This is a genomic window from Shewanella japonica, from assembly GCF_002075795.1.
GTDB lineage: Bacteria > Pseudomonadota > Gammaproteobacteria > Enterobacterales > Shewanellaceae > Shewanella > Shewanella japonica.
On sequence record NZ_CP020472.1, the window covers coordinates 3043916 to 3274601 of the forward strand.

Below are 230686 nucleotides of genomic sequence, written 5' to 3' on the forward strand. Positions count from 1 at the left end.
GTTAAATTTAGCGCTGTTTAATACAGCAAACTGTATAAACGACGACGATACTGATTGGCTATGGTGTTTCCTTGCCCTAAGGCAGTCAATATTTCCATGAACACCTGTTTGACTTTCCCGTCAGCCGCAGATAAATCTTTTTGTAAAATCGCAAAAAGGTTTTCTAATGCCTCTTCACCTCGGTTAGCTTGACTTAAGGCCTTGGCTAAATTGATTGAAATTTCAACATTATCTGGCTCAGCTTCTAACGCTTGTTGTAACTGACGAATTTCAGGTGTATCGGCTGCATCTTCAGCTAAAGCCAGTTTTGCTTTGAGGTTTTGATAATAGCTGTCTTGATCGGCAAGCCCAATAGTGTCTAATAAGGTTTTTGCATCACCAAGAATACCTAACTGCAAGTAGGCATCGACCATAAGTAATGCAACTTCAGCTTGGTTACCTGAATCAACATAAGCACTTTTTAGTAAGCTTAATGCCTCTTCTAATTGCTCTTTTGTCACCGTATCGCCAGCTAAAATAACTTTAGCCGCATTCACATCTTGTACCCATAATTCTGGTAAATGCTTATTGAGCATGTCCAAAACTTGCGCTTGTGATTGAACCCCGGCAAAACCATCGATAGGTTTACCTTGGCTTAATACCAAATGGGTGGGTAAGCTTTGAATTTGAAAATAGTTAGCAATCTCTAATTCGGCTTCACAGTTAACTTTAGCAAGAATGAATCGCCCAGCTTGCTCGTTAGCAATCAGCTCCATCACTTGAAGCATTTGCACGCTTTCAGGCTGCTGTTGAGCCCAAAAAGACATAACAACAAAGTTATCCATTGAGGCATCAACAACTTGTTGTATGTTCTCTTTGGTTAAATTAATAATATGTTCCATCGTGGATCCTTGTTAGCAGTGCTATTTATTCAGTATCACACTGGCTAAAAATAAACGCTAATAAAAAGCGGACACTCGGTCCGCTTGTTTATTATGACGACGCTTACTTCAAGCTTGCGACTAGCATTTCATTGGTTAACTTAATGAATGCAGAAGGATCCGCTAAGCTGCCTTTTTCAGAAAGCTGTGCTTGTTGAAGTAATAAGTCAGCCCAGTTAGCAAATAACTGTTCATCCTGTTCATTGTTCAAACGCTCAACTAATGGGTGATGCGGGTTGATTTCAAAGGTCGGTTTCGTTTCAGGCACTGGTTGACCCGCTGATTGCATAAGCTTGATCATTTGTGATGACATTTCACCTTCACCGGCCACAACACATGCAGGCGTGTCAGTTAAGCGCGAAGTCACTTTAACGTCTGCAACTTTTGCACCTAATGCCGCTTTCATACGTTCAACTAATGCTTGTGCTTCACCAGCAAGCTTTTCTTGAGCTTCTTTTTCATCAGCATCTTCAAGCTCACCTAACTCTAGATCACCACGTGTTACCGAATGCAATTTCTTGCCTTTGAATTCAGTTAAGTGGTTAATTAACCACTCATCAATACGCTCTGACATCAATAACACTTCGATGTCTTTCTTACGTAATAATTCAAGATGTGGGCTGTTTGCTGCCGCTTCATGGCTGTCAGCAACAATGTAGTAAATCTTGTCTTGGCCTTCTTTCATACGGCCGATGTAATCATCTAATGACACGTCAGTTGCTGCGGCATTTGTGTGTGTAGAAGCAAAACGTAACAAGCCAGAAATACGCTCACGGTTAGCGAAATCTTCAGCAGGACCTTCTTTTAATACTTGACCAAATTCAGCCCAAAATGCTTGGTATTTCTCAGCATCATTTTTAGCCATTTTTTCAAGCATGCCTAACACACGCTTAGTCACACCGCTACGTAAAGCTTTAGTGATGCTGTTGTCTTGTAAAATTTCACGAGATACGTTTAAAGGTAAATCATTAGAGTCAATTAAGCCTTTTACAAAGCGAAGGTAAGTCGGCATAAACTGCTCAGCGTCATCCATAATGAATACACGTTGAACAAACAGTTTTAAGCCGTTTTTAGCATCACGGTTAAACATATCCCATGGTGCTTTACTTGGGATATACAATAAGCTGGTGTACTCTTGTTTACCTTCAACACGATTGTGAGACCAAGTTGCAGCATCCCCGTAATCGTGAGAAATATGCTTGTAGAACTCTTGATACTCTTCATCAGAAATATCAGATTTGCTACGAGTCCAAAGCGCAGTGGCTTTGTTCATCGGTTTCCACTGACCTTCAGTAGCTGGAATCGCCTCGCCGCCTTCTTCTGTCGCTTCAACAGCAGGTGTACCTTCTTCGTACATTTCTACAGGTACGGAGATATGATCAGAGTATTTGGTGATAATTGAGCGTAAACGTGTGTCATCAGCAAACTCTTTTTCTTCTTCACGTAAATGCAGTGTAATTTCAGTACCACGGCTGTTTTTAGTAATGGTATCAACAGTAAAGTCACCTTCACCCTGTGACTCCCACACCACACCTTGGTTAACATCCGCACCTGCAGCGCGAGTACGTACAGTCACTTTATCCGCAACGATAAACGCCGAGTAGAAGCCCACACCGAACTGACCAATAAGTTGCGAATCTTTTGACTCTTCGCCAGATAAGTTTTTGAAGAAATCAGCAGTACCTGATTTAGCAATTGTCCCTAAATGTTCAATTACACCATCACGAGTCATACCGATACCGTTATCTTCAATCGTAACGGTGCCTTTTTCTTTATCGGTGCTGATGCGAACACGAAGTTCAGTGTCATCTTCAAATAATGTGTTATCAGTCAGTGCAAGGTAACGTAACTTGTCTGCAGCATCAGCGGCATTTGAGACTAATTCACGTAAGAAAATTTCTTTATTTGAGTATAAAGAATGGATCATCAGATGAAGAAGTTGTTTTACTTCGGTTTGAAAGCCATGTGTTTCTTGTTGAGACATGAAAATTTCCCTTGGTTTAACGTTAATACAGCAGTTGTACTGAAATCTAATATTTGACGTTTCAATGCAACTAAAATTCTTTGTTACCTAGGAAATGGGGCGTGAAAATCAGTTTTCAAGGGAATTTTTTTCTGATGCCTAAAAAAAACGCAAAAAGGGCTAAATTAGCCCTTTTATTATTAACTCGTGTTCGTTTTACAGAGGGATGCGCCCATTAAACGATAACGCTAAAGTCGTGCTATCGACATACTCAAGCTCGCCACCTACTGGCACACCATGAGCAATACGGCTGATAACCACATTATGACGACGTGCGATATCCGCGATAAAGTGCGCTGTTGCATCACCTTCTACTGTAGGGTTTGTTGCCAAGATTAACTCTGTGACATCTTCTGAAGATAAATGCTGTTCAAGTAACTCAAGACCTAGTTCATCAGGGCCCACGCCATCAAGTGGTGACAAATGGCCTAATAACACAAAGTATCGCCCCATAAAATGGCCACCAGCTTCGATAGCAAGTACATCTGCAGGCGTTTCTACCACACATATAACGCCAGCGTTTCCTCGTTTAGGGCTACTGCAAATTGGGCATAATTCTTGTTCAGTAAACGTACGGCACGCTTGGCAATGCCCTACTTCACTCATAGAGCGCTCAAGAGCGTTTGCCAGTTTTTGCCCCGCTTTACGATTACGTTCCAATAACTGAAATGCCATACGCTGAGCAGACTTAGGCCCTACACCGGGTAAGCAACGTAATGATTCAATTAATTCATCAACTAGCGGACTAAATTTCATAACCTAATACTGGCCTTAACAGTGCTGTTGCACTTCATAAAAATGAGATTAGCTGACTCAACAATTTATCAGCTAAATGAATGGGTGATTATTATCGTAAGCGATAAAGATTGCAAAGAGTATCTGAGCCCAAAGCGCGGTTGGGCTTTAAAGCATTGTGAGTCGCTAATACTGAACCAATTATCCTCAACAGATAACCTCAAGCGGCCAGTGGTATAATTTACTACTTTCAAGAAGTTTTAGTCGCTAGCAACAACTCATCATCCTAATAAAACCTACAAACAGCTAGTCTGTTGGTAGGGTATCGTTTGCCGAACGATAGCGAAACACCTCTTCAAGAGGTAAATTAAACACCTCAGCAATCTTGAACGCGACTTCTAATGTCGGCGAATACTTATTTGACTCAATCGCCATTACCGTTTGTCTAGTTACACCGATGAGCTCAGCCAGTTGCTTTTGGGTCATTTCATCATGTAAAAATCGTAATGTACGAATAGAGTTACTGATCCCCATACCATCTTGATCCACTTTACCCATAAATATCTCCTGTGCGGCCTTTATACAATTGCACACCATAATGGGCTAATTCGGCAGTTAAAAATGCCACTAACAAAATGTGTAATGGTAAATGAGGAATCGGCTCAAACAAAATTATTTCAGCTTGTTTTTCTATTCCATATTGAACCATGGCTAAAATAACGCCGGTTTGTAAAATTATCGCCGAGTATTTGTAACCCACTAGGTTTATCTGTTTTTCTCGCACATCCATGGGTTGGTTTAATTCATCATCACTCACAAATGCTAATACAATATAACTCAGTACCATCAACACAACTGAGTAAATAATGATTTCGAGCAATACACCAGATAGCCACACTGTCGAGGCTAATTCTTCAGCACTGGCATAGTACATCCGGCTTAAGTAAATATAAAAAATATAGCCCGTTACAAGTAAATCAACCGATAAAGTCACTTCCCTAAAGCTGGTTTCTTGCAACCATTGATATAAATTCTGTTTGTTGACCATGTTAACCTCACCTCACTCCATGTAAAAGATATTTAACTCGCAGTTAATTTATGCTTACTTACCATCCATGTCAAATATTTTTAACCTCAAGTTAGCTTTTTAGTACTTTAGTATGTGTATCAACCCACTTGGTCAAGCTTATGCCTCTTATCAAAACCAGTTCTTCACATCACAGCTCGTCAATTATCATTTTAGACAACATCACCTAGAGGGACGAGCTCAAAATATAAAATACACTTACAAAACAGAACCTTAAAAAAAGATGCAAAGTGTAGCAAAAGAGTTAGCGTAATAAATTTAAAGCTGTTGTGACGAGTCAATAAAAGGATTATTTGGGGATTAACGAGAGAAGTAACGGTAGGATTAATCGCAAGGACTTCTATTTAAACAAGGCTTACCAATTCACGTTAAGCTGATGAACGGCTTTATCTGAATAGGCTATCACATCAGCATAACCAGAATTTTGTGAAACATATAAACGAGTAACATGATATTGATATGCTGAACCCCGTTGGGTTTGCGCTAATTTAATGGCCTTTTTAGCTGACTCACCATTGACCATTTCACTAGCTCCTAAAAAAGTAACAAGCAGACCGATAACACCTAGTAAATAAGCTGATTTGGGTTGAGTTGTTTTATAGTTGGCCTTGACCAAAAGTTGCAAAGACTCCTGAGAAGATAGCTGACAGTATATCCAAATAAAAACTGCAACAAGCAAAGCAGCAACACATATTGGTCCAATCACTGTCAGTGGGCTGAATTTCATTAACGCTATAAGTAAAGCAGGCGGAGTCGTAAATAAAGTGTCAAACGATATTCCAACAATCAGTACTGAGATAAAAATACTCAACCAACGTAGTGTTTGAACCGTTTTAAGGCTACCTCGAAGTAGCAATACTCCTGAAATAACCCCAAAAATGGTAAAGCTTGAGGCATAATTAGTTTGATTGATAATGCAAAAAATCATTACCGCAATATCAATCAAACCCAGTAAGAGTAATAACGCTGCAGCCTTTTTAAAAGGATGAATATTTTCTTCCATGAACAAACTCTTATACTATTTATTGGTTAAGCGTTTTATTTAATCAATTAACATGAGGTAAATTGACCCAATAAACACGACATTAAAACTCTAGATCTACACACTATAACCAAGCTATTAAGCAGTTACTAATATTAATACTTTCAATTACTAACAATTAATCGTCGTTAGTGATATTGAGCGAACTTCAGTATGAGTCCAAACCAAGTTAGAATCGATAACCCACATCAAGCATCCATTGGCCAGATTTAAAGCCGCTCGTTTCTTCTGAATAGCCAATGCTAGTCATAAAATGTTGACCAAACTCCCCTTTTACGCCGGCTGAAGCAACAAAACTATTATCGGTCTCGTTATTGCCTGCAGTTGATAATTTATCCCAAGACCAACCCGCTGTGACATAAGGTTTTAACACAACTGAGTTTGTTACATGATAAGGGATACCATAACCGATACTCGCCTGATATCGATCTAAATCTACTGTCGTTGTATTAAGCGCCCCATCTTTAGGATCAACGCTAGAATAATCATCTTTTGAGGTTGAACTTATCCTAAAATCAGTGAATAAATTGTCTTTTAATGACGGAACCAATACTCCTTGTGAGTACACTGAGTAACCGTCTAAAGTCTCACCATGGACAGAGTCAGTCGAATAACCTGCACCAACGGTTATACCTGAAAAGAAATCCCCTAGGGTTCCTGCTTGGCTTAAACCTGAAACTAACGCAAGTGTTAAAGCTAATAAAGTTAATTTTTTCATCATTATCTCCCCAAAAATGTGTCTAGGTTCAGTATTGAATATACCGAGCAAAAAAAAGAGGTAGAGGTTAATTTTAGCTTTTCACCTTTTAAGGTCTGGACTACTATGAATCTAATAAGTCATAGATAGAAAGATGAATAATTCGATGGATAATTCTGCCACGACAATACAGTTACAACGACTCAATCAATTAGAGACTCGGTTTGGGCGAAATGTAAATAATGTAGATAAGTTTGAACTTGCAGAAGCGTTAATATGCTCAACTCGAAATGTAACAAACATAATGAAAAGCTTGTCTGCATTAGGATGGATAACTTGGAACCCTGGACGAGGTAGGGGTAATAAATCAAGCTTTTCGATTGTGCACTCTTTTGAAGAGTTACTCATCGCACGGTTAAAAAACATGTGCCAACACGGCAGTTTAAATCAAGCTTTTCAATACGCTGAAACGTTTCACTACCAGCATACTTTCAAACAACATCTTTCCCAGTGGCTTAAAACAAACCCAGAAGAGATTGAACGTTCAGATGAACTTATCTCACTGGTTAATTACTCCTTACCAGCATGCCACCCAATTAAAATGACTGATTTGAATGCTGGTCTTTATGTCAACGCGCTATTTGATACTTTAATCAACTATCACCCTGAAACAGCATCTTTTACCCCTAGTTTAGCTCACCAGTTTACTAAAACAGCTAAGGGTTATGCCTTTAGAGTCAGACCCGATGTATATTTTCATAATGGTGTATTGCTCACTCCTGAATATATCAAAAGTCATTTATTAACACTTAAAAGACATGCCCCTTTGCACGCTTATTTATTCGAAAGTATCAAAAACATTCAGGTGAATAAAAGATGGGTAGAAGTTGAATTGTTATTCGATGACCCGTTATTTCTTCATGGATTATCTGATATCCACAGCGCAGTCTTTTTAGAAGATGACAAGCATCCTGACTTTCCTATTGGTACTGGTAGTTATTGCTGGGAATCCAGAAATGATGAGCATTGGTCGCTTAGTAAAAATGAACATTATTTTGGTGTAAATGGCATTCTTAAGCGTGCTGACTTTTGGACAAATAAAGATATCAGCACACATAATATGAGCCATGTTATAGAGCAAGAAAGTACACTGCAAACAATACCTCAATCACCCTTGTTTACTCATTCAAAACTAGCAGGTTGCTATGCATTGTGCTTGAGCCATCGACTGCCCCTCAACACGAGAAAGGCATTAATCCCATTGGTGTTACAACAGGCTAACTCTATTCACCCTGAACTGCCGTTATGCCAAACGCTTTTCGGTAATATTGCTATTAATGTCAAAAACAATCATGACAACGAAAACAACCAAGTCCATGCAGCAAAAAGAAATACCCCCTCAAATTCAGAAACTGAAATCATTACAGGAACAATTGCTTTTTGGGACTCAAATTCAGAAGTATCAACTTTTATTCAAGAATCTTTAAAGAGCTTAGGGTTAACACTGTATTTGGTGTCAGATAAAAGCAAAGCTGACATGTGGATCTCAGAATATTTATTTGGCAAAAATACCTTACTTGATCATTATTACTGGTTATTAGTAAGTGATACTGCACAGCATTTATTGCCATCATTACAACGTAAACAATGGCTAGAATGGGCAAAATCGACAAATGATCTAAATGATTATTTATCTGATATAGAAGAGGAATGTAAAACAAATCACTACATTACGCCATTATGGGGAAAATCAATCACATTTAAAACGCATAAATCTCTACGGGGAGAAAAGACTGATTCATTAGGTTTAATGACACTGGCAAATTTATGGTTTGATAAACGTAAACAATAAAATTATGTATCCCTTCACTCTTAATTAATGATAGTAGATTCATGACATTGGAAAAAGATGTAAAAGCTAACAACAACAGCCTTTGAACAGCGCAATACATTAGCCCAGAGCGGTGATTTATTACTTAATGTCAATAATGAGAAAACCAAATTAATTGTTGGACTTGACTAACTGACTAAATCATTACACAGGACATTCAGCTTGTTTCATCTTATAGTCGATAAAGTCCTTATAAGACTTAAAACCGCCCAAGTTTAGCTTTGCATCTGGGTAATTACTTCTAAAAAGTGTATTCATCTCTAAACTCTTAATATACATCTCACAACTTTTTGGCACATTTTTATCGATAATGTAAGTAAACCCCATATGCAAATAAGTGTTTGTTAAATTATCAAACTCTTGTTTTTCTTCGTATATAGCTCGAGACTTATCCAAATACGTGATGGAAGCATTGAACCTATCTTTAAACAATATTGCACCATTATTAAATCCAGTAGTCTCATAATGCTCAGTATATCGCTCTACCGCATACGACCTGAGAAAAATAGCATAAGCGATGTATGCTTCTGCTAGTCCTGAATCGTTTCCTTCTTCTTGATAAATCTCAATAGCCTCTAATATGAGCTTTTGAGCGGGCAATGGTCTTTGTTTAGTGTCAAAAAGCCAATAAGCATCAGTTACTTTTTGCTCTGGATCATTTGTGTGTGGAACTAATGCAGCGGCACAGCCTGCCAGTGAAATGATAGTAAGAAAGACGATAACATTGCGCAATTTTGAATTCCTTGAAAATATCACTCCTCATTAAGAGGAAAAAGTGGTTGATAAAAAGTGAGGTTCGAGCTTAAGCCCTCTTTTATATCAGTTTATGACTGACTTTTTATAAATTCTGAGTATCAGACCTCAACAAAGAAAACACTTTAAGATCATGATAAGCACCTTTCCAAAAACCATGCTGCCTCAGTATGCCATCACATTTAAAACCGAGCTTTTCAAGTAGCACTTCTGATGCTCTATTGCCAATCATCACATAAGCCTCAATTTTATTAACGTGTTTAGGGCATTTTTCTGAAAACGTAAATTCGATGACCTTCCTTACTGATTCAGTAGCATATCCTTTGCCCCAAGAGTTTCTTTTGAACTCGTAACCGATAACAGCAACATGATTACTTTCCTCGAAACGATTAATGCCGCAACCACCAATAAACTTAAATGTTTCTTTATCCCTAATTGCCCACCTAACGGATTTACCTTCTATAAATCCTGCTAAATCTGCATTAATTAAGTTAATAGCTTCTTTCTCGGTAGCAAAAGACAGATCATAGAATTCAGTAACCTCAGGGTCAGAAAACAATTCTAGTATCGACTTGGAGTCATCAATTGATTGCTGATTAAGTACCAATCTATCTGTCTCAATTATTGGAAATATACTCATAGTCCCCTGAAGATTTTACGCCCACATTAAGTAGGCTAAAAGTGCTTGCTATATACATTTAACCCTGACTAGATTGCTTTAAATTATTAAATAAAACAAGACTTAAACCATTTATGAAATATTGATTGTATAAGATTGAATACCTATATTATTAGCTGATGCTGTAAAACTACTAAAAATAACAACACATTTTTTATGTAATTAAATGCGCTGGTTTATCCCAATTAATCACTTAACATGACTTTGGTTAAGCTGATCTATAAACCTAAACAGACCAATTACCCACAAAAAAGCCCAAGTCAATGACTCAGGCTTTCATTTAAACTTAACTAGACTAAAACAGTCTTAGAATGGCATTTTCATTCCTGGCGGTAATTGCATACCACCGGTAACTTCTGCCATTTTAGCTTTTTGGTTTTCTTCGATGCGACGTGCTGCGTCGTTGAATGCTGCAGCAATAAGATCTTCCAACATTTCTTTATCGTCTTCCATTAAGCTTGGGTCAATGTCAACTTTACGAATGTTGTGTGAACCCGTCATGGTGACTTTTACTAAACCTGCACCCGCTTCACCCGTCATTTCGGTTTGTGCGATTTCTTCCTGCATTTTAGCCATTTTGTCTTGCATCATTTGGGCTTGTTTCATTAAGTTGCCCATACCGCCTTTTCCAAACATAGTCTTTTCTCTTAATTAGGTTATTAGCAAGCCGCCAAAGTGGGGCTAATCTTACTGTAAAAAAATAAATTGGCAATAAAACTGCGTTTATTGCAATCAAACTTTTGAAGTTAACAACGCTTTAGTTGATTTATTGTGCAACTAAAGCAGGAATTTGTTGCCCTATTGCTTGTAACTTCTCCGCTGGATACACCAAGGTATCTGGATTTAGCTGTGCAGCTAATCGACTAAACATCCATTGTACGTTGTCATCATTAATTAAAGCGTAATTTGCATTCGCTAATAATTCACGATGAAATCTTTTTCTTAACTCAAGTGGGGTTTCATGCGCTTTATCTACACCAACGGTAATCTCAACCGTGGTCGGCACGCCCATGTGTTCTGTTAATGCAACTTGCAGTTGCTCAATGGCGATGTCCGCTGCTAGATGCTTTTGATCTGGCTTTAACAGTAATGGAATCGGATTACTCAAGCTTTGACAAACTGAGTTAACAGCGAGCTGCCTTACCCTACCACCAATACTGAGTGATGCCATGACTTTATACCAGTGTAAATCAAGTTCATCACCCGATATTTCATGTTCGCCATTGACCGCAAGCGCAGTGGGTTTAGGTATCGATGTCACCAGCTGATTGGTATCGACTTGAGCCACGGCCTCGACAACGCCTAGATTTGGGCTTGAATCATGGCTTTGCAGCTCACCATTGCTAGCTTGCAAATCAGTAACCTGTGCATCAGCAACCACATTTTGTGTATCTTTTATTGCTTGTGCATTGGCCATTGGCGGTTCAATTGCATCTTGTGGTTTATTCCAAGGTGCTTGCTCTTCAATCTGCGCGCCTTTATCTGTAACGTTCGCACTATCAATAACGTCAGTGCTTGCTGAGCTCATACTGTCATTATGATGAGACGCTTGATTGAGTGATTGCTGTTCCGTCTGGCTATTATGTGTTTGCTCTGTATCTTGAGTAGCACGTTGTCCTTCTGCGGCATGATTACTGCGTGGTGCGGGTACCTTAATACTAGGACTCGCTGCCGCCTGTTGCTTTTTTGCTTGCTCTCCTTGACTTGTGAGTGAGTTTAACTCTGCTTTCAAGGAATCATTAGTTGCTAAAACAGCATCCAGTAGCGCATCTAAATCATCGCTGCTTTCAGTACTTTCTGTTGCTTTAGCGGCCTCAACTTGTGAATCATTTGTCGATGCAGCGACAGGCTGATCAGGATGATACGACGCCATATCACCTAGCCCATAGTCAGCATTATTATCGTCACTGTCAGCCTGTGAAAATTGCTCATAAGCATCCATTGGCATCCCATCATCAGATGAATAGGTTGCTTGGGGCTCAGCACTCACTTCTGGCTTATCTGCAGGGACATTTTTCTCTAAAGCTAAAGAGCCTGACTTTGATTGAGGTGGCGTTTGTATGTTTTCGCCCGAATCAATATCAAGCGCCTGCGTCGCCGCTTGTTTATACTCACTCGCTTGCGGTGCATTAGCCGATGACGCTTGCGCTTTCGTTGGTGTGCTTTGCGATAATGATTCAGCTTGTTGACCAAAACCTAAACTGTCCGCTTGGCTTAATAGCAATGCTTGTTCGGCAGCTATCGCTTCATCTGATTGACCTTGATTCGACTCAGTAGACTCAGGCTGAGTAACTGGTTGTAAGTTAGTATCTGTAACCTTGCTGTTAGCTGACTCATTGAGCGTATTACCGGTATTTACGAGTGTATCAACCACTGGCGTAACAGGTTTTACAACATCATGCTTTTGCGCTTCAGCAGCGGTGTTCTGCGCTGAGGGTTCAGGTAATGTAATCTTTGCTGCTTCATCAGTATGCCAACGTTTTACAGGCTTTTCCGGTACAAAGGCTATCGCTCTTAATAGCGCCATTTCAAGCCCTGACTTAGGGTCTGGAGCAAACGATAACTCTTTGCGCCCAGCGAGTAACAGCTGATAATACAACTGCACCTGCTCTGGCGAGAGTTGTTGAGCAAAAGCGAGAATTTGTTCACTATAAAGTGATTGCTGCGCAGCTGCAGGGGCGAATTGGCTTAACGTAATTTGATGGAGTAATTCAAGTAAGCTTCTTAGCACTTCATCAGCGTCAGCTCCAAAGCTGAGCACTTGACTGGTTGTCATCATTAAATGCCCGACGTCGGCATCGCAAAGCGCCTTGAGTAAAGCAAGCACTTGTTGAGTATCAATACTGCCTAACATCGACTGTACTTGCTGATGCATGACTTGGCCGCTACCAAATGCAATGGCTTGGTCGGTTAAGCTAAGTGCATCACGCATACTACCATTAGCCGCTTTAGCCAATAAAGTCAGCGCTTGAGGCTCATACTCAAGCTGCTCTTGAGTTAAAATGAAATCCAGTTGTTGACTGATTTCATCTTGCGACAAGCTTTTTAAATTAAACTGTAAACACCGAGATAAAACGGTGACTGGTAGCTTTTGAGGATCCGTTGTAGCTAATAAGAATTTGACGTGCTCAGGGGGCTCTTCCAAGGTTTTAAGCAAAGCATTAAAACTGCTTCGCGACAACATATGCACTTCATCAATCAAGTAAACTTTGAAACGCCCACGAGATGGTTTGTATTGAACGTTATCCAGTAACTCACGAGTGTCATCGACCTTAGTTCGTGATGCCGCATCGACTTCAATTAAGTCTACAAATCGACCTTGAGCGATTTCAACACAGCTCGAACACACTCCACAAGGTGCTGAGGTCACCCCTTGCTCACAGTTAAGCCCTTTAGCAAATAGTCGAGCTAAACTGGTTTTACCGACACCACGGGTGCCTGTAAATAAATATGCGTGATGTAAGCGCTGCTGAGTTAATGCATTTGTTAGAGCTAATAAGACATGTGACTGCCCTACCATCTCTTCAAATTTTGCAGGCCGCCATTTACGGGCTAACACCTGATAAGACATGGAATTCCCCAAGCTTTAATAAAACGGGTTGAGTAAGCTTCATTTTACCCAAAAATAAATTTAACAATAACATGCAAGTCAATGCTGCGCTATTGATACACAATTTAGCGAGCGGGTTTGCCCAAGAATTACACTAACCATTTCGCTGTATTGACGTTAATCCTGATTTCAGACATAAAAAAGCAGCGCTTGATAACGAATATGCAAGCACTGCCTTGATATAATGACGAGGTCATTGGGTAAATCGATTACTCACCTTCAAACTCACAAAGGGTCAAAATTTCGATACCCAATGCTTCAATGCGTTTTTCGCCACCGATATCAGGCAACGAAATAACAAATGCAGCATGCTCGACTTCACCACCGAGTTCACGAATTAGCTTAACAGTGGCTTCAATTGTGCCACCAGTAGCAAGTAAGTCGTCAACCACAAGCACTTTATCACCAGGCTGAATGGCATCAACATGAATTTCTAAGGTATCTTTTCCGTATTCAAGGTCGTAAGTTTGCGCAATTGTTTTGCGTGGTAGTTTTCCAGGTTTACGAACCGGAACAAAACCAACGCCGAGTTCTAAAGCCAGCGGCGCTCCAAACAAAAAACCACGAGCCTCTGTACCTACAACTTTAGTAAAGCCAAGTGACTTGTAATGCTCAACAAACATCGCAATCGTGGCTTGGTAGGCTTCAGCATTTTCTAATAAGCTGGTGACATCACGGAACATAATGCCCGGAATGGGATAGTCAGGAATGGCTTTAATGCTGTCTTTGATTAACGCTAAACTTGCTGAATTCATAGTCATAATAGATTGTCTATTTAAAAAGGAATGGATTAATAGCCAGTTATTGGTATTTGATTACACTTAAAATGCAAAAATAGTATCTGACATATCACTCGATTGGAGGTGATAGTAAGCATGTTTCAATACAGTTGCAACTCGAGAGCAAAATTCCGGCAACTTTTAATCTAACTCTGGGATCTGCCACAAAAAAAGTAACAGTATACATAACATACAAACTAACATGATTTGCACCCAAAGCAGTGGCACGATGGCGATACTGACCACGAAACTTAGCGTCGTCATAATCATGGCTTTTCGCTTCAAGCGTTTGTTAATTGATCGCTTATTTTGCCAGTCATTGAGCCCTTGAGAAAACCAAGGATGTGTCATCAGCCAATTGTGTAACCTGTCACTTGAGCGAGCAAAGCAATAAGCTGCAAGCAAGATAAATGGTACAGTCGGTAGTAAAGGAACCACAATACCAATCGTTCCCAGCGTGACGCTGGTTAACCCAGTAATTAAAAACAAGCCACGTTTTAGGGGCATAATTCTCCAAACTCAATCAAAAAAACCATTCAATAGAATGGTTTTTAGTTTACCGATGCTATAAAAATACATCGATATCATAACTGAGATCAGCAGTTAAATTAAGCCTGCAAGTCTCAACGCAGAAATAGAAGCTGGTAATGTTGGTAAAAGTAAAACAAGGATAAAACCAATAAAATACAAAATGTTAAATGGGTCTTTAAACGGCTGACTCATGTTATTTGATTCCTAAGAGTTAAGTTGACCACCTACCGGCAGCGTGAAGTAGATCACAAAATCCGCGCCATTGTAAGTAAAAAGGCCTACAATAAAAACCCTAAAAATTTTAAGCCATTTATTATCCTGTTTATCCTCTACTCTCTCGACAAATAATCTGTTTTTCAGCCAACTGTTGTAACATCTGTAAGCAGCCGCTGGCTAAAGTTTCTGAAGTCATTTGCGGGTAGGATTGTTTAAGCCATTCTATTATATCTGAAAAATAACATTGCTCGGCTTGATTAATGTATGCGAGCACTTGCGCTGTTAATGGGTTTAACTGTAAAAAGTTTACCTCATCAGCTTGATCTCGGTATATACAAAAACTATGTGGTAGCTCACTCGGCTCTGTTGGCTGATAGTCAAGACTGATGTGCTGCACATCGTATTGATATTGTGCAATGGTCGCTGTGTCTGACAGAGTGAGCGGCAGCTCGGTAATCATATCTCTAGCGATAGTCACTTGCTTGTCGTTATCAAAGACAGCCGAAATATAAAGCTCTAACCACTCATAATGGGCCAACTCCACCATAAACGGCGGATCGTAATCTTTTGCTTGATAATCCGTTTGTAAAAAAGCGATAAATTCTTGTGAAATTTCAACAAACAAAGGTGTCTTACAGTCAAAACTAACAAAAAACTCTTGGATTAATTTAAGCCAAGCATCATCAGTGTATAACGATTTAAGAACAGGAAAAGCACTCGATACGAACCCATTAATGTTATTAAAAAACAATTCCCGATAAACCGTCATCCGTTCAAGGCTTATTCCTTCAGGCAAGGGTTTACTGGGGTCGCGAATGTAATCCATAAACTCATATTGAGTATCAATAAAGCTCATTAGGCACTCCTTGACTTAGCCTGTAATAATGCCTGTTGTTGGTATTGATGAATCTGATTAATTTCAATCAATAACTCTGGCGTTTCAGGAATATTAAAATCTCGCTCTAACAAGGTAGGAAACACGCCATGCTGCTGATAGCTTTGCTGTAATAATTTCCACACAGGGTCTATAACATCTGCACCATGAGTGTCGACCATCAGGTCTGATGATTCTTCGTAATGCCCTGCTATGTGCATATATTCAATACGTTCAGTTGGCATAGAAGCTAAAAACTCAGCCGCATCATATTGATGGTTAATTGAATTAACGTAAATATTATTTACATCAAGCAGTAATTTACAATCAGCTTCAGCTAATACCGCATTCACAAAGGTTTGTTCATTCATCTGCGCACCAGGCGCTGCATAAAAAGACACATTTTCAAGAATAAATGGGCGCTCGAGAATGTCTTCAACTTGTTTTATACGTTTAGCGACGTAAGTGACTGCTTCATCAGTAAACGGAATTGGCATCAAGTCATACATGTGACCCGTACCGGAACAGTAGCTTAAATGTTCAGAATAAATAGAGATCTGATGTAAATCGAGAAACGCTTTTATTTGTTTAACAAATTCAGTATCAAGCTCTTCAGGGCTGCCAATTGACAAGGACAAACCATGGCAAAAGAAATCATGCTGCTCAGTGAGTTGCCTAAACTGTTTGCCAAACTTTCCTCCCAGAGTCATCCAGTTTTCTGGCGCCACTTCAAAGAAGTTAATCTCATCTGGCACTTGCTGACAAAACTCATCAAGCATCTCTCGGCGTAAACCCAGTCCAACTTTTGCTTGCTCTGCCATTACAACACTCCGTCTGTTACTTTTTATCAATTAAAAAGGCCTGTATAACAGGCCTTATCATGACGTACTTTACATTCAGATTAAACATTCAATGGGGTAAAAAAATGTTATGGATGTAAAGTTTATATGCTAGTAAATGAATTACTTAGCACCACCACATTTGCCTTCACCGCATTTGCCTTCTTTGGCTTTTTTGTCGCCGCCGCATTTACCTTCGCCACACTTGCCTTCTTTGGCTTTCATGTCGCCGCCGCATTTACCTTCGCCACACTTGCCTTCTTTGGCTTTCATGTCGCCGCCGCATTTACCTTCGCCACACTTGCCTTCTTTGGCTTTCATATCGCCGCCGCATTTACCTTCGCCACACTTGCCTTCTTTGGCTTTCATGTCGCCGCCGCATTTACCTTCGCCACACTTACCTTCTTTGGCTTTTTCTTCGCCACCATCAAGTTGGTAGCCGGCATTCATTTGTTCGAAGCCAAATGGATTAGCTTCGACTTGAGTAGAAACACCTGCTGTTAATACCACTGCACCTAACGCCATTGCTACTGTAGTTTGCTTTACTGAGTTCATAATAATCTTCCTTATATTCAAACTTTATAATGGTGACCAACAACTAACAGTGCTGGCTTACAATTTAATAGACCTAATCACGTTTACTTTTATTTCACATAATTTGATCTAAATCATAATTATTTTCAAAATTTCTTGCTAGAGAATAATTTATAGTTGTAAGCATAGTGTAAAAATAGGATTTATCTAGCTGATATTTATCATTAAAATTAAGTAATCATGTACCCAGCTACTTTTTGATGATTTATAAATGAATTTGTATAACAAATCAAAGTCGCTAGAATAGCGCTCCTTTTACTGATTACAGGTTGAACCGTGCGCGTAGTATTAGCCCCTATGGAAGGTGTCATTGATGACTTGATGCGAGAAATATTGTCTGAAATTAATCCATATGACTTGGTGGTGACTGAGTTCGTTAGGGTTGTCAGCCAATTACTTCCAGAAAAAGTCTATTACAAATTATGTCCTGAACTGCGCAATGGCGGCTTAACCGCCTCTGGTACGCCGGTACGTATTCAACTGTTAGGCCAACACCCAAGCGTCATGGCTGAAAATGCACACAGAGCAGTTGAACTTGGCTCACAAGGTGTGGATGCTAATTTCGGTTGTCCTGCAAAAATGGTTAATCGAAGTAAAGGCGGCGCAGTATTATTGCAATACCCTGATACCATCCACGATATTGTTAAAGCCATGCGTGACGCTGTACCGAATGAGCAACCTGTTACAGCTAAAATCCGTTTAGGTTTTGAAGACAAGTCACTCTTTATGGAAAATGCGTTAGCTGTTTACGAAGCTGGTGCCAGTGAAATTGCAATTCATGCCAGAAGTAAAGTTGATGGCTATAAGCCACCAGCTTATTGGGAGTACATTACTGAAGTGCGTAAACGATTACCTATTCCAGTAATTGCCAATGGTGAAATTTGGAGTCGTGAAGATGCAATAAGATGTATGGATGTCACTGGCTGTGACAACATCATGCTAGGGCGCGGAGCAATGTCATTACCAAACTTGGCTGCAGCAATTAAAGGCGAGCAAGCACCTTATACTTGGGCTCAAACGTTAAGTTTGTTGCTACGTTACACCCAAAAACAATTAATTGGTAAGAAGTCAGACTATTACCCTGCAAGAGTTAAGCAGTGGTTTACCTACCTTAATAAACAATACCCAGAAGCAGATGCGTTATTTAGAGAACTACGTGTATTAAAAACCACAGATGAAATTGTCGCCATACTAGAAAAAACCTACGAACAACAAAATCGTTAATTTCATAAAAAAGCTTCATTAGTACGTATTAATATTAACGAAACTTAATATTTGTTTGCTTAAATGAAGCTTTGAATTGATCTCCATCATAACAATACTAGCCGATGACGTTAGACTAAATACCCAGATAAGCGATTAAGTAATTAGGTCATTTTGTGAGTATTCAAGAAATACAGCAATCATTAATGCAAAGAGAAGCGCAGCTTAAATATGAGTTAGTGCATCAATTAAATCAAAAAGGTCATGTGCAAAGTGCCTCACAAAGCCACTTTAATATGAGCTTAACCGAGCTTATTGAATTAATGAGTCAGCAGAATTTAACTGACACTCCGCTATTTGGTCAATTAACACGCCTAGATGCCGCATTATGCCAATTAGAGTTAGGTTTGTATGGCTTATGTTCAGATTGCGAATCCGATATTGAACCTGAGCGACTAGCAGCAGACCCCACCGAGCAGCGATGTGCTTGCTGTGCAGAAAAACACCGTAATGAACATCGACAAGAGTTGCGACTAAGCCATTAAAATATAAAGTGCCACTTAAATATGGAGAGTCACTTAAATATCGAGAGTCACTCGCGTATACAGTGATTCATAAAGTCACCTTCCCCATCATCTTAATACTGCTCGATTTTAATCGTATCGCTTTTGAGATATAAAAAAACCTCCGACTAGCGGAGGTTTTTTTTAGCGTAAATTCACTTTAGAATTTTTGATTAATACGTAGGTAGTAAGTACGACCTAGAACATCATACAAGTCAGTATTGACATCGCGGTAACCTGAGAAGTCGTACCAAGTTGGTGCTTCTTCATCAAATACGTTGTTAATACCTACTGTAATCGTACCGTTCCAATCATGGGTGTAACCGAACTGGATATTATGCTTAAAGTAATCCGGTGTATCTGTAATATAATCATAGCCTAGATCACGCCAGTATTGACCAGATTGGCTACCAATATACACAGTAGTCCACGCTGCATTAAAGTCATTGTAGTACCATGCAGCAGCTAAATTACCACGCCATTGTGGATAATCTTGAATACCTGCGTAATCGATTGCAATTGACTCTGAATCAGCTTGTTCTTCAAATTCTAATACGTGTGTCATATCAACTTTGAAGTTAAAGTCACCGAAACCGGTTTCTAAATTATATGAGGTAGCAAAATCTAAACCGCTGGTCACAACCGATGACATATTAATGTAACCACTTTCTATGTATTCGATTTTACCGTCTGCCCCACGAGTCACAAAGTCTGAGCTACCATTAAGCTTTTCATCACGAATAACATCTGTAGCACTTACTGCTTCAATCTTATTATCGTAAGTAATGTCGTAGTAAGAAAGCTCAACGCTCCAAGCATCAGTTACATTCCAAACAGCACCTAAAGTAAGAGAGTTACCTTCTTCAGCTTCTAAGTCAAGGTTACCACCAAACCATGTTTTATGCTGATTACCCGTTGCACAATAGTTTTCATCAGAGCCGTTGTTAGCTTCACACCATACTGAGTCATAAGCAGTTTCAAAACTTAGAGATTGAGATGAGAACATTTCGCCCATATTAGGAGCACGGAATGAATCACCATAACTTGCACGGACTAATAAGCTATCCACAGGACGCCAGCTAACACCAATTTTAGGTACGACGGCATCAAAAGTAGATGAATTAGTCACAACACCCGTAGCACCCGTTAGCGAGCCTTCTTGCTCATAACGTTCATAACGTACCGCTAACGATACATCAACGTTGGCAGGTAAGCCCATTTGGATCTCAGTGTATGCAGCTGTACGATCACGCTCTGCATCGACATCATCACCACCCGAACCACCAGAAATGATACCCGCAGCAGACTCAGGATCTGATGTTTGCTTGAAGTTGATCATTTCGTACTCTGCACCCACTAACATAGCCAGTGTAAAGTTGTCGCTATCAATAAACGTTGTAGAAGCAAGGCCATCAATTTGAGTGCTATCAAACTTACCTTGGTAAACACCAGTATGATTTGCTGCACTATAAAGAGCAGTCATGGTTTGATCCCATTCATCATAGCTCATGCCACTGGTGTTAAAGATATCGTAGTTACCAGTGTCAATTTCACTTTGAATAATGTCATCATTAATCAAATTGTAGTTAAATGAATTAGTTGTAGAACCTGAGTATTGGGCATTAATCTCCCAATCGATACCATTACCAATGTCAGCAAAACCAACAAAGCCACCTAACATGTCGTAGTTATTTGTTTCAGTTAACGTATCACGCTCACCTATTTGAACTGAACGCATGTAAAGCGTCATGTCTTCACCCGTTGGGTTATAGACATTGTCCGCAGACATGACTGGGTAATTGGTAGAAACTGGTGTTCCGGCATAACGAGTGTTGGTTTCACTTAATGATGCAGAACCACGACCACGAAATTGAATATCATCGGTAATATCATAACTAAAGTTGGTCATAAACGAGTTACGCGTCATGTCACCAAATAACTTTGTTACTTCGCCATAACTGTAATAACAGCGACCGTTGTTATTACCATCAGTACCATTTACGACATTTTCGGTGTCATCACACATTTCTGAGTTTGAATAGAACTCATAAATGTCTTCACCATCCTCATCGACTCTACCAGTATTGTAATAGCCGTTTGGAACTGAACTGAATGAGCTATAATCACCATAAGAATCATCATCCATGTTCCAGATATCGCGATCCATCACAGCTTTAGTATCGTAATACTCATAGGTAAAAGTGATATTACCTTTATCCGTATTGTAACCAGTTGCAATTGAGAATCGAGTTGCATCCCCACCTTCAACATCTGGCATTTCCATGCTGTAATCTAATTGAACACCTTCAAACTCTTTTTTCGTAATGATGTTAATTACACCAGCAACCGCATCCGAGCCGTAAACAGCTGACGCACCATCACGTAAAATCTCGATACGTTCTACAATAGCGATTGGAATTTGTGATGTATCAGCAGTAGAACCAGAACTAGAACTCGTTCCAGGCATACGACGACCATCTAATAATACCAAGGTAGCTTGTGAGCCAAGGCCACGCATGTTAATTGAGCTAGTTGCACTTGCACCAGAGCCATAACCAGACGTACCACGCCATGAACCAAATGCGTTGATAGATGAGTTGTTAAGTACATCAGCAACTGTTTTTTCACCAGTCAGTGCAATATCAGCAGCACTTAAGACTGTTACAGGTGAAGATGTTTCCATATCCACTTGCTTAATACGTGAACCTGTCACTTCTATTCTTTCTACTTTTTCAGCTTCTTCAGCAAAAGCGATACCTGAAAAAGCCAACGATGCTGCTGTTGCAGCTAGAATACTGCGACGAATCGCCTTAGCTGTTAGCGTTAATGAACTCATGTAAATCTCCCTGAACGTTAAATCTCATAACGTATTGACTTTTTATTGTTTTATTTAGTTATAGCGAAGTTAAGACCTCACACTGATACTGTTAAAACAACCCAAAAGCTTCAACAAGAGACACAGCCATTTAACGAGCAGGATACAAATTAATACACATTAGCAAATAGTATCAAAAGGTAACTATCACAAAACTATATATTACAACCACTTATGTTAAAACAACCGTTTTACAGCCAAACAGCCCAAAAGCGTTACAACTAGTAACCATTGAAAATGTAAGGTTACTTTTCGTTAACGCTCAATAACATGGTAAATTTTGTGCACTTTTTAACAGCGAAACAAAAAAAAATCTCGACCAATTGGCCGAGATTTTTAACATTTAACCTTAACTTACAAGGTAAATTTTGTGATTTAGAACTTCACGCTAGCACGAACGAAGAAGTAACGACCTAATACATCATAAGTGTACGGATCGGTATTTGAATCGTTGTTACCAGAGTAGTATGGAGGCTGCTCATCTAATACGTTATTCACACCACCTGACAATCTAACAGTTTCGTTAATATCGTAAGATGCAGAAATGTCGTGATAAACGATTGAGTCAACTGAAGGCGCGTAACAGTCACTTGGATCATCTTTACAAGCGAATGAATCCATTCCGTCGATGTAACGAGCTTCATAAGTAGCAGACCAGTCATCACCAGCAGCAGTTAAGTTAAAGTTAGTCTTTAACTCTGCGTATGCACCTACACCACCTGTGATGTAACCTTTATAGTCAATTACATTTCCATCTTGGTCATACTCTTCATAAGTATCTAAGATAGAAGTATCAAGACCTGCTTTCCAATCTAAACCTAAGCCTTCAAATGTGTAAGCTAAGTTAATATCGAAACCAGATGTATTTGTTTCACCGATATTTTGTAAACCATTATCAAAACTAATACGACCAGTGTTGTCAATTTCAATGCTTGAAGACTGACATAATGCAGTACCTTCATTGATCTTGTTACCGTTTGCATCTAAACACTGATTAGCAATGTAGTTCGAATCTACTGAAGTAATAGTATTTGTAATACCGATATCGTAGTAATCAACAGTTAAAGATAACCCTTCAACGAAGCTTGGAGAGTAAACCAAACCAATCGTCGTGATATCAGCTTCTTCTGGTGTTAGATCTGGATTACCACCAACAGTTACTTCAGCTTGAGTTTGATCTGTTGCAGGGTGAACAATTTGGTCGAATGATGGAGACTTACCACCAAATAACTCAGATACTGTAGGTGCACGGAATGCAGTTGATTGACCACCACGGATCATCAAGTCATCGAATACACGCCAAGTTAAGCCCAATTTCCAAGTCGTATCATCACCAAATGTGCTGTAATCGAAGTAACGAATAGCTGCACTTAAGTCAACTTGCTCAAGTAAAGGAACATCACTGATAAGTGGAATAGCAAGCTCTACGTATGCTTCATTTACATCAAATGAACCAGAAGTTGCTTCTACACGTGGGTCATTTGCAAGACCTTGAGCAGTTAATGAATCAGGAGTGAAATAAGCAGACTCTTTACGGAATTCATAACCAGCAGCAAAGCCCATAGTACCAGCAGGAAGATCTACAATGTCACCAGCAAGAGAAAGTGCTGCGATATCTAACTCACTACCACCAGCGTTCACTTCTGTGTATACGAATGGAGCAATACTGTCACCCACCCAAGAAGATTGTAAGAAAGGATCAAATTCTTGAGCTTGAACAGCATCATTAATTGAACCAATGTTATGTAAGTTAGCTAAAGTATCAACTGAGTCGTTCTTACCTTTGTTGTAAGATGCATCCCAAGTCCAACCATTGTCGAACTCACCTTCTAGTCCAACAACTAAACGAATAGTATCAACAACTTGAGAGAAGTCACGAGAACCAGACTCAACCATACGACGACCATAATCAACAAGCTCGCCATCTTCTACCCATGGAAGCAGTTCATCTGTCATCCAACCACCAGCAGAAATTGGTTGGTATTCCCAAGATTCACTGTTCCAAATTGGTTGAGGTGCCATCTGTTGATCTGACCAACGCTTAGAGTACATAGCTTCAGAGAAGAACATAACGTTATCAGAAAGCTCGTAAGTACCAGCCATGCTTAAGTTTAAACGCTCCATTGGCGTAGATAAGAAACTAGAAGCTGAGTAGTTATAACGATCTGCATCAGTGAACTCATGATATTCACCACCACGACCACTTAAATCTGCGCCATTAGCACCCCAAATATGACCACCTTCAGAGTATGAACTACCTGCACAATATAGGCCGTCAGCACCTTCAGCGATAGGACAATCAGAGAAATCACGGTCTGCTTGGCTTGCATCGCCACGCTTAGTGTACTGAGCGTTAATAACAACATTACCTTTATCGAATGTGTTACCCATAGTGAAATCAAGGCTAGTTTCATCTGCATCGCCCTCACCAGAAATACCTGTTTGTACGTTTAGCTCTAAACCATCAAAGTCACGTTTTAAGATAACGTTTACAACACCAGCAATAGCATCTGTACCATATACAGCAGATGCGCCGTCTTTAAGTACTTCAACACGTTGGATCATTGAAACTGGAATGGTGTTTAAATCAACTGAAGATGCTGCACCAGTACCAGATGCAATCATACGACGACCGTTAACTAAAACAAGAGTACGGTTTGAACCAAGACCACGTAGGTTTACACGAGCGTTACCACCTGAACCATTGTTTACAGCAGCGTTAGTCATCGCGCCGCCAGATGCGGTCATTTTTTGTAAAACGTCATCAATAGATGTAGCGCCAGATGCGATAATAGATGAAGCATCAATAACACTTACTGGGCTAGCAGTTTCCATATCGGTACGTTTAATACGTGAACCGGTTACTGCAATTCTTTCTACTTTTTCTGCTTGTGCTTCTTCAGCCATTACACTAGCTGAAAAAACAGAACCTGTTGCTACAGTCGTTGCTGCAATTGTCAATAAGCCACGGCGAATAGCCTTAGCTGTTAAAGATACTGAACTCATTATAATACTCCCTTCGCTATGTCATATATAAAGTCATAACGTTATATTTTTTATTTTTTAGGTTAAACATTTAATTAACCGAGAGCATTATTGTTAAATAAAATCACATTAGTCAACATCTATTACAAATTAATAACGTTTGAAATTAGAATGGTTACACTAAAAACTTAACACCTGTTAAAAATATGTTAAATCATTATTTATCATATACTTAGATAAAATTACGCACCACATGTAACACCAGCATGATATATTTGTTAAACAAAGGTAACACCAAACATTAATTGTGAGCATTATTTGATCGAAAAGGTTAAATCTAATTTAAAATATAGAAAATAAATAAACATTAATGAGATAAGATTTAACAAATAATTAACTTAAGTAACAAATTAAATTTTGAAAATATTTATTTATTCGAACACAATTTGACGAGTAAATTATAAAAATGTGCATTTTTAGGCATATTAAAAGCAAAGAATATGAAAAATCAGTGTGTGTTTGATAAACAGCCAAAGAATAGCTGCATATAAAGTGAATTAAACAAGAATAACTATGCAAAAAGTAACAAGGTTGTGATGAAAGAGAAATTAAAGCAGCCAGATAAGATAATGCAGCAATGGGATTGCTTACTTCCTCTTAAACTGACATTGGATACTATTTGATTTAAGTAAAATAAGTCTTCGTCAACATTGCACAACAAAAAAGGAGCCATAAGGCTCCTTTTAGCGTCATTCAATTAAGAATTAACGAGTGCGTGCACATAACTCTTCAGCACTGAAGAAGTAAGCAACTTCACGCTCAGCAGATGCTACAGAATCAGAACCGTGAGCAGCGTTCTCATCGATGCTTTCAGCGAAATCAGCACGGATAGTTCCTTCAGCAGCTTCAGCTGGGTTAGTAGCACCTAAAATTTCACGGTGAGCTAGAACAGCATTTTCGCCTTCAAGCGTTTGAACCATGATTGGGCCAGAAGTCATAAATGCAACTAAAGCACCAAAGAAAGGACGTTCGCTGTGCTCAGCGTAGAAGCCTTCAGCTTGCTCTTTGCTTAAGTGAACCATTTTAGCAGCAATGATTTTCAGGCCAGCAGTTTCAAAACGGTTGTAGATAGCGCCAATGTGGTTTTTTGCAACAGCATCAGGCTTAATGATAGAAAAAGTACGTTCGATAGCCATGAAAAGCTTCCTTCTTAAATATACGGGTTTTAAATTCGCGCGGATTATACGAAATTTACGCCAACATGCATAGGGTTAATAGCGTCACATAATCAAAATGTAACCTTGTGACCTAGGTAATACAGAAATTGTGATAAGCCTCAAGCCAATTTAGCCATAAACAAAGCTAATTAAAGCCACGACTATAACTCAAAGGTTGCAGTGAGTAGCTAGGCTAACAGCTTTGTTTAACCAACTTTGCTCAACCAAAGTGTAATTGAGACTGTAAATAGCTCCCCAGCATGACCCCAAGAGCTTTAACAAATTCATCTTTGGGCATTGAACAAGCAATCGCAGGAGTAAGAGAAGGATATAATATTTTATCAAGCAGACTGTTTATCAGCATAAAAATGACCATATCAGCGGCTTTTTGTTGCACTTTGGTCGCCTTGCCATCCGACGCCATAAAATTAAGTAGCAATTGTGATAGGCGCTGGTAAGCCTCATTTCTATCTAATGAAGGATTAGTGAAAATGGTATCAGGGTGAAGCCTAGCGTTAAGGTGTATCGTTCTAAAAACGCTTTTTCTTTCATCTAAAAAGTGGAATGTTGCCTGACAAAGATGTGTTACTTGTTGTTCTAACCCATCACAGTCGTGGCATTCGAGCTCTGTGATAAAGTTGCCCAGCTCCTGGCCAAAATCATCATATAACAATGGCAATAGCGCCTCTTTATTTTCAAAGCGACGATAAAACGTTCCAACCGAAACCCCTGCCCCTTCAGCCAGTTCCTTTATGCTGATGTGTTCAAAGTACTTGACCTTCAATGCCCGTTGCAAAGACTGTAAAAACTTGTCATGCGTGACTTGGCTACGTTTTTGTTTAGGGCGTAAATCTGGTACTGACATTCATATTTCCATTGAAAAAAACAGAGGTTGATAGACTATTTTGCATCATACAATTTATGATGCAAAAACTCTAACATATAAGATTTAGCACCAACGATAATCTTGATGCCCTGATCGCCAAGCGAATCTCAAAAAGCAACGCATAAGCATTAGTCACAAAAAAAAAGCAACGACACATGTCATTGCTTTATGGTTTTAACAGGAAGCATTATGACTTCCTTGGTTGATTCATTATTAACTATAATGAATCACTGTAGCCGACTGAGGATTACCCTTCACTTACCATATTAATGGTGTACTTAGGGATATCAATCACCATATCACAGTCAACAACTTTAGCCTGGCAAGATAAACGGCTTTCTGGCTCTAACCCCCATGCTTTATCAAGCATATCGTCTTCTAGCTCATCACTTTCTTCAAGCTCATCAAAGCCTTCACGAACAATACAGTGACATGTAGTACATGCACATGACTTTTCGCAAGCATGTTCAATATGGATACCGTTTTTAAGTGCAACATCTAAAATAGTTTCACCTACTTCAGCTTCTAACACAGCACCGTCTGGGCACAGCTCTTCATGGGGTAAAAAAACTAACTGCGGCATTTTATCACCTATATATTATCGACAGACTGACCTTTCAGTGCTGCTCGAATAGAATTATCCATACGACGTGAAGCAAACTCTTGGGTTTGTTCATCTAGTGCTTCAATCGCTTTTTCAATAGCATCGGTATCATCACCTTGAGCGGTTATTTGTAACTGTTCAATGGCAGCATGAATTTGTGCTTGTTCTTCGGTATTAAGTAAATCTGCGTCTTTTGCTAATGCAGCTGATAAAGTTTCAACCACTCTTGAAGCTTCAACTTGTTGTTCTGCCAGCATTCTGCGCGTGATGTCATCTTTAGCATGCTTCATTGAATCTTTCAGCATAGTCGCGATTTCAGTATCAGATAAACCAAATGAAGGTTTTACTTGAATCGTTGACTTAACTTCCGTCGACTTTTCCATCGCTGTGACACTCAGTAAACCATCAGCATCTACTTGGAATGTGACACGAATGTGCGCAGCACCTGCCGCTAGTGCAGGAATACCATTTAAAGTGAAACGTGCTAATGAACGACAGTCATCCACTAACTCACGTTCACCTTGGACCACATGGAAAGCCATGGCAGTTTGGCCATCTTTAAATGTGGTAAACTCTTGAGCTCGTGCAACAGGGATAGTGGTATTACGGGTCACGACTTTCTCAATCAGTCCCCCCATAGTCTCAATGCCTAACGACAGTGGAATAACATCAAGCAATAATAAATCTGATTCAGGTTTATTGCCCACTAAAATGTCAGCTTGAATCGCTGCACCAATAGCCACAACACGATCGGGATCAATTGATGTTAATGGCGTTTTACCAAAGAAACGTTCAACTTGCTCACGTACTAAAGGTACACGAGTAGAACCACCAACCATAACCGTTTCAATGATCTCATCAGTGGTGACTTCAGCGTCACGTAATGTTCTACGGCAACTGGCAATCGTTTTCTTAACAAGTGAACCGATAAGCCCTTCAAATTCAGCTTTAGAAACATCAGCAGTTAATACGTCACCGTTTTCTAACGTAATACTCGCCGTGCTGGTTTCATCATTAGTTAGCTGCTCTTTGACTCGTCTAGATTCAATCAATAACTGTCTATTTAATGAAGCAGTTAATTCAATCAACCCCATTGCGCTTTGCAAGTGATTACGCAACAGATGATCAAAGTCATCACCGCCAAGCGCTGAGTCGCCGCCAGTAGCTAATACTTCAAACACACCTCTATTCAAACGAAGAATAGAAATATCGAAGGTTCCCCCACCTAAATCATAGATGGCAATAACGCCTTCTTGTTTAGTGTCTAAACCGTAAGCAATAGCAGCAGCCGTGGGTTCATTTAATAAACGTAAAACTTTAACCCCCAGAAGCTCTGCTGCATCTTTAGTGCCTTGACGCTGCGCGTCATCGAAATAAGCAGGTACTGTAATGGCAACACCTTCTAAGTCACCGCCAAGGGTTTTTTCGGCTCTTGAGATTAACGGCTTTAAAATTTCAGCTGAAACTTGGACTGGATTCACTGCGCCTTGCGCCGTGTTAAATACAGGTAGCCCGTTTTCACTTGCGGTAAAATCATATGGCAAGTTTTGCTCTGCAGACTGAATGTCTTTTAAGCTGCGCCCCATAAAACGTTTGACTGAGACAATGGTATTTTTAGGATCTTGTGCAGACTTAACTTGTGCCGCGTAACCCGTTTCGACACTATCAGAGCCGTAATGAACCACAGAAGGAAGTGAGTGTTGATTGTCATTATCTGGCAAGGTTGACGCTTCACCACTTCTAACAGCTGCAACCAAAGAGTTAGTTGTACCTAAATCGATGCCAACTGCAAGTCTGTGCTGGTGAGGTGCGGCGCTTTGGCCGGGCTCTGCAATTTGAAAAAGGGCCATATTAATCCAGTTATTTTGAGGGAAAAAGAACCATTAATTGTAGATAGCAAAAAGCTCTGTAATTGACAGAGCTCAGCGTTAATCTAGCAATGAATCTTCAACTCTTGCTAATTCATCCTGCAATTTTGCCATAAATTTCAGCTTTCTGATCTGATCAGCTGCAGATAAATCATCATTTTCTGCATTAGTGGCTAATAATTGGGCAAGGGATTGCGATAGGGTTTTCTCGTAGTCAGCAAATGATTGATATAAATCTTCGATTAAGTCATCAGCTTGCTGGCTATCTTTAATATCTTCTAACGCTTCACGCCATTCCATTTGCTGCATTAAGAAAGCAGTATCTTTCACTGTTGTAGTTTCATGGCTAATATCAACACCACGAAGACTTAACATATGTTCAGCGCGCTTTAATGGGTTTTTAAGCGTTTGGTATCCGTCGTTAACTTGCGCAGTGCGTTGCACTGATAACAGTTTTTGTTGTTCAGACTCGCTGGCAAATTTATCAGGATGAACCGCCCTTTGCAGCTCGCGATAGCGCTCTGCAAGGTTGGCGGTGTCGATATCAAAGGAAGGTGTTATTTGAAATAATTCAAAGTAATTCATTGGCAGATATCATGCTCTTTTTGGGTAAATGACAGTAAAGCTTTATGTGTATTAGATTACACAGTAAAGCTTTCACCACAACCACATTCACCTTTGGCATTAGGGTTGTTAAATTGGAAACCTTCGTTCAGGCCTTCTTTAACAAAGTCTAATTCAATGCCTTGTAAATAAATAAAACTCTTGGCATCGATGATGATATTAACGCCTTCTATTTCGTAAATCTCATCATCGTCGTTTGCTTCATCAACAAACTCAAGCACATAAGCCATACCAGAACAGCCAGATGTTCTTAACCCTAGGCGTAAACCCAAGCCTTTTCCTCGATTAACTAGGAAAGATTTCACTCGTTCAGCCGCAGCTGGGGTCATTGTAATTGCCATCTTAACTCCGGTATTACTTGTCTTGCTTTGATTTGTACTCATCTAATGCTGCTTTAATAGCGTCTTCCGCTAAAATAGAGCAATGGATTTTAACAGGAGGTAAAGCAAGCTCTTCTGCGATATCAGCATTCTTAATTGTTGCTGCTTCATCAACACTTTTGCCTTTAACCCACTCAGTTACGAGCGAACTTGACGCGATTGCACTACCACAACCATAAGTTTTGAATTTAGCGTCTTCAATGATGCCGTTTTCGCCAATTTTAAGTTGAAGCTTCATCACGTCACCACATGCTGGTGCACCAACCATACCTGTTACCACTGAAGGGTCATTTTTATCAAATGAACCAACGTTACGTGGATTTTCATAATGTTCGATTACTTTTTCGCTGTAAGCCATAACAATTCTGCTCCGTTTATCGCTATCGATAATAATGTATTAGTGATGTGCCCACTGAACTTGGTCCAGATCGATACCATCTTTAAACATCTCCCAAAGTGGAGACATTTCACGTAACTTACCGATAGAATCATCAATTACTTTAATTGCATGCTCGATTTCTTCATCAGTCGTAAAGCGACCAATTGAGAAACGAATTGAGCTGTGCGCCATTTCATCATTTAAGCCTAATGCACGTAGTACATAGCTAGGCTCCAAACTTGCAGAAGTACAAGCTGAACCAGACGATACGGCTAAATCTTTAAGGGCCATCATTAATGATTCACCTTCAACAAAGTTGAAGCTCACATTAAAGATGCCGCTGTAGCGCTGTTCCATATCGCCATTAATATAAGTTTCTTCGATATGTTTAATGCCATTCCATAACTTGTCACGTAGACGCAGAATGCGCGCATTATCTTCAATCATATCTTGCTTAGCGATAGCAGCGGCTTCACCTAAACCAACAATTTGGTGAGTTGCTAATGTACCACTTCGCATACCACGTTCATGACCACCGCCATGCATTTGAGACTCTAAACGAATACGTGGTTTACGGCGTACGTAAAGTGCACCGATACCTTTAGGTCCATACATTTTATGGCCAGAAATAGAAATCAGATCAACTTTAACTGTTTTAACATCAATCGGTAATTTACCTGCACTTTGCGCAGCATCCATATGGAAGAAAATACCTTTAGAGCGACATAGTTCACCAATCGCATTGATGTCTTGAATGACACCAATTTCGTTGTTCACGTGCATGATGCTCACTAAAATAGTGTCGTCACGCATTGCACCTTCAAGCACAGACATTGGGATAATTCCATTGTCACTTGGCTCTAAATACGTAACTTCAAAACCTTCACGCTCAAGTTGACGACAAGCATCAAGTGTTGCTTTATGCTCTGTCTTACTGGTGATGATGTGCTTGCCTTTCTTATTATAGAAATGTGCAATACCTTTGATTGCTAGGTTGCTTGATTCAGTCGCACCAGAAGTGAAAACGATTTCACGGTGATCAGCATTGATTAAATCAGCTACTTGGTTACGAGCAATATCAACTGCTTCTTCGGCTTGCCAACCATAACGGTGAGAACGAGATGCTGGGTTACCAAACACACCGTCCATTGTCATAAATTGAACCATTTTGTCGGCAACACGTTTGTCGACAGGGGTTGTTGCGGCATAATCTAAATAGATAGGAAGCTTCATCATACACTCCGTACTGAGCAGTCATCTGTGCGACCACTTACAACGTACATATAATTGTTATCGATACATCAACACAAAATTACAAAGTAACTCTATGCTCATTCTGCATTTCGTCTTGCTTTAGTGAGATAAATTGCACATCGCGTTTATCCATTAATCCAGCAAGGGTAATGCCATCTAAAAATTCTGAAATCTGTTTACTTAAATCTCCCCACAAAGAGTGAGTGAGACAGCGGGAGCCACTTTGGCAATTCCCTTTTCCCTGACAACGAGTTGCATCAACTGACTCGTCTACAGCATGCACGACCATGCCAACAGAGATATCATTCGCTTCTTGCCCTAGGCGATAACCGCCACCTGGACCACGAACACTAGATACGAGACCATGTTTACGAAGTTTAGCGAAGAGTTGCTCAAGGTAGGAAAGCGATATTCCCTGCCTTTCAGAAATATCCGCTAAGGGAACTGGCCCGGTGGCTGAGTGAATAGCAACGTCCAGCATAGCTGTCACTGCGTAGCGACCTTTTGATGTCAGTTTCATAACGTATTTTGCTCCCATAAACTATAGGGCAATTTCATCATACCTGAGTATTTTAGTCAAGTATTTAACCCACTAAATTACTCAAGTATTTCCTCTCGTTCGCGTCTAACAATTTTAGGTCTAAAAATTTGCACGGCTATTTAACCTTTTTATAGTGCAAGATTCAATGCCAGTTACTCATTTATTAGGCGATAATGTGATAAAACGGCGCTGTGTCATAAAAATTTACATTGATCTTATTTATCTGCTCAAATAATAAAGCCGATACCCAAAATATGGGGATCGGCTTTATCGTTTTCAAGCTTCAAAAAGAATAAACAAACAAAAATAAATTGCCAGATAATTCAAAAAATGACCTAGATAATTGGGTCAAATTTGTCTATCTCTTGTTTACGTTTTTCAGCCGCTTCTTGCTCTGCTTCTGTAAAGTCATCAACATTCAACTCCGGCAATTTTTCAGTGCAAACTTCACCGCCCATTGTTTGCACCGCTTGACAGATTTCTTGCACTTTTGAGTCCATCAAATGCATATGATCAAGCATTTGGCCAATTGCACTCGCAACAGGATCTGGGTTATCTGGTGATACCGCATAGGCATCAAACCCATACTTCTTCGCCATCGCACTGCGACGCTCTGTTTGCTCTTTTGACTGTGCCGAAGGCGACGCAACAACCCGACCAGGGATCCCGACCACGGTGGTATCTTTGGCCACGTCTTTAACAACAACTGAGTTTGAACCAACCCTTGCGCCGTCGTGCATAGTAATTGGACCCAGTATTTGTGCCCCTGCACCAATAACCACATTGTTCTCTAATGTTGGGTGACGTTTACCCGCTTGCCAAGTTGTCCCACCTAAGGTGACACCATGGTATAAAGTGCAATCATCGCCAATTTCTGCCGTTTCTCCAATCACAACACCCATGCCATGATCGATAAAAAAGCGTCTTCCTATGGTTGCACCAGGATGTATTTCAACGCCAGTTAACCAACGCGAAAAGGTCGATAAACATCGTGCCAATAAATGCCACTTTGCATTCCATAGCTTATTACTAATGCGATGGATCCATATCGCATGCATGCCAGGATAGTTTACTAAAATTTCAAAACTACTGTTCGCCGCAGGATCGCGGTGATAAATAGATTCGATATCTTCCTTTAATCGCGCTATCACGCCCATGTTACAGTCCTTCTTTTACCACTCAGTTGTACGTCAAATTTAAGTTAACAATGGCTTATGAAGCTTTATCGTCTTTGCTGTTTTCTTGTGGCATTTTTTTATCGATAGAAGTCAAAATGCCACGTAAAATATTCATCTCAGCGGTTTCAATTCGAGCACGACTGAATAAACGCTTTAATTTAGTCATGATTTGGCCTGGATGATTTTTGATAATAAAATTTGTTTTCGTCAGGGTAGACTCTAAATGAACATAAAAGCGCTGTAGATCCTCAGAAAGTGGATATTCTTCTTCAATCGCCTCTTGCTCATCTAATGCTAAATGCGCCATACGGGTTTCGTAACAAATAATTTGTACGGCTTGAGCCAAGTTTAATGAACTGTACTCAGGATTAGCAGGAATAGACACATGATAAGTACACTCTTGCAGTTCTTCATTGCTCAGACCATGGTTCTCACGACCAAATACTATGGCTACCGGCCCTTTAGCGCTTTCCAATGCTAATTTTTCACCAGCTTCTTTTGGAACAAGCATTGGCCAGTCAAGGGTGCGACTACGTGCACTGGTCGCAATAACCAAGCTACAGTCTTTAATCGCCTCAGTTAACGAGTCAACAATGGTGATATCTTTTATCAAGTCAGCTGCACCTGCAGCAAGTGCAATTGACTGACCATCAGGTTGAACTCTTGGCCCGGCTAAATATAAGTTAGATAAGCCCATGGTTTTCATAGCTCTTGCGGTAGAGCCGATATTTCCGGGATGAGAGGTCCCAACTAAAACAACGCGAATATTACTTAACATCAAACTACTTTTTCATTCAAAAAAACACTTTGCGGATAGTAACACAAGCTGCAAATAATTCCTTATATGAAAATCTGCATTTGATAAACCTGTTAAAATGCGTATAATTGCGCGGCTGATTTATTCGTTCTTTAACATCCAGGGGATTGCTATGCATCCGATGCTGACTATTGCCACGCGCGCTGCACGCGCTGCGGGCCAAACTATTATGCGCGCCTATACTGAACTCGACAAAGTTGAAGTTGATTCAAAAGGTCTAAATGACTTTGTAACAAGTGTAGACAAGGAAGCAGAAGCTACCATTACATACCAGATTCGTAAATCTTACCCAGATCATACGATTGTTGGTGAAGAGGCCGGTGAAAATCGCGGCACTAATAAAGATTATGTATGGATAGTCGATCCTTTGGATGGTACCAACAACTTCGTTCGTGGTATCCCACATTTCGCAGTATCTATCGCAGTTCAATATAAAGGCAAAATTGAAGTTGCCGTTATTTATGATCCTGTTCGCGAAGAATTATTCTCTGCAGTTCGTGGCCAAGGTGCTAAATTAAACGAATTCCGTTTACGCGTAACTGGTGTTAATGAGCTAACTAATACCGTTATTGGTACAGGTTTCCCGTTCAAGTCTCGTCAACACACCGAAACTTACATGAACATCCTAGGTGAAGTATTCCCTGTATGTGCTGATATCCGCCGTGCGGGTTCTGCAGCACTAGACCTTGCGTATGTTGCTGCTGGTCGTTTAGATGGCTTCTTTGAAATTGGTCTAAAGCCATGGGACATCGCAGCTGGCGACTTAATTTGTCGTGAGTCAGGCGGTACTGTTACTGACTTTACCGGTAACCATAATTACTTAGCTTCAGGCAACGTTGTTGCAGGTTCACCAAAAGTGACTTCTGAACTGGTTAAAATTATGCGTCCTTTATTAAATGAAGGTCTAAAACGCTAGTCGTTACCCCTTTTTTAAAAACCGCCTAACATCCGTTATTGGCGGTTTTTTTATGCCTGTAATTTGCCTCAATTGTATCGACAACTTCAGATAAATTTACCTTTTATGATCTGGATCACTGAGCAAAGTCTCGCCTAGCAGAATATACTGAATTATCAATTAGATTCTAATAAGAGATATCCATTATTATGCCGCTCCCTATCCTTCGCCAAATCGGCATCAAAAGTTTGAAAAGTGTCGAACATGTCGTTTTGTTCATTATTTCTGTCGCTACGGTATTTGCTATCGGCGAAGAAATCATGCACATGTTCGAGATAAGAACTGTAGAACTAGCTGACTTACTGCTGTTATTTATCTATCTTGAAGTATTAGCCATGGTCGTTAACTACCTTGAGTCAGGTAAGTTACCTATTCGAATGCCTATTTATATTGCGATTGTTGCTCTAGCTCGTTACTTGATTCTTGATATGAAAGGCATGGATGACTGGCGAATATTGGCAATCTCAGTATCAACCATTGTTCTTGCTTGTACCGTTATTGTCATACGTTGGGGACAGTTGAAGTTACCTTACCCCAAAAATAAAGATTTAGATCATTAGAATGACACCAGATAAAGCGTAACCTTAAAAGCGATAAGTGACTAACTTATCGCTTTTTTTGTCGATGTTGATTAGTATGAATTAGCTACAAACTGAATAACACAGAGCAAACATAAAACGGAGTTGCAATCTCATGTCTAACGAACACACTGGATTTGAAGAAAAACGTCAATCTTTACGCGTCGACATGGAAGCAGAGCGTATTTTACTGCATTGGATTGATGCAAATGGTCAGTCACATGAAGACTTTGGTGTATGTATCGATTTAGCCCGAAAAGGCATTCTCATCGACTATAAAACTGCATTCTCATTAGGCGATTTAATCGCAATTACCTTCAATCATCAAACTGACAAGCAAAACACCATTAAGGGGCAAGTTTGTCGATGCACTCAAGCGTCTGAACATAGTTATCATATTGCGATGCAATTGCTTTAAATTGGTGTTGATTAAAATTGCGCAATAAATATAAAACTGATGATTTAAAAAGTAATTATTGAACTATCCTTAGATAAAGAAGACGTTAACCATCATCTTAATAAAGGCAAGGTTATGATAATACTCGTTGGTGGAGAAAAAGGCGGTAGTGGAAAAAGTTGTTTAGCACAAAACCTAGCCGTCTATGTAACAGAGACATTTAACGCTAACGTGTTAATGGTGGATTGTGACCCTCAACGCACCACATCAGATTGGATACAAGCCCGTAATACCAAAGCCGAACTGAAACCCATTAATTGCATTCAGCTTTACGGTAAAATCCGCAATGATTTACTTAGTCTCGGCGAGCGCTTTGATTATGTCATTGTCGATTGTGGCGGCCAAGATAACCTAGCGATGCGAGCAGCAATGTCTGTTGCAACCTACGTTGTCATCCCATTAAGACCTAAGCGCCGCGATTTAAAAACCTTACCGCATATGGAAGATATGCTAAGCACCTGTAAAATGGTCAACCCGAAAATGGTCGCCACTATTGTTATCAGTCAATGCCCTTCTCTACCCTCACAATTTAAGCGTATTTTAGAAGCTAAAGACGTGGTTAAATCATTTGGCTTAACAGCCCTTGATGCCATTACCTTTAACCGTAATATCTATGATGACAGCGAAGAAAGCGGTGCCTCAGTGCTTGAAGTTGACCCTGAAGGAAAAGCGGCTCAAGAAATCCGTGCAATCGCGAAAGAGTTATTTGCTATTCCACCTGATAATAATTTTGAGTTTTAAGCGTTTAATCTCATTGTTTTATGCATTTAATATTATTTATTTTATGCCTTAACTATAAGTGCAACAAAAGACAACCTAAATGAAATCAATGAAAACCTCCCTTTCGACTCTCATATACCTCACTTGTGCCTAAGTAAAGTTATCGAGTTAATGGTATCATTAGGCTAATTTTAAGATTTTAATCTGAGTGAACTCTGAGTCATGACACAAGCTAACAATCCACTTCATGGTATGAAACTTGAAACTATCGTCACTGAGCTTGTCGATAAGTATGGGTGGGAAGAACTAGGCAGCCGTATCAATATCCGCTGCTTTAACGATAACCCGAGTATCAAGTCTAGCCTAAAGTTTTTACGTAAAACACAATGGGCTCGCGATAAAGTTGAATACCTGTGGCTTAAAACGAATAAGTTGCCTTTACCCGCACCTAAACCTTATGTCGAAAAAAGTGACAATAAACCCGCAACAAGCACGACACACACTAATAAGAGCACTGCTGGCGTGAATGCAGACATCTGGGGCAAGTAACAGCGAGCCTAACACGTACCGCACTGTTTTCAATATTTGGCGCTAAATTTACTTGGAGCGGCTATAAAGTACAAAGTGATTATAAGGTACGAAGTGATGTTCGTTGAAAGTGATTAATACTATCGCGTTCAGATAAGCCCGGTACGGTTCACGATGACTCATTTGCATTACATTCACAGCGGATACGCTGTGAATATCGCCACCAATAAAAACGTAACCCAGAAAGCACCACAGCACTCACCATTACATCGGAAATTCGAATATTAAACGCCAGACTTGTAGCTCACCATCCGTTTGGTAACTTACCCCAAATCTATCTGTACTAAACCAGCCCCAACCTAGCGGCTTAGACAGAGCCAATGTCGCACCGATTTCGTAAGTACTTGATGTTTGTAAATCATCATCTAATGGCGTTATAAATTTTAGCTTATTGAAGTACCAGCGGCCCGCAACAAATAACCGTGGTTCAACGGTATACTCGCCCCAATCCCAATGTTGCCCTACACCAAAATCTAGACCAGTTTGAAGCACTGAATAACTTTCTGAGCTATCGTTGATACTGCTTTTATAGCCGGCGTAGTAAACACGATTTACCCAAATAGGCGTGTACTTGGGGTCGGCGACTTCATATAAAGCCGATATACCTGTTGAGAATATGCCAACATTACTGGAATTAGAAAAATTGTGGCCATAGCCTAAATCAAGGTATGACTCTAAGGTTAGTTGCTCATCATAAAACCATTTATACTCAATACCTGGCGTAATGGTCATGGTACCAACATTGTCAGGTAATTCACCTTCAGGAAGATCGCTGAAAGAATAATCAAAAAAGCCTAACGAAATAGGTAACCTTAACGTTAAAACATGGTCTTCTGATTCTTCAATATCAAATGCAAAGGGAATATTGACTACTGCAGCATTTTGCCCAGAGGCTCGGTATATACCGCTACCTATGTAGTTAGCAAACGCATAATGGTTCACATCTGGGTTATTCGAGTCAGCGGCATAACACGTTACACAAACCGACAAACCAATAAAAAGCGCTGCAAATGCTTTTGCAACGCTTCTTGATGTGTCTGAACAGGTAGATTTCAATTTTGTAAAAACCATGGGTTAACGATGATGTCCAGAATGATTATCTACTCTCATTTCTCATCATCGATAAAATGGTGCTCAGTCATCATATGACCCAGCTCAGTAGATTTTGTTTTCAAGTAATCCTCATTGTAGCGGTTTTTACCCACTTGCAAAGGCACTCTTTCAACAACTTCGATGCCAACGGCTTGCATCGCTTTCACTTTGCGAGGGTTGTTAGTCATCAACTTAACCTTACTGACCCCAATTTGTTTCAGCATTGGCTCGATCATGTCGTATTTACGCATATCAGCTTCAAAACCTAAACGTTCATTAGCTTCGACGGTATTCGCGCCTTGATCTTGTAATTCATAGGCGCGAATTTTATTCAGCAAGCCTATACCACGCCCTTCTTGACGCAAATATAAAATAAAGCCTTGGCCTTTTTCAGCAATATTTTGCATTGCTGTTTGTAACTGGAACCCGCAATCACAACGTAAACTAAATAGCGCATCACCCGTCAGGCATTCAGAGTGAATGCGGCCTAACATGGCTTCAGTTGAGGTAAGTTCGCCATAAGTTAACGCCACATGTTCTTTACCAGTTTCTGTATCTTCAAAACCATGCATAGCAAATACGCCCCAAGGCGTAGGTAACTTAGAAGTGGCGATATATTTAATCGACATGGATAAACCTTTAAGACAACGCTCAATCCTTGAGACTGATCATCCTTGAACTGACGTTATGTCATGAAAACTTCGAATACTGGATTAGAATTTTGCAGGAGCAAAACCAGTAACAACTTTGATATTCATTTCACGGCCTACAGCCGTCATAGGATGAACAACCACTAGACCTTTTACCGATTTTTTTAATTTACCCATGTCAGCTTGTTCAGCTTTGGTGAGCTCACGGCTAAATTTTAAACCTTTGATATCTTGGCCTTGCTTGTTCAATAAACGAGACTGCTGATTTTTCAAACTGGCAATACGTTTAGTCACTGTCGCAATTTCTTTCTTAAACTGCATGATAACGGCTTTGTCTTCACGAGCTTCAGCGGCAGCAAGCTTACGACGAAACTTCTCTGCTTTATCATTTAATGTTTGCAGTTCTTGTTTTAAATTCATTTCTTTACCTTAAATTCTTTCATGCTATCGATAGCAAAAAGTTGTTTTGTTATCGAACAACACTTTTTCGAACGCAAATTATATACCTAAAGCGGCTGAATAAGCTAACTTCAAAACTTGTTACAGTGCATAATTTTGTGCATTACTGCAGCTAAATTGACCTTTAAGTTCAATAAGGTGTTAAATGCACTATCATTAATTGAGCCTGATGGATCTGTGGCCAAGTGATTAACGGACTCAATTTTCCTTTTGGGATATTCTTTAATATGCATAACAATAATAATTTACATCAAAATCTATCTAATCAAACCCAGCATCATGCAGGTTTTACTTTAATAGAGTTAGTTGTGGTCATCATTATATTGGGGATCATTGCTGTTATTGCTGCACCGAGGTTTTTATCCGTTGCTGATGAAGCTCACGCATCAGGAATACAAGGTGTATCTGGCGCTTTTGAAGGCTTTGATGAATTAGTATTTGCCAAGTCTGCCATATTAGGGATCGAGAAAAATGATCGAAATAGTAGTTCAAGCTCTACTGACAGCCAAGGTGGATTTTATTTAGAAACAGGTGAATTTGTCCAAACCATATTTGGCCATCCTTGGTTATATAATCAAGATGCATTGACGTATTTACTTGATGCGAGCTTACAAGATGAAGGCCAGAATCAACCTGATAAAGAATGTGTTACCAATAGTGATTTTTGCTTCATGCTATTTGAAGGCTCCAGTGGCCCCACCAGCATTGGAGTTGCCTATATCCCAGGTAACTCTGTCGCAGTTTATTACCCTTCTTACAGCGTAAGTGACCAATGCTTTGCTTATTATGTATTTGACAGAACAGACAATAATGTCATTATCGGTGAAACGATTACCGGTTGTTAAATATGCCGACTAACTTAGCACAATCAACTGACTCAAATCGTGAACCACTTGATTAGCGCTACCTTTCCATTTAAGGCTTGGGTCGGCAAGATCTTGCTCAAATTTGCCATCAATTAACACATCTACGTAAGCTAGTACTTGTTGCTGCTTTAAAGACATTTCCGCTAATTGGTAGCCACTCCACAACCAGATATCTTTATCTGGGCACTCACGCTTCACTCTTTTTACTAGCGCTAACATGGCAGGCAAATTATCCGCAAATAAAGGATCACCACCAGATAAAGACAAACCACGACGTTTAATCCGTGTATCTTGTAAATCTGCAATCACTTGATCTTCCATTGCTTGAGTAAATTCATTACCTGAGCGTGGATCCCAAGTTGATTGGTTATAACAGCCACGACATTGGTGCTCACATCCAGCTACGAATAAGGTACAACGCGTACCAGGTCCATTTACCACATCGACTGGGTAATACTGATGAAAATTCATAACTTTATACCTTTAAAAAGCTAATGCACTGGAGTCAACTGTCTTAAAATATGCTGTTTAATACCATATCTAGCACTTAGTGACTTATTCCTAGCAGTCCTATTTCAACTCGCCTTATTTGATCTCGCCCTTTTAAGACTTTAGCCACTCAAAAGATAAGGCGCTATTCAGCGCCTTATTGTTTTTGATATGACATAGAACGAGTACTAGATATGTTTAACGCGGCGTTTTACTTCTTCTTGCTTACCATGGTTAAAAGGTCTGGCATCTGGGCTACCTAAGTAACCACATACTCGACGAGTTACTGACACTCTACTTGGCTCATGGTTGCCACATTTAGGACAGACAAAGCCTTTACTTGTACAGTTAAACTCACCAACAAAGCCGCAATCATAACATTCATCAATAGGTGTATTGGTACCGTAGTATGGCACTCGGCTATAGCTGTAATCCCAAACGCTTTCTAATGCTTCAACGTTATGTTGCATATTAGGGAACTCGCCATAACAAATAAATCCACCGTTTGTTAGCTCAGGATATGGCAATTCAAAGTCAATTTTATCGTATGGGTTTACTTTCTTTTCCACATCTAAATGGAAACTATTGGTGTAGTAGCCTTTATCTGTCACACCTTCAACCACACCAAACTGTTTAGCATCCAACTGGCAAAAACGGCTGCATAGGTTTTCGCTTGGCGTGCTGTATAAACTAAAGCCATAACCTGTTTCAGCCTTCCACGACTCCGTGGCACGCTTCATGACATTAATAATTTCAACGGCTTTAGTACGCAGTAGCTCACTATCAAATACATGCTCTTCTGTGCCGTAAAGAGCATTAATTGTCTCATGAAGTCCGATATAACCTAATGAAATAGACGCACGACCATTTTTGAAGATTTCAGAAATATCATCATCAGCTTTTAAACGAACACCACATGCGCCTTCCATATATAAGATTGGCGCTACGCGGGCTTTAACACCGACAAGACGAGCAATACGAGTATCTAACGCTTTACGTGCTAAAGTCATTCTCTCATCAAGTAATGCAAAGAAGGCTTTTTCATCGCCTTTAGCTTCGATTGCGATTCTAGGTAAGTTAAGGCTAACCACACCTAAATTATTACGGCCTTCATGAATTAACTCGCCATTCTCTTCATATGTACCTAAGAAAGAGCGACAGCCCATTGGCGTTTTAAACGAACCAGCAACACGTTCAACTTGCTCGTAATTTAAAATATCAGGGTACATGCGCATCGTGGCACATTCTAAAGCCAACTTTTTAATATCGTAATTACTGTCAGCCGCTTTATGGTTAACGCCATCACGAATAGCAAATACAAGTTTTGGGAACACCGCGGTTTTACGGTTTTTACCAAGGCCTGCCATACGTACTGTTAGTATCGACTTTTGAATTAAGCGTGACTCCCAGCTGGTACCTAGACCAAAACCAAACGTCACAAACGGAGTCTGTCCATTAGCAGTGTGCAGAGTGTTCACTTCATATTCTAATGACTGGAATGCGTCATGACATTCTTTTTCAGTTTGCGCCATAGCAAATGCTTCCACATCGCTCACGCCCCACTCTTTACCAATCACCAGTTGTTTCTGGTAACTCTTTTGCACAAATTCCGCTAACACTTCATCGATACGGTTAATCGTTGTGCCGCCATAAATATGGCTAGCAACTTGGGCAATAATCTGTGCAGTGACCGCTGTGGCAGTTGAAATTGATTTTGGTGTATCAATTTCGGCATTACCCATTTTAAAGCCATGGGTCATCATGCCTGCTAAATCAATTAACATGCAGTTAAACATCGGGAAGAAAGGCGCATAATCTAAATCATGATAATGCAGTTGACCCGATTCATGAGCAGCTACAATGTCTTTTGGTAACAAGTGTGATTTAGCATAATGCTTGGCTACAATACCCGCGAGTAAGTCGCGTTGTGTAGGAATAACTTTAGCGTCTTTATTGGCATTTTCGTTCAAAATTGAGCTATCACTTTGCTCAACTAACCCACGAATTTCACAGTTAAGTTTACTTTTTGCTTCACGGCAAATATCACGATCGTGACGGTATTCAATATAATGACGTGCAACCTCTTTATGAGGCCCTTCCATTAATAGATTTTCCACTAAATCTTGTAAATGGTGAATTTGTACTTCTTCTTCGTTCGCGACTTGATTTCGGATTACACCCGCAATGGTAGCGGCGTAATCAACATCAGCATGACCTGTAGCCGTCGCCATAGCAGCAACGATGGCATCCCTAATTCTAGACTCATCAAATACAGTCCGACAACCGTCCCTTTTAATTACTACAGGCATTACTTTTACTCCATTTATGCACAGGATATAAACACTATATATCCACAACAAGAAACCAATAAACACTAGATATGGTGTATTAAGCTATAACGAAGACTAGAAATCTATGATCTGGATCATAGTTTGATGAGGGGAAGTGAAATGAAAAATATTACTGCCAAGCTCTGCACTATTTGGCAAAACAGAGCTTGACCGAGTAATTGAAAAACGTTATCGCCCTAAAGCAGAGTTGATTAAATGAGCAGTTTGACGCACAGACTGCCTGCCAGCTTCAATGGCTTCTGCCGCACGATGAAACTCCATGGTGCCAATATCAGCAAGCTGTGGAACTAAGCAAACATCAGGTGGATCGCCCATCAGTCTTGCACGTTTATGGCGCTGCTCCAGAATATCCATTGACTGAGACATCACTGCAATCATGCCTGGATGGGATTTAGTCGACATCGAAAACTTCTCTGAAAAGCTAGCAATGTACTCTTTACCTTTACCCAGAATATCCATAAAAGCAGAGTCTGGCTCTTTGGCTTCTTGTTGTTGTTTTTCTAACGCTGTAGGAGCACGGCTTTTCATCTGTTGTGGCAACATATGCATACTGTTACGGCGATGGCCGTTTAAATCAACAGCAATGACCACATCAACTCCCATCGCGCGGCACATTGATACTGGAACAGGATTCACCACAGCGCCGTCGACTAGCCATCTGTCTTCTAGTTGAACAGGTGGTAAAAACCCTGGCATTGAACATGATGCTCTAACAGCGTGTCGTAAATCCCCTTCTTTAAACCAAATTTCTTGTCCGGAGTATAAATCTGTTGCCACCGCTGAGAATGGTTTTTTCAGTTGTTCAATTTTTAGCTCACCAATTCGGCCAGCCAGCACATCAAAAACTTTTTCACCGCTTATCAGCCCGCCTTTACGCCAGCTTAAATCCATCAGACCTAAAACATCCCAACTGGAAAAACCACGCACCCACGCTTCTAGCTCATCAAGATGATCATTGGCATACGCTGCACCTACCAATGCACCAACTGAACATCCTGCAATTTTATCTGGATGTATTCCCATTTCAGCCAGTTCTTTCAATACACCGATATGGGCCCAACCTTTAGCTGCGCCACTACCCAGTGCCACACCGACTCTTAATGGTTTATTCACCGTAGGCTCATTTTCATGCTCCGACATCTTTTACATCCCTTGTAGCTTAATTTGACTCAATTAATCTTATAAACTCAGCATAACTGAGCCTTTAGCTGTTGGCTATCGCCTAGCATACACGTTATAATATCTGGCTATCATTTTTTAGGGGATTTACCTTTGTTATTTACCGATTTTTCTTTAGACAAACGCTTACTTGAAAGTCTAAAGCATATGGGCATTTCTGAGCCAACCGAAATTCAGCAGCAAGCCCTGCCAATTGCCTTAGCAGGTAAAGATTTAATGGCATCTTCAAAAACCGGTTCAGGTAAAACCTTGGCGTTTTTGTTACCCGCACTTCAGCGTGTTATTTCAACAAAAGCGCTTTCTAAAAAAGACCCTCGTGTGTTGATATTACTACCGACAAGGGAATTGGCTCAGCAAGTATACGGTCAATTACGTTTATTAGTGGCAAATACCCAATATAAAGCGGTCAGTATTTTAGGAGGGGAAAACTTTAATGATCAAGCTAAATCGTTATCTCGTGACCCTCACTTTATTGTGGCTACACCCGGGCGTATCGCTGATCACTTAGAGCAACGTCATCTTTACTTAAATGGCTTAGAGCTCCTTATTCTTGATGAAGCCGACCGAATGCTTGATTTAGGTTTTGCGCCGCAATTAAAAGCCATTAACGAAGCTGCAGATCACAAACGTCGACAAACATTAATGTTTTCAGCCACGTTAGATCATGACCATATTAATGATATTGCTGCCACATTACTAAAAACGCCAAGCCATGTAGCCATTGGGGCATCTCATAACGAGCATAAAGACATTCAGCAACGTGTGTATTTAGTTGACCACTTAGATCACAAGCAAGCCCTATTGCAGCACATTCTCAAAACCGAGCAGCATAAACAGGTCATCATATTTACAGCGACGCGTGCTGATACCGACCGATTAGCTAAATTACTTGCTGAGCAAGGATTGGAAACTGCCGCATTAAGTGGTGACTTAAACCAATCAGCTCGTAATCAGATCATGGACAAATTTAGCCGTGGTCAGCAGAAAATATTAGTTACAACGGATGTCGCCTCTCGTGGCCTAGATTTATTAAACGTGTCATTAGTGATTAACTTTGACATGCCTAAATTTGCCGAAGAATACGTCCATCGCATTGGCCGTACAGGTCGAGCAGGTGCTAAAGGTGATGCGATTTCTTTAGTCGGTCCTAAAGACTGGGACAGCTTTAAGAAAATCCAAGTATTTTTACGCAAGAATTTCGACTTTTCGACCATAGAGGGTCTTGAAGGAAAATTTAAAGGGTTAAAAGATAAGCCAAAAACGGGTAACAAAAATACCAAGGCCAATGACCCTAAAGCTGCCAATAAAAAGCGTAACATGGCTAAAAAGCCTAAAATTGCACCTAAACGGGATAAACGCTTTATTACTGGCGTCGATATTGGTGATGCGCCAATGCGTCGTAAAGCTAAGCCAGCCAAAATTGTTGAAAACGACAACAGCATTGTTGAAGACAATGAACACGAGCTTGGCGAAGAGTAAACCTCATTAAAACATCATGCTGTTTTAACAGCAAATCGGCATGATAAAGATTTAAACCAGATTAACAGTAAGGTGAAACATGAAAATTTGTGGTGTGGAATTAAAAGGTGGCGAAGCCATCATTAGCTTATTAACTTACGAAGTGGAAACATTCAACGTACCTGAGTGTCGTCAAATTTCTTTCAGCATTTCAAAATCAGCTGAAACAGAATCAATCCGTGAGTTTCACTTTGCTTTCCACAAATTAATGGAAGATTACAAAGTAGATGAAATTGTCATCATTGAACGTGAGCAAAAAGGTAAGTTCGCCGGCTCTGCGACCAGTTTTAAACTCGAAACCGCTATTCAAATCACTGACTTGCCTGTTGGCATAATTAGCCCTGTTATTATCAAAGAAGAGCTTAAGCGTAATCCACCTCAAGCAGATTTAGATACTTTAGGTCTAAAGCGTGTTCAGCTGCCAGCATTTGAAGCCGCTTACGCACAGCAAAATCGTCGTATGTACGGTAAAGTCTAAGCTCTAGACAAATTTGCGAGCCTACCTGTTAACTTAACAAACACGTTAATTATCAATGGGTAGGCTTCATAATTAGAACACCCTATTCACCCCTATCAAGCGAGCTAACTCAATGAGCTCAAACAAACCTGCTAAATCGCCTCGAAAAGCACCTCCCCAAATGCCCATTAAGGTAAGTTCTGCAAAAGTGGCAGCCGCAAGAGATACCCTGGCAAGCTTAGTTACCAGTAAAGATGTAAAAGCCAAACAGCAACAAGAGGGGCAGCTTAAATACATCAAAGGCTACTCAGCCAACACGATTGAACAAGTTAAACATCATATTGCCAACGATACCCTCGGCAGGCTTTTACTAAATCGCTACCCAAGGATCCATGATATTCGCACTGATAAAGCGTTATATGACTATGCGATGGGATATAAACAGGCTTATCTAAAACAATCAGATCCTTTGTCAAAGGTCATTTTTGATGAAAAAATCAGTTTAAGCCATCAAGCGTTAGGCCTTCATACCTATGCTAACCGTGTACAGGGCAGTAAAGTTAAAGCTAAAAATGAAATTCGGATTTCATCAAAACTTAAGTTTATCCCTGAGCCATTATTGAGAATGGTGGTCGTGCATGAACTTGCACACCTAAGAGAAAAAGAGCACAACAAAGCCTTTTACCAACTCTGTGAATATATGACAGCGGATTATCATCAACTTGAGTTAGATTTACGATTATTATTGACATGTATTGAGTTAGGCAAGTCACCGTATTAATCTGATTAAATAATAAAGTATTGGAGCGTTATCATGTATGTAGCAACCTATAGAGGTGAAGGGCGCAGAACCAAGCATTATAAATCAGAAAAGGCTGCACTAAAGTCTATCCGTTCCTGGTTAAAAATACATAGTCAACAGGGGTATTCTGTCGGGTTAATGGGGCCTGACATTTCCCCAACTGAATACCATGAGTGGGAACTGATACCATATGATGAACCCAAAATACTTTCGTTTTATAACAGCAAAAAATGGAATGACTTAAAAGCTGAGGCTTTTGAGCGATACGGAAATAAATGTGCCTGTTGCGGCCGCTCTCCTGAACATAATGTCATTATGCATGTAGACCATATTAAACCTCGATCAAAGCATCCAGAACTCGAATTAGACATAAACAACCTACAAATTCTTTGCGAGCACTGTAATACAGGTAAATCCGACAAGTTTGAAACAGACTGGAGAACATAAAAAACCACTTTTAATATCGAATTAAAAGTGGTTTATATTGGATTAATACAAAGGTCTTAACCCTGTAAAGATTAACCTAGATCCATCATCATTTTTTTACTGCTGACCAATTGTTTAAATTGGTCCATTTGATTTTTAGGCAGTACCGAAGCTTCAACAATACTCACTCGCATTGGATCTGCTGGTCGACCGTTCACGTGAAACTCGTAATGTAAATGTGGTCCTGTCACTCGCCCTGTATTACCTGTTAAACCAATAACTTGACCGCGTTTAACCCGCTGACCTTTGCGCACAAGAAACTTAGATAAATGTAAGTAGCGGGTTCTCACATTGTTATCATGCTCGATAACGATATATTTTCCAGCAAATCTATGATTGGTGACCATAGACACAACACCATCACCTGGAGCGACGACTCGAGTTCCAATTGGGGTGGCAAAGTCTGTACCGTTATGAGGCGAAACACGCCCAGTCACTGGGTGTTTACGCGTCGGATTGAAGCGGGAAGATAAACGGTATTGACGCTCTAATGGAATACGTTGGAAAGCACTCGCTAACCCTTGTCCACGTTCATCATAATAATTTCCATCCACGTTCTGAAACGCATTCACATTATTACGACGAGTGTTAATTCTTACAGCTTGTAACTGTGTCGCACCTGTTGACTCACCTTCGATGTATTGATCATTCATTAGTACATTAAAGATGTCTCCTGCACGCAGATCACGAGAGAAGTCTAATTTGCTCGACAATAGGTTTTCAATGGTTTGAATTTCACGAGCATTTAACCCCGCACGTTGAGCGGAGAGGTAAAATGAGCCATTGATTTCACCACTAATAATCCTATTTTGCCAAATACCTTCGATATTGATTTCTTCAACACCAAAACTACCATCGTCAAAACGAGTAAAAACAACCTGATAAGCAGGATTAAAATACAGTTCTAACTTAGTCAGTTGTTGCTGTTCATCTTGAAAAAATTGTATCCGATTACCTACTGCCAAGGTATCTAACGCAAGTACATTCAAATCAGCTTCAAGCACTTTATACATGGTTTGCTGACCAATGCCCGCAAGCTCGAATAAATGACCTAATGTGTCGCCATTTTCAATAATACGTTCGAAACTCGGTTTTTCGGGCTCAATAACATCTATTGGTGCAGAATCAGATAAATTCGGTATCAATGATTCGATGTCTAAAGCCACAGGAATGCGTTGAGAAGAGAACTCTTGCGGTGTTGGCCACAACAAAGCTGCTGCCACTACGAATACGCTGGCAAGTAATAATTTTCTGTGTATTGCAGGTAAGGCTTGCACCTTATTAAATCGAGCTTGGCCCCTGCTTTTATTTGCTGAAAGCAATCTTGCATCCGCCTTAATACTGAATAAAAAATAATACCTTTTAGCTAAACCGATAGAATATTAAAAATGGGTACTTAAGCACTAGAAGATATATTAGCGAACTGTTATATCAAAAATAGTTACGAATAAAAATATAAACTATCGTTTGAACTGCATAAATTTGAACTCTGCACAGTTCAAATGAACACTTCTAAAGCGAAAGTAAATGGCATGGGAAGGGACTGTTACTAGAAGTTTGCAACCATATCAAGACTGCATAAGTCGTGCATATTTAATGACGATTAATGAAATCTAGGTAGAACTATTTCCCTCAACTTACTGAAATCAGCACGAATATTTCAGTAAGTGAGAGATTTGCTTTCGCCGTAATGGCTAATCAATTGTAATAATAAATCGGGCTTGAGCTACAAATTATGTCTCAGCTGAATCGAATTTATAGTCAGCCTGTAATCGACTCACCCCAAGGCCATTCATCTTATTTACTTTAATTTGCACACTTATCCGCTCTTTCATCGCCTCAATATGACTGATAACCCCAATCATTTTGCCAGAAGCATTCAGGTTATCGAGCGCATCTAGGGCAGTATCTAGTGTTTGACTATCAAGCGTACCAAAACCTTCATCTAAAAATAACGAGTCAATGCTGGTTTTATGGCTGACTAAATCCGATAATGCCAACGCAAGTGCAAGACTTACAAGAAAGCTTTCACCGCCAGATAAAGTACGCGTATCACGCACAGCATCACCCTGCCAAGTATCCAGTACCTGTAACTCGAGTGCTTCTGATTGTTTTCTTTCTAATAAATAACGACCTTGTAGCCTATCTAATTGTCGATTCGCCAACACCACAAGGTGATCAAGAGTGAGTCCCTGAGCAAACTTACGGAATTTGTCACCCTTTTGCGATCCAATCAATGAGTGTAAATAAGCTATATCATCAAAGTCCTGTTTAGCTTGAGTAAGCTCAGCCACCAAGGTTTGTTGAGTGGTGCGCTTTTTCTCATCTTCACTTAATAAGTGTTTTAACTGCCAAACCTGCTCTTTCATGGCTGAAAGACGGGCTTCTGTTTGCTCATGCATGATGGCAACATCAGCAATATCTGCCTGATGATATTCAGATTCATCACCCAACTTAACTAACTCAGCCTGTTGAGCCCTTGTTTGCTCAACAACCGTACTAGCTTTCAAAATACGAGTATCTAGCCCTTGCTTAAGTTGCTGTAGTGCTTGTCTTTGCGCTACAGGCATCAACGCTTGTTCAAATTCAGTTTGATCAGCAAATGGACTGGTTGATAAAGCCAAGGTAAAAGTGTTTCTAGCTTCGGATACTTCATTGACTGTGCGTTCTAGCTGCTGTGTGACGGCCTGCTCTTGTGCAGCGAGTTTATCGAACTCTTGCTGTAGTTTGCTTTGCACTTGAGCCTGCTGAGTGAATTGCAACTCTGATTGCTGCAACGCTTGCTGACTAAGCTGCTTTTCTTGACTGATTTGTTTATCGCCAAAAACAGCGAATCGTTGCTGCTTTACACTCGTTAACTCAAGATCCGTTTTCTGCAATAACTCATCGAGTTGTGATATTTGCTGAATTAACTCATCCTGCTGCTGAGTGAGTGTTTGAGCTTGCTGCATTAATAACTGTTGCTGCTGAGTTAATTTTCCTTGCTGCTCAACTGCCACAGCCCATTGACCGACATCGGTTTGTAAATCTGCTAACCAGGTTTCCAGTTGTGAAAAGTCATTTAAAGCTAATCCAGCTTGAGAAAATTGTTGCTGACAGCTAGATTCGAGCTCAGTAATGTTTTGCTGTATTTGGCTAAGCTGCTGCTTTGACTCAGTTAATTGCTGTTGCTGATTTTGCTGCTGCTGAGTAAAAAGTTGTAATTGATGTTGCTGCTGCTCTAGTAAAGTCAGTGTTTGCTGGTATTGCTCAGCACAGGATTGTTTAACCTGAGTAAGTTCTCGAATATCAGTTAATTGCTGATGCAAATACTGTTGGCGACTAGCCGATTGTTCAACAAAATGAGTCAATAGTGCGCCATCAATTTCAGCTTTTGTGGCGATCAGTTCTGGCTTAGATAATTGCTCAGCTAATTGCTGGTACTCAATCAAACAATCTTGAATCTGCTGATGCAACATCGATTGTTTATCTGCGCACAGTTCAAGTTGATGCTGTAACTTACTTTGCTTCAGCTTTAATTGCTCACCTTGACGCTTAATTAATTCAAGTTCTGCGGACTTGGCTTCAAAGCGTACCTCGGTATCAGAAACATCAAGCGCTTGGTAATGCTCAACTAAAGGGTGCTCTTTGGAACCACACAGGGCACAAGGCTCACCTTGAATGAGTTTAGCTCGCTCTTGGGTTAAATTAACGATTTGCTGCTCTTGTTTAAGCAGCATTTGTAAATCTTTAACTTGCTGATTTTTTTCACTCCAAGCACTACGTACTTGCTGTAATTCTTGAGCAATCGCAGAGATCTGCGCAGCAAAATGCTGATTTTCATTAGTCGCGTTATGACTTTGCGTCACTAAGTCAGTATGTGCAACTTGTAACTGCTGTAATCTAGTACGGGAGACTTGCTGTTCAATCAAATTTTGGTACTGAGCTTGTAAATCCGCTTCTGAGCTTGTACCTAAACACTGAGTTAATTGCTGCTCACTATGTGTTAATGCTAACTGCTTTGTCTGTAATTCAGCGATAAGTGACGCTAAAGCCTCATTTTGCTGCACCAACTGCTGTTGGTTAAGCATGTCTTGCTGAGATAGCGTTGAAATTAACTGCGATAATTCATTTTTTTTCAGCTGTAATCCTGACAAATTAATTGCTTGCTGCTGCCAAGCTGCAATATTGCTTTGAATTAATTGTCCTTGAGGATACAGGGCAATCACTTTGTCATTATCTGAAAGTGACTGGTTTAACTGATTTAAGTTTTGAGTTAGCTCAAGCTGAGACTCTGTGATTTTTTGTTGTTGAATTGTTTGTTGATGCTTATTTTTCGACTGTTGATCACATTGAAAATTCAGTTGCTCAATTTTATTATCAAGCGGTTGAACTTGCTCCTCAATCAAGGTGAGCAACTCAGTGTGTTGCAGCTTTACTGAATCAAACTGCTCTTGTCGTTTTAGATGTTCTGTCTTAGCGGCTTCAAGGGATAATTGCGACTGTTGCTGCGCTTGGGATAGTGTCAGTTGCTCTGTTTGCAGTTGATTTTGCTGCTGTTCGAATTTGGTTAAGCTTTCAAATAATGGAGCAAGCATCTGAGCCGGCTCACTTGCTTCTAGTTTAGCGAGTGACTCTGCTTGGGCGGTCAATTCGCTTTGTGCAACGTCCAGTTCACGTTCACTTTCTGTCAGTTTTGCGGTGTTTTGTTCAAGCTGTTTTGCCCAATTAAGTTGCTGCTGTTGCTGATTTAACAGGCTTTGTAACTTAGCAGATTGCAGCTCACCTTCGCTTAGCTGTTCGTTTTTTTCAGCAATATCCACATCAGATAACAGTTCTACATTATCAGTTTTGGCTTCAAGTAAGGTTAAGGCTTGTTTCGCTTGTGTAAAATTAACATGCACTTGCTCTGAAATCTGACCATAAATTTCAGTTCCCGTTAACTCTTCGAGTAACTCAGCCCTATCATTAGCATCCGCATTTAAAAATGCGGCAAACTGACCTTGCGATAACATCATCGACTTGGTAAAGCGAGCAAAATCTAATCCGGTTATAGCTTCAGTTAGCTCGGTCTTTTGCTTTACCTGGCTAGCGATAATTTTACCAGAATCAAGTTCAGCTAATTCCACCTGTGCATCTTGTAAATTGCCATCAATTTGACCACGTGAGCGGCGTTGACTCCAAAAGGCGCGATAACCTTTCCCTTTCACTTCAAACTCAACCTCCGCTAAACACTCACTGGTACCTCGGGTCATCAATTCATTCGTGGATTTTGAAATCACTTTTAATCTGGGGGTGCGATGATATAACGCTAAGCAAATGGCATCTAAAATCGTGGTTTTACCCGAACCTGTCGGCCCTGTAATCGCAAACAGTCCATTTTCTTTAAATGGCGATTGAGTAAAATCTATTTTCCATTCATTTTTTAATGAGTTTATATTTTTAAATCTCAGGCTGAGGATTTTCATTATTTATCCTCCAGCGTTGATTGCTCGGCAACTTGAGATACCACTAGGGCAAACTGTGACTTCACTCTTTCAAGCCGCAGTTGTTGCTCAGCCTCAGTAAAGTCCTCTTGTGCTAAACGTCGCTCAAATACATCATTCACGGACAACTCTGATAACGTTTCATTTTCAAGTTGCTCAATTTGTTGATGACGTTGCTGCCTTGCACGCTTTAATTGCAGGACTTCAACCGCTAAAGGCTCGGTAATATCCGCAATACGTGTTTGTAAATCACTCAAGAAGTCTTGTTGCGCCACCTCAATGCTAAGCCAAGTTAACTCAATATCCTGATGACAACCATCTGTTGGTGTTAGCGAAAACTCAGACAATTGCTGCTCAATTTCAGTCAAGCTACCTTTAATATTTGCCATAGGTTGAAAGCGAGGCACTTCAAGTGGTGTAACCTGAGCTAATTTATCCTTGTCAAAATCCACTAAAAAAACACTCTTTTGACCTGCAAGTTCATCAAAACTTAATGGGATCGGAGAACCGCTATAACGAATATGCTCCGTTTTGGCAATTTTTTGAGGTCGATGAATGTGCCCAAGCGCAATATAATCGGCTGCAGGGAATAACGATGCATTAAACGCATCTAAACTGCCGATATAGATATCTCGTACTGATTCACTCGTACTTGCCCCAACTGTGGTGAGGTGGCCGGTCGCAATGATAGGTAAAGCTTGTGATTGTTCACTATTCAATGTTTGTGCGTATTCAAAGCAGGATTGATAAAGCGCAGCAATTTCGTTACCTAGTTTGCGCTGTTTATCTGAGCTAGATTCACCTGATTGACTTAATACCATATCTCTAGGGCGCAAATAAGGTAAAGCGCAAACAATGGCACAAGGTTGCTGGCTTTTATCCTTCACTAACAATACATGTTCGCGAACATCATCTAACGCGCCGGGGATAACACTTGCATTGAGACAAGCCAATAATTGTTTTGATTCACCAAGTGTTGCCACTGAGTCGTGATTACCGCCTAATACAATAAGCTGGCAGCCAGTTTTTTGTATATCGACAATAAACTGATTATATAAACTGCGGGCATAACTTGGTGGTGTGCCAGTATCAAAAATATCACCCGCTACAATTAGCGCATCGACATCATGTTCACCAATCTGCTCAAGCAGCCACTGCATAAATAATTGATGTTCATGTGCACGACTTTTACCATAAAAATTTTGCCCAAGGTGCCAATCTGAAGTGTGAATAATGCGCATGAAAACCTATTTCAATAACTGTTGAATGTGTAGTAACAGGATATACCTGAAAGCGAATACCTTAGTGTTAGGATACGCCTAACCGTATTGAGACCACAGTAACTTAAAGCTCATCAAAAATGACATAGTAACCACTAAAGGTTTAATAATTTTTACCCCTTTCGTCATCACAAGTCGTGAGCCTAACGTTGCCCCAATGGCTTGGCCTACCAACATAATCAAACCAAGTACAATCGCAACTTGACCACCAATCAAGAAGAAAATCAATGATGAAATGTTGGTAGCAAAGTTTAGGATTTTGGCGTGAGCAGTTGCTTTAGCAAGGCCATAGCCCGCTAACGAAACAAATGCCAATGCAAAAAAACTGCCCGTTCCAGGCCCAAAGAAACCATCATAAAACCCTACCCCTAACGCTGCTGTAAAGGCGAATACAGTCGGTGTTAATACTTGCTGCTTATCGTTTTCGGATATTTTTTTAGAAAATAGAAAATAACAACCGATAGCCAGAATCAAAAATGGCAAGACTAACTCAAGCACGGACACATCAATCATTTGAACTATGATAGTTCCCACTGCTGCGCCAGCAAAAGCACAGACGATAGACAACTTAGCTTGCTTTAAATCAACCATGCCTTTGCGTATAAAATACAAACTGGCAAAAAAACTACCACCACAGGCTTGTAGTTTATTGGTACCAAGCGCCGCTGCAGGAGGTAACCCTGCCCACATTAATGCAGGAATAGTCAGTAAACCACCGCCACCAGCAATGGCATCAATAAAGCCTGCTAAAATGGCAACAAAGAATAAAATGACTGCGATCTGTAGGGTGAGTTCGAACATGAAATTGATCTTAAATTATTATTAATAGGCCATTAGACCTGCTTTAAATACAAAATTCAAAAGCTATCTGTTACAAACGTAAAATTGGTAAATTTACAAAACTAATTGCAAGAATTCATTAACATTTTTGGCGGTTAATTAAACTGCAAATAGCAAAAAAGCAGCCTAAGCTGCTTTTTGGTTAACGCTATTTTTGTCTATGGCTTAAAAACCCCAAAAGAAGTTAGTGATCATAAAGAGCACAAACATACTGATAAAGTTAATAATGACACCTGCTCTCATCATTTCTGATTGTTTAATATAGCCCGAACCAAACACAATCGCGTTAGGCGGAGTTGCTACAGGCAACATAAACGCACAAGAAGCCGCTATACCAATCACCACCGAAATCATTACAGGTGACAAGCCTAATGGTTCTGCAATTGCGGCAAAAACAGGAACTAATAACGCAGCACTTGCGGTATTACTGGCGAACTCTGTCAGCATGACCACAAAGGCAATCACTGCAATAATAAACAATGCCATGTGCGCGTTACCGAAAATATCAGTCACAAAATGTGCTAAGAATACACTGGTGCCTGTTGCTTTAAGCACCGCACTCAAGGTTAACCCACCTCCGAATAAAATCAGTACGCCCCAATCTGTCGTTGATTCAATTTTCTTCCAATCAACCAGTTTTAAGCTCGCAAGCACCACGACAGCACCTAAAGCGACAATCGTGTCGAATTTGCTAATTCCACCTAAGGCCTGAGAAATCGGCTTACTGAATATCCAACAACAAACCGTCGCAAGAAATATCACTAAGGTCAGCTTGCCACTTAATGAAAGTGACGTATCTTCAGCTTTCAGTTCACACCTTGCTGATAAATCAGGTTTCAGAAAGATATATAACGCCACCAGCATCGCAGGTAGCATTAGCGCGACTGTCGGTAACCCAAACGCTAACCAGTCACTAAACGTTAAACCAACTTGCGCTGCAGCAATAGCATTTGGCGGGCTGCCGACTAATGTACCAATACCGCCAATGTTTGCTGAATAAGCAATGCCAAGTAAAACAAACAAATAAGTGGTTTTATGCTCTTTAAAATCTAATTGATGCAATATACCAAGCGCTAGAGGTAGCATCATAGCTGCGGTGGCAGTGTTACTGATCCACATCGACAATACTGCAGTAACCACAAACAACAATAGACACGCGATACCTAACTTACCTTTAGAGAACAACAACACTTTTTGGGCAATTAAACGATCAATACCCTGATGATTTAATGCTGCAGCTAATACAAAGCCACCAAAGAACAAATAAATAATAGGGTTAGCAAAATTGCTCATTGCTGTTTGGGTATCAAATACGCCCAAGAACACGGCCAAAATAGGTATTAATATTGCCGTAATACTGATATGAATCGCTTCAGTCAGCCACAAAATCGCAGCAAAAATAAGCAGTGATAGCCCTGTATTAATGCCTTGTTCAAATGGCAGAAAGTTATACAACAACGCAAATAGTGCGATGTTGCTAAACAAAATAATAAAATGTCGTTTATTAGTCACTTCTGTAGGTGACTTATTGGGTATGTTTTCCATTGAAGCGCCCTCCCTTATTTTTTAATGTGGACAATGTAGATCACACTCATAAAGAAGATAAAGCTTTGTTTTATGGTTAATTAATTACACCCTAACAAGTTAACAATGTGACAAACAACTCACCAAATACCTTTTTTGTGATTACAACGAACAATAACCATGAGCGATGTGTGGTAATAAAGTTTCATTTATCGCATTTTATGTTCTAGACCGCTTAAAAAAGAATGTTTATGAGCAACCAAAAGTGTGATCAGTGTCTAACAAAAAAAATCACAGTCTGCTTAGTGCATGCTTATGGCGGATTCCGTGATCAAGATCGCCACAGCATCACCGGAAAACACCATAAAAAAACCTACCAATAGGTAGGTTTTATCTTTAAAAACGAAAAGCTGGTGATATCAACTGGCTAGCTAGCCAATAAACAAGCAACTTATGTTGCTAACGCTTTGCCAGCAAATAATCTAAACCACTGCAAATCGCCGCCACTTGAGCCAAAATACAATTTTCGTCATCTGATAGCGGACTGTCCGGATAAACTTCGGTCGTGGTTTTGTATTGAGCTTGGGTTAACCCTGCACATAAGCCAAGTTCACTACACGGATAGTTAATCACTCCAAACTGTGACAATTCAACACCAATCAATTTGCCATCATCATCTGCAGGCGCGATGTGCGTCACTGCAGCAACGCCTTTTATAATCGCTGTTTGAAATTCATCCTGTGGGTTTTCAGAATCACCAACTAAATAAAAACCATCTGGAATATTCCAGTTATGATTAACTGTGCCTTCTCTAGCGGCAAGCGCAGGTCTAAATTCTGAATTATCAGTATCTGTGGTTTCATGCAGATCAATATGAGCAAGAAAATCGACACCTAAATCTGACACAGCGTTAAGCAATGAAGCAGACTCTTCAGCTGGGCTATTAGGGTAAAATGAGCGATTAGGATCGACTGCGTTAGGGTTCCAACGGTTGATCGTCTCATAACCCCATGGGCTAACACATGGTGCTATGACTAAATTGAAATGTTCTGCGTAGGCTTTGGCTTTAGTTTCGACAAAACGAATCGCCCCTTGAACACCACTGGTTTCATAGCCATGAACGCCACCAGTCACAAGCACAACAGGCTTTTTGGCATCCCACTCACCTTTGATAAGAAATAAAGGGTATTTAGCTTCATCGTACGATAGCGCACCATATTGAGTAACAGTAAAAGACCTTGCTAATGCTTCTATTTTACTCACAACCTCTTGCTGATAACTGCGTTTAATTTGTTGCAGCGAAAACCATTGCTGCTTATCTTCATCAGTCCACTTCTGACCCTTACGGCCAATGTGATACATTTCGCTTTGTTGCATATAGGACCTACTTTTATATTTATTATTTTTTGCTCAGTAAAGCGTAAACCTGCTAATTGAGATAATCCGTTAATGCCAACAGGTTTATTACCGAATGCAGCTTAACAAACAGCTTGATGGTCGTTAATAGATAAACTGTAAGAGAAAAATCGCGTGTCTTTAACAAAGCCTATTTTTTCATAAACCGATTGGGCAGGAAAGTTAACCTTTGCAGTCCCTAAATCCACTCTTACTGCATTCAGGCCTCTTGCTAACTCAATAGAGCACTGAATTAATCGATTGGCAACGCCTTGATTTCGAGCGTCAGGATCAACGAACAAATCGTTAAGCACCAAAATCTTACCTAGCTCAACTGTTGAAAAGCTTTGATAATTTAATACGAAACCAACGGGATTACTTGCTTCGTCGTACGCTGCAAAAATGAAAGCTTCTTGTTCACGCAAACGCGCGGTTAAATACTCGATATATTGATTTTTTGGTAACTCAACACCATAAAAAAACATATATTGCGAAAAGAGCGGCAAGATATCGTCAATGTCTGACATTGTGACACGGTTTATTATCATTATTTCCCTCATTTATTATTGCTGGTAAAGCAAGTATTGGGTGCAAACATCCTTAATTGCACCCTTGTAAAATACTGTTTATAAGCCTGAATTTTCAAGCTCTTGTTCATCAAGACCTAATTGCTTAGCGTAACTCACATTAGGCACTATGCGCATTTCAAATTTTAAAATTTTATAGCAAGCATCGTAAAATGCTTCACCAAGCCATTGCTTATCATGTTGCTCTAGTGCTCGCAGCATCGCATCTGCAGAAGAGCCCTGTTTAATCGACTCAGGTGCCATCGCATCAATAAAACTTGCTACTAAACCGTACAAGTCTTTTTCTGCATCACCTTCGACCGACCAAAGTGTCGGATCGGCATATTGCGCGGCATAATGAGTTGCCGCAATATCAGAACCAATACCAAAGTTCACTAATGTGGCTTTTTCATCACGACAAATGATGTTTTTAGGGCAAATGGCTCCATGGTGTATATCTAGACTATGTAAATATTGCAGCGCAGTTAACAGTTGCACAAACCATAATCTAGGTTGGCCTACCTCGATAGTTTGCACTTCATCAAGTCCAACACCCTGAACCCAATCACGTGCGATAAACAAGTCATCAGATTGAGGTAACTGTCCAAACGCTAATACTCGTTCTACATGAGGATGATAAATCTTCGCTAAACTACGATACATATTACTTAACGTGTGCCATTGATTGTCAACATCTTGATAGACACTGACACAGCAAGGGTAGTTACCTTGGATATGCAATGCTCGCCACAACTGACTACGTGAAGTGGCCGAGATAAAATGATCTAACCGATAGTGATGGTCAATAACAGCACCTTTTTCAATTTCGACCTTCTGCGGCAGGGTATCACATACACCCAAGTCAATTAACGCCGATAAATCACAGCGAATGACATCTAAATCTATCGTGCTGCCATTGGCTGCAGCGCGGTACCATTGGTAAATTCGAGGCTGCAGTGTTTTTTCAGCTAAAGATAAAAACGCTTGCGCATAGGCTTTAATATCTTCGCTGGTGTTAAGTGAATCTTTAATATCAATAAATTCAACATCAGCATCTTCTGAGATAAAGATACAATTGTCGGCCCAGCCACCGATGGTATAACCTCGACGATGGATCTGTTGAAGCCCTGTCACGCTGCGTCTTAGAATTTCAAGTAGTTGATAGGTGGTTTGTTTATCTACTTCAAAAATATTAAGCGGCACACCACGTGGCATTCTTATCGGTAGCACAACTTGCTCACCATCTTGAATTAACGGCGCGCAAAAAGGAACACAACTGCAGCCTGATAATGACTGAATACGCTTAAATTCATCTCTAAGTTTTTGCTCATGGTTAGTTGCATCAATACTGTGCTCAAACTGGCTTGTCACGAGAATTTTTAACAGCCAAGGGGCTGTCCAACCACCTGGATTGTACTCAGATTGCCAAACCTCTAAACCTTGTTGTAAAAAGAGACATTTAAGCTTAATAAAATCTTGGATCTTATTATTACGCTGCTCAACTAACGCCACTTGGCCAATCGTATCCAACACCATTTCTTTTTGCGTTTCAGTTACAGGGTGGATATGAGGCGCCGTCAAGCCCCACTCTTTTGTCAATGCTTCAATGATTTTCGCTGGGGTATAAATACTTAGTTTTCCGGTGTCTTTCTCGACCAGAATTTCTTCCCCTTTTCGGCCAGTAACAAACACCATGCCTTGACACCAAGGAGCGTAAACCCCCACTGGAATTTTATTTTTAAGCTTACCCGCAAGGACTCGAGCAACATAGTTAGCTTTAGACAAGCTATTATCAACATGGCGTCCATCGAGTGACCAAGCATGGAGACCTGCATTCAATCGACCGATGTAGCCTTTTACATCGACAACATAAACGCCAAATTCACCCACAACTAAGGCATCAACTTCCATGGCTTGGCCGGTATGAGTTGGAATTTCAACGTTTGTGAGAAGTAAATAATCTTCAGGAAGTTCGTCTGATAATAAAGAGAATGCCCAACGTTCGGCGTCGTTAACTGGGGTACCAAAGCTAATATGTCTTGCCATTGAGAATGCGACTCCACTAATAATTATTATTTCTGCATGTGGCTACATCCTATAATAGAAAGGCACAAAAAAACCACCTTAAAGGTGGTTTTTGTTTTCATAATTTTAACAGCCATTACATCATATTATTCTTGCTTACTGCTCACTGAGATAAGACATAGTTCATCTAGGTTTAGCAAGCCATAATTAGCAATGAATGCGAGCTCATCGAGCTAACAGCGTTAACGTGATGTCTGACTAGTGAGAATGCGAGCAGTTATCATCACACTCATGGTCATCGTCAGCAAATTCGTCATCACCCTCTTGGTGTTGCATCACGCCCCAACCATCTGTCATGCCATCAAACTCTTGAGCAAAATCATTTAGCTCAATTTCTTTTGCGACTAAAGTTTCATATGCTGGAACCATATTCAGACAAACAATCAGCTCCCACTTTTCAATCTCTTCACTAAAGTTAAGCTCAAGCTCACCTTTTAGATCCGTTTGCGCTAACGCTTCAAGCGCTGATTCAGCATCACGTTGATCATCAAAAATCAAAAAGAAATCAACATCTAGTGCAACGCTTAAATCAATACCTGATTCGGCCATCGCCGCAAGCATTTTACCATTATCATCATCTGGGAATTGCATGATTGTATCCTTATACGCTGGCAACGATTTTAATACGTTCACCATTAAACTCGATTACGTCTCCAACCACACACTTCTTGCGTTTGCGGGTATCAACGTCGTTGTTTACTTTTACAAGACCCTCAGAGATAACGTGCTTAGCTGCGCCGCCACCATCTACTAAACCTTGTACTTTTAATACTTTATATAACTCTACAAACTCATCGCCACTCAATAGTGGAAACTCTGCAACGTCGCTGCTCATTCAATATTGGCCTTTAATCATAAATATACTGCGTATTATACCTGTTCAGGGATTAATACCAATCTTAAAACGCATTGAATCATGCAAGCTTACTGCGTTGCTTGTCATCATTAAAGCCTTAGCATGCATCTAGCATCAACATCGGGTCGCTATGAATGTAGTTGAATGCTAGTTGCTGGCAAATTAAATCACCAACAATCACTTTGCTGGGTTGTTTATCGTCATTAAAGCTTGGCTCGGCTAATCCCAAATGCTTAGCTGCATACCGATAAAATTCGCTGCGAGTCGGATGCTTAGGCGCGGCAAGGTTATAGGTCTCATTTACAGCTTGGTGAGCGCTTGTTGCCTTCACAATTGACGTCACCGCTTGAATACAATCATCAAGGTGAACTAGGTTTACCGCAACATTACCCCCTGCAATATTCTCTCTACCAGCAAAGAACTTACCAGGATGCCTTTTGGGGCCAATTAAACCAGAGAAACGAAGAATACAGCTGTTGTTCATAGCAGCAAATTGCGATTCAGCCTTAAGTAATATGGCACTTTTATCATCATAAACCTGTGCATCATTTTCTGTCATATCTTTATCAATGGCAGGATAAACCCCAGTGGTACTAATAAAGATTACACGCTGGTACTGACGCTCACCAATCAATGAAATTAATCGCTGAACATGGGGCAGGTACTGACTTTCTCCACGTCTGAGTCCAGGCGGAATATTCACGATTAACATGTCTGCATCGAAAAGCCCCGCATACGTCATTGCCTTTGACTCGAGTTCATTATCATTGATGGTACTTAAATCGAGTTCAAAAGGATTAATTTTATGCGATAACAGCGACGCACATCCTTCAGCCGTCCGCTTTGTTCCTGAAACATTAAAGCCTTGCTCGACAAGTAGTTTTGCCAGAGGTAATCCGAACCAGCCGCAACCAACAATCGCAATATCGTTCATACTTTCACTTCCGTATTCAATGATTCTTAGGTGGGAGATTAACTTATAGAATGAGCGAGTATAAAGCGTGTTTAGTAATATTGAACAGGGCTTTCAACAATTTATGCAATGTTAAAACAATCCTATTAGGGCTTACTCAGTTTCGGTTTTGGCGATGAGTTACCTGTTGAGTGATAAGAATACTGCTGTTACTGAATAAACTTGTGACTTGTTTAATCTTCAATATGGCTTACATAAAAACAAACAGGACTTTTAGCTTGAAGCGTATCGATGACTTTTTCAGGTAATGTATCTATCTTAACAGTTTCAACGATGCTCACACCTTCATCTGTTAAACAGCGGATGGCAGATTGGCCTCCTCGTTCATTACAGCTATAAACTTGGGGTAATTTTGATTGGCGAGATGTCATGATAACTTTTGCAAAATGGCCATCAGATAACTTTACAACAGAGCCTGGTGGATAAATGCCCAACACTTTGACCAATATTTCAATGTATTCCTTTGCATGCTTACCGACTCGGGTTTTGAACAAGGTTCCTAATGCCACTTGAGGCGAACCCGTTTTCAGTAATAACCCTGCATAATCATTAGCTAGCGCAACAATTTGAGTTAATGCTGGAATTTTTTTCCCAGACAATTTATCAGGGTAACCGCTGCCATCAATGAATTCGTGATGATGCAATACAATATTCAGCATAGGCGCAGGAAATAACCCACTGCGATTGAGCATCTCATAACCCAAATTAGGGTGCGTTTTTTGGTAATTTATTTCTACAGAAGTTAGATCCGTGCGCTTACGTCGAATTGCATCAGGGATTTTTAATTTGCCTATATCATGAAACACACAACCCAATGCAATATCTCTAAGCTCAGTAGGTGTTAGCCCAAGACTTTTTGCCATCATCATAGACAATACAGCAACAGATACGCTGTGCTGGGTCATACTAGGCTCTTTATCCACACTGGTTACAAGCACAAACTCAGGATGCTGAGTTTCAGTAAGATGCGTCATTAACTGTTCAACCACAGACGCAGATTCACGATAAGACACTTCGGCGTCACTGACGACTTTACTGAAAGCGGGTCTCAAATCGCTGGCGGCTTTATTAAAGCGCTGTTGGCTTGAACGTATTGATTTTCTGATGGCGCCCTGAATATCAAACTCAACGACAGGCTCGATAGCCTCAACCACTTCTTCAGGCTCATCATCAGCTAATAAATGCATCCCGCTAATAACGGTAACGTAACTAATATCCAAACTGTTAATTAATTCGATTTCAGCTTGCGAGGTAACAGGGACTTTGTTGCGAAAAAATGGATTGTTAAACCACGACAAAGGCAGCTTTACCGTTAGCCCGACAACAATTTGCGACAAGGGAATATTGATAGGTTCCGTTTTTGACACTATTAGCTACCTTTGCAATCCATACAGTTCATATTAATGCGAAATTCAATAATCGTTAATTCACATTATGATAAATGTAACGTATTGCATCAAATATACTATAAATAACGTCAAAAATATTGCAGCTTATCTAACAAGTTGATAAAACCGCTAGTTTTTTTCGTGAGTTTGCTCAATTGCGGACGGATTTTTCGGTCGATTATATTGTTTTGCTTGATGCGCATCGAGCGTCTTTTCAATCAATTCGGTATTACTGTCTTTTTGATGATGTTGCTCAGCATTAAGATAGTCAGTTTCATTTTGCCAATCTTTAAAATAGTAATGTAACCGTTTTGATTTTAATAAATAAATTGCAGACCAGAAAATAAATAACGCATCAAGCGCAAAGCTCACACGAAACAAAAAGTCATCATGAACAAGTCGCTGATTCAATATGATGGCATCGACAATCAATAATAACCAAATTCCATATTTAATCTTATTAAAAAAAGGTCTTGCGAGCTGAGGCGCCCGTTTTCTTTCCGCTATAATCAGCCCGTAAATGATAACAGCGCCGACGCCAGCCATTAATGCCATTAGGAAGTCAGATTTCTCGGGATAAAATAATCGTACTAAGCCAGCACGATCATTAAACTGAGTGAGTGATGCGATAAAAACACACCAACCACGAGCCAGAAAGACCAGTATTAGATATAAAAAAATGGGGGGTTTTATGTGCCCTTTTTCATCGAGCCAAGTGATATTACTGAAATTCACAACTTACCTATCAACATGCTTATAGTTGAACCTATATCAACTTGGTTAACCTGCTTTACTGTTTAAACCGACAACATCAGTGTAAAGCAGTGCTTGTTAAAGAGATAAGGGTTAAATCTCATAAAACAAGCACCCAAGTGATACATTCTTATCTGCAAACTGATTTGTGTGTATGTGTTATGCCTTTAATAAAGCTAATAGCTCGTCTTCATTAATCACTTTAACGCCTAAATCCTGCGCTTTAGCCAGTTTAGAACCAGCGGCCTCACCTGCCACTAAGCAGTCAGTATTTTTTGATACACTACCCGCAACTTTCGCTCCCAAGGCTTGTAATTGAGCTTTAGCATCATTTCGATTTAGCTGAGTTAAGGTGCCTGTTAACACCCACGTTTGGCCTTTAAGACTTAATTCAGCCTCATCAACAGCTTCAATCGCAGGCCAATTCACACCTGCTTCAATTAACTTATCAATGACTTCAAGGTTATGAGGTTGAGCAAAAAAGTGCGCAATATGCTTTGCCACAATTGTCCCGACATCATCCACTTCAATTAAGGCATCAATATCTGCCGCTTTAATTGCATCCAGCGTTTTATAGTGACTTGCTAAGTTAGCGGCTGTTGCCTCGCCCACTTCACGGATCCCCAAAGCATAGATGAAACGCGCTAACGTCGTGGTCTTCGCATCATCTATCGCAGCAATTAACTTTGTCGCTGACTTCATTGCCATACGTTCAAGCATGGTCACCATTGATGCAGTTAAGGTAAACAGTTCAGCAGGGCTTTGTACAAGTTCCTTGTCAATCAGCTGCTCAACGACTTTATCGCCCATACCATCAATATTTAACGCTTTTCGTGAAGCAAAATGCTTAATCGCTTCTTTACGTTGAGCCTCACAAAACAAACCACCGCTGCATCGAGCAACCGCTTCGCCCTCAAGACGTTCCACTAAACTTTGACATACGGGACACTCTGACGGGAAAGTAATCTCAGTCGCATTATCAGGGCGTTTTTCTGGCACAATGGCCACGATTTGCGGAATCACATCACCCGCGCGGCGAATAATTACGGTATCACCAACTTTGACGCCTAAACGCGCGATTTCATCGGCATTGTGTAACGTGGCATTTGATACAGTAACGCCGCCCACGAAGACAGGTTTTAAACGTGCAACTGGCGTTACCGCGCCTGTACGACCGACTTGAAAATCCACATCTTCTAGTAAGGTCATTTCTTCTTGAGCTGGAAACTTATACGCGATAGCCCAGCGCGGCGCACGCGCAACAAAACCAAGCACTTGCTGTTTGGCAATATCGTTAACTTTTATGACGACGCCATCAATTTCGTAAGATAACTCACTTCTGCGAGCCATAATATCGGCATAATAAGCGAACACTTCTGGTAAAGACTCGCAGACTTTCACTTCTTGGCTTAACGGTAGCCCCCATTCTTTAAGCTGGTTTAGTTGCCCAAAATGGGTATCAGCTAGAGGAGTCACTTCACCTTCGACTACCCCTAATGCATAGGCATAGAAGCCTAGTGCACGTGTTGCAGTAATTTTACTATCTAGCTGTCTTAAACTACCTGCGGCCGCATTACGTGGATTAACAAAGACCTTTTCGCCTTTACTCAATTGACGTTCATTTAACGCATCAAAAGCCGCTTTTGGCATGATGACTTCACCACGTACCTCTAATAGCTCTGGAAAGTGTTCTCCACGTAATTTGAGTGGCACTGACTTAATAGTTTTAACATTATCGGTAATGTCTTCGCCTACCGCTCCGTCACCACGTGTTGCCGCCCGTTCTAATATACCGTTACGGTATAAAATACTGACAGCTAGACCATCTAATTTAGGCTCACAACAATAATGAACCGTATCAACTTTATCGCTAATACGTTTATTAAATGCCTCAAAATCAGCTTGTTCAAAAGCATTATCAAGGCTCAACATCGGCTTTAAATGGGTAATTTGATCAAATTTGGCCAGAGGAGCGCCGCCTACACGTTGTGTCGGAGAGTCCGCACTCATTAGTTCAGGGTTAGCTGTTTCAAGTGCGATTAAACGTTGCATTAAACGGTCATACTCAGCATCTGGAATACTAGGAGCATCGTCAACGTAATAACGAATATTATGGCTATGCAGTTCACTGCTAATTTGCTGAATTTCTGTTTTAATGTCTTGCATAAAAATTACTCATCTAAAGACAAATAAGGCCGCAAGTGCGGCCTCATTCTATTATCATTTAATATTAAATTGTCGCCGCTTACGCTACAACTCTGATACGGCCTAAATACTCTTGTTTGGTGCTATCCGTCCAAGGTTGACGTTGGCCATCTAAGACTTCTGCACCTAAATCATCAGCCAACTGCTGAGCAGAATTAAGCATGATTGAGAAGTTCATTAATGGATCGCCGTGACAAGGCAGAGTCATAAACAACACCACACCTTGGGTGACAAATTGCTCCATGTTATCTGGGTCAAATACGCCCGGTTTAAGCATGTTTGCCATCGAGAATAGTACTTTGCCGTTGCCAGCATTATCTAAGTGACGGTGGAAAATATCCATGTCGCCAAATTTGAAGTTTAATGACAGCAAGCTTGGTAATAGCTCAGCACCATGCATTTGCTCACCTTCACGAGCAACCACATGAAGCACTAATACATCTTGAGGCTCACCTAACGGCTCTTCTGGTTCTGCTGTGTCTATCACAGCATCTTGCGAAGTCGTCTCTTGCAATGTCGGTTTAACTGTCTCATTTACTGCCGCTTGAGCGACACTCGCGTCTTGCTTACTCTCTGCAGGCTCAACGTCAGCGGTCGTCATGGTTTCAACTTGGTTCGATTGTGGTTGAGAATAAGAGTCTTCTGCAAACAACGCTTGCTGAGTTGGCACATGCTCTTCAACTGCTGGTTGAATTTCTGCAATAGTTTCTTGAACTGGCTCACTTACTTTCAGTACAGGTTCTTTACGCTCAGGATGATAACTTGGCGCTTGAGTATTAACCGCAGATTGATTTTGTAAACCAATGCCTTTTTTAGATCCCACTTCATTGATTTCAACATCATTATTGTCGGGTTGATGGCCTGAAGGTGTAGGGATTGGGCTTGGTTCTACTTTAGCGCCTTCACTTGTATCACTGTCCACTTTAACTCGACGAACTTCGCCAATACCGTCAGCATCAAACCCTTGAGAATCTCGCTGCTGAGCTTGGTCTTTATAAAAACCCGTCATTGGGTTGTCTTTTAGGCTTTTTGGTTGTTGTTTACGAATAGACCAAAAACCATGAACCAGTACTGCAATTATCGCTATTGCACCCAGTACAAACAAAACCAGTTGAAAATCTTCCATTGGTAACCCTGTAATCCTGTTTAATCCGCGTCGGCTAGTGCCACCGCTTCATCGATATCTACTGCGACTATACGTGAAACTCCCGGTTCATGCATAGTGACACCTATTAATTGATCAGCCATTTCCATGGTTATTTTATTATGACTGATATAAACAAACTGCACACTCTGTGACATCTCTTTGAGTAAACGACAAAATCGCTCAACATTGGCGTCATCAAGTGGTGCATCGACTTCATCGAGCATACAAAATGGTGCAGGATTAAGTCTAAATATGGCAAATACTAATGATAAAGCGGTTAACGCTTTTTCTCCACCACTAAGAAGGTGAATCGTACTATTCTTCTTACCTGGAGGTTGCGCCATAATGGTCACTCCAGTTTCAAGTAAGTCGTCGTCGGTCAATGCTAAATATGCTTTACCACCACCAAAAACTTTAGGAAACAACCTCGATAAGTCCGCATTTACCGCATCAAATGTCACTTTAAAACGACTACGTGTTTCTTTATCAATTTTTCTTATTGCTTCTTCAAGACTGGCTAAGCCTTTGTTTAAATCATTATCTTGATTATCTAAGTAAGCTTTTCGCTCGCTTTGCTGCTCAAACTCTTCAATAGCGGCTAAGTTAATTGCCCCTAAGTGACTTATTCGCGCCCTGACTTTATCTAAACTCTTTTGCCAAGCGCCAACTTTAGCCCCTTCAGGTATCTCTTTGAGTACCGCCTGAATAGTAATTTGTTGCTCTTCGAGTAATTGGTATTGACCGTTAGCTTGACCTTTTAAACCTTCACGCCGTAACTTTAACCCGCTGAGCGATTGAGTCAAGTTTTGAAGTGCACCAAGCTGTTGTTTTTGAATCAATACCGCACTATCGACACGTGTTTGCAACTCAGCTTGTTGCGTCCTGTTGGAATTTAACAATTGTTGCTTTGTTTGTTGGCTATCTAATTGCTGCGATAGTTGATTTTGTAACTGGGCTAACTGCTGATCGCCCAAGGTTTCATTTGTTTGTTTTTGCAGCAATCGCAACTGTTCCGTTTTTTCAGCAAGTCCTTGGCAAACTTGCTGTTGCTTGCTTAATTGCGCAGAAGTCACCGCTGATTGAGTTTGTAACGCCTGTGACTTTTGTTGTAACTGATTAACTTCACGTTCCTGCTGGCTACGTTTCGATTTGCATTCACGCAATTGATGATTCGCTGTCTGCCAGTCTTGATTTGCTTGTTGCTGATGCGTCAACTGCTGTTGGTGCTGACCGGTTAACTGTTCAACTTCACTGGATAGCTGTGCGACAGTTAACTGCCCTTGCTCTATTTGTTGCTGACAATTGACGACTTGCTGATCTAAATTGCTTTTGCGTCGCTGTGTTTCTTTTTGCTGTTTTTGTAAGCTGAGACTCTGTGCCTCAAATTTACTGCAATTAAGCTGCAACTGATGGCACTTAGCTTGAGACGCTGCCATTTGTCCGTGAACATCCGCCACTTGCTGAGTAAGCTCGCTCACTGCAATTTGTTCAGCGAGCAGCGTTTGCTGCAGTTCAGTTATTTCTGCGTCGAGTTGCACAGCTTCATTTTTAAGTGCAAGCTCAGATTGCTGACCTTCTGATTTACTAATCACAAAACCTTGACCGACGAGATAGCCATCTTTGGTAGCAATAATGGTGTTACGAGACATTCTATTCTCACGAGATACAGAATTGCCACGAGATAAAGAGTTGTCACCAAACTCAGTATTAGCATTTGGGTGTTCGAGTATTAACTTTGCCTCGGTAATGGAATCAACCCAAACCACCTGTTCAAGCCAAGGTGCAAGATTCACCGGCGCTTGAATTTGCGCCTGACTCCAACCTTCATCGCAGCTGACAAACCCTCGTTCATCCCAATTATCAAGCGTGTTGACTTCTATCTGTAAAATGCCCTGCAAAAGCAAGTCTACGGCTTGCTCCCAACCTGGACTGACATTAATCACCTGCCATAAGGCTTGTTGATGCTCAGGCTGATTGTTACTCAACCATTGGTCAATCAACTCATGGCGAGCAGTCAGCGAGGTTAAATGTTGCTTATTTTGCTGATACTGTTCAGATACTTGCTGCAGTGATTGTTGCTTATCTTCTAGCTGTTCAGTTAACTGATGTTTGATGTCATCTTCTAGTGCTAACTCTTGGGTTAGTGATGTAATCTGTTCATCTAACGCCGCTAGCTCTGCATGATTATTTTCATCAGTGTTGTGTTGTTGCTCAGCTTTTAACGTAATTAGCTGTTGCTGCAACACAGATAAACTTTGCTGCTGATGCTGCAATTTGTTTTGAGTTAACGCCGCTTCCATTTTGGCATTCGACACCGTATCAGACAGAATACTCAGGTGCTGTTGCAGCCCTGCAGCTTTTTCATCCACTTCTTGTAGTTGTTCATCAATGATAGCTAATTCTTCATTTGCATTACTAAGCTGTGGCGTTAAAGACTCAATTTCTGACGTCAGTTGCTGTTCTTGTACTGATAATGTTTGCAACTCATTGCTGGCTTCTTGATGTTGTTTCGTCACATCAGCTAATTGCTGTTCAAGCTGGGAGTCTTGTTGCTGTTGATGCTTCAATTGCTGCTCAAGCTTGGCAATTTCTGTCCCCGCTTGATAATACTGCTCAACGAGCTTTTGTTCACTATCTGATAAGTCAGTGAGTTGGGCCTTTAGCTGAGTTAGCGTAAGTTCGGTGGTTTCACCTTGGGCTTTTTCTGCCGCAATAGATAACTCAAGCTGATTAATTTCAGTCGCAATATTATCACTTTGGCTTTGCAGTTCTTGATATCGCATCACCAGCAATTGAGCATGAAAGTCACGCTCCTGCTGCTTAAGTTCACGATATTGCTTGGCCGCTTGAGCCTGTTGGTCAAGTTTTTCTAACTGAGTGCCAAGCTCTAACCGAATATCGCTCAGCCGTTCAAGATTTTCACGGGTATGGCGGATCCGATTTTCAGTTTCACGGCGACGCTCTTTGTAACGAGATATTCCCGCCGCTTCTTCAATAAATACTCTAAGCTCTTGGGGTTTTGATTCAATAAGCCGTGAAATGGTGCCTTGTTCAATAATGGCGTAACTGCGGGGACCAAGACCTGTACCCATAAATAAGTCAGTAATATCTTTACGGCGACACTTTTGACCATTAAGGAAATAATTAGAGTCGCCATCACGGCTCACCTGACGTTTAACAGTGATCTCTTGATAACTGGCATATTGACCAGCAAGTCGGCCATCTATATTTTCAAAACTCAGCTCAATACTGGCCACTGATACAGGTTTACGGGCGCTTGAACCGTTAAATATAACGTCCATCATCGAGTCGCCACGTAAATGCTTGGCGCTACTTTCACCCAGCACCCAACGTACAGCATCAATCACATTAGATTTACCACAGCCGTTTGGACCAATAATGGCAGTCAATGGTTGATTAAAAGGAATTTTGGTTGCGTCAACGAACGACTTAAAGCCAGCAAGTTTTATTTGTTTTAATCGCATGTTGCTTAAGTCGTCGTTCCGTTAGGATAAGTAAGTGATATAAAAGTATGAATCAGATATACAGCTAACTTTACCAATCGCGCTGCATTTTGTAACGATTTTTATGACTTAAACACACTTTAAGGCTTGTTTTCCGAGCAATGCGTCACCACAATCAGTAATAAGTAGTTTTTTCAAGGATGTAATGAATGGCAATCAAACCCGTTAAAAGTGGTGTAAATTATTTTATTGATGGCTTTAAGCTGATAAAACAGCCAGGGCTACGTACTTTTGTGTTTATTCCCTTAATGGTCAACTTAGTCTTATTTTCAACAGCAATTTATTTTGCTGTCGGCAAACTAGATGAACTATTTGGTTGGATGAACAGCCAAATACCTGAATACCTGACTTGGCTTAACTTTTTCTTGTGGCCGCTCGCAATCGTTAGCTTATTAGTGGTGATGTCATTTGTATTTAGCTCTGTGATGAACTGGATTGCAGCCCCTTTCAATGGACTGCTTGCCGAAAAAGTTGAAATGCATCTAACGGGTAAACCACTCAATTCTGGGACCACAGTTGATCTTATAAAAGACTTACCGCGGATCCTAGGACGAGAGTGGATTAAGCTTAAATACTATCTACCAAGAGCATTACTTTTTTTAGTGCTATTTATTGTACCTGTTGTTGGTCAAACTGCAGCGCCTATCCTTTGGTTCTTGTTTAGTGCTTGGATGATGGCGGTTCAATATTGTGATTTTCCTTTTGATAATCACAAAGTCCCTTTTAATGATATGAAATTTGCTTTAGCTCAAACTAAAGGCACCAGCTACAGTTTTGGCGCAGCGGTGACTTTATTTTCAATGATACCTATCGTTAACTTTATCGTGATGCCTGTGGCAATTTGTGGTGCAACAGCCATGTGGGTCGATAAATACCGTGAAGCGTATAAACATCCAGAAATCGCTCCCGAATAACCTATTCGCCCCCTATCCTAATAAAAATGCCCAAGCTTGCTTAGGGCATTTTTAATTACAGGACTAATATATACAGGTCTAAAGTCTAAGCTTGATTAATCCCCCCCCTTAATCAAACGAATCTGTACGAAACAAACAACGCTAAAACTTGCCTAATCTAGCAACGCGACAAGGACCACACCCAAGTAAAACAACCTGGTTACAATTTGAAACCATTTAAACACAAATAATTAACGATCTTATCGATGGATTTTGCGACAATTGCTCAAACTCATCATAATTCTTACGTATATTGTGAATAAAACTGTTTATTTTCATACTCTTTTATCAGGCTTCTTTGCCACATCCCTCAGTTTAAGTGCCCCAGTAAATGCTGGCGATCCTCAGCAATTCAATGTCACGATTCCGACATTAACTCAACACGCTGAGATAGATGGTGAATTCAATGAGCCACAGTGGCAACAAGCCGCCAATATTCAACTTAAATACGAAACCTCTCCGGGTGAGAACATTGCCGCATTAGTAACAACAGATGCCAAAATATTCGCAACTGAAACCAGCCTATTTGTTGCCTTTACAGCCCATGACAATAACCCTTCCCAAATTCGCGCTAATTTGCGTGATCGTGATAATTCGTGGGGTGATGATCAAGTCGGCATTAAGTTAGATACATTTAATAATGCCCGTCTGGCTTATCAATTTTTCGTCAACCCTTATGGCGTTCAAAATGACTCTATTGAAAATGAGCTCACTGGCCAAGAAAGCGATGCATGGGATGGGATTTGGTATAGCGCGGGTAAATTAACCGAGCAAGGCTACCAAGTAGAAATCGAACTGCCTCTAAGATTATTTAACTTTGATGATAAGAAAGACATTCAAACTTGGGGGATAGAACTAGTCAGATTTTACCCTCGCAATGAAACTCACCGTTTATCAACCAACAAAATTGATAGAAACGTATCATGTCAACTATGTCAATTAGGCACTGCAACAGGATTAGCTGGCGCGCAGCAAGGCCAAGATATTCAAATTACCCCATCTATTGTTGCAGCGAGAAATAGCCAACGAGAATTGAATCCAAATCAGCCATGGCAAGATGAAGATGATATTGAGGTTGGATTAGATTTACGTTGGGGTATTACCCCGACAACCTTGCTTAATGCCACAATTAATCCTGATTTTTCTCAAGTCGAGGCAGATTCAGGTCAACTCGATGTGAATAATAATTTCGCATTGTTTTACCCTGAAAAACGGGCATTTTTTTTAGATAACAAAGACTATTTCGATACTCAATTAAGCCTATTACACACTCGAAATATTAGTTCGCCAGATTATGGACTTAAATTAACGAGTAAAACTGACGACCATACCATTGCTGTATTAGCGGCAAACGATGAACAAACCCAGTTTCTAGTACCAGGAAACTTAAGCTCAGACGTCGCCACCATAGATGAAGAAAGCTATAACCTTGCAGCACGATATCGCTTTGATCCAAGCAGTGAGCTTTCTTTTGGTGGCTTGGTTACCGCAAAACAATCAGATAACTACCATAACTATGTCGCCAGTGTTGACACCAAATGGCAACCGACAAAACAAGATACATTTACTGCACAATATGTCTTTTCTGATACCGAATATCCTGAAGATTTCTTTCAGCAGTTTTGTAACGGCGATGACTGCTCAACTCCCCCACAAGGCTGTGAAATCGGCAATTGTGATTATAACGAACGAGTACTGCGAACCAAAAAGCAAGGTAACTTTTCTGACAGCATGTATCGCATCAGTTATGACCATGAACGCCGAAATTGGCGTGCATTTTCACGTTATGAGTCCACTGGCGAAGATTTTCGAGCAGACTTAGGTTTTATTGAACGCATTGACGCCAGTAAGTTTGTTGCAGGTGGCAATTACTATTGGTACCCAACGGACAACTTCTTTAGCAAGATCCAGTTTGGTGGTGATTGGGATATTACTCATAATCAAAATAATGAAAAAATTGAACAAGAAGCCGAACTATCAGTGAGCTTTGAAGGTGGCTGGCAAAGTTATATTGCTACAGGTATTGTCCACAAAGATCGTGTTGGTCGTCGTCTTGATAGTTCTTCACTTGCTATTGATGGCAATACAAGCATGTATACCATCGACCTAATGTGGTTTTACACTAACTTTGTGCCATTCGACTCGTTAAAAATCGAGTTCGATAGCAACTATGGTGACGATATTGATTACGCCAATGATCGCCCTGCGACAGTGACGATGTTTAACCCTGCGTTTGAATGGAAAATTACCGATTCAATTATTTTAGATATAGACCATAAATACCAAGCGCTTGATGTGGATGAAGGTCGATTATTTACCGCTAATCTAACTGATTTACGCTTAAATTGGCAAATAACCTTAAACAGTTTCTTACGTTTATCGAGTGTTTATACTGATATTGAGCGCGACCCAGACTTATATCAATATCAATCACCCAATGAACAATATCAAAATTTAGGCAACGAGATTTTATACGGCTATAAACTCAATCCTCAGTCGGTATTCTATTTAGGCTACTCTGATGGATTAATTTCTACCGATGACATTGACTCATTAACTCAAAAAGATAAAACCTACTTTATGAAAGTCAGTTACGCTTGGTTGCTCTAGTCAAACCTTAGGTTAATGAATCAAAAAGGACTGCCGAAGCAGTCCTTTTTTATAACCATATAAACAATAAAGCGAGCTTATAACACCACTTTATTTCGTCCAGCTTCTTTTGCTTCATACAAACACAAATCAGCACGATGTAATAAAGTATCTAAGTTAGTATCGGTCGACTCCGCTTTAGCAATACCGCAACTAAAGCTAATCGTTAGCTCACCCGCATCTGTGATAAAAGGCTGAGAATTAACTTGCTGTCTAAACTTATCCATCACTGTGAATGCACGGTCACCATCAAGTCCTTTAAAAGCCACGACAAACTCTTCACCGCCAAACCTTGCAACAGTAAAGTGTTGTCCGAAAGCATTTTTAAGTCGTTTAGCAAACTCAAACAACACTTGATCGCCCACATCATGTCCGTGAGTGTCATTAACCTTTTTAAAAAAGTCGATATCAATTAAACCCAATGCAAATTGACCAGCATCAGAGACATCTTTTTCATGTTGGGTAAAAAAGTAACGTCGAGTATAAGCTTTAGTTAAATAATCTCGGTTAGCTTGTTCCCATAAACTGCGGATCATGTCTAATGAGTCAAGGGTATTTAACACACGGCAATGAAACTCTTCGTGGACAAACGGCTTTTGCAAAAAGTCATTAGCGCCATTCTTGATGAAACGTGCAGACAGACTTTCATCCGTATCATTTGAAAGACCAATAATGGCTAAATCTTCACGGCTAAACTTTTCGCGTACTTTTAGAATTAACTCGAAGCCATCAACATTAGGCATGTTGTAATCAGTGATCAGCAATTGAATATCAGGAGTTTCATTTAATACCGTTATTGCCTCTGCGCCGTCACAGGCTTCTAGCACAGTAAAAAGTTGCTGCTCAAGTAAAACCTTAACGAACTTACGACTCACTACTGAGTCGTCTGCCACCAACACTTTGACATGTTGATTTTGATCCAACCTCGCCACAAGCTTAACCACGTACTCATAACTGAATCGATTTTCTTTTAACACGTAGTCAGCAATACCCAATTTAAGCAATTTTTTACGCTGACGAGCATCAAGGTTTGAAGATAAAACAATACAAGGAGTTTGGTAAGACATCAGCACCAGCTGGGCAATTTCGCCATCTGGTGCATCTGGTAGGTTCAATTCGGCAACCACAACAAAATAGGAATGTTGTTCTGGTAAGGCATTCGCTGATGAAACATCTGCCGCAATATCAACTTCACAATGCAGCTCTTGCATTAACAAATGCCGAAGTACTTTAGATACAGCTTCGTTATCTTCAACAATCAATATACGCAATTAATTCACCTATTTATTATTAGGTCTTTTCTAAAATGATGCTCCCAATAGAATAGCCAGCACCAAATGAACAAAGCAGCCCTAAATCACCAGTCGTAAAATCTTGATTATATTTATGAAATGCAATAATCGACCCGGCTGAAGCAGTATTAGCATATTCATCCAACACCACTGGGGCTTTCAATTTTGTAACATTATCACCGAGAAGTTTACGAACTACAAACATATTCATATTAATATTTGCTTGGTGGAGCCATAACCTCTTAAATTCATTGGCTTGGATCTGCTCTTCTGCCAGCTGTTTATCTAAATGTTGGTAGATCATTGGCAATAATTCTTTGAATACTTTTCGACCTTGCTGATGGAATAATTTATCAGGTTTTTCAGCATTGTTCGGATCGCAGCGGTTAATATGGCCAAAATTACTGCGGATATTATTAGAAAAGTCGGTAAAACATTGGCTAGAAAGTACATTAAATGCATGTTCAGATTGAGCAAGCGATGCACGCTCAACCACAACAGCTGTTGCCACGTCGCCAAAAATGAAGTGGCTGTCTCTATCTCGATAATTCACTTGCGGTGAGCAAATCTCAGGATTAATGACTAATACTCTTGATGCAGTACCTGATTGGACTGCATTTACAGCATTAACAATCGCAAAGGTCGCTGATGAACACGCCACCAGCATGTCATAGGCAAAACCTTTAGTGCCCATTGCTTGTTGAATTTCAATCGCAATAGCAGGATAAGAACGTTGCGTGTAAGCACATGCTACAATCACCGGGTCAATATCTTCTGCATTAAGCTGAGCTTGCTCTAATGCTTGTTGAGCGGCTTTAATGCCAATTTCAGCCTGCATTGAAAGCGCATCTGATGGTTTATCGGCAATTAATGGCATCATCACTTTAGGATCTAAAATCCCATCTTTGACCATCACATACCGGCTTTTAATCCCTGATGCTTTTTCAATAAACTCAGCTGAAGAATGCGATAAAGCGGCAAGCCCACCAGATTCAATTTCGGTACTGTGCTGCGCATTAAATTCGTCTACATAGGTATTAAAACTTAACACTAACTCTTCGTTACTTACGCTAAATGGCGGTGTGTAAAGGCCGCTACCTGAAATAACCACTTTGTTCATATTAGATCTGCCGTATCAATTTGGTGAAAACAACAATTCATCTCGGTGTTGAACCTTGAGCTGAAGCTTACCTGCTGAACAAGTAATGACTTTATTCATAACACCCAATAAGAAAGGATAAATTGCGCTTTTGTAATATCAGTCTATTACTATCTTTAGTAATCACTAAGCACAAAATGCTGATTTAGCGATGGTCAGACCATCGAGCTCATTGAAGCGTGCTTAACTAAGACATTGTTATATAAGCAGATGCTTTATTATTATAATTGAGTTAACTTTAATAACTAAAAGGAATAACGAATAACAAAGTATCACTGTTAAAGCCTCTTAAACCGATTATCATTAGACAATGCCAACATAGGAGCAAACCATGAGCAACATTTACGAAGACAATTCATATACGCTAGGTAATACCCCACTAGTGCGCCTTAATCGAGTAAGCAATGGTAAAGTGTTAGCCAAAGTTGAAGCACGTAATCCAAGTTTCAGTGTTAAGTGCCGTATTGGTGCGAACATGATTTGGGATGCTGAGAAAAAAGGCACCCTAACAAAAGAAGTAGAATTAGTAGAGCCAACTTCTGGTAACACAGGTATTGCACTTGCATATGTTGCAGCTGCTCGTGGTTACAAACTTACCCTTACTATGCCAAACACAATGAGTCTTGAGCGTCGTAAGTTGCTTAAAGCACTTGGTGCTAACCTTGTGTTAACTGAAGGCGCTAAAGGTATGAAAGGTGCGATTGATAAAGCCGAAGAAATTCGTCAATCAGATCCTGCTAAGTACTTAATTCTTGGTCAATTCAGTAACCCAGCTAACCCTGAGATCCACGAGAAAACAACGGGTCCAGAGATCTGGAACGATACTGACGGTGACGTTGCAGCATTTGTAGCAGGTGTTGGTACTGGTGGTACTATTACAGGTGTAAGTCGTTACCTTAAAGCACAGAACAAAGATATTGTTTCTGTTGCAGTAGAGCCTGTTGACTCTCCTGTTATTGCACAAGCAAAAGCAGGCCAACCACTTCAACCTGGACCACATAAAATCCAAGGTATTGGCGCAGGTTTTATCCCTGGTAACCTAGATTTAGAGATGGTTGATTTAGTAGAAGCCGTCAGCAACGAAGATGCTATTGCTATGGCTCGTCGCCTAATGGAAGAAGAAGGTATCTTAGTGGGTATTTCTTCAGGTGCTGCAGTTGTAGCTGCAAACCGCATTGCTGAAAAGCCAGAATTTGCAGGTAAGAACATTGTTGTAATCCTACCATCAGCTGCAGAACGTTACCTGTCATCTGCACTATTTGCAGGCGCATTTGGTGACAGCGAAAACGTACAATAATAAACAATCAAAGATTGTTTTAATAAAAGCCCAGCAATTGCTGGGCTTTTTAATATCTATAACATTTCACAATCATCACTTAACCTGTTTCAAAAACGACGAACGCTGTTCATTACAATAATTTGTCCGTCGCATTCTTAGTACACCGACATTAAAGAACACTTCTGATTGTCGCTATCAACTCCTATACTAAACATTGATAACCAAGATTGATTCGCTGTCGTATCGATATTTTTTATAACTGTAGAGCTAGATCAAAATTTGCTTTTGTTGTGTCTGATACTATCGCCGAAATTTTCTAATCATCCCAACATCCCTATATGTCTTTTTACCAATCTCCTAAATCTATATCCGCTTATGACGCTAAGTTTGAAGCCCAAAAAATTGCCTTCGCTCCTGTTAGTTTCCAAGTGGCCCGTTGTTTAAGCCAGTTTGGCTTACTTGCACAAATCGATAAAGCTGGAGAAGCGGGTATCAGCCTTACAGAATTAACTAACAACAATGACCTTTCTGAATACGCCATTCACGTGTTACTGGATATGGGATTAAGCATGGGGATATTTTGGTGTAAAGATGAGTTATATCGATTAGATAAAACAGGATATTTCTTACTGCATGACGATATGGCATCCAAGAACCTGAACTTTATCCATGATGTTTGTTATCAAGGTTTATTTGAGCTAGAAGCATCGCTTAAACAAGGAAACGCAGCGGGATTAAAACACTTAGGAGACTGGGACACCATTTACCCAGGATTAAGCCAACTGCCAGAACAGACAAAACGTAGTTGGTTTGAATTTGACCATTATTATTCAGACCACGCATTTGACAGTTTACTGCCAATGATTTTCAAATCTCAGCCACAACATATAGTCGATGTCGGTGGCAACACAGGTAAATGGGCATTCGCTTGTACTGGCTATGATGCCAACGTCAACGTCACCATCATGGATCTACCAGGGCAACTAGCCGTAGCGATGGAAAACGCACGCAACAATATGGTCGATGGTAGAGTGTTTCCATTTGAAACAGACCTATTAGACCCAAGCAAACCATTTTTTGAAGGCGGTGATTTATACTGGATGAGTCAGTTCTTGGACTGTTTTTCAAAGCAGCAAATTATCACCATTTTAAAACGCACAGTTGCCGCAATGAAACCTAACAGTGAACTGTGTATTTTAGAAACTTACTGGGACAGGCAACCTTACGAGGCAGGAGCATATTGCGTAAACGCCACATCACTTTATTTTACCGCAATAGCGAATGGCTATAGCCGCATGTATCACAGTAAAGATATGTTAAAGATGATCAGTGAAGCTGGTCTTTACGTTGATGAAGACATCGACAATATTGGCTTAGGGCACACCTTATTACGTTGTAAGGTAAAACCATAGGCTAAACTCCACATTGTTTACACTTATCAAACTGTAACACCATTGAGTAATTACGTTAAAATCTCTCCATATTGGCAAACGCTTGAATTAAATTTAACATTTACATTCAAGCGATATTGCCTACAAATCCAGTAAACACCTGCCATACAGCGCTTGTTAAATAGTGATTAACCTCACAAAATCAATTTCGCAACATTAAATTTAACGCCTTTTCACTAATACATTTTGCAACATCTTCAAACGTCACCACTTTCGTTGAAGCTAATTATGCGTGACATTTCTTTACCGTAGCTACACAAAAAATCCACATTTGCGTTCAAAAAACAACCCGAGCGAGCATTATCCATTCAGTTACACCCTCTTATCGTTCGTAACAAGATGTGACATCAAACACTCATGTTAATTTCAGAAACAAAAACAAGACATAATCACAACAAAAATAACAACTTACCCCTGTAACAGCCATGTTGCCAATGTTATTTAAGTATGATTTTATCCACCTTCCGCAAAGACCTGTTAACCCCATTTACAAGTCAACAAAGAGATTTACTAATTAAAAACGCGGCTTTGATAAAATCAATATAGGAAGAGATGAGATGCAGCTTAATTCAAAAGTAGCCAATGCAATTCGCATAGCATTGGTTGGCGGAGCATTCACCGCAGCGATAAGTTCTCCAGTAGTGCTAGCTGCTGAAGAAGGTGCAGATGTAGAACGCATTCAAATTACTGGTTCACGTATTAAACGTACCGACTTAGAAACAGCGACACCTGTCACTGTTCTTAGTGCAGACGATATGGCAAAGCAAGGCTTTACCACTATCCAAGATGCACTGCAAAACTTAACGTCGACCACAGGAGCCATGACAACTCAAGAAGTCCATGGTTTCACTCCTGCAGCATCTTCAATCAGTTTACGTAACGCAGGTGCAAGCCGTACATTAACGCTTATTGATGGTAAGCGCTTAAATCAGTACCCAAAACCAGCAGGCGGAACGGATAACTTCGTAGATACAGCTAATTTACCAATGGAAGCAGTTGAAAGAATTGAGGTTCTTCAATCTGGTGGTTCTGCAGTTTACGGTGCAGATGCTGTTGGCGGTGTGATTAACATTATCTTGAAAAAAGATTTTGACGGTGCAGCCCTTAAATATCGTCATGGCGATACTATGGAAGGCGGCGGAATGAATGATCGTATCGCGCTTTCATTAGGTTCTTCAAACGAGAAAGGCAACGTATCAACCTTCATTGAGTTCAGTAGCAATGAAGCATTACAAGCTACAGATCGTGAAAACTTCGGTTTACACACAGATAAAGTGCCACACAGTGACTACTCACAATACAGCTCTTATGGTGCGCGTATTGCCGGTACAGGCACAGGGGCTCGTTCACTGTCGCCTCAAGAATGTACTGATGGCGGCTTCTTCTGGGATGATGCACGCAGCATTTGTGGTTTTGACCGTTCAGAATGGCGTGACTTAGAGCCAGAAAGCTATCGCTTTATCAGTACAACCAACTTTAACTATGAACTATCTGACGATATCACTTTCTTAGGTCGTCTTGATTTTGCTAACGCTAAATCAACCACCAACTTTGAACCAATGGCAATTGATGATTACGATATCAATGTTTCAGGTGATGACTTAACCGTGAGCTACGGCGATTTGATGAGCAAGACATTCAGCAAATCAACCGGGCTTGGTGGTGACTTCGCTAATGCTACTGATGGCGATTACTACTATGTTCGACGTCTACACGAATTTGATAACCGTAGTGGCGAAACGAACACCAATAACTACTTTTTCTCAGCAGGTCTTCAAGGCGTTTTAGCTGATGAGTACGACTGGGATATGTCTGTAAACTACGGCCGTACCAACGTCGATGTTTACCGCAGCGGTTTTGCAACTGTTGGTGGCATGTTCGATTACATCACTGCAGGTGAAAACGGTAATTCATTACTTGAAAATATGTCTGACGAAGATGTTGAAGCAGCGTCTTACTCTCCATTTGAGCGTGCTCAGTCAACTCAAAAGAACGTTCAAGCAAACATCACTGGTATGGCGTTTGAAATGCCTGATGGCGATGCCATGTTTGCATTTGGTGCTGAATACACAGAACAAGACTATGAAACAGAATCTGATTCTGAAACCCAAAATGGTTCAGTGCTAACAACAGGTGGTTCATCTGGTGCTGGCGAACGTGATTTCTGGGCAACTTATGCAGAATTAAGTGTCCCATTAATGGACGAATTAACAATCGCTGCGGCGCTTCGTTACGATCACTACAGCGACTTTGGTGGCAATTTATCACCACAAGTAACCGTAGAATACCGCCCTGTTGACGAGTTATTGGTTCGTGGTTCTTGGAGTAGCGTATTCCGTGCCCCTGATATGCACCGTGTATACGGCGATGCGACAAACGGCTTCACTACAGTTATCGACTTTAAACAGTGTCAAGCAATGGGCGGACAGCCTGGTGTTACTAACCCAGATCCAACCATCAATGAAATTTGTAATGAGCTTCACATTGACACCACAACTGGTGCAAACAAAGATCTAGAAGCAGAAACAGGCTACACAGCTAACATCGGTGCAGTTTGGGGTGGCGATAGCTTAGAAGCATCGATTGACTTATGGGAATGGAAACTTGACGACATGGTAAGCGATATTAGCGCTTCGACTGCCGCTCAAGAATACGACACCTATGAAGATATGATCACTCGTGATGCAAGTGGCACAATCACTCACATCAACACTGTGGCTCAAAACTTAGCGTATCAAAAAGTGCGTGGTATTGATTTAACAGCTGGTTACAGCTGGGACTTCAATGATATGGGTGAATTACGAGTTAACTTTAATGGTACTTACATTTTGTTATCTGAAGGTCAGTTAAACCCAACTTCAGATGTTGATGACGACATTGAAGACGGCGGATTACCTCAGTACCGTGCCAACATGATCTTCACTTACTTCATTAATGACTTTGAAACCACGCTAGGTGCTTACCATACAGCACGTATGCACGGTGTGTCTTACAGCTCATTCATTGATGATGACGAGTTCAGCGAAGAAGATTTAGAAGTCGCATCACAGACTAAATGGAATCTAACATCGGCTTATAACTTCACAGATAACATGAAGTTAACGGCTGGTATCGTCAACCTATTTGACGTAGGTCCTAACTTTGACCCAACTAACACATCATGGCCTCACTACCCTCGTAGCGTCTACAACGCTCGCGGACGTGAATGGTTTGTTGAAGGTGAAGTTAAGTTCTAGCGTTAATGTAATACAACTTTAAGTGTCTCCCGACTCTAACGGCATCAAAAGTATCTGATGCCGTTTTTTTATGGCTTTGATTAACTAAACCCAAAGTAATGAGCAGCAACAACCGTCATACTAGATAGTACAAATAAGCCCACCATAAAGCGCCAAATAAACTTAAACCAATTGCCCCAATCAACACGACATACCCCTAACGTCGCCATTAAAGAAGCAGACGTTGGTACCAATACATTGGTAAAGCCATCACCTAATTGAAACGCTAACACCGCAACTTGACGGGTCACTCCGACAAGATCAGCAAGAGGCGCCATTAAGGGCATAGTTAACGCTGCTTGACCAGAGCCTGAAGTCACAAAGAAATTAAACACCGACTGAAACAACAACATAAACCAAGCTGAAAGTGCTGTAGGTAATTGGCCAATGACATTCCCTGCACTGTGCAAAATAGTGTTCAGAACACTCGGTTCAGCAGCGCCAGCACCGCCGAGTAATAACAAGATGCCAGAAGCACAACCTACCAATACTGCAGGCTCAAGCATCGTGCCTGCACCGTGCTTAAAACTCACTGCAACCTTATTCATATTTAAACCATTTAGGTTAAATACAACCCCAATCACCCCCACGATAATTCCCATCGTAAAGAACTGGCTAGCAATTTCTGGAATAAACCAAGCATGTGCAATCACGCCCCATATCACCCAGGCAATTGTGCCTACTATAGTCAGTAGCACTAAAATATCACCAAGATTAAAACGACTGTCTTTGACATGACCTTGCTGGTTATCACGGAAAAATTGATCCGACTCGTAACTAAAAGATGCTGTTGGCGTTTGTTGAATTTTACTGGCATAACGCATAGTAAAAGCAATACCAATTAGCGTGAAACCAAGCCACATTATGGCACGAACACCTGCACCAGAAAGTACAGGCACCCCAGCAATGCCTTGTGCAATTGCCACACTAAATGGGTTCATCCAAGAGCTGGCAAAACCAATTTGAGTTGCAACATAAGTCACCATCACAGTACAGATGGAGTCGTAACCTAATCGAATCATTAACGGGCAAATAATAATCGCAAATGCAATTGCCTCCTCGCCCATTCCAAATACTGCGCCGCCCAATGAAAACAAACTGAATATCACCGGAATAAAGAGTTTTTCATTGCCTTGAGTTTTATCAATTAACCGCAAAATACCGTTATCTATGGTGCCCGTTGCCATCACGACACCAAAGGAGCCTCCAATGACGAGCATGAACATAATCACCCCGATGGCGCTGCCCCATTTAGAGCCAGACACCATACCTTCAAAGGCAAAATTAAAAAAACCAACCTCGCCATGACCTTCAAACAACGAGATAGGCTCAACTTTAGGCTCGCCAGCATCATCTAAAGCATATTGAAACGAATTAGGGTCGATTACCGTGCGTGTTTTTTCTGCTCCGTCGATAACATAATGAGCATCTAGAGTAGAAAAAGAACCGATAGGGATAATATAGGTCAGCAACGCAGCAGCAAGAGCAACAAAAAAGATAATCACCAAGGTATCTGGCATCTGCTTTGTGGTGTTACCCGTCAAATTGGTGGACTGTGCTTGAGGCGAATTGCCTTGGGATGAGTCGGAAGTTACTGGTTCTTGATGTGGCGAATTCATTTACAGTCCATTTTTAAGTTATTGTTATATGGATTAATGCCAACACATTAGGCATTTTTACGACACTGGCATACTACAATAGCTAATAAAAAATTCCCATATGCTTTGAAATCGCACCGAAAATAAACCGTAATTGAGTTATTGAACCACAGCATTAGCTGTCGAGTGACAGTCTGATTTTCAGTGAGATTTAAGCAGCGATTCAAATTCACTTTGTATTTAAATTAACCACCATTTTTTGCGCAACAGTTTGAAAAAGAGTTAATTCATCATCAGCTAGCCCTTGCGTCATTTGTTGATATATCTGTTTATCAATCTGATTAATCTTACCCATGATAAGCTGACTTTCTTCGGTTAAACGCAAACATTGACTGCGCTTATCTTCTGGGTTCGGCTCTTTCACAATCAAGCCCTGAGTGATTAACGTGTTCAGTAACCTTGTTACCTGGGCTTTATCTCGATTTAAGAAGTTAGCAATGTCTATCGCTGTACACGGTGATTTTTTATTAATTATTTTAAGCACTCTGACATGCATTGGCGCCACATCTATATCAAGTTGTTCAATATTATCATGCAGTTGCCTTTTCAATACATGTACTAATTGAAACAAACCTTCTAAGGATTTTCGATCTTGCATAATTCACCTCCACCAAAAACTAGTTGACATTATCAACCAAAAAAGAATATAGTTGACATTATCAACCAAATTAAGCCGAATCACAAGACAGGAGGATAACAATGAATCCACAAGCCGTAATGACCTCTTCGCAAATTGAACAAGTTAATGAGCCTAAAGTGAGTCAACAAAAAGCCTCGATTATCGTAAAAATACTCACAGTTATGGGAATGATGTCACTCATGGGCGGCACATTAACAGGCTTCATGACTTATATAAATCTTGGCTTGAGTGACACCTTTTTTGCAGACTGGTTTTCTGCTTTTGCTTTAGCTGCGGTCACTATCATGCCAATCGGTTTTACATTAATGGTGGTACTGACCAAACTCACCGAGAAATACCTGCCTCATACAAGTGAAAAAGTACGCAATGTATTAATCGGTCTCACGATGGCCTGTCTTATGGAATCGGGCATTGCCTTATCAACTGTCATTAACAATATCGGAATCAATGATATGCCTATCCTGCTTTCTACATGGGCGCAAACCGTGCTGGCAGCCATACCCGTTGCTCTTGTCATGATGATAACCGTCTCATTAACGATAAAGCCTAAAGTCGAAGCCATTCTTAAAAGCTAACCTTGATTTTAGCCTGGTTATTCAAAACATCATCAGTCATTTTTTATCGTGATAAATCCAGTATCACACTACATATAAAGGTATTAATTATGAATACGATTTTACGCAAAGGTCATCAGTACCGTATTACGATTGAAGAAATCAATCTAGCTGATAACCAAACCGGTCAAACGTTAGATTTTGAATTTCAAGATAGAGAAGATGTACTGAATGTCGTTGAAAAACTGCAAAAAGGCAGCGGCCTTGAGCCTCAAGAAGCCACTAAAGTGGCATTGGGATTAAGATTATTGGGCCCGATAATGATGCAAAACCGCAAGCATCAACTATTCGCCGAGTTTATGCCACATTTTAAAAACTTTATGCATCATCTAAAAAGCACTGTTAAACAGGCAGTAAAGCAGCAAGCGATTAATTAATGTGCCATAAGTTTGTAAGAGGATTGATGGTAGATCGCCTAATTATAAATTGTCTAAATGTAAATCACTTAGCTGTAAATAGCGTTGTAACTGGCGATGCTAACATCGATCACTCTTAGCTGATTTAAATTGGTTTTGAATGAATCAATACAAAAAGCCCAGCATTTGCTGGGCTTTTTAAAGAGGGTAATTTGATAACGTTTATCTTAGCGAATCTTTTTGTTCCGCTTTAGTCACTAAGGACCCATGACTCGCACCCTGCGAACCAATAGTTAACTGCCCTTGTTGTACTAACCAAAAACCAAGTCCAATAAAGACCCCACCACCAACAATATTACCTAATGTCACAGGGATAAGGTTATTAAACACAAAGCTTAATAAAGTTAAGTCAGCATATTGTTCTGGGTTGATATTAAGCGCAACATAAAAACTTTCAGGAGCAAAAGCATGAATCGCAACCCCTAATGGCACCATAAACATATTCGCAATGCTATGTTCAAAACCACTACTGACAAACATTGCAACTGGCAGCATCATTAATAATGATTTGGTCAGTAAATCTTTTGTCGCAAAAGTCATCCAAACCGCTAGACATACAAGCATGTTACATAAAATGCCTAAAGTAAAAGCTTGTACCCAAGTATGGTGTATTTTATGTTGGGCAATATTAAGTGCATTTAGCCCCCACTGCCCGCCATTTAACTCGAACATGCGTGACATCATAATCAGAAGCACCATCAATAAGGCGCCAACTAAGTTGCCTGCATAAACTCTCGCCCAGCATTGCAATTGGGTCGATGTTTTCACTTGTTTTTGTGCCCAAGGGATTGAGGTTAATACCGTACTGGTGAACAACTCAGCTCCACACACCACTACTAAAATTAACCCTAAGCTAAAAGCCAAACCGCCAATAAAACGAGTCATTCCCCAATCACTGGTGCTTCCCGTCGTCACCGTGACATAAAATACAAAAGCAATGGCAATAAAAGCACCAGCAAAAATCGATAAAGTAAAAGATTGCCAAGGGCTTTTGGCTATTTTGGCTAAGCCAAATGATTCAGCTTGCTGATAGGTCGAATTTGATGGCGCTGGGGAGGTATTCACTGTTTTCGGCGGGCAATTAACCTGCTCATGCGATGTTGGGGTTATCTCATCGGCAATTTCAGCGTCTTGCTGTTGATCTTGCCCAGTTAATTTTTGCATAAAAACCTCAAATCGCTTTTTAAAAATAAACAACACTTACCATGCACATTTTAGGCGTATCAATATCATGCAACGAGTGTTGTGATAACCATTATTGAAACCAAAAATAAACATGCATCACTCTTATCAAGACTCACAAAAGTAAATTGGTAAGACCAAGATTACCAGTATCAAAACTCAATCACTTTTGACAAATTTACAATTAAACATCGCTAATAAACTATCAGCTTATCTAAAAAATGCTATATATCAGTATAGCAAATCATCATCACAACAAGAAAGCATGACAAAGTGTACATTTGGAGTGTCGCAAGGGTAGTCACTCTTGGCTAAATAGAAAACTGTTTGCTCAAAAAGTGTTACCCAGCTAACATTTTTGTCGATATCTTACTCAATTTTGATTTAATTAAGTGATGTTGCATAGAAGCTATGATAATATTCATCAGGTAAATTGGTCTTACCAATTTATGATTTAACAAATTTTCGCTGACATTGTAAAAATATTATGGTGCTAGCACACAGATTAGATGCCCTTGCAATTATCCATTAATAGGGGTCTCAATTTTTTGAACTGCCAGCTTGGTTGTAACAGTTATCCATTACCATTAAATGGCAGATCAACAGTTAATTGACGAGAAGGTAAAATACCATGACCGATAAAACAGAATTATTTGCAAACGCTTGGCAAGGTTTTGAAGCTGGTGATTGGAAAACTGAAGTTAACGTTCGCGATTTTATTCAGAAAAACTACACTCCTTATGAAGGCGACGAGTCTTTTCTAGCTGGTGCTACTCAAGCAACTACCACACTTTGGGACAAAGTGATGGAAGGGATCAAGCAAGAGAATAGCACACATGCCCCTGTTGATTTCGATACTGAAATGGTATCAACCATTACCTCTCATGACGCTGGTTACATTAACAAAGAGTTAGAAACCATTGTTGGTTTGCAAACTGATGCTCCTTTAAAGCGTGCCATGTTACCTAACGGTGGTATTCGTATGGTTGAAGGTTCTTGCAAAGCTTATGACCGCGTACTAAACGAAGACATCAAGTACACCTATTCAGAGCTACGTAAAACACATAACCAAGGTGTTTTCGATATTTACACGCCAGAAATCATGGCATGTCGTAAATCAGGTGTATTGACTGGCTTACCTGATGCATACGGCCGTGGTCGTATCATTGGTGATTACCGTCGTATCGCGCTTTACGGTATCGACTACCTAATGCAAGATAAGTTTGCTCAATTCTCTTCACTTCAAGCTGGTTTTGAAGCGGGTGAGGATTTATCAAACACGATGCAATTACGTGAAGAAATTGCAGAGCAACACCGCGCCTTAGGCCAAATGAAAAAAATGGCTGCAAAATACGGCTGTGATATTTCATTACCTGCGACCAATGCTAAAGAGGCCATCCAATGGACTTACTTTGGTTACCTTGCCGCAGTGAAAAGCCAAAATGGCGCAGCAATGTCTTTAGGCCGTACTTCTTCATTCCTTGATATCTTCATTGAGCGCGATATTGCTAACGGTGTATTAACTGAAGAACAAGCGCAAGAAATGGTTGACCATTTTGTGATGAAGTTGCGTATGGTACGTTTCTTACGTACTCCAGAATATGATGAATTATTCTCAGGCGACCCAATTTGGGCAACTGAATCAGTTGCAGGTATGGGTCTAGACGGCCGCACTTTAGTCACTAAGAACAGCTTCCGTTTCTTACATACCCTATACAACATGGGCCCAAGCCCTGAACCAAACATTACTGTGTTATGGTCTAATGCGTTACCACAAGGGTTTAAAAACTACTGTGCAAAAGTATCTATCGATACTAGCTCTATCCAGTACGAAAATGACGACCTAATGCGTCCAGATTTTGAATCTGACGATTATGCTATTGCATGTTGTGTTAGCCCGATGATTGTGGGTAAACACATGCAGTTCTTTGGTGCTCGCGCTAACTTAGCAAAAACCATGCTTTACGCCATCAATGGCGGCGTGGATGAAAAGTTAAAAATCCAAGTTGCACCTAAAGCAGATGCCATCACTTCAGATGTACTTGACTTTGATGATGTAATGAACCGTTTAGACGGCTTAATGGATTGGTTAGCAACACAATACGTGACAGCGCTTAACTCTATACATTACATGCACGACAAATACTCTTACGAGTCTGCATTAATGGCGCTTCATGACCGTGATGTACGTCGTACTATGGCATGTGGTATTGCAGGTCTTTCTATTGCAGCGGATTCTTTATCTGCAATTAAGTTTGGCACTGTTAAGCCTATTCGTGATGAAGATGGTATTGCTATCGACTTTGATATTTCTGGTGAATATCCGAAGTTTGGTAACAACGACCCACGCGTAGATGACATAGCTTGTGATTTAGTTGAACGTTTCATGGCGAAAATCCGTACTAAGAAAATGTACCGTAACGCTATTCCAACGCAATCAATCTTAACCATTACCTCTAACGTGGTTTATGGTAAGAAAACAGGTACGACACCTGATGGACGTCCAGCTGGCGCGCCATTTGCTCCAGGTGCGAACCCTATGCATGGCCGTGATGAAAACGGTGCGATTGCATCACTTACATCTGTAGCGAAACTGCCTTTTGCTCATGCACAAGACGGTATTTCTTATACTTTCTCTATCGTACCAAATGCGTTAGGTAAAGATGAATTAGGTCGCCGCGCCAACTTAGCATCATTAATGGACGGCTACTTTATGAGTAACGCCAATAGCGAAGGTGGTCAGCATTTAAACGTTAACGTGATGAACCGTGAAATGTTAGAAGATGCCATCGTTAACCCTGAGAAATACCCTCAATTAACCATTCGAGTTTCAGGTTACGCTGTTCGCTTTAACGCTCTAACACCTGAACAACAGCAAGATGTAATTACACGTACTTTCACTAAAGGCTTGTAATAATTCTTAAAATTGGTTGTACTTAACTTTATTAGTGTTTCATTAATAAAAACGAGTACAACCTCTTTTTTTGCTTGTTTGGAGACATCATGACCACAGGTCGTATCCACTCTATAGAATCATTTGGTACCGTTGATGGTCCAGGCATTCGTTATGTCGCCTTTATGCAAGGCTGCCTAATGAAATGCCAATACTGCCACAATCGCGATACGTGGGATTTAGACGGCGGCAAAGAAGTCACTGTTGATGAACTAATGAGCCAAATCATTAGTTACAAACCTTTCCTACAATCTGGTGGAGTAACTGCCACTGGTGGTGAAGCTATCCTTCAAGCTGAATTCGTTAACGAACTTTTCAAAGCATGCAAAGCTAATGATCTGCATACCTGTCTTGATACCAATGGTTTTGTGCGTAAATACACGCCCGTCATTGATGAATTACTCGACAATACCGACTTAGTGTTACTTGATATAAAACAAATGGATGATGCTAAGCACATCGATTTAACCAAGGTGAGTAATCAACGAACATTACAGTTTGCAAAACATTTAGCGAAGCGCAATCAAAAAACCTGGGTGAGATATGTAGTAGTTGATGGTTTTACTGAGGATATTGACTCAGCGAAAGCTTTGGCAGACTTCATACAGCCTATGGAAAATGTTGAAAAAGTAGAATTATTGCCTTATCACCAACTTGGCACGCACAAGTGGGAAGCATTTGGTGAAAGCTATTCGTTAACAGACATTAAGCCACCCAGCAAAGAGACTATGGAAGCCATAAAAGCTGTCTTTACTGAGCGTGGAATTAAAGCAGATTATTAATCGTTGGCGAGCAAAAACTTACAGTTGCTCCCAATAACTTTTATCTAAACGTTCAAATGCCATTTTGAGTATCAGCGCCATATCTAAATAACACGCTTTAGCCCCAAGGGGTTGGCAAGATATGCCCATTGAACTCATTTTGACGGTTGACTGATTTGTCCAATCAAATAAGGTTATCGGCAAAGGGTGTCGGGCACGCCAGCCCAGCCAGAGTAAACCTTGGATAGGCAAACTGATAAAAAATAGCATTAAGGCAATAGCTTGGGGTAAAAACGCCCAGCCATTAACATACACTTGGCTACAAGCAGCCAAGATAGCAAATAACGGCATCAATAAAATGCCAAGATGGGTTGCTCTGACAACACGATATTCAGGGAAATAAAACCCAAGTTGCCGAACCATAGGCCACGTCTTCATGTAACGTCGACCGTCACCTATGATTTTGAACACGTTTACGTTCAACGGTATGCCCTACAAGTTAGAAATATATATGCACCATAGCACACAGCGATATTGAGCCCCAAATTTACGGTAAATTTATCGGCTGTTTAGTAAATCATTAACTATGATTGATAGTTGAAATAACACATTTCACATCAATTTTAATTTTGCTCGATCAGACTAATAAGGTCTCAACATGTCAGAAAAACTCGTACTGGTACTCAACTGCGGTAGCTCTTCTTTAAAATTTGCTGTTATTGATGCTGTTTCAGGTGATGATCACATATCAGGACTTGCTGAATGCTTCGGTTTAGAAGATTCACGCATAAAGTGGAAAGTTAACGGCGCTAAAAATGAAGCTAAATTGGGCGCATTTACTGCTCACCGTGAAGCAGTTGAATTTATCGTTAATAATATCCTTGCTGATCAGCCAGAGCTTGCAGCTCAAATTCAAGCTATCGGTCATCGTATCGTTCATGGTGGCGAAAAATATTCTCGCTCAGTGATCATTAATGAAGATGTGATCAGTGGTATTGAAGATTGTGCTTCACTAGCGCCACTTCATAACCCAGCACATTTAATTGGTATCCGAGCAGCTATGGCTTCATTCCCTGCTCTGCCACAAGTCGCTGTTTTTGATACCGCATTCCACCAAACCATGCCTGAGCAAGCTTATATCTATGCCCTTCCTTATAAGTTGTATCGTGAACATGGTATTCGCCGCTACGGCATGCATGGCACCAGCCACTTATTTGTAAGCCGTGAAGCGGCAAAAGTGCTAAATAAAGACACCACTGATACGAATGTAATTGTTGCACATTTAGGTAACGGCGCTTCAGTTACGGCCATAAAAGGCGGCAAAAGTGTCGACACTTCAATGGGATTAACACCATTAGAAGGTTTAGTTATGGGCACACGTTGCGGAGATATGGACCCATCAATCATTTACCATTTAGTTAACCAACTTGGTTATACCATTGATGAAGTCAATAACTTATTGAATAAGCAAAGCGGCTTATTAGGTATTTCTGAGTTAACCAACGATTGTCGTGGCATTGAAGACGGTTACAAAGATGGCCATAAAGGCGCAACCTTAGCACTGGAAATTTTCTGCTACCGTTTAGCGAAATACATTGCCTCTTACACTGTGCCATTAGGCCGTTTAGATGCCGTTGTATTTACTGGTGGTATCGGTGAAAACTCAGATATTATCCGAGCAAAAGTGCTTGAAATGCTGGCTATCTTTAATTTCAAAGTAAACGAAGAGAAAAACCTAGCCGCGCGTTTTGGTAAAGATGGCATCATTACCGAAGAAAACAGCACTGTGGCAATGGTTATCCCGACTAACGAAGAGTGGGTCATCGCAGAAGACGCTATCAAACTCATTAGCGCTTAATCCCCTTGCCCGACATGAAGCCTGTTAACTCAGGCTTTATTCACGCTCAGTTTAGAGGTAAATATGTCTCGTAATATTATGTTAATCCCGATTGGTACAGGTGTAGGTCTAACGTCACTAAGCCTTGGGATGGTTCGTGCGCTAGAGCGCAAAGGTGTTAAAGTTCAATTCTTCAAGCCAATTGCACAAATCCGTAATGGCGACAATGGTCCAGAACGTTCAACCACCATTTTAAGTCATTCGCCGACTGTTAATCCGCTTGAACCATTCACTATGGAACATGCTGAAAACTTAATTCGTTCAGAACAAATCGATGTGCTTATGGAGCAAATTATTGCTCGAGCCAGCGAATGTGCCGACAATACCGAAACGATCGTGATTGAAGGTCTAGTACCAACTCGTAATCACCCATTTTCTGATGACATTAACTTTGAAATTGCTAAAGCATTAGATGCTGATGTGATTTTCATTGCAACACCAGGAAATGACACACCCAATGGCTTAATGAATCGCCTAGAGATTGCTTATAATTCTTGGGGCGGCGTTAAAAACAAACGTCTTATCGGCTCAATCATCAATAAAATTGGCGCTCCAGTGGACGATGAAGGTCGTGCACGCCCTGATTTATCTGAAGTCTTTGACCATGCAGAAGTATCAACAACGGATACCTCAGCAATGTTCCAGCTACCGGGTAAAAGCCCGCTGCGCATCTTAGGTAGTGTGCCATATAACTTAGACCTTGTTTCACCTCGAGCTTCTGATTTAGCAAAACACCTCAATGCTAAAATCATCAATGCTGGTGAAATGAATACGCGACGCTTACGTAAAGTTACTTTCTGTGCCCGCAGTATTCCTAACATGGTTACTCATATCCGAACCAACTCATTGCTAGTGACATCGGGCGATCGCTCTGATGTGATTGTGTCTGCTTGTTTAGCGGCAATGAATGGGGTCAAGATTGGTGCCCTATTACTGACGGGTGGATACGAGCCAGAACCTGAAATCATGGCACTGTGTGAACGTGCTTTTGAAACAGGCTTGCCAGTATTTTTGATTAATACAAATACATGGCAAACCTCGTTAAATATTCAGCGTTTTGATCATGAAGTCCCTGTTGATGATGCTGTACGAATTGACCGAGTACAAGAGTATGTTGCCAGTCATATCGATCAAAGCTGGATTGAAAGCGTAACGCAAAACTCACCTCGTGAGCATCGTTTATCGCCACCAGCATTTAGATACAAATTAACTGAACTTGCTCGTGCAGCTAAGAAAACCATCGTACTGCCTGAAGGTGAAGAGCCAAGAACCATTAAAGCTGCGGCCATTTGTGCTGAACGTGGTATTGCTCGCTGCGTACTCTTAGGCAACGAAGAAGAAATTCTGCGTATTGCTTCATCACAAGATGTGGTATTGGGCGAAGGTGTTCAAATCATTGATCCTCTGCAAGCTCGTGAGCGCTATGTTGAAGGCATGCTAGATTTACGACGTCACAAAGGGCTGACTGAAGTCGTGGCTAAAGAGCAACTTGAAGACAATATGGTATTAGGTACCATGATGCTTGCTCAAGATGAAGTTGATGGCATTGTATCTGGGGCAGTCAATACTACAGCTAACACCATTCGTCCTCCACTGCAGTTAATTAAGACAGCGCCAGGGTCAAGCTTAGTATCTTCTATCTTCTTTATGTTGATGCCAGATCAGGTTTTAGTCTACGGTGATTGTGCGATTAACCCAGATCCAAACCCTGAACAATTGGCAGATATTGCCATTCAATCAGCTGAATCTGCCGCAGCTTTTGGTATTGAGCCTCGTGTCGCTATGATCAGTTACTCAACAGGTACATCTGGTACAGGTTCCGATGTTGATAAAGTGCGTGAAGCGACCAAAATCGCCAAAGAAAAACGCCCAGATCTGGTGATTGATGGACCACTGCAATACGATGCTGCAGTCATGGAAAATGTAGCACGCTCTAAAGCACCAGATAGCCCTGTTGCCGGTAAAGCGACAGTATTCGTATTCCCAGACTTGAACACAGGTAACACGACATATAAAGCAGTTCAACGTAGTGCAGACTTAATCAGTATTGGCCCAATGCTTCAAGGTATGCGCAAGCCAGTCAACGATTTATCTCGTGGTGCTCTCGTTGATGACATTGTCTACACCATTGCTTTAACAGCTATTCAAGCGGCGCAAAATGAGCAGTAAACACAGATTGTGTTAATGCTTAAACAAAAAAAGCACTGCTTAGGCAGTGCTTTTTTGTAGATTAACTCTTTAGGTTTTAATCATTTAGCAGGTTTACTATCTGCTATACCTTTTTTAAGCTGCTCAAATGAAGCCTGTACTTGCTCTAATGGTGAGGCAAAATTCATTCGATAAAAGTTTTCATCCTTTTCACCAAACCAAGTGCCAGGGGTTAGTGCCATTTTAGCTTGTTTAGTCAATAACGTTTTTAATTGCCCAGCGGTTAGATTTAACCCGGTAAAATCGAACCAAATCTGGTTAGTGCCTTCTGGCACAAAGGTGATAACTTGCGGCAGCTCTGCGGCCATAAAATCAACAATCCAATTACGGGTCGTTTGTGTATAAGTAAGAAAAGCATCAAACCAATCCTTGCCATGCTGATAAGCTGCAATCGTCGCATGGGTGGTAAACGCATTGCCATGATCAAGAGACATTGAAGCTGATGTTGCTTTAATTATTTCACGTAACGACGGATTATCACTATAAATATATCCGTTTGAAATACTATTTAAGCCAAAGTTTTTAGCGGGTGAACCAATAATTGTTAAGCTATTTTCATAGGCTAATGAGGCCATACTCGTAAATTGTGAACCTTCAAATACAATATCTGCATGGACTTCATCACTCACAATCAGCACATGATATTTTTTGGCAATAGTCGTTAACTGCTGTAATTCTGACTTGCTCCATACTCGTCCCACTGGGTTATGTGGATTACATAACAGCACCATACCCACATTACCGCGACTTAACTTCTGTTCAAAATCATTAAAATCAATAACATAACGTCCGTTCTCAATCTTAAGCGTGTTATCTACAACTGTGCGTCCGGCCGACTCAATCAACCTACGAAATTGATGATAAACAGGAGTTTGTATTAACACCCCTTCACCTTCTTGAGTAAAGTCTCGAATTAACATAGCAATCGCACTCAGCACACCTGGTACTTGAACAAAGTGTTCGGGAGTTAATTCAAGGTTATGACGGTCTTTATTCCAAGCGGAAATGGATTCGAACACGGTTGTAGAGTCAAACTCATAAGAATAAGTCTCACGACTAACTAATTGCTGCATTGCTTGAGTGATTGGCGAAGCTATCGGGAAGTCCATATCTGCAATCCAATATGGTTTTACATCAGTAGTACCATAAATTTGATTGAGCATATTGCTGTCGTGCTTAATAAATTTGTCACTGATATCTTGGCGCCCAGGACTTGGGGTAAACACTTGGCTATTGACGATATTCTTACTGTTTTTAAAAGGTTTGATCATTTCTGTATCTCTTTGGAATATTAAGCTGTTTTTACTTCATTGCCTTTAAGACGTAAAAAACTCAATAAGGATGCAAAATAATTCTAAATATCGAAATTAATTAAACTCAATCCACTAAAACCAATGAGTCTAATATCCCTTGACCACTGTGTATTCCACCTTCATTTTCACTAGCTGGTTTACTGCGAATAAGGTATCCCGCATACCCATTTAACGCTGTCACGGGTTGTCCGTCAAAATATGCCGTAAATAAGCCTATTTCACTGACAAGATCGTTCACCCACGTTTGTTCACTATCTCGCACGGCAATGGTAGCGACTTCTCGTTCATGAGGAAACAAACGCTGCATTAACGCCCAAGCATCGTACTCTTTCGGTGTCAGAGAATTTAATTTAGCACTAATATCTTTACCGAATACACAATGTCCCCCACCTTCTCCTTGATTTTTTAGCACCCACTCTTGTTTATTGGGATGACGATTAAACCAATTAATGGTGTCTGTATTAATCGGTTTCATCTCTGCTAAAACACTTTTTACTAAGTGAGCTTCCTCTAATGTCAGGCCCCAGCGTGAATAAGCTTCAGCAGGCATTATGGTCAACAGCATTTGCACCGTTTTACTGGTAGCTAGCTGTTGACTGAAAGTCGCATTCACTGCGACATGATGCTGTTCAATGAACAATCTTGTTTGACTTAATGCTTCACAACAAATGGCTTCATCTCGTTGTGGCGAGTAATAGTCGGCATATTGGTATCCCGCTCTAAGATAAACAACATCAATCCCGCCAATGCCCTCTAGAATTAAGCGCTGATGATCTCCTGTAGAAAGTTGCGAACTTAACTGCTCAAACGTCCTTCTTACAGTGCGAATACCACGTTGCTGTAATGCCACTTCCAATAGATGTTGATCATAAACATTATCTTCATTTTCTTGCACAACCATTAAAAACGTCGGTACTGTTTGAGTTTGTGCATTTCCTCCGCTGAACTTAACTGCAAAATCAGCAGCGACTTTTTGAGCTGCTTGGGCAATACTAGAGGCAAGTTGTGTCAGGCCTTTATTGTCAGCGCTAACTGATTGCTTATGCTCTAAAAAGCCCTCAAATTCTTGTGGCCATTGCAGACGTAAGAAATCATGTAGCTCTGTAGCACGTTGCCCAAATGGTGCCATACCTGCAGCAATGCCATTAAACTCTATCACTTTGGCGCCATGCTCACGATCATCCATATAGTCCGTTCGCATAAGTAGTAAGGGTTTACGTGCTGGCGTTAAACGTTGATTTTTACTGCCATGCACTTGATGATGCAAAGACAGTAACCGCTCAAAAAAAGGATCGGCTTTAGCCACATCCGCAAGTTGTGTTTGCAAGAAATCATGATCTTCAGAGACCCTATCGATTAACTTAGTCAATAGTGGAGTGACTTTGATTAAGTGCTCAAACACGGGCCGCTGCATTGTCATCGGCGCAATACTAAACGGACAGTGCCTTGCAGTATTATCATCTCGGCGAAAAGCCACCCCATGCATAATCGCCCACTCACTGGCTTCATTTAGCATTTGCTGAGAAATTGTTGGCTTTGATTGCGTTAATGCTCTTGGCTGGAACAGCGACTTCATAGTTTCTCCTAAAAAAGCAATAAAGCTCCTACACGAGTATTAGCCACGTGATGTTAAAAAGGAGCATGTTGGAATACGGGAGTAACGTTTCCGAACGCTAGATGAGGCAGTTAGGGCTCTCTATGTCAGTTAAGACGAAGTCCTGATAAATGAGTCAATACGATTCAAGGTGTTATCAGTAAACCCATTATGGTGATTTACATTTTTTTCTGTGGTTTGCGTCTTTGGGGGTGTAGCCCGTAATCCCGCCTTGGCCGACTTCGAAGTCACAACATGCCATCATTTGTTGCCTAAATTTAACTCGGCCTCTTTGGATTCGACTCTTCGCTCCAGATAAAGATAAACCAAGTTGTTCTGCAATCCTTTGTTGAGAAACCCCCTCAAGCTCAGCGAGGCGCAATGGCTTAGCATATTTTTCTGGCAACTCGTCAATTAAAGGCCCTAAACATTGGGCGAGCTCCTCTCTTGCTTCTTTACCTGTATCGAGCTCTTCAGCCATTAAATCATCTGGCAAAGATTCAAATTGTTGCCGCTCTCGATAAAAGTCCATAATCGTATTATGTGCAATACGATACAACCAGCTTTTGAGGCTGCCTCTGGATTTTAACTGATGTAAATTACCACTGGCTTTGATGTAAACCTCTTGCAAAATATCATCAACCGCACTGTCGTCATCAATGCGTTGACTTACATAACCTCGTAGCTGTGTTTTATGGTTTTGCCATTCAGATATCATATAAAGTTAATCTCAACTCGATAAAAAACGTTACTCAATACCCTAGACGCAATAAAGAATAAAAAGACGCAAATATCATTCATTTTTTTGTAAGTATTAAATCTCGTTTATATGTTTATCTTAGCGATAATCAATGGCCGAGAAATCGGTTTTCTGACGGTTCTGCGATCTATTTTGTTAATTCCATCAAGCCAAAAACAGTGCTATTTGAAATTGATTAATTTTGCTTAATCTAACGTTTCTTGAGCGAAATATTTTTAAATAGCAAGCAATAAATTGCATAAAGAAACATATTTTAGGGGATAAAATGAATAGTTTAGCACAGGAAAAATTGAGGTGTTATTTTTTAACCAGCGTTAAAAAATGTTGAATTTCATAACCTTGCAACTAAGGCTAATAGTATTCAACATAGTTGTCCACAGATTCTGTGGATAACATTAAGTTATACACCGAGTTGTTACCACAGGTGTATATTGAAGTTACTTAAGGTATGACATGTGTTGATTGATGAGTCAAGAATTTATTCAATTTTAATGCTTTGATCATAGGTAACTTGTATCGTCGCATTGAAATAGCGATACTAATACTACATAACAATAATTCCTGATTAATATGCATAAAATTTTTGTTCTTATTAGCCTATTTTTCTTCGCTGCGTGTACACCCTCTGAAGAAAGACAACAAGGTCGCCTTGAAAAAGCATTGTCACCTGAAGAAGTTTCTTTAGGTTTTTTCCGTGCTATATATGTTGATAAAGATGTCAATAAAGCGAAAGTGTTTGTCAATCAAGAACTCAAAGACATCATGTCTCATTACCATATTGCATCGGCAGTCCAGCGTCATGTACTTGGGCTTTCAATGACAGATGTGAACATGTCAATTGATGATATTGATATCGACTTTTTCCGTAAATTTACTGATGAAGTTGATGTTAAAGTGAAAATGGAAGGTTTACGTGGTGGTAGCCCATGGGTCGATGACCGCACAATCAAGTTAGTCAAAAATGGTAAGAGTTGGATTATTGTGGAAGTGCTAACAGAAAAAGGCCGAATTGAAGGATAATTTCTTATCTTCAGATTCACAAGCATAAAAAAAACAGCCTAGGCTGTTTTTTTATGCTTGTGAAAGAGCTAATAATATTAGTTCAATCAGCTTATTCTTCTTCAGTAGGTAGTGACTCTAGAACGTCATCTTTTACTTGATAATAAGCGTTTTCGTATTCATGAACTTCCATAGTAACTCCTATCAATCTTAGGCCGTTTTGTAGGGGGTAAGGCATGTCTATTATATAGGGGGGTGACATTTACCTTTACAGAGAAGCTGTAGCCATCTTTACTTCTTGAAACGAATTATAGCAATCTAACACCACCAATCCTACAAAAATTACGAAAAACTTTCAGAAATGTATGTTCGTTTTGTAAAATACTCATTTAAAGTGGCTTTTTTGATAGGTAAAACTGAAAGTGTTACATAACGAAGCACACTTTCAGTGTTTTTAGCTAATTTAAAGTAACAATCGACACAATATGCTTTAACACTTGCTGCTTTTCAACCAATACCAGATAAACACGAAGAAAGAATAAAGCTATATACAAAAACGCCCAATACGAATTGTACTGGGCGTTTAACAGCTTAATCACGCATGACAAGTATTACACTTGACTGATTTGTACTACAATGCGTTTTTCAGAAATGGGATACGCTGTTCCTAAGACTTGCGCAAAACATGAAACACGGAATTCTTCGATCATCCAACGTGCTTCAACTAATACTTCAGGTACAGGCTGAGTTTTAGGCACTTTGGCTAATTGCGCATTTAACAAGTCTTGTACTTTACTAATACTCTGCATATGAAGCCGATCACGAGTCGGATCAACCGGTAATTTATCCAAACGGTTTTCAATCGCTTTTAAATACCTCGCCACATCAGTAAGGCGACTCCAGCCACAGTGCTCAACAAAACCTTTAAACACCAATTTATCTAACTGGGTATTTATATCACTCATCGCAAAAGCAATATCTAAACTGATTTTACCCTTTAAGCGCTTTTTAATACGTTGATATATCGTCAGAATTTGCTCAACTTGCAACGAGATTTGCTCAGCATAATCATTTAACTCCTGCCTCACCCAATCTTTAGCTTGCTCAAATTGCGCCTCATTACGCACATCTAGCTTTTTCTCATCCAACAGTTGTTGAACTGATGCAGAAATAATATCGTCAATTAATAATTGAACTTGACCAAATGGGTTAAAGTACATCGCCAATTTTGCTTTATTTGGCAGGGCTTTTTGAAGATGTTTAACAGGCGAAGGAATATTAATGAGCAATAAACGACGTAAACCTGCTCGGTGCTGACGCTCGGCCTCAAATTCATCATCAAACAATTTAATAGAGACTTGATCTTTCTCATCAATTAACGCTGGATAAGCTTTAACTTCGTAATTACCTTTACGTTTTTGATATTGCTTTGGTAAATCCCCAAATGACCATGTTGTGATGTCTTTCTTTTCAATTCCCTCTTCCGCCACATTACGAATGGCTTTTGCCACCACACCTTGCAACTTATCTTTTAAAGAATCTAAATCACGCCCCTGATCCACTAGGCGGTGCTTATCATCTTCAATTTTAAAGTTAATTGTTAAATGAGCACTTAACTGAGTTAAGTCAAAATCATCACCACTTATACGTGTACCTGTCATGCGAAGTAACTGCTTACACATTGCATCAAGCAGCGGCATTGAAAAAGGCTCCATAGCTTGTACACAGGCGCGGGCATAATCTGGCGCTGGCACAAAATTACGGCGAAGATTTTTAGGCAACGACTTAATCAGCGCCACGACTTTTTCTTCACGAAGTCCTGGTACTAACCAATCAAAATCTTCAGTATCAACTTGGTTTATCAACGCCACAGGAATGTGCACCGACACCCCATCATCAACAGCGGCAGGCTCAAAGTGATAACTCACTTGTAAACCCAAGTTAGCTTTTTGCCATACTTCAGGGAAATCTAACGCTGAAATATGATCTGCACTTCGCTGCATCAATAAGTCTTGATTAAAGTCCAGTAGCTCTGGCGTTTCTTTACGTGCCTGTTTCCACCATTTAAAGAATAGTGACGCATTATAAATACCTTGCGGAATAAGCGGATCATAAAAGTCCACCAGCACCTGCTCATCCACTAAAATATCACGGCGTCGAGATTTATGTTCTAACGATTCAATATCATTCAGCAGTTGCTGATTTTTAATAAAGAAAGGCTCTTTTGTGTGTAACTGCCCTTCAGCTAACGCGCTGCGAATAAAGATTTCACGAGCTTCAACAGGATCAATAGGCCCATATTGCACTCTACGGCGATTAACCACTGTTAGGCCATATAGCACTTGATTTTCAAATGCGATGACACTGGCAGGTTTCGCTTCAAAATGTGGCTCTAGATGATTTTTCTTAATCAAATGTGCAGCTAAAGGCTCTAACCACTCTGGTTGAATTTTGGCGCAGCATCTGGCAAATAAACGAGAAGTTTCAGTGAGCTCAGCCGCCATTATCCATTTCGGGCCTTTTTTTGCTAAAGGCGAGCCAGGAAATACAAAAAACTTACGGTTGCGGGCACCAAGATATTCATTATTCGCATCTTTAAAACCAATGTGGCTTAACAAGCCTGATAACAACGCTTTATGTAAATTATCGTAACTGGCTGGTGTGTCATTTAAACGCCATTTTAAATCGTGTACCGCTTGTTTAATCTGGGTATATAAATCTTGCCACTCACGTACACGCAAATACGCTAAGTATTCTTCACGACATTGCTTTCTGAACTGGCTTGCTGACAATTCGCTTTTTTGATCTTTTAAGTAATTCCATAAATTAACCCAGCTAACAAAATCAGAGTCTTTATCGGCATAGCGACGATGGCACTCATCTGCAGCTTGTTTTTTTTCAATCGGTCTTTCACGAGGATCTTGAATAGATAAACCTGAAGCAATAACCATGACTTCATGCAAACAACTCATATCTTTCGCTTCAAGTACCATACGAGCAAGACGAGGATCGAGTGGGATTTTTGCTAAGTTACGCCCAAGGTTGGTCAGCACTAACTCTTTGCGTTTTTGTTTAACGGCTTGCAGCTCTTCTAGCAGTAAGAAGCCATCGCGAATATGTTTTTGCTCAGGAGGCTGTATAAATGGGAAACCCGCAATATCGCCTAGCCCAATGGCTAACATCTGCAAAATAACCGAGGCAAGATTGGTACGTAAGATTTCAGGATCGGTAAACTCAGGACGCTGAATAAAATCAGTTTCATCATATAAACGAATACAAATACCTGGACCGACACGTCCACAGCGACCTTGACGCTGATTTGCGCTGGCTTGAGAAATAGGTTCAATCGGCAAACGTTGTACTTTAGTACGGTAACTATAACGGCTAATTCGAGCGGTACCTGGGTCAATCACATAGCGGATCCCAGGTACAGTTAATGACGTCTCGGCCACATTGGTTGCTAACACAATGCGACGACCGATATGACTTTTGAAGACTTTAGATTGTTCGCCATATGATAGACGCGCGTACAAAGGCAGCACTTCTGTATCACGGTACTTTTGCTTGCGAAGCATTTCTGCGGTATCACGAATTTCACGTTCGCCATTCATGAAAATCAAAATATCGCCAGGCCCTTCAGCCATTAGCTCATCAACAGCGGAGAAAATACCATCACTCACATCTAAGTCAGCATCGGTATCACGGACTAATGGTCGATAACGCGTTTCTACAGGGAAGGTTCGACCCGATACTTCAATAACTGGCGCATTATTAAAATGCTTAGAGAATCGCTCAACATCAATGGTTGCCGAAGTAATGATCACTTTTAAATCAGGTCGCTTTTTCAGCACCTGCTTGAGGTAACCTAAGATGAAATCAATGTTTAAACTACGCTCATGCGCCTCATCAATAATGATGGCATCGTATTGATTTAAAAATTTATCAGAGGTTAATTCTGCCAGTAAAATACCATCAGTCATTAATTTAACGTAACTGTCTGGACTTATGGCATCTGCAAAACGCACTTTAAAACCAACAACCTCGCCTAGCGGGCTGTTAATTTCTTCAGCAACGCGATTAGCAACGCTTCTTGCTGCAAGACGCCTTGGTTGAGTGTGGCCAATTAAACCACGTGTACCAAGGCCTAGCTCTAAACATATCTTGGGTAGCTGGGTTGTTTTACCAGATCCTGTTTCACCCGCAACAATGACGACCTGGTTATTCACAATCGCTGAGGCTATGTCATCGCGTTTTTGAGAGACAGGTAAGGCATCTGGATAAGTCACTTTAGGGCTATTTTTTAGCCTTAGTTGAGCCTTTTCATAGGCTTGAGTGGCTTGTTCAGCTAACTTGGCTAAGACTTGAACTTTCTTTTCAGACTGCGGCTCTTTGTTTAATTGATACAAACGACGACGAATTCTTGCCGCATCGGTTTGATAACAAGAGTTTAGGTATGCTTTAGAGAGCGGGTGTTGGTCCGAATTCAAATCTAATTCCTAGCAAGTATTTCAAAAACTGCGATCCTAGCAAGGAACTAGACTGAATGGTATTAGTTTAAAGGAATCAAAACAAAAAGCCCTCGTTGACTCAGGCCAAAATTCTCTTTGATAAACAGCTTTGCTGGCAACTTAGGCTGGTGTTAAATAACATTGCTGCATATAGATGTTCATTGCCTTTAACACATCAGTTCGATTAATCGTACCAACGACTTTACTGCCTTCTACTACTGGATAAATTTTAGGTTTTGCCCCTAACATCTGTTCAGCCAACTGTAAGATACTGCCATCAGGTGTTGCTGTCAGTACATCCGTTTTCATGCAGTCTTTAACGGTTTCTGTCATATCGCAGTGATAACTGCTTTTCAGCATCACTGATAAGCAATCCTGTTGAGATAAAAAACCCACCAGCTGACCGTCATTATCAATCACAGCGGCACCAGCTTTGTTCTTCGTTAGTAAATGCTCTACAGCCGTTGCTAACGACATATTGGCTTTTAACAATACAGGTTGGCGGTCCATATATTCTGAAATTTGAATTGAATCCATATATTACCCCTTTAATTTTAACGTCAGCGCTCGTGTTCAATCGACGATTAATGTTTAGTCATTAACAATCAATACTCTAAATTTTCAGTATCGACGACATCTCATCTTTGGTTTAATTATCGTGCTAATAACCGTACTAATAATTGCACTAATATTAGTGTAGTCAAATTTAGCAAAATACGTTGATTGAATAACTCGATTGTCGTAACTGGATTTTAGGGGATGGAAAAAAGAGTGATGAGTAACAGATTTGCCTTAAAGATGAGTCATAACCGCTTACATATTTGTAGCCGTTATTCATCTGCATCAAATAAAGGCCAATAACATATCAGCAGCCGTTAATATTGGTACTGTTAGTGCTCAAGCTCGACATGCGTGAAACCAGCATGCTAGCTGAATTCAGAACATTAGCAGCAAGACACAAGCAACTGGGGGCTGATTGGTAAGGCAACAGTTAAACTCTCAATAATAATTAATTGAAAAATATAAAAACTAAAACCTGTTTACAAACGTACTAATACAAAAGATATTTAAAAGTGATTGGTATGTTTTCTATATTCAAGCAAGACCCCATCAAAAAACTCAATAAAGCTTATGAAGCTAAACTTGAACAAGCCATGTATGCACAAAGGAATGGCGATATAAAATCTTATTCAATGATAACCGCAGAAGCTGAAAACATTGTAAAACAAATTCAAGAGCTAGAGCGGCTAAAAAAGGAGTAACTTGGCAGCGCTTTCGGTGGCAAAAATGCACCTAAAAAATGCACCTAAAATAAATGAGTTAATGTCCTATCGCCAATAGACAAAAGAAGCTAGAAGTTAGGAGTTAAAGGTTAAACCTTGGCGCATAAGCATTTGATAGAAAATAATGGCGTTTATTCTGTCGTCACTTATTTATCCCAGCTACATATTTAAGTACTAAACATGGCTAACGCTAGATCTAGATGGGGTTGATAGCCCCATCCAGATTCGATACTGGTCTTATTTACTCAAAAAGTAATAAAGCATAAAAACACCACGTTTACGCTTAATTGTTGATATGTGTTTGCAGTTCGTAAGGCGTGCCACCGTAGGTATAGTCAGTTGCAATTAAATTAATCACATCACCTTTTTCAATACCGCGTAATGATGTTTCAATGATTAACTCATCAGTCGATGCGTTGTAGATATAAATATCGTAATCACCACTTTCCAATTCATAATCTTCATTATTCATATAACTTAGTTCGACTTGAGCAGAATAAGAATCAGGGTTAGCGCCTTCATTTAAAATTAAAACGTCAATCGCATCACTTTTTATGTCACTTATATTGTGGCTAACTAAAATTTTCGCATGGGTATCTATAACGCGCAGATCTTCTTCATTATCATTGACAGTAATAGCTGATGATGTGTCACCAGAGGTTAAGATAAGAGTACGACTACTTGGTTGCATATCAACACTAAATGTATCAATTTTATCTTCAGTCGTATTATCCAGTAAGTAAAAGTTTCGAGTATCACCCGAATCAATATTTTCTATTTCAATATCAACTGAGTCAGACAAAGCACCAAATTCTAGGGCGCTGGCGATTAAGCTAGCTTCGTCATCGTTATTGGCATCAGTTAAATAAATATCAAGATAAACGTCTAAGTAATCAGGAGCAGAAATACCATGTAAAAAGCGCACGTTTGCCGCTTGTGCTTCATTGGTGAGTTTACGGCCACCATCAGATTCAATGTTGACGATGGTATTGACTTGATCGTCTGAACCAGCAATCAGATAGCTAGTGAGTGCAAATATTTGAGCATCCCCGTCTGCTATCGTTATGCCGTCTGTCGATGCAATAATGATATCTGTGCCAGATTCAGTCAGTACCAGTTTGTAACTACCTGATTCAATTTCTATTTCATCACTTGACGCTTCATATGCCAATGTATAATCGGCGACTTTATTTAATAAATCTTCACCTTCGTTTAACCAGTAAACGTCAATATCAGCGGCTGAGTTCGATAGATTGATAAATTGAATGATTGCATCATAGTCTTCATCAAAATCTTCATCGTATAAATCCGAAATGTCAGTCGTCAATGTTAACGATGACGGCGCATCTGTATCACCATAAATAATATATGTGCTCGTTTTATTTTTGGATACACTAATACTATCGCCACTTGTAAATTCGTCATTCGTGGAGTTAGGTAAAATTTGATTAAATTCTAAGTCGTAGCTGTCATTACTGACTTGTTCGATACTGCTTGCATCACCGAACGCGAGTTCACCTATAGACTCATCTTCAACCATAATCTCAATGGCTGGTGATTGCGCGACTAAATTAACAAATTGATAGTAGCCCATTGAACTAGAGTCACTACTTTCCTCAAGTAATATCGTTTCCCAATCACACGCTGCTAACGTTAACGATATTCCGACAAATAAGGTTGCGGATAATATTTTTTTCATTTTTCCCTTAAACATAAGAAAATGTGCACCTAAATTGTAAATATGCATTGATTATACTTTTGAATAGTGTGAATTTTCGTAAGCATTAAGGAAAAAGCGTGGAGGTTTAGTATAAGTAAGTAAATAGGGATTCGGCGCGGTTATTTATTAATCCTAATCAAGAGGTATCAAGTTTTTAATTAGCCTTGGAACATAAGCGTTTGATAGAAAACAATTCCACTCTACTTATTCTTGCCCTCACTTATTAAGTAATTCTTATGGTATGTTTATGAAGGTAAATAATTAACAAGGAGTTTACCGTGGCCTTCAAGGAGTTTTCACAAAGGTTACGCTAATAACATGGAAAAAATTATACAATTTATTGGTAATTCGATACTCATTTTAATCGCATTTAGCCTTTTTTTATCAGGAATCATTTCTGATGAAAGTACGTTAGTAAGCTCAAGTTTTCTTTACATTATATTAGGAGCAGGGGCGGCATATCTATTTTGGAAATTCACACCAGAATTACATTCAAATAAGAGTAAAAAAGAAAGAAGAAAACATCAAATGTCGGCATTTCTTGTTTTTATTTTTATAACTGTTGCAGCACCACTTGCTACAGCTAGATACGGCCACATATTGCTCACTTGGGCCGGCCAAAGTAAAGAAGTTGAGTTAGAATTAACTGTTGATTATGTAAGTAGTACATATAGTAGTGCTTATTGCGCAGGGGCAATACGTTTAAAAGGTTATTCCAACTTTGGATCCGGTAGGCTATGTGGCGTATCAAGGTCAATATGGTCACAATTGAAAAGTGGTGACCGTATTATAGTCCAAGGTATAAAAACATATTGGGGCTTTGAATATACAAATTTAAAAAAAAATCTCGATAGAGAAATCTATCAAAGTAAAACACTTAGGTTGCTTCAAGATTTTAAAAACATGGATTCAAATAAAGCTTTTGCATTAGCTAGAGGAGTTGATGGTCGCGAGGTAATTGGTTATTCACATTCATATAGCTCACTTCAAAAGGCCAAAGAAAGAGCGCTTAATGAGTGCCAAGCACAGATAGAATTACATAGCATCACAACTGAATGTAAACTTATTCGGTAATTTATTCTAAAAATGAACATTTGTAGTGGTAAGGAGTTTGGCCACTATTATAGAACATACCGAGCTCATTTATGGACAGAAGTGAGTTAGAAATAAAGCCTTAGTTCATGAGCATCTGATATAAAATAGTTAAGTTTACTCTGACCCGCTGATTCAGCTGCCTACAGGTTTAACTTAGGCTTAATAAAATCAATAAAAGCAGAAATCCGCTTGGCTACAGAAGAAGTCTTATAATACACTGCGTTGACTTGCTCTCTTCTTGGATGGCTAATTTTTTCGCGCTCCAACAGCGGGATTAAACGCCCTTTGGCAATATCTTTATTCACCATAAACCCTGATAGGCATGCTATGCCATTTCCTGCCAACACTATTTGTCGAATGGTTTCGCCATTACTTGATGACATTAAAGCGTCTAACTGGCTAAAACCTTTTAAAGGCCAGTCATTCAAAATCTTGGGAGCGACAAATCCAATGAGATTATGCTGAGCGAGATCGCTGGATTTGTTGGGGAGCCCGCGTTTTGATATATATTCTGGTGAAGCCACAATATACAAGGGGCTTCGACCCAGCGACCGAGCATGTAGGGTCGAATCGCTCAACGTACCAATACGGATTGCTAAATCGGTTTTCTTTTCTAACAAATCCACAATGCCTTCATTGGAGGTTATTTCTAGCTCAATATCGGGATAGGCTTGATTAAATGACTGCACCAATGGCACCAGTTGGTGAAACACAAACGGACTAGCCGCGTCGACACGTAAACGGCCTTTGGGCAATTCCCCACGGGAAATAATATCTTCTTCCGCCTGCTGTAGTTGCATTAACCCCAACCGCACTGAGTCAATGAACTGGCGTCCTTCATCGGTTAATTCAATACGTCTGGTGGTTCGGTTTAAAATAGTGACCCCAAGTTGGCTCTCCACTTTACTGACCGCCCTGGATACTCGCGCGACTTGTATATCTAGGGTCTCTGCTGCCGCTGAAAAACCTCCGGTATCGACTACAGCTAGTAAAATGGCTAAATCATCAGATTTTGTTCGCATGCTATTGCCCTCAACTTTATCCACTCGACCATCTGCTTTATTGCATTTATAACAAATATCATTTGTAAAAACCTCTATTTTTCGAAAAAAAACTTTGATGCAAAATGCCCCCCATCAATTAACAACGTGACTGCATAGCGACCAATACATCGGCTATTGCTGGTCATTTTCAAACAACATAGAGTAAATATTATGCCTTTAGCACTTCTCGCATTGACGCTAAGCGCCTTTGCTATTGGAACAACGGAGTTTGTGATCGTGGGGCTACTCCCGACTATGGCCTCAGACTTAAATGTATCACTACCTTCAGCAGGCTTGCTGGTTAGCCTTTATGCACTTGGTGTTGCCATTGGTGCCCCGGTTTTAACGGCTTTAACAGGAAAGTGGAATCGTAAACACGTATTGATTACCGTAATGTCACTGTTTGTTGTCGGTAACTTAATAGCATGGCAAGCACCTGGATATAACACCTTAATTGTCGCTCGTATTTTGACAGGTTTAGCCCATGGTGTATTTTTCTCAATTGGTTCAACCATTGCTACAGGCCTAGTGCCCAAAGAAAAAGCGGCAAGCGCCATTGCGATTATGTTCACAGGTTTAACCGTGGCGTTAGTAACAGGCGTGCCGCTTGGGACTGTCATTGGTCAAACCTTTGGCTGGGAATCAACCTTCTTAATTGTTGCGCTATTAGGTTTAATCGCATTAATTGGTAGCGCTTTATTAGTACCAAATAACTTAAAACAACCTGCTGCAGCTAAGCTTTCATCGCAGCTTAAGGTATTAACTCAACCTCGATTATTACTGGTTTATGCGATTACCGCGCTGGGTTATGGCGGCACTTTTACAGCATTCACCTTCCTTGCTCCGATTTTGCAGCAAGAATCAGGCTTTAGTGCTAATGCAATTAGTTTAATTATGTTGGTTTATGGTGTATCCGTTGCTATTGGTAATATTTGGGGCGGTAAAATGGCCGATAAAATGGGCCCAATAAAAGCACTTACCATTATTTTTACTGGTCTTGCTGCTGTGCTTATCGTGTTCAATTTTACCGCCGTTAACCCTATCGCCGCGGTAGCCACGATTTTAGTTTGGGGAGCATTTGCATTCGGTAATGTTCCTGGTTTACAAGTATATGTAGTGAAACTTGCTGAAAAATATACACCAGATGCAGTGGATGTTGCTTCCGGTTTAAACATAGCAGCCTTTAACGTTGGTATTGCACTTGGTTCATGGGGCGGAGGGATGATTGTCGCTGAAGCTGGCTTAATGCATACACCTTGGGTCGGTGCGGTAGTGGTACTGATAGCGCTTGCTTTGACCCGCTTTAGTGGTCGCCTTGATAAGCGTGCAGAAAGTTAGTGATATAAAAAGAGTATTAATGAAATAAACATGATTCTTACTTTTAGAACTGGTCAATGCAGCCGCATTGGCCAGCTTTCGCAACTGATATTGATTGGTATTAGATAAGATTGAAACTGATAAGAGGCATTCAATGAAAACCGTTTTTATTACTGGAGCAAATCGTGGCTTAGGACTAGAGCTTGCAAAGCAATATGCACAGCGTCACTATAAGGTCATTGCCTGTTGTCGCGATATTGATTCAGCGCATGAGTTAACTCTGTTAGCACCACAGTATTCAAGCATTCACCCTTATGCTTTAGATGTTAGTAATGAAACAGATATTCTCGCTATAACTGAAGTATTTAAAGATCAACCTATTGATGTGCTTATTCATAACGCAGGGGTGAGTGGTGAAGGATGTGACAACTTAGGCAATATGGATCAGCAAGGATGGGTCGAGGTATTAAAGGTTAATACCATCGCACCCATGTTAATCACGCAGGCCTTGCTCAATAATATTCTAGCCGGCCAAGATAAAACCATAATCGGGATGACCTCAATACTGGCCAGCATTGATGATAACCGCTCTGGAGGCCGATACAGCTATCGAGCATCAAAAGCAGCACTTAATCAAATTATTAAATCATTGGCCTGTGAGTTATCGGGATCTGGTGTAAAAACCATGGCTATTCATCCAGGCTGGGTGCAAACCGATATGGGCGGCAAAGACGGCAAGTTGTCAGCAGAAGAAAGTATCAAGGGAATGCTTAATGTTATTGATACTTTAAAAGCCAAACACTCAGGTTCATTTTTTGTTTACGATGGTACTCAACTGCCATGGTAAAGCCGGTATTCGCGTCATTTACACGCTCTGAGGCTACAAAATGTTATTTAATTTTATGATTCTAACTCTCTTCATTATTGCTTTGCTCGGGTGGTATTTGCAAAAGTGTCTTGTGATATTTCCCAAATTGACTGAGCGTGGGTAAACGATGAATACCTATGATTTGGTATTGTCTACATTAAAGCTTCCAATACCAAGTTGTGATTTTTGGGAGAGTTTTCCATATTAAGCCCGATGAAGGGCTAACATTATGGGGGTTCTAAGTATTTCATTATAAGTCACTATAATAAGCGAAAATAAGTCTAAGCACATAAAAGAACCTATGGAAAACTTGCAGACTAGATCTAATGCAAGTAAATACCTTAACGCGAAATGGGGCACAAATAAGCTACGACCTCAAACTCAACATAGGCTGAACTAAAAAAGCACCAAGCGAATACTTGATGCTTTTTTAAATCTCAATCGTGATTGATAACAATAACAAAGAAAGTTAAGGCTTACTTATCACGCCAAATCATCACTTGTGCTTCTTCCCCGCTCTTACGGGTCGCGCGGTACACACCTTCTGTATTAAAAGGGGTCGCAATATTGCCGCGATGATCAATTGCTATCACGCCACCTGTACCGCCAGCGGTAATCAATCTTTGATTAATCACTTCATCGGCCGCCTGAATAATCGACTTACTTTGGTATTTCACTTTGGCGCAAATATCACCTGCGACTTGGTAGCGAATAAAATATTCACCATGTCCAGTCGCTGACACTGCGCACACTCCATTCTCAGCATAAGTTCCAGCACCAATAACGGGCGCATCGCCAATACGACCATAGCGTTTATTCGTCATTCCGCCGGTTGAGGTACCTGCACTAATATTACCTTGTTTATCTAATGCGACCGCGCCAACGGTACCAACTTTATATTCTGTGTCTAACTGTTGGTGCGCAGCTTGGTAATCTGCACTGGTTTTCGCTTCAGCCATTTTTGCTTTTGCACGCTGTAAACCTTGATAACGTTTTTGGGTATTAAAGGTTTCGTTAGCCACCAATTGGACCCCCTGAGTTAAAGCAAACTCTTCAGCCCCTTCTCCATAAAGCATGACATGGACAGACTCATCCATTACCAAGCGCGCTAAATCAATCGGATTTTTAATGTGTTTAACGCCAGCAACCGCACCTGCGTTCATGGTATTACCATCCATAATAGATGCATCCATTTCATGCTGTTCATTATGAGTGTATACCGCACCTTTACCCGCATTAAAATACGGTGAGTTTTCTAATACATTAATTGCAGTGGTTACTGCACTTAAACTAGAGCCGCCTTTATCTAAAACAGCATAGCCTGCATCTACCGCTTCTTTTAGCTTCGCTCGATAGGCTTTTTCTTGCTCAGGGGTAAAGCTACTTTGCTGAATGGTCCCTGCTCCACCATGAATGGCTATCGCAAAAGGTTTAGTTTTTGCGTTCGCCAAACCAGAAAATAAAGCCATTGATGCTATCAGTGCTAGTGTTATTGTTTTCATTTTAAGCAAGTCCTTGATCAGTTTGTATCTTTGTAACCATTTCAGGCGGTAATTTCAATCATAACCTTGCCTGATTGCGGTAATCTGGCGACAATAGGTAAACCATCTTTATTTGTTGATAAGCATTCAGTCATTGTTATCCAAGTCTTTACAATATTGCCTAGTCATTTGCGTTGCCCTTGTTTCATTGGCATCAAATTTTGCTCGGGCTAAAAAAGATGAATGGCTAACGATTGAACTGCAGGGTGTTTCTGGCAGTTTGGCCAAAAACGTACGTGCTCACTTAGGTGAATCACCCACTTCTCAAGTTCAGCGCCGCGCATTTTTGTTTACCGTAGAAGATAATGTTACTGCTGCACTTGAATCAATGGGCCGATATCACGCAAAAGTGGATATTAATGTCACCGAGTCCAAAAATTCCCCTTGGAAACTCACTATTAATATTGATGAAGGCGAACCGACTATCATTCAATGGATTGACATCAAATTCAGTGATGAAATGCTCGATGATAATAGTTTTAATCGCTGGATGAATCAGTTAACAATTAAACCAGGTGATACCCTTAACCATGGTGTTTATTCAGAATTAAAATCAAATCTAGTAACACTAGCACTGGCCAGAGGCTATTTTGACGGGGCTTTTACTCGCTCTGAAATTGAAATTAATCGTGATTTAAATACCGCTAAAATCCACCTCTATTTTGAATCAGGAAGACGATACAAAATGGGTGAAGTCACGTTTTCAGGCCAGACCATAAATGATGATTTACTTGAAAAGCTCATTCCATTTGACCCTAATGCGAATTACTCAACCCAACGGCTAAACCGGCTTAATCGGAATTTAATTGATACCGGTTATTTCAGTAATATTAAAGTGTTACCTCAAATTGATAACATGTCTGAGACTAAAGTACCGATTAAAGTTGATTTAGCCCCAAGACCCACTCACTCTTTTGAGGTGGGTTTGGGCGCCGATATTGGAACCAATGCAGAAAAAACCGTTGAGCCAAGAGTTCGGCTTACTTGGCGTATGCCAGAAATTAACAGTTATGGTCATACCCAAGAAACCACAATGGAATGGTCGCCTGACAGACCCAAGTTTTTAACCACTTATACCATTCCGTTAACTCATCCTCTTGATGATCAGCTTAAATTTAGGGTTGGTTTATTACGTGATAAATACGGGGTGACGCAAGATTACAATGAAGATGACAGAAACTACGATTATACGGGGCAACTGGAATCTGAAAAACGCTTGTTTGGGATAATCAGGCAACAACGATTAGACAGCGGCTGGTTATTTGGCTACTCCTTAGAATATAACCATGAGTTTTATAATCAATCTGATACTGACTATGACCCGCAATTTGTATTGGCTGGTTTTGGATTAAGTAAAACAACGCGTGGAGACAACACCTTAGACCCTAAGTCAGGCTTTAGACAAACTTACAGTCTCGAGTATGGCGATCCTAATCTAGGCTCTGAAATTCGCTTAACGAAAATCGAAGCAAGATTAAAATGGATTGATACTTTTTTTGAACGTCATCGTTTTGTATCACGTCTGGATTTAGGCGCAAATATTGCTGATAGTGATCAAATTGATCAAATCTCGCCTTCACTTCGTTATTTTGCCGGTGGCGATCAATCGATTCGTGGTTACGGCTTTCAAGAATTAGGCCCTTATATCGAGTATGTTAACTCTGAAGGCGGCTTATCGAGGCAGGTTGTCGGTGGACGCTATTTAGTCGTTGGTAGTTTAGAGTATCAATATTATCTCACTGACACTTGGCGAGTCGCCACTTTTGTCGATGCTGGTAATGCTTTTGATACTGAACAATTTGAGCCTGTAGTCTCTGTTGGCGGCGGTATTCATTGGATTTCACCTATTGGTCCTATTAAGTTTGACTTAGGTGTAGGCCTAAAAGAAACTGAAACCATTGACCGTTCTTGGCGAATTCATTTAACCATGGGGACAGACTTATAATGACTGATTCTATGCCCCCTAAAACAGAAAATAGCAATCAACACGACAGTTCGTCGTTAGCGCATATACCTGCATCAAAACCACCAAAATCATTTTTAGGTCGTTGTTGGCAAGCGTTTAAACTCTGTACTCGTACTGCTATTTATATCCCTTTATTGTTATTGATGCTGATAGCAATTCTGATTGGCACTCCGATTGGTGCCCAGATCAGTGTGATGCTAGCCAACCAATTTGTTCCTAATTTAGCGTTAAACTTAAAATCAGGCACTATAAACAATCAACTTGAATTTACTACCGCTCGTTGGTCAATGGACGGCGTCGCTGTAGAGGTTGAAGGCCTAAGCCTCTCATGGGTTCCAACTTGTCTTTTTAACAAACAGATTTGTGTTGATAACTTATTTGCTGATGATGTTACTGTCATAGTACAAACCGATCAGTTTGCAGATGATGAACCTTCTAAGCCATCAGAAAATGACAACGCTAAAGACACCAATAATGAGGATGCCTCTGAGCAGCAATCCCCTTCACCGTTGATTTTACCCGTCACTATTGGACTCAATCAATTAGATCTGAGCGGCGTAAAAGTCACAGTGAATGACATGCGTTACAACGCAGGTCGCCTGCAAGGTAAAGCGTTATGGAATAAGAGTGGACTCAGAGTAAATTACTTACATAGTGAAGGCTTATTAGTCGATATACCATTAGGTGAATCTTCCCAACAAGATACTGCCGATGCGCAAGCAACCTCAAGCCCAGATAATCAAGATAAAAACGTTTCATCATCAGAATTAGAAACCTGGGCCATGTCCAACTTGCCTGCCGTTTACATGACTTTTCCTATTTATGTTGATGAGCTCATTACCCATGACAGCGTAATGAAATTAGGTAATAGAACTGATAATTTTTCTCATATTTCACTAACTGGTAGCTATGTTGAATACTTAATTGATGTGCAAGCATTATCGGTCTCTCATGATTATGGCGAGGCTTCTCTCGTTGGTGATATTAGTCTTAATCATGACTATCCAATGAATATTGATGCCAAGTTTAACCTTAGTAAGGTGACTGAAGTACCTGAGTTAACTCAACAAAAAATAGCGATTGAGGCCGAAAATGGTTTCGACAACTTATCGTTATTAGTGTCTGCAACTGGCGATGTAGACATCGACTTTGAAGCAATTATTGAGTTAAGTAAGCCAGAAATGGATTATCAAATTGAAATTGCTCAAGCAAATATTAACTGGCCACTTGATAAGTCCGATTACACCGCGAGATTAAGTAAGCTCACCAGTAAAGGAAACATTCATCAACAGTCTGCCATTTTTAGTGGTGAGTTTTTAAGCCCGTATCACCCTCTTTTAGTGCTTGATGCCAATATTGAGCTTAGTCAAAATGAGCTCATTATCTCGCATCTTGATGTCGAGTCAGAAGCTGGAAACCTAGTAGCAGACGGCAACCTCAACTTTGATGATAAGGTCAGTTGGTCAGCACAATTAGCGACATCTTCGCTTCAACTAGACAAAATCCCCTATCTTTATGAATTAACGGAACTTGCAAGCAATATTGATGGTTCACTGCTATCCGCTGGCGTTATTGATGATGAACAATGGCAAATAACCGTAGAAGATGCCGATCTCAGTGGCACATTAAATGATTTTCCGTTAACGGTGAAAGGGAATATCGATTTCAATGATAAGTTCGCCATCAATGCCGACAATTTACAGGCAAGTGCTTTAGGAGCAGAACTATTAATTAATGGTCAAGCTAGCCGTTTTTGGGATGTCGATGCTGAGCTCTCCGTACCTGATGTTAGCCAGTGGTTACCTAATGCTAAAGGCGAGATTTATGCAAAAATTGATGTGACAGGGGATGATACGCAACCAATCGTTGACGTAAGTGGCCGAGTGAGTAATGTTAAATTTGCTGATATTGATATTGAACAGTTAACTCTTAAAGGCCATTACCTACCGTTAAATGAACATCAATTTACGCTTAACATCAATAATAACCAGCTTTCATGGCAACAGATTGATTTAACAGAATTAACGCTTAGCGCCGAAGGAACCCTTGCTGAACAAAAAATTAAACTCAATACGCAAGGTGACATCGCATTAAACACTCAAATCAATAATCAGTTTAATGAACAAAAGCAAACCTTTAATACCGACATTAACTCACTTGTTATTTCAAATTTATTAGGTGCTTGGCAAATAAATAATCCTGTTAATATCCAATGGGATCAGCTCAATCAAGATGGACAGATTACACCTTTTTGCTTAATTCAAACCCATAGTAGTCTGTGCTTAAACCAGCAAGGTCGATTTGGTACACAAGGCGATCTTTCGCTAAGTATCAATGGCCAACCAGGTAACTTGTTACAGCCGCTGCTGCCTCCTCGTCTAAACTGGACTGGTGAGTCCGACTTAGAAGCAACAGCTCAGTGGTCAGAAACTGACAAACTTAAAGCCAACATTGCGCTTTTGCTTAATGGTGGGGATATAGCATTACGCCGCACTGAAAACGATCGAATCAACCTACACTACGATACCATCAAGCTGGATGCTGTGATTGATGAAACACAGCTCAAAAGCAGCCTTACTGTTAGCGCTGAGAATATTGCAGAAATTAACAGTCAAATCAGCATTAGTAATGATGAAGAACGCGCATTAACAGGCTTTATCAAAGCCGATACGATTAATATAGGGCCTCTAAGGGGCTTTTTCCCTAAACTCGCAACATTAGAAGGCTTGTTCGCAGCGGACCTGAGTATATTAGGTAACCTAACTCAGCCTGAGGTGCAAGGAAGCTTAAGCCTAGAAAACGGGGCTTTAGCCACAACGAACAACCCAACGTTAATTGACGATATTACTCTAGCAATGCAGTTAAAAGGTCAACAGGCAAAAGTTGATGGCACGTTAGCAATGGGAGATGGTAAAGCTAGTGTGGCGGGGACGTTGGCTTGGCCTGATGGTCGATTTAGCGGTGATATTGATATTCTGGGCGACAAGCTCGCATTTATTCAACCTCCAATTGCGATATTAGATATCTCTCCCGACATCAATATTACTTTCGACACAACGCAACTGGCGATAAAAGGCAATGTCGAAATTCCAACGGGTGAAATTACAGTTGTTCAGCTTGCAGAAGGCGGCGTTGCCGTTTCCTCAGATGTCGTATTTAACGATTCTATTTCTGAAAAAGAGCAACAAACAAGCCCTTACGCCGTCGTCTCGGATTTAAATATTAAAGTTGGTAATGAATTACTGATTGACGGTATGGGCCTTAGCGGAAAATTACGTGGCACCCTTTTGCTGCAACAACAAGCATTCAAGCCTCCCCTACTATTTGGTGATATTAAGGTCACTAATGGCTCTTATAAATTCATGGGACAAACACTGACGATTAGTACGGGCGAAGTACAATTCTCCGGCCCTACCGAAGTCCCTAATCTAAATATTGAAGCAGTCAGAGAAATTAAAGATGAAGACTTAACTGCGGGCGTACGAGTGACAGGTACAGCAATGCAACCTGAGGTCACCTTGTTTTCAAGTCCAGCAAAAGAGCAAGCAGAAATTCTCTCTTATATTATTACTGGCGCAGGATTTAGTAACTCCAGCAACGAGCAAAATAATGCCTTAATGATGGGAGCCGCATTAAGCTTAGGCTCGCAATTAGGTGGTGGAGCAATCAATAATATTGGCTCAACAGCCACAGGCTTGATTGAAAAATTTGGTTTTTCTAACGTCCAGCTAGATGCGAACGATGAAGGACGATTTGCCATTAGTGGCTACATTGGCGAAGACTTAATGGTGAAATACGGTATTGGTGTATTTAACCCAGGATATGAGATGACAGTTCGATACTATATTTTGTCACAGTTATATTTAGAAACCGTCTCAGGGACGATCAATCAGTCTCTTGATATTTACTACAGTTTTAACGTCGATTAATCCGCTAAAACGATAGCAACCGCTATTGCTATAAACCTGATAGCAACCGCTATTGCTATAAACCTAATACAGCTTGTCATTTCACAGTGAACTACCGTTACTTCAATACCGCCAATTTACAGACACAAAAAAAGCGCCATTAAGGCGCTTTTTTCACTCAAACTAGCAATTAAGCAAATTTGAAATCAATGTGTTCGATTAGCGTTTTGTACGCGTGACGTTGCATTGCTTGTACACGTACTTTAACTTCTTTACCGTCGATAACTAGTGTTAAGTCAGTGTTGTAGAAGTCATCATTCAATTGAATGTTTACGATATCTTTTTGAGCCATTTTGATTGACATTGGCTCTTTACCTGGACCGTAGATAACAGCAGGAACTAAATTCGCATGACGTAGGCGGCGGCTCGAACCTTTCCCGATTTCAGTACGGATTTCAGCTTGAATAGTGTAAGACATGTGTTTCTCACTTATAAAAAATAAATTGATGTTGTTATTTTCGACCAATAACAACTCGTGCTTGTTCTTTAACAAAGCGCGCGGATTCTATCATAGCCACCTTGACTCAACAAGTTATTAAGTAAAAATCATACCATTCACTCATGCTTCTCAAGATAGTATCAAGCAGTCACATCGTTAATAGTGTCAATATGAAAACACTACCAACTTCTTACAGGGCCACAATCCACATGAATAAAACCAGAACGTGGATAATAACCTACGCCACCCAATTTTAATGACTTTGCAGCATCACGAAGGCTTTTAAGCTCAACGCCTGGGATTGCAAGATCCATCGCCATTCCTTTCATGTGGTAGCTTTTCTTTGCGACTCCATTACTCTTAGCTGCTAACATATTGTTGGTTTTTGGTGAGCGGTAACCGGAAATGACATGAACTTCATCAGTATTACCTAAAGCCTGTTGTAGCTGATAAACAAATTCGTATAAACGCTTATCCATAGGCGCTGATTGGTTCTGGCGATGATCGCGTAGTACTTCGCTAAATAATGACAAAGTATCTTGGTCATACTCACCTTCAGCCCAAAACTGGCCTTTTTGACGCTCTCCGGTATGACGATTGTAAAAACTGAGTTCTCTAACACCTTGAGTAGAACGGCTTGCTTGAACTGGATTGGAAAACATAGAAGCGACAGCAACACCACTTAAACCTAACACTAATTGCCGACGGGCAGGACACACTAAAGACATTCACTCACCACTTTCAAATAATCAAAAACATGTGCATTTTTTACACAATTGAAAGCGAAGTTAAACGGAAAGTGAGACAATAGCAAGCATTCAAGCCGATAAAATCAGCTTAAATTATGAACAAAACAGCAAGTGTTAATCTGGTCAATAACTTAACGAGAAGACACTTGTAACGAAGTTGCTGCATTATTAGCCACTTCAGTTTGCTTAATGTTATTTAAATGATAAATGTCATTACGGAACTGAGCGAGGTTAGTTTCATCAACCCATGCATTCCAGTAAACCAGGTGGACTGGCACTGTTTGAGAAAGTGAAAACCATTGCGTTTGCTCGCCTTGCTCCTGCATTCGATGCCAAGTGCGTTTATCAATCACCACATTTTCGGCAAACCACTCCGCTAGTTCTTGTACTTTTTCGATTCGAATGCAGCCAGATGATAATGCTCGGTCATCTTCATCAAACAAGGCTTTATCTGGCGTGTCATGTAAATAGATATTGAGATCATCTTTAAAGTGAAATTTGTAGCGTCCAAGCGCATTTATCTTACCTGGCCTCTGCACTAACCGATAAGGAAACGGGCCTGTTGAAACAATATCTTGCCACTCTGAAGCTGTTTTATTCACTTTAGTACCAGTGATATCAAACACATCAAACTGCCTGTCAGTAATGTAATGTCCATCTTGGGCAACCTTTGGCAGAATATCTCGTCGCATTAGTTTTTTAGGAACGGTCCAAGTAGGGTTGATGACGATGTTGGAGATTTGCCCCTGCATCACAGGTGTTCGTCTGTAGGCTTTGCCTACGATCACTCTAGAGCTCAATGCGATTTGGCTTTCATTGACTAATACCATTTCAAATGCAGGTATATTCACTAACAAGTAGCGCTCACCTAAGTCAGACAAATAACTGGTTTTTTCAACAAAATTGCTGGCTAATAATTCAGCGCGTTGCAGTGGAGTTTGATTAATCCAATGTAATGTTTTGGGGCCAATAACAGAATCAGCTTTCAAACCATGACGCCGCTGAAATCTTGCCACCGCCATCGCAATTGTATTGTCATAAGTGTATTGGGTTTCAGATCGAGAAGATAAATCTCCCAATAACCAGAGTCTTTGAGAAATCAAACTGATGGTCTTATGGCTATCACCTGGCCTTAATAAGCCACCAGGTTGTATTTGAGGCCAATCATGGCGTTGATTCAGCCACAATAAGCGCCTAATGTGATTTTGAACACTAAGATAGTCTTCAACCGCAGGCTCTAAGGCATAAACCTGTCGTTTTTCGGACATAGAAGAAGTCAGCGAATCATAAGGCAAGCGTACATTTCGATCATGCCAGAAGCGAGCGATCTCTTGTTGAATTTTGTCTATGTACTCGAGTTTTTCCGCCTCACTGCCCTTTTGCAAGATAGTTAAGTAATCTTGCCAAATAACGGAAGATTCCACTAATGAAAGTAAAGTCACATGCTGAGCAAGTGTTTTGTATGTTGCTGGCTGAATTTGATCTTGTGACAGCCTTTGAGCCTGCACTGCATGAGTTTGGCCTGCAAAAGCAATTGATAACAAACTAATAAAAGTGAAAGAGACACGTAGATAATACAAAATTCTCATTCATTTCTCTCCCGTCTTAACGCCATAGACAATTAAGTATGGCAAAAAAATATCAACCTTGTGTTACAGACTGTGACGTTCAGTTACAAGTTACTACGAAAGAAGGATAAAAATAGAACAAAAAACTTAACCGCTGACTACTAAGCAGCTAATTGAACTAAAGAAACTAGGAAAGGATTATAAGAACTGTTATAAACATGCCCCGCAAAAATTTTTTCAATATTTATTCACTGCAGCATTTATGAACAAGAAGCAATTATTACAAGTCATGGCGTCTGATATCGGCGTTTCTCAATCTCAATTAAAGCCACAGTTAGAGCAAATTCTTATCCAACTTCATAAAGCGTTAGCAGAAGGCGAAAAAGTGTATTTACCGCAATTTGGCACCTTTGAATTAAGGTATCATTTGGCTAAGAATGGACGGAACCCGCAAACGGGTGAAAGCATCGAAATCCTAGGTTTTAATCAACCTAGCTTTAAACCAGCTCCAGCCTTTAAAAAATACATTAACCCATAAAAAAGTAGCGTCAAACGACAAATTAAAGCCTCCTATTTGGGATGATTGGAGGCTTTCACATCCTATCTCACGTCATTTTCAAATCTTGCAAAACGAGCGATCAAATGCGTCTTACAAAGCTTTTGATATTTTATCCATAGCGGCACATTAAACAGTGGCCCAGCTAGCCTATCTTAAAACGACGAGGGATTTATCTTTTCCCCAAGAAGCAATTTTCAAATTTTAGATACAAAAAAGCCCCAACTTTCGTTGAGGCTTTCGCACCATACTTACGTATGTAAATGATGATACCCGAGGCCAGACTTGAACTGGCACGCCCTATCTTAAAACGACGAGGGATTTATCTTTTGCCCAAGAGGCAGGTTTCAAATTCTAGATACAAAAAAGCCCCAACTTTCGTTGAGGCTTTTCGCATCATACTTATGTCCCGTCCTGAGATAAGTTGACACTTTGGAGACTTATCTATGAAACCTTCAAGCGCAATCAGCGTTAAACGAACACAGCGTGATTACACATTAGGCTTTAAATTAGCCGTCGTCAGCCAAGTAGAAAAAGGCGAGCTAACCTATAAGCAAGCTCAAGAGCACTACGGTATCCAAGGTCGAAGCACCGTCCTTACATGGTTGAGAAAGCATGGTAGATTAGACTGGACACTCCCTACTGAGCACTCTCTTATGTCTAAAAGTAAAGAGACCCCCGCCCAGAAAATTAAACGATTAGAGAAGCAAGTTTCTAACCTAGAAATGAAAAATATGATTTATGGCGATATGGTTGAACTGTTAAAAAATGAATATGGTATCGATTTAGAAAAAAAGTACTTAGCCGAGCGCTCTGGATTGCCAAAGAAAAAGGCACGGTAAAGCTAGCGGCAGCGAGTCGGCAATTTAATTTATCAAGACAAGCGATTTACCAGTGGAAACAACGTGCTGAAACAAGAACCGAAAGGCTTAAACCCGTTGTGTCGATGGTGAAGTATTGGCGCCAGTTTATGCCAAGATTGGGGACACGTAAGCTCTACCAGCTCATCAAGCCACAGTTGGTTGAGCAAGGCATAAAACTCGGTCGGGATGGGCTATTTCAATACCTGAAACAGCGAGATATGTTGGTGAAGCCGAGAAAAAATTACACCAAAACAACGAATAGTCATCACTGGCTTAGAAAGCATCCTAATTTGCTTAAAGACAAGATTGTTGAACGAGTAGAAGAAGTGCTAGTTAGCGACATCACCTACGTGAAATCAGATGAAGGAACACATTACTTATCGCTGGTGACAGACGCATATTCTAGAAAAATAATGGGGTACGAGTTAAGTCATGAGATGAAAGCGAGCGATGTCGTCAAAGCGCTGGATATGACGGTAAAGAGTCGTCAAACAACAGGTCATATCATTCATCACTCAGACAGAGGGATGCAGTATTGCTCAGAGGAATACCAAATGGCATTAGCAGTGAACGGTATGACGCCATCAATGACGGATGGGTATGACTGCTACCAAAATGCACTGGCTGAGCGTGTGAATGGTATTTTAAAGCATGAGTTTTTGCTTTATCGCTGCCGAACGATGGAGGAGCTCAGGACCTTGGTCAAGGAATCGGTAGCAATTTACAATGAATTACGACCGCATCTTAGTTTAGGGATGAAAACCCCAAACGAGGTGCATGAAAAAGCCAGTAGGGAGTACCAACTGGCTTAACAAAAACCGTCAACCTATTTTAGGACTAGACATTACGTATGTAAATGATGATACCCGAGGCCAGCCTTAAACTGGCACGCCCTATCTTAAAACGACGAGGGATTTATCTTTTGCCCTAAACGTAGATTCAAATTTTAGACACAAAAAAGCCCCAACTTTCGTTGAGACTTTTTCGCATCATACTTACGTATGTAAATGATGATACCCGAGGCCAGCCTTAAACTGGCACGCCCTATCTTAAAACGACGAGGGATTTATCTTTTGCCCAAGAGGCAGGTTTCAAATTCTAGATACAAAAAGCCCCGACTAATGTCGAGGCTTTCTTATAATGGTACCCGAGACCATACTGGAACTGGCGCGCCCTATCTTAAAACGACGAGGGATTTATCTTTCGCCAACGCTCAAATTACAGACACAAAAAAGCCCCAACTAATGTCGAGGCTTTATTGTAATGGTACCCGAGGCCAGACTTGAACTGGCACGCCTATTAAGCGAGGGATTTTAAATCCCTTGTGTCTACCGATTCCACCACTCGGGCAAACTCTGGTAACTCGTCATAACGCGTTACAAAATTTGTTTTTCAACGTAAGCAATCGGTTGCCGCCGCTGATGTGGTGCATACTTTACTGATTTTTCAGATAGGATCAACATAAAAATGAAACTTATTGTTCAAATGCCCATTTTGCGAGCAAATAGCATGAAAACACAGCGCGAAAGACTAATATATCGCCGACTTATATAGGCGACATCGCGAGCGCTTGATTGACTCGACGCTTGAGCTCAGGTAACAATTTCTCGGCAAACCACGGATTTTTTGCCAACCATATATTATTTCTTGGACTTGGGTGAGGTAAAGGCAGAATTGAATCGGGGTATTTTTGCCAGTCTTGTACTGTTTGCGTTAAAGACTGTTTGGTTTCATTTAAATGATAGTCTTGAGCATATTTACCAACAAGTACGGTCAGCTTAATGTGAGTCAACTCTGCTAAAACGTGTTCTCGCCAAGTTTGCGCACATATTTTTAACGGCGGTAAATCGCCACTTTTGCCCTTTCCTGGATAACAAAAGCCCATGGGGAGAATAGCGACTTTTTCGGGATCGTAGAATACAGCCTTATCTATGCCTAACCAGTCCCTTAGTCTATCTCCACTAGCGTCATTAAAAGGAATACCTGATTGATGCACAGCAAGCCCAGGAGCTTGCCCTGCAATTAAGATTTTCGCCTTCGAATGGATCTGTACCACAGGATTAACACCATGGGCTAACCTTGATTCACATAAACGGCATTGCTTGATCTGCTGGGATATGATGTCAATTTGAGCTTGTGTCATTCCATTCCTTTGTCATTAACCAAGCTCGCATGTTTAAGCCAATATGGTTTAACGTAAACTTGATATTTGTTGAGCGAGTTCGTTGAAACTTGGGCGCTGACTCACTGAGTTATTTAAACATTGTTCTGTCAATAATAATAACGACGTGAATAGCGTTTTGTCAGCCAAGTCACTACTTTCATGTAAAGAAGATTGACTGTAATGTCCGAGAAGATCTTCTAACATATTGCCAAAGGCTCTCACTTCTATTGCTTGCATTTGATTGACTTGCGATACAGATAATTTATTTAAATCCGTCGCGGCACCAAAGTCACCGAACAGAATATTTGCACTGTCATCTATCATAGTATTGTGCGCATAAATATCGCCATGACTGACTTTTTGTTGATGCAAATGGGCTAATGCACCAGCCATGCTCGCCATAACCTTTATAATGCTATCCAGTGAGATACTCATTTCATCGGCAAAGGTATCTCGTGTGCAGGTAATTAACGATGGTGGTAAACCTAAATTATAATAACCAGAAGGGATAATCTCCATAACTAAACCTAAGTCATCCCCCTCAGCAATTTGCGCTAACACTTTAATCAGATTTGGATGTTCACCTGCGGTTAAGCAACAATGAAGCTCATCTTTTGGGTATCCATCTGACGTAACAGCCCCTTTAAACATCTTTAACGCAACGGTTTGATGACTAGACGTTTGAGCACTATCCAATTGCGCCTTGTTCCATTGAGCTTGATATATCACCCCTGAAGCGCCTTGACCTAATTGATCGCCTAATACAAATTCAGACATGCTTGCTTGTAAAAAGTCTGCATGAGTTTCGCTACTTTGCGTCACAGGGTTTCCACTAAATGCCAGCCAAGCAAGCTTTGGGAGACTTAATAACCAATCAGGTACACTTGCTAACTTGTTGGCCGATATTCTCAGTAACTCAAGTTCATGACAGTTCTGCATTGAATCGGGTAATTGAGTAATCACATTCCCTGCTAAAGCACACTTCTTTAAGCGATGTAATTGCCCCATTGACTCTGGTAAATGGGTGATTTGATTGTCAGTCAAAATAAGCCAGCGGGTATCAACCGGAAAGCAATTCTCTGGTACCGATTCAATTTGATTGGCTTTAAAGCCAATCATTTCAAGTTTAGGGCACTGAGCAATGACAGATGGGATTTCGGTAAAACAATTAAATGAAAGGAACAGAATTTTAAGCTCAGCTAAGCAAGCAAACTCATCAGGTAAACTGCTTAGTCGGTTATTTGAAAGATCAAGCACTTCCAAAGAGTCCGACAAGGTTAAAATCTCTAACGGAAATGTCGTTAATTGCTCTGCTATTTGTAATCGCTTGATGTGTTGCTGTTTTAATTCACCGGACTGTAATTGAGCTAGCGTGTGCAATGGAAGTTCCTTCATCATATCGTCCATGGCAATGGACAAAAAAGCGCACATGATATGTTATTCAGGTCGTTAAGTTAAGCTATCTGATTAGATTGTGAAATATGACGAAATTGAATCACTTGCTAGATGTATAATAAATATCGCAAAATGTTATCACTACAACACAAGAATAACCGTTAAATGCCTGAACTAACCCCTATTAGCTTTTTTAGTCGCTTTGAAGAAGATATTTTATCTGGTGCAAAAACGATTACCTTACGAGATGAATCTGAAGCTCATTTCATCGAAGGCGAAACCCTCAGTGTGTCGACATTTGAAGACGAACGCTGGTTTTGCAATATTAAGGTTATTTCGATAAAGAAAGTGGCATTTCATCAGCTAGATGACACTCACGCTATGCAAGAGAATATGCCTTTAGACATGCTGAAATCACTCATACAAGAAGTTTACCCAGGCGTTGAACAACTTTATGAAATCAAATTTAGTCTGGTTTAATGCAATAACTTAACACAACAAACGGAAAGGACACCGACATATGCATTACCTTAGTTTATTACTGCTTTGGCCTGTCTATCTCGTGCAGGCCATTTGGGTAAAAAAAACGACATTACCATTACCAGAAGCAACAGGACTGCGAGAAGGAGTCGATAATCTAGCGCCTCATGATGGCTCATTAAATCAGGCATTAAATCAAACAGTCGACCCATTAAACCTACTCATTGTCGGTGACTCTGCCGCTGCTGGCGTAGGAGTGGAAACCCAACAACAGGCGCTTACTGGGCAAATTCTGTCTCATTTAAAATCACGTCATTCGGGTGTTAACACCCATCACATTCGTCAAGTTCATTGGCAATTGATTGCTAAAAGCGGTAGCAATACTCAAGCGTGTGTAAATCACCTTAATAAAGTGATCCCTGATAACAGCTCAAAAAATATAGATATCGCGGTATTATCCTTAGGCGTTAATGATGTACTAAGCCCCATTACAAGCAGCACTTGGATTCTACACATTAAGCAACTTTGCGATTTATTAAAAAGCAAACTTAATTGCCAACACATTATAATTACCGCAGTGCCGCCGATGGAGGCTTTTCCTGCTTTACCGCAACCTTTTCGTTGGTTTTTAGGCGCACGCGCCGCTGAATTTAATCTCGCTTTACAACTTTGGGTATCAAAAAGCGATTTACCCTGTGAACTATTAAATATGCGCGAATCGCTCACTGATGCGGTCATGGCTGAAGATGGTTTTCACCCTAGTGCTGAGGTTTATCAACACTGGGGTAAAATGGTGGTCGACCTCATCGAAGTGAACCAAAATCAACAAGTCGGTTAACTAAAAGCCAATCAATTATGGTACAAGACATTGTTGGCCATCATTGCATTAAGCATACTTAGCCAACAGTGAGTACAATTTTCCCAACATGTTGTTTTTGCTCAAACATCAGCTGAGCATCGTTAATCTTAGCTAAAGGAAAAACCTCTGCAATCACAGGGGCTATCTTTTTCTGCTCAATAGCCTTAACTAAATTTGGAAACACGTTTGGTTCAAGCACTGTGCAACCATAAAAACTTAAATCTTTTAAGTATAAGGTTCTTACATCAAGCTCAACGATAGCACCGCCAATAGCACCGGATACCGCATAGCGTCCTCCTGGCATCAAGATATCTAACAATTGTGGCCATTGCTTGCCAGCCACCAAATCAATCACCACATTGACACTGTTTCGGCCTAAGCTTTTCACTAAATCAATATTACGCTCCAAAACTTGATCGGCTCCCAATGCAAGAAGTTGCTCATTCTTACTTGGGCTGGTTACAGCAATCACCTTAGCACCACGTGCTTTTGCTAACTGAATTGCTGCGGAGCCAACACCTCCAGAAGCACCAGTGAGCAATACCGTATCCTTGGCAGTCACTCTAGCTCGAGTTAGCATATTTTCAGCCGTTGAATAGGAACATGGAAATGATGCCAACTCCTCATTAGAATACTCACTATCTATAGCATGGGCATGTTGATCGGCCACCACGGTATACTCTGCAAATCCTCCATCACATTCTGAGCCAAAATACCAAGGGCTCTCTAAACGTTTTCCTTTGGCAAAACGTAAACACGGTTCAATTAACACTCGCTGGCCTATTCTATTGCGGTTAACACCTGCCCCAACGGCCACTATCACACCACACACATCCGCACCTTGGATCCGTGGAAAAGTTAATGCATTACCTGACCAGCTGGCATCGTCGCTATCAGCATCAGATTTCGAGTACCAAGCCGTTCTGGTATTAATGTCTGTATTATTCACTCCTGTGGCTAATACTTTTATCACCACATCTTCGTCCGTAAAACTTGGTACAGCAATGTCATTGTTTAGCGCTAAGACTTCGGGTCCGCCATGGCCTAAAAGCTGAATCCCACTCATGGTAGGTGGCAATGATGTTGAAATGGGTGACATATTAGTGCTCCAGTAACGTGGTTATTGTGATTTTGGTTGAGATAAACGCATCAGCACCTAATAAAGGCCATACACTTGATACGCCCTCGTGCAAGATGAATAATTGCGTAGCCAGATCAGGTCGTTGACAAACATTACCTAAGTAATGCTTAACTTGTTGTTTATGCTTATCTACCGCGTCTTTGATCGCTTCATTTTCAGGAAAAGCAGCAATGGCATTCATCGACATACATCCGTTAGGCGCATATTGCTCCATCCACTGCTGCAAGCGATCAAAAATACACAGCACAGATTCTGTCGCAGAAAGTGATGTTGTATCTTGTTCCAAAAAAGATAAGTATCGTTGGTGACGATAATCTAACGCAGCGACAATCATTTCTTCTTTAGAAGGAAAATGTTTATACAAGGTTCTCAAACTCACATCACACGCTTTTTGTAACTGAGAAACACTCGGTTCAGCAAAACCAAACTGGCTAAACACATCTTCAAGACTTGCTGCAATTTGTTGTTTAAGCACAAACACACCACTAGTAGAACGAACACTCTACCCATAGTAGAGTGTTCGTTCTACTTTGTGAACTTATATTGATTAAACTGTGGGCTTGTTCAAAAAACAGTTAATAGAAATGAGCAAGTAATGCCCCGAATTAGGCTTAGGCGGAAATAAGTGACTTTCATACGACAAAGTTTTAATAAGGGGAGAAATGTTAACTTTTCCCCAAGAAGCAAGTTTCAAATTTTAGATACAAAAAAGCCTCAACTTTCGTTGAGGCTTTTTCGCACCATACACTTAATACAATAAGTCGTATGTAAGCTCTTCATAGAAGAATAATGGTACCCGAGGCCAAACTTGAACTGGCACGCCCTATTTTAAAACGACGAGGGATTTATCTTTTGCCCTAGACGTAAAGGAAAATTCAAATTTCAGACACAAAAAAGCCCCGACTTTCGTTGAGGCTTTTTTGCACCATGCACCTTAATACTAATTCGTATGTAAGCTCTTCATAGAAGAATAGTGGTACCCGAGGCCAGACTTGAACTGGCACGCCCTATTTTAAAACGACGAGGGTTTTATCTTTTCCCCAAGAAGCAAGTTTCAAATTTTAGATACAAAAAAGCCCCAACTTTCGTTGAGGTTTTTTTGCACCATACTTACGTATGTAAATGATGGTACACGAGGCCAGACTTGAACTGGCACGCCCTATCTTAAAACGACGAGGGATTTATCTTTTGCCCTAGACGTAGAGGCAAATTCAAATTTTAGATACAAAAAAGCCCCAACTTTCGTTGAGGCTTTTTTGCACCATACTTACGTATGTAAATAATGGTATCCGAGGCTAGGCTTAAAATGGCGCGCCCTATCTTAAAACGACGAGGGTTTTACCTTTCGCCAACGCTCGAATTACAGGCACAAAAAAAACCTAATTTTCGTTGAGGCTTTTTCGCACCATACTTACGTATGTAAATGATGGTACCCGAGGCCAGACTTGAACTGGTACGCGCTATCTTAAAACGACGAGGGATTTATCTTTTGTCCTAGACATAGAGGCAAATTCAAATTTTAGATACAAAAAAGCCCCGACTAATGTCGAGGCTTTCTTATAATGGTACCCGAGGCCAGACTTGAACTGGCACGCCTATTAAGCGAGGGATTTTAAATCCCTTGTGTCTACCGATTCCACCACTCGGGCAAAAGTGTTGTTTTAACTGTATGTAAATCAATACAATTAAACAAAATTTGTGGAGGCGCGACCCGGAGTCGAACCGAGGTCGACGGATTTGCAATCCGCAGCATAGCCATTCTGCCATCGCGCCGTATAGAGAATGATTGGAGCGACATATCGGGTTCGAACCGATGACCTATACCTTGGCAAGGTATCGCTCTACCAACTGAGCTAATGTCGCAATCATTTGCTTATCTTCTCAAATAAGCCTTGATGTCATCTTGCTGCAACCTTGCGGTTATACGCTAGAGCATCTCTGTCTACGGGGGTGCATTCTACCGATTTCACTGTCGGTGTCAATTGCTGTTTTCAACAAAACTAACTGAATGAACACTAAATAAACTTATTGAACTTTTATTAAGCTACTCTGCCGTTAAGTCTTTCCAAGCTGCTGAAATATAACTCATCATAGACCAGAAAGTCAGCACTGCAGCAATATAGAATAATCCATAAGCCACATTGGTCAAGAATTCATTAGGCTGCCAAATTAAGCCAACAATCGCGACCATTTGAGCTGCTGTTTTATATTTACCAATCCAAGAAACCGCCACAACACCCCGTTTGCCGATTTCAGCCATCCACTCACGTAATGCGGAAATAACAATTTCACGGCCAATCATGAATAATGCAGCCAATGTAAGATAAATATTGTCATTTTGCTGAACCAGTAACACAAGCGCTGTTGTTACCATTATTTTATCCGCAACCGGATCAAGAAACGCCCCAAAACGCGTCGATTGCTTTAACTTTCTTGCTGCATAGCCATCTAATGCATCTGTGACTGCTGCCAGCCAAAAGATAAATGCAGAAGCAAACGGTGCCCAAGAATAGGGAAGATAAAAAACAATCACAAATACCGGTAAAAGTAATAACCGAAAAAGTGTTAGCGCTATAGGTAAATTAAAAGGCATGAAAGAAACCAAATAGTCAGAAACAGCGCCAATCTTGCCTTAATTTTATCCCCCTCGCAATGCATCATGGATTGTTTGTGCCATTTCTAGGCTAATTCCGGGCACTTTTGTTAATTCTGCCACGCTAGCGCCCTTCACTTCTTGAATTCCACCTAAATGTTGTAACAATAACTTACGTCGTTTTGGTCCAACACCAGGGATTGACTCAAGTGTTGATGTGTTTCTGGTTTTTTGACGTTTATTACGATGCCCAGTAATAGCAAATCGATGTGATTCATCACGAATATGTAAAATTAAATGAAAAGCAGGTGAATCACTAGCCAGCTCAAAGGTTTGTTCATTATTACCAAATACAAAGGTTTCTAAGCCTGCTTTACGGCCCTCACCTTTTGTTACCCCAATCAATAAAGGAGGATTATCAAGATGCACACACTTTTCATCAACGACTGCCTGAGCAATACGTAATTGCCCTAAACCACCATCAATAAATACAATGTCAGGCACCTTTCCGTTGTTATCAATTTTATCAAAACGTCGCTTTAAGGCTTGCTCCATCGCAGCATAGTCATCGCCCCCTGTTATACCGTTAATGTTATAACGGCGATAGTCTGCCTTGTGTGGACCTTCGCGATTAAACACCACACAAGAAGCAACAGTGCTCTCACCCATAGTATGACTGATATCAAAACATTCCATTCGTGAGATAGGCTTGGTGAACTCCAGTGCTTCTTCTAGTAGCTGAAAACGTTGTTCGACGGTATTTTTGTGGGACAAGCGAGTATTAACGGCATTACTTGCATTGGTCACAGCCAAACGTAAAAAGTTAGCTCGCTCACCACGTACATGGGTTTTGATTTCGAATTTGCGTTCAAGTGCTGTTGATATGGTGGTTTCCAAAACGGCTTTTTCAGCAAATGATTCACTGATTAACACTTCTTTAGGAATAGTACGTTGAATATCGGCATTTAAATAAAACTGCCCGATAAAAGACACCAATACTTCTTCAAGTTCGGTTTCAGCAGGTACAGATGGGTAATAGCTTCGACTGCCAAATATTTTACCATCTCGAATAAATAACAAATGAAAACACGCAATACCCGAGGCGTAGTGTACGCCAATCACATCCATATCGCCCTTGTGGTTCGACACTTCTTGTTGCTCGGCAACTCGCCTTAGTGCGGTGATTTGATCTCGATATTGGGCTGCCGACTCATATTCCATTTCGGTTGCAGCATGATCCATCTTAGCAACCAGTTCAGTGATCACCTGCTTATCTTTGCCACGTAAAAATAACCCTGCAAGTTTAACTTGCTCTGCATAGTCGCTATCAGAAACAGCGCCAACACATGGCGCACTACAACGAGAGAGTTGGTATTGTAAACAAGGTCGAGAGCGTGACTTATAGTACAAGTCATCACATTGACGAATAGGAAACAATTTTTGCATAAGGTGCAAACTTTCGCGCACCGCTCCACCATTGGGATAAGGTCCAAAATAATGGCCCTTCTCTCTTTTAGGACCTCGGTGATACGCCAAACGTGGGTGTTTATGACCACTCAATAAAATATAAGGATAGGATTTATCATCTCGAAGCAATACATTGTATTTAGGCATGTATTGTTTGATGTAATCATTTTCCAGTATCAATGCGTCAGTTTCACTGTGAGTCAGTGTGACATCGATATTGGCAATGCGAGCTACAAGCGCTTGGGTTTTTACATTAGGTAAATTAGCGCGGAAATACGAAGAAAGGCGCTTTTTGAGATCTTTTGCTTTACCGACATAAATCACTTCGCCCTTGTCATCGTACATACGATAGACACCAGGCGAAGAAGAAACGGTTTTTAAAAATAAAGCTGAATTAAAACGAGATGGCATTCACTATCCTAGGATAGGTGTTAATACCATGGGCATAACACCTAGCGTTTAAAAAGAACTGGCATCGAGCATTTTGTAGCGAATTGCGAGACGGGTCAACTCCACATCACCACCGATATCTAACTTAGCAAACAAACGGTAGCGATAGCTGTTAACTGTTTTAGGGCTTAAATTGAGTTTCTCAGAAATATCATTTACTTTTTCACCATTGGTGATCATCAGCATGATTTGCAGCTCACGTTCAGACAAGCTGCTAAATGGATTCTCATCTGAATGGCTAAATTGACTCAATGCCATTTGCTGGGCAATTTCTGGTGATAAATAACGTTGGCCACGAGAAACTTGCTGGATAGCACGTAATACTTCAGGTGAAGTGGAACCTTTGGTTAAATAACCCGATGCGCCAGCTTGCATAACTTTAGTTGGAAATGGGTCTTCTGTTTGGACCGTTAAAACAATGATTTTAGCTTCAGGTTGATATCGCAAAATCTTACGTGTGGCTTCTAATCCACCCATACCCGGCATATTCATATCCATCAAGATTACGTCAGCTTCGTTTTGACGCGACCATTGCACAACAGTCTCTCCGTCTGGGGCTTCCCCAACAACTTTAATACCTCGCTCATCTTCTAGTAAGCGACGAATACCGGTTCTAACTAACTCATGATCATCAACTAAATATACTGAAATCAACTTCAACCCACCTTAAAAACATTCGTCCTGAACATCATTTTAATTTTTATTATATTAACTAGGGTAATTTATCTTATTGAGCGACTCACGGAAAGCGAAAAAGGCGACAATCACTGTAGGAATATGTATAGAGTGTCATTGAAGCTCGAACAATTTACGTTTGGAGCGACAACCTAACAGTCCCTTTAGGTTGATTAGCCTATTAAACAGACAATAAAAAACCGTAAAGAAAATGTTCATTACGGTTTCATATCTTGCTTTAGTCAGTGTTAACTAAAGACGCTGACTAAAACGTCATAGTCACTCTGTCGATTACTTTTCATCATTTTCGATGAAATCATCAGTAAAGTCAGTTGGCCAATATTTGTAACCTTGTACGGTTGCCTGAGCAGCAGCCCCCATCAAGTTGACTTGGTATGTTTTTACACCGCTCACGTCAACAGATTGGTTTGCAGACGCTTGGTCACCGCTTTCTTCATACTTAGCACTGGCTTCTGCTTGTGCTTGACCTTCATAACCGGATTCTTTAAAACGTGTCATTGCATCGTTATCCATAAAGGCTTGAACGAATGCCATTTGCTTCCAGCCAATACCAGCGCCAACACCACCTGTAGCAAAACGATAATAAGAGTTTTGTCCATTTGACGTTAATACACACACACCACCGCCAGTAGAAAGAGCAAATAGGTAACTGTTGCTCCCCGTACAAACAACATAGCCAACAGATTGTGCAACTGCTGTTTTAGCACCACTATGTTCAGCATAAATTTCTTGTAATGCCGCTTGTGTTTCTTTACGCGCATTGGCTTTTTTTGACTCAGGTGTGTCGCCTGTAGCACAACCCGTAAGTAAAGCCGGTACCATCACTGCAGCTAAAAGACATTTTTTACTGAATAAAGTCGTAGACATAGGTGTTTTCCTCTATGGAGTAAATTGCAAAGTTTTATGACATCAGTCACTGTATTTTTAATGCACGTTGAGCGATGACTTACCCTAATATTAGCTCGGCTTCATCAAAAAATGACTTGAAATACTATTAGCACTAATTGATTGAACAGCTGCTTCTCAACGACTTAATATGCAACAAGTATAATCTTGGTTATCTGACATTAGTTACCATTTTATGCCAACCTGTTAATACATCTGCCAGTTACACCAATCCAATTAACCTTCATCTCTAAATTTAGCCTTAATTTCTACAATTTGCTCAATATTTTCAACAAACAATTGCACTAATTTAGGCTCAAAGTGACTGCCCGCTTCTCGTTCAAGTAATGCTACAGCTTCCTCAACTGACCAAGGTTTTTTATAAGGGCGCTCACTGGTCAAAGCATCAAATACATCTGCCACAGCCACAATCCGGCCATAAAGTGGAATTTCTTCACCTTTCAGTCCATTGGGATAACCTGTTCCGTCCCACTTTTCATGATGAGTCAATGCCACCTCTTGTGCGATTTTTAAAAGAGGTGAATCATTATCGCCAAGTATTTCAGCTCCAATGACACAATGATGTTTCATTTCATCAAATTCTTCAGCGGTTAATTTGCCAGGCTTTTTTAAAATGGCATCTGAGACGCCAATTTTGCCAACATCATGCATAGGTGCTGCATGCATTAATACTTCTGCATCTGCTTCATTGATACCCGCTGCTAACGCCAAAATATGCGTGTAGTAGCTCATACGAATAACATGCATTCCTGTTTCATTGTCTTTGTATTCAGCCGCTCGGCCAAGCTTTCTAATAACATCGAGTTGATTTTGCGCAATTTCAGCCGTTTTTTGCTGCACTTTTATCGCCAGCATACGATTTTGATCTGTCAGCGCTAACTGAGTCTGCACGCGACGTTGAACAATAGGAGGATTAAACGGTTTGGTAATATAATCAGCGGCGCCAATATTTAGTCCTTTAATTTCATCATCTGCTGAAATTTTCGCAGTAACAAAAATGACAGGTATATGGTGAGTTCTTTCATCCGCTTTTAATTCCTGACAGACCTCATAGCCATCTATTCCCGGCATCATTATGTCGAGTAAAATTAAATCCAACGGAATCGCTCTAGCAATCTTCAGCGCTTGCTCACCATTTTTTGCGATTTTGATATGATAATCAGCCTTCAGCACACCCGCGAGAACATCAATATTTGCTGGAGTATCGTCTACCACCAATATCGTTTGTTTTTCCATCTGTTCTCCTATCGCTTAATGTTATGTAAACAAGGTGCTGACGAAAATGTCAGCTAAGAATCAAGTTGATTTAATTGCTCAATCATTTGCTTAGCTATTTCCATAGCCGTATCTAATTCATATTCGCTTAACTGCTTTTCTAATAATTTATAATTATGAAGTAATGGCTCGACATTCAAGCAATCACCGTGGTCGTCTAAATACTCAGTTGCTTCCATATCAAAGCTTTCAAGCATCGTAATCAGTGCTGATAAGGTTTTAATCGCTAATGGTTTATCTAAGGTTAGACTATTTTGTTGAGCTGATAATGTCGGCATTGAGTTATTAATCTCTGTGCATACTTCACTAAGCGCTTTTTCCAATATAAGAACAGTCTTAACATTACTCTCTGCTAACTCTTGCTCAAGCTTAGCGGCTAATTCTGCTACGTGTTCAGCGCCAATCATTCCTGCAACACCTTTTAAAGTGTGCACAAGTCGCATTGCTAACGTCTCATCGTTAATTGCTATCGCACGGGTGAAAGCCCCCACAAAACCCGATTGCCCAGCAACAAATTTTGCCAACAGTTTACGGTAAAGCGCTACATCGCCTTGCGTTCTTTGCAGACCTTGCGCTGCATTTATCGATTTAAATTGATTAACAAAATCATGATCGTTATTTTTATCAAGTGTCAGGCTATTCACATCAACAGGATTTGCTGGTGATATCCATTTAGCCATTGTGATAAACATTGCTTCTACATCAATAGGTTTAGGGATATGATCATTCATGCCAGAGGCTATGGCTTTTTCTCTATCGCCAGCCATAGCATTTGCAGTCATCGCAATTATCGGTAAATTAGCATTGTCAGGAATGGCTCGTAATTTTGATGCCGCTGTATACCCATCCATTACAGGCATTTGGCAGTCCATTAGAATACCGTCAAAATTTTCTTTGGCTGCCAAATCCAGTGCTTCTTGCCCATTTTGAGCTAACGTGGTGATAATTTGTTTGCTGTTTAATAGTTCTTCAATCAATTCTTGATTCAAATCGTTATCTTCAGCGATTAACACACTGGCACCAGCCAAATCAGTTAAAGCTTGTGTTAATTCGCTTTTAGAGGTGGTATCTGCGGCATAAGGGCTAGCATCTGACAGAACGTAAGATAAGGTTTTCACCAAATTAGTCTGAGTTTGTGGCTTAGTTAAAATACTATCAAAGTGCACATCAGATGCACTCATGAGTAAGTCTTCTTTGCCGTATGCAGTAATCATAATGAGCTTAGGCTTTATCTCAGGCTCAAGCTCACCAATAAAGCGTGCGACATCTAAGCCACTGACTTCGGGCATTTGCCAATCGACGATCGCCACATCTGGCCGCTCACCTGCATTAATTAAATCTATTGCTGCCTGGCCTGATTCAAGCGCTTTTACTTTCATGCCCGCTCTCATCAACAAGCTTGATAACACTTCACGGGCAGCTTGATTGTCATCGACTAACAATACTGACTTCCCTGCAAAACTTACATGATGATTTGCATTTCGAGGAGAAGAGGCAATTGGGTTTAAATCAAAAGGAGTAGAAAGATTGAACGTACTCCCAACCCCTACTTCACTACTTAATGTGATGCTGCCGCCCATCAATTCAGCTAGATTTTTACATATGGCTAAACCTAAACCTGTGCCGCCATATTTTCGTGTTGTTGAAGCATCTGCTTGTGAAAAGGCATTAAATAATCTCGATTGCTGCTCAAGGCTCATACCAATACCAGAGTCTTTCACAGAGAATGTTAAATAAGCTTGAGTTGACGTGAGCTTGTCTAACATCACCGAGATAATGATATTGCCATTGTCTGTAAATTTAACTGCATTATTGGCTAAATTAATTAATACTTGGCCAACTCGTAAGGGATCGCCAAGTAAGTTTTCAGGGATCTTGTCATCAATATCAAATAGCAGCTCTAGTCCTTTCTCTGCCACCTTTATACCAATTAAATTACTCACATTATTAAGTAAGTCATCAATACTTAGGTCAATATTTTCAATATCTAACTTGCCAGCTTCAATCTTAGAAAAATCAAGAATATCGTTAATAATGCCCAATAATGATTGGGCTGAGTTATTGGTTTTTTCAATATAGTTACGTTGCTGACGGGTTAACTCTGTTTCAAGCGCTAAGTGAGACATACCAATAATCGCATTCATCGGCGTACGAATTTCATGACTCATGTTCGCTAAGAAATCACCTTTTGCTTTATTAGCATTGTCAGCCTCAGCAATGGCGTCCGCTAACTCACGCTCCAATTCTTTTGCAGCGTTAACATTAATATGTACTCCACTAATACGTTCAGGCATGCCTTTGTCATCAAATTCTGACGTCTGACCGATACTTAAAATCCAGTCATAGCTACCGTCTTGTCGAAGCAACCTGAATTCCTGACGGACAATCTGATTTGGGTCGTGTTCAACAATGGATTTAGCGTCAAAAATATCAGCTTCATCATCGGGGTGAACTAGCGATGCAAATGTATCTACACCATTTTTTAATGGCGACCATTTATCTTCGTTGGCGCAAACATCGAGTTGTCGATACCCCAGCATTTCGCTGTACATTCGATTAACGACAACACGATTTTGATTCGGATAAAAATCCCACATTCCCATCTGAGCACTTTTTGCTGCGACTTCAAGCTTCTCTTCTGAATCAAGTAATAAGTTTTCAGCTAATTTTTGTTCAGTAATATCAAATACTGTACCGTCGAAATAGCATTCTTGCTCATTATCAGTTAATTCGAATTTCGCCATAATCTGGACATAACGTAACTCGCCAGAGCGATTCATAATCCGCATATCGAGTAATACTTTGCCGTTTTGTAATGCAGCTTCGCGAACCTTTTCAAAAAAACCTTCGCCGTCGTTCCCTACTGCCAAATCAACGAAACGCCTTACAGGGTTCTTACCAATAAAGTCACTCACTGGATAACCGGTAATATGTTCAAAATTCGGGCTAATATAAAAAACGGTAAAGTTATTTTTCTTCAAATCGACGTAATTACAACGAAATACTGCTCCTTGTATATTCTCAACTAAGGTCTGATATTGCTGCTGATTCTTCAGCATTTCAGCCCTAACAGTCTCTTGTTCGTTGACATCGAGTATCGCTAAACGGATCTCAGCTAGACTCCCATCGGGATGAAACTCGGTTCGTACCGATAATGACACCGCTAACGCGCCACTTGAGTGAGTGTGTAAATACAATCTCGCATCTGAGGTACCTTCACCTTGTAATGCCGATTCAAAAATCTGTTTACCCTCACCATCATCTGTTGCTAATACATCCATCCATTGCAATGTCGCAAATGCTTCACGGTCATGACCGGTTATTTCAGCAAACTGCTTGTTATGCTTGGTAAAATTGCCATTTTTATCTAAGGTGGCATAAGCTACAGGCGAGTTTTCATATAAATCCCATAACCTATTTTCACGTTCTTGCAGATCTTTGGTTCTAATCGAAATGGTTTTTTCTAATTTTTCATTATTGATTTGCAATCGCTGCAATACATGACGACTCAGCCACAAACTGGCAGACGTGAGCAATAAACAGGACAAAGCAATAATACAAATTAGGGTAATAATGATATTTTTGAAATATTGAAAATTACTGCTCGCTTCGTCAATACTCATTTCTGTCACAATGCCGAAACCGTATCGCTCACCCCACTTCCAGGCACCGATAACTTCGACACCTAAATAATTTCGATAACTTTTAAAAGAGTTACCGTTATTTTGCGAACTCACTTGCTCAGCAGCATAGGTTAAACGTCTTTCATTATGACTTTCGGCGGCGGGTTCATCTGGCGTTAACTCTCGCTGAGGGTTAGTGACATAAAGATTAAGTACTGACATTTGACCAGGCTCTAATAACCCAAGCGAAACTAATCTATCTTCATGGCGACTGTGAGATAACATCCTGCCCTTGTGATCAACAAAGTATGACTCGCCAGTATCGCCCACAGCACCACTTTGGGTTAAGTTTGCGAACTCTAAATATGGATCAATTCGTAACGATAACACTGCTGTAATATCACCGTTATCTTGAATAATTGGGCTGAGTACAAACATGGTTGGAGTATCTGAACGGGTAATCCCCAAGGGATTTAACAAGGGAACATCTGAGCGCATTGGTGGGGTTATGACGACTTTACCGCTTATCGCTTCATTAAATAAATTAGGATAGATACGTTTTACAATGTTAGTTAAACCAAGGTTTGCATCTCGGCTAGACGCGAGATTTTTACCATCTAAGCTAATAATAAAAAAACCTAATGAACCAAAAGAGTCACTGTAACGTTCATATGCATCCCTAGACCAAATTAAGTGCTCACTGTCTAGTAACTCTTCTTTATCTGCGCCAATATTTTCTAGTTTAATGGCTCGCTTTAATAACAAAGGGTTTGTCGCAACCGCATTTACACGATCTTCCCAACCTTTTACCCATGACGACAAAGCTGCATCCGTCGTTAAGGCTACAGACTCTAATGCTTCAGAGCTTTTTTCAATATCATGTTTATAAGCTATGTTAAGCCCGATGTTGGCAATCGTTGTCATTAAAGCCAAAAAACTACAGACGATTAAGCCAATATAAAGGCGGTTTTTGTCATTGGAAAAAAAACGCGTAATGTCTTCATTTGCTTCGGTGCGCAAACGTAAAAATAGCCAACCTAAGAAAATAAGTAATCCCACTGAAGCCAACATCAAAAACGCATTGATTTCCATAACCTTCCTTATTTCGGGCGCAAACCCTGAATCTACATAATGACTTAATTACTCATGCGGGAGATACACTGACACACTAGTCGTTTGGTTTGTATCATCAACATCTAATGCCACTTTACCTTGCTGAGCCTCGGCAAGTAATTTTGCTGAATATGTCCCAATTCCTGTGCCATCGCTTTTGCCAGCTGAAACATACTTTTGCCAAAAATGTTGTCGGATATCTTCATCCACAACACCAATATTTTGAATACTCACTTTTAAGAATGCTTGTTTGGTTTCAGGCTCTTGCTCACGTTGTAGCATCACCGAAACTCGTGTTTTACTTGGCGCAGCTTCACATGCATTCTTTAATAAATTGAATAACATGGAATAACTTAAACTTTCATCACCCATTGCAAAGTAATCTTCATCACCGTCTTCTTCGCAATCAAGATAGATAAGCAAGTGCTTAACCTGAAATGTTTTCTTTAACACAGCAATGATTTTTTGGATAAGGGCAAGTATAGAGAATCGTTTAGGGCTTAACACAAAACGCCCCGTTTCAATTTTATACAGTTCACTGGACATATTAATCATGTTCAACAACTGAAATGTCATGTCCTCTGCAATCGTCGCATTTTCAGCGTTATTTTTAGAAATATGTGGGTCTGACTTAATTTGCTCAATCAATGCCATTAACCCTGCAATAGGCCCCTTTAAATCATGCTGTAAAACTTGCTGTACTTCTTGTTTGAGTTTTTCATTTGCCACTAAACTGTCGAAATCTGATTGCAAATTCTTATGCATAGTCACATAAGCCATCAGATTCCGTACTCTTAATTTGAGTAGTTCGGGTTGTATTGGTTTACTGATATAGTCAACCGCCCCACCATCAAGTCCTTGCAGTTGATACTTATCTTCTGTGAGTGCGGTGACAAAAATGACGGGAATATGCTCCGACAATGGATGTTTTCGAAGTTGCTTTAACACCTCAAAGCCATCCATATCTGGCATCATAATATCTAATAAAATAATATCTGGAGGCGTGTCAGACTGAGCGATTTCAAGCGCCTTCGCCCCTTGTTTAGCCAGTTTAACTTGGTACTCGTCTTTTAATAATCCACCTAATAAGGTTAAGTTATCGGCAGTATCATCAACAATAAGTACTGATGATTTTTGATGTTTATCTTGCTTAGTAAGATTGAGGGCTATATCACTTTCTGCATCTGATTGCTCACTCGTCGATGTTGCCTCTTGTGCTACAACACCAGCTTTATTACTCACAAAACCTTGTAAGCATTGAGTGACCCTTTGTTGCAATATCATGCTGTTAAATGGTTTGATGACAATATCAGTCACACCTTCTGCGATGGCCTGACTGACGCGTTCTCTGGCTGCTTCTGCCGTGATCATTAAAAAAGGGATATATTGAAATTTTGGTGTACTTCGAACCACACAGAGTAATTCAATTCCAGACATGACCGGCATGTTCCAATCAGAAATAATAAGGTCAACATGGGTGTTTTTAAGTATGTGTAGTGCCTTAGCGCCATTTTCAGCTTGATAAATTTGGCCAACACCAAAGCGACGTAATTGATCAGAACTAATTTTGCGAATGGCGTCCATATCATCCACTATTAACACGGTTTTCTTCGCTAATTCCATGAAACCTCTTCTATCTGAACCAAGCCACCAAACTGAAAGATAACGCTTTATTCGTTCGCCATTAAGAGTCTGTTTGTGACATTTTTGCCCCGACTAAACTTGCCACAATAATAGCCATATAAAATTGCCCACAAATCGCCTCTGAAAAAGCAAAAAAGCGAGCAATGGGCATATTTGGAGAAATCTCACCATAACCTACGGTCGTGAGGGTGATATAGCTGTAATAGATTGCCGTCGAAAAATTATCAGTCCATTTCTGCACTTCAATGCCATTAAAAGCGGGGCCAAATATCTCAATCAATAGTAAATATATAAAAGCCCAAATTAGCCCTAATAGTAAAAATATACAGATAGAACCTATAATCTGATTCGTGGATATTTTGCCGCTGAACAATACTTGTTTTGCTGCGCGATAGGTTGCAACGACGAGAAAGGCCAAAATTGTTAATAAGCCAACAATATCAAGGTTAAGTAATTCAAAAACCGAGCCAATACTGGCAAATAACAACGTCGTGATCATTAAGCCAAAGGTTGATCGAATCCAGCGTTTATTCTCGCCTAGACCGATAACAGCAATAGACAAGCTCATGACTGTGGTACCAACAATAATCATTTGCCCAGCTTCAAAAAACTGCTCAACCAAAGCTGCACTTAACAGCACTAATATTAACGAGCCAAGAAGGTAAATAAAGTTATCTTCTTGGGACATATGTTTATTCATTAAGCTTTACCTTTACTCTTTTTCTGCATCTGGTAACACAGATTCACTATCAAGCTCAGCCGTTTCAACCACAAGCCAAGCTGAGAAAAGTTTGTAACTCAATGCAAGTACAACGGCTCCAACAAATAAGCCAACAATGCCAGATAGAATCATCCCACCAATTGCACCTAGCAATATCACTAACATAGGAATATCAACACCGCGCCCCATTAACATAGGTTTTAAAAATGCGTCACTGGCACTCACCAAAATACTCCAAATCATGAACATAATGGCTACCGTTGAAGATTCCACGGTAAATACATACGCAATAATGGGGCCCAAAATTAAAATAGGCGGCAGCTGAATAATGGCTAAAATAAGAACCAGTAACATCCAAATACCCGTACCCGGTACACCAGCTAAACCTAAACCAATACCCGCTAAAATGGATTGAATAAATGCCACGCCAATAACGCCTTGCACCACACTACGAACCGTAGCGACTGCAAGTTCAGAAAACTCTTCACCATGTTTACCAGCAAGCCTTACCGAAACCTTATGAAACATCTGGTTTGAGCCTTGGGCCCGAGACATGAATACACCTGCAATAATGATCGAAATCAGAAACTGTAAGACGGTCATCCCAAAACTGCCGAATATACTTGCAGCCTTAGACGAGAACCCTTTGATTTCATCAGCATAGGTTCTGACAACTTTTTCTAAGTCAGAAGAAACCGAAGACCAAAAGTTGTACAGCTTTTCACCTACTAGCGGTAAATCAGCTACAGATTCTTTGGGCGCAGGAATCACTAAAGTACCGTCATGGACTTCAGCGATAAAATCTTGAGTGCCTGACACTATCGCGCCAGAAAAAAGGAAAGTCGGAACTAGTAGTAATGACAGAGCAAGTAACGTGACCAGCAAGCTAGATTTACCCACTGATAGTTTTACTTTTTTACTGAGTAATATCACCACTGGATAGAGTGCAATAGCTATAATACCACCCCATAGAATCGGCATGATAAACGGCTGAATAATTTTAAAACACCAAATCACCATGATGAAAATTAGCGCAATTTTAATCGCAGCATCAACAGCAGCATGAGTAAACTCAGATGCAGTTGTTATTTTTTTCTCACTCATAAGTTGTCTTTCCCTGCTTTATTGGCAATCCATTTATCAATATTGAACGAAACCATGAATCGACATAGTGTCGTTAACTTGTTTAAACAAAAGTCATTTATGTTTCATTTGCTATTAAAATATAGCGTAAGTTATATAAGATTACACTGAGTTAAAAATAAAAATATTAATTCGCTATTATTTTTTTATTAACTGGTTTTTCTCGCTAAACACAGGGGCATATTTAATATAAAACTGAGATTAATCAGTCATATGTGATAGCGACAATTGTCATGCCCCCAGCGAAGCAAACACGACTATCAGTAATTCAAACGCAACATGAATATAATTGAAGTTAATTAAGATAAGTTCTTTCTGAATTCACGTGGTGAAACGCCAGCTAAACGTTTAAACGCACGCGAAAAATGGGCGACATCAGCATACCCTAATGCGGATGAAATTTGAGTAACGGGTACACTAGGATCATTTAACATCAACTTTGCTTGTTCAAAGCAAATGCCTTCAATCACTTTGCTGTAACTCAATCCTTCTTCTGTGAGGCGGCGCTGTAAAGTGCGTACACTGAGTCCTAATAAATCCGCTGCGGTGGTAATTGAAATTCGTCCCATGCTCAAATAAGGCGTGAGAGCATGAGTAAAGCTATCAATAAATCGCTCAGGCCCCTCAATTACAGCTTGCGGGGGTTGGCTCCAGCCTTTTTTATACTCAACGCTTTGCGACAAAGCTTCGGCAGAAATGCTCACAGCAGTGACACTGCGTGCATAATAAATTTGTGACTTACTGACCTTTAATTCACTTAAGTAATCCACTTCGCTTGGAGACTGCAGAGCAATCTCATCAGGTGACCACTGGCTCTGAGTTAACACCCTAATTAGCTCAAGCATCATAGTTACCGCAAACAGTTCTGCAAGATTGGCATCAAAAGAATGTTTAATATTTCGATATCGTGCGAACCACACTTTGTTAACCGAGGTTTTAAGCTGAATATTGGTCTGTTTTGATTCACTGTTTACAAGGTGGGTAAACTCAAGCAATGCGTCTCTTACCGTGCCATTTAATGCCATTTTAGCAAGATGCTGCGGCACAAAAATACTTCTCGCTACTTGCTCTAACCAATTGGCAAAACGCTTAGAGTTCAGCTTGCGATACATGATTGCCAGTAATTTTTGCAGTGCCGCTTCTGAAAGGTATTCAGGTTTAGAGGAAAGTACAGTATCTGGCAGGCCAGCTTCTTTCAGAACAGGGTATATATTATTTTCAAAGTCTTTAAGTCTAGCGATGAAAGGAACAAAGTATTCGGCACGTAATAGCGGAATATAATGGTTCTCTTCCAGTGTTTTTTTAGATTCAGCTTGTACTGCATGTTGAGTTTTGTTTTTTGCGTTACTTTGGGTTTCAGTCATGATGTGATTACCTTTAACGCCTAGATACTGTTTAAAAAAGCTGCCTATACCTGTTGTTTAAATCAATTTAAATTTCGCCTGCTGTCACTCAAGATTTATCTGTTTACTCATCAAACAGCGGTTCTTTTTTGTAAAAAGCGCCAATTTCTCGTTTCTAAAAAGAAAGAAGCAACAACCATATACACCCCGACAATAAATAGTTGAGCAATACGAATATAGAAATTCGTCGCCACATCAGCGTCTGTGGATGATGCCGTAGAGCCAACAACAACTAACAGCGCCGAGAAAATACCCGCAAAAATGGGGGCCTTAACAGGATCTGCATAAATTTTTTGACTAAATATTAAGGCACACATCATGGCTAGGCCGATATAAAAAACAAGTTCAGGTACAATCACTAGCATGTTATAAAACACTATCGCTAATACCCCGCCTATCCCATTGGTAATCAATAAGAAAAGGCTCACTTTTACACTTTTACTTCCGGCAGATTGTAACGATAAAATAGCAATAAATATCATCGTTAGTAAGGCGCCTGTTATCTCAAACAAAAAGAAGAAAGTAATAACAGGAAACGCAATAATCAGCGCTCTCACCGATTCATATAAGCGCTCATCTGTTGTCAGTCCAGCTTCAATATGAGATTCACGATTGGGCGATAAGTCAGGTAGTAAAATATGTAATAAGGCAAATATTAATACCGACACGACACCAGAAAAACTCAAACCCACACCGACAAAAATGGCGGCTCCAGGATGTAAAATCCCTAAATATGGCAAAACTAACGTAGAAATAATTAAGATAGTGGCAAAAAAATTCCACTTGGGATCGGAGAACAAATAATAAGCCCACAGCATCAACACGGCCAGCAAAGGTAATAGCACGAGCGGGTATTGCACTGGGCCAAAACTGACCAACCAAGCAATACCGATAGTCACGACCATTGAAATCAACAATTCATAAACGGTTTGAATTGTTGGCTCGACTCTATCAACAAGAAACTTAGCCACAAATACCGGCACGATAAACGCTAATTGCCAAGCAAACACCGCCGAAATACCAACTGCGAGTCCAATACCTAGAGTGAAGCGCAATACACGTCGTGTATATATTGCTTCTTCTAATTCAGGATCAGGTGTCGCTACCGCCTTATCTGACATAAGAGAACCAGCTAACAAGACGGATCCAGAACTTACCAAATAGGTTCATTATCGAGCTCTCTTTGGTGTAGACCATCACGTCGGCTTGTCCGCCAACACGACGTAATCCTTTAGCTTCCTCTTCATCAAATACAATCGTGACAGGGAAGCGTTGAGATTGTCTTAACCAACCCGTTTGCCCTGTCGTTTGCGCTAATTTACCCGTTTGCTCGTTTTGGCCCCAATCGACACCATAATCAATGTAGGCGACTTTACCTGTAAAGACTTCACCAGGCGCGTAATCAAGTGCGAACTCCACTTTATCGCCAGGCTTCATATTGCCAATACTGTTTTCTCTAAAGTTTGCTTCAATCCACACATCTTCAGAAGAAATAAATGTCATAACAGGCTGGCCTGCATTGGCATAAAAGCCTTCTTTTAAACGGAAGTTTGATGCAACACCATCTGTTGGCGCTTTAATTTCGGTTCTTGCTAAATTAAGCTCGGCCTGTTCTAACGCTAACAGTGCAGATTTAACGGCGGTATTATTTTCACCTTCAGAACCTAAACGTTCTTCTGCTTTAGCTAAATCAGCTTTTGCAGCTGCGACACCAGACTCGGCACTGACTAACTCAGCACGGGCATTATCGGCATCAGCTTGTGACATAACTTGTTGCTCAACCATAGTAAAAATACGCTTTGATTGTACCTGCGCATTTTTATAATTCGCTTCCGCATTAGCCACTTTAGCCTTAGCAGCTGTCACATTAGCAGTTAATGCCCCCATATTTTGCCCTGCTTGGGTCACTTGCTGTTGAGCAGTAAACAAGGCAATTTCATAATCTCTTGGATTAATACGAGCTAACACTTCCCCTTCACGGACCAAAGTATTTGCAGTGGTAAGAATTTCAATTACCTCACCTGACACTTGAGGTGTAATCGGCACAACATATCCGCGTACTCGTCCTAAGTCCGTTGACGGTATATAGCGATCGGCAAATAAATGGAATACAAATAAAAAGCACACCACTAGTAGAATAATATTAGTAATTTTTCGGATTTTTTGATTCTTAGCTTTGTCAGCAGGTGCATCTGGTGAGGCATTATCGGCGACAACATCGGTTTTTTGAGCTTCTTCTGTAGGCTTTTCTTCTTGCGTTGAAGGAAGCTCTTTTTTATTTTCTGTCATATCTTTCCCTTGAATAGCCACACGAAATAACGTTTAAAAGACTTTATTTCAACACCGACAATGTTAACAAGTATTCAATCAGTTGTTAGCAGAATTCAAGTATAGAATTATTTTGCTAAAGATCTCAAATATAACGATTAAATTCTCAAACAATATATCGCTATTCAGTACGGAAAAATAAGCAAAGAGGCAAGTAAATGAAGTCAGTTATACACCTATAATGGTCATCAACTCACTTCATTTTTAGGATGTACACAGATTAGTTTTTTGAAAAGCTCTGTAATGCAATCATCGCAGCAGAAGCTTTATCTGCAGGTACGAAGATGTGATCATGGTAGTAAGCCGCAATCACATTGGCACTGATATTATGCTGCGTCAGTTTATCTGATATTGCTGCCGTTAAGCCAACCGCTTCAAGGCTCGAGTGAACGGTTAACGTGATTTGCTTAAATTTTGCCTCAAATGGCAGGTATGCCTGTGTGGCACTTTCCGCCGATAACACTAAGGTTAAGCCTTCTTTTTCTTGAAAAAAACATACTGGATTAAGGTGAACATAATCAGCAATTCGCCCCGTTACAGAACAAAAAACAAATTCCCCAGCTTGAAGTTCTGGAGACATACTTGATAATAATTGCGATAAATTAGTCATTCCTGTCATTGCCGTTTCCTGTGCTATCTCAGTTTGCATAATGTCTTATTACAGATAATTACCATTTTCATTTTGAGCCAATATGATTCGATAACACCTTTCTTTAGTTTTATTCTGTAATCAAATTTTCATTAGAATCGTCTTGAAACATAATGCCTCAATAACCGGCTAAACGCTGTTGGCTACAAGTAAGTGAGACACAAATAAAATCAACTGTTTTTGTCCTGTTTTAATGATTTGTTAAGTGCTAATTGCCAAATCATCAGGAGAAACTCCTGCACCAAGTACGATTGACCAAGTTCTAACTTTCCAATTTTTTACTAAGCCGTTTTGAACATACGGATCTTGTTTAGCAAACTTCTCCGCAATATCAGGAGAGCTACCTTTAAAAAGTAATACAGCTCCATCGCTAGGCTCAGTTAATGCACCACCTAACAGTAATTCACCGCGTTCTACAGCAGATAAGGCAAGTTTAATATGCTCATCTCGGTAAGTTTCTCTTCGAGAGATATAATCAGAAACTACATCATAAGTTAATAGAAAATACATATTCGGCTTAATCCTTTACACCTAACGCCTCAATAAGAGGAATTTATAGTTGGCTTAAATGTTGAACGCAGAGAAAACAGCCAGCTGCAATTTTTCCAGCTTTAATGCCTTGTTATATTGCATTTGGCCTCAATCCAATATCTGAGCATACCTCTGGTAAAATTTCCTTAGAGAGACCAGTCGGAAGTGCATCCAATTTAGGCGTCGCAAATTGAAGTTGATACAACTCATCCTCGCTCGTAATACTTTCTATCCATGAATTAAAGAAGGAGACTCTGGAGTAAACTTCCGTAACTCCATATTTACCAATACTACCACCTTCAACTCTGGAGCTAATACCCAACAAATAATTAGTATTGTTTGTTTTTATATAAGCTGGTCCGCCGCTATCTCCACCACCAGATACTCCTTCTAACGGTAAAGCTGAACTATCACGATCAAACCGAAACTTTATTAATGGACCATTTGCTAACACGATCTTATTTTCAGCTTTTCTTAGAACCCCTGCGTTTTCGTAATTATCTATGGTTTGCCCAGTCAATCCATTTCCGGTTCCCCCTACACCTATAAACCAAGTTGATTTTCCAAGCTCATCTGATTTTTCATAGATAGTTGCAGGCTCAATGTCATTAATAGGGTTAACTAATTTTACAAGTGCAATATCGTGGCTTTTACCTGGCTGATAATTTTTGTGCACAAATATTCGTTCTACTTTATGAAGGCCATTGTGTAATGCAATATAGCTACCAGAATTTACGCAAAATGTTGCATGGGCTGCGGTTACAACCCATTTGGGTTTAATTAGTACTCCATGAGCGCCATCTACATAAAATGTAGCCAAAGGTTTAAAGTCCTCAGAATAGGCAAGGTATTTTTCATTATCAATATCATGCCGAACTACAATCGCTGATGCTGATAGGCTTATAAATATTAAAGTAGACACTAGAATTATACGCATGACACTCCTTTGCAATTTAACGCCATGATAAGAGGTGTATAAATGTTGGCTAAAATTAGTGAGGTACGAACGGCTAGCCAACGTTTAGACGTCCTTATCCTTTATCATCTTGTTAGATGCTATGTTACGTATGAACCTAGCAACGGGCTTTTCAAAATATTTAAATGATACAAATGCTACTGAAACAGTTAAAACCAAAGATAATAACAACTTCAATTCAACACTTAAATTGAGCTTGTTTACAAAAATAATAATTGGCATGTGAAGCAAATATAATGAATAAGATACTTTTCCCAAGAAGTCACCGAACCTGTTAGCTAATAGCACATTGTTATCAGGAACTAAAAATACAATACAAAAAAATACGGAACTCATTACAAGTAATACTTCATAGCTTAACCACATTCTTGTCTTAGCATCAGACGTAACAGATGAGATCTCTGGATACATAGCAGGTATTAAGAGTAACACGAAAATAAAGTAATGTTTCTTAAGGTATTTCGGCACCTCAAAAGAGGTATAATGCATTCCAAAAATAACCCCAATAAAAAAATAAGGTAAACTTCTTAACGTATTAAATAAGTTGTAACTAACTCCGTTTATGTCTCCATATACTCGTGGAAAGTTTGCAAAAAATAGCAGGAGCATAACCGCTAATATTGAAAGGTAAATATAGCCCCTCCTATTCTTTGAAAATGACCAAAAAATCAGGAATACGAAGTAAAATTGTATTTCAGGGGGGATTGACCAAAGTACACTGTCACCATATAAAAATAGAAGATGACTAATCAGTGCATTCGTATCTGGAATGTTATAAAGACTATCATTGCCGATTAAGGACAAAACATAAGAGCTAAGTACAATAACCAAGAATAATGGAACTACTCTTGCGATTCGAGCTAATAAGTAGCGCTTGATATTAATGCTGTTGAATTTTTGGGTCATGTATAAGTGAGACATTAAAAAACCACTTAGCAAGAAAAACAGCATTACACCGTACGCTCCAGAGCCTCCGCCTAACATTCCATTAAGCCAATTTGTAATATCGCTAAAATGAGTAATAAACACAATTAATGCAGCCAACCCACGCAATGTGTTTAATTTTCTAATCTCCAACTAAAACCCCGGACTTTAATAATGCAGGCATCTAACGCCCAACTAAGGGGCAAATTAATGCTTGGTGCTTGGCTATAATTTGGAACGCAGTGACAAAGCCAAGCTTTATTTGTCCCGCTTTAGTTACTTGTTAGCTATACCTTTATACCCAGCTTTAAAGGTGTTAATGCTGTTAGGGCAATGTTTATACGCCACTTTGTATAACTCTCTAAATTCCTTTTGCTCGTTTGTATTTGTGTCAAGTTCGAGAGTTGTATTTTCAATTACACTGGTCATTAATGACAATTCTTTAGCTATAAGGTGATCAGGGTTTGTAATTTCTTTATCGGGAATATTACGCAAGCACTCCATAACTTGAATTACAGGGTTAATATTTTTCTGAGAAGCAATGTCGTTATTGCAAAGCCCTGAAAAAGAAATGCCTGAAAGAAAAAGCAATATCCATATTTTCATCTGAACTCCAAGTACACCTAACGCTTTGCTAAGGGGCAACTAGCAGTTGGCTAAACTTGCGCGAAGCGCCAAGCCAACTGTTAATTGTCCCAGTGAATTTACGAACGAACTTGAGCAACTTGTTATGTAACACTTATCCAGAACCTTTCATGATGTTCTTATTTAGCAGCTCAAACTCTTTGATTAACTTGTCACAATCTGCCTTTTTAGCTTGGCAGAGTGCTGACATTTGAATGTAAATTGCTTGGTTTTTCTCAAGGACTTTACGCTTTATCGCTGCTGGGTGAGCTGCGTGAGTCTCGGGAGTAAACGACCATAAAACTAAGCTAGACTCTTCTTTATCTTCGATAATAGTCCAGCCTCCTTGGATGCTTAAATTTGTACCATCTTTATTTTTCAATGCTTGAAGAGCTAAGTCGACTGTTTTATATCCAATAGAACTATTTTCATTTGCAGATGATGGGAAGGCTAATAGTGCGCCAATGAATGCTATAGGTATAATTTTCACTAAACTCTCCGTGTTACATAACGCCCCAATAAGGGGCTGATAAACGCTTGGATAAACTGTGTAGCGTAGCGGAACTGAGCCAAGCTTTAGCAGTCCCGTCCTTAATTGGCTTGTATGGATAATAAACCCACCTAATTTACAAATACTTCCCTGTTTCGGGTAATGTGAGACCCAGGCTTTAGCTGCAACTAAAGCTTTCCTTGTCGTAGTTCGATTGATTGCTGGCTCCTTGTTATATTTCTATTTCAACCGTCTCGCTAGATTAACTACACGTTGAGCTAAATATTTTGCAGTTTCAAGATCTGTTTCATGTAATGAACCGTCTGAAGATTGAGCCACAACACCAAGCTGACAGCCTAACCTATTTATTCCTCTATCTTTGAAACCTATAGCAGAGTCTAAACCAACCCAAAGCATTCCATGCTGATTAGATAAAGTAACCAGATATTGTAATGTACTCGTTTGATCTCCGTTTAACTCACTACCAGATGTGAGCCCAGCTGCGATTTTACCTGCCCACAGTTGTTCACACCATAAATCACTAGTTGCATCAGCAAACGCCTTAAATTGTGCCGAAACTCCGCCCATGTATGTTGGCGTACCAAAAATAATCGCATCACATTTATCTAACAGCGAAAAAACATCAGTTTTCTCAAAACGACCCTCGATAATTTCATGACCTTCAATCCTATGTTCAATAACGCTTACATCACTTTGAGATTCAGCTTCAGCGATTATTGCTTTAGCCATTGCCCCTGTTACGTCCGTTTTACTGAAATAAACCACACCTATCTTGATCAAAATATACACCTAGGTAAAAGTCTACCACTGAAATCTAAAGAAATATAACGCCAAGCTAAGCGGAAAAATGCAGTTGGCTAAAATGTGCGAGGCACGAACGCTAGCCAACTGTAATTTTTCCGTTTAAGCAACTTGTTATGTTTTACACACACTCTATAATTTCCATCAATTCAGATTCAGAAATTATACGAATACTTAACTCATTGGCTTTGTTTAACTTAGATGCACCAACCTTGTTTCCTGTAATTAACAAAGTGGTTTTTTTGGAAATTGAAGATTGTACATTGGCACCTAGATCAATTAGTTCATCAGCTAACTCATCCCTTGTTTCATAATTTTCAAATTTACCACTTAGGACAATATTTTCTGACTCCCAATCGATTGATGGATCTTCTAACCAATTCCATTCATGCTCATCGTACTCAGTAAAGGAGTCTTCTTCATCTTCATCAGCGAAGTGAAAATCATACTCACCGCAATCCCCGATAAAAACAGCCGCCTCAACCGTAATTGCTCCAAGTTCATCGAAAAGAAAAGAAATAAAGTTTTCAACGACTAATGACCCCCAAGCATAGAACTTTAAATTATGAATGCCATCTGATTCAGAAGCGGATAAATCTATATCTAAATGTTTATCTACTTCGAAATACTCTGAAGCATAAGATAAAGCTTCAAAATTTTTTGATTGAACATCCTGTATAAATTTTGACAATTTACCAGATTTATCTTCAGTGATCTCAACATAAACATTAAACTTATTCTCTGACATAAAATATCCTTTTTATTATAGGTTGCGAAAATTTAGATTGTAAAACATAACGCCTTGCTAATTTTCCGTTTAAGCAACTTGTTAAGCCTTTTTATTTATTAATTTTTTACCGTAGTTAATTCCGGGTATTTCGATATATTTATATATAAAGTGAGCAACTAGCATTGTTAAAATTAGCAAAGATAAAGAGGACGCAATCCAAATTAAGGTAGATAACTCTCCACCTTTTAATACAAACGAGAAAAAAGGAAGCATCAAAATTAAGTGAAATATATATAGAGAATAAGACATCTCTGCCAAATATTTTGATGAGCTGTGACTAAATATTCTATTTACAAAAGAATACATAATATTCACTCGTTTTATATTACAAAGCCACCACCAACTGAAGAGAAATAAAACTGGAATGTATAGAGAGCGATTGCCAAGTAGTAAGAATACAATAGAAATAACAATGACAAAATAATAGCTCTTTGATCTTTCGCTATTGTTTATAAACAAATATGCAAGGGCAATACCTGCCGCAAAATTATGAAATTTTAAAGGTAAATAACTAGGCATAGGGAAAATAAAACCTAGTTTATATGAAACATAAGCAATCCCCATCATTCCTAATAGGGACACTGTAAAAAAAACAGTAAAATTCTTTTTTAGAAAATAAAAAAGAACAGGAAAGACTAAATAAAACTGCATTTCTAGGCCTAAGCTCCAATCAGGCAGAGGCGTACTGAACGAGTAAGAAGGCATGAGCCCAAATATAAATGACGCGTGGATAAAAAAACTTTTAAGCGGATCTTGAATATAGTATCTCGACATGTCCGTCATTGTATGAGGTAACACTTCTGCAATTAACTCTCTGCTCGCCCCCAAGTAACTTGCAAATATAAGAGCAATAACTAAACAGAAGTAATAGGCTGGAGCTATTCTAAAAATCCTTCTAATGTAAAAGTTTTTTAAACCTACTGTATTCTTCAGCCCGAAATAAGACTTACTAACATTACATTGGAAGTAAATTAAAAAACCTGATGCTAACATAAATGCATTTACAGCTTCCTTCCCTATACTACCTGATAAAAATCCAGGCCCTCCCCCTAAGATTGCAGCATGATGAAAAAAAACTAGTAATGCAGCCCAGCCCCTTAAAAAATCCAGAAGAGCTATTTCATGCTTCATTGTTGATTGCATCTTTTACCTTATTTATTATGAAAGTTAATATTTGCCAAGAGGCTTAACGCCCTGCTAATAAGTGAACCAAGTGCTGGCGGGCGATTTGCTCAGCAAATGGCATGACAGCCTTGGGGAATCTGAATATTAGCAACTTGTTAGCTATCCCTTTTCGGGTTCGACGTCTTTATTAGACCAGATTAAGCCCAGCTCAGGGCTTTCGATTGTAAAACTAGAGAAGACACAACTATAGGACTGCGCGACGTCACACATAAACTCAACCCAGCCAATAAAATCAACTTGGCTTAGTTCATTGCCATAGGGTCGAGTTGTGCCAATTAAAAACTGATACCCTTTATCATCTACATCACTGAATTCCAGTTCATAGTTTTCACTTAACTGTTTACCCAGTTCTTTTAGTTTTTCGGGAAGATCGCAAAAATGAGTAAAATCCATGGCAAACACAGTTTCATTTGAAACTCCTGCTTTCAACATGTTTTCCCAAAGCATTGTTGCTTCGTCTACCTTTCGAGCTTTGATTCTTGAGTAGTAGTCATCCCAAGTTTGTTGAGGATCGTCCATGATATTCCTTGTATAGATAACGCCTCGTTAAGAGGCAAATAATATGTTGGCTAAAATTAGCGACGCAGGAGCAAAAGCCAACTGTTATTTGTCCTGCTTTTACGACTTGTTAAGTGGCTGATACTCTTGATTTTACTTTATCAAAGTCTTCAATATTAGTGTTAATTTTAGAACCTAAATATATAACTACTTCACGAGCTCCAGCCCCAAGTGCTAGCTCTCGTAAAACTCTTTCTTCTATATCAGTTAGACCGCCGTCGGTTTTCTCCAATTGATGAACTATGACTCGAGGCGAAGGTTTGATTTTAGATTTATGCAAAGTGTACATCCCATGCTGCAGTATTTTCTCAGCACACATAAAGTCGGCGACAAATGATCGATTGTGTTTAAAAGGGTTAAGCACTCTAATGTTCGAGCCTGAAAGGGATTTGGCTTCCTTTCCAATTGCTTTTATTACTTCACCTTTTTTAGTGTTTTCTATTGCTATATAAGGTTCATCTTCATACGACAAATCAGAAGAGAAAGCTTTAATAGAAAGTTTGTTTTCACTTAATTCAAAAAGTAAATCATGCGAGAAAAGGCTTCTTATAAATGTAAACAATACTCTGGGCCTCCGAGCCACTTAACGCTTTGCTAAGGGGCAATTAATAGTTGGCTAAACTTGCGCGAAGCGCCAAGCCAACTGTTAATTGTCCCAGTGAGTTTACGAACGAACTTGAGCAACTTGTTATAAGCCATTTACTCAAATTTGTCCGAATCGTATTTAAAAGTTACATCAAAGCAGCGTTCTTCATGCTTTGATGAATCAAATTTCCATTTCTTTAATGCGCGAAGTGATTGCTTATCAAAAATTCGTCTTGGCTGAGAACGAGTAATTTGGTGCTCTACAACCTTGCCTTCGCTATTCACTGTTACCCTAAAGTCAACGTAACCGACACCTGAAAATCTTTCGGAATGTATCGGCCACTGAGGGTTTACAACTTCAATTAACGCGAATTGTTCACCTATGCACGAATCTACCTCATACATTTCGGTATTAACAAATGACACTAAGGTTGAGGCTAAAACTAATTCGATCATCATGGCTTATAACGCCCTGTTAAGGGGCGGATAATAGTTGGCTTAAAATGTGGAACGAAGTGGAACCCAAGCCAACTGTTAGGAGTCCCGCTTGAACAGCTTGTTAGCTGCAGCTTAAATACTGCCGGTTAAAGTAAACCAAATACAATGTGACTAAAAAAGGGAGTGTTGATATTGCAGCCCAGCTACCTAATACCCCTGACGCATAAAAAGCAGGTACAAAGAGTGATGCTATCCCTAAGCTAATATATATTTTCATGCGAAAAGGCGAAGCAATATTCATGGAGTCATCCAGGGTTTTTGCAAGCAATTGGCTAAGCCCCCAAAAACCCATTGCTCCGCCAATTGACAAGAGTGGAATAAATGCGCCTTCAAATTCACCTTGCAACACTCCAGCAATAGCCAAGGGAGTAGCAATAATTATACTTAGCCCCAAGACCAAAATAGGTATAAAAAAAGCCAGAGCAAAGGAAAATACAAGAATAAATTTACAAGAATAGCTCATAACTTCCTGTGGCAGCTAACGCCCGCATAAGCAGCGGACCAATTTGGGGCGCATTTATGCGTCGTTTCTTTTTGCATTAAATGAGGCCGATGTTGAGGCCGTCTGCCTTAATGCCCTTGTTATATAACCTTCTTTGCGATCCAATGTATGGGGCTACGTAAAAAAGCAAAACAAACTAAACCAATAAATATACCAATTAAAACACGCATTCCTACAGAGTTCTCTGCATACAAGCTTTTGCCGACTCTAAGCTCTACCAATAAACTCTTGTTTTTCTGATGCTTTCCTTTTATTTCTTTTTCTGTCATTCGGTTTAGAAATTCTTCACATGTTGCATAAGTACCAGGCGAAAAGTACTCCTTTCCATCAAGTGTGAAATAACCTCTAAGTTTGCCTCTTGCGCTAACTTTGCAACTTAGATCACTATTGGTTAAATCTACTGACTCAATATTTTTATCAGCGCGCACAACCAATATATAAATCACACCTAGCGTGATAAAAAGTGTCGCAATAGTCGCATCTAGAGCAAATTTAAAGTTGACGGTTTTCACTGAACCTCATAGTTATATAACGCCTTTGTAACGGGCAGCTTTGTGGCGAAGCCACGCTTAAAGCTGTCCAGCCCGAAGGGCGTTCGTTGACAAACTTGTTAAGTGTTTTTGGCACTATGCTCGCCTGTTATTTGTGCTTGCAGCTCACTTGGTACATTAACCCATGAAACGCTGGGAGAAAATACTAGCTTACAACCTTGCTCTGCTGCCGCTTTAATTATTTGTTGATACCACTCGATGTAACCCCACTTACGAGGCTTGGCACCATAGAGATATTTATGCTCACTATTCCAGTGAACCTCCATGGCCTCGCGGTAAATCATAGGGAAAGTTTCAGTCGCAGGCTTTAGATATAGCCACTCTTGTTGATCAATCCCTATCTCTTCGATTAAATCTTCCATACTTTCTCTGACACTTAACGCCCCAATAATGGGCAAATATCAGTTGGTTAAAATAAGCGACGCAGGAGCAAAAACCAACTGTTATTTGTCCTGATTAATTGGCTTGTTAGCAGTACATTACTCTACTGCTAGAATCTTCCGCAATGTAACCATACCCTTTAATTGTGACTGATTGAGCCTCTAAACCATAAATCAGAGCAGATGTGGCTACAACTGGAAAATTAAGTTTAGTTAAATCAGCTTCATTAGGTTTCGAAATACCAAACCAAAAATTGATTGCCTCACCTTTTACAAACATACAAGGTTGAGAATACTCAACATCAGTTAAACCGTAATTAATATAGCCGACAAACTCGGAGCCAGAAGCATCAATAAACTTAGCTTTAACTAGCAGTTGAGAGTTAGGGTTTACAGCATCATCTTTAGTTGCAGGAATAACAATTGTTTCTTCACAGCTATCATCTTTCCATATAGGAAATTGCCATACTGCATGTTCTGATAAATCTTGAAGAGTGATATCCCAGATATGCTTACTCATAGCCTTCCTTGTACTGCTAACGCCTCGCTAAGAGGCTAAAAATAGTTGGTTAAAATAGGCGACGCAGGAGCAAAAACCAACTGTTTTTTGCCCTTTTGAGCGACTTGTTAGCAGTACTTTGCCATATGACTGTCAAATTGCTCTGCTAGTTTTAAATACTCATCAACCCAGCCATTTTCCATTGCTATTTCTTGTAATGGTGCTGTTGGTAAGAACAAGTAATTGAGTTTACTTACATTCACTTTGCCTGAACACTTTAGCAAATCTAATTGCTTATTTATTAATTGTACTGTTTCTTCGACTTCCATATCTGACCATATAGAGTCTTCCGACTTTGCGAGGTACGATAAAACTTGTTCCAATATTTGAGTTAATGGAACCCTAGCATCTCGTCTAATTTTTCGTTTAAATATCAGATTCCAGAAAAAATTCATCTTGTACTGCTAACGCCTCACTAAGAGGCTAATAATGCTTGGCTAAAATCTGGCACGCAGTGACAAAAGCCAAGCTTTATTTGTCCTGCTTGAGTGCCTTGTATGGATAATAAACCCACCTAATTTACAAATACTTCCCTGTTTCGGGTAATGTGAGACCCAGGCTTTAGCTGCAACTAAAGCTCTCCTTGTCGTAGTTCGATTGATTGCTGGCTCCTCTATTGAGAGACCGATAACAAGAAAGAACGCGACAAAGGACTCCAAGCAAAACACTCGAATAGTCTACTGGGTCTCGAACCCGCATTTGCAAGCAAGAGTTAGCTTATTATGAATTCAAAAACTAATCAAAACATTAACATCGGTGTCGATACGGGTAAGTTTCAGCTCGATATTTATATCCGACCACTCGATATCTTTTTCAACGTCAAAAACGATGAGAAAGGCATTAAAGAAGCTGTTAACCTCATCAAGAAACACCATCCTGAACGTATCGTTATTGAAGCAACAGGTCGCTTAGAAATGCCATTTATCATGGCCTGCGCTGAAGCAAATCTGCCCTTCGTTATTGCGAACCCAATACATATAAAACGATTTGCTGGTGCCATTGGTCAAAAAGCTAAAACAGACAGGCTAGATGCGCAGCTCATCGCTCATTATGGAGATGCGATTAAGCCTAAGCTATCTACTTTAAAGCCTGACATCATGCAGGCTATGAGCGATTTAGTCTCAAGACGCAATCAAATTATGGCAATGCAAACGATGGAGAAGAACAGGCTGCAAATTCTGCCGAAAGAGGTTGCGATGACCATCAAACCTATCTTAACTGTATTTAGAAATCAGATAGAAAAGATAGAAGCAAAAATAGTTAAACTCATCGAGTCCAACCCCGACTACCAAGCCAAAAATATCATTCTACAAAGCATGAAAGGAATAGGTAAAATCGCCGCTGCTTCAATCATCAGTAACCTGCCTGAACTTGGATATATTAATAATAAAGAAGCGAGTTCATTAGTTGGTGTTGCACCAATGAATAAAGAAAGTGGTCGCTTCAAAGGCCAACGAAAAATTCAAGGTGGACGGCATCAGGTCAGGACTGTTTTGTATATGGCAATGATGTCAGCCATACAATCAAACCCTGTTTTTAAAGAAACTTACCAACGTTTAGTCGAAGCCGGAAAACCAAAGAAAGTAGCTATTATTGCCTGTATTAGAAAGATGGTCGTGACGCTTAATTCAATGCTAAGAGATGGTGTGATGTGGGAAGCGCCAAAAGCTTGAAATTAGCTATTGACGCCATAGTCTCTTGTTATGTGCTTTTAAAGGCAATCTCTGCCTACACTACAAGCAGTTAGTAATGCAAAAACAGGAAACAATAACCCCAGTAATATAGATAATGACGCAGCTATTATATGTTGAATGTTATCAGGCTTTTTCTTACTAAAGACAATTATGATGAACATTATTGCTAAAGGTACTGAATAAAAAATTGAACTAATCACCAACAGCATTGATGCTCTATTTTCTCTTCCGTAGTCAGAAGCCTCAAAAAAATAAGCATAGTAATATAGACTTATAAATACACAAATAGCAAAGAAGATTAAACTACTAATATTAAAGCGCTTTATTATTAGGTAACCTAATTCCAAAAAGACAAAGCAAACCAAAATTGCAGTAATAAAAATAGATATCAACTACACCCCTCCATGAGCACATAACGCCTTACTAATAGGCACATAAATGCTTGGCTAAAATTAGCGACGAAGGAGCACAAGCCAAGCGTTTTGCATCCTTTTAAGTAACTTGTTAGTTGCCGGCTTAAATAATTGTCCAAGGATTGTAACCCATAGACTCAATTGCTGGAGCAATTACATCAGCTAAAAATTCTTTCTCCTCGGTATCAAAATCATCCCAAGGCAATTGATCCACAAGTTTTTGTAACTTGTCTAATTTAGAGGATTTGTCTAATTCAGAGTTTTCATTAATCACCTTCAGACTTTTAAGAAAGTTAACAGTGACACTCTCAAGTTTTTTAATCACAGGAGCAGGTGATGGTATTAGCCCCCGTTTTTCCCACAGCGGTAAAGCATAATTGTCGTTTAGGATTAGTTCTTCAATTTTCATGCTACTTCCTTGAGCAAAGCAATTAATACTTAAAATAGATATTAAGATGAAACTCAATAATCTCTTCATAGGCAACTAACGCCTCGCTAAGAGGCGTAAAATGCATGGCTATAATTAGTGAGGTACGAACGCAAACCATGCTTTTTGCGTCCTACTTTAGTGCCTTGTTATAGGGCTTTTCTATCCCAGACAACAAATGATGCGTTCACAGCACTACTTGCAGATAACGCCAGTTGTTCATTGTCAAAACCATTCAACTCTTGAAACATTGACATAAACTCGGGTGCTTTAGGACTTTCAGAGGCTAAGTAAAAATCAATATTTTCACACTCAAACTTCCAAAACAAATCATCACTGAATGGGCCTTTATCGTTTGTAATGATTTTAATAAATCGAATAGTTTTTGGGTCAACATTGATTCTTTTACCAAATGACCCTTTACACAAAAACATATCACCAACTTCAATTAACCATGGGCCACGAGGATAAAAGTTTTCGTTACCTGATTTTTTACGAAATAGTCGATTTAACAATGACACTTATTGAGCCCTATAACGCCCATTTAAGGGGCTGATAATTGTTTGCTAGAATGTGTAGCGAAGCGAAACCGAGCAAACTGTTAGCAGTCCCGCTTTAAATTCTTGTTATGTTTCTTTGGTTAACACTTCAAGTTTTAGCTTTTCAAGTTGTGAACTAACTTGCCTATATTTCTGTTGATAATCTGCCGCTGCTTTTAAACAGGCTTCGGTGTAACCATCACTAACCTTATTTTCTTTACCTTCAAGCCATGCTTTAGATTTGTCATGCTCTTTTTGCAATAGGTCAGAGTAATGCTGTTTTAAGGTCAGGAGTGAGTTTACACGTGAGATATCATTCGCTTTTTTAGCTTCTGACCAAGTCCATCTAGCATATAGTGCTGAGAGTAAAGCAACCAGAAAGGCACTAATTGCCATATAATCTGAAAATCCCAAGTTCACCTCCATATCGACACCGACTTAAAGAAACATAACGCCTCATTAAGAGGCTAAAAATAGTTGGTTAAAATAAGCGACGAAGGAGCAAAAACCAACTGTTTTTGTCCTACTTTAATGACTTACTAGCTGTAATTACTTGATATTGCTAGTTATTTTATTTATCTCGGCAGACATTTCTTGCTGTATTACTGGCCTTAACTTTAAGAACTTAGCGTAAGCTGGGTGGTCTAATATTTCAGCAATTTGCACTAATTCGTCTGCAGTAAAATGCTTAATGTATATATCTTGAATCTTACCTATAAATTCATCTGAATTAAAAAGCTTTAATAATTTGGTAGCATATTCACTCGATTCTTTCTCTGTATAACCGCCAGAAGTAAACACTTTGGTTAGCGATTCCTTTGTATAAGCGGAAGAAGATTTTTCAAATATGCTTTTGGCAGCCTGTTTTGCTTGATCGGAATTAACAGCAAAAGAGCTTTGAGAAATGACTAATAAAAAGAATATGAGCTTACGCATGTGGTTGACCTCCTTGCACTGCTAACGCTCTGCTAATAAGTGAACTGAGTGCTGGCGGGCGATTTGCTCAGCAAATGGCATGACAGCCTTGGTGAATCTGAATTTAGCAGCTTGTTAGCTAAGCATCGTGTACTGCATAATGAATAATTCGCTTACAAGCTTCGTTTGAACCTATATGCTCTTGCCTCATGGAATCCAACATTTCTTTGACCAAAAATACTTCTAGAAAATACGCCTTACCAGAACAATATTTTTCAGCAACTTCAGGTGTCGGTAATGACATTTCTTCATCTGACATTTCAATTACCTGAGCATCTGAAGAAGCTAGGTAACTCCCCTCAATCAACTCGGCAAAAATTATGCCTTCATCATTGTAGTTCTCAATAGACTCAATTAATTTTCGAAGTTCCATTACTACCTAGCTAACGCCTTGCTAAGCGGCGCAAAATAGTTGGCTATAATTTGCGAGGAACGAGCGAAAGCCAACTGAATTGCGATCCGCCTGCAGCGCCTTGTTAGTATGCCTGCAGCTCATCGGCACACTTATATGACTCACTAGTTGAAGCAAGCTCAAGCATTCTCTTGTTGAATGCCTCTGCATAGGAAAACGCCTTGGTTATTAAATCATTTGAGGACCCACAAACTGAACTATCAGCACCAACCCACAAAGTTTCCCACTTAGTTTCCAATACTACGCAAACAGTCATCTCAATATCGTCAAATGCAGGACGTGCAGGAGCAATGCCATTAGCTACAGATATAAATGAAACTCCTGACTTATCGAAGGCTAAGTCAGCATCTTCGGAAGCATTGTTTACATCATATCTAGCTTGCTCCGATTCAAAACGGCAGCCATCAGCATATGCAATACTCGACCATGCAATAAACACTAATATGAGGATTTTCATACTACCTCCTGGCATACTAACGCCCTAATAATGGGCAAAAAATTGTTGGCTAAAATGTTGAGGAACGAAAACAGCCAACTGTTTTTTGTCCTTATTAATTAGCTTGTTATAGCGCATTGCTACGTTCAAAATTATTTATATCCCAAACTATAGGCGCACCATTATCGTCTAAAAGATAAAACTTAGATTGATTGGAATAAAAAAACTTATCTGTAAAGGTAATCAAATTAGAGTTAAATGCAGCAACAAACTTTTTGTTAGCTTCAAATACACCTTCTTTCATTTCTTCATTACGCCCAACCAACACCGCATTTTTACTTATAGGAATAGATAACTCAATATCTTTAGTGTTTAAACCATAATATTGAACCTTGCTGTTTGGGTGCATTAGTAAAAAAGGACAGTCTGATGTAATAAAATTTGTATTAGGATCATCAGAGATTAATAAACAATAATACTTATTGCTCAAACACTCCATAACTGTGCTTATTAATTTTAACTCTGATGTTATTAAATCAGTTTGATTAAATTTGAATGCATCGCGATTAGAAATATTCACATCTTTGTCGATGCTATCAACAATTTCCTGAGTACGTTTTAACGGTGCTTCTCTAGTTGATCTACTAGATGGTGTTCGAAGATAAAGAGTCGCGGCTAAAAGAAGTAAATATTGCATTTCATCTTTTGGAGGGAGTGTTTTATGGAGAGAAATATACTCTAATGCTTGCTTTATTTTGGGTTCAATTTCGTTCGCATACCAGTGCTCAACGAGCAATGAGTTTTCGTGTTCTATTGTATAGTAGTCTCGTTTCTTGCAGCTTTTAATTGGACTAGTTTGAAAAGGTTTTTTGTTATCTATAGGTATCGACCAAAAAATCGATTCTTTAGTTTCACCTTCAGTAAACCCTGCTAAATATGAGGCTGGAATATAATGATGACCTGCTTGCCGACCCATGACACTCCCTTGCGCTATAACGCCCGGCTTAGGGGCGGACTTGGAGTTGTTTGTGTTGTGCTAGCGTAGCGATAAGCACATAAACAACGGAAAGGCCGTCCCAGCCATGCGTTTTTTTGCATGGCGACTACAGCCGCTTGTTATGTGGCTAGCGGTTAGTTTCGATAGCATTAAATATAGCCTGAACCGCTTGCCACTCTTTTGTGTTGAAATCTGCAAAGCGCTGCATGCCTGATAGCTCCCGATATAAATCTTCACAGACTAATTTCTCACTACTAGTGCTGCTCAATTTTTCTATGTAGGAGTTAAATGTACTAACTCCTTGCTCAATATCTCGATCTTTAGCAGAGGAAATAAGAAATCTAAGATTTTCTATAATTTCAGAATTCACGACTTATCTCCATGAACACATAACGCCCTAATAATGGGCCAAAAATAGTTTGCTAAAATGTTGAGGAACGAAAACAGCAAACTGTTTTTTGTCCTTATTAATTAGCTTGTTATGTGGCGCTATAGCAAACCTGACTTTGATGTCTTGTAGATAATGCCGTAAATACATTTATATTCAACTTGAACGCTAAATCGCCTTAGTTTACTTGCAACCAATTTGTGGTCATCTTCTGATATAGAAGAATCACAAAACACTATAAGGTTGTCAGAATGCCCAACTGAAAGAGCTGAATGAGGTTCAATATGTGACACTTCTATTTTGGTTACTACTTCATTTATTTCTAATGTTTCAAATAAGGACTTATAGCACTCACGATTTTTAATTTTGACTTCATTGTTATCAACAAAAAACTTGATATGGCTTATAAAGGCAGGACCTAAACCTAAATTTTTTAACTCACAGCGCAACCCTTGCAATGGTTTATTAACCCATGAAAAGTCTACATATGGTTTAGCTGATAATCGGTTATGCTTCCGTGTTTGTAAACCTTGCCATATAGTTAGCCCTAAGACTAACAATGCGATCACCACCGAAGCCAGAGCAATCCAATCACTTGCTTCAAATATTTTTAAACTCTCAGGCAAGATGCAACCTCCGTGCCACATAACAGCTTATTATATAGCTGCTCGATAATGTTCCTGTTCAAATTAAACTTAGTAGCAACGATACTAAGCCAACCGACTGTTTATTATGAATAATAATTTTAGTTCCTATTAATTTATTCTATATCAACAGGGTAAAATCGAGCTTCTTAATGTAGAGGTCTCTACAATCTTTTGCTAAGTATCATTATTTCAATAACTTAACAACATCTTAGAATTTTATCGAGCAAAGAACTATCATTTTTTGCTCACTTTTCTCGCAATTTTTCAAAAAAGAATTATAACTGTATATATATACAGTTATAATTAAGTAATTCCTATGAAGAAGCCAACTTTTATTGAAGCTATCAGAGAACAAATTAGGGTTCGCCATTATAGTTTGCAAACCGAGAAATCTTATCTCTACTGGGCGCGCTATTTCATCCGATATACCCAAATCAAAAATGCACGCGAATTAGCGCCCTCTCATATTGAGTCCTTCCTGTACTATTTAAGCAACCAACGTGGGGTTAGTGCTAGTACACAAAAACAAGCATTGTGTGCACTTGTGTTCGTATTTAAGCATGTTCTTGAAGTTAATACTGATAACCTCAATTTTCCTTATGCGAAAGCCCCTGGCCGTATCCCTCAAGTATTAGATGCTCAACAAGCCAAGCTCATCATTAACCTAATGAATGGTCAGTACAAAATGATAGCAAGCATCCTATACGGTAGTGGACTTAGGCTTAATGAAGCACTCAGTTTAAGAGTGAAAGATATTGATTTCACTCACCGTACAATTTTTGTTTTTAGAGGCAAGGGGCAAAAGGATCGAGTCTGCTTATTACCAGACTGCACTGTTGATAGTCTTGAGGAGCAAATTGAAAAAGTAAAAGGAATACATCATAAAGATATTAAAGCTGGTTTAGGCTTCACTTCATTGCCACCCTCACTGTTTAGAAAGTATCGGCAAAGCATTAATCAGTTTCACTGGCAGTATATATTCCCAGCTTCCCGCCTATGTGTTCACCCTATTGATGGCTATATTTGCCGTCATCATATTCATCCGTCTGCATTTGGCCGTGCATTAAGAATTGCAACAACACAGGCACAAGTAGCTAAACGAGTCACTGCACATACTTTCAGGCATTCGTTTGCAACTCAACTGCTACAACACGGAGCAGATATAAGAACCGTACAAGAGCAGCTTGGACATAAGGATCTTAAAACAACTCAGCTTTATACCCATGCGGCGGGTATCAACCAAACAGGTATAGTCAGCCCAATGGACAGATAAATAACTTAAAACCAGGAATTAATGTCATAGTGAAATGCGGCGGCATCTAGCTTCAGTGTTACTTTATACCAATATTAAAATAAAGTGAGCGACTTTAATTGGCGTTGCTCTTTCAATCATATTTTAATTAATTTTTGCTAAGTCGAAAGGCTATGAGCCAAAAGTTAACGAAATCAGACTTTAACTCACAATGTGGCATAAATGAGTTATATCCCCTACATTCATACGCTACAAACCTTTTAACTCTCTAATCAAATTCACTCAAATTCTAGAAAGCAAAAAGCCCGCTACAAAATAGCGGGCTTCTCTAAATATGGTGGAGAGATAGGGATTTGAACCCTACATTGATGCGCTACAACCTGTTAAGTATATTCCGAAATAACTTAAAACCCAGAAAGCAAAAAGCCCGTCACTTTGCAGTAACGGGCTTCTCTAAATATGGCGGAGAGATAGGGATTTAAACCCTACATTCATGCGCTACAAACCTTTTAACTCTCTAAGCAAACTCACTCAAATTCTAGAAAGCAAAAAGCCCGCTACAAAATAGCGGGCTTTTCTAAATATGGCTAAGAGATAGGAATTTGAACCCTACATTGATGCGCTACAAACCTTTTAACTCTCTAATCAAACTCACTCAAATTCTAGAAAGCAAAAAGCCCGCTACAAAATAGCGGGCTTTTCTAAATATGGCGCAGAGATAAGGATTTGAACCCTACATTGATGCGCTACAACCTGTTAAGTATATTCCGAAATAACTTAAAACCCAGAAAGCAAAAAGCCCGCTACAAAATAGCGGGCTTCTCTAAATATGGCGGAGAGATAGGGATTTGAACCCTAGATGGGCTACAAACCCATGCCGGTTTTCAAGACCGGTGCATTCGACCACTCTGCCATCTCTCCGAACGAGCGAGATAATAGCTATCTCCCTCACGTGTGTAAAGTAGAAATTGAAATAAATCGTTCATTTGGCTATTTGAGCAGCAATTTGCACTTAAACGTCGAAAAATAGCGCTACTTCTCCATTTTAACGGGCGTTAATCCTTTAGCACGATCATCAATTGCATCATCCAGTTTAAAGCCTGCTTGCTTCCATGTTTGTGCTTCTTCAGGGTTAAACTTCTCTTTTGACCACTCTGATGCAGACTCAACATCAAAACTTGCTTTGCTCCACTGCTGAGATTGTTCAGCATTAAAACCACTCTTACTCCAAGTTTGAGCTTTAGCAGCATCAAAGCCAATCGCTTTCCAATCAGCAATTTCTCGCTCGGACATACCTTTCCATGACGGTGCAGATGCGCAGCTAAACAATAAACCAGCAAGTGCTACAACAAGTAACTTTTTCATTTAATACTCCTTCAACAGTAAACTTATGTAACTGATTAAAAAAACATCAAATAAACTATAGTTAGCGATATGCTCAGTTTCAAGAAAGCGGCAAGTAAATCTGAGTAACCCTAACTAGCATTCACAATGACATGCAATGAAGTAATAAAAAAGGCCACCTTAGGTGACCTTTCTGATTCGTGAGTTTAGTTGACTTGCATCACGTTGAATAATGATGCTTAACTACGTTGACGAGTCGATTTAGGACGCGCAGCAGTTGTTTTGTGCTTTCGTACTGCTCGGCGAATTTTCGCGCCTTTAACTTTAGCACGTGCAACACTGTGCTTATCAGTGCCTAATAAAGTACGTGTTTCTGGCTCTAATCCCGCAAGCTGGCGTAAGTAGTTAACCTGTTCCATATCCAGCTCTGTCCAACCACCACGTGGTAAGGCTTTTGGTAACTCAACCATGCCATAACGAACACGAATAAGTCGGCTTACCTGAACCTCTTGAGATTCCCATAAACGACGGACTTCACGGTTGCGCCCCTCTTTAAGAGTCACATGCCACCATTTATTGAGTCCTTCACCACCAGCAGGTTTGATACTATCAAAGTTTGCTGGCCCATCTTCAAGAGTCACCCCTTTACGAAGACGCTGCACAGCGGCTTCTGGCACATCGCCAAAGGTACGCACTGCATATTCACGGTCGACTTCATTTGAAGGGTGCATTAGACGGTTAGCTAATTCACCATCAGATGTGAATAATAATAGACCTGAGGTATTGATATCCAAACGCCCTACAGCAACCCAACGTGAATCACGTATTTTAGGTAAACGATCAAAGACGGTTGGTCTACCTTCTGGATCTTTTCGACTACAAATCTCGCCTTCTGGCTTATGGTAAGCCAACACGCGACAAATAATATCATCTTCAGTTTTGATAACGATGGCACGGCCATCAATGCGTATTTTAGCATCTGCTTCAACGCGATCACCTAAACTGGCAATTTCTCCGTCTACACTAATACGGCCTGCAGCAATCCATGCCTCCATCTCACGACGGGAGCCATGGCCTGCACGGGCCAAGACTTTCTGCAATTTTTCGCTCATCTAGTTCGACTCTTCTGTTTGTTGTGGCGCTAATGAAACCTTTTCAAACAACGCCTGCAATGACTCATCATCCGTTAGCGACGGTAAGTCTGCTAAGGTTTTTAAGCCAAAATAAGATAAAAACTCTGTCGTGGTTGCATATAATGCAGGTCGCCCTGGCACTTCTTTATGGCCAACGGTTTTTACCCAATGTCTATCAGCTAAACTCTTTATTATGTGGCTGCTGACGGCCACACCTCTTACATGTTCAATATCACCGCGCGTTACTGGCTGCTTATAAGCAATCACCGCTAGGGTTTCTAACGTCGCACGTGAGTATTTAGGGGATTTCTCTTGCCACAAAGGTTGTAAGAATTCACTCAACAACTCTTGGGTTTGAAAGCGATAACCACTGGCAACTTCAACCAGTTGTACCCCACGCTCTTGATAATCTTGCTGTAACTCATCAAGACAGCTTTTAATTCTGACTCGTGATACATCAAATTTGACTAAAACGGTTTCTTTAATCGCTTTAATACTTAACGGTTTACCCATCACAAACAAACTGGCTTCGATTAATTGTTTTAATTGAATGTCATTTATTTGCATGATGTCCTTTCTCATATCAACACTTGGTTGTTAAAACGCTTTAACGTAAATCGGTGCTAACGGTTCGTTTTGCACTAAATCAACCAACAACTCTTTGACTAATTCCATTAACGCTAAAAAACTCACTACCACACCAGCCTTTCCTTCACTGACATCAAATAAATCAGTAAATGGCACAAAATGTTCTGTTGAAAGTTTAGCTAATATTTGGCTCATTCTCTCGCGTGTCGATAATGCTTCACGCTTAACATGATGATGCTCGTTCGCATCAATGCGTTTTAACACTTCAGAAAACGCTTGAGCAATGTCAACTAGCGATACTTCTGGCGGCATGATGACTGGCTTGATATTCGGTGCTGTTTTAGCTTGTGCTAAAAACACATCTCGTTCCAATCGCGGCAAACCGTCTAAGTCAGCAGCTGCCTGCTTTATCACTTCATAAGCTTTAAGTTGGCGGATAAGTACCACGCGAGGATCTTCTTCATCTTCCTCTGTGGTCGCGACTTTAGGTAACAGGAGTCGAGACTTAATTTCTGCCAAGGTTGCTGCCATAACTAAATAATCAGCTGCGAGCTCTATGCGTGCTTCAGTCAAAATATCAATATAAACTAAATATTGAGTCGTAATTTTTTCAATTGGCAGGTCAACAACATCCAGTTTTTGCTTGCGAATTAAGTACAATAATAAATCGAGAGGACCTTCAAAGGTCTCCAAAAACACTTCCAGTGCTTCTGGCGGAATAAACAAATCGGTCGGCATTGCATCTATTGCTTCGCCGCGTACAATCGCAAGAGGTAAACTTTTTTGTATCCCCTGCATTGAACAATTCCTTTATTAATATTCTCAATGTAATAAGTTTCAGCGAGTTACATAAAAACAGCTAAGCGATTTAAAAGTAAACTTGCCGCTGCGACTCTTACTACTAGCGCATATTGTTGAAGCTAGAAATTACCAAACGCGCGATTATACGCACTATTGGCTAGGGTTGAAACAACTATCCATTAATCTTGTGGCTAAAATCTAACACTTGTCGGTGGCATTACACCAAGCATCAAGCGCAGGCATCTATCAACACCTGCAACAAAGACTTACTCAAATAAACTCGTATCACCCGCACCTTCACGGATAATATCAATGTCACCTTCTGACATATCAATCACGGTGGTTTGGTTTTCAGCTAAATAACCACCATGAATAATTGCGTCTACGCTGTGTTCTAATATATCTCGGATATGTTCAGGATCTGACTCTGCAAACTCTTCATCAGGCATCACTAAACTGGTCGACATAATTGGTGCTTCAAGCGCCTCTAATAAAGCCAAGGCAATTAAGTTATTTGGCACACGAATACCAATGGTTTTCTTTTTATCGCACTGTAAACGGCGCGGCACTTCCTTACTCGCTTTGAAGATAAAGGTATATGGACCTGGCGTGCAGCTTTTCAGTAATCGGTAAGCTTGATTGTCCACACGAGCAAAATTAGCCAATTCAGATAAATCTCGGCACATTAGTGAGAAGTTATTATCATTTTCAATTTTACGAATACGCACCATACGGGTCATGGCATCTTTTTCGCCAATCATACAACCCAGTGCATAACCTGAATCTGTCGGGTAAACAATTACCCCACCTTGCTTTAAAATGTTCACCGCTTGGCTAATTAATCTTGCTTGCGGGTTTTCGTCATGTATATAAAAAAATTGGCTCATGTTCGCTCCGTCCAAGATTCTGTTTGCCACACCCACTGCACACCAGCAGGTTGGAATAAATTTTTGCCTAACTCAATCCAATTGCTTGGGAAATGAAAATCACTGCCAATTGAACCCGCTAGGTTGTTCAAATGACTTAAAGCGACTAAGTTAGCGCGATCATCAATGCTCTGTTGGCCTAATACCACTTCCATGGCATCGCCACCAGCCTCTTTATACTCTCGCACTAAGCGCTTTAACCATTTAGCTGAAAGCTTGTAACCACTGGGGTGTGCCAATACCGCTACGCCACCAGTTTGATGAATAATGTCAATCGCATTGGCCATGTCAGCCCAATTATTGGGGACATAACCTGTTTTACCTCGCGCTAAATAGCGCTTAAAAACACTCGGCATATCTTTAGCATAGCCGTTTTCTGCTAACCAACGAGCATAATGACCGCGACTAATAGCTGCGCCTGCGGCAAACTTTTTAGCGCCATCATAGGCACCTTCAATTCCGGCTTTGGCTAAACGGTTACCAATTTCTTGGGCTCGTTCTTCACGTAATTCACGTTGACGAGTTAAAAAGTTCAGTAAAATTGAGTTTTCTTTATCCATATTTAAGCCAACAATATGAATATCGAAGTTGTTCCATCGAGTAGAAATTTCAACACCATCAATTAATTGTAGTGGTGTTTCATGTTGTTGGTTAAATTGATGCGCTTCAGCAAGTCCTGCCACAGTATCGTGATCTGTGATGGCGAGCATTTGAACGCCCTTTTCGATGGCACGTTCAACGAGTTCAGAAGGAGTAAGTACGCCGTCAGATGCGGTCGTATGGCTATGAAGATCGGCCAAGAGTGTGTCTGTTATCATAACGTTATTGTACTTTAATCTTTGTTGAAAAGCTTAACCCTATCGTGATTATTTGCTACATATTCAGCAAATTGATGGCCCTTTGACCTCAATGAATAAAAAAAAGCTAAATTTGAGAAATATTCAATTGACATTAAACGCCAGCTAAGGTCTTCTATAAGGCATACGTTAGCCAAACGCATTTTGCTAACTTTTTAGATAACGACTACATTCAAGAGAATTAATTTACATGACCAACTTTAACGCACGTAACATCAATTGGTGGTGGCACTTCCCAAATTAACGGGTGGTGTGAAGCGTTGTGGTTATTTAAATAACACAAGATTTTACTAGAAAGCCCGCAGAGATGTGGGCTTTCTTGCTATTTACGGCTTGCACTCTGAAATAAAACTAACGCAAACCAAGCACGAAATTGCTTTAAAAAGAGTATCGAGTATGAAGAATCAATATCAGAGAGAGGCGCAATAAGCATTATGGAACATCAGTTTGCCCATGTCGTCACACAAAAACAATCGTTAGCATATCATGCTGATCCGCTTAGTCTTTATCAACATGTTACTGCCAATGCGCCGCACACCATGTTGCTTGAGTCTGCTGAAATCGACAGTAAAGATCACTTAAAAAGTATCGTGCTCACTCACGCCGCGATGATGGTGAGATGTGACGGCTATAAGCTTACATTCAGCGCGTTAACCGATAATGGTGCTAGCTTACTTTCTCCTATCAGTGCCTTTTTCAAATCAAGTGAGCAGCAACAGCAAGACAAGGTACTCACCGTACATCTTGCCAAGGCTCAAGAGCGACAGGATGAAGACGCACGATTAAAGTCTACCTCGCCCCTTGATGGGTTAAGAATGTTTATTCAGCACATTCAGACCGACAAAAAAGATGCTTTTGAAGATTTATTTTTAGGTGGAGTCTTAGCTTACGATTTAATCGATACCGTTGAACCTTTGCCTGAAGTCCCCAATGCTGAAAACGATTGTCCTGATTACTTATTTTATCTCGCAGAAACCTTGATATTGGTTGATCATCAGCAACAAGATGCAGAAATCATTACTCACCAATTTTCAACCGATACTCAATTCGCTAAAACTCTTGCTCAGCGGGCAATCGATGTTAAACAGCAGTGCCAAACGCTTGCCCCCGTTCAACCATTAGTTGCCATCGATGCTGAAACTCGCGTCAATATCAGTGACGATACTTTCAAGCAAACGGTTGTGGATTTAAAAGAGCACATTGTTGCAGGCGATATATTTCAAGTTGTTCCCTCAAGAAGCTTTAGTTTACCTTGCCCGAATACTTTAGGGGCATACCGAGCGCTGCGTTTAACCAACCCTAGTCCATATATGTTTTATTTCCGTGGACCTGATTTCACTTTATTTGGCGCTTCGCCTGAAAGCGCACTTAAATATGATGCCGCCAGTAATCAAGTTGAAGTTTATCCTATTGCAGGTACCCGTAAGCGCGGTAAAACTGTCGATGGCCAAATTGACTATGATCTAGACAGTCGTATTGAACTTGAATTGCGTCTTGATAAAAAAGAGCTCTCAGAGCATTTAATGTTGGTTGATTTAGCCCGAAACGACATTGCACGGATCAGCCAAAGTGGCAGTCGTAAAGTGGCTGAGTTGCTTAAAGTCGATCGATACTCACATGTTATGCATTTAGTTAGCCGTGTGACTGGGCAATTACGAGAAGATTTAGATGCTCTGCATGCTTATCAAGCTTGTATGAACATGGGCACCTTAGTGGGCGCCCCTAAAGTGCGTGCATCCCAACTTGTGCGAGAAGCAGAGCAAGCTCGCCGCGGCAGTTATGGTGGCGCTGTAGGATACATTAACGGCCTAGGTGATATGGATACCTGTATCGTCATTCGCTCTGCTTTCGTTAAAAATGATGTGGCCTTTATTCAAGCAGGTGCTGGTGTGGTATTTGATTCCGACCCACAAGCCGAAGCTGACGAAACCCGCCAAAAAGCACAAGCCGTGATTTCAGCGATAAAAATGGGCGGTGGACTATGAGCACTCAACAAGCAAGCGCTAATAAGATGAACACGAATAAAATGAGCATTAGCAATATGAAGCTGTATCTATTAGATAACTTTGACTCATTCACCTACAACTTAGTGGATCAATTTCGTAGCTTAGGATTTGAAGTACTTATTTACCGTAATGATGTCAGTGCCGATTATTTAGCTGAAAAACTGATAGCAGAGCAAGGCCAAGCAGCATTAGTATTATCACCTGGCCCTGGCGCACCACATGAAGCTGGCTGCATGATGGAGTTAATTGCAAAAGTCGCTGGTAAAGTGCCTATGTTAGGCATTTGTTTAGGGCATCAAGCTATGGTCGAATATTACGGCGGTAAAGTTGAACGTGCGCCATTTGTCGTTCACGGTAAAGCCAGCCCTACAATTCATAATGGCGAAGGTGTATTTGCAAACTTGCCTTCTCCACTGCCAGTGGCTCGTTACCACAGCCTAGTCGCTACCCAAGTCCCCGATTGTTTGTCTGTCATTGCGACCACTGAAGACATGCCAATGGCTGTGATTCACCCACAAGATAAAGCGGTTGGTTTTCAGTTTCATCCTGAATCAATTTTAACCACGCTTGGCAGTACGCTACTGACGCAAACCCTGACTTACCTCACCCATGCAATTGAAAGCAACAATAGCCCTAAAGGAGCCTTATAATGTCTCAGCTTCAACCACTATTAGACTCTCTTTATCAAGGTAACGCCCCTACCCGTGAACAAAGTGCACAATTATTCAGTGCTATTGTCGAAGGTGAAATGGATCCTGTTGCCATGGCTGGTATGCTTGTTGCCCTTAAAATGCGCGGCGAAACGATTGAAGAAATTACAGGCGCTGCAGATGCCCTTCGTCAAGCTGCAAAACCATTTCCTCGTAGCGCGAAGTCGCTCGCTACTGGGGTGGTTGATATTGTTGGTACGGGTGGTGACGGTCATAACACCATTAATATCTCAACAACGGCCTCTTTCGTCGCAGCTGCAGCTGGCGCCAAAGTCGCTAAGCATGGTAATCGTGGCGTATCCAGTAAATCTGGCGCATCGGATGTGTTGTCACATTGCGGCATCGGCTTAACCATGACACCTGAAGCCGCCAGTCAGTGTATCGAAGACTTCGGTCTATGTTTTTTATTCGCCCCACACTACCATGCAGGCGTACGTCATGCTGTACCAGTAAGACAAGCTCTGAAAACCCGTACTATCTTTAATATCCTTGGCCCGTTAATCAATCCAGCCAAGCCAGAGTCAATGCTGCTGGGCGTATACTCACCTAAATTAATCGCTCCGATCGTGAACGTGCTTAATGCACTCAGTGTTAAACGTGCCATGGTGGTTTATGGCAGCGGACTGGATGAGGTCGCCTTACATGGCGAAACCCAAGTTGCAGAGCTTAATGATGGGCAAATTCGTTTTTACAAACTTAACCCACACGATTTAGGCGTAGAACCTGCACCGATATCGGCACTAGAAGGCGGAGAGCCAAGTGATAATGCGCTGATTACACAAGCGATATTGAAAGGTGAAGGTCAACCAGCCCACCGAGATGCCGTTGCCATCAATGCAGGTTGTGCCTTGTATGTCAGTGGTGTGTGCGACTCTGTGCAGCAAGGGACTCAACTTGCCCTTGAAACCATCAATAGCGGCAAAGCTTACGCCGTATTAACGCAACTTGCTGAAGCAAGCCAGCAAGAGGAATCTTAATCATGCCTGAAGTTGTTAATCGCACAGCGAATGAATCCAATGTATTAACCAAAATTGTTGATACTAAAGTCGCGCATATTGCTTCATTAAAGCAGCGTTACCCAGAAGCTACTCTGCAACCTAAAATATCAGACCGCAGTCTATTTGACGCTCTTAAAGCCCCTAATGCGGGATACATTTTTGAATGCAAAAAAGCCAGTCCTTCAAAAGGTCTTATTCGCCCAGATTTTGATGTCGAAGCCATCGCTGATATTTATGGTAAGTACGCCGCTGGGATTTCAGTGTTAACTGACGAGCAGTTCTTCCAAGGCGATATTGATTACATCCCACTTGTGCAGGCTCGAGTCTCTCAACCTATCTTGTGTAAAGACTTCTTTGTCGCCCCATATCAAATCAAACTGGCAGCCCATCAAGGCGCCGATGCTGTATTGTTGATGCTGTCTGTCCTTGATGATGAGCAATACAAATTACTGTCTGCAGAAGCGGCTAAATACAATTTAGATGCCTTAACCGAAGTCAGTAACCAAGCAGAACTTGAACGTGCTATTGAACTTAATGCGCGTATTGTAGGTATTAACAACCGTAACTTACGTGATTTAAGTACCGATTTAGCCACCACTGAAGCTTTAGCACCACAAATACCTAACGATAGAGTCATTATTAGCGAGTCAGGTATCTATACCAACCAACAAGTAAAACGACTCAATCCATTGGTAGACGGTTACCTTGTTGGCAGCTCTATCATGGCGCAAGACAATATCGACCTTGCCTGTCGACAGCTCATTTTTGGCCATAACAAAGTTTACGGCTTAACACGCATCGAAGACATCAAAGCGGTAGCAAATTCTGGTGCTGTATTCGGTGGTTTAATTTTCCATCCAGCATCGCCACGCAGTGTCAATGTTGAGCAAGCTGCAGAGTTAGTTAAACAAAGTCAGCAAGCACAAGTCGGCTTACATTTTGTCGGTGTCTTTGTTAACGCAGCTAATTCAGACATTGTGGCTACAGTAAAGGCGGTAGGATTATCAGTGGTGCAGTTACACGGTAACGAGTCAACCACTGAAATCAACGAGCTGAAACAGTTACTGAACGATGCGCAACTGGACTGTCAAATTTGGAAAGCCGTGAGTGTAGACAGTGAAACCAATACCCTTGGCGACAAACCACAAGGGTGCGATCGTTACTTATTAGATAGCAAAAATATCACTGGATTTGGCGGCACAGGTGAAACCTTTAACTGGCAATCGTTACTCGACACTTCTGCGATGACTTCTTCAGAACGAGAAAACAGCATGCTTGCAGGTGGGCTAACACCTGAAAACGCATTTGATGCTAACCAGCAAGGTTTTTACGGATTAGATCTCAATTCTGGTGTTGAGTCAGCACCAGGCATTAAAGATGCGCAAAAAATTGCAATGGCACTTGCCGCTATCAGAAAAAATTAATCACCATGGCTCAGAGTAGCCCTGGCATCAAACAGTTAACAATATTACGAAATAGCCAATATGGATATTTCACCTAAATTTGATAAGGAAGACCCAATGACAAAGCTTAAGCTTGACCCTTATTTTGGCGAATATGGCGGCATGTATGTCCCGCAAATTTTAGTTCCAGCGTTAAAGCAGCTAGAAACCGCATTTGTTGACGCCCAAGAAGATCCTGAGTTTCAAAAAGAATTTACTGAGTTACTGAAAAACTATGCCGGTCGCCCTACCGCATTAACCTTAACCCGTAACTTAAGCCCTAACCCTATGGTTAAAATCTATCTAAAACGTGAAGATTTACTCCATGGTGGCGCGCACAAAACTAACCAAGTGTTAGGTCAAGCATTGCTGGCTAAGCGTATGGGCAAAAAAGAAATCATTGCTGAAACAGGCGCTGGACAGCACGGCGTTGCAACGGCACTTGCCTGTGCACTGCTAGATCTTAAATGTAAGGTTTACATGGGCGCTAAAGATGTAGAGCGTCAATCACCAAACGTATTCAGAATGAAATTGATGGGCGCTGAAGTGATCCCTGTTACATCTGGTTCTGCAACCCTAAAAGATGCGTGTAATGAAGCTATGCGCGACTGGTCAGCAAGTTATGACAAAGCGCATTACTTACTTGGCACTGCAGCTGGGCCGCATCCATTTCCGACAATCGTGCGTGAATTTCAACGTATGATTGGAGAAGAAACCAAAAAGCAAATTATTGAAAAAGAGGGTCGTTTACCTGACGCTGTCATTGCTTGTGTTGGTGGTGGCTCAAATGCTATTGGTATGTTTGCAGACTTTATTGAAGAAACCGACGTTGAGTTAATCGGTGTCGAACCCGCAGGTAAAGGCATTGATACCCCACAACATGGCGCACCATTAAAACACGGTAAAACCGGTATTTTCTTTGGTATGAAAGCGCCGCTGATGCAAGATACTGACGGTCAAATTGAAGAGTCATACTCAGTCTCTGCAGGTTTGGACTTTCCATCAGTGGGGCCGCAGCACGCTTATTTGAATGCCACTGGTCGCGCACGATATGAATCAGCAACCGATGATGAAGCCTTAGAGTGCTTCCAACTGCTTGCTCGCTCAGAAGGGATTATTCCTGCGCTTGAATCTGCCCATGCCATTGCTTATGCAGTAAAAATGGCAAAAGAAGCCACTAAAGAAACAATTCTGGTGGTTAACTTATCAGGGCGTGGCGATAAAGATATCTTTACCGTCTCTGACATCTTAGAACAAAAAGCCTCAGCTGAAGCGGCGAAATAAGGACTTATTATGACTACTCGTTATCAAGCCGCTTTTGACCAATTAGCGCAAAAACAACAAGGTGCATTTGTACCGTTTGTCACCTTAGGCGACCCAAGTGTTGGCCTATCTTTAAAGATCATTAAAACCCTAGTGGATAATGGCGCAGATGCCCTTGAACTTGGCTTTCCGTTTTCAGATCCACTAGCAGATGGCCCTGTTATTCAAGGTGCTAACTTACGTGCGCTAGAGTCAGGCACAACGGTTGCTGATTGTTTCTCACTTCTATCGCAAGTCCGAGAGTTATATCCAGAAATGCCGATTGGTTTGCTGTTATATGCCAACTTAGTCTTTGCTAATGGTATCGACGAATTCTACGCAAAAGCAAAACAAGCTGGCGTCGATTCAGTATTGATTGCCGACGTGCCAGTTGAAGAATCTGCGCCATTTAGCGAAGCAGCGCACAAACATGGGGTTGCCCCAATCTTCATTGCGCCGCCGAATGCGGACAGCGACACCTTAAAAATGGTGAGTGAGCATGGCCAAGGTTATACCTACTTGTTGTCACGTGCAGGTGTAACAGGTACGGAGTCAAAAGCAGGTCAGCCAATTAATGAAATCCTTGCCAAGCTTGCCGAGTTTAATGCGCCGCCTCCGTTATTAGGTTTTGGTATCGCCGAACCACAACAAGTAAGCGAAGCCATTAATGCAGGTGCTGCTGGTGCGATATCTGGCTCAGCAGTTGTCAAAATCATTGAGCGAAATAAAGACGATGAAAAAGCTTTATTAAGTGAACTCGGCGAATTTACTCGCAATATGAAAGCGGCAACACACAAGTCATAAATAATGGTTTTACTGCGGAAAAGTTAAGCTTAAATTAAGACTAAAGATGCCACTCAACCGAGTGGCATTTTGTTTTGATGTTTATGAACTTTTATTAACCCACAATCAAGGTAAAACCGCCAAACACAGACCTGAAGCCCTTCATATCAACCTAGCAGCCATGCTAGACTCTGAGCTTACTATTTTCACTATGATTAATATAAAACCCTGTTCTATCAGTTGGGAGCAATATTAGTCTGTAAATTGACTTATTTAGGCCTTAGCATCATATGAAACAATTGCTTGATTTTCTTCCGTTGGTCATCTTTTTTGCCATCTATAAATTTTATGACATTTATACAGCAACAGGCGCACTTATCGCTGCGACAGCTGTGCAACTTATTGTCAGCTATATCCTATACAAGCAAGTTGAAAAAATGCATCTAATCACCTTTGCAATGGTGACCTTTTTTGGCACCTTGACGTTAATTTTCCATGATGACGCCTTTATCAAATGGAAAGTCACCATTGTTTATGCCTTCTTTGCTATAGCGTTATTAGTTAGCCAGCTCATCGGCAAACCTATTTTAAAAAGTATGCTCGGCAAAGAAATGAAATGCCCCGACAAAATTTGGGCAAATGTAACCTGGTACTGGGTAGCATTTTTCGTCGCTTGTGGTCTAGGTAACATCTACATTGCCTTTAGCCTGCCCCTAGAAACCTGGGTAAACTTTAAAGTATTTGGCTTAACGGCCCTGACATTAGTCAATACCGTGGTTACTGTGATGTATTTATACAAGCACATGGAACACGATGAATCGGAACAAATAAAATAATTCAAGGAACCTATCTATGTGGTACATGATTTCGTCACAAGATGTAGAAAACAGTCTAGAAAAACGCATGAGTGCACGGCCTGCTCACCTTGCAAGGTTAGAAGCATTAGCCGCCGAAGGCCGCCTATTAGTTGCTGGGCCACATCCTGCAATTGACAGTGAAGAGCCAGCCGAAGCGGGATTTACAGGGTCGCTCGTGGTAGCAGAATTTGACTCATTAGCAACAGCAAAAGCATGGGCAGACCAAGACCCATACATCGAAGCGGGTGTGTATGCGAACGTTATTGTTAAACCTTTTAAGCGAGTACTTGTGTAATGAAAATTGTCTCATTTAACATCAATGGTATTCGTGCGCGCTTACATCAACTGCAAGCATTAATTGATAGCCACCAGCCAGACGTTATCGGTTTGCAAGAAACCAAAGTACATGATGAAGCGTTTCCTGTAGCTGATGTTGAAGCCATGGGTTATCACGTACATTACCATGGCGGTAAAGCCCATTACGGCGTTGCTATGCTATCAAAGGCCGAGCCAATCGAAGTCATTAAAGGCTTTAAAGATGATGCAGAAGATGCCCAACGCCGAATGATAATGGGTAAATTCAAACAAGCTAATGGCCGCATAATTACCGTGATGAATGGTTATTTCCCACAAGGTGAAAACATCAGTCACGAAACCAAATACCCAGCTAAGCGTAAGTTCTACCAAGACTTAATGCAGCACCTTGCTGACAACCACACCCCAGATGAAGACATTGCCATTATTGGTGATATCAACATCTCACCAGTGGATTTAGACATTGGTATTGGTGAAGTGAACGCCAAACGCTGGTTAAAAACAGGTAAGTGTAGTTTCCAACCAGAAGAACGTGAATGGCTGCAACGTCTAAAAGACTGGGGCTTAGTCGACAGCTTCCGTGAATTACACCCTGAGCGCACTGAACGTTACTCGTGGTTTGATTACCGCAGTAAAGGTTTTGACGATAACCGAGGTCTACGTATTGATGTAGTCATGGTGACCAAGTCATTGTTACCACGCTTAACCGAATCTGATGTGGATTACGATTTACGTGGCATCGAAAAGCCATCAGATCATGCGCCGATTTGGAGCACCTTTTCAGACTAACAAGCTAACTTTTACCTTGTTAACGCTCAATGATAAAAAGCCTAACACTACTTGTTAGGTTTTTTTGTGCTTTAAATAGGCTTTGCGTTTACGGGCTGAGCTAAATAATCAATAACTATTGAAAAGTCACCGTATTAGATTCAAAACCTATTTCGATGTTTAATGATTTTAATTGATTGAGTCCGATAATCCCGATGACTTGATGATTAAAGCTATCGTTAACAATGACTGAGTCAAGATCGGTAACAATAAAGCGGTTTTCAAATAGTGAAGCCTTACCATTAGACACCACGACAGAATCACTCATGCTAATTGGGATCTGTTTACCATTAATATCTTGGCCATAGGCATTAGGAATAACTTCAGAAGCAATAGATAAGTCGACGGCATTCTTACGATTGATTATCGAATATTGTGAGCCAGTATCTAAAATAAGTCCCACTTCCTGCTCGTTAATATTAACCACAACGTAAGGTATACCAAAACCTGACGAAAATAAGTTGAGGTTATTCTTGGTTTCATCAAGAGTATATTGAGCCAGTAATTGAGTTTGCAGCTCAGAAAATTGCAGCCCTTTAGCGATTAATTGCAGCAGGTCAAAACCCAACAAGCCTAAATATTGTTGATTAATACCCGACAAATTATGAGTGTTGATATTAACTCTAGATAGTTCATAGCCTGATACAGTAAATCCTGACAGTTGGATTTTCTCACTAATCATCATCGCTTGCTCAGATCCAAAGCCATAGCCTTTTTCAACATCCACAGACGTATAATCATCAATACTGGACAAATATCTGCGATCTAAAACAGAACTTGAAGAGCCTGTATCTATAATCATTCGGCCGGACAAGGCTTGGATCATCACATCCAGATGGAGTTGACCATCTTCCGATTCAACAAGTGGTAAATTTTGCTTTATTTGAGTAGCGCTTACTGTGGCTGTATAGCAAGAGAAACTGAGGAATATAGCGCTTATTACAAAAGGTATTTTTATTACTGAAGATAATCTTGTTACTGAGGAATAGAGCATAGTTTAAAAAGTCCTTTTCAATATCATGAATCTATCATCGCCTAAGTTGTAATCCCTAGTTAAATAATTAATAAAAGTAGCACGACTCAATTTTGATGGCTAACTTGAAATTGACTTAAAGCATGACAAACCAAACAACATCAACGCTAAAGCCCATTTAAATGGGTGGCTATATTAATAATAAAGAAGCGAGTTCATTAGTTGGTGTTGCACCAATGAATAAAGAAAGTGGTCGCTTCAAAGGCCAACGAAAAATTCAAGGTGGACGGCATCAGGTCAGGACTGTTTTGTATATAGCAATGATGTCAGCCATACAATCAAACCCTGTTTTTAAAGAAACTTACCAACGTTTAGTCGAAGCCGGAAAACCAAAGAAAGTAGCTATTATTGCCTGTATTAGAAAGATGGTCGTGACGCTTAATTCAATGCTAAGAGATGGTGTGATGTGGGAAGCGCCAAAAGCTTGAAATTAGCTATTGGCGCCATAGTCTCTTGTTAGGAAGAACTTTTAGAAAGGCCTGCCTAGTATTAATTCGTATTTAGATGCTGGATTAAATACCTGACCTAAATCACTTTCAGGATACCACTGAGCATTAAGAAACGGTAACGGGTTTTCAGCGATATCCGTCCAACTTGCGTTAGGGAATATAGTTAAAACCCAGTGGTCACAATCCCAAGCCCCATAAACCTTTTCATTTGGTAGCCAAAGTAAAATAAATTCTGGATCATAATCTTCACAGTAATTTGTAATGCTTACAGCTGTAATCTCATAATATGCATCAATTTCGTCATCTTCAGGCGAAACCCAAACAACTCCAGATTTGATCTCTGCTAGGTTACAAATTCCGACTTTGCCCGCTTCAGCTTTTGAAACGTCGTAATCTAATTGATTGCCTTCTTTGAGATAATCACAAAGGTCAGATGGAAACTCCATTTTGTGTTCTTCCTAACGAGCTTGTAGAATTACTCGTTTAAAATTAATTGTTCAATCAATAAACAGTATATGAGTTCCTATTTTGATTCAAGCATTTAGCCTAGGTTTCATTATGATTTCAAGCATTGATTTTAAGTGGGGATAATTGCGGTTTAAGTGAAGCTTTAGACGTCACTTTTAAAGGTAAAAAGGGCTTCCCCTCTTAATGCATACTATGTTGCAGTTTCTCGATATTATGAACAAGACAATACAGTTGCCATTGGGCGTTTACTTTTTCTTGGCCTCGTAAGGTCAGTTTGTTCATGCCTTTATTGACCGTAATATTGCCAAATACTGGCTCAATACAACCGAGCCGTTTGCTGTATTGTCGTCGTCCCATCGGGCTGTCTATCTTCACTTTCATCTTATCAATGTAACTGAGCTTTTTGCGTGATTCATCATTCTTAAACTGTACTTGCCGACCCGTTTTTATCGGCGGTTTGCGCATGCATTGCTGTTGTAGCGGGCAGTTTTTACAGTCTTTTAAGTAACCACAGAATCGGGTGTACTCTTGGTTATAACTTTTAACATTGATACCACTTCGCCACATGTCATTGCCCGCAGGACAGCGGCAGGTCTGAGTGGTTTCATCATAATGAAAGTCACTAGAGGTAAATAAGCGCGGCTTGCCCTGACGTCGTTTAAATCTGCGTTTTTCTTGTTCTGTTTCGTAAGTTTCACTGTCTTTAAACAGCGGGTTTCGTTTTCTAAATTGGTTATCGGCAATGTAAACATCAAAGCCACTTTGCGCCATAAATGCCAAATTAGCTTCACTATTGAACCCGCTGTCTGCGGTGAATTTAATGGTGTGTTCGTTTGAGGGCATATCGACATGGAGTTTATCGAGCTGTTGTTTTAATTGCGTGACTGCAGGCTTGAGCGTTTGTTGTTCACCGACCGAGCCCCACGCTTTTGCTTGTAGGATGATTTGATGTTTATCATCATTTATCGCAATCCCGTTATAACCTTGTATGGTGCCTTTAGATGTCGTCATCTTGGCGCTGTCAGGATCGGTGATATTACTTTTTACAGGCTTGCCTTGACTGCCTAACTTCTCTTTGTGTGTCGCAAGGAATGTCGTAATTTTATCCGCACTTTTATCCAGCTTTTCTTTTTGCTTTAAATCTTGTGTGGCGAGCTCTTCACTTAGCCCATCTTGCGCTTGATGACGCTCAATAATACGCTGACTTGCACGCTGTAGCTTAACTCTTTTACGACCAAGTTCATCGAATGTGCCGCTCCATTCTTTACTCGCATTTGACTTCATCTTACAACCATCAATAGCGAACATATTACGACCGATTAATCCCTCTTCGTCACATATCATCAGCACTTGGGTAAAAAGGGGTTCTATTTGCTCATGCATTTTAGCCACAAACCCCGCTATAGAAGTGTAATGTGGCTGAACGTCACCGGACACACTCATGAACAAAATATTGTTTTCGCAAGCTTTGGCAATGCGTCGGCTACTGATTAAACCATGAGCGTAACCGAGTAAAATAACCTTCAACATCACAGCGGGAGAATACGCCGCTGCCCCCGTTTTATCATTGTTATACCAGGTATCAAATGTCGATAAATCAAGTTTATTCTCGATAATATAACAAAGCGCATACTCAAACGTACCAGGCAGAATTTGCTCTGAAAAATTGATGGGAATGAATTTACTTTGACAGGATAAGTCAGGCTTGTAGTTGGCCATAACAATTTACTGTAGGTGAATAATATCTATTAGATCACAGACATTGATACGCCGCAAGGTTAAAAAACAACCAGATAAGTTTATTTGTAAAAGACGTTGAAAACGTCATTTGGAGAGAAATTCTACAGCCTCAACGCCTTACTAATGGGCGAATAAATGCTTGGCTAAAATTAGCGACGAAGGAGTGCAAGCCAAGCGTTTTGCGTCCTTTTGAGTAACTTGTTAGGTGTATGTTATTGCTAAACTACCAAGCTTTTCTTTTGCTTTAAATATGTCTTTGCCTACAACAAATACACGGTACCTTGGATCATTGGGTGCGTTAAAAGCCGGAATATCATTGCGAATTGAATGTATGCCAATTTTATCCAGCATGCTTTCTAGTTCTAGCGCCTCTGCTTCAACTTTAAAAAATCCAACTAAATGCCAGTGCTCCTGTTTTAGAATGTAATCATAGAAGAACTCACAAGCCTCAGTTTCAGAATCCGATGTATAGATAGGTTTAGAATCTATTCCTCTTTCAGAATAAAAAACAGCCCATTCGCCCCATATCTTATCTATGCAGTAAGCATCACTTTGGCGTGATAACACAGCAAAGCTTTCTGGCGTACAACCTTCTGCTAATAATTTTTCAGTTAACTCTGATGCGAACACTTGATACACCTAACGCCTCGTTAAGAGGCAAATAATATGTTGGCTAAAATTAGCGACGCAGGAGCAAAAGCCAACTGTTATTTGTCCTGCTTTAACGACTTGTTAAGTGGCTGATACTCTTGATTTTACTTTATCAAAGTCTTCAATATTAGTGTTAATTTTAGAACCTAAATATATAACTACTTCACGAGCTCCAGCCCCAAGTGCTAGCTCTCGTAAAACTCTTTCTTCTATATCAGTTAGACCGCCGTCGGTTTTCTCCAATTGATGAACTATGACTCGAGGCGAAGGTTTGATTTTAGATTTATGCAAAGTGTACATCCCATGCTGCAGTATTTTCTCAGCACACATAAAGTCGGCGACAAATGATCGATTGTGTTTAAAAGGGTTAAGCACTCTAATGTTCGAGCCTGAAAGGGATTTGGCTTCCTTTCCAATTGCTTTTATTACTTCACCTTTTTTAGTGTTTTCGATTGCTATATAAGGTTCATTTTCATACGACAAATCAGAAGAGAAAGCTTTAATAGAAAGTTTGTTTTCACTTAATTCAAAAAGTAAATCATGCGAGAAAAGGCTTCTTATAAATGTAAACAATACTCTGGGCCTCCGAGCCACTTAACGCCGTTGTAACCGGCTAATAATAGTTGGCTAAAATTTGTGAGGCACGAACAAAGCCAACTGTTATTTGTTCGCGTTTACAACCTTGTTAGTTGTACGTTACTCGCCAGCCTCTAGAACCATTTGTCTAGCCCAAGTGGTCACGTTTGCCCACTTTTCATTGGTAGTTCCATTGTGCGCCCAAAACACCACCTCACCATTATTATTGATGCAATAGTAATCAGAGTTGTCTTCACAGATAGGCATAAGCTCAACAGGTAAATCGTAAAACTTTCGAGCACTCACCAATGCTTCGTATATGTCAGCATGCCTAGGAGGTTCGACGATTTCCAATGCTTCAAGTGGAGCATCTCCTAGATCATATCCAGATTTAATGAATGCCACATATTCGGGTGGAAACGTGAAACCTAGCTTTTCTTGAGCTTCTGCAATTTCAATGTCGGTAGGTATTTTCACTTCGAATTCTTTCATTTACTCTGACTCGGATTAAGTACAACTAACGCTTAACATATTGGGCAATTAATTGCTGGCTATACTGTGCGAAGCGCCAGCTAGTGAGTAATTGTCCCAGTGAGCTTGCGAACGAAATAATGTTTTTGTTAGGGTTACTGTTCACTGTAACCTCTGAATATTACTTCAACGAAAGAACCAATTTCATTAAAACCGATAAACCAATGCTTAAATTGTTCTTCCGATGTTACCTCTCCGCACTTAACTAAACTCTCGATGAGATCAGAATTTTTAACTTCATAAACACAATCATCACTTAAATCTGAGACAGCAATTTCATCACTACTTAGCATTTTAAAGTGAGGTACATCGAAAAATTTCAGAGTAACTTCTTGGGCACTCCAATTTTTGAATTTTATTGATAAATCAAAATTATTCCATTCAATCTTTGGCTGTTCTTCACAGTCAGCAGTTGATGATTTTAACTTGATAGATGTGACATCCATATCGAGTAACCCTAACAGCGTATTAGCGAGAATTCCGATAAACACCCTTAGGTACTTTACCAAAACTTGATCACTAGTAGCTCTATTTATTAATAATTTTAATAACTTAACAGCCACCATTATCTAAATCAATCAGCTTAACTATGGATAAAAACGAGAATTGAGTTAACCAAGAATTATTTGGGGTCGTTATGTGAATATTCATGATTAAAAATTTCAAATGAGATTTGGGTTATTGACAAAAATAATCATTCACTCAACGCGAAAAGGCGCTCCCAACGGTACTTATACATGATAAAGCCAATCGCCTCTCAATGAGTTAGGAAAGACTGACTTATCTCGTCAATTATGTATGCTAGTGGGCTAACGTCCCTATCTCTAGTATCACAAGCATTAACCGGTTCACATAATGGTTAATGCGCGTTCGTAAACGTGAGAAATGATTCTGCGGTTGCTGATGGCACTTCAACCATAGGCAAGTGCCCCACATCCGTCATAACGGCTAATCTGGCATGTGGAATAACCTGCTTGAGAACAGATGCCCCTGACACATGCAATACTCTATCTTTGTCTCCCCACATTACGAGTACTGGTCCTTTATAATTATTCAAGACCTTATCAAGAGGTAAATCTGGGTGCGGTTCGCCATTTTTCATTCTATGAATTTGTTCAAATATTTTGCTATTTATTGCTATATTCTCACTTACCTGACTTGCTAAATAACGAATAATTGGCGATGGGATGAATGGCGGTTCGACAAATAAAAAATCAAATAACGCTGAGAATTCCGCTTCTGTTTTCGGTAAAACAATGGGGGCTAGTCCCTTCTTAGTCGCAGCAAACATGTCACTGAATTGGGCACCTTCAACTCCAAATGGGCTTATGAGCCACAATTTATCAACAGAGTTTGGATATTGAGCAGCAAAATTTCCTGCAATGTATCCCCCATAGAACTACCTGCTAAGCTAAATTTTTCTAAGCCAATTGCCGCTGTTATTCGATGTAATCTATCGACCTGAGAAGCAACATCATAGTCTAATGCTAAATTCTTTGTGCTATTGCCAAATCCTGGTAAATCAATTGCGATAACATCAAATTGATCGACTAAGTAGCCCGATAAACGATTCCAGTTATCTTTATCTGCGCCAAAACCATGCAGTAAAACTAATTGTGGCCCGCTACCTCCTCGCAGATATTCAATTTCAAGTTCCCCAACCTTAACTCGATTAACGTCTAGGCTAGCCATACTGCGTTCAGTTTTGATTAGGTAATGAAATAATGTCGAAACTGGCGTGACGGTATACAAAAAAACTAAGCTGACACTGAGCCCCAACAATAAAAAAGTGAAACGTTTTTTCATGTAGTCAATTCCTTTTAACATTACAACAAGCCTTCCTTCACGACATTTTATAAAAACTTAAACCATAAAAAGCCCAAGCTAGTTAATAGCTTGGGCGTAAATTCGACTATAAATACTTCGTCTACATTTTTAACACTTTACTCAGCGGTAAATCGCGATAACGTTTACCAGAGGCTGCAAATATCGCATTGGTTAAACTCGGTGCCACTGGCGGCACGCCGGGTTCACCTACGCCTGCAGGTTTGGCATCTGACTCAACAATAATGGTTTCAATTTCTGGTGACTGACCGATGCGTAGCAGCGGATAGTTATGGAAATTAGATTGCTCGACTTTACCGTCTTTGTAACTAATTTCGCCCATCATTGCGAGGCTTAACCCAAATATAATCGCGCCTTCCGTTTGCGAGTGCACTCTATCTGGGTTCACCACTGTGCCTGCATCAATGGCGGCGATACTCTTCAGAACCTTTAGCTTATCGCCATCCATTTCAACTAATGTGGCGACAGCAACATAACTGACGAAGCTGCGATGCACGGCAAAACCCCAGCCTTGATTGGCTTTGATTTTAGGCTGTTTAGCCATAGCCTTTTCAACGGCATTAATCACACCTAAATAGCGGCCAATATCAATGGGAAAATCTTCTAGCGTCTCACCATAGTTACCGTATTTCACCACTTGGTTTTCAAGCTTTTCTTGTCGCGGTTTGCCCAATAGCTCACGCCACATGTTAATACAGGGTTTGCCTGCATTAACAGCAAGTTCATCGACAAAGCTGCCGACACCAAAACCATGCTGAATATTACACACTGAGCGCATCCAACCGATACGGGAATGCGCAGTAGCTTTGACTGATTCCAATTGAATTTGGCTTAAATTAAACGGCATATCCGAAAAACCAAGATCTAACTCCCCTGCTGATGGCATATCGACGCCTTCAGCAAAGGTTGAGCTAATTGATGGAAAACCTGTACGGGCAAGTAACGCCGTTGGAGCTTTATTGCCATCTAACTTTGCTTGGTAATGCTGCGCACTAATCGCATGATAATACCCGTTTTGAATTTCATCTTCACGGCTCCATAACAGCTTTACAGGTTTGGCGATTTTTTGTGATAACCACGCGGCCTCGGCGCTAAAGTCAGGTTTTGATTTACGGCCAAAACCACCACCTAGTAAAGTGACATTCACTTTAACTTGTTCATCTTTTAAGCCTAAAACGCCAGCGACATTCTTTTGAGTACTTTGCGGCGTTTGGGTCGATGCCCACAACTCACAGCCGTCTTTGGTGACAGATGCTGCAGCCGCTGGCGGCTCCATCATGGCATGGGTTAAATAAGGCACGGTATAAACCACTGACAAGCTATTATCATCGCTCCAATCGGTCACGGAGTCACCTAACTGTCGAATCACAGTCCCTGGCTCACCGACCCGTTTAACAAGCTCTGCTAAATCGGCATCCGAGTCATATTGGCTGTTTGCTGATTCTGTCCATGTGATGTTTAAGGCTTTTCGCCCTTGCAGCGCACTCCAGCTATTGGTTGCGATAACGGCAACGCCCCCTAATGGCTGAAATAACGGCGCACCTTTTGATATCGGGATTTGAATCACATCCAACACCCCTGCGACTTGACGGGCGGCGCTATCATCTAAAGTAGCCACATCACTACCTAATACTGGCGGGCGAGTAATTGAGGCGTGCACCATTCCTGCTACTTTGACATCAAAACCATATTCAGCTTGGCCGTTAAGCATATCGTCCATATCAACAATCGTGGGCGATTTTCCGATATGGGTAAATTTTGATGCAGGCTTTAATGTGACACTATCAAGTGCGGGTGTTGGCAAAGCGGACGCTGCAATCGCGAGCTCACCAAATGATAAGCTTTTACCATTGGTTTTGTGATGCACTTTACCCGCTTTTGCATACACATCTGATGGGGAGACTTGCCACTGGTTAGCGGCGGCTTGCTCTAACATGCTTCTTGCTGTTGCGCCCATTTGACGCATTTTTTGATAATGCTTACGAATACTGCGGCTGCCATCGGTGTTTTGACTGCCAAACTCTTCATCTGCGAGACCTTGTACGACAACAATTTGATCCCAATCGGCTTCTAATTCATCGGCTAAAACTTGTGGCACACCTGTTCTGATCCCCTGACCCATTTCTGAGCGGTGACAGGTTAAATACACCTTATTATCTTCGCCAATGGCGATAAAGATATTCAGCTGTGCTTGCTTACCTTGGGCTATTGCCTCTTGAGCGATAGCCATAGGGCTCCAAGCTAAACCTGATGCCCCTAGTGCTAAACCGCCTCCTACTGCACCAAACAGCTTTAGCACATTACGGCGACTAATATTCTGTACTGCGGTAAATGTGGTCATGGTTATGCCTCCACTTTACTATTGTCTGCAGCGGTATTGATCGCAGCTTTAATACGGGGATAAGTGCCGCAGCGACAAATATTGCCTGACATCGCATCATCGATTTGCGCTTCAGAAGGTTTGGCTGTGGTACTAAGTAATGCTGCAGCAGACATGAGTTGCCCAGCTTGGCAATAACCACATTGCGGCACATTGTGTTTCTCCCATGCCGCTTTTAACTTATCAGCTTCAAGTCCTTCAATGGTCGTTGCAGACTTACCTGCAGCCTGCTTAATGCTGGTTAAACAACCGCGAACAGGTTTACCATCAACATGCACAGTACAAGCCCCACATAGACCAGCACCGCAACCATATTTAGTACCAGTTAATCCTAAGATATCTCGTAGTGCCCACAATATCGGCATATTCGGATCTGCATCTAAGGTGAAGCTCTTTCCATTAATTTCAAGTGTTTGCATCTCTTGTGACATCACTTACTCCTTGTTAGCCAACCACCAATTAAGATCGGCTTTAGTATCAATATCAATGGCGGCTTGCTCTAACGGTAGTACTGCCAAGCTTTGATTTGATAAATGTTGTAGTAATAAATTTTTAGCACCAGCATCACCTGGTAATTGTTGAAGTTGTTGAAAATTTTCAGACAAAAATATCGCAGGTACTCCAGGGTTTTGTTGGTAATACGCTGCTGTGGTTTGACCAAAAAGGCAAAACACACGAAAAAGGCTCATATAGTGTTGTTGAGTGATAGCAACTTGATCTGCCAGCGATAGCAATAAAGCATCGGCATGTTGTGCTTGGGCATATTCCGCCGCCATCGCAACTGAGCTGCCAATACCTGTCTGCCAATCTGGGTTGACTAGGTACTCAGTGTTACTTGGTAATAAAGGAAGCAAAGTATCTTTATGACCACCGAGTATCACAACTGGTTTATCCATGCCCATCTGCTCAGTTGCTTGCGTCAGTTCATCTAAGCTGTGAGCTAGCAAACTTTGGTTTTTAGCCTGAACATCAGGATCGTTCACTTCTGGACCTGACACCAAAGCAGCAAGCTTAGCGCCATCAAATCGGCTGCTTTGTCCTGCCGCTAGCATCACTGTGGTAATTTTGGGAATAGAAGACAAAAAAGTCATCAGTCCATCACCCTATCAAGCCTACTGACATCATCTTGTTGCGCAAAATGATGATGAAGTACTCCATGACACTGAGATAAAATACTCAAAGCGACTGAGCTCGGTAGCTCGCCACCAATCGCTAATCCGGCTGGAGCTGAGATAAATCCACTAAAATCTTGTGGGCGTAAACCTGCCATGGCAAACACTTTGTCACGTCGATGACCAGGTCCAAGTAATGCAATATATCTGATTGCTATCGGCTGCAACGCCGTTAATGCGTCGCTATCTAGCTCAAGGTTATGGTTCATCACAACGGCAGCATCTAAGTGAGAAAAATCACTGTGCTGGCATTGTGTTAATGGGGTTTTATTAATTTTGGCGGTTGGAAAGTCATAACTTCTTGCATAGGCCGTGCGGCTATCAAATACGGTAACTTTCCAGTCTAACTGATTTGCCATGGCTGCTAATGGTTGCGCATCTAATCCACCACCAAAAATGCCAAGATGAAAAGGTGCTCTAACTGGCACTTGTAGAAGTTCACCTTGCTCGTTTGTTATTTGGGTTGTTTTAGTTAACGAAGAGGATTGTAACTGCACTGCAGGAATAAACTTCCCTCGAGTATTTGCGGCATGGGAACCGTCGTCATTCAGTGATAATTGATAATAGCCCTGTTGGCCGACAGTGAGTTGCTGATGTAGCTCATGCAAACCTAGGTATTGGTTATCAGCCAGTAAAGGAACCATCATAATGTGCACAATGCCACCACAGCCTAACTGATAGCTGGTGTCATTTTCATCGGTAGCATCATAGGTAAGTTGCAATACTTGTTGTGATTGAATCGCATGTTGGGCATGACGACGTAAATCAGCTTCTAAACATCCACCGCTGAGCATTCCTAATGTTTTACCCAAAGGATCGAATAACATCATTGCCCCAGGCTTACGGTAAGATGAACCTTCAACAGAGGTAATAATGGCTAATGCCCAATCTAATTGCGGCTTTTCAGCCCAAGTATCTAACAATGATAATAAGTGATGTGCCATAAATCCTTGCCTATCATTTTAATTCCTTTTCGCACTTATTGCGCTAACCCCAAAAGGGAGCAGGCAGCATAACGCTGCCAAAGCGAACTGACCTTTGCACCTCAAGTCATTGGATATAGACAAACGAAAATGAGCATACTGCAAAGCGAGTCTGTATAAGCTAACAAAGGATAGGCATAAAGCAAAGATTAGTAACGCCTAATAAAAATACCGTTAACGATTTAGTCGGCATATTACCAGCAAGACGGGGCTCTTGCTGGCTTATGAAGTAGAAGTAAAAGCGTAATAAAATGTAACAATAACTGAATCAATGACCCATTAATTATTGATAACGGCTTAACCAAGCAGCTGATCTGCTACAAACGGGTTATGCTGACGTTCTTCTTCAAATGTTGACATCGGCCCATGGCCCGGAATAAAGCTGACTTTATCGCCCAATAGCCAAAGCTTTTGAGTAATTGAATGAATTAATTGCTTATGGTCAGATTGCGGAAAATCAGTGCGACCAATAGAGCTTCTAAATAACACATCGCCAACCCAAGCTAAATGCGACTCAGCAGAGTGAAATACAATATGGCCAGGTGTATGGCCGGGACAATGCAATACCGATAAGGTTTGTTCGCCGATTGTCACCTTATCACCTTCATTGAGGTATTGTGTCGGCTCAAAGGGGTCGATATGCGGAAAACCAAAGTTTTGACTCTGTTTAGCTAGATTATCAAACCAAAACTTGTCGGCACTATGTGGGCCAACAATATCAATATTTAATTGATTAGATAACATTTTGGCGCCGCCAACATGGTCAATATGCCCATGTGTTAATAATATTTTCTCTAAAGTAAGCCCAAGTTTTTCGACTTCAGTGACGATGCGGTCAATGTCACCACCAGGATCAACGACTGCAGCGAGTTTGGTTTTTTCACACCAAATCACACTACAATTTTGCTGGAACGGGGTCACTGGAATGATTTGGTATTTCATGTCTTACATCCTCACTTTAGCAGGCGTTTGCTTTGTCGCTATTATGCGTTAAGTGGCGCAAAAAAGTTTGATCTATCTTTGCAATCAACAAAATAAATTGACGAATAATGATATTCAAAAGCCACTTGAATTAAATCACTCGGTTATTAACACGTGAAAAACGATTAAAAGGTTAAATAATCAACAAGTTAAAAACGCTGTAAATGATAACAAACATAAATCAGTAAAAGCGAAAGGTAAATTACTAATATACCCTCAGTTTTTGATTGTGATTGATAGTTAAGCTTTCTACAATACTACCTTTCTCTAGCCTTTATTCACAGGTACAGCATGCAAATGGATAGCATACTTTCAGGTATTGTTTCAAAGAAACATTTTTTCTCGGTTCCCTTAAATTATCAACAACCTGAAGGCGAGAAAATTACTGTATTCGCCCGTGAAATTGTTAGCACTGAAAACCAGCATAAAGACTTACCTTATTTGGTTTATTTTCAAGGTGGGCCGGGCTTTGGTGCTGTAAGACCTGTTGAAAACAGCGGCTGGATTAAACGTGCATTGCAAGAGTTTCGTGTTATTTTACTCGATCAGCGTGGCACTGGCTTATCAACCTTATTAAATCATGTCACCCTGAGCCATTTATCCCCTGAAGCACAAGTTGAATATGTCAGCCAGTTTCGCGCCGACAATATTATTCGGGATGCTGAAACGATTCGATTGCAGCTAACTAACAATACCCAATGGAGTATTTTAGGCCAAAGTTTTGGTGGTTTCTGTGTGCTGCAATATTTATCAGCGGCGCCAGATTCAATTAAAGAAGCCTATATTACTGGCGGCATTCCTTCATTAACGCGCCAAGCTGACGATGTCTACCAAGCCACTTATAAGCGAGTGATTAAAAAGAACAATGATTTTTATCGCCGCTTCAGTGACGCTGCCAAACTGACTGGCGAATTAGCTGAATTTATTGAAAACAACAACGTTATATTAGCCACGGGTGAGCAGTTAACGGTTGAGATGTTGCAGTTATTAGGCGTTAACCTTGGTATGGAACAAGGGCCTGAAGCAGTTTATTACTTGTTGGAACAAGCCTTAATCGACACCGCAAACGGTAAGCAAATTAACCCGTTATTCTTGCATCAATTTTGCCAATTGTTAGATTTTAACACCAATCCAATTTTTGCTTTAATGCATGAATCAATCTATTGCCAGCAGTTCCATCAACGTGGCGCAAATTGGTCAGCACATCGTGTGCGAGAACAATTTCAGCAATTTAACTATCAAAAAGGTCAACGATTACTCTTTACTGGTGAAATGATATATCCATGGATGTTTGAACAATTTAATCAGCTTAAGCCTCTTAAAGACTTAGCTAATGCTGTTGCAGCCAAATCTGATTGGACTAATTTATATGACGTCGATATTTTGATGCAAAATACGGTGCCGGTAGCTGCAGCTATTTATAGCGAAGATATGTACGTTGATATGAACTACAGCCTTGAAACAGCGGCATTAGTCGATAACTTACAGTATTGGGTGACTTCGGAATATGAGCATAATGGGATCCGCATCGATGGCGAGCACATTCTAGATAAATTGATTTCATTAAATCGCTCTAAGAGCCTGAGATAAATACTTTTAAGCTGAAAGCAGCGTCAGATCACACTATTGAGCGCTAAATTAATCTTCAGTTAAGTAAGTGCATCCATACTCAAACCTGTTCCGCCCTTTATGTTGTGAACTAGTGAATTTTATGAGTAGGTTCTTAATGAGCTTACTCATTTTTTTTTGCCTTCAATTTATTGAATTTAAAAATAAAGATTATAAAGCAATAGGTTGGATTAATTTTGCACTGTAAACACAAATAAAAAAGCCAAAGCAAACTCAGCTTGCTTTGGCTAATCAGAAAATCCCTTATCTAGCTGTCATCAGTTATCAAAATAAACTGAGTTGATTTTATTTAAGCAGTATCGGTCTTTAAGCAGTGGTCTCTAATTCGTTGTCACTCGGCTTATCACGCAATGAAAAGTATATTTTTGACACAATAAATTCAGCAATCAAAATACCAAAGACCAGAACAAAGAACGCAACCAAGCCATCAACAGGCCCCGTAAAGGTAATGGCATCACCAAATGCTAAGTTAATTGCTTCAAGCATGATTATTTTTGAAAAGAACAAAATCGCCCAAGTGCTTAAAGCGCGATAAACTTTTGGTGCAGTTCCTGGTATACTTTTAAAGTAATCAGCTAACTTATGTTCAAAAGCAATAGTGAGCTTAAGTAATAATTGCAGCAAAATAGCCACAAGTAATGAAATCGAAAATGATGACACGTTAATGTGTTGCCAAAACTCATCAAGTAGATTCAATACCGTTAAATCGACTAAAACGGCGAGAGTGTAACCCACGAAGTACCGTTGAGGACTATTAAAACCATGTAAGGGTCTTGCTAAAGTTGTTTGCTCTTCAGACATCATAAACCTCTAATATTTAATCAAATAACACCACTTACATCATCCTAACAAGTTGACAACAATCTTCAATCTAAAATTCCGTTTATATTGGGCTATTTTGGTTTCTTTTTACTGCAAACTCGAAGATGATTAGAATGCGCCAAAATAACTCTTCATGGCTTTTAGTCTTAAGGTTGCTGCGCCTAACATGTCAATCGGTCCAAGTAACGAAAAAGGTTTCTCAGTTGATATCCAAGCAGACCCTCGGGCGCCTATTGGAATTTCAATACCCTCTGGATCAGTAAACTCAATTAGCACTGTGCGGCCAATATTTTTAGCGTTACTCACTAACTGCTGTGCTACGCCTTGCTCTTGGCTACTATGACTGCCTCGTGCTTCACCTGTTGCCAATGACACAGAATGGACTCGTCCTCTAAAAATATGGCCTGGATACGCATCGACATAAAACTCTGTAAATTGACCTTGTTTGACTCTGCTCCATAGCTGATCTGGAATACGCATTTCTAAAATTTTTGTTTCAGTATTCCACAGTTGGATGTTACCAACCCTTGACCCTGCAGCGGTATCAAGGCGGGTGACTGCACCATCAAATGGAGCTCTAATTTCAAGTTGGCTTGCTTCGAATTCCACTTGTTGTTTTTGAGCAACTAAAGACTCTCGATCAAATTTCAAAGCATTCAGTCTTGACTGATACTGGTCAATATCGCGCTTAGCAACTACGTGTTCAACTTGCGTTAATCTAGCTAAATCTTGCTCAGTTTGGCTGATTTCAGTATTTAAACTGTTAATTTCAGCCTCTATTTTGCGCAAGTTATTCGTTTCTTCATTGTTGACCAATGTATAAAGCAACTGACCTTTTTTAACCTTCTGATTATGCTGCACATAATATTGGTCAATCGACTCTGTAATTGGGCTTAACACTGCCGTTTGCGCCCGAACAACTGATGAGTCAGTTAAGTCGACTGGTGAATAAAAGCGATGCGCAAAAAACACAGCAAGGTTAATAAGTACACCTACCACTACCATTGAAATGTAGTTAGCAGTGGTTTTTTTCACTAAACCGGTTTTTAATAATATCCAGCAAATTAAAATGTATGGGTAAAGTAATTCTTTCATTATGCTTGTCTCGCTTTTATTACTGCAGAAATTTTCTTCCAATCTGTCACCACGATAAGGATGGCCGCTATCCATAACTCGTTATAAAAAAAGCCGATCGTACATAGCCAGAACACTAACTTGGCTTGCCCTGTATGCGCCGCATATTTTTTAGGCAGTGAGTGCAATTTCCAATACCCCCAAATCGCTAAGCAAATTGTCACTATTAACATCATTGTTAATGCGCCAATAAAGACTTCAGTGTCTAAGAACTTGTCTTTAAGTGCTGATGTTGTTGTCCAGTAATCAGCTGGAATATCTTGATGATGGACAGTAAAGCCACTGGCCAAAAATACCGAACCAAGAGCCACTGTGATTAATGCCAATAAGATAAAAAACTTAGCTTTATGACGAGCAAAAAAGCCGTTAGCTGACTGAGTGTTAGGATGCGTTGTAGTAACTGTATCTGTCATAACCTGCCTTAACGTAATGTGAATGAATCATCGGGTATGGCAGAAATTATAGGGAGTGCTCGCGCGCTAAACTTACCATTATACGCCACGGTTTTTTACTTGATAAAATCGGTCGCAATACATTGGAGCAAAAAAAGCGCAATAGTAAGACTATTGCGCTTATCGATTGTAGCTATTGGCTATTCAGGGCTGAACTGGATTTAATTACTTTTAGTCTCACGAATATCCATAATAGGCATGACCCCCTCACCCATCATGGTGCTAGGCAACTTACCATCCCATGCTTGGGCTTCTGTTAACTTCACAATTAGTGGATTGTTTTTAAGAGCTTTCGCCTTTGCTTCAATGGCTTGTGCTTCTGCTTTACCTCTTAACAGAATTGATTGCGCCTCAGCTTCGGCTATTTTTAAAATACCTTTTGCTTTAGCATCTGCGGTATTCACCGCACGTAATGCTTCTAGACGCTGTCTTTCAAGCTTATGCTCTTCAGCTGCAGCTAAGTTCTTCTCAGTTTGTTTAATCTCAATCGAGTTAATGTATTTTTGCGGAAGAATAATATTCTCGATTTGAATGTTATCTACAACCACTGGGAAGTTTGCCATTTCTTCTGATAAACGACGCTCAATCCCTTGTATTGCACTGGCCCTATCTTGAATTAACTGCTCAGCTTCAAACTGTGGGATCGTATCTTTGGTCGCAGAACGAAAACGAGGATCTAAAATACGCTGTTCAAATTGACTTAAGCCGCCATAACTTTTAAACAAATCTAAAGCGGCTTCTTTATTGACAGTCCAGTTAACCGATACTTCGATGGTTACAGGCATTTGCTCTTTAGTGCTTGAAGCCATTTTTTCCGCATTTTTACGGGTTCTAACTTCAATGACTTCGACAGTTTCAATAAATGGGATTTTAAAATGTAATCCAGGGTTTTGTTGATCCATTGCTTCGCCAAAGCGTTTAACAACCCCTACATGCCCCTCGATAACGATGTAGTAAGAGTTAAAAACTGCAATGATTAGTAATAATAAAGGCAAGGCTTTAAATAACGAACCTGTGCTAAAAACATCCTTGATATTCATAAACTTCCTTTTGATTTAATGACGTAGTTAAATTAAAGGCGCTAGATTACCTAAAACAAACAAAATCGCAACATCAAATCAAAAAGAACCTTGTAAAGCATGTATTCGCAAGCACGTTACTCAGTGACAGTAAAGCTATTCGATCAACACTAAGCTAATCACTAGCCATACCTTTATATTGCTTGGCTTACCCCATAAAACCAATTAACTCGTTGCCTTCTTTGATGGCCTTTTCTTAGAGGCCGATTTTGCACCCGTTGTGGACTTGCGTTTATAACCCGTTTTAGCGCCGCTTCGGCGTTTTTTGTAACCAGGACCTGTCACACCCGCTAAGGCATTAGGTAACTGATTAGCAGCTTGAGTAACCAATTCATTGAGCTGGGTAATTAAAGGAGACATAAATGCATCGTAACGTAATTGCTTTTGGCTAATGGCATCTAAACTACTTTCCCATAATGCGGTCATATCAGGTGTGGTCGCACTTTCTGGTAGTGAATGAACGAGTCCGACTCCGACTTGGGTTGCCACAATTGACTTCCCTTGACGCTGCAAATAACCTCGTTTAAATAATAATTCAATAATGCCTGCACGAGTCGCTTCAGTGCCGAGTCCATCGGTATCTTTAAGGATTTTTTTTACTTCGCTATTGCTCACAAAACGATTAATCCCTGTCATGGCGCCAAGTAATGTCGCATCGGTAAAGTGCTTCGGTGGTTGGGTGGTTTTCTCAAGCAGCTGACCACGTTCGCAGTGTAATTGCTGACCATTTACGAGCGGAGGTAAGGTGCTGAGTTCCTCTTCATCTTTATGCCCACTTGGGCCATTTATATCACTCATGCTTGTTTTACTCGATTGGCTTGAAGCAAATAGTTGTTTCCACCCCATTGCAGTTTCTTGTTTCGCTTTAGTGGTAAAGAGTCCTCCAGCGATGGTCACTTCCACTTGGGTTTCATCATAAAGATAAGCTGGATAAAACTGGGCTAAATATTGCCTCGCAATGTGCGAGTACAATTTCGCTTCTTTGCTCGATAAAGAGGTTAAATTAGCCATTTTTTCAGTGGGAATGATGGCATGGTGAGCGTCGACTTTTTTATCATCCCAAGCTTTAGATTTAAGCTTAGCATTTGGCGAATCAATTTTTGCAGTTAACGTCGCGTCATTACTGACAATTGCTTTTATCACCTGCGGTGCAAGGCCATGTTGTTCAGCAGGTAAATAACGACTATCTGAGCGAGGATAAGTAATCAGTTTATGGCGCTCGTATAAGCTTTGACAAGTATCTAAGACGTCTTTTGCGCTCATTCCGAAACGTTTAGCTGCATCAATTTGCAGTGACGATAAGCTATAGGGCAAAGGTGGATTTTGGCGTTTACTTTTTGCTTCAAGCTTAGTTACTTGTGCAGGCTGATCAGTAATTCGACCAACAACATTTTCAGCTAAGCCCTTTGCTAACACGCGACCTTCTTCATCCATATATGGCTGGCACGCTTCACTTGGCTTCCATTTAGCGGAGAATGATTCATTTTTGTCAGTTAATAAATGCGCAAGTACTTCATAAAAAGGTTTAGGGACAAAATTGGCTATTTCCTCATCACGCCTCACAACTAAACCTAAAACCGGTGTTTGTACTCGGCCAACCGACAATACTCCTTGATAACCCACTTTTTGCCTTGAATGGTATAGGCTCGTGTCATATTCATGCCATATAGCCAATCAGCACGACTGCGAGCTAATGCTGATGTTGAAAGCGGAACGAACTCTTTATTGCTGCGCATTTGTCCTAGTGCTCTTTTGACAGCACTAGGGTTCAAGTCGCTAATCAGCAAACGTTGGGTTTGGGCAAGTTTATCGGCTTTTACACCCGCATGTGCTATCACTTCATCAACCAGCAATTGTCCTTCTCTATCTGGATCGCCCGCATTAACAAGACTTGAGGCTTGTTTTATCAATTTTTTAAGGGTGGACAACTGCGAACGCGTTTTAGATTTAGGCTTAAGCTTCCAACTGTCAGGCACAATTGGTAAATGTGCCAATTGCCAGGACTTGTAGGCTGGATCGTAAGCGTCTGGCTCAGCTTGCTCCAGCAAGTGCCCGACACACCAAGAAACATAGTTGCCATTAGCATCCATGATATAACCGTCGCCTTTTTTATGGGGCTTTGGCAATACATCGGCAATAGCGCGACCTAAGCTGGGTTTCTCGGCAATATACAGGATCATTCAATTCAAACCGTTTAAATCAGTTAAGCCTTTTAATGCAGGCTTTTTAATATCATGCTGATACTGTATATAATTACAGTGGGCAATTACAGTAATTATTTAAAGTTTTTTTACTTTATCCATAAAAAATTTAGTTTGGTAATCGTTGGCAATAAATGACGCCTGCACGACAAAATATTACCTTCAAGCATGTTAACGAACTAGAATTGGCGAGTTTTACTGCTTTTTTTTGTAGTTTATTTTCATAACCGAAAAATAAAGAATATAAAATCGCCCCAACTGCCATATAATTGACTTTTTATACCACCAAAAACAAACGTTTCATCTAAATTAAGATGATTAAAGCTGAAATAAAGTTGATCTGGATCATCATTGTTAATGAATTCTTGGGATAGGTTTAGTTATCGCAAATTTTGAGCTCAGGAGCCCGTTATGGAATTGAAACAATGTGAGAAGTGTTACACAGACGTCTGCGTTAACGGGAAATGGTTTCATCATGATCATTTGACCACAAGTGCTTACATGTTAAATGGTGGCTCACCAGAAATGGTTGAACTTGCAAAAATGCCAACCACTGAAACTGAGTTAATCGATATGCTGACCAGCACTTTCTAAGTAAAGTTTGCTGATTTTATACAGCTAAAAGTGGCAACAAAGCCCTATGAATTTTGATAAAAGAGCAGTGCTAACACTGCTTTTTTTTATGGCTGCTATTTAAGCCTATAACCAGAGTGTATTTTGGCTTTAGTGCTATTTTAAATGATAAATTAAGTGCTATGTCGTAAAGAACGATGTGCAGCCTATTTATCACCTAATCTGCATTGTCTGCTAGTTGCTTCGCTTTCATAGTACGTAGCACTAAAATAACGATAGCAGTAACTGCTGGACTCAATATTGTCAGTGCAGTTTTGGTTGACCATACCGTTATCAGAGCATCGAGATCGTTATGGGATGTGTAATAATCAACAGGGAAATAGAAAATCAACAACCACAATGGTATCGAGCTTAAGACAATATGAAGCATGTACTTGCTGTTAACTTCTCGTTGCTTAGCTTTTTTATTGCACAGATGAATAACACCAATGGTGATAACAGAGAAAACCACTGCCACACCCCATAAAAGAAAAGCAATCACCATTCCCATTCATTACCTCAACAAACGATTAATTAAACTTCATCACTTCATTAAACTGGCTTATTCGACTTGCTTATTTTGTTTACTTATTCAACTCAAGTAAGTCCCATTTATTGCCGTATAAATCCTGAAACACCACAACAGTGCCATATTCTTCTACCCTAGGTTCCTCATTGAATACCACTTCATTGGTCTGCATTAACTTATAGTCACGCCAAAAGTCGTTAGTTTGAAGAAACAAAAATACCCGACCTCCAGTTTGATTACCCACCGACTGCTTTTGAGTTTCATTGTTGGCTTGGGCTAATAACAATTTGGTGCCATTGCCATTTGGCGGTGACACTAACACCCAACGTTTTCCGCCACCCAAATCGGTATCTTCGACCAAGGTAAACTGTAGTTTTTGAGTATAAAAGGCAATAGCGTCATCATAATCGTCAACGACTAATGCAATCATTCCGATTTGCTGTTTAGTAACAGTAGACATGCAATAACCTTTTAATTGAATACGAAATTAGCACTAAGATTGTAAGGGTTTAATTAGAAAAAATCTGATTTATTTTATTGATATAAAACAAGTTAAATTTTTAAAGGTAGGATTAAATTCAGCGAGAAGTAAAAATAAGCCACTCATTAAGGTGTGGCTTATTTCGAATTCATTGGTCAGCAAATAGTAAAGTGCTTTAGTGACAATTTAGCCTCTTTTAGCCACTGACAAGGGAATGGAAAAATCTATCATGCCTAGGTAAATAATAATTATCATAATTAAAAGACATCACAACACGCTTTGTGCGTCCGATGATTTCATTGCGAGGCACAAACCCAATCACACGTGAATCAGCACTGTTATCCCGATTATCACCCAATACAAGATAATACCCGGTTGGCACAGTAACCTCGTTAAACTTTGAGCGTATTGAGCCCATTTTATTCACTCTTATTGAATGTGCCACGCCGAGTAAATCTTCAATCTTATCCTGCGTATCATCTTGATAACTTTTACCTTGAGAACGATTACTCCTATAACTAAGATCATGATAATTAATGTTTTGATGGTTAATCACTAGTTGATTGTTGTTTAACGCTACGGTGTCTCCAGGTACGCCAATGACACGCTTTACCAGTCTATTTCCAGCAGCTTCGGAGTCAAAAATAATGATATCTCCGCGAGCTGGATCGCCTGTTTTATATAAAGAAACATGAGTAAAAGGAATGCGAACATCGTACGCCATTTTGTTTGCAAGAATTCTGTCACCGATTAATATACTTGGCTTCATTGAGCTTGTAGGCACGGTATACCAATCAGCAACTGCGCTTCTGAATACACTCATTAACGCAATAAAAATCAGCAGTGATTTATACTCTTTTAGCAACTTTGTGAGTTTGTTTATCATCATAATCCCTTATGTTTAGCTATGAACCTAGTGCTAACGCTAAGCTTGCGGCTTTACGCTTACCGTTTAATGTAATGCACTTTCTGTAATGCACTTTATGTAATGAACTTTACGTAATAATTTGAGCACTTGGTTAAAGCAATTATAAGGCCACTATTATTTACCAATAAAATCAGCAATTTAATGTTTTTAGGGTTAACTAAAATGAGTAATATCACCACCTTTTAGTCTTTTAACCTAAACAAGTGATACGTCGTCATATGAATATGAGTTAAACAAACCACTCGTTCAAAATTTTCGCATTAAAAAAGGAAGCCGAAGCTTCCTGTTATTGTGGCACCATCAATGACGAGTCGTTAACTTAATTTCTCTGTAAAAAAGCTAATGGTACGATCCCATGATAGTTTAGCGTTGGCTTCATCATAGCGACCTGTCGAATCGTTATGAAAACCATGCTTGGCGCCTTTATACATATGCATTTGATAAGGCACTTTATAACGCTTTAAATCAGCTTCGTAGTCAGGCCATGATTTATTAACCCGTTCATCTTCTTCACCAAGTTGTACCATTAATGACGCTTTAATATTTTCTCGAAGCTCTTTCTTAGCGGGTGTCCCGTAAAAAGGCACCCCAGCGGTAAGCAAGTCAGATTCGACTGCTGCAAGATAATTGACGATATAGCCGCCGAAACAAAAACCTACCGCGCCTAGTTTTCCATTACTGTTTTCATGGGATTTTAAGAACTTGGCTGCGGCAATAAAGTCCTGCTGAATTTTATCGCGATCCATTGATCGTTGCATCGCACGGCCTTCGTCATCATTACCAGGATAGCCACCAAGTGGATACAGCGCATCTGGTGCGAATGCAATAAAACCTGCCTTAGCAAGGCGGCGAGCGACATCTTTAACATAAGGATTTAAGCCACGATTTTCGTGAATCACTAATACAACAGGTAATGGACCCGTTTTATTCGCAGGCACCACAAAATAACCTTGACCTTTACCGTGGCCCTGTGGCGAGTCAAATGTCTCATAAGTCGCTTTAATATCTGCATCATTAAATGATACTTGCTCAGCAAGAGCATAATTAGGTAAAAGTGCAGATGTCAGAACACTCATGGAGTATCCCACAGCGACTAAAGTACCCAGCTTCTTCATGAAGGTTCGACGGTCCATACCACCGTGGGCATATTCATCATACCAATCAAACGCTTCTTGCGGGATATCATCTCTTTTGGGTTGAGACATTGTTTTTCCTCCATCAAAATAATGATACACAGATCACGATTTATCTAACCTAGTGGAGCGAAGGAAAAAAGTAAATAGCGATTCCTATTTCAGTTAGTTGACGTCTTTTTCAATACCATAAATATCTTCATCAATTGTTTCTATACGAGCCTCAAAAATAGCCCTTGCATCGTGCAAACCTTGGTTGTAAAAATGCGCGCCAATATTTTTGCCTAAAAAATCTAACAAGAACTCTGCTTCAAATTGACCTAAGTCTTGGTCTAGCTCATCTTCAAAATAACGTTGAAGCTTGTTAACCATCATTTCTCTTTGTTCTGCTGTCAGTTCAATTTTAGACATTAAGCCCTTCTCCTAAACCACAATCTTGTGGGGGTAACGATGTAAAAACAGGTTGTATTTAATCTTATATCATAAATGTTTGATTGGGTTTCAGATACAAAAAAGCCAGCTTTCGCTGGCTTTTCAAATGCAATGACGTCACGTCAAATTAAGGATGACAAACGTTGTGCATCTCTAAGTTAGTACCAATGTCTTTGCTATTTGCTTTAGCATCGTCATTACGCAACTGTGTTAGGTGATCTAAGTAAGCTTGGTCAACATCGTTAGTGATGTATTGACCATCAAATACTGAGGTTTCAAAACGTTTAATTTCTGGATTTTCCATGCCAACTGCATCAACTAAGTCAGTTAAGTCTTGGAAGATAATACCGTCAGCGCCAATGATTTTAGCAATTTCATCAGCATCACGGCCATGAGCAATAAGCTCATTAGTGGTTGGCATATCAATGCCATAAACGTTAGGGAAACGGATTTCAGGAGCAGCAGAAGCAAAGTAAACTTTCTTTGCGCCAGCTTCACGAGCCATTTCAATAATTTGCTCAGAAGTGGTACCACGAACAATTGAGTCATCCACTAACAATACGTTTTTGCCTTTAAACTCAGTGTTAATAGCATTGAGTTTACGACGAACAGACTTCTTACGCTCTTGCTGACCTGGCATGATGAACGTACGGCCAATGTAACGGTTTTTCACGAAACCTTGGCGGTAAGGAAGGTCCATACAACGTGCTATTTCTAACGCGATATCACATGAGGTTTCAGGAATTGGAATAACAACATCAATGTCGTGATCTTCCCATTCTTTTTGAATTTTAGCGCCCAACTTTGCGCCCATATTTACACGGCTGCCGTAAACAGAGATTTTATCCATTGACGAGTCAGGACGTGCAAAATAAACAAATTCAAAAATACATGGTGCATAGCTTGGTTCAACTGCACATTGACGAGTAAATAGCTGACCATCTAATGAGATGTAAATCGCTTCACCTGGCGCAACATCACGCATCACTTCAAAGCCTACGGCATCTAATGCAACGCTTTCAGAAGCGACCATATACTCAGTACCCGTTGGGGTTTCATGCTTACCAAGCACTAACGGGCGGATACCGAACGGGTCACGAAATGCAACTAGGCCCTGACCAATAATCATCGCTGCAACAGCGTAAGCACCACGGGTTTGGGCGTGTACTTTAGCCACAGCATCAAACACTTCATCAGCGCTTAACGTTAAGCTTCTTGTTTCTTGTAGTTCGTCAGCTAACAGGTTTAACAACACTTCAGAATCTGATGTGGTGTTAACGTGGCGACGTTTTTTCACTAGGCCTTCAGCCAACTCAACTGTATTGGTTAAGTTACCATTGTGAGCCAATGAAATACCAAACGGTGAGTTAACATAAAACGGCTGTGCTTCTGAAGCACTTGAGCTACCTGCGGTTGGGTAACGCACGTGTCCAATACCGGCTTTACCTTGTAGGCGTTGCATATGTTTTACTTCGAAAACGTCTTTAACTAGTCCATTTGCCTTACGTAAACGAAACGCGTTCTTGTCAACAGTCACAATACCTGCTGCGTCTTGACCACGGTGCTGAAGCACGGTCAATGCATCATAAATGGTTTGATTAACCGATGACTGACCAACTATTCCGACGATACCACACATGGGTAAGCTTCCTCATTGTAAGATGTTTTATATTTATATTTTGGGTACAAAGCTGGAGGTATTTTCCAGATAGTCAAAAAACCACTGAATAACCACACCAAATTGGGGTACAAGTTCTGATTCTTTCCACCAATCCTGATTTGGCGAACCGGTAAAAGCATCAAGAAAAAATAATATCGCGCTGACGATTAATGCCCCGCGTAATGCACCAAAACACAAGCCTAAGACTCGGTCGGTGCCTGATAAACCGGTTTTAGAAACCAGTTGACCAAGTAAATAGTTAACTAACGCGCCAATGATTAGTGTGGCGATAAATAAGATGGCAATGGCTACGCCATTTCGCATAGTTTCGTCGCTCATTTGAGTCAAATGAACGGCTAAATCTTGATAAAATTGGCTAGCAATAAAGAAGGCAGCAAACCATACCACTAAAGACATGGCTTCTTTGGCAAATCCGCGAACCAAACTGATGACAGTTGATATGCCGATGACGATGAGAATAGCGTAATCAATCCAAACCATTGAGATGGGGATCCGGTATAGATGTTAAGACGGCGCGATTCTAACAGAGACAGAAAACTTTCTCACCCACTGCTAGATAAATTGACTTTGCGCTGTACCAAACAATAGTGAATAGTTAGTTTTCTAGGGGATTGTATTTAACAATTTTACCTTGAAGACCCGTTATTTTTTTAATTTTCTGTTGCTGAGTTTTTAGCTTGTCGGCCGATAAATCTGGGCCAACAAACACCTTTGTGAGCGAGCCATCAATTGGTTTTGCAGGTAAGGTATAAGCGGTAAACCCATTTTGACGCAGTTGTTTTACTAACCCTTCAACATTTTTGGCATTATTAAAACCACCGAGTTGTAGCGTATAACCCGCTTTAATTGGGGGCGCTTTTTTCTCTACAGGCTCAGATTTAGCCACTTGCTGCGTTTGAGTATTCGTTGGTTTTTTAGCAGGTTCAGTTTGATCTTGCTCCACAGTCTCTTCTTCTGAAGAGCTAACCAAGTCTTGAGTCTGCGCGATTTCTTCGACTTCAAAAGTCTCAGGTTTATACCCTTCACCGATATCATCTTTAGCTTGTTCAGTGATAACAGGGCGAAGTGGGATCTCGGTAAATTGTTCGACTTCTCGTTGTTTTTTCCCATCGAGCAAATCAGGTAAAAAAATCACCCCGAGCGCCACAATTACGACAGTTCCAACTAAACGATTTTGAAATTGAGCAGACAATGTGTATTCCCTTTTATAATAATTCGCTAAAGCCAGCCACAGTGTAAAATGAGCCAAAAACAATTACCACATCATCAGTGGTAATATTTGCATTAAGACTTTGCCATGCTTGATTTATCGAAGAAAAATGTGATGATTTTTGCGGTGGTTCATGTTGTGCAAGCATACCAGCTAATGCAGTGGCCTCTAACCCTCGTTCCACTGGTAAATCGGTAAAGTACCATTCATCAATAACGCCTTTCAGTTCAGACAAGACTGCGGCTGCATCTTTGTCTTTTAACATGCCACATAAAGCAATAATACGTGCAGGTTTATATTGCTGTAACTGGGAAGCCAAATATTTTGCTGCATGTGGGTTATGGGCCACATCGACTAACACTTTGGGGCTGTCTTGTACTTGCTCTAAACGCCCGGCTAATGATGCTCTAGCAATACCCGTCATAATATCTTTAGGGCTAATGCTTGGCCAAGTTTGCTCTATTACTGCAACAGCTGTGGCGGCATTGGCAAGCGGCAGTTTTGGTAAAAGCAACTTATGAAAGACACAATTAGCACCAATGTACTGCCAAGTGTCACCATTAAGGTGGTAATTAAAGTCATGGTTAACACGATAAACATTCGCATTAATTTCTGCTGCGTAATCTAACACAGTGTGAGGCAGGTCAGGCTCGCCGATAATAGCTAGGCATTCAGGACGAAACACGCCTGCTTTTTCAAGCCCGACTAGCTCGCGGGTATCACCTAAGTATTCTTGATGGTCAATATCAATCGAGGTGATCACACTGACATCAGCATCAATAATATTGGTGGCATCTAAGCGCCCACCTAGCCCAACTTCCAATAGCACGACATCAGGCTTTTCAATATTAAATAAGTACAGGCCAGCTAAGGTTGCATATTCAAAGAAGCTCAAAGAAATAGTGGCACTATCTGGCAAAGTTCTCGCTGTTTCGATTGCATTAAATGCTGCTATTAATGCGCTGTCAGAAACATCTTGCTGATTAATCCGCACTCGCTCATTAAATTTTAACAAATGCGGTGAGCTATAAACGCCAACGGTAAAGCCAGCTTGCATTAATACTGACTCAATCATGGCGCAGGTTGTCCCTTTACCATTTGTGCCAGCGACAGTAATCACTTTTGATTGAGGGGATAGTACATTTAATCGCTTAGCGACCTCTGTTACACGCGTTAACCCCATTTCAATTTCAGTTGGATGAATAGATAAAAGATAATCCAACCACTGAGACAAGCTTGCCGAATCTGTCGGTGCTGAACAAGGTTGATTGTCACTAACTGAACTCATGTTATTCCTTAACTCAATGTCATTGATTAGCGGATGGATTAATCAATCCAACATAAATAATGGCCCCATAGGTGGCTTAGGTAACTCATAATGCTCAGGGTAAGTTACATCCACTAAATATAGACCATTAGGCTTAGATGTTGGTGCGGCAAACTTGCGATCTTTTAGCGCCAAAAGCTCATTGACCCACTCGACTTTTTGATTAGATTGTCCAATCTCGATGAGTGTACCAACAATATTTCGCACCATATGATGTAAAAAAGCATTCGCTTTAATATCCACAATAATGAATGCGCCTTGGCGAGTGACATTCACAAATTCTATCGTTCTTACTGGACTATGAGCTTGGCACTGTAACGCGCGAAAACTAGTAAAGTCATGTTCGCCAACAAAAAGTTGCGCCGCTTGATGCATTAATTGATGGTCAAGTGCGTAATGATAGTGACTTAATCCGTGACGTAATATACCAGGCCTAAATTCACTATTATCAATAAGATAACGATATCGACGCGCCGTGGCAGAAAAGCGAGCATGAAATGTATCATCGACTTCTTTTGCCCATCGAATGGCAATATCATCTGGTAATTTGGCATTGACCCCTAAGGCCCACGCCGACATTTGACGTGTAGATTGGGTATCAAAATGGACCACTTGTCCAGTACCGTGCACACCTGAGTCTGTTCGACCTGCACAAATAATTTCAATGGATTCATTGGCTATTGATGATAAAGCGGCTTCGATTTTTTCTTGCACAGACACAACTTCTTTTTGTCTTTGCCAACCGAAATATTGACTACCATCGTATTCGACACCTAACGCCACACGCATTGAAATTACCCTCAGATTTAAAGAGCGCGCATTTTAGCACAAAAAAAACGGCGCATGCATTTAGCGCCGTTTGTTCGTGATGAAATAGGAAATTAATCGAATGAATGATGATTAATTAATTTCCAGCTTAACTCATCTCGTCAAGTAGTTTGCCAGCTTCGGTTTGCTGGCGTTCATTACCGTCAATTTGAACTTCTTTTAAGATTGCTTTTGCTGCATCTTCATCTTCAATTTCAATGTAGGCTCTGGCTAAGTCTAACTTGGCGTTCACTGAGTTTTCTTCATCGTCAACATCAATCATTTCAGCATTACCAATGAGTGAGTTCACTTCGCCCATTTCAACAGCAACATCTTTATATTGATCGCTGATTTCGACATCTTCATCAGCATCATTTAACAATTTATCGATGTCGATAAAGCCATTTTCTTGCTCGAAGGTATTTAGCGCAGTATCTGAAACCATGTCAGATGGCTCATCAGAATCTAACCTAGCATCCTGTTTATTACTTTCTTCTGCATCAAGAGCTGCTAGCGCTTCATCAACCGTTAAATTGTCATCGGTTAATTGGAAGGTCTCGTCATCGATATCATCAACTTGCGCTTCCGATGCTGGATGATTTGACGCTTGTTGGAATAAATCAGCTTCCCAATCAAGACTCGCTGCATCCGCTTTTTTTGATTTTAAATCGTCGAAAAAGCCTGACTCTTTCGACAATGCCTCTGTATCAGGTTGTTGTTCGATGATGGTATCTGGCTCATCGGCAGATAATCCCGCTAACATGGCATCAAAATCTTGTTCTGAGATGCTGTCCTGCTCATTTATTTCTTCATCAGATACAAATAATGGAACGTCATCTTGTTCATTAAGTTCAAGCTCATCAAGATCGGTCTCAAGTGTGTCGGCCACCTTTGGAGCAGTAACTTCACTATTGCTACTATCTAACTCACTCTTGTCTGAATCACTCTTATCAATATCAAAGTCTTCAACATTGAAATCAGCCAATAATGCGTCCAATTCATCAATATCAGAGTCTTGCTCATCATGACTTTGCTGCACTTGTTGATCGGCTTGCTCAGCTGCTAATAACTCAGCAACTAAAGGATCCTCTTGCTGCTCACCGGTCGGTATATCATCTTGAATATTCAGTGTTGATTCATCACCCGGTGCAAATTTCAACTCATCTGAAGATTCGGTATTATTTACCGAAACTGGCTCTATTGCTTCAACATCGGCTAGCAACTCATCTAAATCTGATTCAGACACCGCGGTGCTTTCTTCTAACGTTTCAGCAAACTGATTTTGAGCTTCATTTGCAGAGTCCGTTTCTAAATCAGAAATAAGCGAGTCAATATCATCATTATCAGTGTCAATGGCTAACTCAGATTCAATTTGCTCAAGCTCTGCTGTCAAAACTTGTTCAACATCCAATCCGTCATTGTTTAATGGAGCAAACTCTTTCTCTGTATCAACATCAGCAAGGAGGTCATCAATATCGGACGATTCATCCAAACTGACAGCAACATCCTCTTCGAGCTCTGCGGCAATCTCTGCAGTGAAATCTTGTTCTTGTTCTGCAGGTACATCTATGGAAGCAAGTAAGCTGTCGATATCATCTTCTGCACCACTTTGAGTATCTATTTCAGCTGACTCTTCTGCGGCAGGCTCATCAAAGCCTGCCAGTAAGCTGTCGATGTCATCTTGCGCATCGCTTTGACTATCTATTTGAGCAGGCTCTTCTGCGACAGACTCATTAACCGCTGGTTCATCAATTGCTGGTTCATCAAAGCCTGCTAGTAAATTGTCGATGTCATCTTGCGCATCACTTTTACTATCTATTTGAGCAGGCTCTTCTGCGACAGACTCATTAACCGCTGGTTCATCAATTGCTGGTTCATCAAAGCCTGCTAGTAAATTGTCGATGTCATCTTGCGCATCGCTTTGACTATCTGTTTGAGCTGGTTCTTCTGCGACAGACTCATTAAGCGCTGGTTCATCATTTGCTGGTTCATCAAAGCCTGCTAGTAAGCTGTCAATGTCATCTTGTGCATCACTTTGACTATCTGTTTGAGCAGGCTCTTCTCCAGCAGACTCATTAACCGCAGGCTCTTCTGCAACGGACTCATTAACCGCTGGTTCATCAAAGCCTGCTAGTAAGCTGTCAATGTCGTCTTGTGCATCACTTTGACTATCTATTTGTACTGGCTCTTCTGCGGTGGACTCATTAACCGCGGGCTCTTCAAAGCCTGCGAGTAAGCTATCAATATCATCTTCTGCAGCACTTTCATCTGAGTCACTGTCGGCAGGAACACTGTCAACAGGTAATGGTTCTTCCAATGAAGTCTCAATGACATCATCATTGGTATCGAGCCCTTCAAGAAGGCTATCTAAGTCATCCTCATCCGCTTCAAGCGGCTGCATGTCCTCTTCTTGCTCTTCCATCGCCTCAGCCCAAAGATCATCTAAAGAAGTGCCTTCATCAGATTCTTCCGCTGGTTCTTCTTCGGTGATATACATATCAGCATCAGATTCACCATCGAGAGTGAGCTCTCCTGTATCTTGGTTATCTAGATCTAATAAGTCTTCAATGTTTTCTGGCGATTTCTCATCTTCATCTAAGTGAACCGCTAAATTATCAATATCATCGACTTCTGATACGGTCTCTTCACCAGCTTGATCAATCACAGGCTCTGTTTGAGCTGCAGACTCAGGTTCTGTTTTATTTTTACGACGCATGAGCCAGAAGATAGCGAGGAAAATAATAATCAGTGGTAATGCTGCAACAATTGCTAGCAAAATCATATTATCTGACAATGAGCGCCAAAAATCTGTTGGCTCTTCAATAACCTGAGGCTGATTATTTTTTTCAACTAATGCCTGATGTTCTGTATCTAATGCTTGATACTTCTCGGTAAGTAATTGCAAATCCTCTTGCATTGCAGATAACTGCAAAGTGAGCTCTTGGATTTTTGCTTTCAATGCATTGTTATCTGCATCTTTGACTAATAATGTATCCTCAGCGCGAGCCAGTTCATCAGTCAGTGACAATGCTTTGGTTTGCGCGTCTTCTAATTTCGCTGTTAGCTCGTCAATTTCAGGCTGCGCTAATAAAGCCGCTTGCTGAGCCAATTCTTCAGCAGTCGGTTGCTTGGCAACAATTTGTAATGGTTTTTTGCCCGTCGCAGGCACTGATGTTTCAACAGCAGTAGTATTGTTCGTTGCAGGTTTAGCCGGATTAGCGTTGGGTAATCTCTTGTCATTATTTTCGGCGCGTAACTTAGCATCTGCAGCACTGATCTGTGCCATCACATCAGCCGATGGCACGAGTAGGGTCATGCCACGTTCAAGTGAGTTGTAATTATTACTACTGAACGCATGAGGGTTAGCATCAAATAATGCCGCCATCACTTGATAAACAGAGACGTTCTGGTTTGGCCTAACTTTTTGGGCAATACTCCAAAACGTATCCGAAGAAGTCGTTGGCCCATATTGACGGGTTGGAGCGTTGACAACTTCTCCATTGGGGCCGGTAATTTTGAGCGTTTCTGCGTGGGCAGGCTCGATAATTTGAGATGCAGAAACAGCGGCCAATGCACAGGCCATCATGCCAACAAAATAAGAGGTTCGAAAAATCACCAATCTTTCCCTTTGAGCGCGATCGGGTTGTCTTCATGACAACTGGCTTTAGGTAATTGTTTTTATTAATTACGACTATAAACCAGAATTAGTCACCCTGCTACTGCTGACAGCGGTAAAACGAAAAAAGCCTGCAGGCTGCAGGCTTTTTAGTCTAAATAACTCTATTCATAGTAGATTAATAATAATCTCTGATCAGAACTTCAGCTATTTGAACACTGTTTAAAGCAGCACCTTTACGGATGTTATCGGCCGTAACCCATAAATTTATACCGTAATCGTGAGAAATATCTTTTCTTACTCGGCCAACAAATACAGGGTCGGTACCTGCTGAGTCAGTTACTACAGTAGGATAGTCTTCATCATTCTCGAAAAGCACCACACCTTCAGCGTCACGTAAAACCGCTTTAATTTGTTCAGCTTCAACAGGTTGACGAGTTTCTAAGTGGACTGCTTCTGAGTGACCATAGAACACAGGAACACGTACAGCTGTTGGATTAACAACGATATCGTGGTCACCAAAAATCTTTTGAGTTTCCCACACCATTTTCATTTCTTCTTTGGTGTAGCCGTTTTCCATAAACACATCGATTTGTGGTAACACATTGAAAGCGATTTGCTTTGGATAAACTTTATTTTCAGCAGGTAAGCCTTGTAACAATTTAGCGCATTGCCCAGCTAATTCATCAATAGCTTGTTTACCTGAGCCAGACACTGATTGGTAAGTTGCCACGTTAATACGTGAGATACCAAATGCATCATAAATAGGTTTTAATGCCACTAACATTTGAATGGTTGAGCAATTAGGGTTTGCGATAATGTTTCGATTACGGAAGTCAGCAATCGCTTGTGGATTAACTTCTGGCACAACTAACGGTACGTCAATGTCGTAGCGGAAATGTGAAGTATTGTCGATGACCACACAACCATGCTCCGCTGCTATTGGCGCCCATTTAGCTGAAACGTCACCACCAGCTGAGAAGAAACCAATTTGTGCTTGGCTCCAATCAAACGTGTCCACATCAAGAATTTCTACTTGTTTACCATTAAAGCTTAAGGTTTCGCCAGCACTGCGGCTACTCGCTAATGGGTATAAGTTTGCGACTGGGAATTTTCGCTCTTCAAGGATCTCAATCATAGTTTGACCCACTGCGCCCGACGCACCTAAAACAACAACATTAAATTCCTGTGACATAATTAACGCTCGACTCCTGAAAAACCTAATTTAAACATCCAATCTACCTCACAATGACCCGTGTTGACTAGCGACAATGCACTAAATTCACGCCGATGAGTGTGATTTTTTCTCATATGGTCAAACCCATGGTTATTAAGGAAGCTATTTCTAAACAAATAGTCGTCATCTGCGAGGTTGTAGACCAATCTTGCTAGCGTGAGTAATTGAGTTTCAGATACCTTGTCAGTGATGTGTAACTGACTAATGTTAAATTTAGGCAGTAAGTTCAACAGCGATTTTTGGTGTTCAAGACCAAAGATTTCACACAGTTTTTCGAATAACATATAAGTGCCGCGAGCTTTACCTTCTAAGCTGTATCCTGCGATATGTGGCGTCGCAAACTCAACAAGTGGCACTAATTCTGGCATAGGGTTAGGCTCGCCTTCCCACACATCGAGTACCAGTTTGAGATCATCCCGTTGTTGTTTCACCTTAATCAAAGCGCGATTGTCAATAACCTCACCACGGCAACAATTCACTAACCAAGCATGCGGTTTTAATTGATTCAATTTAGCTTCGTCAAACAAGTACCAAGTTTTGTGCGGTCCAGTTTTAGTGATAGGAACATGTAAGCTTATTATGTCAGCTTGCTCAATAATGGTGTCTAACGACACAAACTGACGGGAATTTTTGTCGCTGATATTAGTCGCGCTGCGGTTGGATAACTGCTGTTCTTCAAGTAATGGATCGCACAATAAGACCTTCATACCATAAGCATTAAGACAATGCTCAAGTGCGCTACCTGTGTTACCCGCGCCAACAATTCCTACCACTTTGTCTTTTAAAGGCTGTTTGAATCGTTTAGCTAATTCCAGCATAGCAATAAAGGCAAACTCCCCCACTGCTGCTGCGTTACAGCCAGGTGCATTAGTAAAAGGGATATTACGTTGTTCTAGTAAGGCTAAATCAATATGATCAGTACCGATGGTGGCACTACCAACAAATTTAAGTTTATTGGCTTGTGATAACAACTCTGCATTCACTTTAGTGACAGAACGGACTAGAAGAACATCAACATCAATAAGCTGCTCTGGCGTTAACTGGCGACCATTTACACGGGTAATCTCTCCGATTTCACCAAATAACGCTTCGACGTACGGCATATTCTCGTCTGCAACTATGTTCATTCTAATGTTTGACCTTATTTATGTGAGTTATCCGATCATTCTATCAACTAATGACACTCAGCAGTTATCTACAAAAAGAAATAAAGTGTTCTTAATTGGTAATTTGACTGACTGTCAAAGTGGGTTAATCGCAATAAAAAAGCCTTTAGCATTCAGCTAAAGGCTTTATCGATATCAAAACACTAACCTACGCCAGCGATGAGATAATATATTACTTCATTTTACGCATAATTAATGTGGCATTAGTTCCGCCAAAGCCAAAACTGTTACTCATTACAGTCGTCAGTTCTGCATCACGATATTCTGTAACCAATGGGATGCCAGCCGCTTTTTCATCTGGAGTATCAATATTGATGCTAGGTGCAATAAAGCTGTTTTCCATCATTAATAAGCTGTAGATGGCTTCATGAACACCTGCAGCACCCAAGGCATGACCAGTCATAGACTTAGTCGACGCTACTGGTGGAATATTGTCTTGGAAAACTTCATGAATCGCTTCAAGTTCACGAACATCACCAACAGGAGTCGATGTGCCATGAGTGTTGACGTAATCAATCGGAGTATCGACATCAGCAAGTGCCATTTGCATACAACGCACAGCGCCTTCACCAGAAGGTGCCACCATATCGTAGCCATCTGACGATGCACCATAACCAATGATTTCAGCATAAATTTTAGCACCACGAGCTAATGCATGCTCAAGCTCTTCAACAACAACGATTCCGCCGCCACCAGAGATAACAAAACCATCTCGGTCAGCATCATAAGTACGCGATGCTTTTTCTGGGGTTTCGTTATATTTAGTTGATAATGCACCCATTGCATCGAAGCCCATTGTTAGGGTCCAATCCAATTCTTCTGCACCACCAGCAAACACCATATCTTGCTTACCCATTTGGATAAGCTCAGCTGCATGACCAATACAATGCGCAGAAGTTGCACAAGCAGAACTGATTGAATAGTTCATACCTTTAATTTTAAATGGTGTTGCTAAACATGCACTTGCCGTACTCGCCATAATACGAGGAACAATGTAAGGACCAACACGTTTTACGCTTTTTTCACGTAACGTATCTGCCGCTTGAACTTGGTTTTTAGACGAAGCACCACCTGTACCAACAACTAAGCCAACACGATGATGAGAATATTGTTCTTCTGTTAAGTTGGCATCACTGATCGCTTCTTGCATTGCAATGTATGCATATGCGGCAGCATCACCCATAAAGCGTAACGCTTTACGATCAATGTGGTCCGCTGGGTTTAATTTAATATCACCCCACACATGACTGCGTAATTTCATTTCTTCGAATTGGTCAGAATGGGTAATACCACTGCGTCCAGCTTTTAGTGAATCTGTCACTTCTTGCTTGTTATTACCGATGCTAGAAACAACACCTAAACCTGTTATTACGACTCTTTTCATTATTTGCTATCCATTTTGTACATGTCAGTACCTAATTTTGCTGCCGCAATGATATCCGCTTTAGACGAATAAAGTGGTCAGCTTTCAATAAACATAGGTAAAATAATCTCAATTGAACCACATTGAGTAATGAGCTTTGACCCAAATAACCACTGACTTCCCTATAGTTACCCGAGATTGTGCAACAATATCGACTAATTTTCCAAGTAGTTACTGTCAAAACCCTAATTATGCAGCAAGCATAAGGCATTATTATGAAACTGTCTTGTCCAACAAGGCAAACTCAACTAAAAGCTGCTTGATTGGGCAAATTGGCTTCGGTAACGCCATGGAAATCATGTTGTTGTGGCAATTATCTCAACAATTAAAACGTCCTGTAAGGCTGAGTGTTTTTGACCCCTATTCAATTAACAGCATTGAGTTGGGTCAATTTTTAGCAATGCCGCAAAATCAAGCAACGATTAATTCACAGCACTTAGCGGAGTTTTCACAGCAGTTACACACTGCTTGCATTGCCAATATTCAAGGTTGTCAGCGGCTCATATTTGATCATGGTCAATTCATTGTTGATATTTATTTTGGTGATATTGAGCATAACCTTAAAGGTATTCAAAGTGTCGAAGCTGATGCCGTTGAGTATTGGCATTGCCTTCCTCATACGACCTCAACTGAGTATATAGATCACCATATTTCAGAAAAATTGTTTTGGCAGATGGGAAGGTTAAGTAAAGATAATGCATGCTTTTATGCTTATCCGCAGGAAATTGACCGTGTTGAATGTTCAGCGATAACAGTATTAGCGAGTCAATCAGGCTTCATCATCAATGCGCAAAGTGGCAATAGAGATGACATTAGCAATACCAGTGAACGCTCAAGTACGCCAGATTGCGACATTCCTGCAGCTGAAAGAAAAGCATTAAGGTATTCCCATCAGCGCCAGTACGCTTATTGCTTACCCAGTGCAAGCGCTCAACCTACGAATACATCGACTTCAAAAGAGAGTGTGGCCATTATCGGCGGTGGTATTGCAGCGGCTCACCTTGCACTATCGCTCGTAGAAAAAGGCAAAAACGTCACGATTTATTGCAAAGACAGTATGCTTGCTGATGGAGCTTCAGGTAATAAACAAGGCGCTATTTATCCGCTTTTAACGCCTGATAACAACTTAATGAGCCAATACTTTCAGCAGGCTTTTTTATTCAGTCGACGTAGGCTTAAGCAACTTGAAAATGCAGGTTACGCTGTTGAGCACCAGTTTTGTGGCGTGTTACAAACGGGGTTTGATGAGCGTAGCGATGCAAGATTAACTAAAATCATCCAAGGACAAGCTTGGCCAAGTGAAGTTGCAGCCCAAGTGTCACCAAGTGAAGCTAATATGCTCGCTGGTATCACCATAGATAAGCCTGCCTTTTACTACCCTTGGGCTGGTTGGATTTGTCCGCATCAATTCGCTCAATCGGCCGTAAACTATGCGCAAGCTATTGCGAAAAACAAAGGACTTACAGTCGAGATCAGACTTGATACCCCAATTAGTGAACTAACTCGTCAAGGAACCCTTTGGCAGTTAAACATGACTGAGCAAACCTCAGACTTACACCCTAAATCCCCCCCTAACTCGAACAAAAACTCTGCGGTTCAATCATTTCTTCATTCTGAGGTCGTTGTTGCATCAGGGGCTCAACTCACTGAGTATCAACAAACAAAACAACTACAAGTCACAGGCTTTAGAGGGCAAGTAAGCCATATTCCGTCAAAAGGACAATTAACTAAACTTAATAGCGTTATTTGTGCTCATGGTTATTTAACCCCTGAAAATAATCAGCACCATTGTGTTGGCGCTAGTTATGTAAAATCGCCTGATGACTTACGTTTTTGCCCTACCGAGCAACAAGAAAATGCGCAAAAAATGCATCATAGTTTTCCACAAAGAGACTGGGTGAGTGATATTGATGTATCAGACAACAACGCCAGAGTGGGTGTCAGAATGGTCACAAGAGACCACTGTCCTATGATGGGGCTTGCACCAAATATTGACGCCATATTAAATCAATATAATACCGAGCCTTTGGATCAACATCAGCTCACTGTAGCCAGTCGTGACTTTTGGCGCCATCACTCCGCACCAGTATATAGGGGACTTTATGTTTTAGGAGGACTCGGCTCAAGAGGACTAAGTTCAGGACCTTTAGCTGCAGAAGCTTTAGCTGCAATGATTTGTCATCAAACCCCACCGATCAGCTATGACATGTTTGCAATGCTAAACCCAAATAGAATGTGGTTAAGAAAGCTATTGAAAGGTAAATCTTTGCTTAGCTAAAATCCCGATAAAGGAATAACAATGAATCAGCAAATACATCAAGCGTATCTAGGCGAACTGTATGGCATTGCCTTTTTTACGTTATTTAAAAATATTGAAGAAGACGCCACGCGTATTGCGTTGTGGGATAAATTAATTGAAGTTGAAAGCATCACTGCGGAGATACTGTTGTCTCACTTATTAAAACAACCTGAGACATATCCCTTTGATGTGGTAACCATGACTGAAAAAGGTCAGCAAGATGCACGCAAGTGGCTACACCTTCCCTGGGAAGAGTTATTAAAAACACTTCATGATTGGGCTAAACCCTACGAGCAAGAATACCGTGACTGGCAAGCCTCTGCGACTGAGTATCAATCAATTATGACTATCATCGCACAACATGAAACAGCCATTTTGAATTGTTTTTTAGCTGAATTACAACAAAAAAATGGCCAAGCATATCTTGACCATTATTTAGAAAACACCCAATTATCTAGCATCAAAAGAGGCTGAAGTTACTTCAACCATTTTTTGACTTTAGTTCGATTATTGTTATCTCGGCTTTCTTTGATCAGTTCATCATCTGCTGTCACTTGAGCACTTTTCGATAAACGATCATAAAGCAACACATTGACTGAGGCCGCAAGGTTCATACAACCAACAGTTGGCACATAAACCACCTCATCCGCAGCATCAATAATTTGCTGCGGTATGGTGCCATCCTCAGGACCAAAAATATAAAAGGCATTTTGAGGATGTTCAAATAAAGGCAATGGCGTTGCGCCAACAACAAGATCAACACAGACCAACTTACTGTCTTCAGGTACTTGTTCCAGCAATGATTCAACGCGAGTTAATGGAATGGTTTTAGCTGCATTTTTAGTATCAACGTCATACTGAGCCTCACCTGAACGGGCCGCTAATTCATATCTATTTCCGGTATAGAAAACTGAATTAGCTTGATAACAACCAGCCGCGCGCATGATGCCACCTACATTTACTGGCGTTTTAGGGTTAACGAGGCCAATCATGGCACTGTGCTTTTGAATAGATTCAGTCATGCCTTTTACTTATTTAATTTCATGCTTATTTAATTTCACTGATAATTTGACGCAATTGTTGCCAAGCCGATTGTACCAGTTCAAAGTCAGCGGTTTCTAATTCATCATCAGCCAATCCCAAGCAATCTACCATTTTTTCGTCAAGCGACTCTAAACTTGTAGATTGTTCCTGTTCCAGTTGAGACAAGACGACAGCGATGTGACCTTGTAGGTATCCACAGGCAAATAAGGCATCATCATCGCCATTAGCAACCGTATTTTCAATCCACCCTTCTAATGCTGCATCATACTTCTCTAACATGGTCTAACTCTCCAATAAATCTGGGTTGGCAACTTGGTACATCACGTAATCATGATATCCAGTGGTAATTTTATAATAACCACTTAATGCACTATCTAATTCTGGGTCGCCACTATCCACAATTAATGGCCTTCCTTCAAGTGCTTTTAACTTAGTTTTTGTCGCAAGAATAATTATATTGTCTTTTCCTATCCGTTTTATCAGTTCAGGAGACAATTGCTGATTACCCCGTCCTAGAATATGTCCTTGCCCACCAATCAAGGTGATCACTAATTTCGTCGGCTTATTTTGGGTCAGTTCGAGTAATTGGTTTGCAGTAACATCACTGGCAACGATCTGCTGCTCATGAATAACATCAACACCCAATAAGGTGTTACCTAAATTAAGCTCTTCCATAACTGCTGCCACAGTGGAGCCACTGCCGATGATATATAACTCATCTTCCATTTGATTTATAACATCTGCTGCGATATCAGCTAATACAAGCTCATCGACTTCTTTGCCGCCCATTTTTACCGCTTGGATATATCGTGGCTCTGCAGGAACGAGCATTTCACCAAATCGTTTGGCTTTTACCGTTCCTTTTCTGAATGCTTCTTCGTCAATATCCATCACATCAGCGCTCATCAAACTCACTAACTCACCTTGAAGTAGCATGCTCACGACAACCCCAGCAGCGTTAGGGGTAATAGCGTACACACCGGAATGGATTTTTACTCCAGCAGGCACGCCTAAAACAGGTAATGAATCATCAACGACTGAATAGATATCTCTAGCAGTGCCATCGCCACCAGCAAACAGTAACAAGTCGAGAGATTCATCTTGCAACGCTTTTACAGTTTGCTTGGTATCCACTGCAGAGGTGTTGTTATTACTACTCCCTGGTGATATCTGATGAACACACTTGACCGAAAAGCCTAATTCAACCGCTAAAGTTTCGCCCATATCACCACTGGCGGTCACAATATCAATTTGTTCGCTAAAGGGCTTTATGACAGTTAATGCTTGCTTCATTCTCAATCCGGCTTTAGCTTCAGCCCCTCTTGAGATCGCCAGCTCTGCCACATTATCAGACCCCTTTAACCCAACACTGCCGCCTAAACCTGCTAATGGGTTAATAATTAAACCTAACCGAAAACGCTTCACTGCATACAATCCTTTCATTTATATCTAAGCTGGGCGATAAAGCCCTTTCTTTGTCACCCTTTGCCCATCACTTTCTATGGGTTAATACTGTCACTTTTTATAATGGGATTGGGCTCAGTAATCGCTAACGCTGCAATGAGTGATAACCCTGCACACGCTGCGGCAAAAAACCAAGTATGGGTTGAGCCTGAGCCATCCCCCCAAATAACGCCACTTATCCAAGTGCCAATTGCGCCACCTAAACCAAAACTCAAACTGGCATATAGCGCTTGGCCTTTACTGCGGTGGGCAATGTCAAAATTGCGATGAATAAACTGGATTGAGGCCGCATGGGTTAACCCAAATGTAAAGGCATGCAACGCCTGACTCAATGAGAGTAAAGCAATATTATCCACACCATATGCTAACAAAACCCATCTTAATACCGTTAACAAGATACTGACTAGTAGAAGTAATTTAACCCCAAATCGACCTAATAACCTCGGCGCCAACATGAACATTAAAATTTCAACGACAACACCTAAAGCAACAAATAAACCGGCAACGCCCTCTGAATAACCAGCCTGTTTTAAATACAATACAAAAAAGCCATAAAATGGCCCGACACTCATTTGAAGTAAAATGGCTGAAATAAGAAACCATACAACTGCAGAAGATAATTTAAGTGGCGGTCTTGGTGCTGAACTTGACAGTTTGACGAGATTACTCGGCAGAGCCATGGCACAAATAAACATGCCGATAAATAATACCATTCCAAGCGCTGGCACAATCTCAGCGCCAAATTCACCAATAGCAAATCCCGCGGCAATCACCAAGCATATATAACCGACACTTCCCCAACTTCTAATTGCACCGTAACGATGGGATTCATCGCCTAACGACTCTAATGTAATCACCTCTAGCTGGGCTAAAATTGCATTCCAAAAAAAAGTATAAATCATCAAACTGATGGCAAGGTAAGTCAAACTGCCATCAAAGAAAAAACTGACATAAGTGATAGCAGCTGCCGCTGAACCAAACTTGACTAGCTCTGAACGCATTCCAGTTCGGTCAGCAACCATTGCCCAAACATTAGGTGCAACAATCCGAGTTCCCATCAATATCGCCATAAGAAAGCCGATTTCTTGCGCGTTAAAGCCACGGTTATCAAAAAAGACACCGAGATATGGAACCATTAAACCGAGAATTGAAAAAAAGAAAAAGTAACAAGCGCTGAGCCAACGGGCGTTGGGCTCAGCAGATACAGCGTTGGGCATTTATTTCATACCAATAACAGGAGTTTGTGAAACAACATCTTGGTTTTGAGCGCGATGACGAAGTAAATGATCCATTAATACAATTGCTAACATGGCTTCAGCGATAGGCACAGCGCGAATGCCGACGCATGGGTCATGACGGCCTTTGGTAACAACATCAGCAGTTGTGCCTTGTGCAGTCATGCTTTGTCCCGGCACTGAAATACTTGAAGTCGGTTTAAGAGCAATGTGCGCCACTATCGGCTGACCTGAAGAAATACCGCCTAATACTCCACCAGCATGATTTGATTCAAACCCTGCAGGTGACATTAAATCACGTCCTTCAGACCCTTTTTGGGTTACCACACCAAAACCATCACCAATCTCAACGCCTTTAACTGCATTAATCCCCATTAGAGCATGAGCTATATCGGCATCCAGTCTATCGAATACCGGCTCACCTAAACCTACTGGTACACTTGTCGCTGCAACAGTGATTTTAGCCCCAACAGAGTCACCTGACTTTTTCAAATCACGCATATATTCATCAAGTTTCTCTAATTTTGATGCATCAGGGAAAAAGAATGCGTTTTGTTCTACTTCGTTAAGATCAACCGATTCTGCACTGATTGGGCCCAGTTGCGACATATAACCATTAATCTCAATGCCATGGACCTGCTTGAGGTATTTTTTCGCAACCGCACCAGCAGCAACCCGCATGGCTGTTTCACGGGCTGAAGAGCGCCCACCACCACGGTAATCACGTAAACCATACTTTTGTTGGTAGGTATAATCTGCGTGACCTGGGCGGAACAGATCTTTAATGTTTGAATAATCTTGACTACGTTGATCGGTATTTTCAATCAATAAACCAATGGATGTCCCCGTGGTTTTGTCTTCGAAAACACCCGATAAAATACGCACTTCATCAGGTTCACGTCTTGCGGTTGTATAACGAGAGGTACCAGGGCGACGACGGTCTAGATCGCGTTGCATGTCTTCAACAGTTAATTCAAGACCTGGTGGGCAACCATCAATAATACAACCTAATGCAACACCATGACTTTCACCGAAAGTCGTTACGACAAAATTCTGACCTATGCTATTTCCTGACATGCTATCTGCTTACCTCAACGTAATTCATTTAATCGTTATTATTCACTATCTTTATAGATGGCGAAAAGTGATTCATTTTCAACTAGCTGGTCGTAGGTGAGAACAAATACGCCATCGCCGCCAAATTCAAATTCAACCCAAGTGAAAGGAACATCAGGGAATTGCTCAATTAAATGGACCATTGAGTTACCCACTTCGACCACTAATAACCCATCTGGAGTCAAATAGTCAGCCGCGTTCGCTAAAATACGCTTAGTTAAATCTAAACCATCACGTCCAGATGCTAAACCAATAGCAGGCTCATGATGGTACTCATCAGGCATATCACCAATGTCTTGTTCATCTACGTATGGTGGATTAGATACGATCAAATCGTATTGTGGCCCTTTAGGTATCGCTGAGAAAATATCTGATTGAATCGGGAATACGCGGTCAAGTACATTTAACGATTCAATATTAATTTGCGCAACTTCTAAGGCATCTTCACTAATATCAAGTGCATCTACCTCAGCATCTTCAAATGCATAAGCACAAGCTATCGCAATACAGCCGCTTCCGGTACATAAATCCATCACACGATTAACAGGTTTATTGTATAACCAAGGACTAAAGCCATTGTTGATCATTTCAGCAATGGGTGAACGAGGCACTAATACTCGTTCATCGACATAGAACTCTAAATCAGCAAAACGCGCTTTATTCGTCAGGTATGGCACAGGTAAGCGCTCACGAACACGACGAATAATTAATTCAACGATTTTGTGTTTTTCGCTACTGGTTAAATTTGAATTTACCACCTGTTGGCCAATCTCTTCAGGAAGGTGTAATGCATGAAAAACCAAAGAAATCGCTTCATCCCACGCGTTATCAGTTCCGTGCCCATAATAAATGTTCGCATCATTAAAACGGCTAACAGCCCAACGCAACATATCGCCAACGGTTCTTAATTCGGTGACAGCTTCATCTACAAAGATTTTATCCAAAACATAACTCCTGAAAAATTGTTCCTGACCATTGTAACTGAAGTCTATTAAGATGACCTAGAATTCAATACAATAGCACCATGAATAAAGAAAATAATCCCGACTTTGCACTGTTTTCAGAGCAATTTGGCGGTATTAAGCCGTTAAATCAAGACAAACATCATTTTAAACAGTCGGTCAAATCCAAACAACAAGTCGAAGTAAAAGAACAGCAGGTTTATGCTGACAGTTACTTTTCGGATAATTATCAACCTATTTTGCCTGTTGAAGGTCCAATGCGTTGGCTAAACGACAACGTGGATAAAATTGAGCCCAAACGTTTAAGACGTGGAGATTATCAACCGGACCTGCTACTAGACTTACATGGTATGCGCCAAGCAGAAGCCAAACTTGAACTAGCTGCATTATTGCAAGCTTGTGTCAAACAGCGCGTACTTTGCTGTTGTGTTATGCATGGTTATGGCTCGGGTATTTTAAAACAACAACTACCGATGTGGTTGGCTCAACATCCTAAAGTCAGCGCCTTTCATCAAGCACCTAAAGAATGGGGAGCAGACGCAGCATTATTGGTCTTAGTGGATATTGATGACAATACTAAAGGGTAATCAAACGAATCTGAAAGATTGGCTGTGCAAACATTAGTGACGGCATGTAACAAAAATGGCAGCGGTCGCTGCCATTATTTATGATAACTTAGTTTAAGCACTCATTTGCGCAGGTGTTTGCATTAAATCAAAGTGACCACCATGCTCATTACGCTCAATAAATGCTATCGCTGAAGTCGCAAAAATGGGCGGTTCCATACCAGCAACTAGCTCGCTAACCATATAACCTAAAATAGGCATGTGAGCGATAACTAACACTTTTTTTGCTTGGTAATGTTCGGCATAAGCCAAAATCGCATCAACGGCAATTTGTGGGCTACCCGAAGGGGTAATGTCGTCCAGTACTAACCATTTGTTTGGCTCAGGCAAATGTTTTGCCACCTCTTGCCACGTTTGTTGTGCTCGTAGATAAGGGCTAACAATAACTAAGTCCACACTGCTGACTTTTTCCGTTAACCAATTCGCCATTGCGTTAGATTGAGTTCGACCAAGTTGTGATAGCATTCTTTCTCTATCGGACGGTGCATCGAAACCCGCTTCACCATGTCGCATTAAAAATAGCTGCATACTTCTCTCGCTACTCATTATTATTGTGTTTATAGGTTAATTGTAGCCTTAAATAACTCATCCACAAAGAAACAATGAAGGATATTTAATTAGTCTTTAGTCGATATTTTCATTAGTTATTTGCTAAAAAGCCGCAACGAGATCAATATATAGCTAGCCTTCTTATCTGGAGCATCATCTTGACCATAAAACCAGACATCGAATTAAAAACTGTAGACAACATAATAACAAGTCCAAATGACCACCGACATTATCGTCATGTCGTGTTATCGAATGGATTAAAAGTCTTACTTGTAGAAGATAAAACAGCAACCCAAGCTGCTGCTTCGATGACCGTGTCTGTCGGCCACTTTGACGATCCAGTTTCACGCCCTGGTATGGCACATTTTCTTGAGCACATGTTATTTTTAGGCACTGAAAAATTTCCTGATTCAGGTGAATACCATCAATTCATCAATCAGCATGGTGGTTCAAACAACGCATGGACTGGCACAGAACAAACAAACTTTTTTTACAGTATCGACGCAGAGCATTTCGAAGAATCTCTTGATAGATTCAGCCAGTTTTTTATCGCACCCAAGTTTGATTTAGAACTAGTCGACAGAGAAAGGCATGCCATAGATTCAGAATACAGTCTTAAATTAAAAGATGACATTAGACGGGTTTATCAAGTTCAAAAAGAGTCTATTAATCCTCAGCATCCATTCAGTAAATTCTCCGTGGGGAATTTACAAACCTTAGCAGGCGATGAAGCAGAAGTGCGTCAAGAGTTACTCGACT

At 40.4% G+C, this 230686-nt stretch carries 204 protein-coding genes, 5 tRNA genes and 4 pseudogenes (1 of these 213 only partly in view); 53 read left to right on the top strand and 160 right to left on the bottom strand.

Annotated features, from left to right (window positions below; translation table 11 throughout):
- Positions 1-17: 17 nt before the first annotated feature.
- The 7 genes from SJ2017_RS12985 to SJ2017_RS13015 all read right to left on the bottom strand — a co-directional run bounded on the left by SJ2017_RS12985 (position 18) and on the right by SJ2017_RS13015 (position 6525).
- Entirely contained in the window at positions 18-881 is an 864-nt protein-coding gene (locus tag SJ2017_RS12985; RefSeq protein WP_080916038.1) for a co-chaperone YbbN, read from the bottom strand.
- A 103-nt stretch (positions 882-984) separates the two neighbouring features.
- Positions 985-2904: a molecular chaperone HtpG gene (gene htpG, locus SJ2017_RS12990; protein ID WP_080916039.1), complete on the bottom strand. Its 1920-nt coding sequence runs from the start codon at positions 2902-2904 to the stop codon at positions 985-987.
- Between the two features lie 195 nt (positions 2905-3099).
- Positions 3100-3699, bottom strand: coding sequence for a recombination mediator RecR (recR, locus tag SJ2017_RS12995; protein WP_055024645.1), 600 nt, complete (start codon positions 3697-3699; stop codon positions 3100-3102).
- Between the two features lie 285 nt (positions 3700-3984).
- Complete coding sequence (locus SJ2017_RS13000) at positions 3985-4236, bottom strand: helix-turn-helix transcriptional regulator (RefSeq protein ID WP_225442255.1); 252 nt, start codon at positions 4234-4236, stop codon at positions 3985-3987.
- Positions 4229-4726, bottom strand: a complete 498-nt coding sequence (locus SJ2017_RS13005; RefSeq protein ID WP_080916040.1) for a hypothetical protein — start codon at positions 4724-4726, stop codon at positions 4229-4231. The genes SJ2017_RS13000 and SJ2017_RS13005 overlap by 8 nt, the downstream gene beginning before the upstream one ends.
- A 394-nt stretch (positions 4727-5120) precedes the next feature.
- Positions 5121-5768, bottom strand: coding sequence for a hypothetical protein (locus SJ2017_RS13010; protein WP_080916041.1), 648 nt, complete (start codon positions 5766-5768; stop codon positions 5121-5123).
- A 208-nt stretch (positions 5769-5976) separates the two neighbouring features.
- Positions 5977-6525: an outer membrane beta-barrel protein gene (locus SJ2017_RS13015; RefSeq protein ID WP_167692923.1), complete on the bottom strand. Its 549-nt coding sequence runs from the start codon at positions 6523-6525 to the stop codon at positions 5977-5979.
- Between the two features lie 133 nt (positions 6526-6658).
- Between SJ2017_RS13015 and SJ2017_RS13020 the strand changes: the two genes are divergently transcribed.
- Positions 6659-8356, top strand: coding sequence for an SgrR family transcriptional regulator (locus SJ2017_RS13020; RefSeq protein ID WP_080916043.1), 1698 nt, complete (start codon positions 6659-6661; stop codon positions 8354-8356).
- 183 nt (positions 8357-8539) lie between these two features.
- On the opposite strand, the gene SJ2017_RS13025 is transcribed toward SJ2017_RS13020, so the two are convergent.
- From SJ2017_RS13025 to SJ2017_RS13065, 9 genes are all read right to left on the bottom strand, one after another.
- Entirely contained in the window at positions 8540-9127 is a 588-nt protein-coding gene (locus SJ2017_RS13025) for a hypothetical protein (protein ID WP_080916044.1), read from the bottom strand.
- Between the two features lie 106 nt (positions 9128-9233).
- A complete protein-coding gene (locus SJ2017_RS13030) occupies positions 9234-9788 on the bottom strand; it encodes a GNAT family N-acetyltransferase (RefSeq protein ID WP_080916045.1) in 555 nt (184 codons plus the stop codon).
- 345 nt (positions 9789-10133) lie between these two features.
- Entirely contained in the window at positions 10134-10463 is a 330-nt protein-coding gene (locus SJ2017_RS13035) for a YbaB/EbfC family nucleoid-associated protein (protein ID WP_055024650.1), read from the bottom strand.
- A gap of 130 nt (positions 10464-10593) precedes the next feature.
- The gene (gene dnaX / locus SJ2017_RS13040) at positions 10594-13398 is read right to left on the bottom strand and encodes a DNA polymerase III subunit gamma/tau (RefSeq protein WP_080916046.1); all 2805 of its coding nucleotides are present in this window, start codon (positions 13396-13398) and stop codon (positions 10594-10596) included.
- A gap of 248 nt (positions 13399-13646) precedes the next feature.
- Positions 13647-14198: an adenine phosphoribosyltransferase gene (gene apt, locus SJ2017_RS13045; protein ID WP_055024652.1), complete on the bottom strand. Its 552-nt coding sequence runs from the start codon at positions 14196-14198 to the stop codon at positions 13647-13649.
- A 159-nt stretch (positions 14199-14357) separates the two neighbouring features.
- A complete protein-coding gene (locus SJ2017_RS13050; RefSeq protein ID WP_065110571.1) occupies positions 14358-14723 on the bottom strand; it encodes a YbaN family protein in 366 nt (121 codons plus the stop codon).
- A gap of 346 nt (positions 14724-15069) precedes the next feature.
- Complete coding sequence (locus SJ2017_RS13055; RefSeq protein ID WP_080916047.1) at positions 15070-15819, bottom strand: HvfC family RiPP maturation protein; 750 nt, start codon at positions 15817-15819, stop codon at positions 15070-15072.
- Positions 15819-16658: an HvfB family MNIO-type RiPP peptide maturase gene (locus tag SJ2017_RS13060; protein ID WP_055024655.1), complete on the bottom strand. Its 840-nt coding sequence runs from the start codon at positions 16656-16658 to the stop codon at positions 15819-15821. The genes SJ2017_RS13055 and SJ2017_RS13060 overlap by 1 nt, the downstream gene beginning before the upstream one ends.
- 141 nt (positions 16659-16799) lie before the next feature.
- Positions 16800-17231 (bottom strand): HvfA family oxazolone/thioamide-modified RiPP metallophore, encoded by a 432-nt coding sequence (locus SJ2017_RS13065; RefSeq protein WP_055024656.1) that lies wholly within the window; start codon positions 17229-17231, stop codon positions 16800-16802.
- Positions 17232-17546: 315 nt separating this feature from the next.
- On the opposite strand from SJ2017_RS13065, the gene SJ2017_RS13070 reads away from it, so the two are divergent.
- Positions 17547-18494 carry a tRNA-dihydrouridine synthase gene (locus SJ2017_RS13070; protein WP_080916048.1) on the top strand — a complete coding sequence of 316 codons (948 nt, stop codon included), beginning with the start codon at positions 17547-17549 and terminating at the stop codon, positions 18492-18494.
- A 155-nt stretch (positions 18495-18649) separates the two neighbouring features.
- Positions 18650-19018: a TraR/DksA C4-type zinc finger protein gene (locus SJ2017_RS13075; protein WP_055024658.1), complete on the top strand. Its 369-nt coding sequence runs from the start codon at positions 18650-18652 to the stop codon at positions 19016-19018.
- A 178-nt stretch (positions 19019-19196) separates the two neighbouring features.
- On the opposite strand, the gene SJ2017_RS13080 is transcribed toward SJ2017_RS13075, so the two are convergent.
- From SJ2017_RS13080 to trmJ, 13 genes are all read right to left on the bottom strand, one after another.
- Positions 19197-21872 carry a TonB-dependent receptor gene (locus SJ2017_RS13080; protein ID WP_080916049.1) on the bottom strand — a complete coding sequence of 892 codons (2676 nt, stop codon included), beginning with the start codon at positions 21870-21872 and terminating at the stop codon, positions 19197-19199.
- Positions 21873-22286: 414 nt separating this feature from the next.
- Positions 22287-24917: a TonB-dependent receptor plug domain-containing protein gene (locus tag SJ2017_RS13085; RefSeq protein ID WP_080916050.1), complete on the bottom strand. Its 2631-nt coding sequence runs from the start codon at positions 24915-24917 to the stop codon at positions 22287-22289.
- A gap of 743 nt (positions 24918-25660) precedes the next feature.
- Entirely contained in the window at positions 25661-26092 is a 432-nt protein-coding gene (gene ndk, locus SJ2017_RS13090; protein ID WP_055024661.1) for a nucleoside-diphosphate kinase, read from the bottom strand.
- Between the two features lie 241 nt (positions 26093-26333).
- The gene (locus SJ2017_RS13095) at positions 26334-26978 is read right to left on the bottom strand and encodes a TetR/AcrR family transcriptional regulator (protein ID WP_080916051.1); all 645 of its coding nucleotides are present in this window, start codon (positions 26976-26978) and stop codon (positions 26334-26336) included.
- A gap of 268 nt (positions 26979-27246) precedes the next feature.
- A complete protein-coding gene (gene fdx, locus SJ2017_RS13100) occupies positions 27247-27582 on the bottom strand; it encodes an ISC system 2Fe-2S type ferredoxin (protein ID WP_055024663.1) in 336 nt (111 codons plus the stop codon).
- A gap of 8 nt (positions 27583-27590) precedes the next feature.
- Positions 27591-29453 (bottom strand): Fe-S protein assembly chaperone HscA, encoded by a 1863-nt coding sequence (gene hscA, locus SJ2017_RS13105; RefSeq protein ID WP_080916052.1) that lies wholly within the window; start codon positions 29451-29453, stop codon positions 27591-27593.
- A gap of 78 nt (positions 29454-29531) precedes the next feature.
- On the bottom strand, positions 29532-30056 hold the full coding sequence (gene hscB / locus SJ2017_RS13110; RefSeq protein ID WP_055024665.1) for a co-chaperone HscB: 525 nt from the start codon (positions 30054-30056) through the stop codon (positions 29532-29534).
- Positions 30057-30112: 56 nt separating this feature from the next.
- A complete protein-coding gene (gene iscA / locus SJ2017_RS13115) occupies positions 30113-30436 on the bottom strand; it encodes an iron-sulfur cluster assembly protein IscA (protein ID WP_055024666.1) in 324 nt (107 codons plus the stop codon).
- Positions 30437-30449: 13 nt separating this feature from the next.
- A complete protein-coding gene (gene iscU, locus SJ2017_RS13120) occupies positions 30450-30833 on the bottom strand; it encodes a Fe-S cluster assembly scaffold IscU (protein ID WP_055024667.1) in 384 nt (127 codons plus the stop codon).
- A 39-nt stretch (positions 30834-30872) separates the two neighbouring features.
- Positions 30873-32087, bottom strand: a complete 1215-nt coding sequence (locus SJ2017_RS13125) for an IscS subfamily cysteine desulfurase (RefSeq protein WP_055024668.1) — start codon at positions 32085-32087, stop codon at positions 30873-30875.
- A gap of 79 nt (positions 32088-32166) precedes the next feature.
- The gene (gene iscR, locus SJ2017_RS13130) at positions 32167-32628 is read right to left on the bottom strand and encodes a Fe-S cluster assembly transcriptional regulator IscR (protein WP_055024669.1); all 462 of its coding nucleotides are present in this window, start codon (positions 32626-32628) and stop codon (positions 32167-32169) included.
- A gap of 356 nt (positions 32629-32984) precedes the next feature.
- Entirely contained in the window at positions 32985-33806 is an 822-nt protein-coding gene (gene cysE, locus SJ2017_RS13135; protein WP_055024670.1) for a serine O-acetyltransferase, read from the bottom strand.
- A 55-nt stretch (positions 33807-33861) separates the two neighbouring features.
- Positions 33862-34605 carry a tRNA (cytosine(32)/uridine(32)-2'-O)-methyltransferase TrmJ gene (gene trmJ / locus SJ2017_RS13140; protein ID WP_080916053.1) on the bottom strand — a complete coding sequence of 248 codons (744 nt, stop codon included), beginning with the start codon at positions 34603-34605 and terminating at the stop codon, positions 33862-33864.
- 151 nt (positions 34606-34756) lie between these two features.
- Between trmJ and suhB the strand changes: the two genes are divergently transcribed.
- The 5 genes from suhB to SJ2017_RS13165 all read left to right on the top strand — a co-directional run bounded on the left by suhB (position 34757) and on the right by SJ2017_RS13165 (position 37903).
- Positions 34757-35560, top strand: coding sequence for an inositol-1-monophosphatase (gene suhB, locus SJ2017_RS13145; protein WP_055024672.1), 804 nt, complete (start codon positions 34757-34759; stop codon positions 35558-35560).
- A gap of 188 nt (positions 35561-35748) precedes the next feature.
- The gene (locus SJ2017_RS13150) at positions 35749-36159 is read left to right on the top strand and encodes a phosphate-starvation-inducible protein PsiE (RefSeq protein WP_055024673.1); all 411 of its coding nucleotides are present in this window, start codon (positions 35749-35751) and stop codon (positions 36157-36159) included.
- 133 nt (positions 36160-36292) lie between these two features.
- The gene (locus SJ2017_RS13155) at positions 36293-36595 is read left to right on the top strand and encodes a PilZ domain-containing protein (RefSeq protein ID WP_080916054.1); all 303 of its coding nucleotides are present in this window, start codon (positions 36293-36295) and stop codon (positions 36593-36595) included.
- 114 nt (positions 36596-36709) lie between these two features.
- Positions 36710-37375, top strand: a complete 666-nt coding sequence (locus SJ2017_RS13160) for an AAA family ATPase (RefSeq protein WP_055024675.1) — start codon at positions 36710-36712, stop codon at positions 37373-37375.
- Between the two features lie 201 nt (positions 37376-37576).
- Positions 37577-37903: a VF530 family protein gene (locus SJ2017_RS13165; RefSeq protein WP_055024676.1), complete on the top strand. Its 327-nt coding sequence runs from the start codon at positions 37577-37579 to the stop codon at positions 37901-37903.
- A gap of 243 nt (positions 37904-38146) precedes the next feature.
- Here the strand turns inward: SJ2017_RS13165 and SJ2017_RS13170 are convergent, their stop codons facing one another.
- From SJ2017_RS13170 to SJ2017_RS13180, 3 genes are all read right to left on the bottom strand, one after another.
- The gene (locus tag SJ2017_RS13170; protein ID WP_167692924.1) at positions 38147-39013 is read right to left on the bottom strand and encodes a hypothetical protein; all 867 of its coding nucleotides are present in this window, start codon (positions 39011-39013) and stop codon (positions 38147-38149) included.
- A gap of 35 nt (positions 39014-39048) precedes the next feature.
- Entirely contained in the window at positions 39049-39663 is a 615-nt protein-coding gene (gene ribA / locus SJ2017_RS13175) for a GTP cyclohydrolase II (protein ID WP_055024678.1), read from the bottom strand.
- Positions 39664-39747: 84 nt separating this feature from the next.
- Positions 39748-40104: a YibL family ribosome-associated protein gene (locus SJ2017_RS13180; protein WP_055024679.1), complete on the bottom strand. Its 357-nt coding sequence runs from the start codon at positions 40102-40104 to the stop codon at positions 39748-39750.
- 266 nt (positions 40105-40370) lie between these two features.
- Between SJ2017_RS13180 and SJ2017_RS21870 the strand changes: the two genes are divergently transcribed.
- The gene (locus tag SJ2017_RS21870; RefSeq protein WP_055024680.1) at positions 40371-40988 is read left to right on the top strand and encodes a prepilin-type N-terminal cleavage/methylation domain-containing protein; all 618 of its coding nucleotides are present in this window, start codon (positions 40371-40373) and stop codon (positions 40986-40988) included.
- A gap of 9 nt (positions 40989-40997) precedes the next feature.
- Here the strand turns inward: SJ2017_RS21870 and nrdG are convergent, their stop codons facing one another.
- The 3 genes from nrdG to rssA form a co-directional block, all read right to left on the bottom strand.
- Positions 40998-41480 (bottom strand): anaerobic ribonucleoside-triphosphate reductase-activating protein, encoded by a 483-nt coding sequence (gene nrdG, locus SJ2017_RS13190; RefSeq protein WP_080916055.1) that lies wholly within the window; start codon positions 41478-41480, stop codon positions 40998-41000.
- 206 nt (positions 41481-41686) lie between these two features.
- Positions 41687-43807, bottom strand: a complete 2121-nt coding sequence (nrdD, locus tag SJ2017_RS13195) for an anaerobic ribonucleoside-triphosphate reductase (protein ID WP_080916056.1) — start codon at positions 43805-43807, stop codon at positions 41687-41689.
- Between the two features lie 210 nt (positions 43808-44017).
- Positions 44018-44989 carry a patatin-like phospholipase RssA gene (gene rssA, locus SJ2017_RS13200; protein WP_080916057.1) on the bottom strand — a complete coding sequence of 324 codons (972 nt, stop codon included), beginning with the start codon at positions 44987-44989 and terminating at the stop codon, positions 44018-44020.
- A 132-nt stretch (positions 44990-45121) separates the two neighbouring features.
- On the opposite strand from rssA, the gene SJ2017_RS13205 reads away from it, so the two are divergent.
- From SJ2017_RS13205 to SJ2017_RS13220, 4 genes are all read left to right on the top strand, one after another.
- Positions 45122-46507 (top strand): DEAD/DEAH box helicase, encoded by a 1386-nt coding sequence (locus SJ2017_RS13205; RefSeq protein ID WP_080916058.1) that lies wholly within the window; start codon positions 45122-45124, stop codon positions 46505-46507.
- A gap of 79 nt (positions 46508-46586) precedes the next feature.
- Positions 46587-47024, top strand: a complete 438-nt coding sequence (locus tag SJ2017_RS13210) for a DUF3010 family protein (protein WP_055024685.1) — start codon at positions 46587-46589, stop codon at positions 47022-47024.
- A gap of 160 nt (positions 47025-47184) precedes the next feature.
- On the top strand, positions 47185-47784 hold the full coding sequence (locus SJ2017_RS13215) for a M48 metallopeptidase family protein (protein WP_080917482.1): 600 nt from the start codon (positions 47185-47187) through the stop codon (positions 47782-47784).
- A 33-nt stretch (positions 47785-47817) separates the two neighbouring features.
- Complete coding sequence (locus SJ2017_RS13220) at positions 47818-48252, top strand: HNH endonuclease (protein ID WP_080916059.1); 435 nt, start codon at positions 47818-47820, stop codon at positions 48250-48252.
- Positions 48253-48323: 71 nt separating this feature from the next.
- Here SJ2017_RS13220 and SJ2017_RS13225 read toward each other — a convergent pair whose 3' ends face one another.
- The 16 genes and pseudogenes from SJ2017_RS13225 to smc all read right to left on the bottom strand — a co-directional run bounded on the left by SJ2017_RS13225 (position 48324) and on the right by smc (position 72253).
- Positions 48324-49613 (bottom strand): peptidoglycan DD-metalloendopeptidase family protein, encoded by a 1290-nt coding sequence (locus tag SJ2017_RS13225; RefSeq protein ID WP_080916060.1) that lies wholly within the window; start codon positions 49611-49613, stop codon positions 48324-48326.
- 411 nt (positions 49614-50024) lie between these two features.
- Positions 50025-53738, bottom strand: coding sequence for an AAA family ATPase (locus SJ2017_RS13230; RefSeq protein WP_080916061.1), 3714 nt, complete (start codon positions 53736-53738; stop codon positions 50025-50027).
- Positions 53738-54997 (bottom strand): exonuclease subunit SbcD, encoded by a 1260-nt coding sequence (gene sbcD, locus SJ2017_RS13235; RefSeq protein WP_065110591.1) that lies wholly within the window; start codon positions 54995-54997, stop codon positions 53738-53740. The genes SJ2017_RS13230 and sbcD overlap by 1 nt, the downstream gene beginning before the upstream one ends.
- Positions 54998-55075: 78 nt before the next feature.
- The gene (locus SJ2017_RS13240; RefSeq protein ID WP_055024690.1) at positions 55076-55837 is read right to left on the bottom strand and encodes a TSUP family transporter; all 762 of its coding nucleotides are present in this window, start codon (positions 55835-55837) and stop codon (positions 55076-55078) included.
- Positions 55838-56041: 204 nt separating this feature from the next.
- The gene (locus SJ2017_RS13245; RefSeq protein WP_055024691.1) at positions 56042-57421 is read right to left on the bottom strand and encodes an SLC13 family permease; all 1380 of its coding nucleotides are present in this window, start codon (positions 57419-57421) and stop codon (positions 56042-56044) included.
- A gap of 438 nt (positions 57422-57859) precedes the next feature.
- On the bottom strand, positions 57860-58777 hold the full coding sequence (locus SJ2017_RS13250) for a M14 family metallopeptidase (protein WP_080916062.1): 918 nt from the start codon (positions 58775-58777) through the stop codon (positions 57860-57862).
- 101 nt (positions 58778-58878) lie between these two features.
- Positions 58879-59355: a GNAT family N-acetyltransferase gene (locus SJ2017_RS13255; protein ID WP_338057669.1), complete on the bottom strand. Its 477-nt coding sequence runs from the start codon at positions 59353-59355 to the stop codon at positions 58879-58881.
- Positions 59356-59421: 66 nt separating this feature from the next.
- Complete coding sequence (locus SJ2017_RS13260) at positions 59422-61407, bottom strand: NERD domain-containing protein kinase family protein (protein WP_080916063.1); 1986 nt, start codon at positions 61405-61407, stop codon at positions 59422-59424.
- A gap of 237 nt (positions 61408-61644) precedes the next feature.
- Positions 61645-62037 (bottom strand): ribonuclease E inhibitor RraB, encoded by a 393-nt coding sequence (locus SJ2017_RS13265; RefSeq protein ID WP_080916064.1) that lies wholly within the window; start codon positions 62035-62037, stop codon positions 61645-61647.
- 10 nt (positions 62038-62047) lie between these two features.
- Positions 62048-62281, bottom strand: a complete 234-nt coding sequence (locus SJ2017_RS13270) for an RNA-binding S4 domain-containing protein (RefSeq protein WP_055024696.1) — start codon at positions 62279-62281, stop codon at positions 62048-62050.
- A 118-nt stretch (positions 62282-62399) separates the two neighbouring features.
- A complete protein-coding gene (locus tag SJ2017_RS13275) occupies positions 62400-63236 on the bottom strand; it encodes an SDR family oxidoreductase (RefSeq protein WP_080916065.1) in 837 nt (278 codons plus the stop codon).
- Positions 63237-63448: 212 nt separating this feature from the next.
- Complete coding sequence (locus SJ2017_RS13280; RefSeq protein WP_055024698.1) at positions 63449-64642, bottom strand: HD-GYP domain-containing protein; 1194 nt, start codon at positions 64640-64642, stop codon at positions 63449-63451.
- A gap of 294 nt (positions 64643-64936) precedes the next feature.
- Positions 64937-65398, bottom strand: a pseudogene (locus SJ2017_RS13285) (DUF2919 domain-containing protein); the annotation flags it as partial.
- A 177-nt stretch (positions 65399-65575) separates the two neighbouring features.
- Positions 65576-67582, bottom strand: coding sequence for an NAD-dependent DNA ligase LigA (ligA, locus tag SJ2017_RS13290; RefSeq protein ID WP_080916067.1), 2007 nt, complete (start codon positions 67580-67582; stop codon positions 65576-65578).
- Between the two features lie 79 nt (positions 67583-67661).
- Positions 67662-68747 (bottom strand): cell division protein ZipA, encoded by a 1086-nt coding sequence (gene zipA, locus SJ2017_RS13295; protein ID WP_080916068.1) that lies wholly within the window; start codon positions 68745-68747, stop codon positions 67662-67664.
- Between the two features lie 20 nt (positions 68748-68767).
- Complete coding sequence (smc, locus tag SJ2017_RS13300; RefSeq protein ID WP_080916069.1) at positions 68768-72253, bottom strand: chromosome segregation protein SMC; 3486 nt, start codon at positions 72251-72253, stop codon at positions 68768-68770.
- A 188-nt stretch (positions 72254-72441) separates the two neighbouring features.
- Between smc and cysZ the strand changes: the two genes are divergently transcribed.
- Both cysZ and SJ2017_RS13310 read left to right on the top strand, forming a co-directional pair.
- Complete coding sequence (gene cysZ / locus SJ2017_RS13305; protein WP_080916070.1) at positions 72442-73206, top strand: sulfate transporter CysZ; 765 nt, start codon at positions 72442-72444, stop codon at positions 73204-73206.
- Positions 73207-73500: 294 nt separating this feature from the next.
- Entirely contained in the window at positions 73501-75855 is a 2355-nt protein-coding gene (locus SJ2017_RS13310; RefSeq protein ID WP_065110617.1) for a carbohydrate binding family 9 domain-containing protein, read from the top strand.
- Between the two features lie 77 nt (positions 75856-75932).
- Here the strand turns inward: SJ2017_RS13310 and SJ2017_RS13315 are convergent, their stop codons facing one another.
- Both SJ2017_RS13315 and SJ2017_RS13320 read right to left on the bottom strand, forming a co-directional pair.
- Positions 75933-77165 carry a response regulator gene (locus SJ2017_RS13315; RefSeq protein WP_080916071.1) on the bottom strand — a complete coding sequence of 411 codons (1233 nt, stop codon included), beginning with the start codon at positions 77163-77165 and terminating at the stop codon, positions 75933-75935.
- A 19-nt stretch (positions 77166-77184) separates the two neighbouring features.
- The gene (locus tag SJ2017_RS13320) at positions 77185-78306 is read right to left on the bottom strand and encodes a beta-ketoacyl-ACP synthase III (RefSeq protein WP_080916072.1); all 1122 of its coding nucleotides are present in this window, start codon (positions 78304-78306) and stop codon (positions 77185-77187) included.
- A 370-nt stretch (positions 78307-78676) separates the two neighbouring features.
- Between SJ2017_RS13320 and cysK the strand changes: the two genes are divergently transcribed.
- From cysK to SJ2017_RS13335, 3 genes are all read left to right on the top strand, one after another.
- Positions 78677-79642, top strand: coding sequence for a cysteine synthase A (gene cysK / locus SJ2017_RS13325; RefSeq protein WP_055024706.1), 966 nt, complete (start codon positions 78677-78679; stop codon positions 79640-79642).
- Positions 79643-79962: 320 nt separating this feature from the next.
- A complete protein-coding gene (locus tag SJ2017_RS13330) occupies positions 79963-81036 on the top strand; it encodes a methyltransferase (RefSeq protein WP_080916073.1) in 1074 nt (357 codons plus the stop codon).
- 596 nt (positions 81037-81632) lie between these two features.
- A complete protein-coding gene (locus tag SJ2017_RS13335) occupies positions 81633-84311 on the top strand; it encodes a TonB-dependent receptor (protein ID WP_055024708.1) in 2679 nt (892 codons plus the stop codon).
- An 80-nt stretch (positions 84312-84391) separates the two neighbouring features.
- Here the strand turns inward: SJ2017_RS13335 and yfcC are convergent, their stop codons facing one another.
- Entirely contained in the window at positions 84392-85870 is a 1479-nt protein-coding gene (gene yfcC / locus SJ2017_RS13340; RefSeq protein WP_218919254.1) for a putative basic amino acid antiporter YfcC, read from the bottom strand.
- Positions 85871-86177: 307 nt separating this feature from the next.
- Positions 86178-86606, bottom strand: coding sequence for a MarR family winged helix-turn-helix transcriptional regulator (locus tag SJ2017_RS13345; protein ID WP_065110603.1), 429 nt, complete (start codon positions 86604-86606; stop codon positions 86178-86180).
- 101 nt (positions 86607-86707) lie between these two features.
- Between SJ2017_RS13345 and SJ2017_RS13350 the strand changes: the two genes are divergently transcribed.
- Together SJ2017_RS13350 and SJ2017_RS13355 are read left to right on the top strand one after the other, a co-directional pair.
- A complete protein-coding gene (locus tag SJ2017_RS13350; protein ID WP_080916075.1) occupies positions 86708-87223 on the top strand; it encodes a DUF2798 domain-containing protein in 516 nt (171 codons plus the stop codon).
- A gap of 89 nt (positions 87224-87312) precedes the next feature.
- The gene (locus SJ2017_RS13355) at positions 87313-87639 is read left to right on the top strand and encodes a DUF3861 domain-containing protein (RefSeq protein ID WP_080916076.1); all 327 of its coding nucleotides are present in this window, start codon (positions 87313-87315) and stop codon (positions 87637-87639) included.
- A gap of 201 nt (positions 87640-87840) precedes the next feature.
- On the opposite strand, the gene focA is transcribed toward SJ2017_RS13355, so the two are convergent.
- On the bottom strand, positions 87841-88842 hold the full coding sequence (gene focA / locus SJ2017_RS13360; RefSeq protein ID WP_080916077.1) for a formate transporter FocA: 1002 nt from the start codon (positions 88840-88842) through the stop codon (positions 87841-87843).
- Positions 88843-89491: 649 nt separating this feature from the next.
- Between focA and pflB the strand changes: the two genes are divergently transcribed.
- The gene (gene pflB, locus SJ2017_RS13365) at positions 89492-91774 is read left to right on the top strand and encodes a formate C-acetyltransferase (RefSeq protein ID WP_055024713.1); all 2283 of its coding nucleotides are present in this window, start codon (positions 89492-89494) and stop codon (positions 91772-91774) included.
- Between the two features lie 86 nt (positions 91775-91860).
- The gene (pflA, locus tag SJ2017_RS13370) at positions 91861-92595 is read left to right on the top strand and encodes a pyruvate formate lyase 1-activating protein (RefSeq protein ID WP_119969429.1); all 735 of its coding nucleotides are present in this window, start codon (positions 91861-91863) and stop codon (positions 92593-92595) included.
- Between the two features lie 18 nt (positions 92596-92613).
- Here the strand turns inward: pflA and yfbV are convergent, their stop codons facing one another.
- Complete coding sequence (gene yfbV, locus SJ2017_RS13375) at positions 92614-93057, bottom strand: terminus macrodomain insulation protein YfbV (RefSeq protein WP_080916078.1); 444 nt, start codon at positions 93055-93057, stop codon at positions 92614-92616.
- 175 nt (positions 93058-93232) lie between these two features.
- Between yfbV and ackA the strand changes: the two genes are divergently transcribed.
- Both ackA and pta read left to right on the top strand, forming a co-directional pair.
- Positions 93233-94432 carry an acetate kinase gene (gene ackA, locus SJ2017_RS13380; RefSeq protein ID WP_065110606.1) on the top strand — a complete coding sequence of 400 codons (1200 nt, stop codon included), beginning with the start codon at positions 93233-93235 and terminating at the stop codon, positions 94430-94432.
- 63 nt (positions 94433-94495) lie between these two features.
- Positions 94496-96640: a phosphate acetyltransferase gene (gene pta / locus SJ2017_RS13385; RefSeq protein WP_055024717.1), complete on the top strand. Its 2145-nt coding sequence runs from the start codon at positions 94496-94498 to the stop codon at positions 96638-96640.
- 80 nt (positions 96641-96720) lie between these two features.
- On the opposite strand, the gene SJ2017_RS13390 is transcribed toward pta, so the two are convergent.
- The 3 genes from SJ2017_RS13390 to sigZ all read right to left on the bottom strand — a co-directional run bounded on the left by SJ2017_RS13390 (position 96721) and on the right by sigZ (position 100304).
- On the bottom strand, positions 96721-97950 hold the full coding sequence (locus SJ2017_RS13390; RefSeq protein ID WP_244899692.1) for a MalY/PatB family protein: 1230 nt from the start codon (positions 97948-97950) through the stop codon (positions 96721-96723).
- Positions 97951-98056: 106 nt separating this feature from the next.
- Positions 98057-99508, bottom strand: a complete 1452-nt coding sequence (locus SJ2017_RS13395; RefSeq protein WP_420876306.1) for a glutathione synthase — start codon at positions 99506-99508, stop codon at positions 98057-98059.
- A gap of 247 nt (positions 99509-99755) precedes the next feature.
- Positions 99756-100304, bottom strand: a complete 549-nt coding sequence (gene sigZ / locus SJ2017_RS13400) for an RNA polymerase sigma factor SigZ (protein ID WP_065110608.1) — start codon at positions 100302-100304, stop codon at positions 99756-99758.
- Positions 100305-100916: 612 nt separating this feature from the next.
- On the opposite strand from sigZ, the gene SJ2017_RS13405 reads away from it, so the two are divergent.
- A complete protein-coding gene (locus SJ2017_RS13405) occupies positions 100917-101366 on the top strand; it encodes a hypothetical protein (protein ID WP_055024720.1) in 450 nt (149 codons plus the stop codon).
- A gap of 590 nt (positions 101367-101956) precedes the next feature.
- On the opposite strand, the gene hrpA is transcribed toward SJ2017_RS13405, so the two are convergent.
- Together hrpA and SJ2017_RS13415 are read right to left on the bottom strand one after the other, a co-directional pair.
- Positions 101957-105832, bottom strand: coding sequence for an ATP-dependent RNA helicase HrpA (hrpA, locus tag SJ2017_RS13410; RefSeq protein ID WP_080916080.1), 3876 nt, complete (start codon positions 105830-105832; stop codon positions 101957-101959).
- 141 nt (positions 105833-105973) lie between these two features.
- On the bottom strand, positions 105974-106390 hold the full coding sequence (locus SJ2017_RS13415) for a CBS domain-containing protein (protein ID WP_055024722.1): 417 nt from the start codon (positions 106388-106390) through the stop codon (positions 105974-105976).
- Positions 106391-106935: 545 nt separating this feature from the next.
- Here SJ2017_RS13415 and SJ2017_RS13420 point away from each other — a divergent pair.
- Positions 106936-107115: a DUF6435 family protein gene (locus SJ2017_RS13420; RefSeq protein WP_055024723.1), complete on the top strand. Its 180-nt coding sequence runs from the start codon at positions 106936-106938 to the stop codon at positions 107113-107115.
- A gap of 304 nt (positions 107116-107419) precedes the next feature.
- Here SJ2017_RS13420 and SJ2017_RS13425 read toward each other — a convergent pair whose 3' ends face one another.
- On the bottom strand, positions 107420-108835 hold the full coding sequence (locus tag SJ2017_RS13425; protein WP_156003270.1) for a DUF4397 domain-containing protein: 1416 nt from the start codon (positions 108833-108835) through the stop codon (positions 107420-107422).
- A gap of 339 nt (positions 108836-109174) precedes the next feature.
- Here SJ2017_RS13425 and SJ2017_RS13430 point away from each other — a divergent pair, with 339 nt between their 5' ends.
- Entirely contained in the window at positions 109175-109930 is a 756-nt protein-coding gene (locus tag SJ2017_RS13430; RefSeq protein WP_080916082.1) for a hypothetical protein, read from the top strand.
- A gap of 161 nt (positions 109931-110091) precedes the next feature.
- Here SJ2017_RS13430 and SJ2017_RS13435 read toward each other — a convergent pair whose 3' ends face one another.
- Positions 110092-110973, bottom strand: a complete 882-nt coding sequence (locus SJ2017_RS13435) for a LysR substrate-binding domain-containing protein (RefSeq protein ID WP_080916083.1) — start codon at positions 110971-110973, stop codon at positions 110092-110094.
- A gap of 192 nt (positions 110974-111165) precedes the next feature.
- Between SJ2017_RS13435 and SJ2017_RS13440 the strand changes: the two genes are divergently transcribed.
- Both SJ2017_RS13440 and SJ2017_RS13445 read left to right on the top strand, forming a co-directional pair.
- The gene (locus SJ2017_RS13440; RefSeq protein WP_080916084.1) at positions 111166-112332 is read left to right on the top strand and encodes an MFS transporter; all 1167 of its coding nucleotides are present in this window, start codon (positions 111166-111168) and stop codon (positions 112330-112332) included.
- A 133-nt stretch (positions 112333-112465) separates the two neighbouring features.
- Positions 112466-113158, top strand: a complete 693-nt coding sequence (locus tag SJ2017_RS13445; RefSeq protein WP_080916085.1) for an SDR family oxidoreductase — start codon at positions 112466-112468, stop codon at positions 113156-113158.
- Positions 113159-113655: 497 nt separating this feature from the next.
- Here SJ2017_RS13445 and SJ2017_RS13450 read toward each other — a convergent pair whose 3' ends face one another.
- Positions 113656-114681 carry an isoaspartyl peptidase/L-asparaginase family protein gene (locus SJ2017_RS13450; RefSeq protein ID WP_080916086.1) on the bottom strand — a complete coding sequence of 342 codons (1026 nt, stop codon included), beginning with the start codon at positions 114679-114681 and terminating at the stop codon, positions 113656-113658.
- 187 nt (positions 114682-114868) lie between these two features.
- Here SJ2017_RS13450 and SJ2017_RS13455 point away from each other — a divergent pair, with 187 nt between their 5' ends.
- Positions 114869-116665, top strand: a complete 1797-nt coding sequence (locus SJ2017_RS13455; RefSeq protein WP_244899693.1) for an autotransporter assembly complex protein TamA — start codon at positions 114869-114871, stop codon at positions 116663-116665.
- On the top strand, positions 116665-120615 hold the full coding sequence (gene tamB, locus SJ2017_RS13460) for an autotransporter assembly complex protein TamB (protein WP_080916087.1): 3951 nt from the start codon (positions 116665-116667) through the stop codon (positions 120613-120615). Before SJ2017_RS13455 ends, tamB begins: the two co-directional genes overlap by 1 nt.
- A 169-nt stretch (positions 120616-120784) precedes the next feature.
- Here tamB and rplY read toward each other — a convergent pair whose 3' ends face one another.
- The 3 genes from rplY to SJ2017_RS13475 form a co-directional block, all read right to left on the bottom strand.
- Positions 120785-121072, bottom strand: coding sequence for a 50S ribosomal protein L25 (rplY, locus tag SJ2017_RS13465; RefSeq protein WP_055024729.1), 288 nt, complete (start codon positions 121070-121072; stop codon positions 120785-120787).
- Between the two features lie 200 nt (positions 121073-121272).
- Positions 121273-121821, bottom strand: a complete 549-nt coding sequence (mepK, locus tag SJ2017_RS13470; RefSeq protein WP_055024730.1) for a peptidoglycan L,D-endopeptidase MepK — start codon at positions 121819-121821, stop codon at positions 121273-121275.
- Positions 121822-121973: 152 nt separating this feature from the next.
- Complete coding sequence (locus tag SJ2017_RS13475) at positions 121974-123431, bottom strand: L,D-transpeptidase family protein (protein ID WP_080916088.1); 1458 nt, start codon at positions 123429-123431, stop codon at positions 121974-121976.
- A gap of 151 nt (positions 123432-123582) precedes the next feature.
- Between SJ2017_RS13475 and SJ2017_RS13480 the strand changes: the two genes are divergently transcribed.
- Positions 123583-123948 carry an HU family DNA-binding protein gene (locus SJ2017_RS13480; RefSeq protein ID WP_276328896.1) on the top strand — a complete coding sequence of 122 codons (366 nt, stop codon included), beginning with the start codon at positions 123583-123585 and terminating at the stop codon, positions 123946-123948.
- Positions 123949-124412: 464 nt separating this feature from the next.
- A protein-coding gene (locus SJ2017_RS13485; RefSeq protein ID WP_156003178.1) for an IS3 family transposase occupies positions 124413-125641 on the top strand; the annotation gives its coding sequence in 2 pieces (ribosomal slippage) (positions 124413-124764 and positions 124764-125641; 1230 coding nt in all).
- 452 nt (positions 125642-126093) lie between these two features.
- On the opposite strand, the gene SJ2017_RS13490 is transcribed toward SJ2017_RS13485, so the two are convergent.
- The 3 genes from SJ2017_RS13490 to SJ2017_RS13500 form a co-directional block, all read right to left on the bottom strand.
- Positions 126094-126179 (bottom strand) — tRNA-Leu (locus tag SJ2017_RS13490).
- Positions 126180-126375: 196 nt separating this feature from the next.
- Complete coding sequence (locus SJ2017_RS13495) at positions 126376-126972, bottom strand: uracil-DNA glycosylase family protein (RefSeq protein WP_080916090.1); 597 nt, start codon at positions 126970-126972, stop codon at positions 126376-126378.
- 48 nt (positions 126973-127020) lie between these two features.
- A complete protein-coding gene (locus tag SJ2017_RS13500) occupies positions 127021-128373 on the bottom strand; it encodes a leucine-rich repeat-containing protein kinase family protein (RefSeq protein ID WP_080916091.1) in 1353 nt (450 codons plus the stop codon).
- Positions 128374-128553: 180 nt separating this feature from the next.
- Here SJ2017_RS13500 and yqfB point away from each other — a divergent pair, with 180 nt between their 5' ends.
- Together yqfB and SJ2017_RS13510 are read left to right on the top strand one after the other, a co-directional pair.
- Positions 128554-128868 carry a N(4)-acetylcytidine aminohydrolase gene (yqfB, locus tag SJ2017_RS13505; protein ID WP_055026540.1) on the top strand — a complete coding sequence of 105 codons (315 nt, stop codon included), beginning with the start codon at positions 128554-128556 and terminating at the stop codon, positions 128866-128868.
- A gap of 40 nt (positions 128869-128908) precedes the next feature.
- A complete protein-coding gene (locus SJ2017_RS13510; RefSeq protein ID WP_055026541.1) occupies positions 128909-129706 on the top strand; it encodes an SGNH/GDSL hydrolase family protein in 798 nt (265 codons plus the stop codon).
- Between the two features lie 58 nt (positions 129707-129764).
- Here the strand turns inward: SJ2017_RS13510 and SJ2017_RS13515 are convergent, their stop codons facing one another.
- From SJ2017_RS13515 to SJ2017_RS21485, 34 genes are all read right to left on the bottom strand, one after another.
- Complete coding sequence (locus SJ2017_RS13515; protein WP_080916092.1) at positions 129765-130826, bottom strand: alcohol dehydrogenase family protein; 1062 nt, start codon at positions 130824-130826, stop codon at positions 129765-129767.
- 1 nt (position 130827) lies between these two features.
- Positions 130828-131343: a TetR/AcrR family transcriptional regulator gene (locus SJ2017_RS13520; protein WP_080916093.1), complete on the bottom strand. Its 516-nt coding sequence runs from the start codon at positions 131341-131343 to the stop codon at positions 130828-130830.
- Positions 131344-132431: 1088 nt separating this feature from the next.
- Positions 132432-132517: transfer RNA gene (locus SJ2017_RS13525), tRNA-Leu, on the bottom strand.
- Positions 132518-132567: 50 nt separating this feature from the next.
- Positions 132568-132641: transfer RNA gene (locus SJ2017_RS13530), tRNA-Cys, on the bottom strand.
- A gap of 14 nt (positions 132642-132655) precedes the next feature.
- Positions 132656-132731 (bottom strand) — tRNA-Gly (locus tag SJ2017_RS13535).
- 181 nt (positions 132732-132912) lie between these two features.
- Complete coding sequence (gene pgsA / locus SJ2017_RS13540; RefSeq protein WP_055026385.1) at positions 132913-133461, bottom strand: CDP-diacylglycerol--glycerol-3-phosphate 3-phosphatidyltransferase; 549 nt, start codon at positions 133459-133461, stop codon at positions 132913-132915.
- A gap of 45 nt (positions 133462-133506) precedes the next feature.
- Positions 133507-135339 carry an excinuclease ABC subunit UvrC gene (gene uvrC / locus SJ2017_RS13545; protein ID WP_080916094.1) on the bottom strand — a complete coding sequence of 611 codons (1833 nt, stop codon included), beginning with the start codon at positions 135337-135339 and terminating at the stop codon, positions 133507-133509.
- A 48-nt stretch (positions 135340-135387) separates the two neighbouring features.
- The gene (gene uvrY, locus SJ2017_RS13550) at positions 135388-136032 is read right to left on the bottom strand and encodes a UvrY/SirA/GacA family response regulator transcription factor (RefSeq protein ID WP_080916095.1); all 645 of its coding nucleotides are present in this window, start codon (positions 136030-136032) and stop codon (positions 135388-135390) included.
- 312 nt (positions 136033-136344) lie between these two features.
- Positions 136345-136941: a lipid-binding SYLF domain-containing protein gene (locus tag SJ2017_RS13555; protein ID WP_055026382.1), complete on the bottom strand. Its 597-nt coding sequence runs from the start codon at positions 136939-136941 to the stop codon at positions 136345-136347.
- 255 nt (positions 136942-137196) lie between these two features.
- Positions 137197-138216, bottom strand: a complete 1020-nt coding sequence (locus SJ2017_RS13560; protein ID WP_065108887.1) for an HD-GYP domain-containing protein — start codon at positions 138214-138216, stop codon at positions 137197-137199.
- 53 nt (positions 138217-138269) lie between these two features.
- Positions 138270-142970 carry a response regulator gene (locus SJ2017_RS13565; RefSeq protein ID WP_080916096.1) on the bottom strand — a complete coding sequence of 1567 codons (4701 nt, stop codon included), beginning with the start codon at positions 142968-142970 and terminating at the stop codon, positions 138270-138272.
- Positions 142971-143018: 48 nt separating this feature from the next.
- Positions 143019-144614 (bottom strand): hybrid sensor histidine kinase/response regulator, encoded by a 1596-nt coding sequence (locus SJ2017_RS13570; protein WP_080916097.1) that lies wholly within the window; start codon positions 144612-144614, stop codon positions 143019-143021.
- Between the two features lie 61 nt (positions 144615-144675).
- Positions 144676-145335 carry a potassium channel family protein gene (locus tag SJ2017_RS13575; RefSeq protein ID WP_055026378.1) on the bottom strand — a complete coding sequence of 220 codons (660 nt, stop codon included), beginning with the start codon at positions 145333-145335 and terminating at the stop codon, positions 144676-144678.
- A gap of 12 nt (positions 145336-145347) precedes the next feature.
- The gene (locus SJ2017_RS13580; RefSeq protein ID WP_055026377.1) at positions 145348-146460 is read right to left on the bottom strand and encodes an AI-2E family transporter; all 1113 of its coding nucleotides are present in this window, start codon (positions 146458-146460) and stop codon (positions 145348-145350) included.
- A gap of 338 nt (positions 146461-146798) precedes the next feature.
- The gene (locus tag SJ2017_RS13585; protein ID WP_080916098.1) at positions 146799-147863 is read right to left on the bottom strand and encodes a helix-turn-helix domain-containing protein; all 1065 of its coding nucleotides are present in this window, start codon (positions 147861-147863) and stop codon (positions 146799-146801) included.
- 110 nt (positions 147864-147973) lie between these two features.
- On the bottom strand, positions 147974-149023 hold the full coding sequence (locus SJ2017_RS13590) for a DUF2955 domain-containing protein (protein WP_080916099.1): 1050 nt from the start codon (positions 149021-149023) through the stop codon (positions 147974-147976).
- On the bottom strand, positions 149013-150191 hold the full coding sequence (locus tag SJ2017_RS13595; RefSeq protein ID WP_055026374.1) for an HlyD family secretion protein: 1179 nt from the start codon (positions 150189-150191) through the stop codon (positions 149013-149015). Before SJ2017_RS13595 ends, SJ2017_RS13590 begins: the two co-directional genes overlap by 11 nt.
- 259 nt (positions 150192-150450) lie before the next feature.
- Complete coding sequence (locus tag SJ2017_RS13600) at positions 150451-150849, bottom strand: ACT domain-containing protein (RefSeq protein ID WP_080916100.1); 399 nt, start codon at positions 150847-150849, stop codon at positions 150451-150453.
- 231 nt (positions 150850-151080) lie between these two features.
- A complete protein-coding gene (locus SJ2017_RS13605; RefSeq protein ID WP_080916101.1) occupies positions 151081-151389 on the bottom strand; it encodes a YciI-like protein in 309 nt (102 codons plus the stop codon).
- A 112-nt stretch (positions 151390-151501) separates the two neighbouring features.
- Complete coding sequence (locus SJ2017_RS13610) at positions 151502-152347, bottom strand: trypsin-like serine protease (RefSeq protein WP_080916102.1); 846 nt, start codon at positions 152345-152347, stop codon at positions 151502-151504.
- An 84-nt stretch (positions 152348-152431) separates the two neighbouring features.
- Positions 152432-153463, bottom strand: a complete 1032-nt coding sequence (locus tag SJ2017_RS13615; RefSeq protein WP_055026370.1) for an acyltransferase family protein — start codon at positions 153461-153463, stop codon at positions 152432-152434.
- A gap of 123 nt (positions 153464-153586) precedes the next feature.
- On the bottom strand, positions 153587-153916 hold the full coding sequence (locus SJ2017_RS13620) for a hypothetical protein (protein WP_055026369.1): 330 nt from the start codon (positions 153914-153916) through the stop codon (positions 153587-153589).
- Between the two features lie 133 nt (positions 153917-154049).
- A complete protein-coding gene (locus SJ2017_RS13625) occupies positions 154050-154424 on the bottom strand; it encodes a molecular chaperone DnaJ (RefSeq protein WP_080916103.1) in 375 nt (124 codons plus the stop codon).
- 240 nt (positions 154425-154664) lie between these two features.
- Complete coding sequence (locus SJ2017_RS13630) at positions 154665-155225, bottom strand: flavodoxin family protein (protein ID WP_080916104.1); 561 nt, start codon at positions 155223-155225, stop codon at positions 154665-154667.
- 142 nt (positions 155226-155367) lie between these two features.
- Positions 155368-155994 carry a BRCT domain-containing protein gene (locus tag SJ2017_RS13635; protein ID WP_080916105.1) on the bottom strand — a complete coding sequence of 209 codons (627 nt, stop codon included), beginning with the start codon at positions 155992-155994 and terminating at the stop codon, positions 155368-155370.
- Between the two features lie 81 nt (positions 155995-156075).
- Complete coding sequence (locus SJ2017_RS13640) at positions 156076-157179, bottom strand: acyltransferase family protein (RefSeq protein WP_080916106.1); 1104 nt, start codon at positions 157177-157179, stop codon at positions 156076-156078.
- 141 nt (positions 157180-157320) lie between these two features.
- Entirely contained in the window at positions 157321-157740 is a 420-nt protein-coding gene (locus SJ2017_RS13645) for a hypothetical protein (RefSeq protein ID WP_080916107.1), read from the bottom strand.
- Between the two features lie 109 nt (positions 157741-157849).
- Entirely contained in the window at positions 157850-158341 is a 492-nt protein-coding gene (locus SJ2017_RS13650; RefSeq protein ID WP_244899694.1) for a rod shape-determining protein, read from the bottom strand.
- A 137-nt stretch (positions 158342-158478) separates the two neighbouring features.
- Positions 158479-158823 carry a TonB family protein gene (locus SJ2017_RS13655; protein WP_080916109.1) on the bottom strand — a complete coding sequence of 115 codons (345 nt, stop codon included), beginning with the start codon at positions 158821-158823 and terminating at the stop codon, positions 158479-158481.
- A gap of 100 nt (positions 158824-158923) precedes the next feature.
- Positions 158924-159325 carry a hypothetical protein gene (locus SJ2017_RS13660; protein WP_080916110.1) on the bottom strand — a complete coding sequence of 134 codons (402 nt, stop codon included), beginning with the start codon at positions 159323-159325 and terminating at the stop codon, positions 158924-158926.
- Positions 159326-159444: 119 nt separating this feature from the next.
- The gene (locus SJ2017_RS13665) at positions 159445-159876 is read right to left on the bottom strand and encodes a hypothetical protein (protein ID WP_055026585.1); all 432 of its coding nucleotides are present in this window, start codon (positions 159874-159876) and stop codon (positions 159445-159447) included.
- Between the two features lie 98 nt (positions 159877-159974).
- Positions 159975-160277 (bottom strand): hypothetical protein, encoded by a 303-nt coding sequence (locus tag SJ2017_RS13670; RefSeq protein ID WP_080916111.1) that lies wholly within the window; start codon positions 160275-160277, stop codon positions 159975-159977.
- Between the two features lie 106 nt (positions 160278-160383).
- Complete coding sequence (locus SJ2017_RS13675; RefSeq protein ID WP_080916112.1) at positions 160384-160815, bottom strand: hypothetical protein; 432 nt, start codon at positions 160813-160815, stop codon at positions 160384-160386.
- A gap of 107 nt (positions 160816-160922) precedes the next feature.
- Positions 160923-161249 carry a hypothetical protein gene (locus SJ2017_RS21485; RefSeq protein WP_156003273.1) on the bottom strand — a complete coding sequence of 109 codons (327 nt, stop codon included), beginning with the start codon at positions 161247-161249 and terminating at the stop codon, positions 160923-160925.
- Positions 161250-161576: 327 nt separating this feature from the next.
- Between SJ2017_RS21485 and SJ2017_RS13685 the strand changes: the two genes are divergently transcribed.
- A complete protein-coding gene (locus tag SJ2017_RS13685) occupies positions 161577-162527 on the top strand; it encodes an IS110 family RNA-guided transposase (RefSeq protein WP_080916114.1) in 951 nt (316 codons plus the stop codon).
- Between the two features lie 537 nt (positions 162528-163064).
- Here SJ2017_RS13685 and SJ2017_RS13690 read toward each other — a convergent pair.
- The 9 genes from SJ2017_RS13690 to SJ2017_RS13730 form a co-directional block, all read right to left on the bottom strand.
- Positions 163065-163370, bottom strand: a complete 306-nt coding sequence (locus SJ2017_RS13690) for a hypothetical protein (protein ID WP_080916115.1) — start codon at positions 163368-163370, stop codon at positions 163065-163067.
- 167 nt (positions 163371-163537) lie between these two features.
- Positions 163538-163909, bottom strand: coding sequence for a hypothetical protein (locus tag SJ2017_RS13695; protein WP_055026554.1), 372 nt, complete (start codon positions 163907-163909; stop codon positions 163538-163540).
- 105 nt (positions 163910-164014) lie between these two features.
- A complete protein-coding gene (locus tag SJ2017_RS13700) occupies positions 164015-164341 on the bottom strand; it encodes a hypothetical protein (RefSeq protein ID WP_167692870.1) in 327 nt (108 codons plus the stop codon).
- A gap of 135 nt (positions 164342-164476) precedes the next feature.
- Positions 164477-164863 carry a DUF2059 domain-containing protein gene (locus tag SJ2017_RS13705; RefSeq protein ID WP_080914988.1) on the bottom strand — a complete coding sequence of 129 codons (387 nt, stop codon included), beginning with the start codon at positions 164861-164863 and terminating at the stop codon, positions 164477-164479.
- Positions 164864-164981: 118 nt separating this feature from the next.
- Complete coding sequence (locus SJ2017_RS13710; RefSeq protein WP_080916117.1) at positions 164982-165275, bottom strand: hypothetical protein; 294 nt, start codon at positions 165273-165275, stop codon at positions 164982-164984.
- Positions 165276-165378: 103 nt separating this feature from the next.
- Positions 165379-165771 (bottom strand): hypothetical protein, encoded by a 393-nt coding sequence (locus tag SJ2017_RS13715; protein ID WP_156003276.1) that lies wholly within the window; start codon positions 165769-165771, stop codon positions 165379-165381.
- Between the two features lie 106 nt (positions 165772-165877).
- Positions 165878-166726 (bottom strand): DUF4238 domain-containing protein, encoded by an 849-nt coding sequence (locus SJ2017_RS13720; RefSeq protein ID WP_080916119.1) that lies wholly within the window; start codon positions 166724-166726, stop codon positions 165878-165880.
- A gap of 148 nt (positions 166727-166874) precedes the next feature.
- Positions 166875-167117: a hypothetical protein gene (locus SJ2017_RS13725; protein ID WP_080916120.1), complete on the bottom strand. Its 243-nt coding sequence runs from the start codon at positions 167115-167117 to the stop codon at positions 166875-166877.
- 119 nt (positions 167118-167236) lie between these two features.
- Positions 167237-167761, bottom strand: coding sequence for a hypothetical protein (locus tag SJ2017_RS13730; RefSeq protein ID WP_080916121.1), 525 nt, complete (start codon positions 167759-167761; stop codon positions 167237-167239).
- Between the two features lie 337 nt (positions 167762-168098).
- Between SJ2017_RS13730 and SJ2017_RS13735 the strand changes: the two genes are divergently transcribed.
- Complete coding sequence (locus SJ2017_RS13735) at positions 168099-169055, top strand: integron integrase (protein ID WP_080916122.1); 957 nt, start codon at positions 168099-168101, stop codon at positions 169053-169055.
- Positions 169056-169864: 809 nt separating this feature from the next.
- Here SJ2017_RS13735 and SJ2017_RS13740 read toward each other — a convergent pair.
- The 7 genes from SJ2017_RS13740 to rnm all read right to left on the bottom strand — a co-directional run bounded on the left by SJ2017_RS13740 (position 169865) and on the right by rnm (position 174644).
- Positions 169865-169955, bottom strand: a tRNA-Ser gene (locus SJ2017_RS13740).
- Positions 169956-170066: 111 nt separating this feature from the next.
- Positions 170067-170399 carry a hypothetical protein gene (locus SJ2017_RS13745; protein WP_055026458.1) on the bottom strand — a complete coding sequence of 111 codons (333 nt, stop codon included), beginning with the start codon at positions 170397-170399 and terminating at the stop codon, positions 170067-170069.
- Positions 170400-170617: 218 nt separating this feature from the next.
- Complete coding sequence (gene rluB, locus SJ2017_RS13750) at positions 170618-171490, bottom strand: 23S rRNA pseudouridine(2605) synthase RluB (protein WP_055026457.1); 873 nt, start codon at positions 171488-171490, stop codon at positions 170618-170620.
- A complete protein-coding gene (gene scpB, locus SJ2017_RS13755) occupies positions 171491-172078 on the bottom strand; it encodes an SMC-Scp complex subunit ScpB (RefSeq protein ID WP_055026456.1) in 588 nt (195 codons plus the stop codon).
- Between the two features lie 30 nt (positions 172079-172108).
- Positions 172109-172897 (bottom strand): segregation and condensation protein A, encoded by a 789-nt coding sequence (locus tag SJ2017_RS13760; RefSeq protein WP_055026455.1) that lies wholly within the window; start codon positions 172895-172897, stop codon positions 172109-172111.
- 269 nt (positions 172898-173166) lie between these two features.
- Entirely contained in the window at positions 173167-173787 is a 621-nt protein-coding gene (locus SJ2017_RS13765; RefSeq protein WP_055026454.1) for an L-threonylcarbamoyladenylate synthase, read from the bottom strand.
- Positions 173784-174644, bottom strand: coding sequence for an RNase RNM (gene rnm, locus SJ2017_RS13770; protein WP_055026453.1), 861 nt, complete (start codon positions 174642-174644; stop codon positions 173784-173786). Before rnm ends, SJ2017_RS13765 begins: the two co-directional genes overlap by 4 nt.
- 473 nt (positions 174645-175117) lie before the next feature.
- Between rnm and SJ2017_RS13775 the strand changes: the two genes are divergently transcribed.
- The 9 genes from SJ2017_RS13775 (at position 175118) to xthA (ending at position 183885) form a co-directional block, all read left to right on the top strand.
- The gene (locus SJ2017_RS13775; protein ID WP_156003279.1) at positions 175118-176668 is read left to right on the top strand and encodes an anthranilate synthase component 1; all 1551 of its coding nucleotides are present in this window, start codon (positions 175118-175120) and stop codon (positions 176666-176668) included.
- A 56-nt stretch (positions 176669-176724) separates the two neighbouring features.
- Positions 176725-177339 carry an aminodeoxychorismate/anthranilate synthase component II gene (locus tag SJ2017_RS13780; protein ID WP_080917485.1) on the top strand — a complete coding sequence of 205 codons (615 nt, stop codon included), beginning with the start codon at positions 176725-176727 and terminating at the stop codon, positions 177337-177339.
- The gene (gene trpD, locus SJ2017_RS13785; protein WP_080916124.1) at positions 177339-178376 is read left to right on the top strand and encodes an anthranilate phosphoribosyltransferase; all 1038 of its coding nucleotides are present in this window, start codon (positions 177339-177341) and stop codon (positions 178374-178376) included. Before SJ2017_RS13780 ends, trpD begins: the two co-directional genes overlap by 1 nt.
- Positions 178377-178378: 2 nt before the next feature.
- On the top strand, positions 178379-179821 hold the full coding sequence (gene trpCF / locus SJ2017_RS13790) for a bifunctional indole-3-glycerol-phosphate synthase TrpC/phosphoribosylanthranilate isomerase TrpF (protein ID WP_080916125.1): 1443 nt from the start codon (positions 178379-178381) through the stop codon (positions 179819-179821).
- 96 nt (positions 179822-179917) lie between these two features.
- Positions 179918-181123, top strand: a complete 1206-nt coding sequence (gene trpB, locus SJ2017_RS13795) for a tryptophan synthase subunit beta (RefSeq protein ID WP_055026449.1) — start codon at positions 179918-179920, stop codon at positions 181121-181123.
- 9 nt (positions 181124-181132) lie between these two features.
- On the top strand, positions 181133-181945 hold the full coding sequence (gene trpA, locus SJ2017_RS13800; RefSeq protein ID WP_080916126.1) for a tryptophan synthase subunit alpha: 813 nt from the start codon (positions 181133-181135) through the stop codon (positions 181943-181945).
- A 269-nt stretch (positions 181946-182214) separates the two neighbouring features.
- Positions 182215-182760 carry a septation protein A gene (locus SJ2017_RS13810; protein WP_055026446.1) on the top strand — a complete coding sequence of 182 codons (546 nt, stop codon included), beginning with the start codon at positions 182215-182217 and terminating at the stop codon, positions 182758-182760.
- Positions 182761-182776: 16 nt separating this feature from the next.
- Positions 182777-183076, top strand: a complete 300-nt coding sequence (locus SJ2017_RS13815; RefSeq protein WP_055026445.1) for a YciI family protein — start codon at positions 182777-182779, stop codon at positions 183074-183076.
- Positions 183076-183885 (top strand): exodeoxyribonuclease III, encoded by an 810-nt coding sequence (xthA, locus tag SJ2017_RS13820; protein ID WP_080916128.1) that lies wholly within the window; start codon positions 183076-183078, stop codon positions 183883-183885. The genes SJ2017_RS13815 and xthA overlap by 1 nt, the downstream gene beginning before the upstream one ends.
- A 115-nt stretch (positions 183886-184000) precedes the next feature.
- Here the strand turns inward: xthA and SJ2017_RS13825 are convergent, their stop codons facing one another.
- On the bottom strand, positions 184001-184726 hold the full coding sequence (locus SJ2017_RS13825) for an aspartyl protease family protein (protein WP_167692925.1): 726 nt from the start codon (positions 184724-184726) through the stop codon (positions 184001-184003).
- A 359-nt stretch (positions 184727-185085) separates the two neighbouring features.
- On the opposite strand from SJ2017_RS13825, the pseudogene SJ2017_RS13830 reads away from it, so the two are divergent.
- Positions 185086-185385: pseudogene (locus SJ2017_RS13830) on the top strand (transposase); the annotation flags it as partial.
- Between the two features lie 41 nt (positions 185386-185426).
- Here the strand turns inward: SJ2017_RS13830 and SJ2017_RS13835 are convergent.
- The 12 genes and pseudogenes from SJ2017_RS13835 to SJ2017_RS13890 form a co-directional block, all read right to left on the bottom strand.
- On the bottom strand, positions 185427-185852 hold the full coding sequence (locus tag SJ2017_RS13835) for a hypothetical protein (RefSeq protein WP_080916131.1): 426 nt from the start codon (positions 185850-185852) through the stop codon (positions 185427-185429).
- A 202-nt stretch (positions 185853-186054) separates the two neighbouring features.
- On the bottom strand, positions 186055-187593 hold the full coding sequence (locus tag SJ2017_RS13840; protein WP_080915115.1) for a transposase: 1539 nt from the start codon (positions 187591-187593) through the stop codon (positions 186055-186057).
- A 222-nt stretch (positions 187594-187815) separates the two neighbouring features.
- Positions 187816-188253, bottom strand: coding sequence for an SPOR domain-containing protein (locus tag SJ2017_RS13845; protein ID WP_244899695.1), 438 nt, complete (start codon positions 188251-188253; stop codon positions 187816-187818).
- Between the two features lie 93 nt (positions 188254-188346).
- The gene (locus SJ2017_RS13850; RefSeq protein ID WP_244899696.1) at positions 188347-188838 is read right to left on the bottom strand and encodes a rod shape-determining protein; all 492 of its coding nucleotides are present in this window, start codon (positions 188836-188838) and stop codon (positions 188347-188349) included.
- 123 nt (positions 188839-188961) lie between these two features.
- Entirely contained in the window at positions 188962-189333 is a 372-nt protein-coding gene (locus SJ2017_RS13855; protein WP_080916134.1) for an SMI1/KNR4 family protein, read from the bottom strand.
- Positions 189334-189467: 134 nt separating this feature from the next.
- On the bottom strand, positions 189468-189938 hold the full coding sequence (locus SJ2017_RS13860; RefSeq protein ID WP_080916135.1) for a hypothetical protein: 471 nt from the start codon (positions 189936-189938) through the stop codon (positions 189468-189470).
- Between the two features lie 293 nt (positions 189939-190231).
- Positions 190232-191199: pseudogene (locus tag SJ2017_RS21965) on the bottom strand (alpha/beta fold hydrolase).
- 100 nt (positions 191200-191299) lie between these two features.
- A complete protein-coding gene (locus tag SJ2017_RS13870) occupies positions 191300-193558 on the bottom strand; it encodes a xanthine dehydrogenase family protein molybdopterin-binding subunit (RefSeq protein WP_080916136.1) in 2259 nt (752 codons plus the stop codon).
- Positions 193559-193560: 2 nt separating this feature from the next.
- Positions 193561-194028, bottom strand: coding sequence for a (2Fe-2S)-binding protein (locus SJ2017_RS13875; protein ID WP_080916137.1), 468 nt, complete (start codon positions 194026-194028; stop codon positions 193561-193563).
- A 3-nt stretch (positions 194029-194031) separates the two neighbouring features.
- Positions 194032-194688: a nucleotidyltransferase family protein gene (locus SJ2017_RS13880; RefSeq protein ID WP_080916138.1), complete on the bottom strand. Its 657-nt coding sequence runs from the start codon at positions 194686-194688 to the stop codon at positions 194032-194034.
- Positions 194688-195713 carry an XdhC family protein gene (locus SJ2017_RS13885; RefSeq protein ID WP_080916139.1) on the bottom strand — a complete coding sequence of 342 codons (1026 nt, stop codon included), beginning with the start codon at positions 195711-195713 and terminating at the stop codon, positions 194688-194690. Before SJ2017_RS13885 ends, SJ2017_RS13880 begins: the two co-directional genes overlap by 1 nt.
- A 336-nt stretch (positions 195714-196049) precedes the next feature.
- Entirely contained in the window at positions 196050-196694 is a 645-nt protein-coding gene (locus tag SJ2017_RS13890) for an MBL fold metallo-hydrolase (RefSeq protein WP_055026099.1), read from the bottom strand.
- 330 nt (positions 196695-197024) lie between these two features.
- Here SJ2017_RS13890 and SJ2017_RS13895 point away from each other — a divergent pair, with 330 nt between their 5' ends.
- Entirely contained in the window at positions 197025-198323 is a 1299-nt protein-coding gene (locus tag SJ2017_RS13895) for an alpha/beta fold hydrolase (protein ID WP_080916140.1), read from the top strand.
- A gap of 345 nt (positions 198324-198668) precedes the next feature.
- Here the strand turns inward: SJ2017_RS13895 and SJ2017_RS13900 are convergent, their stop codons facing one another.
- The 5 genes and pseudogenes from SJ2017_RS13900 to SJ2017_RS13920 all read right to left on the bottom strand — a co-directional run bounded on the left by SJ2017_RS13900 (position 198669) and on the right by SJ2017_RS13920 (position 204029).
- A complete protein-coding gene (locus SJ2017_RS13900) occupies positions 198669-199163 on the bottom strand; it encodes a hypothetical protein (protein WP_080916141.1) in 495 nt (164 codons plus the stop codon).
- A 129-nt stretch (positions 199164-199292) separates the two neighbouring features.
- Positions 199293-200279, bottom strand: a complete 987-nt coding sequence (locus SJ2017_RS13905) for an HlyD family secretion protein (RefSeq protein WP_167692926.1) — start codon at positions 200277-200279, stop codon at positions 199293-199295.
- On the bottom strand, positions 200279-200731 hold the full coding sequence (locus SJ2017_RS13910) for a hypothetical protein (RefSeq protein WP_055026103.1): 453 nt from the start codon (positions 200729-200731) through the stop codon (positions 200279-200281). The genes SJ2017_RS13905 and SJ2017_RS13910 overlap by 1 nt, the downstream gene beginning before the upstream one ends.
- Before the next feature lie 200 nt (positions 200732-200931).
- Complete coding sequence (locus tag SJ2017_RS13915; protein WP_055026104.1) at positions 200932-201810, bottom strand: prohibitin family protein; 879 nt, start codon at positions 201808-201810, stop codon at positions 200932-200934.
- Positions 201811-202014: 204 nt separating this feature from the next.
- Positions 202015-204029: pseudogene (locus tag SJ2017_RS13920) on the bottom strand (DNA topoisomerase III).
- 432 nt (positions 204030-204461) lie between these two features.
- Here SJ2017_RS13920 and SJ2017_RS13925 point away from each other — a divergent pair.
- A complete protein-coding gene (locus SJ2017_RS13925; protein ID WP_055026106.1) occupies positions 204462-204644 on the top strand; it encodes a hypothetical protein in 183 nt (60 codons plus the stop codon).
- A 196-nt stretch (positions 204645-204840) separates the two neighbouring features.
- On the opposite strand, the gene SJ2017_RS13930 is transcribed toward SJ2017_RS13925, so the two are convergent.
- The 14 genes from SJ2017_RS13930 to fabB form a co-directional block, all read right to left on the bottom strand.
- Positions 204841-205173 carry a hypothetical protein gene (locus tag SJ2017_RS13930; RefSeq protein ID WP_156003287.1) on the bottom strand — a complete coding sequence of 111 codons (333 nt, stop codon included), beginning with the start codon at positions 205171-205173 and terminating at the stop codon, positions 204841-204843.
- A 73-nt stretch (positions 205174-205246) separates the two neighbouring features.
- Positions 205247-205651 (bottom strand): VOC family protein, encoded by a 405-nt coding sequence (locus tag SJ2017_RS13935; protein WP_080916144.1) that lies wholly within the window; start codon positions 205649-205651, stop codon positions 205247-205249.
- Between the two features lie 217 nt (positions 205652-205868).
- Positions 205869-206558 (bottom strand): signal peptidase I, encoded by a 690-nt coding sequence (gene lepB / locus SJ2017_RS13940; protein ID WP_080916145.1) that lies wholly within the window; start codon positions 206556-206558, stop codon positions 205869-205871.
- A 356-nt stretch (positions 206559-206914) separates the two neighbouring features.
- The gene (locus SJ2017_RS13945) at positions 206915-207805 is read right to left on the bottom strand and encodes a dienelactone hydrolase family protein (RefSeq protein ID WP_080916146.1); all 891 of its coding nucleotides are present in this window, start codon (positions 207803-207805) and stop codon (positions 206915-206917) included.
- A gap of 93 nt (positions 207806-207898) precedes the next feature.
- Positions 207899-208144, bottom strand: coding sequence for a DUF2164 domain-containing protein (locus tag SJ2017_RS13950; protein WP_080916147.1), 246 nt, complete (start codon positions 208142-208144; stop codon positions 207899-207901).
- A gap of 148 nt (positions 208145-208292) precedes the next feature.
- Positions 208293-209804: an amidophosphoribosyltransferase gene (gene purF, locus SJ2017_RS13955; RefSeq protein WP_055026113.1), complete on the bottom strand. Its 1512-nt coding sequence runs from the start codon at positions 209802-209804 to the stop codon at positions 208293-208295.
- 33 nt (positions 209805-209837) lie between these two features.
- Positions 209838-210326 carry a CvpA family protein gene (locus SJ2017_RS13960; RefSeq protein WP_055026114.1) on the bottom strand — a complete coding sequence of 163 codons (489 nt, stop codon included), beginning with the start codon at positions 210324-210326 and terminating at the stop codon, positions 209838-209840.
- A 115-nt stretch (positions 210327-210441) separates the two neighbouring features.
- A complete protein-coding gene (locus tag SJ2017_RS13965) occupies positions 210442-211038 on the bottom strand; it encodes an SPOR domain-containing protein (RefSeq protein ID WP_080916148.1) in 597 nt (198 codons plus the stop codon).
- Positions 211039-211051: 13 nt separating this feature from the next.
- Positions 211052-212344 (bottom strand): bifunctional tetrahydrofolate synthase/dihydrofolate synthase, encoded by a 1293-nt coding sequence (gene folC / locus SJ2017_RS13970; RefSeq protein WP_080916149.1) that lies wholly within the window; start codon positions 212342-212344, stop codon positions 211052-211054.
- 42 nt (positions 212345-212386) lie between these two features.
- A complete protein-coding gene (truA, locus tag SJ2017_RS13975; protein WP_080916150.1) occupies positions 212387-213172 on the bottom strand; it encodes a tRNA pseudouridine(38-40) synthase TruA in 786 nt (261 codons plus the stop codon).
- 127 nt (positions 213173-213299) lie between these two features.
- Positions 213300-216806, bottom strand: coding sequence for a FimV/HubP family polar landmark protein (locus SJ2017_RS13980; protein WP_080916151.1), 3507 nt, complete (start codon positions 216804-216806; stop codon positions 213300-213302).
- 178 nt (positions 216807-216984) lie between these two features.
- Positions 216985-218001 (bottom strand): aspartate-semialdehyde dehydrogenase, encoded by a 1017-nt coding sequence (locus SJ2017_RS13985; RefSeq protein WP_080916152.1) that lies wholly within the window; start codon positions 217999-218001, stop codon positions 216985-216987.
- A 2-nt stretch (positions 218002-218003) separates the two neighbouring features.
- A complete protein-coding gene (locus tag SJ2017_RS13990) occupies positions 218004-219170 on the bottom strand; it encodes a 4-phosphoerythronate dehydrogenase (RefSeq protein ID WP_080916153.1) in 1167 nt (388 codons plus the stop codon).
- A 211-nt stretch (positions 219171-219381) separates the two neighbouring features.
- On the bottom strand, positions 219382-220593 hold the full coding sequence (gene fabB / locus SJ2017_RS13995; protein ID WP_080916154.1) for a beta-ketoacyl-ACP synthase I: 1212 nt from the start codon (positions 220591-220593) through the stop codon (positions 219382-219384).
- A gap of 265 nt (positions 220594-220858) precedes the next feature.
- On the opposite strand from fabB, the gene mnmC1 reads away from it, so the two are divergent.
- On the top strand, positions 220859-222910 hold the full coding sequence (gene mnmC1 / locus SJ2017_RS14000) for an FAD-dependent 5-carboxymethylaminomethyl-2-thiouridine(34) oxidoreductase MnmC1 (RefSeq protein ID WP_156003292.1): 2052 nt from the start codon (positions 220859-220861) through the stop codon (positions 222908-222910).
- A 21-nt stretch (positions 222911-222931) separates the two neighbouring features.
- Positions 222932-223405, top strand: coding sequence for a hypothetical protein (locus tag SJ2017_RS14005; protein ID WP_080916156.1), 474 nt, complete (start codon positions 222932-222934; stop codon positions 223403-223405).
- Positions 223406-223407: 2 nt separating this feature from the next.
- Here SJ2017_RS14005 and SJ2017_RS14010 read toward each other — a convergent pair whose 3' ends face one another.
- From SJ2017_RS14010 to prmB, 6 genes are all read right to left on the bottom strand, one after another.
- Positions 223408-223953 (bottom strand): RNA methyltransferase, encoded by a 546-nt coding sequence (locus SJ2017_RS14010; protein WP_055026124.1) that lies wholly within the window; start codon positions 223951-223953, stop codon positions 223408-223410.
- A 25-nt stretch (positions 223954-223978) separates the two neighbouring features.
- Complete coding sequence (locus SJ2017_RS14015; RefSeq protein WP_080916157.1) at positions 223979-224254, bottom strand: YfcL family protein; 276 nt, start codon at positions 224252-224254, stop codon at positions 223979-223981.
- Positions 224255-224257: 3 nt separating this feature from the next.
- Positions 224258-225400 carry an ATP-NAD kinase family protein gene (locus SJ2017_RS14020; protein ID WP_080916158.1) on the bottom strand — a complete coding sequence of 381 codons (1143 nt, stop codon included), beginning with the start codon at positions 225398-225400 and terminating at the stop codon, positions 224258-224260.
- Positions 225401-225474: 74 nt separating this feature from the next.
- The gene (locus SJ2017_RS14025) at positions 225475-226656 is read right to left on the bottom strand and encodes an MFS transporter (RefSeq protein ID WP_080916159.1); all 1182 of its coding nucleotides are present in this window, start codon (positions 226654-226656) and stop codon (positions 225475-225477) included.
- Entirely contained in the window at positions 226657-227751 is a 1095-nt protein-coding gene (gene aroC / locus SJ2017_RS14030) for a chorismate synthase (RefSeq protein WP_080916160.1), read from the bottom strand.
- Between the two features lie 38 nt (positions 227752-227789).
- Positions 227790-228734, bottom strand: coding sequence for a 50S ribosomal protein L3 N(5)-glutamine methyltransferase (gene prmB / locus SJ2017_RS14035; protein ID WP_055026129.1), 945 nt, complete (start codon positions 228732-228734; stop codon positions 227790-227792).
- Positions 228735-228814: 80 nt separating this feature from the next.
- Here prmB and smrB point away from each other — a divergent pair, with 80 nt between their 5' ends.
- Positions 228815-229339, top strand: a complete 525-nt coding sequence (gene smrB / locus SJ2017_RS14040; protein ID WP_080916161.1) for an endonuclease SmrB — start codon at positions 228815-228817, stop codon at positions 229337-229339.
- Between the two features lie 93 nt (positions 229340-229432).
- On the opposite strand, the gene sixA is transcribed toward smrB, so the two are convergent.
- Positions 229433-229906 carry a phosphohistidine phosphatase SixA gene (gene sixA, locus SJ2017_RS14045; RefSeq protein WP_080916162.1) on the bottom strand — a complete coding sequence of 158 codons (474 nt, stop codon included), beginning with the start codon at positions 229904-229906 and terminating at the stop codon, positions 229433-229435.
- Positions 229907-230085: 179 nt separating this feature from the next.
- On the opposite strand from sixA, the gene SJ2017_RS14050 reads away from it, so the two are divergent.
- Positions 230086-230686 carry the start of an insulinase family protein gene (locus SJ2017_RS14050; protein WP_244899699.1) on the top strand. The gene runs 2213 nt beyond the window's last position, so the window shows 601 of its 2814 coding nt (coding positions 1-601); the start codon lies at positions 230086-230088; its stop codon lies off the right edge, out of view.

What these genes read in the sequence shown, in the direction of transcription:
- SJ2017_RS13030 (WP_080916045.1), bottom strand. Translation starts at nt 9,788, where the DNA reads ATGAGTATATTTCCAATAATTGAGACAGATAGATTGGTACTTAATCAG.
- SJ2017_RS13430 (WP_080916082.1), top strand. Translation starts at nt 109,175, where the DNA reads ATGGAAAAAATTATACAATTTATTGGTAATTCGATACTCATTTTAATC.
- SJ2017_RS13640 (WP_080916106.1), bottom strand. Translation starts at nt 157,179, where the DNA reads ATGCAATCAACAATGAAGCATGAAATAGCTCTTCTGGATTTTTTAAGG.
- SJ2017_RS13595 (WP_055026374.1), bottom strand. Translation starts at nt 150,191, where the DNA reads ATGACAGAAAATAAAAAAGAGCTTCCTTCAACGCAAGAAGAAAAGCCT.
- sigZ (WP_065110608.1), bottom strand. Translation starts at nt 100,304, where the DNA reads ATGATATCTGAATGGCAAAACCATAAAACACAGCTACGAGGTTATGTA.
- SJ2017_RS13155 (WP_080916054.1), top strand. Translation starts at nt 36,293, where the DNA reads ATGTCTAACGAACACACTGGATTTGAAGAAAAACGTCAATCTTTACGC.
- SJ2017_RS13230 (WP_080916061.1), bottom strand. Translation starts at nt 53,738, where the DNA reads ATGAAAATCCTCAGCCTGAGATTTAAAAATATAAACTCATTAAAAAAT.
- fabB (WP_080916154.1), bottom strand. Translation starts at nt 220,593, where the DNA reads ATGAAAAGAGTCGTAATAACAGGTTTAGGTGTTGTTTCTAGCATCGGT.
- SJ2017_RS13035 (WP_055024650.1), bottom strand. Translation starts at nt 10,463, where the DNA reads ATGTTTGGAAAAGGCGGTATGGGCAACTTAATGAAACAAGCCCAAATG.
- htpG (WP_080916039.1), bottom strand. Translation starts at nt 2,904, where the DNA reads ATGTCTCAACAAGAAACACATGGCTTTCAAACCGAAGTAAAACAACTT.
- SJ2017_RS14015 (WP_080916157.1), bottom strand. Translation starts at nt 224,254, where the DNA reads ATGTTAGAGAAGTATGATGCAGCATTAGAAGGGTGGATTGAAAATACG.
- SJ2017_RS13935 (WP_080916144.1), bottom strand. Translation starts at nt 205,651, where the DNA reads ATGTCTACTGTTACTAAACAGCAAATCGGAATGATTGCATTAGTCGTT.
- SJ2017_RS13910 (WP_055026103.1), bottom strand. Translation starts at nt 200,731, where the DNA reads ATGACAGATACAGTTACTACAACGCATCCTAACACTCAGTCAGCTAAC.
- dnaX (WP_080916046.1), bottom strand. Translation starts at nt 13,398, where the DNA reads ATGTCTTATCAGGTGTTAGCCCGTAAATGGCGGCCTGCAAAATTTGAA.
- SJ2017_RS13475 (WP_080916088.1), bottom strand. Translation starts at nt 123,431, where the DNA reads ATGAGAATTTTGTATTATCTACGTGTCTCTTTCACTTTTATTAGTTTG.
- uvrC (WP_080916094.1), bottom strand. Translation starts at nt 135,339, where the DNA reads ATGCCATCTCGTTTTAATTCAGCTTTATTTTTAAAAACCGTTTCTTCT.
- SJ2017_RS13760 (WP_055026455.1), bottom strand. Translation starts at nt 172,897, where the DNA reads ATGCAGGGGATACAAAAAAGTTTACCTCTTGCGATTGTACGCGGCGAA.
- apt (WP_055024652.1), bottom strand. Translation starts at nt 14,198, where the DNA reads ATGACTATGAATTCAGCAAGTTTAGCGTTAATCAAAGACAGCATTAAA.
- purF (WP_055026113.1), bottom strand. Translation starts at nt 209,804, where the DNA reads ATGTGTGGTATCGTCGGAATAGTTGGTCAGTCATCGGTTAATCAAACC.
- trpA (WP_080916126.1), top strand. Translation starts at nt 181,133, where the DNA reads ATGACTACTCGTTATCAAGCCGCTTTTGACCAATTAGCGCAAAAACAA.
- SJ2017_RS13815 (WP_055026445.1), top strand. Translation starts at nt 182,777, where the DNA reads ATGTGGTACATGATTTCGTCACAAGATGTAGAAAACAGTCTAGAAAAA.
- SJ2017_RS12985 (WP_080916038.1), bottom strand. Translation starts at nt 881, where the DNA reads ATGGAACATATTATTAATTTAACCAAAGAGAACATACAACAAGTTGTT.
- SJ2017_RS13260 (WP_080916063.1), bottom strand. Translation starts at nt 61,407, where the DNA reads ATGGCAAGACATATTAGCTTTGGTACCCCAGTTAACGACGCCGAACGT.
- SJ2017_RS13715 (WP_156003276.1), bottom strand. Translation starts at nt 165,771, where the DNA reads ATGAAAATCCTCATATTAGTGTTTATTGCATGGTCGAGTATTGCATAT.
- SJ2017_RS13925 (WP_055026106.1), top strand. Translation starts at nt 204,462, where the DNA reads ATGGAATTGAAACAATGTGAGAAGTGTTACACAGACGTCTGCGTTAAC.
- SJ2017_RS13890 (WP_055026099.1), bottom strand. Translation starts at nt 196,694, where the DNA reads ATGAAATACCAAATCATTCCAGTGACCCCGTTCCAGCAAAATTGTAGT.
- SJ2017_RS13905 (WP_167692926.1), bottom strand. Translation starts at nt 200,279, where the DNA reads ATGAAAGAATTACTTTACCCATACATTTTAATTTGCTGGATATTATTA.
- SJ2017_RS14005 (WP_080916156.1), top strand. Translation starts at nt 222,932, where the DNA reads ATGAATCAGCAAATACATCAAGCGTATCTAGGCGAACTGTATGGCATT.
- SJ2017_RS13450 (WP_080916086.1), bottom strand. Translation starts at nt 114,681, where the DNA reads ATGAAAACAATAACACTAGCACTGATAGCATCAATGGCTTTATTTTCT.
- SJ2017_RS13170 (WP_167692924.1), bottom strand. Translation starts at nt 39,013, where the DNA reads ATGGTTTTTACAAAATTGAAATCTACCTGTTCAGACACATCAAGAAGC.
- hscB (WP_055024665.1), bottom strand. Translation starts at nt 30,056, where the DNA reads ATGAATTACTTTGAATTATTTCAAATAACACCTTCCTTTGATATCGAC.
- SJ2017_RS13245 (WP_055024691.1), bottom strand. Translation starts at nt 57,421, where the DNA reads ATGGAAAACATACCCAATAAGTCACCTACAGAAGTGACTAATAAACGA.
- ligA (WP_080916067.1), bottom strand. Translation starts at nt 67,582, where the DNA reads ATGCAAGACATTAAAACAGAAATTCAGCAAATTAGCAGTGAACTGCAT.
- SJ2017_RS13440 (WP_080916084.1), top strand. Translation starts at nt 111,166, where the DNA reads ATGCCTTTAGCACTTCTCGCATTGACGCTAAGCGCCTTTGCTATTGGA.
- sixA (WP_080916162.1), bottom strand. Translation starts at nt 229,906, where the DNA reads ATGCAGCTATTTTTAATGCGACATGGTGAAGCGGGTTTCGATGCACCG.
- SJ2017_RS13735 (WP_080916122.1), top strand. Translation starts at nt 168,099, where the DNA reads ATGAAGAAGCCAACTTTTATTGAAGCTATCAGAGAACAAATTAGGGTT.
- SJ2017_RS13240 (WP_055024690.1), bottom strand. Translation starts at nt 55,837, where the DNA reads ATGTTCGAACTCACCCTACAGATCGCAGTCATTTTATTCTTTGTTGCC.
- iscR (WP_055024669.1), bottom strand. Translation starts at nt 32,628, where the DNA reads ATGAAACTGACATCAAAAGGTCGCTACGCAGTGACAGCTATGCTGGAC.
- SJ2017_RS13405 (WP_055024720.1), top strand. Translation starts at nt 100,917, where the DNA reads ATGCATAAAATTTTTGTTCTTATTAGCCTATTTTTCTTCGCTGCGTGT.
- SJ2017_RS13085 (WP_080916050.1), bottom strand. Translation starts at nt 24,917, where the DNA reads ATGAGTTCAGTATCTTTAACAGCTAAGGCTATTCGCCGTGGCTTATTG.
- SJ2017_RS13095 (WP_080916051.1), bottom strand. Translation starts at nt 26,978, where the DNA reads ATGTCAGTACCAGATTTACGCCCTAAACAAAAACGTAGCCAAGTCACG.
- SJ2017_RS13345 (WP_065110603.1), bottom strand. Translation starts at nt 86,606, where the DNA reads ATGCAAGATCGAAAATCCTTAGAAGGTTTGTTTCAATTAGTACATGTA.
- SJ2017_RS13560 (WP_065108887.1), bottom strand. Translation starts at nt 138,216, where the DNA reads ATGGAAAAACAAACGATATTGGTGGTAGACGATACTCCAGCAAATATT.
- folC (WP_080916149.1), bottom strand. Translation starts at nt 212,344, where the DNA reads ATGAGTTCAGTTAGTGACAATCAACCTTGTTCAGCACCGACAGATTCG.
- SJ2017_RS13435 (WP_080916083.1), bottom strand. Translation starts at nt 110,973, where the DNA reads ATGCGAACAAAATCTGATGATTTAGCCATTTTACTAGCTGTAGTCGAT.
- SJ2017_RS13275 (WP_080916065.1), bottom strand. Translation starts at nt 63,236, where the DNA reads ATGAACGATATTGCGATTGTTGGTTGCGGCTGGTTCGGATTACCTCTG.
- SJ2017_RS14010 (WP_055026124.1), bottom strand. Translation starts at nt 223,953, where the DNA reads ATGACTGAATCTATTCAAAAGCACAGTGCCATGATTGGCCTCGTTAAC.
- cysZ (WP_080916070.1), top strand. Translation starts at nt 72,442, where the DNA reads ATGGCAATCAAACCCGTTAAAAGTGGTGTAAATTATTTTATTGATGGC.
- SJ2017_RS13425 (WP_156003270.1), bottom strand. Translation starts at nt 108,835, where the DNA reads ATGAAAAAAATATTATCCGCAACCTTATTTGTCGGAATATCGTTAACG.
- SJ2017_RS13510 (WP_055026541.1), top strand. Translation starts at nt 128,909, where the DNA reads ATGCATTACCTTAGTTTATTACTGCTTTGGCCTGTCTATCTCGTGCAG.
- SJ2017_RS13870 (WP_080916136.1), bottom strand. Translation starts at nt 193,558, where the DNA reads ATGACCACATTTACCGCAGTACAGAATATTAGTCGCCGTAATGTGCTA.
- SJ2017_RS13945 (WP_080916146.1), bottom strand. Translation starts at nt 207,805, where the DNA reads ATGTCTCAACCCAAAAGAGATGATATCCCGCAAGAAGCGTTTGATTGG.
- trpB (WP_055026449.1), top strand. Translation starts at nt 179,918, where the DNA reads ATGACAAAGCTTAAGCTTGACCCTTATTTTGGCGAATATGGCGGCATG.
- SJ2017_RS13125 (WP_055024668.1), bottom strand. Translation starts at nt 32,087, where the DNA reads ATGAAGCTTCCTATCTATTTAGATTATGCCGCAACAACCCCTGTCGAC.
- SJ2017_RS13875 (WP_080916137.1), bottom strand. Translation starts at nt 194,028, where the DNA reads ATGTCACAAGAGATGCAAACACTTGAAATTAATGGAAAGAGCTTCACC.
- yfcC (WP_218919254.1), bottom strand. Translation starts at nt 85,870, where the DNA reads ATGCCAGATACCTTGGTGATTATCTTTTTTGTTGCTCTTGCTGCTGCG.
- SJ2017_RS13355 (WP_080916076.1), top strand. Translation starts at nt 87,313, where the DNA reads ATGAATACGATTTTACGCAAAGGTCATCAGTACCGTATTACGATTGAA.
- SJ2017_RS13880 (WP_080916138.1), bottom strand. Translation starts at nt 194,688, where the DNA reads ATGACTTTTTTGTCTTCTATTCCCAAAATTACCACAGTGATGCTAGCG.
- smrB (WP_080916161.1), top strand. Translation starts at nt 228,815, where the DNA reads ATGAATAAAGAAAATAATCCCGACTTTGCACTGTTTTCAGAGCAATTT.
- SJ2017_RS13895 (WP_080916140.1), top strand. Translation starts at nt 197,025, where the DNA reads ATGCAAATGGATAGCATACTTTCAGGTATTGTTTCAAAGAAACATTTT.
- smc (WP_080916069.1), bottom strand. Translation starts at nt 72,253, where the DNA reads ATGCGATTAAAACAAATAAAACTTGCTGGCTTTAAGTCGTTCGTTGAC.
- SJ2017_RS13215 (WP_080917482.1), top strand. Translation starts at nt 47,185, where the DNA reads ATGCCCATTAAGGTAAGTTCTGCAAAAGTGGCAGCCGCAAGAGATACC.
- SJ2017_RS13270 (WP_055024696.1), bottom strand. Translation starts at nt 62,281, where the DNA reads ATGAGCAGCGACGTTGCAGAGTTTCCACTATTGAGTGGCGATGAGTTT.
- SJ2017_RS13010 (WP_080916041.1), bottom strand. Translation starts at nt 5,768, where the DNA reads ATGGAAGAAAATATTCATCCTTTTAAAAAGGCTGCAGCGTTATTACTC.
- sbcD (WP_065110591.1), bottom strand. Translation starts at nt 54,997, where the DNA reads ATGCGCATTATTCACACTTCAGATTGGCACCTTGGGCAAAATTTTTAT.
- pgsA (WP_055026385.1), bottom strand. Translation starts at nt 133,461, where the DNA reads ATGCCTTTTAATTTACCTATAGCGCTAACACTTTTTCGGTTATTACTT.
- SJ2017_RS13710 (WP_080916117.1), bottom strand. Translation starts at nt 165,275, where the DNA reads ATGGAACTTCGAAAATTAATTGAGTCTATTGAGAACTACAATGATGAA.
- SJ2017_RS13180 (WP_055024679.1), bottom strand. Translation starts at nt 40,104, where the DNA reads ATGAATTTAAAACAAGAACTGCAAACATTAAATGATAAAGCAGAGAAG.
- tamB (WP_080916087.1), top strand. Translation starts at nt 116,665, where the DNA reads ATGACTGATTCTATGCCCCCTAAAACAGAAAATAGCAATCAACACGAC.
- yqfB (WP_055026540.1), top strand. Translation starts at nt 128,554, where the DNA reads ATGCCTGAACTAACCCCTATTAGCTTTTTTAGTCGCTTTGAAGAAGAT.
- SJ2017_RS13330 (WP_080916073.1), top strand. Translation starts at nt 79,963, where the DNA reads ATGTCTTTTTACCAATCTCCTAAATCTATATCCGCTTATGACGCTAAG.
- SJ2017_RS13745 (WP_055026458.1), bottom strand. Translation starts at nt 170,399, where the DNA reads ATGAAAAAGTTACTTGTTGTAGCACTTGCTGGTTTATTGTTTAGCTGC.
- iscU (WP_055024667.1), bottom strand. Translation starts at nt 30,833, where the DNA reads ATGGCTTACAGCGAAAAAGTAATCGAACATTATGAAAATCCACGTAAC.
- ackA (WP_065110606.1), top strand. Translation starts at nt 93,233, where the DNA reads ATGTCAGAAAAACTCGTACTGGTACTCAACTGCGGTAGCTCTTCTTTA.
- mepK (WP_055024730.1), bottom strand. Translation starts at nt 121,821, where the DNA reads ATGTCTTTAGTGTGTCCTGCCCGTCGGCAATTAGTGTTAGGTTTAAGT.
- SJ2017_RS13165 (WP_055024676.1), top strand. Translation starts at nt 37,577, where the DNA reads ATGACACAAGCTAACAATCCACTTCATGGTATGAAACTTGAAACTATC.
- SJ2017_RS13690 (WP_080916115.1), bottom strand. Translation starts at nt 163,370, where the DNA reads ATGAAAATTGAAGAACTAATCCTAAACGACAATTATGCTTTACCGCTG.
- SJ2017_RS13645 (WP_080916107.1), bottom strand. Translation starts at nt 157,740, where the DNA reads ATGGACGATCCTCAACAAACTTGGGATGACTACTACTCAAGAATCAAA.
- SJ2017_RS13575 (WP_055026378.1), bottom strand. Translation starts at nt 145,335, where the DNA reads ATGAATAAACATATGTCCCAAGAAGATAACTTTATTTACCTTCTTGGC.
- SJ2017_RS14025 (WP_080916159.1), bottom strand. Translation starts at nt 226,656, where the DNA reads ATGCCCAACGCTGTATCTGCTGAGCCCAACGCCCGTTGGCTCAGCGCT.
- SJ2017_RS13445 (WP_080916085.1), top strand. Translation starts at nt 112,466, where the DNA reads ATGAAAACCGTTTTTATTACTGGAGCAAATCGTGGCTTAGGACTAGAG.
- SJ2017_RS13580 (WP_055026377.1), bottom strand. Translation starts at nt 146,460, where the DNA reads ATGAGTGAGAAAAAAATAACAACTGCATCTGAGTTTACTCATGCTGCT.
- SJ2017_RS13915 (WP_055026104.1), bottom strand. Translation starts at nt 201,810, where the DNA reads ATGAATATCAAGGATGTTTTTAGCACAGGTTCGTTATTTAAAGCCTTG.
- SJ2017_RS13590 (WP_080916099.1), bottom strand. Translation starts at nt 149,023, where the DNA reads ATGTCAGATAAGGCGGTAGCGACACCTGATCCTGAATTAGAAGAAGCA.
- SJ2017_RS13515 (WP_080916092.1), bottom strand. Translation starts at nt 130,826, where the DNA reads ATGTCACCCATTTCAACATCATTGCCACCTACCATGAGTGGGATTCAG.
- SJ2017_RS13060 (WP_055024655.1), bottom strand. Translation starts at nt 16,658, where the DNA reads ATGGCAGAGCAAGCAAAAGTTGGACTGGGTTTACGCCGAGAGATGCTT.
- SJ2017_RS13840 (WP_080915115.1), bottom strand. Translation starts at nt 187,593, where the DNA reads ATGGCCAACTACAAGCCTGACTTATCCTGTCAAAGTAAATTCATTCCC.
- SJ2017_RS13655 (WP_080916109.1), bottom strand. Translation starts at nt 158,823, where the DNA reads ATGATGATCGAATTAGTTTTAGCCTCAACCTTAGTGTCATTTGTTAAT.
- rluB (WP_055026457.1), bottom strand. Translation starts at nt 171,490, where the DNA reads ATGAGCGAAAAATTGCAGAAAGTCTTGGCCCGTGCAGGCCATGGCTCC.
- SJ2017_RS13320 (WP_080916072.1), bottom strand. Translation starts at nt 78,306, where the DNA reads ATGAACAAAGTGGTTATTTCAGGTAGCGGCCTTTACACACCGCCATTT.
- SJ2017_RS13685 (WP_080916114.1), top strand. Translation starts at nt 161,577, where the DNA reads ATGAATTCAAAAACTAATCAAAACATTAACATCGGTGTCGATACGGGT.
- SJ2017_RS13250 (WP_080916062.1), bottom strand. Translation starts at nt 58,777, where the DNA reads ATGCAACAAAGCGAAATGTATCACATTGGCCGTAAGGGTCAGAAGTGG.
- SJ2017_RS13825 (WP_167692925.1), bottom strand. Translation starts at nt 184,726, where the DNA reads ATGATTATAGATACAGGCTCTTCAAGTTCTGTTTTAGATCGCAGATAT.
- ribA (WP_055024678.1), bottom strand. Translation starts at nt 39,663, where the DNA reads ATGTCGATTAAATATATCGCCACTTCTAAGTTACCTACGCCTTGGGGC.
- SJ2017_RS13675 (WP_080916112.1), bottom strand. Translation starts at nt 160,815, where the DNA reads ATGAGTAAGCATATCTGGGATATCACTCTTCAAGATTTATCAGAACAT.
- iscA (WP_055024666.1), bottom strand. Translation starts at nt 30,436, where the DNA reads ATGGCAATTACAATGACCCCAGCTGCGGCTGAACGAGTGAAATCTTTC.
- cysK (WP_055024706.1), top strand. Translation starts at nt 78,677, where the DNA reads ATGAGCAACATTTACGAAGACAATTCATATACGCTAGGTAATACCCCA.
- trpD (WP_080916124.1), top strand. Translation starts at nt 177,339, where the DNA reads ATGTCTCAGCTTCAACCACTATTAGACTCTCTTTATCAAGGTAACGCC.
- SJ2017_RS13585 (WP_080916098.1), bottom strand. Translation starts at nt 147,863, where the DNA reads ATGACTGAAACCCAAAGTAACGCAAAAAACAAAACTCAACATGCAGTA.
- SJ2017_RS13810 (WP_055026446.1), top strand. Translation starts at nt 182,215, where the DNA reads ATGAAACAATTGCTTGATTTTCTTCCGTTGGTCATCTTTTTTGCCATC.
- SJ2017_RS13885 (WP_080916139.1), bottom strand. Translation starts at nt 195,713, where the DNA reads ATGGCACATCACTTATTATCATTGTTAGATACTTGGGCTGAAAAGCCG.
- SJ2017_RS13900 (WP_080916141.1), bottom strand. Translation starts at nt 199,163, where the DNA reads ATGTCTGAAGAGCAAACAACTTTAGCAAGACCCTTACATGGTTTTAAT.
- hscA (WP_080916052.1), bottom strand. Translation starts at nt 29,453, where the DNA reads ATGGCCCTTTTTCAAATTGCAGAGCCCGGCCAAAGCGCCGCACCTCAC.
- suhB (WP_055024672.1), top strand. Translation starts at nt 34,757, where the DNA reads ATGCATCCGATGCTGACTATTGCCACGCGCGCTGCACGCGCTGCGGGC.
- rnm (WP_055026453.1), bottom strand. Translation starts at nt 174,644, where the DNA reads ATGATAACAGACACACTCTTGGCCGATCTTCATAGCCATACGACCGCA.
- SJ2017_RS13620 (WP_055026369.1), bottom strand. Translation starts at nt 153,916, where the DNA reads ATGAAAATATGGATATTGCTTTTTCTTTCAGGCATTTCTTTTTCAGGG.
- SJ2017_RS13000 (WP_225442255.1), bottom strand. Translation starts at nt 4,236, where the DNA reads ATGGGTAAAGTGGATCAAGATGGTATGGGGATCAGTAACTCTATTCGT.
- SJ2017_RS13835 (WP_080916131.1), bottom strand. Translation starts at nt 185,852, where the DNA reads ATGGAGTTTCCATCTGACCTTTGTGATTATCTCAAAGAAGGCAATCAA.
- SJ2017_RS13495 (WP_080916090.1), bottom strand. Translation starts at nt 126,972, where the DNA reads ATGACACAAGCTCAAATTGACATCATATCCCAGCAGATCAAGCAATGC.
- focA (WP_080916077.1), bottom strand. Translation starts at nt 88,842, where the DNA reads ATGCAAAAATTAACTGGGCAAGATCAACAGCAAGACGCTGAAATTGCC.
- pflB (WP_055024713.1), top strand. Translation starts at nt 89,492, where the DNA reads ATGACCGATAAAACAGAATTATTTGCAAACGCTTGGCAAGGTTTTGAA.
- trpCF (WP_080916125.1), top strand. Translation starts at nt 178,379, where the DNA reads ATGCCTGAAGTTGTTAATCGCACAGCGAATGAATCCAATGTATTAACC.
- SJ2017_RS13415 (WP_055024722.1), bottom strand. Translation starts at nt 106,390, where the DNA reads ATGGATTCAATTCAAATTTCAGAATATATGGACCGCCAACCTGTATTG.
- SJ2017_RS13600 (WP_080916100.1), bottom strand. Translation starts at nt 150,849, where the DNA reads ATGACAGGAATGACTAATTTATCGCAATTATTATCAAGTATGTCTCCA.
- SJ2017_RS13015 (WP_167692923.1), bottom strand. Translation starts at nt 6,525, where the DNA reads ATGAAAAAATTAACTTTATTAGCTTTAACACTTGCGTTAGTTTCAGGT.
- zipA (WP_080916068.1), bottom strand. Translation starts at nt 68,747, where the DNA reads ATGGAAGATTTTCAACTGGTTTTGTTTGTACTGGGTGCAATAGCGATA.
- xthA (WP_080916128.1), top strand. Translation starts at nt 183,076, where the DNA reads ATGAAAATTGTCTCATTTAACATCAATGGTATTCGTGCGCGCTTACAT.
- SJ2017_RS13210 (WP_055024685.1), top strand. Translation starts at nt 46,587, where the DNA reads ATGAAAATTTGTGGTGTGGAATTAAAAGGTGGCGAAGCCATCATTAGC.
- SJ2017_RS13720 (WP_080916119.1), bottom strand. Translation starts at nt 166,726, where the DNA reads ATGGGTCGGCAAGCAGGTCATCATTATATTCCAGCCTCATATTTAGCA.
- SJ2017_RS13555 (WP_055026382.1), bottom strand. Translation starts at nt 136,941, where the DNA reads ATGTCTACGACTTTATTCAGTAAAAAATGTCTTTTAGCTGCAGTGATG.
- recR (WP_055024645.1), bottom strand. Translation starts at nt 3,699, where the DNA reads ATGAAATTTAGTCCGCTAGTTGATGAATTAATTGAATCATTACGTTGC.
- SJ2017_RS13775 (WP_156003279.1), top strand. Translation starts at nt 175,118, where the DNA reads ATGGAACATCAGTTTGCCCATGTCGTCACACAAAAACAATCGTTAGCA.
- SJ2017_RS13050 (WP_065110571.1), bottom strand. Translation starts at nt 14,723, where the DNA reads ATGCCCCTAAAACGTGGCTTGTTTTTAATTACTGGGTTAACCAGCGTC.
- SJ2017_RS13335 (WP_055024708.1), top strand. Translation starts at nt 81,633, where the DNA reads ATGCAGCTTAATTCAAAAGTAGCCAATGCAATTCGCATAGCATTGGTT.
- SJ2017_RS13055 (WP_080916047.1), bottom strand. Translation starts at nt 15,819, where the DNA reads ATGAGCTTTATTGATACTCAATATGAGTTTATGGATTACATTCGCGAC.
- SJ2017_RS13570 (WP_080916097.1), bottom strand. Translation starts at nt 144,614, where the DNA reads ATGGAATTAGCGAAGAAAACCGTGTTAATAGTGGATGATATGGACGCC.
- SJ2017_RS13395 (WP_420876306.1), bottom strand. Translation starts at nt 99,508, where the DNA reads ATGCTAAATGAAGCCAGTGAGTGGGCGATTATGCATGGGGTGGCTTTT.
- trmJ (WP_080916053.1), bottom strand. Translation starts at nt 34,605, where the DNA reads ATGTTAAGTAATATTCGCGTTGTTTTAGTTGGGACCTCTCATCCCGGA.
- SJ2017_RS13930 (WP_156003287.1), bottom strand. Translation starts at nt 205,173, where the DNA reads ATGGGAATGGTGATTGCTTTTCTTTTATGGGGTGTGGCAGTGGTTTTC.
- SJ2017_RS13960 (WP_055026114.1), bottom strand. Translation starts at nt 210,326, where the DNA reads ATGGTTTGGATTGATTACGCTATTCTCATCGTCATCGGCATATCAACT.
- SJ2017_RS13265 (WP_080916064.1), bottom strand. Translation starts at nt 62,037, where the DNA reads ATGCAATTCCCAGATGATGATAATGGTAAAATGCTTGCGGCGATGGCC.
- scpB (WP_055026456.1), bottom strand. Translation starts at nt 172,078, where the DNA reads ATGCAAATAAATGACATTCAATTAAAACAATTAATCGAAGCCAGTTTG.
- SJ2017_RS13080 (WP_080916049.1), bottom strand. Translation starts at nt 21,872, where the DNA reads ATGAGTTCATTAACGCTAACAGCTAAGGCGATTCGTCGCAGTATTCTA.
- SJ2017_RS13220 (WP_080916059.1), top strand. Translation starts at nt 47,818, where the DNA reads ATGTATGTAGCAACCTATAGAGGTGAAGGGCGCAGAACCAAGCATTAT.
- nrdG (WP_080916055.1), bottom strand. Translation starts at nt 41,480, where the DNA reads ATGAATTTTCATCAGTATTACCCAGTCGATGTGGTAAATGGACCTGGT.
- SJ2017_RS21485 (WP_156003273.1), bottom strand. Translation starts at nt 161,249, where the DNA reads ATGAATTTTTTCTGGAATCTGATATTTAAACGAAAAATTAGACGAGAT.
- SJ2017_RS13065 (WP_055024656.1), bottom strand. Translation starts at nt 17,231, where the DNA reads ATGAACTCAGTAAAGCAAACTACAGTAGCAATGGCGTTAGGTGCAGTG.
- SJ2017_RS13765 (WP_055026454.1), bottom strand. Translation starts at nt 173,787, where the DNA reads ATGAGCCAATTTTTTTATATACATGACGAAAACCCGCAAGCAAGATTA.
- SJ2017_RS13350 (WP_080916075.1), top strand. Translation starts at nt 86,708, where the DNA reads ATGAATCCACAAGCCGTAATGACCTCTTCGCAAATTGAACAAGTTAAT.
- SJ2017_RS13855 (WP_080916134.1), bottom strand. Translation starts at nt 189,333, where the DNA reads ATGAAAGAATTCGAAGTGAAAATACCTACCGACATTGAAATTGCAGAA.
- SJ2017_RS13150 (WP_055024673.1), top strand. Translation starts at nt 35,749, where the DNA reads ATGCCGCTCCCTATCCTTCGCCAAATCGGCATCAAAAGTTTGAAAAGT.
- SJ2017_RS21870 (WP_055024680.1), top strand. Translation starts at nt 40,371, where the DNA reads ATGCATAACAATAATAATTTACATCAAAATCTATCTAATCAAACCCAG.
- SJ2017_RS13635 (WP_080916105.1), bottom strand. Translation starts at nt 155,994, where the DNA reads ATGTCAGAGAATAAGTTTAATGTTTATGTTGAGATCACTGAAGATAAA.
- SJ2017_RS13420 (WP_055024723.1), top strand. Translation starts at nt 106,936, where the DNA reads ATGTTTTCTATATTCAAGCAAGACCCCATCAAAAAACTCAATAAAGCT.
- truA (WP_080916150.1), bottom strand. Translation starts at nt 213,172, where the DNA reads ATGCGTGTGGCGTTAGGTGTCGAATACGATGGTAGTCAATATTTCGGT.
- SJ2017_RS13605 (WP_080916101.1), bottom strand. Translation starts at nt 151,389, where the DNA reads ATGTATTTTCTATTAACTTATGATGTAGTTTCTGATTATATCTCTCGA.
- SJ2017_RS13860 (WP_080916135.1), bottom strand. Translation starts at nt 189,938, where the DNA reads ATGGTGGCTGTTAAGTTATTAAAATTATTAATAAATAGAGCTACTAGT.
- SJ2017_RS13610 (WP_080916102.1), bottom strand. Translation starts at nt 152,347, where the DNA reads ATGCGTATAATTCTAGTGTCTACTTTAATATTTATAAGCCTATCAGCA.
- SJ2017_RS13990 (WP_080916153.1), bottom strand. Translation starts at nt 219,170, where the DNA reads ATGAACATAGTTGCAGACGAGAATATGCCGTACGTCGAAGCGTTATTT.
- nrdD (WP_080916056.1), bottom strand. Translation starts at nt 43,807, where the DNA reads ATGCCTGTAGTAATTAAAAGGGACGGTTGTCGGACTGTATTTGATGAG.
- SJ2017_RS13005 (WP_080916040.1), bottom strand. Translation starts at nt 4,726, where the DNA reads ATGGTCAACAAACAGAATTTATATCAATGGTTGCAAGAAACCAGCTTT.
- SJ2017_RS13950 (WP_080916147.1), bottom strand. Translation starts at nt 208,144, where the DNA reads ATGTCTAAAATTGAACTGACAGCAGAACAAAGAGAAATGATGGTTAAC.
- fdx (WP_055024663.1), bottom strand. Translation starts at nt 27,582, where the DNA reads ATGCCGCAGTTAGTTTTTTTACCCCATGAAGAGCTGTGCCCAGACGGT.
- SJ2017_RS13660 (WP_080916110.1), bottom strand. Translation starts at nt 159,325, where the DNA reads ATGAGCTATTCTTGTAAATTTATTCTTGTATTTTCCTTTGCTCTGGCT.
- SJ2017_RS13565 (WP_080916096.1), bottom strand. Translation starts at nt 142,970, where the DNA reads ATGGAAATCAATGCGTTTTTGATGTTGGCTTCAGTGGGATTACTTATT.
- lepB (WP_080916145.1), bottom strand. Translation starts at nt 206,558, where the DNA reads ATGATAAACAAACTCACAAAGTTGCTAAAAGAGTATAAATCACTGCTG.
- rplY (WP_055024729.1), bottom strand. Translation starts at nt 121,072, where the DNA reads ATGTCTTACACTATTCAAGCTGAAATCCGTACTGAAATCGGGAAAGGT.
- cysE (WP_055024670.1), bottom strand. Translation starts at nt 33,806, where the DNA reads ATGGGCGTGATAGCGCGATTAAAGGAAGATATCGAATCTATTTATCAC.
- SJ2017_RS13020 (WP_080916043.1), top strand. Translation starts at nt 6,659, where the DNA reads ATGAATAATTCGATGGATAATTCTGCCACGACAATACAGTTACAACGA.
- aroC (WP_080916160.1), bottom strand. Translation starts at nt 227,751, where the DNA reads ATGTCAGGAAATAGCATAGGTCAGAATTTTGTCGTAACGACTTTCGGT.
- rssA (WP_080916057.1), bottom strand. Translation starts at nt 44,989, where the DNA reads ATGTCGGAGCATGAAAATGAGCCTACGGTGAATAAACCATTAAGAGTC.
- SJ2017_RS13390 (WP_244899692.1), bottom strand. Translation starts at nt 97,950, where the DNA reads ATGATCAAACCTTTTAAAAACAGTAAGAATATCGTCAATAGCCAAGTG.
- SJ2017_RS13670 (WP_080916111.1), bottom strand. Translation starts at nt 160,277, where the DNA reads ATGGAAGATTTAATCGAAGAGATAGGGATTGATCAACAAGAGTGGCTA.
- ndk (WP_055024661.1), bottom strand. Translation starts at nt 26,092, where the DNA reads ATGGCTATCGAACGTACTTTTTCTATCATTAAGCCTGATGCTGTTGCA.
- SJ2017_RS13985 (WP_080916152.1), bottom strand. Translation starts at nt 218,001, where the DNA reads ATGTCACAGGAATTTAATGTTGTTGTTTTAGGTGCGTCGGGCGCAGTG.
- SJ2017_RS13255 (WP_338057669.1), bottom strand. Translation starts at nt 59,355, where the DNA reads ATGAGGGAAATAATGATAATAAACCGTGTCACAATGTCAGACATTGAC.
- SJ2017_RS13160 (WP_055024675.1), top strand. Translation starts at nt 36,710, where the DNA reads ATGATAATACTCGTTGGTGGAGAAAAAGGCGGTAGTGGAAAAAGTTGT.
- SJ2017_RS13705 (WP_080914988.1), bottom strand. Translation starts at nt 164,863, where the DNA reads ATGCGTAAGCTCATATTCTTTTTATTAGTCATTTCTCAAAGCTCTTTT.
- SJ2017_RS13780 (WP_080917485.1), top strand. Translation starts at nt 176,725, where the DNA reads ATGAAGCTGTATCTATTAGATAACTTTGACTCATTCACCTACAACTTA.
- pta (WP_055024717.1), top strand. Translation starts at nt 94,496, where the DNA reads ATGTCTCGTAATATTATGTTAATCCCGATTGGTACAGGTGTAGGTCTA.